The sequence below is a fragment of the Pseudomonas paracarnis genome (genome assembly GCF_904063055.1).
In the GTDB taxonomy this organism is placed as follows: domain Bacteria; phylum Pseudomonadota; class Gammaproteobacteria; order Pseudomonadales; family Pseudomonadaceae; genus Aquipseudomonas; species Aquipseudomonas paracarnis.
Map to the genome: position 1 here is coordinate 276417 of NZ_CAJFCN010000004.1, position 230686 is coordinate 507102.

At 61.5% G+C, this 230686-nt stretch carries 201 protein-coding genes, 4 tRNA genes and 2 pseudogenes (2 of these 207 only partly in view); 93 read left to right on the forward strand and 114 right to left on the reverse strand.

From position 1 onward, the window contains the following. Window positions 1–1710, reverse strand: partial view of a TonB-dependent receptor gene (locus JMV15_RS11235; protein WP_038450678.1) — the 5' portion only. 483 nt of this gene lie to the left of the window's left edge; 1710 of the gene's 2193 nt are visible here — the first part of the coding sequence; its start codon is at window positions 1708–1710; the stop codon falls past the left edge of the window. Window positions 1711–1907: 197 nt separating this feature from the next. Between JMV15_RS11235 and JMV15_RS11240 the strand changes: the two genes are divergently transcribed. The 12 genes from JMV15_RS11240 (at window position 1908) to gspD (ending at window position 12755) form a co-directional block, all read left to right on the forward strand. Continuing rightward, window positions 1908–2948: a LacI family DNA-binding transcriptional regulator gene (locus JMV15_RS11240; RefSeq protein ID WP_019821135.1), complete on the forward strand. Its 1041-nt coding sequence runs from the start codon at window positions 1908–1910 to the stop codon at window positions 2946–2948. Between the two features lie 255 nt (window positions 2949–3203). Beyond that, complete coding sequence (gene gspE, locus JMV15_RS11245) at window positions 3204–4871, forward strand: type II secretion system ATPase GspE (RefSeq protein ID WP_230957573.1); 1668 nt, start codon at window positions 3204–3206, stop codon at window positions 4869–4871. Then, window positions 4868–6064 (forward strand): type II secretion system inner membrane protein GspF, encoded by a 1197-nt coding sequence (gspF, locus tag JMV15_RS11250; protein ID WP_038450676.1) that lies wholly within the window; start codon window positions 4868–4870, stop codon window positions 6062–6064. The genes gspE and gspF overlap by 4 nt, the downstream gene beginning before the upstream one ends. Before the next feature lie 20 nt (window positions 6065–6084). Next, window positions 6085–6495, forward strand: coding sequence for a type II secretion system major pseudopilin GspG (gspG, locus tag JMV15_RS11255; RefSeq protein WP_038450674.1), 411 nt, complete (start codon window positions 6085–6087; stop codon window positions 6493–6495). 7 nt (window positions 6496–6502) lie between these two features. Beyond that, window positions 6503–6928, forward strand: coding sequence for a GspH/FimT family pseudopilin (locus JMV15_RS11260; protein ID WP_038450672.1), 426 nt, complete (start codon window positions 6503–6505; stop codon window positions 6926–6928). Further along, window positions 6925–7257, forward strand: a complete 333-nt coding sequence (locus tag JMV15_RS11265; protein WP_014719114.1) for a type II secretion system protein — start codon at window positions 6925–6927, stop codon at window positions 7255–7257. Before JMV15_RS11260 ends, JMV15_RS11265 begins: the two co-directional genes overlap by 4 nt. After that, the gene (locus JMV15_RS11270) at window positions 7254–7862 is read left to right on the forward strand and encodes a prepilin-type N-terminal cleavage/methylation domain-containing protein (protein ID WP_038450670.1); all 609 of its coding nucleotides are present in this window, start codon (window positions 7254–7256) and stop codon (window positions 7860–7862) included. The genes JMV15_RS11265 and JMV15_RS11270 overlap by 4 nt, the downstream gene beginning before the upstream one ends. Next, window positions 7859–8560, forward strand: coding sequence for a hypothetical protein (locus JMV15_RS11275; protein WP_014719112.1), 702 nt, complete (start codon window positions 7859–7861; stop codon window positions 8558–8560). The genes JMV15_RS11270 and JMV15_RS11275 overlap by 4 nt, the downstream gene beginning before the upstream one ends. Further along, window positions 8557–9549 carry a PilN domain-containing protein gene (locus JMV15_RS11280; protein ID WP_038450668.1) on the forward strand — a complete coding sequence of 331 codons (993 nt, stop codon included), beginning with the start codon at window positions 8557–8559 and terminating at the stop codon, window positions 9547–9549. Before JMV15_RS11275 ends, JMV15_RS11280 begins: the two co-directional genes overlap by 4 nt. Beyond that, window positions 9524–10126 (forward strand): type II secretion system protein GspM, encoded by a 603-nt coding sequence (gene gspM / locus JMV15_RS11285; RefSeq protein ID WP_032902001.1) that lies wholly within the window; start codon window positions 9524–9526, stop codon window positions 10124–10126. The genes JMV15_RS11280 and gspM overlap by 26 nt, the downstream gene beginning before the upstream one ends. Beyond that, window positions 10123–10623 (forward strand): general secretion pathway protein GspN, encoded by a 501-nt coding sequence (locus JMV15_RS11290; protein ID WP_038450666.1) that lies wholly within the window; start codon window positions 10123–10125, stop codon window positions 10621–10623. Before gspM ends, JMV15_RS11290 begins: the two co-directional genes overlap by 4 nt. Window positions 10624–10628: 5 nt before the next feature. After that, a complete protein-coding gene (gene gspD / locus JMV15_RS11295; RefSeq protein ID WP_201491487.1) occupies window positions 10629–12755 on the forward strand; it encodes a type II secretion system secretin GspD in 2127 nt (708 codons plus the stop codon). Window positions 12756–12902: 147 nt separating this feature from the next. Here the strand turns inward: gspD and JMV15_RS11300 are convergent, their stop codons facing one another. The 10 genes from JMV15_RS11300 to JMV15_RS11345 form a co-directional block, all read right to left on the reverse strand. Then, window positions 12903–13739 (reverse strand): 5'-nucleotidase, lipoprotein e(P4) family, encoded by an 837-nt coding sequence (locus JMV15_RS11300; RefSeq protein ID WP_201491489.1) that lies wholly within the window; start codon window positions 13737–13739, stop codon window positions 12903–12905. Between the two features lie 59 nt (window positions 13740–13798). Then, on the reverse strand, window positions 13799–16309 hold the full coding sequence (locus JMV15_RS11305) for a fimbria/pilus outer membrane usher protein (protein WP_014719106.1): 2511 nt from the start codon (window positions 16307–16309) through the stop codon (window positions 13799–13801). 85 nt (window positions 16310–16394) lie between these two features. Continuing rightward, on the reverse strand, window positions 16395–17135 hold the full coding sequence (locus JMV15_RS11310) for a fimbrial biogenesis chaperone (RefSeq protein ID WP_014719105.1): 741 nt from the start codon (window positions 17133–17135) through the stop codon (window positions 16395–16397). Window positions 17136–17210: 75 nt separating this feature from the next. Next, the gene (locus JMV15_RS11315; RefSeq protein ID WP_014719104.1) at window positions 17211–17813 is read right to left on the reverse strand and encodes a fimbrial protein; all 603 of its coding nucleotides are present in this window, start codon (window positions 17811–17813) and stop codon (window positions 17211–17213) included. Between the two features lie 198 nt (window positions 17814–18011). Then, window positions 18012–18659, reverse strand: coding sequence for a response regulator (locus JMV15_RS11320; protein WP_014719103.1), 648 nt, complete (start codon window positions 18657–18659; stop codon window positions 18012–18014). A gap of 23 nt (window positions 18660–18682) precedes the next feature. Continuing rightward, window positions 18683–21856: a hybrid sensor histidine kinase/response regulator gene (locus JMV15_RS11325; protein WP_038450662.1), complete on the reverse strand. Its 3174-nt coding sequence runs from the start codon at window positions 21854–21856 to the stop codon at window positions 18683–18685. A 70-nt stretch (window positions 21857–21926) separates the two neighbouring features. Next, a complete protein-coding gene (locus JMV15_RS11330; RefSeq protein ID WP_038450660.1) occupies window positions 21927–23120 on the reverse strand; it encodes an EAL domain-containing response regulator in 1194 nt (397 codons plus the stop codon). Then, on the reverse strand, window positions 23107–25905 hold the full coding sequence (locus JMV15_RS11335) for an ATP-binding protein (RefSeq protein WP_014719101.1): 2799 nt from the start codon (window positions 25903–25905) through the stop codon (window positions 23107–23109). Before JMV15_RS11335 ends, JMV15_RS11330 begins: the two co-directional genes overlap by 14 nt. A gap of 57 nt (window positions 25906–25962) precedes the next feature. Then, window positions 25963–26946 (reverse strand): fimbrial protein, encoded by a 984-nt coding sequence (locus tag JMV15_RS11340; RefSeq protein ID WP_014719100.1) that lies wholly within the window; start codon window positions 26944–26946, stop codon window positions 25963–25965. A 23-nt stretch (window positions 26947–26969) separates the two neighbouring features. Further along, window positions 26970–27653, reverse strand: a complete 684-nt coding sequence (locus JMV15_RS11345) for a fimbrial biogenesis chaperone (RefSeq protein WP_229999901.1) — start codon at window positions 27651–27653, stop codon at window positions 26970–26972. Between the two features lie 204 nt (window positions 27654–27857). Between JMV15_RS11345 and JMV15_RS11350 the strand changes: the two genes are divergently transcribed. Next, on the forward strand, window positions 27858–28379 hold the full coding sequence (locus JMV15_RS11350) for an ANTAR domain-containing protein (protein WP_014719098.1): 522 nt from the start codon (window positions 27858–27860) through the stop codon (window positions 28377–28379). Between the two features lie 15 nt (window positions 28380–28394). Here JMV15_RS11350 and JMV15_RS11355 read toward each other — a convergent pair whose 3' ends face one another. After that, the gene (locus JMV15_RS11355; protein WP_014719097.1) at window positions 28395–29600 is read right to left on the reverse strand and encodes a DUF1835 domain-containing protein; all 1206 of its coding nucleotides are present in this window, start codon (window positions 29598–29600) and stop codon (window positions 28395–28397) included. A 267-nt stretch (window positions 29601–29867) separates the two neighbouring features. Then, window positions 29868–30944, reverse strand: a complete 1077-nt coding sequence (locus tag JMV15_RS11360) for an aldo/keto reductase (RefSeq protein ID WP_014719096.1) — start codon at window positions 30942–30944, stop codon at window positions 29868–29870. A 214-nt stretch (window positions 30945–31158) separates the two neighbouring features. On the opposite strand from JMV15_RS11360, the gene JMV15_RS11365 reads away from it, so the two are divergent. The 4 genes from JMV15_RS11365 (at window position 31159) to JMV15_RS11380 (ending at window position 34625) form a co-directional block, all read left to right on the forward strand. Continuing rightward, complete coding sequence (locus JMV15_RS11365; protein WP_014719095.1) at window positions 31159–31791, forward strand: glutathione S-transferase family protein; 633 nt, start codon at window positions 31159–31161, stop codon at window positions 31789–31791. Between the two features lie 16 nt (window positions 31792–31807). Then, window positions 31808–32728 carry a LysR family transcriptional regulator gene (locus JMV15_RS11370; RefSeq protein WP_014719094.1) on the forward strand — a complete coding sequence of 307 codons (921 nt, stop codon included), beginning with the start codon at window positions 31808–31810 and terminating at the stop codon, window positions 32726–32728. Then, on the forward strand, window positions 32728–33612 hold the full coding sequence (locus JMV15_RS11375; protein WP_014719093.1) for a LysR family transcriptional regulator: 885 nt from the start codon (window positions 32728–32730) through the stop codon (window positions 33610–33612). The genes JMV15_RS11370 and JMV15_RS11375 overlap by 1 nt, the downstream gene beginning before the upstream one ends. Before the next feature lie 80 nt (window positions 33613–33692). Continuing rightward, window positions 33693–34625, forward strand: coding sequence for a pyridoxamine 5'-phosphate oxidase family protein (locus JMV15_RS11380; protein WP_038450656.1), 933 nt, complete (start codon window positions 33693–33695; stop codon window positions 34623–34625). Between the two features lie 180 nt (window positions 34626–34805). Here JMV15_RS11380 and JMV15_RS11385 read toward each other — a convergent pair whose 3' ends face one another. After that, window positions 34806–34943 (reverse strand): DUF6124 family protein, encoded by a 138-nt coding sequence (locus JMV15_RS11385; RefSeq protein WP_014719091.1) that lies wholly within the window; start codon window positions 34941–34943, stop codon window positions 34806–34808. Window positions 34944–35200: 257 nt separating this feature from the next. Beyond that, window positions 35201–36688 carry an aldehyde dehydrogenase family protein gene (locus JMV15_RS11390; RefSeq protein WP_038450654.1) on the reverse strand — a complete coding sequence of 496 codons (1488 nt, stop codon included), beginning with the start codon at window positions 36686–36688 and terminating at the stop codon, window positions 35201–35203. Between the two features lie 236 nt (window positions 36689–36924). Between JMV15_RS11390 and JMV15_RS11395 the strand changes: the two genes are divergently transcribed. Both JMV15_RS11395 and JMV15_RS11400 read left to right on the forward strand, forming a co-directional pair. Continuing rightward, window positions 36925–38094: a p-hydroxyphenylacetate 3-hydroxylase oxygenase component gene (locus tag JMV15_RS11395; RefSeq protein ID WP_032901980.1), complete on the forward strand. Its 1170-nt coding sequence runs from the start codon at window positions 36925–36927 to the stop codon at window positions 38092–38094. A 56-nt stretch (window positions 38095–38150) separates the two neighbouring features. Next, window positions 38151–38624 (forward strand): annotated as a pseudogene (locus JMV15_RS11400) (flavin reductase family protein); the annotation flags it as partial. 32 nt (window positions 38625–38656) lie between these two features. Here JMV15_RS11400 and JMV15_RS11405 read toward each other — a convergent pair. Continuing rightward, complete coding sequence (locus tag JMV15_RS11405; protein ID WP_038450650.1) at window positions 38657–39979, reverse strand: alginate export family protein; 1323 nt, start codon at window positions 39977–39979, stop codon at window positions 38657–38659. 217 nt (window positions 39980–40196) lie between these two features. On the opposite strand from JMV15_RS11405, the gene JMV15_RS11410 reads away from it, so the two are divergent. The 3 genes from JMV15_RS11410 (at window position 40197) to feaR (ending at window position 43280) form a co-directional block, all read left to right on the forward strand. Further along, complete coding sequence (locus JMV15_RS11410; protein WP_032901975.1) at window positions 40197–41696, forward strand: APC family permease; 1500 nt, start codon at window positions 40197–40199, stop codon at window positions 41694–41696. After that, complete coding sequence (locus JMV15_RS11415) at window positions 41659–42225, forward strand: DUF3156 family protein (protein ID WP_014719085.1); 567 nt, start codon at window positions 41659–41661, stop codon at window positions 42223–42225. The genes JMV15_RS11410 and JMV15_RS11415 overlap by 38 nt, the downstream gene beginning before the upstream one ends. Before the next feature lie 113 nt (window positions 42226–42338). After that, window positions 42339–43280: a transcriptional regulator FeaR gene (gene feaR / locus JMV15_RS11420; protein WP_014719084.1), complete on the forward strand. Its 942-nt coding sequence runs from the start codon at window positions 42339–42341 to the stop codon at window positions 43278–43280. A 131-nt stretch (window positions 43281–43411) separates the two neighbouring features. On the opposite strand, the gene JMV15_RS11425 is transcribed toward feaR, so the two are convergent. From JMV15_RS11425 to JMV15_RS11445, 5 genes are read right to left on the reverse strand one after another with little or no spacing between them, the layout of a single operon-like run. Further along, entirely contained in the window at window positions 43412–44167 is a 756-nt protein-coding gene (locus JMV15_RS11425; protein WP_014719083.1) for an SDR family oxidoreductase, read from the reverse strand. After that, window positions 44157–44960: an SDR family NAD(P)-dependent oxidoreductase gene (locus tag JMV15_RS11430; protein WP_014719082.1), complete on the reverse strand. Its 804-nt coding sequence runs from the start codon at window positions 44958–44960 to the stop codon at window positions 44157–44159. Before JMV15_RS11430 ends, JMV15_RS11425 begins: the two co-directional genes overlap by 11 nt. Then, window positions 44953–45774: a molybdenum cofactor biosynthesis F family protein gene (locus tag JMV15_RS11435; protein ID WP_014719081.1), complete on the reverse strand. Its 822-nt coding sequence runs from the start codon at window positions 45772–45774 to the stop codon at window positions 44953–44955. Before JMV15_RS11435 ends, JMV15_RS11430 begins: the two co-directional genes overlap by 8 nt. Before the next feature lie 13 nt (window positions 45775–45787). Next, the gene (locus JMV15_RS11440) at window positions 45788–46153 is read right to left on the reverse strand and encodes a cupin domain-containing protein (protein ID WP_014719080.1); all 366 of its coding nucleotides are present in this window, start codon (window positions 46151–46153) and stop codon (window positions 45788–45790) included. A 31-nt stretch (window positions 46154–46184) separates the two neighbouring features. Continuing rightward, a complete protein-coding gene (locus tag JMV15_RS11445; protein WP_038450648.1) occupies window positions 46185–47483 on the reverse strand; it encodes an NAD(P)/FAD-dependent oxidoreductase in 1299 nt (432 codons plus the stop codon). A 207-nt stretch (window positions 47484–47690) separates the two neighbouring features. Between JMV15_RS11445 and hpaR the strand changes: the two genes are divergently transcribed. Continuing rightward, window positions 47691–48113 (forward strand): homoprotocatechuate degradation operon regulator HpaR, encoded by a 423-nt coding sequence (hpaR, locus tag JMV15_RS11450; protein ID WP_014719078.1) that lies wholly within the window; start codon window positions 47691–47693, stop codon window positions 48111–48113. A 62-nt stretch (window positions 48114–48175) separates the two neighbouring features. Here the strand turns inward: hpaR and hpaI are convergent, their stop codons facing one another. The 8 genes from hpaI to JMV15_RS11490 form a co-directional block, all read right to left on the reverse strand. Further along, window positions 48176–48976: a 4-hydroxy-2-oxoheptanedioate aldolase gene (hpaI, locus tag JMV15_RS11455; RefSeq protein WP_014719077.1), complete on the reverse strand. Its 801-nt coding sequence runs from the start codon at window positions 48974–48976 to the stop codon at window positions 48176–48178. A gap of 16 nt (window positions 48977–48992) precedes the next feature. Beyond that, window positions 48993–49796 carry a 2-oxo-hept-4-ene-1,7-dioate hydratase gene (hpaH, locus tag JMV15_RS11460; protein WP_014719076.1) on the reverse strand — a complete coding sequence of 268 codons (804 nt, stop codon included), beginning with the start codon at window positions 49794–49796 and terminating at the stop codon, window positions 48993–48995. A gap of 11 nt (window positions 49797–49807) precedes the next feature. Next, window positions 49808–51112 carry an MFS transporter gene (locus tag JMV15_RS11465; RefSeq protein WP_014719075.1) on the reverse strand — a complete coding sequence of 435 codons (1305 nt, stop codon included), beginning with the start codon at window positions 51110–51112 and terminating at the stop codon, window positions 49808–49810. Window positions 51113–51151: 39 nt separating this feature from the next. Further along, complete coding sequence (locus tag JMV15_RS11470) at window positions 51152–51544, reverse strand: tautomerase family protein (RefSeq protein ID WP_014719074.1); 393 nt, start codon at window positions 51542–51544, stop codon at window positions 51152–51154. 15 nt (window positions 51545–51559) lie between these two features. Continuing rightward, window positions 51560–52417, reverse strand: coding sequence for a 3,4-dihydroxyphenylacetate 2,3-dioxygenase (gene hpaD / locus JMV15_RS11475; protein ID WP_014719073.1), 858 nt, complete (start codon window positions 52415–52417; stop codon window positions 51560–51562). A gap of 154 nt (window positions 52418–52571) precedes the next feature. Continuing rightward, the gene (gene hpaE, locus JMV15_RS11480; protein WP_014719072.1) at window positions 52572–54032 is read right to left on the reverse strand and encodes a 5-carboxymethyl-2-hydroxymuconate semialdehyde dehydrogenase; all 1461 of its coding nucleotides are present in this window, start codon (window positions 54030–54032) and stop codon (window positions 52572–52574) included. A gap of 5 nt (window positions 54033–54037) precedes the next feature. Next, the gene (locus tag JMV15_RS11485) at window positions 54038–54808 is read right to left on the reverse strand and encodes a fumarylacetoacetate hydrolase family protein (RefSeq protein ID WP_014719071.1); all 771 of its coding nucleotides are present in this window, start codon (window positions 54806–54808) and stop codon (window positions 54038–54040) included. Further along, window positions 54805–55470: a fumarylacetoacetate hydrolase family protein gene (locus tag JMV15_RS11490; RefSeq protein WP_014719070.1), complete on the reverse strand. Its 666-nt coding sequence runs from the start codon at window positions 55468–55470 to the stop codon at window positions 54805–54807. Before JMV15_RS11490 ends, JMV15_RS11485 begins: the two co-directional genes overlap by 4 nt. A gap of 128 nt (window positions 55471–55598) precedes the next feature. Here JMV15_RS11490 and hpaA point away from each other — a divergent pair, with 128 nt between their 5' ends. The 3 genes from hpaA to JMV15_RS11505 all read left to right on the forward strand — a co-directional run bounded on the left by hpaA (window position 55599) and on the right by JMV15_RS11505 (window position 58693). Beyond that, the gene (gene hpaA, locus JMV15_RS11495; RefSeq protein ID WP_014719069.1) at window positions 55599–56459 is read left to right on the forward strand and encodes a 4-hydroxyphenylacetate catabolism regulatory protein HpaA; all 861 of its coding nucleotides are present in this window, start codon (window positions 55599–55601) and stop codon (window positions 56457–56459) included. A gap of 514 nt (window positions 56460–56973) precedes the next feature. Beyond that, window positions 56974–57801 carry a type III secretion protein gene (locus JMV15_RS11500; RefSeq protein ID WP_224796950.1) on the forward strand — a complete coding sequence of 276 codons (828 nt, stop codon included), beginning with the start codon at window positions 56974–56976 and terminating at the stop codon, window positions 57799–57801. A gap of 37 nt (window positions 57802–57838) precedes the next feature. Beyond that, the gene (locus JMV15_RS11505; RefSeq protein ID WP_230957575.1) at window positions 57839–58693 is read left to right on the forward strand and encodes a hypothetical protein; all 855 of its coding nucleotides are present in this window, start codon (window positions 57839–57841) and stop codon (window positions 58691–58693) included. A gap of 13 nt (window positions 58694–58706) precedes the next feature. Here JMV15_RS11505 and JMV15_RS11510 read toward each other — a convergent pair whose 3' ends face one another. Further along, window positions 58707–59504, reverse strand: coding sequence for a helix-turn-helix transcriptional regulator (locus JMV15_RS11510; RefSeq protein WP_038450645.1), 798 nt, complete (start codon window positions 59502–59504; stop codon window positions 58707–58709). Window positions 59505–60076: 572 nt separating this feature from the next. Here JMV15_RS11510 and JMV15_RS11515 point away from each other — a divergent pair. Continuing rightward, a pseudogene (locus tag JMV15_RS11515) lies at window positions 60077–60241 on the forward strand (AMP-binding protein); the annotation flags it as partial. A gap of 60 nt (window positions 60242–60301) precedes the next feature. Here JMV15_RS11515 and JMV15_RS11520 read toward each other — a convergent pair. From JMV15_RS11520 to pmrG, 3 genes are all read right to left on the reverse strand, one after another. Continuing rightward, on the reverse strand, window positions 60302–61819 hold the full coding sequence (locus JMV15_RS11520) for an ArnT family glycosyltransferase (protein WP_038450643.1): 1518 nt from the start codon (window positions 61817–61819) through the stop codon (window positions 60302–60304). A 28-nt stretch (window positions 61820–61847) separates the two neighbouring features. Further along, a complete protein-coding gene (gene arnT, locus JMV15_RS11525) occupies window positions 61848–63503 on the reverse strand; it encodes a lipid IV(A) 4-amino-4-deoxy-L-arabinosyltransferase (protein ID WP_038450641.1) in 1656 nt (551 codons plus the stop codon). Between the two features lie 181 nt (window positions 63504–63684). Continuing rightward, window positions 63685–64365 carry a lipopolysaccharide core heptose(II)-phosphate phosphatase PmrG gene (gene pmrG / locus JMV15_RS11530; protein WP_019821204.1) on the reverse strand — a complete coding sequence of 227 codons (681 nt, stop codon included), beginning with the start codon at window positions 64363–64365 and terminating at the stop codon, window positions 63685–63687. A gap of 274 nt (window positions 64366–64639) precedes the next feature. On the opposite strand from pmrG, the gene JMV15_RS11535 reads away from it, so the two are divergent. The 4 genes from JMV15_RS11535 to JMV15_RS11550 all read left to right on the forward strand — a co-directional run bounded on the left by JMV15_RS11535 (window position 64640) and on the right by JMV15_RS11550 (window position 70442). Next, the gene (locus JMV15_RS11535) at window positions 64640–65308 is read left to right on the forward strand and encodes an ABC transporter ATP-binding protein (RefSeq protein ID WP_020301318.1); all 669 of its coding nucleotides are present in this window, start codon (window positions 64640–64642) and stop codon (window positions 65306–65308) included. Window position 65309: 1 nt separating this feature from the next. After that, window positions 65310–67772 (forward strand): ABC transporter permease, encoded by a 2463-nt coding sequence (locus JMV15_RS11540; protein ID WP_038450639.1) that lies wholly within the window; start codon window positions 65310–65312, stop codon window positions 67770–67772. After that, entirely contained in the window at window positions 67762–68826 is a 1065-nt protein-coding gene (locus JMV15_RS11545) for a lipocalin-like domain-containing protein (RefSeq protein WP_038450637.1), read from the forward strand. Before JMV15_RS11540 ends, JMV15_RS11545 begins: the two co-directional genes overlap by 11 nt. 167 nt (window positions 68827–68993) lie before the next feature. Beyond that, window positions 68994–70442 carry a hypothetical protein gene (locus JMV15_RS11550; RefSeq protein WP_020301315.1) on the forward strand — a complete coding sequence of 483 codons (1449 nt, stop codon included), beginning with the start codon at window positions 68994–68996 and terminating at the stop codon, window positions 70440–70442. 5 nt (window positions 70443–70447) lie between these two features. Here JMV15_RS11550 and JMV15_RS11555 read toward each other — a convergent pair whose 3' ends face one another. Further along, window positions 70448–71149 carry a sterol desaturase family protein gene (locus JMV15_RS11555; RefSeq protein WP_038450634.1) on the reverse strand — a complete coding sequence of 234 codons (702 nt, stop codon included), beginning with the start codon at window positions 71147–71149 and terminating at the stop codon, window positions 70448–70450. Window positions 71150–71443: 294 nt separating this feature from the next. Between JMV15_RS11555 and JMV15_RS11560 the strand changes: the two genes are divergently transcribed. The 6 genes from JMV15_RS11560 (at window position 71444) to JMV15_RS11585 (ending at window position 78401) form a co-directional block, all read left to right on the forward strand. Next, window positions 71444–72367, forward strand: a complete 924-nt coding sequence (locus JMV15_RS11560; protein WP_014719049.1) for a substrate-binding domain-containing protein — start codon at window positions 71444–71446, stop codon at window positions 72365–72367. Window positions 72368–72430: 63 nt separating this feature from the next. Then, window positions 72431–73939: a sugar ABC transporter ATP-binding protein gene (locus tag JMV15_RS11565; RefSeq protein WP_014719048.1), complete on the forward strand. Its 1509-nt coding sequence runs from the start codon at window positions 72431–72433 to the stop codon at window positions 73937–73939. After that, window positions 73905–74897 (forward strand): ABC transporter permease, encoded by a 993-nt coding sequence (locus JMV15_RS11570; protein WP_014719047.1) that lies wholly within the window; start codon window positions 73905–73907, stop codon window positions 74895–74897. The genes JMV15_RS11565 and JMV15_RS11570 overlap by 35 nt, the downstream gene beginning before the upstream one ends. Before the next feature lie 25 nt (window positions 74898–74922). Further along, window positions 74923–76002 carry an erythritol/L-threitol dehydrogenase gene (locus JMV15_RS11575; RefSeq protein WP_014719046.1) on the forward strand — a complete coding sequence of 360 codons (1080 nt, stop codon included), beginning with the start codon at window positions 74923–74925 and terminating at the stop codon, window positions 76000–76002. A gap of 1 nt (window position 76003) precedes the next feature. After that, window positions 76004–77536, forward strand: coding sequence for an FGGY-family carbohydrate kinase (locus JMV15_RS11580; RefSeq protein WP_014719045.1), 1533 nt, complete (start codon window positions 76004–76006; stop codon window positions 77534–77536). A 139-nt stretch (window positions 77537–77675) separates the two neighbouring features. After that, on the forward strand, window positions 77676–78401 hold the full coding sequence (locus tag JMV15_RS11585) for an SDR family oxidoreductase (protein ID WP_014719044.1): 726 nt from the start codon (window positions 77676–77678) through the stop codon (window positions 78399–78401). On the opposite strand, the gene JMV15_RS11590 is transcribed toward JMV15_RS11585, so the two are convergent. The 14 genes from JMV15_RS11590 to JMV15_RS11655 all read right to left on the reverse strand — a co-directional run bounded on the left by JMV15_RS11590 (window position 78398) and on the right by JMV15_RS11655 (window position 94856). Continuing rightward, the gene (locus JMV15_RS11590; protein ID WP_014719043.1) at window positions 78398–79402 is read right to left on the reverse strand and encodes a LacI family DNA-binding transcriptional regulator; all 1005 of its coding nucleotides are present in this window, start codon (window positions 79400–79402) and stop codon (window positions 78398–78400) included. The genes JMV15_RS11585 and JMV15_RS11590 overlap by 4 nt on opposite strands. 58 nt (window positions 79403–79460) lie before the next feature. Beyond that, complete coding sequence (locus JMV15_RS11595; protein ID WP_014719042.1) at window positions 79461–80324, reverse strand: LysR family transcriptional regulator; 864 nt, start codon at window positions 80322–80324, stop codon at window positions 79461–79463. 747 nt (window positions 80325–81071) lie between these two features. After that, window positions 81072–82475, reverse strand: coding sequence for an amidase (locus JMV15_RS11600; RefSeq protein ID WP_014719041.1), 1404 nt, complete (start codon window positions 82473–82475; stop codon window positions 81072–81074). Then, window positions 82472–83740 (reverse strand): Zn-dependent hydrolase, encoded by a 1269-nt coding sequence (locus JMV15_RS11605; protein ID WP_014719040.1) that lies wholly within the window; start codon window positions 83738–83740, stop codon window positions 82472–82474. The genes JMV15_RS11600 and JMV15_RS11605 overlap by 4 nt, the downstream gene beginning before the upstream one ends. Before the next feature lie 13 nt (window positions 83741–83753). Next, complete coding sequence (locus JMV15_RS11610; protein ID WP_003192343.1) at window positions 83754–84449, reverse strand: ABC transporter ATP-binding protein; 696 nt, start codon at window positions 84447–84449, stop codon at window positions 83754–83756. Then, window positions 84449–85198, reverse strand: a complete 750-nt coding sequence (locus JMV15_RS11615) for an ABC transporter ATP-binding protein (RefSeq protein ID WP_038450629.1) — start codon at window positions 85196–85198, stop codon at window positions 84449–84451. Before JMV15_RS11615 ends, JMV15_RS11610 begins: the two co-directional genes overlap by 1 nt. Continuing rightward, the gene (locus JMV15_RS11620; RefSeq protein WP_032902364.1) at window positions 85195–86205 is read right to left on the reverse strand and encodes a branched-chain amino acid ABC transporter permease; all 1011 of its coding nucleotides are present in this window, start codon (window positions 86203–86205) and stop codon (window positions 85195–85197) included. The genes JMV15_RS11615 and JMV15_RS11620 overlap by 4 nt, the downstream gene beginning before the upstream one ends. A gap of 1 nt (window position 86206) precedes the next feature. Next, window positions 86207–87067 carry a branched-chain amino acid ABC transporter permease gene (locus JMV15_RS11625; RefSeq protein WP_020301305.1) on the reverse strand — a complete coding sequence of 287 codons (861 nt, stop codon included), beginning with the start codon at window positions 87065–87067 and terminating at the stop codon, window positions 86207–86209. Between the two features lie 57 nt (window positions 87068–87124). Continuing rightward, window positions 87125–88327: an ABC transporter substrate-binding protein gene (locus JMV15_RS11630; protein ID WP_038450627.1), complete on the reverse strand. Its 1203-nt coding sequence runs from the start codon at window positions 88325–88327 to the stop codon at window positions 87125–87127. 237 nt (window positions 88328–88564) lie between these two features. Beyond that, window positions 88565–89332 (reverse strand): FadR/GntR family transcriptional regulator, encoded by a 768-nt coding sequence (locus tag JMV15_RS11635; RefSeq protein WP_014719035.1) that lies wholly within the window; start codon window positions 89330–89332, stop codon window positions 88565–88567. A gap of 108 nt (window positions 89333–89440) precedes the next feature. Further along, on the reverse strand, window positions 89441–90196 hold the full coding sequence (locus tag JMV15_RS11640) for a proteinase (RefSeq protein ID WP_038450625.1): 756 nt from the start codon (window positions 90194–90196) through the stop codon (window positions 89441–89443). 107 nt (window positions 90197–90303) lie between these two features. Continuing rightward, a complete protein-coding gene (locus JMV15_RS11645) occupies window positions 90304–91716 on the reverse strand; it encodes an efflux transporter outer membrane subunit (protein ID WP_038450623.1) in 1413 nt (470 codons plus the stop codon). Beyond that, on the reverse strand, window positions 91709–93682 hold the full coding sequence (locus JMV15_RS11650; protein ID WP_038450614.1) for a MacB family efflux pump subunit: 1974 nt from the start codon (window positions 93680–93682) through the stop codon (window positions 91709–91711). Before JMV15_RS11650 ends, JMV15_RS11645 begins: the two co-directional genes overlap by 8 nt. Before the next feature lies 1 nt (window position 93683). Further along, a complete protein-coding gene (locus JMV15_RS11655) occupies window positions 93684–94856 on the reverse strand; it encodes an efflux RND transporter periplasmic adaptor subunit (RefSeq protein ID WP_014719031.1) in 1173 nt (390 codons plus the stop codon). 336 nt (window positions 94857–95192) lie between these two features. Here JMV15_RS11655 and JMV15_RS11660 point away from each other — a divergent pair, with 336 nt between their 5' ends. The 4 genes from JMV15_RS11660 to JMV15_RS11675 all read left to right on the forward strand — a co-directional run bounded on the left by JMV15_RS11660 (window position 95193) and on the right by JMV15_RS11675 (window position 99283). Continuing rightward, entirely contained in the window at window positions 95193–95675 is a 483-nt protein-coding gene (locus JMV15_RS11660; RefSeq protein WP_014719030.1) for a sigma-70 family RNA polymerase sigma factor, read from the forward strand. 119 nt (window positions 95676–95794) lie between these two features. Further along, the gene (locus tag JMV15_RS11665) at window positions 95795–97132 is read left to right on the forward strand and encodes a lysine N(6)-hydroxylase/L-ornithine N(5)-oxygenase family protein (protein WP_014719029.1); all 1338 of its coding nucleotides are present in this window, start codon (window positions 95795–95797) and stop codon (window positions 97130–97132) included. A 100-nt stretch (window positions 97133–97232) separates the two neighbouring features. Next, complete coding sequence (locus tag JMV15_RS11670) at window positions 97233–98453, forward strand: putative DNA modification/repair radical SAM protein (RefSeq protein WP_014719028.1); 1221 nt, start codon at window positions 97233–97235, stop codon at window positions 98451–98453. Continuing rightward, complete coding sequence (locus JMV15_RS11675; RefSeq protein WP_014719027.1) at window positions 98450–99283, forward strand: TIGR03915 family putative DNA repair protein; 834 nt, start codon at window positions 98450–98452, stop codon at window positions 99281–99283. Before JMV15_RS11670 ends, JMV15_RS11675 begins: the two co-directional genes overlap by 4 nt. A 125-nt stretch (window positions 99284–99408) precedes the next feature. Here the strand turns inward: JMV15_RS11675 and JMV15_RS11680 are convergent, their stop codons facing one another. From JMV15_RS11680 to ctlX, 7 genes are all read right to left on the reverse strand, one after another. Then, window positions 99409–99906, reverse strand: a complete 498-nt coding sequence (locus tag JMV15_RS11680) for an Lrp/AsnC family transcriptional regulator (protein ID WP_014719026.1) — start codon at window positions 99904–99906, stop codon at window positions 99409–99411. A gap of 4 nt (window positions 99907–99910) precedes the next feature. Beyond that, complete coding sequence (locus JMV15_RS11685) at window positions 99911–100741, reverse strand: ABC transporter ATP-binding protein (RefSeq protein ID WP_014719025.1); 831 nt, start codon at window positions 100739–100741, stop codon at window positions 99911–99913. A gap of 3 nt (window positions 100742–100744) precedes the next feature. After that, window positions 100745–101458, reverse strand: a complete 714-nt coding sequence (locus JMV15_RS11690; RefSeq protein ID WP_014719024.1) for an ABC transporter permease — start codon at window positions 101456–101458, stop codon at window positions 100745–100747. After that, complete coding sequence (locus JMV15_RS11695) at window positions 101455–102156, reverse strand: ABC transporter permease (RefSeq protein WP_014719023.1); 702 nt, start codon at window positions 102154–102156, stop codon at window positions 101455–101457. Before JMV15_RS11695 ends, JMV15_RS11690 begins: the two co-directional genes overlap by 4 nt. Before the next feature lie 138 nt (window positions 102157–102294). Further along, window positions 102295–103074: an ABC transporter substrate-binding protein gene (locus JMV15_RS11700; RefSeq protein ID WP_014719022.1), complete on the reverse strand. Its 780-nt coding sequence runs from the start codon at window positions 103072–103074 to the stop codon at window positions 102295–102297. A gap of 227 nt (window positions 103075–103301) precedes the next feature. After that, window positions 103302–104348: an ornithine cyclodeaminase gene (locus tag JMV15_RS11705; protein ID WP_014719021.1), complete on the reverse strand. Its 1047-nt coding sequence runs from the start codon at window positions 104346–104348 to the stop codon at window positions 103302–103304. An 11-nt stretch (window positions 104349–104359) separates the two neighbouring features. Continuing rightward, on the reverse strand, window positions 104360–105286 hold the full coding sequence (gene ctlX / locus JMV15_RS11710) for a citrulline utilization hydrolase CtlX (RefSeq protein ID WP_014719020.1): 927 nt from the start codon (window positions 105284–105286) through the stop codon (window positions 104360–104362). Between the two features lie 283 nt (window positions 105287–105569). On the opposite strand from ctlX, the gene JMV15_RS11715 reads away from it, so the two are divergent. After that, the gene (locus tag JMV15_RS11715; protein WP_014719019.1) at window positions 105570–106463 is read left to right on the forward strand and encodes a GNAT family acetyltransferase; all 894 of its coding nucleotides are present in this window, start codon (window positions 105570–105572) and stop codon (window positions 106461–106463) included. Window positions 106464–106713: 250 nt separating this feature from the next. Here JMV15_RS11715 and JMV15_RS11720 read toward each other — a convergent pair whose 3' ends face one another. The 5 genes from JMV15_RS11720 to JMV15_RS11740 form a co-directional block, all read right to left on the reverse strand. Then, window positions 106714–107733 carry a branched-chain amino acid aminotransferase gene (locus JMV15_RS11720; RefSeq protein ID WP_014719018.1) on the reverse strand — a complete coding sequence of 340 codons (1020 nt, stop codon included), beginning with the start codon at window positions 107731–107733 and terminating at the stop codon, window positions 106714–106716. A 205-nt stretch (window positions 107734–107938) separates the two neighbouring features. Further along, window positions 107939–109318: a dihydrolipoyl dehydrogenase gene (gene lpdA, locus JMV15_RS11725; protein ID WP_038450611.1), complete on the reverse strand. Its 1380-nt coding sequence runs from the start codon at window positions 109316–109318 to the stop codon at window positions 107939–107941. 4 nt (window positions 109319–109322) lie between these two features. Beyond that, window positions 109323–110588, reverse strand: coding sequence for a dihydrolipoamide acetyltransferase family protein (locus tag JMV15_RS11730; protein WP_014719016.1), 1266 nt, complete (start codon window positions 110586–110588; stop codon window positions 109323–109325). Continuing rightward, window positions 110589–111647, reverse strand: a complete 1059-nt coding sequence (locus JMV15_RS11735; RefSeq protein ID WP_005789444.1) for an alpha-ketoacid dehydrogenase subunit beta — start codon at window positions 111645–111647, stop codon at window positions 110589–110591. A gap of 1 nt (window position 111648) precedes the next feature. Beyond that, window positions 111649–112884 carry a 3-methyl-2-oxobutanoate dehydrogenase (2-methylpropanoyl-transferring) subunit alpha gene (locus JMV15_RS11740; RefSeq protein ID WP_014719015.1) on the reverse strand — a complete coding sequence of 412 codons (1236 nt, stop codon included), beginning with the start codon at window positions 112882–112884 and terminating at the stop codon, window positions 111649–111651. Window positions 112885–113079: 195 nt separating this feature from the next. Here JMV15_RS11740 and bkdR point away from each other — a divergent pair, with 195 nt between their 5' ends. Then, window positions 113080–113568, forward strand: coding sequence for a Bkd operon transcriptional regulator BkdR (bkdR, locus tag JMV15_RS11745; RefSeq protein WP_003174877.1), 489 nt, complete (start codon window positions 113080–113082; stop codon window positions 113566–113568). Window positions 113569–114262: 694 nt separating this feature from the next. Here the strand turns inward: bkdR and JMV15_RS11750 are convergent. Next, window positions 114263–115126: an MBL fold metallo-hydrolase gene (locus JMV15_RS11750; protein WP_014719014.1), complete on the reverse strand. Its 864-nt coding sequence runs from the start codon at window positions 115124–115126 to the stop codon at window positions 114263–114265. Window positions 115127–115220: 94 nt separating this feature from the next. Here JMV15_RS11750 and JMV15_RS11755 point away from each other — a divergent pair, with 94 nt between their 5' ends. From JMV15_RS11755 to JMV15_RS11775, 5 genes are all read left to right on the forward strand, one after another. Then, the gene (locus tag JMV15_RS11755; protein WP_003174875.1) at window positions 115221–115556 is read left to right on the forward strand and encodes an ArsR/SmtB family transcription factor; all 336 of its coding nucleotides are present in this window, start codon (window positions 115221–115223) and stop codon (window positions 115554–115556) included. 51 nt (window positions 115557–115607) lie between these two features. Continuing rightward, the gene (locus JMV15_RS11760; protein WP_019818087.1) at window positions 115608–116852 is read left to right on the forward strand and encodes an NAD(P)/FAD-dependent oxidoreductase; all 1245 of its coding nucleotides are present in this window, start codon (window positions 115608–115610) and stop codon (window positions 116850–116852) included. Continuing rightward, complete coding sequence (locus JMV15_RS11765; protein ID WP_038450605.1) at window positions 116853–117659, forward strand: sulfite exporter TauE/SafE family protein; 807 nt, start codon at window positions 116853–116855, stop codon at window positions 117657–117659. Between the two features lie 141 nt (window positions 117660–117800). Further along, window positions 117801–119444: an MFS transporter gene (locus JMV15_RS11770; RefSeq protein WP_014719011.1), complete on the forward strand. Its 1644-nt coding sequence runs from the start codon at window positions 117801–117803 to the stop codon at window positions 119442–119444. Further along, entirely contained in the window at window positions 119441–120586 is a 1146-nt protein-coding gene (locus JMV15_RS11775; RefSeq protein WP_014719010.1) for an HlyD family secretion protein, read from the forward strand. The genes JMV15_RS11770 and JMV15_RS11775 overlap by 4 nt, the downstream gene beginning before the upstream one ends. On the opposite strand, the gene JMV15_RS11780 is transcribed toward JMV15_RS11775, so the two are convergent. The 9 genes from JMV15_RS11780 to copC form a co-directional block, all read right to left on the reverse strand. Beyond that, the gene (locus tag JMV15_RS11780; protein ID WP_038450603.1) at window positions 120575–121450 is read right to left on the reverse strand and encodes an aldose 1-epimerase; all 876 of its coding nucleotides are present in this window, start codon (window positions 121448–121450) and stop codon (window positions 120575–120577) included. The two genes, JMV15_RS11775 and JMV15_RS11780, sit on opposite strands and share 12 nt — an antisense overlap. Before the next feature lie 163 nt (window positions 121451–121613). After that, window positions 121614–122894: a TRAP transporter large permease gene (locus JMV15_RS11785; protein ID WP_014719008.1), complete on the reverse strand. Its 1281-nt coding sequence runs from the start codon at window positions 122892–122894 to the stop codon at window positions 121614–121616. Window position 122895: 1 nt separating this feature from the next. Then, a complete protein-coding gene (locus tag JMV15_RS11790) occupies window positions 122896–123423 on the reverse strand; it encodes a TRAP transporter small permease (RefSeq protein WP_032903437.1) in 528 nt (175 codons plus the stop codon). Between the two features lie 65 nt (window positions 123424–123488). Next, window positions 123489–124451 carry a TRAP transporter substrate-binding protein gene (locus JMV15_RS11795; RefSeq protein ID WP_014719006.1) on the reverse strand — a complete coding sequence of 321 codons (963 nt, stop codon included), beginning with the start codon at window positions 124449–124451 and terminating at the stop codon, window positions 123489–123491. A 45-nt stretch (window positions 124452–124496) separates the two neighbouring features. Continuing rightward, window positions 124497–125372, reverse strand: a complete 876-nt coding sequence (locus JMV15_RS11800) for an SMP-30/gluconolactonase/LRE family protein (RefSeq protein WP_038450601.1) — start codon at window positions 125370–125372, stop codon at window positions 124497–124499. Window positions 125373–125398: 26 nt separating this feature from the next. Beyond that, window positions 125399–126217 (reverse strand): NAD-dependent epimerase/dehydratase family protein, encoded by an 819-nt coding sequence (locus JMV15_RS11805; RefSeq protein WP_032903439.1) that lies wholly within the window; start codon window positions 126215–126217, stop codon window positions 125399–125401. A gap of 230 nt (window positions 126218–126447) precedes the next feature. Continuing rightward, on the reverse strand, window positions 126448–127710 hold the full coding sequence (locus tag JMV15_RS11810; RefSeq protein ID WP_019818080.1) for an OprD family porin: 1263 nt from the start codon (window positions 127708–127710) through the stop codon (window positions 126448–126450). A gap of 262 nt (window positions 127711–127972) precedes the next feature. Then, entirely contained in the window at window positions 127973–128833 is an 861-nt protein-coding gene (copD, locus tag JMV15_RS11815) for a copper homeostasis membrane protein CopD (protein WP_038450599.1), read from the reverse strand. Between the two features lie 3 nt (window positions 128834–128836). Beyond that, window positions 128837–129202, reverse strand: coding sequence for a copper homeostasis periplasmic binding protein CopC (gene copC / locus JMV15_RS11820; protein WP_014719001.1), 366 nt, complete (start codon window positions 129200–129202; stop codon window positions 128837–128839). Window positions 129203–129318: 116 nt separating this feature from the next. Here copC and JMV15_RS11825 point away from each other — a divergent pair, with 116 nt between their 5' ends. Continuing rightward, window positions 129319–129939 (forward strand): TetR/AcrR family transcriptional regulator, encoded by a 621-nt coding sequence (locus tag JMV15_RS11825; protein WP_014719000.1) that lies wholly within the window; start codon window positions 129319–129321, stop codon window positions 129937–129939. Window positions 129940–130063: 124 nt separating this feature from the next. Here the strand turns inward: JMV15_RS11825 and preA are convergent, their stop codons facing one another. From preA to hydA, 3 genes are all read right to left on the reverse strand, one after another. Further along, window positions 130064–131338, reverse strand: coding sequence for an NAD-dependent dihydropyrimidine dehydrogenase subunit PreA (preA, locus tag JMV15_RS11830; RefSeq protein WP_038450596.1), 1275 nt, complete (start codon window positions 131336–131338; stop codon window positions 130064–130066). Then, complete coding sequence (locus JMV15_RS11835) at window positions 131338–132705, reverse strand: NAD(P)-dependent oxidoreductase (protein ID WP_014718998.1); 1368 nt, start codon at window positions 132703–132705, stop codon at window positions 131338–131340. Before JMV15_RS11835 ends, preA begins: the two co-directional genes overlap by 1 nt. A gap of 105 nt (window positions 132706–132810) precedes the next feature. Beyond that, a complete protein-coding gene (gene hydA, locus JMV15_RS11840) occupies window positions 132811–134250 on the reverse strand; it encodes a dihydropyrimidinase (RefSeq protein ID WP_019818077.1) in 1440 nt (479 codons plus the stop codon). 592 nt (window positions 134251–134842) lie between these two features. On the opposite strand from hydA, the gene JMV15_RS11845 reads away from it, so the two are divergent. Together JMV15_RS11845 and JMV15_RS11850 are read left to right on the forward strand one after the other, a co-directional pair. Next, window positions 134843–136330 (forward strand): NCS1 family nucleobase:cation symporter-1, encoded by a 1488-nt coding sequence (locus JMV15_RS11845; protein ID WP_038450594.1) that lies wholly within the window; start codon window positions 134843–134845, stop codon window positions 136328–136330. Window positions 136331–136477: 147 nt separating this feature from the next. After that, a complete protein-coding gene (locus JMV15_RS11850; RefSeq protein WP_038450592.1) occupies window positions 136478–137761 on the forward strand; it encodes a Zn-dependent hydrolase in 1284 nt (427 codons plus the stop codon). 112 nt (window positions 137762–137873) lie between these two features. On the opposite strand, the gene JMV15_RS11855 is transcribed toward JMV15_RS11850, so the two are convergent. Genes JMV15_RS11855 through JMV15_RS11865 form a run of 3 tightly spaced genes read right to left on the reverse strand, consistent with a single transcriptional unit; the run spans window position 137874 to window position 143653 of the window. Continuing rightward, window positions 137874–139289 (reverse strand): efflux transporter outer membrane subunit, encoded by a 1416-nt coding sequence (locus tag JMV15_RS11855; protein ID WP_038450590.1) that lies wholly within the window; start codon window positions 139287–139289, stop codon window positions 137874–137876. Continuing rightward, a complete protein-coding gene (locus tag JMV15_RS11860; protein WP_038450589.1) occupies window positions 139273–140442 on the reverse strand; it encodes an efflux RND transporter periplasmic adaptor subunit in 1170 nt (389 codons plus the stop codon). The genes JMV15_RS11855 and JMV15_RS11860 overlap by 17 nt, the downstream gene beginning before the upstream one ends. Next, window positions 140432–143653 carry an efflux RND transporter permease subunit gene (locus JMV15_RS11865; protein ID WP_038450587.1) on the reverse strand — a complete coding sequence of 1074 codons (3222 nt, stop codon included), beginning with the start codon at window positions 143651–143653 and terminating at the stop codon, window positions 140432–140434. The genes JMV15_RS11860 and JMV15_RS11865 overlap by 11 nt, the downstream gene beginning before the upstream one ends. Before the next feature lie 206 nt (window positions 143654–143859). Between JMV15_RS11865 and JMV15_RS11870 the strand changes: the two genes are divergently transcribed. After that, the gene (locus tag JMV15_RS11870) at window positions 143860–144270 is read left to right on the forward strand and encodes a PA0061/PA0062 family lipoprotein (RefSeq protein WP_038450585.1); all 411 of its coding nucleotides are present in this window, start codon (window positions 143860–143862) and stop codon (window positions 144268–144270) included. On the opposite strand, the gene JMV15_RS11875 is transcribed toward JMV15_RS11870, so the two are convergent. After that, entirely contained in the window at window positions 144267–144428 is a 162-nt protein-coding gene (locus JMV15_RS11875) for a hypothetical protein (protein WP_003192266.1), read from the reverse strand. The genes JMV15_RS11870 and JMV15_RS11875 overlap by 4 nt on opposite strands. Before the next feature lie 211 nt (window positions 144429–144639). Here JMV15_RS11875 and JMV15_RS11880 point away from each other — a divergent pair, with 211 nt between their 5' ends. Continuing rightward, complete coding sequence (locus JMV15_RS11880) at window positions 144640–145302, forward strand: cysteine peptidase family C39 domain-containing protein (protein WP_014718991.1); 663 nt, start codon at window positions 144640–144642, stop codon at window positions 145300–145302. Between the two features lie 111 nt (window positions 145303–145413). Here the strand turns inward: JMV15_RS11880 and pbpG are convergent, their stop codons facing one another. Next, the gene (gene pbpG / locus JMV15_RS11885; protein WP_014718990.1) at window positions 145414–146337 is read right to left on the reverse strand and encodes a D-alanyl-D-alanine endopeptidase; all 924 of its coding nucleotides are present in this window, start codon (window positions 146335–146337) and stop codon (window positions 145414–145416) included. Between the two features lie 207 nt (window positions 146338–146544). After that, on the reverse strand, window positions 146545–147399 hold the full coding sequence (gene folD / locus JMV15_RS11890) for a bifunctional methylenetetrahydrofolate dehydrogenase/methenyltetrahydrofolate cyclohydrolase FolD (protein WP_014718989.1): 855 nt from the start codon (window positions 147397–147399) through the stop codon (window positions 146545–146547). 275 nt (window positions 147400–147674) lie between these two features. Here folD and JMV15_RS11895 point away from each other — a divergent pair. The 10 genes from JMV15_RS11895 to JMV15_RS11940 all read left to right on the forward strand — a co-directional run bounded on the left by JMV15_RS11895 (window position 147675) and on the right by JMV15_RS11940 (window position 157099). Further along, window positions 147675–147751 (forward strand) — tRNA-Arg (locus JMV15_RS11895). 32 nt (window positions 147752–147783) lie between these two features. Then, a tRNA-His gene (locus JMV15_RS11900) sits at window positions 147784–147859 on the forward strand. Between the two features lie 58 nt (window positions 147860–147917). After that, window positions 147918–148002 (forward strand) — tRNA-Leu (locus tag JMV15_RS11905). Window positions 148003–148079: 77 nt separating this feature from the next. Then, window positions 148080–148155, forward strand: a tRNA-His gene (locus JMV15_RS11910). Between the two features lie 401 nt (window positions 148156–148556). Beyond that, entirely contained in the window at window positions 148557–149867 is a 1311-nt protein-coding gene (tig, locus tag JMV15_RS11915; protein WP_014718988.1) for a trigger factor, read from the forward strand. 91 nt (window positions 149868–149958) lie between these two features. After that, window positions 149959–150594 carry an ATP-dependent Clp endopeptidase proteolytic subunit ClpP gene (gene clpP, locus JMV15_RS11920; RefSeq protein WP_003192255.1) on the forward strand — a complete coding sequence of 212 codons (636 nt, stop codon included), beginning with the start codon at window positions 149959–149961 and terminating at the stop codon, window positions 150592–150594. Window positions 150595–150706: 112 nt separating this feature from the next. Next, window positions 150707–151990, forward strand: a complete 1284-nt coding sequence (clpX, locus tag JMV15_RS11925; RefSeq protein WP_003192254.1) for an ATP-dependent Clp protease ATP-binding subunit ClpX — start codon at window positions 150707–150709, stop codon at window positions 151988–151990. Between the two features lie 187 nt (window positions 151991–152177). Further along, a complete protein-coding gene (lon, locus tag JMV15_RS11930) occupies window positions 152178–154574 on the forward strand; it encodes an endopeptidase La (protein ID WP_003192252.1) in 2397 nt (798 codons plus the stop codon). A gap of 149 nt (window positions 154575–154723) precedes the next feature. After that, window positions 154724–154996 carry an HU family DNA-binding protein gene (locus JMV15_RS11935; RefSeq protein WP_003174819.1) on the forward strand — a complete coding sequence of 91 codons (273 nt, stop codon included), beginning with the start codon at window positions 154724–154726 and terminating at the stop codon, window positions 154994–154996. Between the two features lie 228 nt (window positions 154997–155224). Further along, on the forward strand, window positions 155225–157099 hold the full coding sequence (locus JMV15_RS11940; RefSeq protein WP_014718987.1) for a SurA N-terminal domain-containing protein: 1875 nt from the start codon (window positions 155225–155227) through the stop codon (window positions 157097–157099). An 81-nt stretch (window positions 157100–157180) separates the two neighbouring features. Here JMV15_RS11940 and nhaA read toward each other — a convergent pair whose 3' ends face one another. Next, window positions 157181–158524 carry a Na+/H+ antiporter NhaA gene (gene nhaA, locus JMV15_RS11945; RefSeq protein ID WP_014718986.1) on the reverse strand — a complete coding sequence of 448 codons (1344 nt, stop codon included), beginning with the start codon at window positions 158522–158524 and terminating at the stop codon, window positions 157181–157183. Between the two features lie 118 nt (window positions 158525–158642). After that, the gene (locus JMV15_RS11950; protein WP_038450582.1) at window positions 158643–159824 is read right to left on the reverse strand and encodes an MFS transporter; all 1182 of its coding nucleotides are present in this window, start codon (window positions 159822–159824) and stop codon (window positions 158643–158645) included. A 116-nt stretch (window positions 159825–159940) separates the two neighbouring features. On the opposite strand from JMV15_RS11950, the gene JMV15_RS11955 reads away from it, so the two are divergent. Further along, a complete protein-coding gene (locus tag JMV15_RS11955; RefSeq protein WP_014718984.1) occupies window positions 159941–160840 on the forward strand; it encodes a LysR family transcriptional regulator in 900 nt (299 codons plus the stop codon). 88 nt (window positions 160841–160928) lie between these two features. Next, the gene (locus JMV15_RS11960) at window positions 160929–161720 is read left to right on the forward strand and encodes a DUF2242 domain-containing protein (RefSeq protein WP_014718983.1); all 792 of its coding nucleotides are present in this window, start codon (window positions 160929–160931) and stop codon (window positions 161718–161720) included. Window positions 161721–162086: 366 nt separating this feature from the next. Here the strand turns inward: JMV15_RS11960 and JMV15_RS11965 are convergent, their stop codons facing one another. Further along, window positions 162087–163121, reverse strand: a complete 1035-nt coding sequence (locus tag JMV15_RS11965; protein WP_038450580.1) for an AraC family transcriptional regulator — start codon at window positions 163119–163121, stop codon at window positions 162087–162089. A gap of 4 nt (window positions 163122–163125) precedes the next feature. After that, complete coding sequence (locus JMV15_RS11970; RefSeq protein WP_019819478.1) at window positions 163126–164256, reverse strand: carbon-nitrogen hydrolase family protein; 1131 nt, start codon at window positions 164254–164256, stop codon at window positions 163126–163128. A gap of 211 nt (window positions 164257–164467) precedes the next feature. On the opposite strand from JMV15_RS11970, the gene JMV15_RS11975 reads away from it, so the two are divergent. Both JMV15_RS11975 and JMV15_RS11980 read left to right on the forward strand, forming a co-directional pair. Continuing rightward, window positions 164468–166507: an NADPH-dependent 2,4-dienoyl-CoA reductase gene (locus JMV15_RS11975; protein ID WP_019819476.1), complete on the forward strand. Its 2040-nt coding sequence runs from the start codon at window positions 164468–164470 to the stop codon at window positions 166505–166507. 57 nt (window positions 166508–166564) lie between these two features. Next, window positions 166565–167455: a 1-aminocyclopropane-1-carboxylate deaminase/D-cysteine desulfhydrase gene (locus JMV15_RS11980; protein ID WP_038450578.1), complete on the forward strand. Its 891-nt coding sequence runs from the start codon at window positions 166565–166567 to the stop codon at window positions 167453–167455. Window positions 167456–167606: 151 nt separating this feature from the next. Here JMV15_RS11980 and JMV15_RS11985 read toward each other — a convergent pair whose 3' ends face one another. From JMV15_RS11985 to JMV15_RS11995, 3 genes are all read right to left on the reverse strand, one after another. Beyond that, a complete protein-coding gene (locus JMV15_RS11985; RefSeq protein WP_014718978.1) occupies window positions 167607–168161 on the reverse strand; it encodes a cytochrome b in 555 nt (184 codons plus the stop codon). A 114-nt stretch (window positions 168162–168275) separates the two neighbouring features. Then, window positions 168276–169103: a phosphonoacetaldehyde hydrolase gene (phnX, locus tag JMV15_RS11990; protein ID WP_014718977.1), complete on the reverse strand. Its 828-nt coding sequence runs from the start codon at window positions 169101–169103 to the stop codon at window positions 168276–168278. Between the two features lie 100 nt (window positions 169104–169203). Then, window positions 169204–170328, reverse strand: coding sequence for a 2-aminoethylphosphonate--pyruvate transaminase (locus JMV15_RS11995; protein ID WP_038450576.1), 1125 nt, complete (start codon window positions 170326–170328; stop codon window positions 169204–169206). A gap of 112 nt (window positions 170329–170440) precedes the next feature. Here JMV15_RS11995 and JMV15_RS12000 point away from each other — a divergent pair, with 112 nt between their 5' ends. Then, a complete protein-coding gene (locus JMV15_RS12000; RefSeq protein WP_014718975.1) occupies window positions 170441–171295 on the forward strand; it encodes a LysR substrate-binding domain-containing protein in 855 nt (284 codons plus the stop codon). On the opposite strand, the gene JMV15_RS12005 is transcribed toward JMV15_RS12000, so the two are convergent. Further along, window positions 171271–172161 (reverse strand): LysR substrate-binding domain-containing protein, encoded by an 891-nt coding sequence (locus JMV15_RS12005; RefSeq protein ID WP_014718974.1) that lies wholly within the window; start codon window positions 172159–172161, stop codon window positions 171271–171273. The two genes, JMV15_RS12000 and JMV15_RS12005, sit on opposite strands and share 25 nt — an antisense overlap. 258 nt (window positions 172162–172419) lie before the next feature. On the opposite strand from JMV15_RS12005, the gene JMV15_RS12010 reads away from it, so the two are divergent. Next, window positions 172420–173745 carry an MFS transporter gene (locus tag JMV15_RS12010; protein WP_020302353.1) on the forward strand — a complete coding sequence of 442 codons (1326 nt, stop codon included), beginning with the start codon at window positions 172420–172422 and terminating at the stop codon, window positions 173743–173745. 109 nt (window positions 173746–173854) lie between these two features. Further along, window positions 173855–174559, forward strand: coding sequence for a YebC/PmpR family DNA-binding transcriptional regulator (locus JMV15_RS12015; RefSeq protein WP_003192227.1), 705 nt, complete (start codon window positions 173855–173857; stop codon window positions 174557–174559). 122 nt (window positions 174560–174681) lie between these two features. Here the strand turns inward: JMV15_RS12015 and JMV15_RS12020 are convergent, their stop codons facing one another. Together JMV15_RS12020 and zapE are read right to left on the reverse strand one after the other, a co-directional pair. After that, window positions 174682–175980, reverse strand: a complete 1299-nt coding sequence (locus JMV15_RS12020; protein ID WP_038450574.1) for a protein kinase — start codon at window positions 175978–175980, stop codon at window positions 174682–174684. 37 nt (window positions 175981–176017) lie between these two features. Then, entirely contained in the window at window positions 176018–177112 is a 1095-nt protein-coding gene (zapE, locus tag JMV15_RS12025) for a cell division protein ZapE (protein WP_038450572.1), read from the reverse strand. A gap of 181 nt (window positions 177113–177293) precedes the next feature. Between zapE and JMV15_RS12030 the strand changes: the two genes are divergently transcribed. The 7 genes from JMV15_RS12030 to JMV15_RS12060 all read left to right on the forward strand — a co-directional run bounded on the left by JMV15_RS12030 (window position 177294) and on the right by JMV15_RS12060 (window position 183619). Further along, window positions 177294–177794, forward strand: coding sequence for a Csu type fimbrial protein (locus JMV15_RS12030; RefSeq protein ID WP_425608148.1), 501 nt, complete (start codon window positions 177294–177296; stop codon window positions 177792–177794). After that, window positions 177788–178333 (forward strand): spore coat protein U domain-containing protein, encoded by a 546-nt coding sequence (locus tag JMV15_RS12035; RefSeq protein WP_014718969.1) that lies wholly within the window; start codon window positions 177788–177790, stop codon window positions 178331–178333. The genes JMV15_RS12030 and JMV15_RS12035 overlap by 7 nt, the downstream gene beginning before the upstream one ends. Window positions 178334–178351: 18 nt before the next feature. Then, on the forward strand, window positions 178352–178894 hold the full coding sequence (locus JMV15_RS12040) for a Csu type fimbrial protein (RefSeq protein ID WP_003192220.1): 543 nt from the start codon (window positions 178352–178354) through the stop codon (window positions 178892–178894). 2 nt (window positions 178895–178896) lie between these two features. Continuing rightward, window positions 178897–179385 carry a Csu type fimbrial protein gene (locus JMV15_RS12045; protein ID WP_014718968.1) on the forward strand — a complete coding sequence of 163 codons (489 nt, stop codon included), beginning with the start codon at window positions 178897–178899 and terminating at the stop codon, window positions 179383–179385. 26 nt (window positions 179386–179411) lie between these two features. Further along, the gene (locus JMV15_RS12050) at window positions 179412–180200 is read left to right on the forward strand and encodes a fimbrial biogenesis chaperone (protein ID WP_038450570.1); all 789 of its coding nucleotides are present in this window, start codon (window positions 179412–179414) and stop codon (window positions 180198–180200) included. A gap of 72 nt (window positions 180201–180272) precedes the next feature. Next, window positions 180273–182621, forward strand: coding sequence for a fimbria/pilus outer membrane usher protein (locus tag JMV15_RS12055; RefSeq protein ID WP_014718966.1), 2349 nt, complete (start codon window positions 180273–180275; stop codon window positions 182619–182621). Between the two features lie 77 nt (window positions 182622–182698). Beyond that, the gene (locus tag JMV15_RS12060; RefSeq protein ID WP_014718965.1) at window positions 182699–183619 is read left to right on the forward strand and encodes a Csu type fimbrial protein; all 921 of its coding nucleotides are present in this window, start codon (window positions 182699–182701) and stop codon (window positions 183617–183619) included. Here JMV15_RS12060 and JMV15_RS12065 read toward each other — a convergent pair. Next, complete coding sequence (locus tag JMV15_RS12065) at window positions 183616–184353, reverse strand: anti-sigma factor family protein (RefSeq protein WP_014718964.1); 738 nt, start codon at window positions 184351–184353, stop codon at window positions 183616–183618. The two genes, JMV15_RS12060 and JMV15_RS12065, sit on opposite strands and share 4 nt — an antisense overlap. Then, entirely contained in the window at window positions 184350–184856 is a 507-nt protein-coding gene (locus tag JMV15_RS12070) for a sigma-70 family RNA polymerase sigma factor (RefSeq protein ID WP_014718963.1), read from the reverse strand. Before JMV15_RS12070 ends, JMV15_RS12065 begins: the two co-directional genes overlap by 4 nt. Window positions 184857–185022: 166 nt before the next feature. Here JMV15_RS12070 and JMV15_RS12075 point away from each other — a divergent pair, with 166 nt between their 5' ends. Further along, window positions 185023–186105, forward strand: a complete 1083-nt coding sequence (locus tag JMV15_RS12075; RefSeq protein WP_038450568.1) for a catalase family peroxidase — start codon at window positions 185023–185025, stop codon at window positions 186103–186105. Continuing rightward, entirely contained in the window at window positions 186102–186641 is a 540-nt protein-coding gene (locus JMV15_RS12080) for a cytochrome b (RefSeq protein WP_003192209.1), read from the forward strand. The genes JMV15_RS12075 and JMV15_RS12080 overlap by 4 nt, the downstream gene beginning before the upstream one ends. A 51-nt stretch (window positions 186642–186692) precedes the next feature. On the opposite strand, the gene JMV15_RS12085 is transcribed toward JMV15_RS12080, so the two are convergent. Both JMV15_RS12085 and JMV15_RS12090 read right to left on the reverse strand, forming a co-directional pair. Further along, a complete protein-coding gene (locus tag JMV15_RS12085; protein WP_014718961.1) occupies window positions 186693–187844 on the reverse strand; it encodes a M14 family metallopeptidase in 1152 nt (383 codons plus the stop codon). A gap of 465 nt (window positions 187845–188309) precedes the next feature. Beyond that, the gene (locus JMV15_RS12090; protein ID WP_014718960.1) at window positions 188310–188603 is read right to left on the reverse strand and encodes a DUF6124 family protein; all 294 of its coding nucleotides are present in this window, start codon (window positions 188601–188603) and stop codon (window positions 188310–188312) included. 187 nt (window positions 188604–188790) lie between these two features. Between JMV15_RS12090 and JMV15_RS12095 the strand changes: the two genes are divergently transcribed. Next, window positions 188791–189426 (forward strand): LexA family protein, encoded by a 636-nt coding sequence (locus tag JMV15_RS12095; RefSeq protein WP_014718959.1) that lies wholly within the window; start codon window positions 188791–188793, stop codon window positions 189424–189426. Here the strand turns inward: JMV15_RS12095 and JMV15_RS12100 are convergent. The 4 genes from JMV15_RS12100 to JMV15_RS12115 all read right to left on the reverse strand — a co-directional run bounded on the left by JMV15_RS12100 (window position 189423) and on the right by JMV15_RS12115 (window position 195068). Further along, on the reverse strand, window positions 189423–191348 hold the full coding sequence (locus JMV15_RS12100) for an acetyl/propionyl/methylcrotonyl-CoA carboxylase subunit alpha (protein WP_038450565.1): 1926 nt from the start codon (window positions 191346–191348) through the stop codon (window positions 189423–189425). The genes JMV15_RS12095 and JMV15_RS12100 overlap by 4 nt on opposite strands. Then, window positions 191345–192151 carry a gamma-carboxygeranoyl-CoA hydratase gene (locus JMV15_RS12105; protein ID WP_014718957.1) on the reverse strand — a complete coding sequence of 269 codons (807 nt, stop codon included), beginning with the start codon at window positions 192149–192151 and terminating at the stop codon, window positions 191345–191347. Before JMV15_RS12105 ends, JMV15_RS12100 begins: the two co-directional genes overlap by 4 nt. Window positions 192152–192284: 133 nt before the next feature. Beyond that, window positions 192285–193892 carry a carboxyl transferase domain-containing protein gene (locus JMV15_RS12110; RefSeq protein ID WP_019819450.1) on the reverse strand — a complete coding sequence of 536 codons (1608 nt, stop codon included), beginning with the start codon at window positions 193890–193892 and terminating at the stop codon, window positions 192285–192287. A 12-nt stretch (window positions 193893–193904) separates the two neighbouring features. Further along, window positions 193905–195068: an isovaleryl-CoA dehydrogenase gene (locus JMV15_RS12115; protein WP_019819448.1), complete on the reverse strand. Its 1164-nt coding sequence runs from the start codon at window positions 195066–195068 to the stop codon at window positions 193905–193907. A gap of 150 nt (window positions 195069–195218) precedes the next feature. On the opposite strand from JMV15_RS12115, the gene JMV15_RS12120 reads away from it, so the two are divergent. After that, window positions 195219–196850 carry an AMP-binding protein gene (locus JMV15_RS12120; protein ID WP_019819446.1) on the forward strand — a complete coding sequence of 544 codons (1632 nt, stop codon included), beginning with the start codon at window positions 195219–195221 and terminating at the stop codon, window positions 196848–196850. A gap of 641 nt (window positions 196851–197491) precedes the next feature. On the opposite strand, the gene JMV15_RS12125 is transcribed toward JMV15_RS12120, so the two are convergent. Genes JMV15_RS12125 through JMV15_RS12135 form a run of 3 tightly spaced genes read right to left on the reverse strand, consistent with a single transcriptional unit; the run spans window position 197492 to window position 199786 of the window. Continuing rightward, the gene (locus JMV15_RS12125) at window positions 197492–198394 is read right to left on the reverse strand and encodes a hydroxymethylglutaryl-CoA lyase (protein WP_038450563.1); all 903 of its coding nucleotides are present in this window, start codon (window positions 198392–198394) and stop codon (window positions 197492–197494) included. Between the two features lie 16 nt (window positions 198395–198410). Beyond that, window positions 198411–198803: a MerR family transcriptional regulator gene (locus tag JMV15_RS12130; protein ID WP_003192195.1), complete on the reverse strand. Its 393-nt coding sequence runs from the start codon at window positions 198801–198803 to the stop codon at window positions 198411–198413. 53 nt (window positions 198804–198856) lie between these two features. Then, window positions 198857–199786, reverse strand: a complete 930-nt coding sequence (locus tag JMV15_RS12135; RefSeq protein ID WP_014718952.1) for a LysR family transcriptional regulator — start codon at window positions 199784–199786, stop codon at window positions 198857–198859. 151 nt (window positions 199787–199937) lie between these two features. Between JMV15_RS12135 and JMV15_RS12140 the strand changes: the two genes are divergently transcribed. Beyond that, the gene (locus JMV15_RS12140; protein ID WP_014718951.1) at window positions 199938–201167 is read left to right on the forward strand and encodes an acyl-CoA dehydrogenase; all 1230 of its coding nucleotides are present in this window, start codon (window positions 199938–199940) and stop codon (window positions 201165–201167) included. 129 nt (window positions 201168–201296) lie between these two features. Here the strand turns inward: JMV15_RS12140 and JMV15_RS12145 are convergent, their stop codons facing one another. Beyond that, window positions 201297–202628 (reverse strand): substrate-binding domain-containing protein, encoded by a 1332-nt coding sequence (locus JMV15_RS12145; RefSeq protein ID WP_019819443.1) that lies wholly within the window; start codon window positions 202626–202628, stop codon window positions 201297–201299. A 197-nt stretch (window positions 202629–202825) separates the two neighbouring features. Then, the gene (xthA, locus tag JMV15_RS12150) at window positions 202826–203638 is read right to left on the reverse strand and encodes an exodeoxyribonuclease III (protein ID WP_014718949.1); all 813 of its coding nucleotides are present in this window, start codon (window positions 203636–203638) and stop codon (window positions 202826–202828) included. 166 nt (window positions 203639–203804) lie between these two features. Here xthA and JMV15_RS12155 point away from each other — a divergent pair, with 166 nt between their 5' ends. The 7 genes from JMV15_RS12155 to JMV15_RS12185 all read left to right on the forward strand — a co-directional run bounded on the left by JMV15_RS12155 (window position 203805) and on the right by JMV15_RS12185 (window position 214836). Next, a complete protein-coding gene (locus JMV15_RS12155) occupies window positions 203805–204455 on the forward strand; it encodes a GNAT family N-acetyltransferase (protein ID WP_014718948.1) in 651 nt (216 codons plus the stop codon). A gap of 64 nt (window positions 204456–204519) precedes the next feature. After that, entirely contained in the window at window positions 204520–206247 is a 1728-nt protein-coding gene (locus tag JMV15_RS12160) for an autotransporter assembly complex protein TamA (protein ID WP_014718947.1), read from the forward strand. Then, window positions 206247–209933, forward strand: a complete 3687-nt coding sequence (locus JMV15_RS12165) for a translocation/assembly module TamB domain-containing protein (RefSeq protein ID WP_201491499.1) — start codon at window positions 206247–206249, stop codon at window positions 209931–209933. Before JMV15_RS12160 ends, JMV15_RS12165 begins: the two co-directional genes overlap by 1 nt. 237 nt (window positions 209934–210170) lie before the next feature. Further along, window positions 210171–210644 carry a MarR family winged helix-turn-helix transcriptional regulator gene (locus JMV15_RS12170; protein WP_014718945.1) on the forward strand — a complete coding sequence of 158 codons (474 nt, stop codon included), beginning with the start codon at window positions 210171–210173 and terminating at the stop codon, window positions 210642–210644. Further along, window positions 210641–212092: an efflux transporter outer membrane subunit gene (locus JMV15_RS12175; RefSeq protein ID WP_038450553.1), complete on the forward strand. Its 1452-nt coding sequence runs from the start codon at window positions 210641–210643 to the stop codon at window positions 212090–212092. Before JMV15_RS12170 ends, JMV15_RS12175 begins: the two co-directional genes overlap by 4 nt. Before the next feature lie 15 nt (window positions 212093–212107). After that, window positions 212108–213307 (forward strand): HlyD family secretion protein, encoded by a 1200-nt coding sequence (locus JMV15_RS12180; RefSeq protein WP_014718943.1) that lies wholly within the window; start codon window positions 212108–212110, stop codon window positions 213305–213307. Next, window positions 213307–214836 (forward strand): DHA2 family efflux MFS transporter permease subunit, encoded by a 1530-nt coding sequence (locus tag JMV15_RS12185; protein WP_003192178.1) that lies wholly within the window; start codon window positions 213307–213309, stop codon window positions 214834–214836. Before JMV15_RS12180 ends, JMV15_RS12185 begins: the two co-directional genes overlap by 1 nt. 149 nt (window positions 214837–214985) lie before the next feature. On the opposite strand, the gene lpxH is transcribed toward JMV15_RS12185, so the two are convergent. Both lpxH and JMV15_RS12195 read right to left on the reverse strand, forming a co-directional pair. Continuing rightward, the gene (lpxH, locus tag JMV15_RS12190; protein WP_038450550.1) at window positions 214986–215735 is read right to left on the reverse strand and encodes a UDP-2,3-diacylglucosamine diphosphatase; all 750 of its coding nucleotides are present in this window, start codon (window positions 215733–215735) and stop codon (window positions 214986–214988) included. Then, window positions 215732–216238, reverse strand: a complete 507-nt coding sequence (locus tag JMV15_RS12195) for a peptidylprolyl isomerase (protein WP_014718940.1) — start codon at window positions 216236–216238, stop codon at window positions 215732–215734. Before JMV15_RS12195 ends, lpxH begins: the two co-directional genes overlap by 4 nt. 237 nt (window positions 216239–216475) lie before the next feature. Here JMV15_RS12195 and JMV15_RS12200 point away from each other — a divergent pair, with 237 nt between their 5' ends. Continuing rightward, entirely contained in the window at window positions 216476–218176 is a 1701-nt protein-coding gene (locus JMV15_RS12200; RefSeq protein ID WP_014718939.1) for a glutamine--tRNA ligase/YqeY domain fusion protein, read from the forward strand. 15 nt (window positions 218177–218191) lie between these two features. Further along, window positions 218192–219574 (forward strand): cysteine--tRNA ligase, encoded by a 1383-nt coding sequence (cysS, locus tag JMV15_RS12205; protein ID WP_014718938.1) that lies wholly within the window; start codon window positions 218192–218194, stop codon window positions 219572–219574. A gap of 112 nt (window positions 219575–219686) precedes the next feature. Here cysS and JMV15_RS12210 read toward each other — a convergent pair whose 3' ends face one another. From JMV15_RS12210 to JMV15_RS12250, 10 genes are all read right to left on the reverse strand, one after another. After that, complete coding sequence (locus JMV15_RS12210; protein ID WP_014718937.1) at window positions 219687–221048, reverse strand: toxin-antitoxin system YwqK family antitoxin; 1362 nt, start codon at window positions 221046–221048, stop codon at window positions 219687–219689. Window positions 221049–221498: 450 nt separating this feature from the next. After that, window positions 221499–221855: a hypothetical protein gene (locus tag JMV15_RS28360; RefSeq protein WP_235991946.1), complete on the reverse strand. Its 357-nt coding sequence runs from the start codon at window positions 221853–221855 to the stop codon at window positions 221499–221501. 171 nt (window positions 221856–222026) lie between these two features. Next, window positions 222027–222506: a C40 family peptidase gene (locus tag JMV15_RS28365; protein WP_235991947.1), complete on the reverse strand. Its 480-nt coding sequence runs from the start codon at window positions 222504–222506 to the stop codon at window positions 222027–222029. A gap of 252 nt (window positions 222507–222758) precedes the next feature. Next, complete coding sequence (locus JMV15_RS12220) at window positions 222759–223097, reverse strand: Na+/H+ antiporter subunit G (RefSeq protein WP_014718935.1); 339 nt, start codon at window positions 223095–223097, stop codon at window positions 222759–222761. After that, window positions 223094–223372 carry a K+/H+ antiporter subunit F gene (locus JMV15_RS12225; RefSeq protein WP_003192168.1) on the reverse strand — a complete coding sequence of 93 codons (279 nt, stop codon included), beginning with the start codon at window positions 223370–223372 and terminating at the stop codon, window positions 223094–223096. The genes JMV15_RS12220 and JMV15_RS12225 overlap by 4 nt, the downstream gene beginning before the upstream one ends. After that, window positions 223369–223857, reverse strand: a complete 489-nt coding sequence (locus JMV15_RS12230; protein WP_014718934.1) for a Na+/H+ antiporter subunit E — start codon at window positions 223855–223857, stop codon at window positions 223369–223371. Before JMV15_RS12230 ends, JMV15_RS12225 begins: the two co-directional genes overlap by 4 nt. Further along, on the reverse strand, window positions 223854–225536 hold the full coding sequence (locus tag JMV15_RS12235; protein ID WP_038450548.1) for a monovalent cation/H+ antiporter subunit D: 1683 nt from the start codon (window positions 225534–225536) through the stop codon (window positions 223854–223856). The genes JMV15_RS12230 and JMV15_RS12235 overlap by 4 nt, the downstream gene beginning before the upstream one ends. Then, entirely contained in the window at window positions 225533–225877 is a 345-nt protein-coding gene (locus tag JMV15_RS12240; protein ID WP_003192163.1) for a Na+/H+ antiporter subunit C, read from the reverse strand. The genes JMV15_RS12235 and JMV15_RS12240 overlap by 4 nt, the downstream gene beginning before the upstream one ends. Next, window positions 225877–228798 (reverse strand): monovalent cation/H+ antiporter subunit A, encoded by a 2922-nt coding sequence (locus JMV15_RS12245; RefSeq protein ID WP_038450545.1) that lies wholly within the window; start codon window positions 228796–228798, stop codon window positions 225877–225879. Before JMV15_RS12245 ends, JMV15_RS12240 begins: the two co-directional genes overlap by 1 nt. A 205-nt stretch (window positions 228799–229003) precedes the next feature. After that, window positions 229004–229933 (reverse strand): DMT family transporter, encoded by a 930-nt coding sequence (locus tag JMV15_RS12250; RefSeq protein ID WP_019819413.1) that lies wholly within the window; start codon window positions 229931–229933, stop codon window positions 229004–229006. A 92-nt stretch (window positions 229934–230025) separates the two neighbouring features. Between JMV15_RS12250 and JMV15_RS12255 the strand changes: the two genes are divergently transcribed. Together JMV15_RS12255 and JMV15_RS12260 are read left to right on the forward strand one after the other, a co-directional pair. Further along, a complete protein-coding gene (locus JMV15_RS12255) occupies window positions 230026–230589 on the forward strand; it encodes a helix-turn-helix domain-containing protein (RefSeq protein ID WP_038450543.1) in 564 nt (187 codons plus the stop codon). A gap of 22 nt (window positions 230590–230611) precedes the next feature. Further along, a protein-coding gene (locus JMV15_RS12260; RefSeq protein ID WP_038450540.1) for an FAD/NAD(P)-binding protein crosses the window boundary here: on the forward strand, window positions 230612–230686 show its 5' end (the start). 1320 nt of this gene lie beyond the right edge of the window; the window shows 75 of its 1395 coding nt (coding positions 1–75); its start codon is at window positions 230612–230614; its stop codon lies off the right edge, out of view.

A 230686-nucleotide genomic window follows, 5' to 3' on the forward strand; every position in this document is an offset into this window, starting at 1 on the left:
GGTGCTGACGCTGCCGGCGTTGATCAGGCGCGTCACGACTTGGCCGGCAACCGTGTCAAAAAAGTTGGCCTGGTAGTTGTCGTAGTCACTGTGGAACACCGCCAGGTTGGTGGTCAGGCGGTTGTTCCAGGCCGTGGCCTTGATTCCGGCTTCCCAGGTATTGGAGGTCTCCGGCTTGAGCGCGTCGGTATCGCGCGGCTGCATGTTGAAGAACACGTTGTAGGCCGGGCCTTTGTAGCCACGTGAGTAGGTGAGGTAGCTGGTGATGTTGTCGCTGAGGTCGTACTGCACGCCCAGCCGACCGGACCAACCATCCTCGTCTACCGAACCGGAACTCGACGTCGCCGGTTGAATGCCGCTGACGGTAGTGGCAGAGGTGGACACGCGGCGATGGTCGTACTGCAAGTCGTCATGGGTGTAACGCAACCCGGCGATGCCGCGAAAGCGCGAGGTGAAGTTGAGCGTGGTCTCGCCGAACACCGCGTAGCTGTCGCTGGTGGTGCTGTAGTCGGCAATGCCTCTATCGACCCGCGTCGTGGTGGTGAGGGTGCGCTGATAGGTCTCCTCATCCTTGCCATGCATGTAGAACAGGCCGCCGACGTACTCCAGGAACTCGCCTTTGGGCGAGGCCAGGCGCAGCTCCTGGGAGTATTGGTCGAACGCCAGGTCGCCCTTGTCAGCGGTGCCGGGGAACGCGGCGGTGACCGTGCCCAGACGGTCGCCATCCTGATATTGAGTGTTGTCCCAGCCGCGCCAGGCGGTGATTGAGGTGAGGGTGTAGTCACCCAGATTCCAATCCAACTGCGCCGACAAGCCCTTGTTGGTGTCTTCCACATGGCTGCGGGTATCGGTGTTGATATCGCGGTTGTCACTTGAGGCGCGCACCGGTCTCAAGGCATTGCTGAACGCCGGGCTGAGGGACTTGCTGACCACGCCATTGGGCGCGTCGTCGTGGGATTGCATGTAGTCGGCGATCAGGGTCAGTGTCACGTCGTCGTTGGGCGTGAATTCCAGCTTGCCGCGAATGCCCTTGTGGTTGTAACCGTTGACCTCCTGGCCGTTGTGGCGGTTGTCGACGTTACCGTCGTAGCTGCCGAACAAAGTACTGATCGAGCCCTTGAGCACCTCCGGCACCAGGCTGCCACCGATGCCAAAGCGCGTGCGGCTTTCATGGCCGCTGTAGAACGACTGGTCGATAAAACCGTGGGTCTGGGCAGTCGGCGCCTTACTGGTGATATTCAGCACACCGGCCGACGCGTTCTTGCCGAACAGCGTGCCTTGCGGGCCACGCAGCACTTCGATGCGCTCCAAATCCAACAGGTCGAGTGTGGCCTGGCCGGGGCGTGCATAGACCACGCCATCGATCACCGTAGCCACCGTTGGCTCAACGCCCGGCGAGGTTGAAATGGTGCCCACGCCGCGCACGAACAATGAGGTGTCCTTGTTCGAGGCGCCGGTGCGAAAGTTCAGCGACGGTACTTGCTGCGCGATGCTCGCCACCCCGTTGCGATTGTCACGCTCCAGTTGCTCGCCATCGAGCACCGAGACGGCCACCGGGACTTTTTGCAGCGATTCTTCGCGGCGGGTAGCGGTGACTGTCACGGATTGGAGCGTGGGTTCCTGTTCGTCAGCCGCTACAGCGCCGCAGACGGGCAAGGCGCAGAGGCCTGCCAGAAGCAACAAATGGGTGTGCCGTGGAAAGTTATGCATGCTGTGCCCGCTCGAAAAAATACCCTGGTCCGCTGCGGTTCTGCGACCTTCAGCGCCTGAAAATGTCTTGGGCATTCGCTCGAGCGAGTAGCAGACAGTGCGCTTTGTTAGCGCTAACATCGGCATTATTGAAGGCGTCGGTTTAGAGCGTCAAATACTAAAAAATTAGTTTTATATTCCTTTTTGAGGTTTTTGCCGTGAACGAACACAAACCGCGCAAGCGCCGGGGCGCCGGCCGCGTCACCCTCAATACCGTGGCGCGCCAGGCCGGGGTGTCGGCCATTACGGTGTCGCGTTACTTCAACCAACCTGAACAGGTGTCACCCGAGCGCCGTGAACGTATCGCCCAGGTAGTCGCGCAGTTGGGGTATGTGCCGAACCTGGTGGCCGGCGGGTTGGCCTCCGCGCGCGGCAAAATCGTTGCGATGGTGACTCCGAATATCTCGGGGCCGATTTTTGCCAATACGCTGCAGGGCTTCAGCGACACCCTCAATCGTCACGGCTACCAACTGTTGCTGGCCTCCAGCTATTTCAGCGTCGAGCAGGAGGAAAGCGCGGTGCGCGCTTTTCTCGGTTGGTCGCCGGCAGCGCTGGTGCTGACCAGCCGCTTTCACAGCCCTGGCACCGAGAAGATGATCGCCGAGGCAGATATACCGATCGTCGAAACCTGGGACTACGTGCCGGAACGCGCGCCGTTGCAAGTGGGGTTTTCTCATTATGAAGTGGGCGTCACCGCCGCGCGCTACTTGCATGGCAAAGGCTATCGACGCATCGCCTTCGTACAAAACAGTGCAGTGGGCGACTTCAGCGCATTGGAGCGGCGCGATGGATTTACCGCGACCCTCTCCGAGTTGGGTGTGCACCCGTGGGTCTTTGTGCCGGACGCCGACCGTGCGCCCTTCGAAGCCGGCAAGCAAGCCATGGAAGCGCTGATGGGGCAGGCGATCACGCCCGATGCGATTTTCTTCGCCAATGACAACCTCGCCGCGGGCGGTTTGCTGGCCGGTCAACGCGCCGGGCTGAGCATCCCCCAGGACTGCGCCGTATTGGGTTTTGGCGATTACCCGTTTGCCCACATGTTGTTGCCCAGCCTCAGCACCCTCCAGCCACCCGCGTTGGAGATCGGTGTGCTCGCCGCCACACGCGTCCTGCAAAGTCTGGGTGTATTAGCAACCGATGAGGAAGTTGAGCGCTTGAATCTTTTGCACTGTCAGTTAATTGAACGAGAGAGCACCTGAACAACTTAATTATGGCTAAGTGCAACTAGTGGCTATTGGCTGTCAACGCTCTAAATCAGTGCATTTGGCAATGTTTTGTATTTAATTACCCCCTCGTCCGGAACTAGGGCTATAACTTCCAGTCGATACACCCGGCTAACGCCTGCCTGGGCTATGGCGAACTAATGGCATTGTTCGGTAGTTCTAAATAGCCATACTTTTCGCAACGTTAGATATTCCTCAATGATGTCGTCAGCGCCCATCGATGCTTGCAAAATGCAGATCCCGCATACCGACCAGGTGTGCGCGTGGCTGATGCAGCACGCCGGGCTCAAAATCGCTGATCTGGAACGCGCCCAGCGTTTATCCACTGAGCCTGGCGACCTGCTCGGTTTACTCACGCGCCTGGGCCTGGTGTCCGAGGTCGAACTGGCTCGCGCCTGGGCCGATTTGCTGAATGCGCCACTGCTGCTGGCCGACGCGGCGCCGCCGTTGCTCGACCCGCTTCCCGTGCTCACCGAGCGCTTTATGCGTCATTACCAGGTCGTGCCGATGGGTTGGCATCAGGGCGGGTTGCGCGTAATGGCCGCCAACCCGGCGCAGTGGTATCCGTTCCAGGCCCTGGCGTATGCCTGTGAGGTGCCGGTCTGGCTGGCCATCGGTTCGCGTAATGAAGTCGACACACTGATCGAGCGCTATTACGGCCAGGGCCGTTCCGCCATGGGCAGCCTGATCGAAAACCTCGATGAGCAGGGCGGCGTGCTGGAAGACATCGAGCACCTCAAGGACATGGCCTCCGAAGCGCCAGTGATTCGCCTGGTCAATCTGATCCTGCAGCGCGCCGTGGAACAGCGCGCCTCGGATATCCATATCGAACCCTTCGAAAACCAACTCAAGGTGCGCTACCGCATCGACGGCGTGCTGCACGACGCCGAAGCACCGCCTGCCAGTTCGTCGGCGGCGGTGATCTCGCGGGTGAAGATAATGGCGCGCCTGGACATCGCCGAACGGCGCCTGCCCCAGGACGGGCGCATCATGCTGCGCATCCAGGGCAAGGCGCTGGATCTGCGGGTGTCCACGGTGCCCACCAGCTTCGGCGAGTCGGTGGTGATGCGCCTGTTGGACCGGCAAACCGTGCAATTCGATTTCCCCAGCCTGGGCTTTGATGGCCCGCGCCTGGCGGCCTTCCAGGATCTATTGGCGCGGCCCCACGGCATCCTGTTGGTCACCGGGCCTACGGGCTCGGGCAAAACCACCACGCTCTATACCGCGTTGTCGCAGCTCAATACCGCTGAACGCAAGATCATCACCGTGGAAGACCCGGTGGAATATCAGCTTGAAGGGATTAACCAGATCCAGGTCAAGCCGGCCATCGGCCTGGACTTTGCCGGAGCGCTGCGCGCCATCGTGCGCCAGGACCCGGACGTGATCATGATCGGCGAAATCCGCGACCTGGAAACCTGCCGCATTGCCGTCCAATCGTCACTCACTGGCCATCTGGTCCTCTCGACCCTGCACACCAACAGCGCTGCGGCGAGTATCACGCGCTTGCTGGACATGGGCGTGGAAAGCTACCTGATTGCCTCCACGGTCAGCGGTATTCTCGCCCAGCGCCTGGTGCGGCGCCTGGACCCGGCCACGCGAGTAGCCTTCCAGGCCCCAGCGGAATTGATCAAGGAGCATGGCCTGGATCGCCTGACCGAGCAGCGTCCGATCCTGCTTTACCGCGGTGACTATCACGGCCGCAGCGCCCTCACTGAATTGTTGGTGATGAACGATGAGTTGCGTGGCTTGCTGATGGGCCACGCCGACGCCGCCAGCCTCGAGCACGCCGCCCGCCGCGCCGGTTTGCGCACCTTGTATGAAGACGGTTTGCGCCAGGCCCTGGCCGGTGTCACCTCCCTGGAAGAAGTGCTGCGCGTCACCCGCGGAGATGACGCGTGAGCCTGTTCAAGTTCCGCGCCCTGGACAGCCAGGGCGTGGCCCAGAGCGGCACGTTGCAGGCCATTGACCAAGCGGCCGCTGTCGCCGTCTTGCATCAGCGCGGGTGGTTGTTGCTGCACATCGAAACGGCCAGCGGCCCCTTGTTGCGCCAGGCACGTGGGCAGTTGAAGGGCGTAGCGCTGGTGAGTTTCACCCAGCAATTGGCCACGCTACTGGGCGCCGGCCAGCCCCTCGAACGCGCTTTAAACCTGTTGCTCAAGCAAGCCCGCCATCCTCAGGTGCAGGCCTTGATCGAGCGCATTCGCGACCAGGTCAAGGCCGGCAAACCGCTGTCGGCGGCGCTGGAGGAGGAGGGCGGCACGTTTTCCCCGCTGTACCTGAGCATGGTGCGCGCCGGTGAGGCCGGCGGGGCGCTGGAGGGCACCTTGCGCCAGCTCAGCGACTACCTGGAGCGCAGCCAGTTACTGCGCGGCGAGGTGATCAATGCGCTGATCTACCCGGCGTTCCTGGTGGTGGGTGTACTGGGTTCCCTGGCGCTGTTGCTGGCCTATGTGGTGCCGCAATTCGTGCCGATTTTTCAGGACCTTGGCGTGCCGATTCCACTGATCACCCAGGTGATCCTGGCGCTCGGCGAGTTCCTCGGTGCCTATGGCCTGGTGGTGCTGGCCGGGTTGTCGATCAGTGGGTGGATCCTGGCGGCGCGCCTGCGCGACCCCCTGCGCCGTGAGCGTTACGACCGTCACCTGCTGGGCATCCGCGTGATCGGCCCGCTGTTGCAACGGGTGCAAGCCGCCCGCCTGACCCGCACCCTCGGCACGTTGCTCAGCAATGGCGTGGCGCTGCTGCCCGCGCTGGTGATCGCCCGGCAAGTCTGCAGCAACCGTGCGCTCCAGGCGCAAGTGGCGCTGGCAGCGCAACGGGTCAAGGGCGGCGGCACCCTGGCCGATGCGTTCGGCCGTCAGCCGCTGCTACCGGAGCTGGCGCTGCACATGATCGAAGTCGGTGAACAGGCCGGCGAACTGGACAGCATGCTGCTCAAGGTCGCCGACATCTTCGACGTCGAGGCCAAGCGCGCCATCGAACGCTTGCTCGCGGCAATGGTGCCGACCCTGACCGTGGTCATGGCGGTGCTGGTGGCGGTGATCATGCTGGCGATCATGCTGCCGCTGATGAGCCTCACCAGCCATATATGAACTTTCAAGGAGCAGAACCGATGAAAACCCGACACCGCCAAGGCGGCTTCACCCTTTTGGAAATGCTGGCGGTGATCGTGCTGCTGGGCATTGTCGCGACCATTGTGGTGCGCCAGGTCGGTGGCAATGTGGACAAGGGCAAGTACGGCGCGGGCAAGGCGCAACTGGCCAGTTTGAGCATGAAGATCGACAGCTACGCCCTGGACGTGGGCGCGCCGCCCAACAACCTGCAACAGCTGCTCGACAAGCCGGCCAGTGCTTCGAACTGGGCCGGCCCCTACACCAAGCCTTCGGAGCTGAAAGACCCGTTCGGCCACGGGTTTGGCTATCGCTTCCCCGGTGAGCACGGCGCCTTCGACCTGATCTTCTACGGCCAGGACGGCCAACCCGGCGGCGAGGGCTACAGTGCCGACCTGGGCAACTGGGAATAACCCGCCCGTGGCCCAGCGAGGCTTTACCCTGCTGGAGATGCTGGTGGTCATCCTATTGATCGGCATTGCGGCGGGTTTGTTGGGGCTGGGTGTACGGCAAGGGCTGCAGGTGGCCAAGGAGCGGCGGGTGGTCGCGCAGATGGTCGAGGCGCTGCGCGCCACGCGCGCGAGCGCCATCGTCAGCGGCCAGGCGACGCACACTCGGTTTGACCTCCAGGGCCGCACATTCCAGGCTTCAGGGCGTGCGTCACAGCAGTGGCCAGCGCAGGTGCAAGTGACCTTGCACAGTGCCGAGCAGGCAGGGTCCGCCGTGGTGTTCTATCCCGACGGCAGTTCTAACGGCGGCAACCTGCTGCTGGCCAACGGCAGCCGGCGTTGGCGCATCGATATTGGCTGGCTCACCGGCAGTGTGCAATCCAAGGCGCTGCCATGAAGCACCAGGCCGGCTTCACCTTACTGGAAATGCTCGCCGCCCTGACGTTGATGGCGGTGTGCAGCAGCGTGTTGCTGGTTGCCTTCGGCCAGAGCGCGCGCGCCTTGTCCCAGGTGGCCCGCAGTGACCGCCTTACCCATGCCGCGCTCACGCTGCTGGACCAGGAAGCTGCCGGCCCGCTGATTGAAGGAACCCGCCAAGGCCAACTCGACGGCATCCATTGGCAACTGACCAGCACCCGCCAACAGCCGCACCTGTTTCGTCTTGACCTGAACGTGCGTGAAGGCGCGCATCAGGCGCACTTCAGCACTTTGAAGGCGCGCCTGTGAAGCGCCGTGAGCAGGGTTTCACCCTGCTGGAAGTGCTCGTGGTGCTCAGCTTGCTGTCGGTGTTGTTGCTGCTGGTGAGCGCAGCGTTGCTGGGGGCCAATCGGGCGGTGGCCAAGGCCCAGGCCTACACCGTCAGCCTGGATGAAATGCGCGCCACCCAACAGTTTTTGCGCACCTCGATCAGCGAGGCGCTGCCGCTAAAGCTCACTGACGATGACAGCCAGGCCGAAGGTTTTTTTATCGGCACGCCTGAGCGTCTGCAATTTGTGGCGACCTTGCCCGGTGTATTGGGCGGGGGGATCCAGCGCTTTACCCTCCAACGGGTCGGGCAGGATTTGCAGGTGGCTTTTTCGCAGAGGGCATCGCAGGCCAACGCGCAGCGCGATGAGCCGCAGGTGCTTTTGCACAACGTCGAGGCGCTGCAGTTCAGCTATCGCGGTGTCTCGCCACTGGGCCAGCCCACCGACTGGTTGAGCCCGTGGCCCTGGCCCCGGCGCTTGCCCACAGCGGTGCGCATCGACGCCACCGTCGACGGGCCGGTGCCATGGGTCGCCCAGGTGGTTGCGCTGCGCCTGAACCTGTCCAGCGCGAGCAGCGAAGAATGAAGCGCCAACGCGGTGCGGCCCTGTTGCTGGTGTTGTGGGTGCTGGCCTTGCTCAGCGTATTGCTGGGTGGCCTGGCCGGGTGGGTGCAACTGCAAAGTCGCCAGGCGCTGTGGCTGCGCCAGCATACCCAGACACTATTGGCCGCCCAGGCCGGTATCGCACAGGTCATGGCGCAAGGGCAGTGGGTGGCGGACGGGCGTTCTATGGCGCTGACCTTCGACGACGCCCGCTTGCAGGTCAGTCTGCGCAGTGAGCGTGGCAAGTTGTACCTGGTCAACGCTGCCCCCCAAGACCTCACGCGCCTGGCCCTGGCCTGCGGCGCCACACCGGTTCAGGCCCAGCAGTTGGCCAAGGCCCTTGAGACGCGGCGCCATAAGGGCCTGGCGCCGTTTCGGGTACTGGAGCAAGTGCGTCAACTTCCCGGCATGACCCAGGCGCTCTACAGCGAACTACTGCCGGAAATTACCTTGTGGAGCGACCTCGACCGGCCCGCTTCGGCATTCGCCAGCCCCTTGATGCGCAAGGCGCTGAACCTGCCACGCCAGGACGCCGAGGGCGTCGACCCCGGCCAGGTCGTGGAAATCGACAGCCGCGCCGAGCGCCCCGGCGGCTATCAGGCACGCCTGCGACTGACCCTTTTATTAAGCCCTGCGGAGGACAGCGCACAGCCCTATCGGGTGGTGCGGTGGCAAGAATGATTCAACTCGAACCAATTGCCCGCTATTGGCGCGGCAGCCTGCTGCAACAAGGCTGGCGCCTGTGGCTCACAGAGTTACGCGGCTGTGTGCCGAAGTGGCTGGCGTTCCAGGACCCGCCCGAGCACGTTCATCACTGGCCGCTCACGGCACCGGTGGTGCCAGGCAATGCGCGCCAGGTGCTGATGCTTGCTCCTGATGCTGTGTTGCAGCAAAGCGTGCAACTGCCTCTGGCTGCCGCGCGCAACCTCGTGGAGGTGGTTGGCTATGAACTGGACCGCTATACCCCGTTCAACGCCGAGCAGCTCTACTTTGTCGCCCGCCTGGAGCAGCGCACGCCCAGCCACCTGGAGGTGAGGGTGGTGGCGATCCTGCGCGAGCGCCTGGACCAGGTCCTCACTGACTGTGCCGCCCTCGGCCTGTACCCACACCGTGTGGACGCGGCGGGCCTGGGTATCGACCTGCTGCCCGCGCCGTTGCGCCCGCGTTCACGTTCTGCCGGCAAGCAATTGCAGCGCAGCCTGCCGTGGTTGTGCGGCGCGTTGCTGATTGCGGCGATGCTGTTGTGGCTCAACGATCGCCAGCGGGTACTCGATAGCATGCACGCCACTGTTCAACAGCAAAAAGCCGAGGTCGCGCAGGTGCACGCCCTGCGCCAGCAACTGCTCAACACCCGTGGTGCGGCGCAGTACCTGTCCCAGCGCAAACGGGCGCAACCCCCCCTGGCCGGCCTAATGAATGACTTGACCAGCTGTCTGCCCGCCGACACCTGGCTCGACCAATTGGACGTCAAGGACGGCGAGGTGAGCTTTTCCGGCCAGAGCGCCAAGGCCAGTGGCCTGATCAGCCGCATCAAAGGCTGCCAGCGCTTGGACAACGCGCAGTTCGAAGGGGTGATCCAACCCGACGCACGCACCGGCAAGGACCAGTTTGCCTTGCGTGCCCACTTACGCCAGGAGGCCGCCGATGCGCCGACCCCTCACACGCCGTGAACGCCGCGGCGCCGCCTTGTTGACCCTGGCGTTGGTGCTCGGCGCGGCCTATTGGCTGTTGATCGACAGCTGGTTCGCCGGGCCGCTGCGGGCCATGGGTGAACAGGCCGAACAGTTGCGTGAACAGCAGCAGCGCTATGCCAGCGTCATACGCCAGGGCGATGCCTTGCGCGAACAGCTGGCGCAGGCACAGCAAGACCCGGCCAGCAGCGCCAGCCTGTTGCCGGGGGACGACCCGGACGTGGTCGCCGCCGACCTGATGCAGCGTCTTGCCGACCTGATCAACAGCCACGCCAACCTCGGCGGCGGCTGCAACCTCACCCAGCGCAAGCCGATCACGCCTGAACAAAACGACAGCGAGCCCTATCGTCAGGTCAAGGTCAGCCTCACGCTCAATTGCGCCATCGAACCGCTGACCGCGATCCTGCATGGGCTGGAATATCAGCCGCCTTTTCTGTTCGTCGATGAGCTGCATATTCGTCGCGACAAACAGGCGCCAGCCAGTGGTGGGGCAGGCAAGCTGGCGGTGCAACTGCTGGTGCGCGGCTACCTGCAACCGGCGCGGGTGGCACCATGATCGGCCCATTGCGTCCTCTTGAATGGGGCTGGCTCGGCGTGGCCGGGCTCTTGGGATTGTTGATGGCGATGATCCTCAGCAGCATCGGCGATGCCCCGCGGTGGTTACCCGATGCGCCGGTGCACGCGCCACCCTCGTTCCAGGTGCAGGCCGCTCCCACGCCGGCGTTGCGAGACCTTGCCGGTACCTGGCAAGCGCCGCTGTTCAGCCCGGATCGCCGCCCGGACCTGGAGGTGGGTAAAACCCAGGTGGCGAGCCTGGCCAACCTGACCCTCAGCGGCATCATGATCACCGGCAACCTGCAAATGGCCATGCTCAAGCAAGCCGGTGGCCCAACGCTCACGGTGCGCTTGGGCCAGGCGTTGCCCAACGGCTGGCGCCTGGAACACCTGACCCCGCAATACGCTCGTTTTGCCCTGGACGGGCGCACCCAGACCCTGAGCCTCTACGGTAAGCGGTTACCCCTGATCTCACATCCCCGCGAGTCTCTCCCTTGATTGATATGCGCACTTCGCTGTTTTGCCTGGCTACCGCCGTCTCCCTGAGCGGCTGTGGCTCTTTGCCCGACACCCTCGACCCGGACGACGACCTGCTGCACGAGGCCCTGCAGGGCACCGGCACACAACGCCCGGCGCTTCAGGCGCCTGTGGCCGAAAGCCCTCCACCTGCCACCCAGGCTCCGCCGCAGCGCCAGCTGATTCGTGGCAATCAAGCGTTTGTGCGCCAGCCCGCAGCGCCGGCAAACGTGCCGCAGCAGGGGGGCGACATCGTGTTCAACTTCGCCGACCAGCCCATCGAGGCCGTGATCAACAGCGTGATGGGCGACCTGTTGCACGAGAACTACAGCATCGCCGAGGGCGTGAAGGGCACTGTCAGCTTCTCCACCTCCAAACCCGTGGACAAACAGCAGGCGCTGTCGATTCTCGAAACCCTGCTATCCTGGACCGACAACGCCATGATCAAGCAGGGCAACCGCTATGTGATCCTGCCGGCCAACCAGGCAGTGGCGGGCAAGCTGGTGCCGCAGATGCGCGTGGCGCAACCGGCCAGCGGCCTCTCGGCACGTCTGTTTTCACTGCGCTATATCTCGGCCACCGAGATGCAGAAACTGCTCAAACCCTTCGCCCGTGAAAACGCTTTTTTGTTGGTGGACCCGGCGCGCAATGTCCTGAGCCTGGCCGGCACGCCCGACGAACTGGCCAACTACCAGGACACCATCGACACCTTCGACGTGGACTGGCTCAAGGGCATGTCGGTGGCGGTGTTCGGCCTGCAACGCGCCTCGGTGGCCGAGCTGATGCCCGAGCTGCAAGCCATGTTCGGCGCGGACAGTGGCACACCCCTGGCCGGCATGCTGCGGTTCTTGCCGGTCGAGCGCACCAACTCGGTGGTGGCGATTTCTTCCCAGCCCCAGTACCTCAGCGAAGTGGGCGACTGGATCCGCACCATCGACGAGGGCGGCGGTAACGAGCCGCAGATGTATGTGTACGACGTGCGCAATATGAAGGCCGCTGATCTGGCCAAGTACCTGCGGCAGATTTACGGCAATGGCGCGATCAAGGATGATGCCCCGGCGAAGGTCGCGCCGGGCTTGCGTACCACCACCCTGTCCTCGTCCACCAGTGCCGGTTTGCAGGCGAGCGCCCCGGTGCCCGCAGCCGAAGAACCTGAATCCGAGCCTGCCGAAAACACCCAGGCATCGCCCACCAGCGACCTCGAAGCGGGCACGCGCATCACCGCGCAAAAGAGCAGCAACCAACTGCTGGTACGCACCCGCCCGGCGCAATGGAAAGAGATCGAAGCGGCGATCAAACGCCTCGACAACCCACCGCTGCAAGTGCAGATCGAGACGCGCATCCTGGAGGTCAAACTCACCGGCGAACTGGACCTGGGGGTGCAGTGGTACCTGGGCCGCCTGGCCGGCAATTCCACCAGCACCACGGTGGCCAATGCTTCCGGCAGCCAAGGCGCCTTGGGCGGTGGCGGGGCAGGGCTGGGGGCGGCGGACTCGTTGTTCTACTCCTTCGTCAGTTCCAACCTGCAAGTGGCCCTGCACGCCCTGGAGACCAACGGCCGCACCCAGGTGCTATCGGCGCCATCGCTGGTGGTGATGAACAACCAGCCGGCGCAGATCCAGGTGGGGGACAACATTCCCATCAGCCAGACCACCGTCAATACCGGGGACGCCGACACCACCTTGAGCAGTGTGGAATATGTGCAGACGGGGGTGATTCTGGATGTGGTGCCGCGCATCAATCCGGGTGGGCTGGTGTACATGGATATCCAGCAACAGGTCAGTGATGCCCAGAACCCGACGGGGAACAGTGAGACGCCGGTGAACCCGCGTATCTCCACGCGCTCGGTGTCCACCCAGGTGGCGGTGCAGAGTGGCCAGACGGTATTGCTCGGCGGATTGATCAAGCAGGACAACGCTGAGGGCGTCAGTGCCGTGCCTTACCTGGCGAAGATTCCGGGGTTGCGCTGGTTGTTTGGCAATACCGGCAAGTCCAAGGACCGCACGGAGCTGATTGTGCTGATTACGCCGAGGGTGATTACCAGCAGCAGCCAGGCGCGGCAGGTGACGGATGATTATCGCCAGCAGATGCAGTTGTTGCGACCCGCCCAATAAGCCCTCTCCCACATTGATCGTTCCCACGCTCTGCGTGGGAATGCCGCCCTGGACGCTCCCCGTCCCATCTGCACAACGTGACGCGGAGCGTCACAGGATGTATTCCCACGCAGAGCGTGGGAACGATCATCACGGCAGGGCGTCACCCTATTGCTGCAACAGCAACGCCTGCTGCTTGAGCTTGCGTTTCTGCGCAAACGGCAAGCTCTCATCATCCCCATACGGCGCGCTGTACCAGTTGCCGTAGCTGGGGTTGGGCAGCAGGAACCAACGCTGGCCTAGCCAATTCACATAGGGTTCGACGGCCTTGCGTTGTGCATCCAGGGTGTTGTGCTCGGCCTGCACGAAATCGCCCAGGGAGTCTCCGGCCATCAACAGCACGCGGGCATGCCTGGCGACCCACTGACGGCGGCACTGCTTGCCGTAGCCCGCGCTTTCGCAGTGGCCGGTGGGGGTGCTGGCCGCCAGGATCTGTGCGTCGCTCTCAATCGGGAAACCGCGCAAACGCAGGTTTTTGGCCGTGGCCGCGACCTGGCTGTGTTCTCGGTTGGTGAGGTAGTAAACCTGGATGCCTTTTTGCCGGGCCGCCTGCAGGAACGCCACCGAGCCTGGCAGTGCCTGGGCCTTGGCCTGGTCGACCCAGGTGTTCCAGCGATCATAGGAATAGACCTGATTATTGATGATGTCGCGGGCGTTGAGGGGCACGTTGTCCAACAGCGTTTCGTCGATGTCCACCACCACCGCCGGGGGCAGGCCGGCCAGGTTGCGTGGGGCAAAAGGCAGGGCGTCCCAGCTCGGGTCGGCGAGGGCAACATCCAGTTGGCGGGTGGCATTGGCGAAGAGCTGGCGGTAGATCAGTTCGTGCTCGATGGACGTCTGGGTCCAGAGCACTGCATCGAGTTGGTCGTTGGCCGGGGGTGTTTGCTGGCAGCCTGCCAGAGCGGTGGTCAACAGGCAGACACTGGCGAATAACAAGTTACGCATGAGCAAGTCTCGCAGAGGGTAGGCGCGTGGTCAGCACAGTAGCGCAATTACCCGCACAATCAAGGCGTGCACACCAGTGACTGGCGCTCATAGTTCAGCGCCTTGTTCTGCGGTGGTAACGCATAGGTGGCACGACAATGCTGCTCACCCCACTTGATGATCAGCGTGCCCTGATCCTCTTCCACCAGTGCCAAGGCATTGCCATTCGGATCGGCAATCGCCAACTGCTTGCCATTGGCGTCTTCCAGTGAGGCACCAAACGACAGCGGTTGATGCTGGGCATCAAACAACTCAAACAATACGCGACGCCCGCTAGTGCCACTGTAATGCGCCACCACGATGGCGCCACGGCGCGGCACCAGCTGCTGGGTGGCGTTAGTGATTTCCACGTCGCCTCCCAGATCGCGAGTGTCCAGGCTGATCCAGTTGACCCGGTAAGGTTGCGCAGTGGGCACCACCGCATAGCCGTTGTAACCGGTTTCCACCCCGCTGTAGCTGCTGATCTTGGCCCCAGAGACGCCTGGTACTTCGGCCAGGGCGAAGGTCTCGCTGACCGTCTGCCCCAGGTTGACGCCACCCGCATGAGCCACCACGGAGCCTGCGAGGTTGAAGTTCTGTGAGTTGTAGCCCTGGCCCTGGCTGTAACCGAGGCTGACGTCTGCCACGGCGGTGCGACTGTTGATGTTCACCGAGCCTGAGTCGCCGCTGGTGTCACTGTGGCCGGCCTGCACCGAATAGAAAGTGTCGCTGGTATCGGCCACGTAGCCATTGATGCCCGCTTGGGTGGTGGTATCGCCACGTTGGTGGCTGGTGGTGACAAACGCCCGTGGCGCGCGGGCCTGGCTGCCCAGCGGGAAAGACACCGACAGGTTCACCTGCGTGTCGCTGCTCGGCTCGCCCCAGGTGACGATCTGCTTGGTGCGCGTCACGCCAAGGTTGTAGCTCAGGTCGCCCCAGTTGCCGGTGTAGCCCGCGGAAAAGCTCTGGGAGCCGCCCCGATTCCAGTAGCGTTGGTCGCTGGCGTTCACATACAGGCTGCCGAATTCGCTGTTGCGTCCGATGCTCTGGTTGATGGTCAGGTCGGTGCGGGTTTTCGAGTGGCCGGTGCGTACGCGCAGGTCTTCGCTGCTGTCTTCCACATGGTCGGTGAGGGTGCGATAGCCCTCGGTGGAGTAGCGATAGGCGGCCAGGGTGAAGTTGGTATCGGTGCCGGCAAAGGTCTTGGCGTACAAGGCGCGTACGCTGCTGCCCTGGGAGGTTCGCCCCTGGGCCTTGCTGGACGAATGGGTGGTATCCAGGGAGAACGCACCGAACGAGGTGTTCCGGCCGGCGCCGATCGACAGCGCGCTGTAGTCCTCACTGGCTTGCACACCGACAATCCCACTGAGGTTGCTGGTCAAGCCGTAGGCCAGCGTACCGCTGAGAAAGCGCGGGGAGGCCAGGCCATCGGCATTGCTTTTGAACGTGCCCGCCGAGACGCTGTATTTCACCTGGCCTTCGCGCACCATGATCGGCAGGCTGGAGAACGCCTGCATCGTCACCCGGCGCGTGCCGTCGGCTTCAATCACGGTGATTTGCAGGTCACCGTTGGAGCCGCTGGGGTAGATATCGTTGATCTCGAACGGGCCTGGCGCGACGTTGGCGGTGTAGAGGATGTAGTCGTTCTGGCGGATTTCCACCGTCGCGTTGGTCTGCGCCACCCCACGGATTACGGGTGCATAGCCGCGCTCGCTGTCGGCGCGCATGCCATCATCAGAGGCGAGCTTGACCCCGCGATAGCGCACGCTGTCGAACAGGTCAGTGTCGGAGAAAATCTCACCGGCGCTGAACTGGCCCTTGATCGCGGTGACGTCATGCTGCAAGTAAGTGCGGTTGCTGGTGAAGGTGTTCGAGCGATCGGTGCCGCCGCTCAGGTTCGACTCGTTGCGCAGGCGCCAGGCCCCCAGGTTGATGCCGTTGCGCAGGCCCAGGTTATTGGCAATGCGGGTTTTATAGTCGCCGGCGGTGCGGCTGCTGTTGAGCTGGTAGTTGATGAAGGCGGCGGGCACACCGTCGTCCCACAACTGTGGGTCGACATACCCGCGCAAGCCACGCTGCATCGCCACCTGCGGGATGCTTGCGAGCAGGCGCAGACGGCTGCTGTCGTAGCGCACGCTGGCGTCTTCGATCATGTCGGTAAGGGCGTAGCAGTCCTGCGGCTGCTGCGGGTCAAGTTTGCCCTCGGCCTGCAAACGGTGCAGGTCGATACCCAGTTGCTTGAGCAGGTCGAGGGTCAGGCAGGCTTCTACACGACCGTTTTTCGGGTTGCGCTTGAAATCGATATCGCGTCGGCCCACCAGCATTTTGTTGCTGTACAGGTCGACGCGGTAATTGCCCGGCAGCACGCTGTTGGCCGAGAGCAATTGCTGCAAGTCCACCGGCGACTGCGAGCCTTGCAGGAAGGTGGTGTTGAAGGTTTGCGCAGCGTCATCGGCCATGGTCAGACTGGGCAAGCTGGCAGCAATCGCCAGCGACAGCGTCTTCAACTTCAATACGCCACGTGCGGGCCTGTTGCTGGAAAGAAAAGACATGCGAAGACCTATGACATCCCTGATTGACGGACAGTCGGGCACGCAAACACGCACGCGAAGTGAGCTTGTGAGTTAGCGAAAGTGCTTAGGGGTTAAGTCGCGATTCAGTCGCATACGCCGGTAGCGCAGTGCCGCTAGACAGTGGCGCGCTGTAGTGATTCTGCGCGCCGTAATCATTGATGCTGGAAAACGACAACCGCACCGGCCCGCTGGCAACTGGAGCACTGAGCGCAAACTGTTTTTGTTCGCCGGGTGCAATCATGGTGGAGTCGCTGGCCACTACCGCCTGCACTTTGATGTCGGCCATGGACACGTGGTACAGCGTCGGGTTTTTCACCTGCAACAGGGTTTGGCTGCCGTGTTTGGCCAGCGTCCATTCAAGCTGTGCAGGGGCTTGCAGCGCACTGCCGGTAAGGCCGGCAGGGCGGTAAAAAATCTTGATGCGTTGGCGGATGGCCAACTGCAAGGTGTTCTCGGATTCGCTGGCTTGGGGGATTTCCTGCACATTGAGCCACACCACCGACTCGCGGTCCGTGGGCATGCCGGTGCCCTCATACAGAATGCGCAGCAGTTGTTGTTCCTTGGCGAATACCCGGGCCAGTGGCGGGGTGACGGCAAACGGTGCACGGCTGGCGCTGGCGTCGTTCATGTCGACCCAGGATTGAATCAATACATCCTGGTTACCGTTACGCACGGTGATGTTGGCTTCCTTGTGGTCACCGTCAAACACGATACGGGTGGCATTCAATGAAATGCTGGCGGCGGCCTGGGTAGCCATGAGCAAGCCCAGCAGCCCCAGACATGCGGCGATAGAACGAGGCGGCATGAGGGTTATCCGGTGTAATCAGAAGACAATGGCGAGGCCGCAAGGCCTCGCGCGTTCGGTGCCCGGGGCGCCGAATTATTCGTATTGCAGGATGAACGGCAGGGTGGCGTCACCGCGACCGGCGGTCGATGAACCCGCCGCTGCGGTAGTGACGTAGGCGGCCGCGAAGCTCAGGGTGGCGTCGCCGCCTTCAGTACCGGCACCGTGCATGGTGCTTTCAATGCGTGCGGTGCTTGGCGAGCTGAGGTCAATCAGACTGCCCTTGCTGTCCAGCAGGGCAATACCGACGTTTTGTGCGGTGGCCGAACCCGGGTTCAGGGCCAGTACTTTTTTGCCGGTGACCAGGCCGGAACCGCCGTTGTTGGCGTCAAAGATCATGGCGACCTTGGTGCCCTGGTTGCAGTTGACGTTCAGGTTGAAGTCTTTGGCGGTCACACGACCTGCGGTTGGGTTTTCCGCGGTGCCCATGTCCTTGATCGAAACGTTGCCCATGTCCACCGAAATGGTGCGGTCGGAGTTGGCGCCGTCCACCGAGCACGCGTCGTTGTTGATCACGCCGGTGAAGGTGATTTTGCCGCTGCCGCCCAGGGTTGGCGCTGCTGCTTCACCCTCGGCGAATGCACTGCCGGAGGCCGCGATAATAGCCGAGGCGATAACAGCCAGGGAAAACTTCTTCATGATGATGTCCGTAAGGTTTAGTTGGAAAAAAGTGCTGTTGTTGAACTGCGAGCAAAGAGTAGGCGACGAGGCGGCAGGAGCGAATAAGACGATTCTTATAAGCGCTGGGGCGGGCAGGTTGTTTGCACGGTTGCAGCAGTGAAGAGCCAGAAAACAAAGGTCGAAGCCATTGTCCAGAAATGGCTTGCAAGTTATGCGTTAGTTGAAGATGTTACGTTCCAGGCAATAAGCAAGAAGGTCCTGGTCGCTGCTCACTTCAAGTTTGCGCATGGCCGATACTTTTTGTGCGCTGATGGTCTTTGAACTTCGGTTCTGGCGGCGCGCAATTTCACTCACGCTCATGCCGGAAATAAACAGGCGCAGGATCTCGAACTCTTTGGGTGACAAACTTGTAAAGCGCTCGTCAATTGCCGTGAGGGTCTCTATCACCGAGGTCTTTGGCGGCTCCAGGCTGCGATAGTCGCTGTCTTGGGCGATCGCCTTGAGTGCCAGTTGAATCTCGGTATGCAACTGGCTTTTCTGGATGATGCCGACCACGCCCAGCTCTTGCAGGCGGGTGAGAATCAGGTGATTGGAGATCATGGTCAGGATGAGGATCTGTACCTGCGGGAAGTGCCGTTTGAGGTACTCCACCAGCTTCAGGCCATCGCCATAAGGCGAGTCGCCCGGCATGTTGTAGTCAGTAATCACGATGTCAGCGCCTTGATGCTGCAACAACTCGATCAGGCCGGCCGAACACACGGCCTCGCCGACGACTTGAAAGCGCATGTCACGCTCTACCAGTTCGCGAACGCCAAGCAACACGATCGGGTGATCGTCCGCGATTACCACGTTGAATTTTTTCATAAAGGGCCGTCCGTAGTGCCAGTTCAAGTGAGTGAAGAGTGCCCGAGCTGGAGAGTCTCCAGAACGGCCGACAGACGCTGCATCACAGTCTTCACCTTGAGCTCAAGCGTTGTGTCGAGGCTGCTGCGGTTAAGTGCGCTTTCCAGTTCGATGCAGGCCTGGGCCAGGCTGAGCGCCTGCACTGCGCCCAGAGCGCCGGCGATCGAGTGCAGCAATTGGCCGAGGCCATGAGCATCACGCTGGACCAGGGCCGCGCCGATGCGCTGCATATCCTGCTGCACGCTGCTGATGAACAGCGGACGCATCTTGTCCGACAGTTGCACGCGGTCGTCGAATACCTGGGCGTCAGGCTCAACCGGCGACTTGACCTTGCACAGTTTGATCAACTGATCGCGCAGGGTTTGCAGGCTCAAGGGCTTGACGATCCAGGCGTTCATGCCCACTGCCAGGCAACGTACGCCTTCCTCGCGCATTGCATTGGCGGTCACGCCGATAATCGGCAAGTGTGGATCATGCTCACGCAAGGTTCTGGCCAGTTCATAGCCATTCATCAACGGCATATTCACGTCGGTCAGCACCAGGTCGAAGGCCTTCGGTTGCCATAACTGCAACGCCTGTTCACCGTTGGCGGCCAGGCTCACCGAGCAACCGAGCGCCTCCAGCTGTTCCTTGATAATCGCCTGGTTGACCGGATTGTCCTCGGCCACCAGGATGCGCAGCTCTAGCCGCCCGGCGCTTTGTGGCCGGGTCGCCGTGGGTTGCTCGTGCCTGCCGTGCTGCGCCAGTGATACGGTGGCGGCGATGGTGCGTATGTCGTGCATATCCACCATCCAGCCTTGGGCTGTGTGCAGCGGCGGGCTGTGTGCACCGGGCAGGCAGAGCACACGTTGGCCGGGCCATGGCTTAGGGGGATCGCCGGGTAACAGTTCTACCAGTACCGCGTGGTGACTGTCTTTGTCCTGGGTGGTCGCGGCCAGGGCGGCGGTGATTCCCAAGCGGTTGAGCCAGTCACTCATTGCCTGCGCCAGTTCGCGTACCGGTGCCTGCACATACACCGGCGTCGAGCTGGGCTCGATCAGCGGCAGGTTGGTCAGTGCACCACAACACAGTGGCAAGCGCATTTTCAGGGTAAAGCTGCTGCCCAGCCCGGGCTCGCTGACCACGCGGATTTCGCCGTCCATCATCTGCGCCAGCCACCGGCAAATCGGCAGGCCAAGCCCGGTGCCGCCTTCGCTGGCGGTGTCCGGTGCCTGGTAGAACAGATCGAAGAGCTTGGCCTGCTGCGCCTCGGCAATGCCAACGCCGGAATCGGTGACTTGCCATTCCAGGTCGACATTATTGGCGTCGCTGCCCACCACCCTGGCACGAATCACCACGCACCCAAAGTCGGTGAACTTGATGGCGTTGCTCACCAGGTTATTGAGGACCTGGCGGATGCGCATCGGGTCGCCCATCAGGCAGTTCGGCAACTGCGGGTCGATGTAACTGTAAAGCTGCAACCCCTTGCGCCGGGCGAAGGCGGCGTAGGTGTGCAAGGTATCTTCGAGCATGTCCAGCGGGCAGAAATCCACGGCTTCTATCGCCATTTGCCCGGACTCGATCTTCGAGACATCCAACACATCACTGATCAGTTGGAACAGTGTGGCGGACGAGCGCTGGATGGTGTGCAGGTACGTTTTCTGGTGCGGGTCGAGGTCGGTCAGGCCGAGCAATTCGAGGGTGCCGAGCACGCCATAAAGCGGCGTGCGGATCTCATGGCTCATGGTTGCCAGGAACAGCGTCTTGGCCTCGCTGGCCGCATCGGCGGCATGACGTGCCTCTTCCAGGGCCTGGGCGTCTTCGATGTGCCGGGTGATATCGTTGAATGCATACAGGCGTACGTCTTGAGCCTGATAGCGGGTCGACACAAAGCCGATCTGCAGGTGCCGGCCTTCGATCTCCAAGTGCGTCTCACCGCTCTCGGCGCCATCTTGCTTACCGGCCATTGCCTCCACCAGGCGTGAGGTGCCCGGCCACTGCTGGGCGCGCTGGTTCTCGATCAATACCCTGCCATCGCTGCGTCGCACAACGCATAACCCAGTGGGTGCGGTGTCGATGATCACGCGGCTGAACGCCACGCTTTCGGCGATGCGTTCGTGGGCCAGTTGTGCTGGGGTGATCACCTGGCGTCGATACCATCGGCTGCCAGCCCAACCCAGTGTAATCAGGCTGAACAGCACCAACGCCATGGTGCTCAACGGCCACAATGCGGAGTGAAAGAAGTGCGAGTAGTTCAGGCCATAGACCGCGCTCCAGGGCTGGTCGCCGGCCTCGGTGACCTTGAATTCAAAGCCGTCGGCCGTGAAATGCACACCATCGCTGAGCTGCGCCTGGTTGGCTGGCCCAATCAACCGGTTACCGTCAGGGTCAATCAGGGTAAAGCGATCAAACGCCGAGTGATTCAGCGCGCGCTGTACATCGTCGACCTGCGACACGTCGAGCAGGGTGCCGATCACGGCCTGGCCCTGGGCGTCGAGTGGCAGGCCGATGTAGGCCAGCAAATGTTCGGGTTCGGGGCCGGCCTGCCAATACACCCGATTCTGCTCCAGTGGCTGCGGCGCCTGTGCAAGGATTTGCTGCACGGCGTTGACCCGGGCCACCGGGTTGTCGGTATCCTCGGGGCTTTCGCGGTGCTGATAGCCCACGGACGGAATGGTGATGGCGTAGTCGGCCTGGCGATTGAGCAGGAAGGTTTGCGGCGCCTCGTACGGCGAGGAGGACCAGAAGGCGCTGTAGTAGCTGGTCAAGTGCGCACCCAGGGCAAAAATCGGCGGCCTCGCGGCGGTGCTGATCTGCTGTTCATCGAACTTGACGCTGAAGGGCACCGAAAACGAATACTTCTGGCCTTCGTACAGCGTGCGACGGTTGTCGACCATGCGGCTTTTGAGGCTGACCTGCACGTGGGTGGCGTGCAGCAGTTCGGCCTGGATGCCGGGGTGTGTCAGGCTCTTGAGGTAGGTTTGCTGTTCTGCGAGGTTTTCCATCAGCCGCGCAAAGTGAAAGCGCATCGCGCTGTAGCGAATTTCGACGCCCCGGTGCAGAGACCAGTAATTGGTCAGCATCAGCAGCAACGCGATTCCCATCAACACCATCAAGCCTTTGTTCAGACGCAATGAGCTGCGGGTAAAGGCTTCGAGAATCGCGTTATTGTGCTTCATCAGGGGTTTCCGCAGGCGCAGGATAAATCGGCACTGGATGGAGCTTACTCCTTATGATCGTGGCCGCCAGCTAGTGAGATGTCGCGGGGCCATCATTGTTCAGTAGTTGCTGAAATTGGTCCGAAGACACTGCGTGAGAGATCAGGAAACCCTGCACCTGATTGCAGTCGATTTTGCGCAGCAGCGCCAATTGCTGCGGGGTCTCCACGCCCTCGGCAACCACCGTCAGACCCAACTTGCGGCCCAGCGCGATAATGCTCGCCAATGCCTGGGCGATGCCTTCGTTGTCGTGGCTGCCCTGCACCAGTGCCTGGTCGATCTTCAGTTCGGTAAAGGGCGTGGACACCAGATTGAGGTAGGAGCTGTAGCCCTTGCCGAAATCATCCTGGGACAAACCGAACCCCTTGATCCGCAATCGGCAGGCGCCGGCGTAGAAATTGCTGATGTCCTGCGGCACCGAACATTCCATCAACTCGAAGCAGATCATTCCCGGGATACCATCGTGGTGCAGCACGAACTCCAGCAAACGGTCGGCCAGGTCATGGCTGTTGAGCAAGTGGGTCGGCAGGTTGATCGACACCGGAATTTCATAGCCGCGCTGGCGCCAGTGTTCCTGGGCGTGGATCGCTTGCTTGAGCACCTGCCACAACAGCCGCTCCTCCAGTTCGAACGCCTTGATTGCCGGCAGGAACGCGGCAGGCAGCATCACGCCTTGTTCGGGGTGCATCCAGCGCACCAGGGCTTCGGCGGCGACGATACGGCCGTTGGCCAGGGATTTTTTCGGCTGGAACCAGGCCTGGAACTGGCCGCTGCTCATGGCCTGCACCAGCGTGTGACGGTCGATGTCCATGTGCTCGGGCAGTTCGGGGGTAGGCGTGCGCACCCTGTTCCTGAGTTGGTTGACCAGGGTGCGTAAGGCTTCGGCGTTCACGGGCTTGGAAATCAGGCCAAGCACTTCCACATCGAGGTTTTTCGCCACTAGGCTGGCCGCCATCAGCATGCGCCTCGACGCCGCACTCATGATTGCCAGCGCCGGCTTGCAGCGCAGGCTGGCCAGGCACTGGATAAACTGCACGCCGTCCATGCCGGGCATCAGCAGGTCGGTCAGTACCAGGTCGAAGTCCCGCTGGCGCAGGCGCTCCAGCGCTTCTTTGCCATCCTCGGCGGTTTCGAGCAGGAAGTCTCCCAACTCGCTGAGCAAGTTCTGCAGGTAGATATGCTGCAGGGGATGGTCCTCGACAATCAGAATACTAAGGGGCTTCATGGGTGATCCGTGCATAAGGCGCCAGGGAGTTGAATAGAGCCCGCAACGCAAAGGGTTTGACCAGGCAATGGTTCATGCCGGCGGCCAGGCACAGGTCGGCCTCGCCGCGCATGGCGTTGGCGGTGGCCCCGATAATCGGCAACGTGCAGCCCTGGCGCCGCAGTTCACGCGCCAGTTCATAGCCGTTGATATGGGGCATGTTCACATCCGTCAACACCACGTCGAAGTTGCCGGCGGTGTGGAGCTGCAACGCTTGCTGACCGTCGGCCGCCAGCTCCACGGTGCAGCCTAGTTCTTCCAGTTGATCACGCAAAATCAGCTGGTTGATGATGTTGTCCTCGGCCACCAGCAGGTGCAGGTTGAGTTTGTTCAGATCCCGCCGGTGCGTTTGCTCATCGGCACGGGCCACCCATAGCCCTTGCGCCTGGCTCACGGCCTGATGAATAGCCCCCAGGTGGTTGAGGTTGACGTGCCAGGCGCCGGCGTCGGCTTCTACGCCGGGGCAGGCGTTGCTGCTCACGTGAATCACCGGCCCGGGCCACTCGGGCACCAGCAACGGGTCGACACTGCCGGGGTGCACTTGCAACAGCAGATGTGTGTCCGCCAGCGTCGGCAAGCCGGCCTGGGCCCTCGCGCCCCAACGGCGCAACCAGCCGGCGATGGCGTTTGCCAGTTCCGGGATCGGCGAGGCTACGTAAATGGTCTCGGCCAGCAACGGGGTCATCGGTGGAACAGATGCTTCTTCCAACGGCAGGATCAGGCTGAAACTGCTGCCCAGGCCGAGTTCGCTGACCATGCGGATATTGCCGTTCATCAACTCCGTCAGACGCTGGCAGATAGGCAGGCCCAGGCCGGTGCCGGCGACCACATTGGTATTGCCCTCACTCTGGTAAAACGGCTCGAAGATCATCGCCTGGTCTTCCTGGGCGATACCTTTGCCGGTGTCCGAGACTTGCCACAACAGACTGGAGCGTTCTCCGTCGCGGCCCAGCACTTTGACCCGCAGCACCACGCGCCCATAGTCGGTAAATTTCACCGCGTTGTTGAGCAGGTTATTGAGAATCTGGCGGATGCGCGTTACGTCGCCGATCAGACGTTCCGGCAGCTTGGGATCAAAGCAGGCATACAACTGCAGGCCCTTGGCGTGGGCCGCTGCGGCGTAGCCCTGGATGATTTCATGCACAAGGTCCAGCGCAGAGAACTCGCCCATCTCCAGTGCCAACTGCCCGGCCTCGATCTTCGATACGTCCAGCACATCGCAGATCAGTTGCAGCAAGGTCGACGACGAGCCTTCGATCGCCTGCAAGTAGTCCTTTTGTTGTGCATCCAATTGCGTGCGCGCCAGTAGTTCCAGGGTGCCGAGCACGCCATACAGCGGTGTACGGATTTCATGGCTCATGGTCGCCAGGAACAGGGTTTTTGCCGCGTTGGCTGCGTCCGCCGATTGCCGCGCCTCTTCCAGCGCCGCCTCGACCTGCTTGCGCGCACTGATGTCACTGAAGGCGCAAAACAGCACGTCTTCTCCTTTGTAGCGGGTGGGTGCACTGCTCAGGTACAGGTGACGGCCATCGATGGTTTCAAAGTAGTCACTGCGCTCGGAAGGTCCGTTGGCAAAGGCTTGCTCGATCCAGCCGGCGCGCAGCGCCTCGCGCTCCGGCCCGTTACCCAGCCATTGCTGGGCCAGGGCGTTTTCCAGTACCACCTGGCCGTCGGTGCGGCGCAGCACGCAGAGGGCCACAGGAGCGGTCTGGATCACATCGCGGCCGAAGGCTTCGCTTTCGATCAGTGCCTGGATGCGATGGATCGACGGAATGATAAAACGCTGGTCGACGCGGCGCATCACCAGCCCGATCAGCGTCAGGCTGAACAGGCAGAGCAACAACGAACCGAGCAGCTGTTTCCACAGGCCAGTGACCACTGCACGCAGGTCGATGGAGTACATCAACTGCCACTCAGAGGACTTCAGGTGTTTGCGAATCACCAGGTGGTCGGGTAGCCAGCCGTTGCCGACAAAACCGAAAAAACTGTCTTCGCCGGGCCTCAGCTGTTGCTGGCTCAACTGTGTATCGGTGCTGTTGGTGAACACCAGCATGCCCTGGGAATTGAGCATCATGAACTCGCCGGCGCTCTGGTCGCTGAGTGTCGAGGAGACTTCACGGCTATCCATCTCCAGGCCGAGCCAGCCGGAGTCGGGGTCGCGTTCGTCCAGGCGGATGAAGATGTACAGGTGCGAGTGCTGTTCAGTCCTGTCGCTCAGCCAAAGTTCGTTAAGTGTGGCCGGGTCGGTGTGCTGCAGGGCCTTGAGGCGGTTGAGCATGCATTTGGAAATCGGCAATACCTGCGAGGTGGCGTCGTAAAGGCGCATCACTTGCGGGTTGGGGCCTGCGTTGACATAGAGTAGGTTCAGCTGTTTGGCCTTCAGGTAGTCGCGCATGCGTGCGGTCAGCCAGATGCTCCACTGGTTGCCCGATGTGTCGCCCAATTCCAGGTGCTGTTCTTCGGCCGAGGATGGATAGACCCTGGACTGCTTGCGCACTGTCGACAGGCTCAGGCTTTCGAGCAGGGCTTGGCGGTTGGTGAAAAAGGTATGGGCTTCGGCAATGGCGCTGCTCATGTAGCCGCGGCGCTGGGAGATGTCGTTGTTGAAGGTCGACAGCAAAAAGGTATAGACCCCGCTGAGGATGCCTACCAGCAGCACGCTCGCAAAAATACGAAGCAGCCTTCTGGCTGCTTCGGGTCGGGAGAGGACGGGGTTGATCTGGAGCAGATAACTTTTCAATCGCATCGGCAGACTTTACGTCTGGGCCTTTGCCGGTGGCATAAGACGATCCTTAAAAATCACCTACTTGTAGTACATATCCACCACCACGGCAGCATCGAACGCTCCTGGAATCGGTAGGGTGCGCCACTTGAGGTCGGCCCGGAATTCATCGTGGCTCTGGCCCAGGCCCATCAGTTCCTGCAGCGTGAACCAGTTATTGAAGGGCAGTTGCTGCTGGCTCTCGGCGCGAGATAGCGAGATGCCGACTGAGCTGTTGTTGTCCGGCACCAGCAGGCCATTGTTCACACTGCCGCCGCCCGGCGTGGTGGCGAAGCGTGCGCTGACGGTATAGGGCGTGTCGCAACCCTTGCGCAGGTTCAGGCTGAAGTTTGCGCTGCTGGCGACTTCACCGATCGAGGCTTTGCGCGAAGGTGTGGGGAAGTTGACCACGCTGGGGCTGATGGTCAGTTCGGGAGTGCAAGGCACGAAGCGGATATCGTTCATGCCAGTGACCACATAATTGAAGTTGCTGTTGGGGCGTGAGTTGAGCCCGCGCACGCCGTCCAGTTGGAACACGCGGTAAGAGGTCAGCGTGCTGGCCTGGCCGCTCGGTGGCGTGGGGTCGTACTTCTCGATGAACACGCTGAAATTGAGGGTGAAGCGCGCCTTGTCCCAGCCCACGCAGTTGGACAAATTGCAGCCTCGGTCGGAGAAAAAACCGGTACCGACCTTGCCGCTGCTTTGGGTAATCGGTTGGTTGTTGTAGCGAATGCCAACGCGAATCCCGGTGCCGATACTCACGCTGGCGGGGTTGACGTAGAAATACACTTCCTCACGGCCGTGGAGGTAGTCGTCCTTGCAGATGACATTGGTCGAGCGCGGGCCTGATTCCCAAATGATAGTGCCGTTAGGTGCGTCGGCGGCGACCGCCAGCGCCGTACCCAGCGCTTCCTGGGTGATGATCGAGTTGGTGCCGTCCTCGCGGCAGGCCAGTGCGTGGCTGGTGGCGGGCAAGACCGCGCAGGCCAACACCAGAAGCGGTAAACAGCGTTTGGTCAGTGACATCGGTTCAAATACCCCGTGATTTATCAGTTGAGCGCCGTGCTGTGACGGGCTTGCAAACCGATATCGGTGATTTCGGTGAAGTGGAGAGTGGTGCCCTTGGGCACAGCGTCGAGCGCGGTCAGGGTTTTGCGTTCATGAGGCTTGAGCAGCAGGTAATCGCTGAGTGTCTGGCTGTCGGTTCGCAGGTTGACCAGCGATAGGTGGAAGGCGCTGGGGTTGTTGGCCGTCACCGTGCGCCCGTCGCTGCTCCATACCAACTGCTGCACCGCCTCGGCCGAGCCGCCCAGGAGTGCGGGAGGGCGATAGAACAGCTTGAGCCGCTGGCGGATCGCGAATTGCACGCTGTTGGGGTCTTCGACCTTGAGCGGGATTTCCATGATATTGAGCCAGAACAGCGATTCACGATCGCTGGGCAAGCCCTCACCGGCATACAGTATGCGCAGCTTGTGATGCTCCCCGGCGCCCAGTTGTACCAATGGCTCGGTGGCGGCAAAGGGCACGGTACGGTCGGCTGATTCGTCCTCGCCGGTGATCCAGGTTTGCACCACCACTTCCCGCGAGGCTTGGTTGACCACACTGATGCCGGCGGCCTTGTCCTGGCCGAAATAGATCAGGCGGGTGCCTTCGATCTTCAGCGCCGCATTGGCAGGCGGGGGTGCAAGCACCAGCAGCCCGCAGGCCAGCAGCACCACTCTGAGTAGAAACATGAACACGGCAATTCCATGGTCGGGTGAGGGAACGCAGACCATGGTAGGTAGGGAGTGGCACGAAGGCTTTGAGGCGATTCTTAAAAGTACGGTGTGCCCCTGATTGCCGTTTCAGAATCGCCTTAAAGTCAGGGTTCACCCCTGACGGTTACTTTGCTCAGCGTTGAATGATCGACGCGGATGCCCAACTGTCAGGTTTACCCTATGTCCAATAAAGCGTTACGCCTTCTGATTGCCGATGCAGAGCTTTTGCAACGGATCAAGATCGAGAAAATGCTCAACCAGCTGGGCTATCACCGCATCGCCCCGTTGAGTTCGTTCGACGAGTTGCAGGCACTGACACGCTCGGGCGTTGTGGCGTTTGACCTGCTGATCATCAACACTGCGCTGGTGCACTCACGGCAGGTCAACCTGCTCAAGTACTGCCATGACAACCCGTTGATCCGCCACACGCTGATCTATGACGGGCAATGTGCGCAGCGCTCTGTGGTGTCGGTCTCGGTTAGCCAGACCCTGCACCTGTCATTGTCACAGTCGCCCGACTTCACCTCCCTGCGACGCTGCATGGAAATTGTCGATCCGGCACACAGTTCTCCGATCGCTGAGTGGCCCATGCTGCACGCCGTGGACGGCCGAGCGTCCCAGCCTTCGATTAGCCCGCGGGCGGTCTATCAAGGCGACCCGACGGTGGTGGCATGTGCCGTGGGGTTGTTTCCCAAGCGCTGATCGTATCGTGCAGCATCAGTCACGCCAGACGGGCAGATCATCATGGTCCAGTGCCCAATGAGGTTGCCGTGGCCGCAGGCACACACCGCCGACCCAGCGCTCATGGCTGGCGTGGTCCAGCCAGCAGGCATTGCCGTCCAGTACCTGCTGCGCCAGTGGCGTCAGCGCCAATACGCGGCGCGGCCACTCCATGTTCGTTTCGGTCTCGATCAGCAGCGGCGCCGTCCCATCAATCAATGGGCGCAGCAGCGCGTGAAACATCATATCGCCCAGGAAAGGCAGTGGCTCGCGCTTGGCCATCAACTCGGCAAACACCCGACCGAAAGGCACAGGCCCGACCTCAGTAATATATTTCAAGGACAAACGTTCAGTCAGTGACAACCCGTCCTCGAGACCCGGCAACTCCTGTAACTGACGCCGTAACGCCGGCGCCAGAAAGGGCAGGGCAGGGTGATTGCCATGGGCCAGTTCCGCGAGCTTGAGCGGTGAGCTGTCGCAGTAAGCCGACCAGGCCCGTTTGGCCAACTGCACTGCGTCGTCGTCGATCAAGCGCCGCTGCGGCCAGAGCCAGGCCAGCACATCGGGGGCCAATTGGCCTATGCCGATAAATCTCTCGACGCCGGGAATTCGGTCTGCCTCAATCAGCTCCAGCTTGCGCGGCGCCTGCTCAAGGCCAGCCAGGGCGCGGACCAGGAACAATTGATCGTAGGCGTCCGCCTCGCACCACAGCACACTGTGATCGGCGTTGTTCAAGGCTTGTAGTTGGTTGTATTCATCGTTGATGCGATGCACAACTTCAGTGGAGTCAAGGGCAAAGGCCTGACTGATAAAGGTACTGCGCATCGCTCGGAACGCTTCGCTGGGTAGTTCACGCACTGGCCCCATGCACAACGGGTCAGTGAGCATCCGGAACTGTCCCTTGAACCCGGCCAGTTGCAGGCTGTGGGCAATATCATTACCACACCGCCAATGAGTGGTGCGGGATTCATCGCTGGCATCGAAACCAGGGTGGCGGGCGGCAAAGTCGAGGGCGTCGACGTGGGCCTTGAGCTTGGGCCAACTGGCGAAGCCCAGCTGTTTGGCTACCTGCCATTGAGCCTGGGACAAGGTTGCGCTGGGGTCTAAGCTTTTCAGCTGCGACAACAGTTCCTTGGCGCGCTTGCGCTGCTGCTCAAGGTTGAGGCGGCCATTGGTAGAGGAGGCCAAAGGGCGTTGCGACATACGAGCTCCTTGCACAAACCTTTTCCGCTTCAAGGTTGGGAGTCGTTGAAATGTGGTGGAGCTGGGATGTCTTGGGCGCAGCCCTTTCCGCGGAAGGTGGCGTAGAGAGCGCCAGGCGGGAAATATAGGCAGCATTGCCGTTCGGTGCAACCCTGAAAATGTGGGCTTGCCCCAATGCCACTCAGTCAAGCGCAGCTCCCACATAGGATTTTCGTTGCTTTGGGGATTGCGTTCGCTTAATTCATCGACATTGGGGCAGGTGCTGTTTTATTTGTCCTGGCGCGCAGCCAGGGTTTTTTGATGCTCGGCCAGGAAGGGTTGCTCCGCTGGATCAAAACGATCAATCCCGGCGGTGAAGCGGTGCCAGTAGGGGTACAACGGCTGACGGCGAGTGACGGCTTCGATGCGCGCCGACTGCTCGTCGGTGAGTTTCAGTTCGGTGGCCGCCAGGTTATCGCGCAGGTGTGCTTCCGTACGGGCGCCGACAATCAGCGAGGTGATCCCCGGGCGATCCTTGAGCCAGGCCAGGCAGGTGCGGGCGACCGAGACGCCGTGTTCATCGCCGACGGCGGCGAGGGTCTCGATAATGTCCAGCGCACGTTCCTGGTCGTGGACGTAGGGTTCCGGCCAACCGCTGCCCTGGCGGGTATTGGCCGGTGGCTTGTGCCCGCGTCGGGTTGTGCCGGTCAGCAAGCCTTCGCCCATCGGGCCCCACACCAAAGTGCCGACCTGCTGGTCCAGGGCCAACGGCAGCAACTCGTACTCGGCCTCGCGGGATTCCGGAGTGTAGTAGATCTGCTGGGTAATCGGCTTGAGCATGCCGTGCAGTTCAGCCTTGCCCAGGGTTTTCATCATCTGCCAGGCGGTGAAGTTGCTGGTGCCGAAATAGCGGATCTTGCCCGAACCCACCAACAGGCGCAGGGCTTCCAGGGTCTCTTCGATTGGCGTCATGCCGTCCCAGTTGTGCAGTTGGTACAAGTCGATGTGGTCGGTACCCAGGCGCTTGAGGCTGGCTTCGCACGCGCGGATCAAGTGGTAGCGCGATGAGCCGGAGTTGTTGGGGTTGTCGTCCACCGGGCTGCGGCCCTTGGTGGCCAGCAGAATGTCGTGACGCTTGTCGCCCAGCGCCTTGCCCACCACTTCTTCGGCCAGGCCGTGGGAATAGAGGTCAGCGGTGTCGACCATATTCACCCCGGCGTCGAACGCCATATCGAACATGCGCTTGGCCAGGGGCACATCCACCGCACCGCATTTTTCAAATTCTGCGCGACCGCCAAAAGGGACGGTGCCAAGGATGATTTCCGATACCAGCAGGCCGGAATGACCCAGTTGTCGATACTGCATGTTGCCTCCTACTTAACGTTGCACGTGAAGGTGTGAACGATGGGGGCGGCGATAGTTTGAATTTTTTCGTGAAATCCTCGCGCCCGTCTTGGCATGACGTCAATGAAGATTGTTTCGCTGGATGAAATGCTGGATTGTGAATCCTGGTCATTCCGCCAGACAGGGCAGCGGTAGAACATCCCTGGCGTCGATACCCACTCATTTGGAGCCTGTCATGACCCAGCCTGCGATCAAACTCTATGGTTTTCCCCTGTCCGGCCACTCCCACCGGGTCGAGCTGATGTTGTCCCTGCTGGGGCTGGCCAGTGAATTTATCCTGGTGGACCTCAAGCAAGGCGCGCATAAAACGCCTGAGTTCCTCACCACCCTGAACAGCTTTGGCCAGGTGCCGGTGATTGATGACGGCGGCACGGTACTGGCCGACTCCAATGCGATCCTGATTTACCTAGCCAGCACCTATGGCAGCGGCCAATGGCTGCCGAGCGACCTTGTCGGGCAAGCCAAGGTGCAGCGTTGGCTCTCGGCCGCCGCCGGCCCACTCCATGCCGGGCCTGCCACGGCGCGCTTGGCCACGGTGTTTGGCGCCGAGGTGGACACTGTCGGCGCAATCAACCGTGCCCATGCCTTGCTTAGCGTGATGGAGCAGCAACTGAGCCAGAGCCGTTTCCTCGCCAGTGAGCAGCCCAGCATTGCCGATATCGCCTTCTACACCTATGTGGCCCACGCGCCGGAAGGCAATGTGTCCCTGGCCGACTACCCTAAGGTGCGCGCCTGGCTCGCCAGCATCGAAGCACTGCCGGGTTTCGTTGGCATGCCGCGCACGGCGGTGGGGCTGCAATCGCAATAACAACCAAGGGGCGCCGATGGACCGATTTCATGAAATGCAGGTGTTCCTGGCCGTGGCCGAGGAGGAGGGGTTTGCGGCTGCCGCACGGCGCCTGAACACCTCGCCGCCCAGCGTGACCCGCGCCATTGCCGCCATGGAACAACGCATCGGCACCCAGTTGTTGGCGCGCACCACCCGCAGCCTGCACTTGACCGAAGCCGGCCAGCGTTACCTGGAAGACTGCCGACGCATCCTTGCCGAGCTGGACGAAGCCGAGGAAGCGGCGGCGGGCAGTTACTCCATCCCGGGCGGCCAGTTGACGGTGACCGCACCGGTACTGTTTGGCGAGTTGTATGTGGCGCCGGTACTGGGGGATTATCTGGACCGTTTTCCCTTGGTGAGTATCAACGCCTTGCTGGTCGATAGGGTGGTCAATATGACCGACGAAGGTGTTGACGTGGCGGTGCGTATCGGCCACCTGCAGCCATCCTTGCAGCAAGCGATCAAGGTCGGCGAAGTACGCCGGGTGGTGTGCGCATCGCCGGCTTATCTTGACCAACACGGGCGGCCCCAGCGCCCCGAGCAGTTGCGTGAGGCCAGGCTCGTCACCTCATCGTCCAGCCAACTGGTCAGTGAGTGGACATTCATCGACGCCGGCCAGCCGCTGAAGGTACCGATCGAGCCACGCCTGGTGGTCACCGCCAACAATGCCGCGATCAACCTGGCCCGCCTGGGCTGGGGCATGACGCGGGTACTGTCTTATCAAGTCGCGGCAGCGGTGGCGGCGGGTGAGTTGGAGCTGGTGCTGGAGGATTTCGAACCGGCGCCGCTGCCGATCCACGTGGTGTTCCAGCAAAACGGCCGCATACCGGCCAAGGTCAATACGTTTGTGGATTTCCTCAGCCATCGCCTCGGGCAGGACCCGGCCCTGAACGCGGCGACGAAGCAGCGCGCCTGATGGAGCGTTTTCGCGATATGCAGCTGTTTGCCGCGCTGGCCGGGCAACCCAGCCTGGCGTCGGCGGCGCGCCATGCGCAGGTCTCCGGCCCGACGCTGGTACGAGCGGTTGCGCGCCTTGAGGCACGCCTGCGCGTGGTGTTGCTGCAACGCAGCACCCGTGGGGTCAGCCTGACCGATGCAGGCCAGGCTTACCTTGCCGACTGTGTGCGTCTGCTGGCAGCGGTGGACGCGGCCGAGGCTTCGGCCAACGGTTTGCATGTGCAGGCCCAGGGCGACCTGCGGATATTCCTGCCGTTGCTGTTCAGCCGCTATGTCATGGCGCCGTTGTTGGCCGGCTATGCGGATCGCTACCCGGCGGTGCGTGTCATCGCGCACTATCACGATTATTTCCCTAACCTGCACGTAGAAGGGCTGGATGTGGCGGTACTGGTCGGCGAATTGCCCAGTTCGTCGCTGATTGCGCGGCAGGTCGGGCAGGTGGGCACTGTCCTTTGCGCCAGCCCCGCTTACTTGGCGAACCGGGGCGAACCCCGACATCCGGCCGACCTCAAGCAGCATCATCTGATTGCCAGCGCCGACCCGGTGCACTGGGATTTCCCGCATTACACCCTCAAGGCTCGCGCCCGGCTGCGTTGCGCCACTGTCCAAGGTGCGATCAATGCGGCGGTGCAGGGGGCTGGCGTGATTCGAGCCTTGAGTTACCCCCTGCACGAACACCTGGCGAGCGGCCAGTTGCAGCGCCTGTTGCCTTCCTTCGAGTCGCCGCCGCAGCCGGTGTATGTGGTTTACCGCGAAGGTCGTCATGCGTCGATGCGCGTGCGCAGCTTTGTCGACTACTGCGTCACCGCGTTGCGCGAGCATCCGGCGTTTCAGTTGGCGTAATAGTGGATTGCCCAGGGTGGGCATTCTCTCCATCGCGGTGTGGGTGCAGCATCTTCAGTATCTAACCGGAGGTGAGCGCCATGCACTCGATTGAACCAACCCCTTGGCATGTCGGCGAACGACACATGCAGGAAAGTGCCGGCGTCTCTGAACGCATGGCCATGATCGGGCCTAAGGTCATTCGTGATCATCTGCCTGAGCAGCACCGCGATTTTTATCCGCTGCTGCCGTACTTGATCGCGGGTGTGGTGGACGAACAAGGCATCCCCTGGGCAACGATGCTGGAAGGCGCTCCAGGGTTTGCGCATTCACCGGACCCACACACGCTGCAGATCGACAGCCTGCCCGCCAAAAGCGATCCCGCCTGGGCTGGGATAACGGATGGCGCGGCGATCGGCCTGCTGGGCATCGACCTCAACACCCGCCGCCGCAATCGCATGAATGGCCGGATCGGATCGCTTGAGGATGAGGGCTTTACTGTGGACGTAGTGCACACCTTCGGCAATTGCCCCAAGTACATCCAACTGCGGCCCGTCGCTGGCATTGCACGCAAAGCCGGCAACCTGGCCGAGCGCAGCTGCCGCCTGGACGACGCCGCACAAGCACTGATCCGCCACGCCGACACTTTCTTCGTCGCCAGCTACGTCGAACTGCACGGCGAACGTTCGGTGGACGTCTCCCACCGAGGCGGCAATACGGGATTTGTGCGAGTGGAAGGTAACGTACTGACCATCCCGGATTTTGCCGGCAACCTGTTCTTCAACACCCTCGGCAACCTGCACGCCAACCCGGTGGCGGGGTTGTTGTTTGTTGATTTTGAGACGGGTGACGTGCTGCAAGTGGCCGGGCGTACTTCGTTGATCCTGAGCGGGCCGCAAGTAGCTGAGTTCGAAGGCGCGCAGCGCTTGTGGACGGTGACGGTGGAACATGTGGTCCGCCGCCCGGCAGCGTTGGCCTTGCGCTGGCAATTCGCGGAATTTTCGCCACACAGCCTGGCGATGGGCACCTGGTAGCCTGATGCACTCTCCCAGGCGCAGCCTATCCAGTGTGGGAGCTGTCGAGCCCCAGCGAGGCTGCGATGGCGGCGGCACGGTCAACATATTCATTGCCTGACCCACCGCCATCGCGGCCTCGCTAAAGCTCGACGGCTCCCACAGGGGAATGTCATTGCCTGTTGGGTTTGCGCGTTTTCATCAGGCCACCGGGCACTCACGGTTCAATGCTTCATCTACCAGCAACTGCGCAATCTCGATCATCTGCACCACCGCCAGCACTTGCTTGCGGGCGTGACCGTCAAGCTGTTCGGCACAGACAGTCGTGGACTCCAGCATTTCGCTACCACACGAAGTAAGGAGGCGACTGTACACGGGGTGGTAGACCGGTCATAGAAACCCTGCAGGCCGAAGCCTCCCATGCACAACCGCCACAAAGCAGCCAACACAACACCCTTGATGGTTAGCGGTGAGGCTCATCGGACGCAACCCGAAAGTTGTGTAAGAGCGGTCTGACAACCGCGCCGTTGCGGGTACGCCGAATACCCCATGTAGGAGCGAGTGTGGCGCAGGCTTTTCGCAGCCGGCGAATAGGCTCAATACCGAACCATCACCGACTTAAGCTCGGTGTAGTCCTCAATGAACGCACTGCCAAACTCCCGCCCTAATCCCGAAGACCGGCTGCCACCAAACGGCACTGCCGGGTCGAGCAAGGTGTGCATGTTCACCCACAGGGTGCCGGCCTTGACGGCCGGGATCATGCGCAGGGCCTTGCCCAGGTCATTGGTCCACAGGCTGGCGCTCAACCCGTAGGCCCCGTGGTTCATCATGGTCAGTAGTTCGTCTTCATCGTCGTAGGGCAGGAAGGTGGCGATGGGGCCGAAGGTCTCTTCGTTGAGCAGGGTGTCGTGCAGGTGGTTGGCGAGGATCACGGTGGGTTCGACGTAGCAGCCGGGGCGGTCGATGAGGTGGCCACCGTGGATGATCGTGTTGTTTTCGGTGCGGGCCTGGTTGAAGTAGCCGAGCAGTTTTTGTTGGTGTTGCTGGTGGGTCACCGGGCCGAATTCGGTGTGTTCATCCAGGGGCGAGCCGATGGTCAGGCGGCTGAGACGTGCCTTGAGTTTTTCCAGCACGGCATCGATCTGCGAGCGGTGCACGAAGAAGCGTTCGGCCGCTGCGCAGATTTGCCCCGAGTGCAGGAAGCCCGCTTCGATAATGCCATCCACCGCTTTGTCTACATCCATGTCGCGCAGGAAGCCGGCGGCGTTCTTGCCACCCAGTTCCAGGGTCGCGCGGGTCAGCCCGGCGCCCATGGCACTGCGGCCTACTGCAATACCGGTGGGCACTGAGCCGGTGAAGGACACCTTGTGCGTGCCGGGGTGTTCCACCAGCCCCTTGCCGACTTGGCCGCCGCCGGTCAGCACATTGAGCACCCCCGCCGGCAACCCGGCGTCGATGGCCAGTTCGGCGATGCGCAGCAGGGTCAGCGGTGTGAATTCGCTGGGCTTGATGATGATGCTGCAACCGGTCACCAGTGCCGAGGCGAGCTTCCAGATGGCGATCATGGTCGAGAAATTCCACGGCACAATGCCCACCACCACGCCCACCGGTTCGCGCAAGGTGAAGGCGGTGTAGCGCTCGCCATTGAACGAAGGCAGCGACGGCGTGAGGGTCTGGCCGCTGAGCTTGGTGGCCCAGCCTGCGTAGTAGCGCAGGAAGTGCGCGGCCTGGTCGACCTCAAAGGCGCGGGAAATCTGGATGATTTTTCCCGACTGGCAGGTTTCGATCTGCGCCAGTTCTTCGCGATGGTGTTCCAGCAGGTCGGCCAGTTTCAGCAGCACGTTGCCACGGATGGCGGGAGCGGTCTGGGACCAGAGCTGGAAACCACGGTTGGCGCAAGCGACCGCGGCGTCGATATCCGCCAGGTCTGCGTCGGCCACGTCGGCGATCACCTGGCCGGTGGCGGGGTTGGTCACGCTCAGGCGTGCATCGGCGTGGCTGCGCACACTGGCGCCGTCGATAAACAGCCCATGACGGCGACGCAAAAAGGCTTCGACGTGAGGCAGCAGCGGGATATCGCTCATGGCAGGTTCCTGGCAGTTCACAAAAGAAACCCCGAGGTTAACCAACGCGCAGGTACGCGGCTTGACTGTGCCTGCCAGGTTTTATGCCTGTGCCTGCCGTGCCTGTGAAAAGTACAACCTTGCCTGCCGAACGTGCATGTTGTGCCGGCGCAAGCCGTTCGATACTGGCCCTGCATCCCGCGCCGTTCCACGATTCGGAGCGCCTGCCGGACTTCCAATAATAAGCAGGGCCGTCCATGAAAAAGCCAAACCCGCTCCTCGAAGACCTCAAGCCTCTTCTGCCTGCCATTGCCGCGAACGCCAGCCGTGCCGAACAGCTGCGCCAGGTGCCGGATGAGAATATCGCGCTGCTCAAAAGCATCGGCCTGCACCGCGCCTTCCAGCCCAAGGCCTTTGGCGGCCTGGAGCTGTCGCTGCCCGAATTCGCCGACTGCATCGCCTTGCTCGCCGGCAGTTGCGCCAGCACCGCCTGGGCCATGAGTTTGTTGTGTACCCACAGCCATCAACTGGCGCTGTTCTCGGCGCAGTTGCAGGAGGAGATCTGGGGCGCCAACCCGGATGCCACGGCCAGCAGCAGTATTGCGCCGTTCGGCCGGGTGACCGAGGGCGAGGGTGGCGTGTACTTCAGTGGCGAGATGGGCTGGAGCAGCGGCTGTGACCATGGCGAGTGGGCGATTGTCGGCTGCCGTCGCCAGAATGCCGAAGGCACCCAGGATTACTGCTTTGCCGTCCTGCCGCGCAGTGACTATCAGATTCGCGATGACTGGTTCGCGGCCGGCATGAAAGGCAGCGGCACCAAGACCCTGATCATCGACAACGCCTGGGTGCCCGAGCACCGGATTCAGAAGGCCAAGGACATGATGGAAGGCAAGTCCGCAGGCTTTGGTCTGTACCCAGACAGTCAGATTTTCTACGCGCCGTATCGGCCGTATTTCGCCAGTGGCTTTTCCACCGTCAGCCTCGGCGTGGCCGAGCGCATGCTGGAGGTGTTCCGCGAAAAAACCAAAAACCGTGTGCGCGCCTACACCGGTGCTGCCGTTGGCGCAGCGACCCCGGCGCTGATGCGCCTGGCCGAGTCCACCCACCAGGTGGCCGCCGCTCGGGCGTTTTTGGAGAAAACCTGGCAAGACCACGCCGAACACAGCGCTGCCCACCGCTACCCCGCGCGAGAAACCCTGGCGTTCTGGCGCACCAACCAGGCCTACGCCACCAAGATGTGCATCGAAGCGGTAGACCGCCTGTTCGCCGCCGCCGGTGGCAATGCCTGGTTCGAACACAACGAAATGCAGCGCCTGTTCCGCGATGCCCACATGACCGGCGCGCATGCCTACACCGACTATGACGTGTGCGCGCAAATCCTTGGCCGTGAGCTGATGGGCCTGGAACCCGACCCGAGCATGGTGTAGCTGCGTTTTCCCTACAACAATCAGGGCGGCCCATAGAGGCCACCCGGGAGTCTTGCATGTCTGACGTATTCGACCCACGGGCCTTTCGTCGCGCCTTGGGCAATTTTGCCACCGGCGTGACCGTGGTCACCGCCGCCACCGCCTCCGGGCGCAAGGTGGGCGTGACGGCCAACAGTTTCAACTCGGTGTCCCTCGACCCGCCGCTGGTGCTGTGGAGCATCGACAAACGCTCCAATAGCCATGCCGTGTTCGAGGAGGCCAGCCACTTTGCCGTGAATGTGTTGGCGGCGGACCAGGTGCATCTATCCAACAATTTTGCCCGCCCCCGTGAAGACCGCTTCGCCCTGATCGAATACGAGCCGGGAGAGGGTGGCTCGCCGGTATTCGCCGATTGCTCGGCGCGTTTTCACTGTGAGAAATACCAGCAGGTGGACGGCGGCGACCATTGGATCATGATCGGCAAGGTGGTGGCCTTTGATGATTTTGGCCGTGCGCCGCTGCTCTATCATCAGGGCGCCTATGCCGAGGTCCGGGCGCTGCCTCCGTGCGCGCCCGAGGCGGTTTAGAACGGCACGGCGACCACCAGTTGGCTGTAGACATTGGTGCCGTTGCCGCCGATCTGATTGCCGCCGTTTTCGGCTGATTTATTCGGTTTGTACAGGCCGAGCAGCGGCGTGATGATCAGGTGCTCGTTGACGGCCCATTCGGCATACAGGTCCAGTTCGCGGCCATCCAGGTTCAATTGGCCGCGGGTGCTGACGGTGTTGTAGTCGAAGAACAGCGCCCCAAGCGTGACGTTCTCCAGTGGCTTGACCTTGAGCGCCACGTGCTGCACGGCGGTGTTGCTGTTGAAGGGGCCGGAATAGTTGCCCGCTACTTCGCCCTGCACCCAGGTGCCGTAGCCACGGTTGAAGCCTGAGAACATGCCGTCCCAGTTCTTCGAATAACGGGCGTAGCGGTAGGTCAGGTCCGGTGACCACGGCAGGTTGGTGAAGGTGTAACCGGCTTCGGCGTAGCCGGCATTTTCCTGGCCGTCGCGACGGCTTTGGCGCGCCAGTTCGAAGGCGAAGTGCGCGTTGTCGATACCGGCATTGCCGGCGCCGCGCAGGCTGTAGAGGTTCATGCCTTTGCGCTGGCGCTGCAGGTCGGTGGCGAAGCGCTCATCCACATCGATGCCGTGAATATAGGTCAGCCCCAGGGTACCCGGCGCGGCACTGTATTCCAGGGTACCGGCGGCCATTTCGGTGAGGGCCTGGGCGCGGTTGTCGGATTTGATCCACATCAGGCTGCCATGTACGCCGTCCTTGCCACCCAGGCGAATCACCGCCGTCTTATCGAAGGCATGGCGCGCGGCGATGTAGTAGGCGCCGCCGCGATTGAACTCGCCGTCGCCCACACCGTTGCCCAGGTTGGGGCCATCGTCGTTAAGGATAAAACCGTCGCCCAACATGATGATCTGGCGGCCAAACGACAGGTCCACACCGTCCTTGCCCAACACCGGGAACAGCTCCCCGGACCGCCAGCCGGCGAAGGCTTCGTCAAACTTGGTGGTGCGCTCGGTGCCGTTGGTCAACCCGGATGCGTCGCCATCGCCCCAGGTACCGGAACTCACCAGGTTGGCCGTGCCATACACACCGCCCAGGTTGCCCAGGCGCTGTTCGACGCTCAGGCCGTACTTGATGAACGCCTCACGCCAAGTGGAGCCGTCGCGGCGCCCATCGTAGTTCTTCGGGCTATTGAACATACCGTACACGGCGAGGAAGTTGCCGGTGACCTGAGTGTCGGCGTCTGCATACAACTCGATGGCCTGCGCCTGGCCCACCAGCAGTGCCACGCCTAGGCCGACCGTCTGGCGCAGGCGGCGGTTTTTCAGTGTGTGCTCCATTGTTATTGACCCCATCTTGGTTAAGAGTGAGGGCGCATTAGGGCGAGCGGTATGAGGCCAAGTCTTTTCCCTGCGTGCCAGGCAATTGACTCTGGCCGCCAGGCCACACGCCCTGGCAGGCAGCAACAAAACCGGCGGCAGACAGGGGCAAGACGATCAACGGGAGTGGGGCGCAGAGTGCCGACACATTAAAAAAAACCGCTTCGAGGACCCCTCCATGTCGATCAACGACCGACTCACCGCACACCTCAACCGGGGCACGGTAGGTTTTCCCACTGCGTTGGCCAGCACCATCGGCCTGATCATGGCCAGCCCAGTGATCCTCACCGCCACCATGGGTTTCGGCATCGGCGGCAGCGCCTTTGCCCTGGCGATGCTGCTCGCCGTGGTGATGATGCTGGCCCAGGCCACCACCTTCGCCGAGGCCGCGTCGATACTGCCTACCACCGGTTCGGTGTACGACTACATCAACTGTGGCATGGGTAGGTTCTTTGCGATCACCGGGACCTTGTCGGCCTACCTGATCGTGCATGTGTTCGCCGGCACCGCCGAAACTATCCTCGCCGGGGTCATGGCCCTGGTGAACTTCGAACACCTCAATACCCTGGCAGAGTCGGCCGGCGGCTCGTGGTTGCTGGGCGTCGGTTTCGTACTGGTGTTCGGCGTGCTGAATGCTTTTGGCGTCAGCGCATTTGGCCGCGCCGAGATCATCCTGACCTTCGGCATGTGGACCACCCTGATGGTGTTCGGCGTACTGGGCCTGATCGCCGCGCCGGCGGTGCAGTTGGAGGGCTGGTTCGGCGAGTCGTTGGTGGGCACCGACCTGGTTACCGTGCTGTCGCTGGTGGGCATGGCGATGTTCATGTTCGTGGGCTGCGAGTTCGTCACCCCGCTGGCGCCGGACCTGCGCCAATCGGCCAAGGTGATGCCACGGGCGATGATGCTCGGGCTGATGGGCGTGGCCACCTGCATGTTCATCTATGGCGCGGCGATGAAACGCCAGGTGGAGAACGTGGTGCTCGACGCAGCTTCGGGGGTGCACCTGTTGGACACACCCATGGCCATCCCCCGGTTTGCCGAACAGGTAATGGGGCAGATCGGCCCGTTGTGGCTGGGCATCGGTTTTCTGTTCGCTGGCGCTGCGACCATCAATACCCTGATGGCCGGCGTGCCGCGCATTCTCTACGGCATGGCAGTGGATGGCGCCCTGCCCAAGGTGTTCACCTACCTGCATCCGCGCTTCAAGACGCCGCTGTTGTGCATCCTGGTGGCCATGTTGATCCCGTGCCTGCACGCGCTGTACCTGGGCGGCAACACCGACAACATCATGCACCTGGTGCTGGCGGCGGTGTGTGCCTGGAGTTTCGCTTACCTGTTGGTGACGCTGTCGGTGGTGATCCTGCGCATTCGGCGTCCGGACTTGCCCCGCGCCTATCGCTCGCCGTGGTTCCCGCTGCCGCAGATCGTCTCCAGCATCGGCATTCTGTTGGGCATGTGGTTTATCACCCCGCCCGGCATGAACCCGGCGGACATCTACGTGCCGTTTGGCGTGATGCTCGGCGTGACGGCCACCTACGCGCTGTTCTGGACCCTGGTGGTGCAGAAGGTCAACCCCTTCAAGCCCGCCTGCGTAGAGGAGGTGTTGGCCAAGGAATTCAATCACGAACCGGGGCACGCCCATGCAAGTTATAGCGACCTTGCGGCAAAAACTGTTTGAGCTGTTTCGTGCTGACCGCGCACCCAGTGGGTATCGGCCGGGGGTGACCCTGGCCCACCTGCGGCGTGATCTGGGCCTGGCAACCCTTGAAGTGGACGGTGTGGCCTTCGAAATTGTCGAGCGCACCGAGTCGCAGTTGTTGATGCACCTGGTGCTGACCGAATATGTCCTGCGCGCTCCCGCGGCAGCGGGTGGCGCTGGCAGCTTCGAAGTGCACCATGGCGGCGCGATCCGTCGCAGCGGCATTCATGTGCGGCGCCGCTCTGGCAACCAGGCACTGGGCCGTGAGTTGCAGGCGCGTTTGCTGGCTGACAGCGCGTTGTTCCAAGCGTTAATGCCGCTGGATTTCAAGCGCCTGCGCATCGAGCTGCACGACCAGCAATGGTGCGTTCGCCTGGAGCATATGGGCGGCAGCGAGGTGGTCAACCGCATGCCGGCGTTTCGGCGCTACATTGCGCTAAGCCGTGCACAACGCGAGCATCTGCTCGCCACATTGGTCGGCCTGCACAGGGTACTGTCGAATCTCTGATTGGCACCATTAGTGCTTCTGCAAAGGGCAAACAGGTTGTTGTTGCGTGCATATAGATAACATGTTAACTATTGCGCAGAACAACAAGAATAACGCCACTGCGGAGACACCCCATGAGCATCCCACAGCATGCACCCGACGGGCTCGACAGCTGGAACCGCGAACTGCGCGCCGCGTGCGGCCACTTCGATACTCAGCTGGCTTTCAACCGGTCGCTGTTTATTGGCGAGATCCACAACCTGTCGCGTGGCCTGGCCATCCTGCGCACCAACGCCGGGCTGATCAAACGCCCGACGCACCAAGCCGACCATGACAACGACCAGGAATGTTTCCTGGTCAGCCAGCGCAGCGGCTATTCGCAAATCACCCAGAACGATCAGACCGTACAACTGGCCCCCGGCGAAATGCTGTTGATGGACTCGGTGGGCTCCATCGAAATCACCCCCTTCGGCCTGATCGAACACGCCTCGTTGTCCCTGTCGCGCAGTGCGGTGTGCAAGCACCTGGGCGGCCAGGCACGGGCCTTCGGCAAGATCTCCTCGACCAAAGCCTGCGGGCGCATGCTGCATGTGCTGATGGACCAACTGTGCAAGGACGATACCGACGAAGACGCCACGCAAGTGGAAGCGCTGCAAGCGGCCTTCGTCTCGCTGTTGGGGTCGGCGTTGGAGCAGGGCGATGAGTGTCGCGAGGGCGTTGCTGCGTTGCACGGCAATAACCTGCGCAGCTATGTACAAAAGGTCATCGATGAGTCCCTGAGCCAGCCAGGCCTGAGCCCGATCGGCCTGGCCAACCGCCTGAATATTTCGGTGCGGCATCTGTACCGTCTGTTTGAAGAACAGGACGACAGCGTCTGCCGCTATATCCAGCGCGCACGGCTCAAGCGCAGTGCGGATGACTTGACCAACCCGTTCCTGCGCAGTGAGTCGATCACCTCGATTGCGTACAAATGGGGCTTTACCGACTCGGCGCATTTCAGTCGGTCGTTCAAGAAGCAGTTCGAGGTGTCGCCCAAGGAGTTTCGTTCCAGCCGGTTGCAGGCGGTGGGGGCATAAACAGCTCCTCGTGATCGTTCCCACGCTCTGCGTGGGAACGCCGCCCCGGACGCTCCGCGTCCCGCTCCAGAAGTCGTGACGCGAAGCGTCACAGGATGCATTCCCACGCAGAGCGTGGGAACGATCGGGTTTCAGATTTCGGGCAGCGTCGCGCCACCGTCCACCACCAGCGTCTGCCCGGTGATATAGCCCGCCAGGTCAGAGGCCAGAAACACCATCGCCCCGGCAATATCCGCCGCCGCGCCCAGGCGCCCCAGCGGCACACGGCGGGCGATGCTGTCATTCACGGCCGCATCGCCCAGGTTATCCATCGCCGGAGTGGCGATCATGCCGGGCTCCACGCCGTTGACCCGCACATTCAACGGCGCCAGCTCCAGCGCGGCATTGCGGATAAACCCATTCACCCCGGCCTTGGACGCCGCATAGTGGCTCAGCCCCGGGTAACCCACCCGGTTGCCGGTGACTGAAGACGTCACCAGCACGCAGCCCCGGCCTTGCTCGCGAAACCTCGGCAACGCCGCCTGGGTCAGCCAGAACAGCGCCGACAGGTTCACCGCCAGGGTGCGCTCCAGGATCGTTGGGGTGATGTCGGCAAAGGCGGTCAGCGGAAAGTACCCGGCGTTGTGCACCAGTACATCCAGTTGCGCCAAGCCTTGGACGCAAGCAAACACCGCTTTGGCATCCGCCAGGTCAACGCCAACGGCTTCAACTTGATGCCCCTGTGCGCACAACCGGGCAGCCACGGCTTCAGCCTGTTCAAGCAGACGGTCAGCAATCACCACCCGCGCACCGCGTTGGGCAAAGGCCTGGACGATGCCCAGGCCAATGCCCTGGGCGCCGCCGGTGACCAGCACGACCTGGCCGCTGAAATCCAGGTCATTCGTCATGGGCAGGCTCCATGCGCGTAAACGCCAGCGTCGGCACGTCGACGATGCTGGCCCCACCGTCCGCCACCAACGTGGCGCCGGTAATGATCGAGGCGTCGTCGCTGGCCAGGAAGCGGCACACCTTGGCGATCTCGTCGGCACGTGCGGCGCGCCGCAGCGGGACATCGGCACACACCCGTGCATAGGCCTGCTGCAAGCTCTCGCCGTACGCCTCCATCAACGGCCGCATCTCCGCGTCGGCCATCGGCGTGTGCACCCAGCCTGGGCACACCGCGTTCACCCGCACGCCATGGGGGCCATAATCACGGGCCAGCGAGCGGTTGAGCCCGAGCAGCGCATGCTTGGCGGTGGTGTAGCCACACACCTCGGGGCCTGCCGCCAATGAGGCGATGGAACCAATCAGCACCATGTTCCCGGCGCTTTCCTGCAACAGCGGCAGGCAGGCGCGGGCGCTGTAGAACGCACTGTCGAGGTTGCTGCGCAGCGCGCCTTCCCAGGTGGCCGGGCTGGTCTGGGTCGCGCTGCCTAGCCCGTGGCCACCGGCACAGGCCAGCAGCACATCGAGGCGCCCGAAGTGGCTGCGGATTTGCTGGATAAAGCCGTCCCAGGTGTCCGGGCAGGCGGCATCGCCCACCAGGATCAGCCCGCCGGTGTCCTGCGCCACCTGTTCCAGGGGCTCACGACGCCGACCGATCAGCACCAGCCGTGCGCCTTCCTGTGCGTACAAGCGTGCGCAGGCAGCGCCGATGCCGGTGCCGGCCCCGGTGATCACCACCGTGCGCGGCTCAGTCACGGGGATACTCCGTGCGGTTGAGCACCTGGCAATAGGAACTGATCGGGAAGTTCGACAACGCGTCGAAGGACGCCCCGGCATAGCCGAAGATCTTGCCGTCGCTGCGGTGCTGTTGCAGGTCGATCAGCACCAGGCCGAGGGTCGGTACGATCTTCTCCTGCCACACGAACAGGTACAGCTGTTCGGCGATCTTGTAGTAATGGCAGCGGTCGGTGTCGCACAAGCCTTTCTCCACGCCCTCAAGGCATTGCCAGGCGTAGAACCGAGGGTTGAGGTAGATGTGTTCGTAGACCTCGCTGGGGCTGTAGCGATAGTGGTTGCGCAGGCCGACCAACTCGTCGGTGGGGGCGTGCAGGCAGTGGCCATCCTGCCACGGCCGGTCGAGGCTGCCGTGGAGGAAGTCGACCTGTACCGAGGTCAGCGGTTTGCCGGCCAGGGCACGGTGGTAGAGGCCTTCGTGGGTCTCTGCTGGTTCCGGCATACGGCCAATCACCGCGGTAAAGGAGGCATTTGGTGTGTCCAGCACCAGGCTGATCGACCAGCTTTGCCCGGCCTCGTGCTTGATAAAGTCCACCAGGTACAGGCCCGGGCGAATCGAGCTGGCGCGGTAGGCGGCGCTGCCGCTGGAGTGGCCATCGGCGGCGTGCCAGGCCAGGCGTTCCTGTTCGAAGCGGTGTTCGATCTGCCAGCCATTGGCAAAGTGCAGGGTGAAGGTCTGGCCGGCCAGGTCGGCCAGGTTCGGCAGGATGAAGGCCTCAGGTGCAAACCCCTCAGCCAGGGCGCCCACGGTGATCCAGTCAGATGAATTCGACATGGCAACCCCTCCCTTACACGACGGCGAAGTAGTGTTTGACGAAACTCTCGCTGACCACTTCCCACAGCACGGGCGTGCCCTTGGTCACGAACCAGCTGTCACCGGCTTTGTAGCGGGTGGATTGGCCGGTGGACTCGTCGGTCAGCACCACTTCACCGGTGACTATCGTGGCCTGTTCGGCGAACGGGTAAACCATGCGGAACTTGCCCTGGGTCGTGCCGAAGTACGCACTGCTGACCGCATCGGTGGGCGCGCCAAAGGTCATCTTGCCGAAGGCGCGGACGTCGCCTTCAAGGATTTGCGAGCCGAGGTCGGCCACGGTGCCCCAGGCGTCGAGTTCCGACAGCTGGACGTTGTGTTTCAGGGCGGTAAGAGGCATGGCAGTGGTTCCTGTGAGTGAGAAAAGAGGGTTAGCGGCGCCCATTCCAGTAGCCGGAAAGTTGGTGCCAGGATTTGCCCGCCGTCAGCAGCAGGGGGCGAATCGCGTCCTTGCCGATGATGGTGGGGCGGTGAATCGAGCTGACCAGGTCATAACGCGCCGAGCCTTCGCTCATGCCTTCGGCCAGTACCTTGCAGATGATGTGACTGGGCGTGACGCCAAAGCCGGAATAGCCCTGCACGAAAAACGCATTGCTGCGCCCCGGCAAGGTGCCCACTTGCGGGAACAGGTTCGGGCTGCACGCCATCGGGCCGCCCCAGGCCAAGTCGATTTTCACGTCCTTGAGGTAGGGGAAAATCTTCAGCATCAGGTGACGGTTCCAGGCTTTCAGGTCGTCGGGAATGTGCTCCACCAGGGGCGTCGCGGCGCCGAACAGCAGGCGGTTTTCGTTAGTCACGCGGTAGTAGTCGATCACCGGGCGGATATCGCTGTAGGCCCCACGGATCGGGCTGATGCGCTGGATCAACTCCTCGGACAACGGCTCGGTCATCATCTGGAACGCGTAGGTGTTGATGGTCGAGCGGTGCAGTTCTGGCTCCAGCTTGTTGAGAAAGCTGTCACAGGCCCACAGCAACTTGCTGGCGCGTACCGAACCGCGACCGGTGCGCACGGTGATGCGCTCGCCGTAGCTGACTTCCAGCGCCGGGCTGTTCTCGAAGATCTTCACGCCATGGCTGGCCAGTGCGGTAGCTTCGCCCAGCAGCAGGTTCAGCGAGTGCACATGCCCGCCACCCATGTGCAACAGGGCGCTGGTGTAGGCGGTGGAGCCGATGATCTGCTGCACATCGGAGCCGCCGAGAAAGCGGATTTCGTGCTGGCTGTTGATCGACTTGAACTCTTTCTCCCAGGCGCGCAGGGTTTTTTCCTGGCGGGCGTTGAAGCCCATATAGCCGTAGCCGTGGCAAAAGTCCGCGTCGATGTTGTACTTGGCGATGCGGTTCTTGATGATGTCGGCGCCCAGGTCGCTGATCTCGAACACTTGGCGCAGGCCGTCTTCGCCCACGTCCTTCTTGATCTTCTCCAGGTCATGGCCGATGCCTGCCATGATCTGCCCACCGTTGCGGCCCGTGCCGCCAAAGCCCAGGTAGCGCGCTTCGAGCACCACAATGTTGGTGATGCCTTTTTCCGCCAGCTCAAGGGCCGTGTTGATCCCGGAAAAGCCGCCACCGATGACCACGACGTCTGCGTCGATATCCTGTTCCAGGGTGGGGAAGCTGAGGTTGTATTTCTTGGTGGCGGTGTAGTACGTGGGGGTTTCGATGTTGATCATGGCGCAGCCTGAGAAAGTGAAGGAAGGCGCTAAAGCGGATGCCTCCATTAGGGCCCCTGGCGGGCTGGAAGTCTTGATCCTGCGTGCCCGGTTTTTTGATTCAGCGCGCCACGGGCGAGGGCACCTACAAGTTATAGCGCGCTCGCCGGCCGGGAATGTTAGAGTTTCGTTAAACTATTAACTAAATACTTCGTGACCCTGAGCCCTATGTCCACACCTCGACAATCCCTGACCCTGGCCTTGCTGCAAGCGCGCGAGGCCGCGATGAGTTTTTTCCGTCCATCCCTGAATGAACACGGCCTGACCGAACAGCAATGGCGCATCATCCGCATCCTTGAACAGCATGGTGAGTTGGAGATCTACCAACTGGCGGAACTGGCCTGCATCCTCAAGCCGAGCATGACCGGCGTGCTGGTGCGCATGGAAGCGGCCGGCATGGTGCACCGGCGCAAGGCCGAACAGGACCAGCGCCGGGTGCTGATTACCCTGGCGGACAAGGGCAAAGCGAGTTTTGAGTCCATGAGCCAGTGCATGGAGGCCAACTACCAGCGCTTGCAGGATCAGTTTGGCGAAGAGAAATTCCAGACCTTGTTGGGGTTGCTGGATGACTTGAAGAACATCAAGCGCTGACCTAGTGACTGAACCACCACCGGTCAACGGTGGGAGCAGGCAAGCCAGCTCCCACATGGATTTCAGTAGACACCACCGGTATTGGCAGCCACAGGCACGTCTTTGAACTTCCCGGCCAGGCTTTGCAGGCCCCGCATCAACACCGTGGTGTCGACCCCCACCGCCACGAACGTCGCCCCCAACTCGATATAGCGTCGTGCGAGATTTTCATCTGCACTGAGAATCCCTGCGGCCTTACCCGCCTTGACGATACGCACGATGGCGTCCTCAATCGCCGCCTGTACCTGCGGATGCCCCGGGTTACCCCGATGGCCCATGGACGCGCTCAAATCTGCCGGGCCGATAAACACACCGTCCACGCCTTCGACGGCGGCAATGGCGTCCAGATTGGCCAGGCCCTCGGCATTCTCAATCTGCACCAGCAGGCACATCTGCGCGTCGGCCTGGTCGAGGTAATCGGCGATGCTGTTCCAGCGCGAGGCGCGGGCCAGGGCGCTGCCGACCCCGCGAATACCCTGGGGCGGGTAGCGCAGGGCGCGCACCCGTTCTTGGGCCTGGGCAGCGTTTTCGACCATGGGCACCAGCAGCGTCTGGGCGCCGATATCCAGCAGTTGTTTGATCAGCGCCGTGTCGCCGATCACCGGGCGAATCAACGCCTGGCTGGGGTAGGGCGCGATGGCCTGTAATTGCGCGAGCATCCCCGGCAGGTGGTTGGGCGCATGTTCGCCGTCGATCAGCAGCCAGTCGAAACCGGCGTTGGCCGCCAGTTCCGCGCAGTAGGCGTTGGCAAGGCCGAGCCACAGGCCGATCTGTACCTCGCGGTTGTGCAGGCGTTGCTTGAAGCGGTTGACAGGCATGTCCATGAAAGCACTCCTGGGTTCAGACGAAGCGGCAGGCAATCGAGCCGAGCAGGTCGTAGTCGACGTGGAAGGTATCGCCAGGGCGGGCCGCCACGGGGCGGGTAAACGAGCCGCCGAGAATCACCTGGCCGGGCAGCAGGGTGACGTCATAGGGCGCCAGCTTGTTGGCCAGCCACGCCACGCCTTTGGCCGGGTGGTTGAGCACCGCCGCCGACACCCCGGACTCTTCGATCACGCCATTGCGATACAACACCGCCGGCACCTTGCGCAGGTCGATCTCGGTGGGGCGCACGGCGCGGCCGCCGAGGACCACACCGGCGTTGGCGGCGTTGTCGGAGATGGTGTCGAACACCTTGCGGGTGGCGTTGGTATGCGGGTCGACCTGCTGGATGCGGGCGTCGATGATTTCCAGCGCCGGGATCACCCATTCGGTGGCGTCGAGCACATCGAACACCGTGCAGTTGGGGCCTTTGAGCGGCTTGCCGAGGATGAAAGCCAGTTCCACCTCCACCCGCGGCACGATGAAACGCTCGAAGGGAATGTCGCTGCCTTCGTCGAAAAACATGTCGTCGAGCAGGGCACCGTAATCGGGTTCGGTGATATTCGACGACACCTGCATGGCCCGTGACGTGAGGCCGATCTTGTGGCCCTTGAGCGTGCGCCCGTCCTTGATCTTCTGCGCAACCCATTCACGCTGGATGGCGTAGGCGTCGTCGATCGTCATATCGGGGTAGTCGAGGGAAAACTGGCGCACCTGTTCGCGGCTGCGTTCGGCGCGGTCCAGGTGGGCGGCGGCCGCAAGGATTTGCTGGGAGTCGAGCATGGCAACGGTCTCTAGTGTGGGTTGACGATGGCGGCCTGGGTGCGCAGCACCAGCAAGCCACCGAGGGCGATAAACAGCGCGAGTACGTACAGGGCCAGGCTGGCGCTCTGGGTGGCGTCGCGCATCCAGCCGATCAGGTAGGGCGCGAGGAACGCCGCGATGCTGCCGAACGAGCTGATCATGGCGATGCCCGTCGCCTGGGTGGTGTGGGAGAGAAACGCCGGTGGCAGTTGCCAGAACATCGGCAGCGCGGCACTGGCGCCCATGCCGGCGACCAACAGCCCGCCCATCACCAGCAGCGCATTGGCGGGCGCCAGGCCCGCCACGGCGATGCCGAGCGCCGCCATCAGCAATGGCACGCACAGGTGCCAGCGGCGCTCGCGGTGGCGGTCGGACGAGCGCCCACAGCCGAGCATAAAGAAGCAACCGGCCAGGTACGGCACGGCGCTGAGCAAGCCGACCTGGCTGTCGCGGCCGATGCCGGCGCCGTGGATCAGGGTGGGCATCCAGAACGCCAGGGTGTTGACCGCCAGCATCACCGCAAAGTACACGGCCACCAGCAGCCACACCTGCGGGTCACGCAGGATGCCGCCGAACGAGGTGATGGTCTTGCGCTGTTCCTCGTTGCTCAGTTGGGTGCGCAGTTGCTGTTTTTGCTCGGCAGTCAGCCAGTGCACCGACTCGAAACTGTCCGGCAACCACTTGAGCACCACCAGTCCCAGCAGCACCACGGGCGCGCCTTCGATCAGGAACATCCACTGCCAGCCGCGCAGGCTGCCGACATCATGGAAGTTCTCCAGGATCGCCCCGGAAATCGGCCCGCCCAACACCCCGGCCATAGGCACGGCAATGGCAAACAAGGCGGTGACCTGGGCGCGACGGCGCGCCGGGTACCAGCGGTTCAGGAATACCAGGATCCCCGGAAAAAACCCGGCCTCGGCCACCCCCAGTAGAAAGCGCAGCACGTAGAACCCGCGCGCGCTCTCCACCCACAACATGCCGGTGGAGAGCAGGCCCCACACCACCATCAGGCAGGCGATCCAGCGCCGTGGCCCGACGCGGTCCAGGGCAATGTTGCTGGGCACGCCGAACAGTGCATAGGCGATGAAGAACAGACCGGCGCCAAAGCCATACACGGTGTCGCTGAAGTGCAGGTCGCTGCTCATCTGCATCTTGGCAAAGCCGATGTTGATGCGGTCCAGATGGGCGAACAGGTAACACACCAGCAACAAGGGCATCAGGCGCCAGGTCACCAAACGATGGGTGCGGTCGTGCTCGGCAAGCCGCAGGCTTGCAGTGGAATGGGCTGTGCTCATGATGGTGTTCTTCTTGTAGTTGTAGGAGCCGGGGTCGTTTCAGCTCGCCGCGTTGTTCAGGAACGCGTGCACATTGTTCTGCTTGAAGTTGAGCTGCGGGTGCAGCTCGATCATCTCGAACGACAACGCGAGCAAGCGCTGTGCCTGCAGCTCGGCGAAGTGCGCGATGATCACCGCGAACACCGCTTGGGCGACGGCCTCGCGCGTGGTCAGGTCGCGGCCATGGCCGACCTTGAGGGTCATGTGCACAAAGGCATAGTCATGCTTGCCGTCGGCCATGCGCCAGGTGTCCAGGCGTACGCCGCGACTGCGAATGCCGCCCAGCGGAAACACACCGCTGTCGCCCAGCACGCGGTGGACTTTTTCAAACAGGCCGGGCAAGTCGGCCTGCTGTTCGAGGTTGTCGGTGTACTCAGCGATAAAGTGCGGCATGGGGCTCTCCCAGGGTTAAAGCGGGAAAATCGCGTTGATCTGGCCGGTGCCCGAACTGCCGAACGGCGGCGTGATGATCTCGGCCGGCTTGGCATAGTCCGGCCCACCCAGCAGGCCCAGGAGCATGGCGGTGTCGTGCATCTTGCCTTCGCCAAAACAGTGTTCGGCGTAGTCGGGCAACATGGCGCAGAACTCCTTGAAGCGGCCTTGCTTCCACATTTGCACGACATGCAGGTCCACCTGCTTGTCGAATTCGCGGGTCCAGTTGTGGATATTCGCCTCAGCCTCGCGGTCGTCCGAGAACCGATGGGACAGCGAGCCGGACGCCAGCACCAGTACCTTGCGATCGCTCTTTTCAATCGCCCGGCGCACGGCGGCGCCGAAGGCAAAACTGTCTTCCAGGCGATGCCAGGCGCACCAGGCAGCGATGGAAATGACTTTGAATTTTTCTGCGTCGGGCACGCCCATATGCATGTAGCGCATGGGCACCAGGGTGCCGTATTCCAGCTCCAGGCTCGGGATGTTGTGTGCCATGCTGCGCACGCCAGCCAGGTTGGCTTCGGCGGCGATCAGCTCGCCCAGCTCGGGGCAACCGGGGTAGGCGTAGTCCATGTTCTTGATGAAGTGCGGCAGTTCGTTGCTGGTGTAGGTGCCCTGGAACTGTTCGCCGCAGTTGACGTGGTAGCCGCTGTTGACCAGCCAGTGCACGTCGAACACCACCGCGGTGTCGGCCCCCAGTTCGCGGGCGCGCCGGCCGATTTCCTTGTGCCCGGCAATCGCCGCTTCGCGACAGCCGTGATGTTTGCCGGGCAGTTCCGACAGGTACATCGACGGTACGTGGCAGATCTTCGCTGCCAGAACCACTTCGCCCATGATGACTCTCCTGAATAATTATTCTTGTATGGCCTGTGAGGTCCCTGTGGGGGCTGGCTTGCCTGCGATGGCATCGGCTCGGTACGGCTGAAGGACCGCGGTGCCTGCATCGCGGGCAAGCCCGGCTCCCGCAGGAGGCTTGTTTGAGCCTGGGCTACACGCCCCAGCGCGGAATGTGATGACTGCCCATGGAAATACACACGTTCTTGATCTCGGCAAACACTTCGAAGCTGTACTGGCCGCCTTCACGCCCGGTGCCCGAGCCTTTGACCCCGCCGAACGGCTGGCGCAAATCCCGTACGTTCTGGCTGTTGATAAATACCATGCCCGCTTCGATACCGCGCGCCAGGCGGTGGGCCTTGCCGATGTCCTGGGTCCAGATGTAGGAGGCCAGCCCGTATTCGGTGTCGTTGGCCAATTGCAGTGCCTCGGCTTCATCCTTGAACGGAATCAGGCACACCACCGGCCCGAAGATTTCCTCCTGGGCGATGCGCATCCGGTTATTCACGTCGGCAAACACCGTCGGCTGGATAAACTGGCCGCGGCTCAGGTGCGCCGGCAGGTTGGCAGGACGCTCCAGGCCACCGGCCAGCAGCGTGGCGCCTTCCTCCAGACCGATCTTGATATAGCCGGTGACCTTGTCGTAATGGGCCTGGGTGATCATCGAGCCGACCTGGGTCTTCGGGTCCTGGGGGTCGCCCACGATCAGGCGCTTGGCCCGCGCCGCGAATTCGGCGACAAATTGCGGGTAGACGCTTTCCTGGATAAAGATCCGGCTGCCAGCGGTGCAACGCTCGCCGTTGAGGGAGAAGATCGTGAAGAGTGCGGCGTCGAGGGCGCGTTCCAGGTCGGCGTCTTCGAAAATCAGCACCGGCGACTTGCCCCCCAGTTCCATGGAGTACTTTTTCAGGCCGGCGCTCTGCATGATTTTCTTACCGGTGGCGGTGCCGCCGGTAAAGGAAATCGCCCGCACGTCCGGGTGGCGCACCAGTGCATCACCGGCGGTGGCGCCGTAGCCCTGGATCACATTGAGCACGCCATTGGGAATCCCGGCTTCCACCGCCAGGCGCCCCAGTTCATTGGCGGTCAGCGGCGACAGTTCCGACATCTTCAACACCGCCGTATTGCCCAGCGCCAGGCACGGCGCGGTCTTCCAGGTTGCGGTCATGAACGGCACGTTCCAGGGCGACACCAGTCCGCACACGCCCACTGGCTGGTACAGGGTGTAATTGAGCATCTGGTCGTCCACCGGGTAGGTGTGGCCGTCCATGCGGGTGCAGACTTCAGCGAAGAAATCGAAGTTGTGCGAGGCACGCGGGATCAACACATTCTTGGTCTGGTGGATCGGCAGGCCGGTGTCCAGGGTCTCCAGCTCGGCCAGGTGTGGCACGTTCTGTTCGATCAGCTCGCCCAGCTTGCGCATCAAGCGCGCGCGCTCTTTGGCCGGCGTATTGGCCCACTTGGGGAACGCGGCCTTGGCCGCCGCCACGGCCTGCGCGACTTCTTCGGCACCGCCGCTGGCCACTTCACCGATGGCCTCGCCGGTGGCCGGGTTGTAGTTGATAAAGGTGTCTTTGCTTTCGACCTCACGGCCGTTGATCCAGTGTTTGATCATGGTGCTCAAGCCTCTTTGCGCGCGGAGAAAAACTCCGTTTCACTGACAATACGGTTGACCAGGCGGCCCACGCCTTCGACTTCCACCACCACTTCATCCCCCGGTACCACATCGGCCAGGCCCTCGGGCGTGCCGGTGGCGATCATGTCGCCCGGTTGCAGGGTCATGAAGCTGGACAGGTATTCGATGAGGTAGGGGATATCGAAAATCATGTCTTTTGTGCTGCCTTCCTGGCGCAGTTCGCCGTTGATCCAGGTGCGCAATTTCAGGTTGCCTGGGTCGGGCACATCGGCCACGTCGACGATCCATGGGCCGACCGGGGTGGTGGCGTCGCGGTTTTTCACGCGTAGGTTGGGGCGGTAGTAATTCTCGAGGTAGTCGCGGATCGCGTAGTCGTTGCACACCGTGTAACCGGCCAGGTAGTCCAGGGCGTCGGCGCGTTTGACGTTGCGCGCGGTCTTGCCAATCACCGCCACCAGCTCGCACTCGTAGTGCATGTAGGCGATGTTGTCCGGGCGCCAGGTGACTTGGCGGTGGCCGGTGTAGGTGCCCACCGATTTGATGAATGCCAGCGGTTCGGTCGGCGGCGTAAAGGCCAGTTCGGCGGCGTGGTCGGCGTAGTTCAAACCCAGGGCGAACATGTTGCCGGTGGCGGGTGGTAGCCATTGCACCTGGTCTTCGGCCAGCAACCGCCCATCCTCCAGGCGCACGCTGCAGTCGGCTTGCACCAATACGTTGTGGGTTGCACCTTCAAAGCGGATACGTGCGCGTTTCATGCCGATGCCTCTGCTGCAATGGTGTTGCTCAGTCGGCCTATGCCGGTGATGTCGACCTCAACCTGGTCGCCTGGCTGCACATCCACGCGGCCTTGCGGAGTGCCGGTGATCAGCACATCGCCGGGGTACAGGGTCATGAACTCGCTGATCTCGGCGATCAATTGCGGGATGTCGCGTACCCAATGGGCGGTAGAGCTTTCCTGGCGCAGCTCGCCATTGACGAACAGCTTGAGGCTCAGTTGATTGGGGTTGGCCACTTGATCCCGCGCAACCAGCCGTGGGCCCAGGGCGCAAAACCCATCGCGGCATTTAGCTTTGACGGCAGGGCGGTAGTAGCTGTCTTCCGGCAGGCTGAATTCATTCACCACCACATACCCGGCCACATGGGCCATGGCGTTCTCCGGGCTGACACGGCTGGCGCGCTGGCCGATCACCACGCCCAGCGCCGGGCCCGGTTGCAGGCGCTCGCCGTGCGGGTGTAACACCACGCCGTCGTGCCCATTGCGCGTGTTGGGGGTTTTGATAAACAGCACCGGCTTGGTCGGTGGCTGCTGGTAGGGCGCCTGCTGGAAGGCGGCGAGATGCTGGTCCAGCAGGCCTTGGTAGTTCAGCGCAACGCCGAACAGGGTGCCGCTGGCAACATCATGCAGGGTACGACTCATGCGTTTCTCCTGGCGGTGACGACGGCTGCACAGGCCGTTCGTTAAGTTGTTAACGTTATAATTAATATGTTAACTACCGTCAAGCGTGGCACACTGCGCTGGCCTCACAACAACAAGAAGAGAGCCCCGTGAAGCCGATTCCCAACATCAACATCGGGCAGGTCTACGACCAGCGCTACAGCGACGCCGAGGTGCATTACGACAAGCTCGGCAACCTGGCAGGTTTTTTCGGGCGCAATATGGCCGTGCATCGCCATGACCGGTTTTTCCAGGTGCATTACGTCAAGAGTGGCGCGGTGCGGGTATATCTGGATGACCACCAATACGTTGAATCGGGGCCGATGTTTTTTCTCACGCCGCCCACGGTGGCCCACGCTTTTGTCACCGAGGCCGATGCCGACGGGCATGTGTTGACGGTGCGCCAGCAACTGGTGTGGAGCTTGATCGACGCCGACCCCAGCCTTGCTTGCGGTGCCGCATGTGTGGCCTTGACTGGCGACGCCGAGGGTCTGGAGCCACTCTTCGAGGCGCTGTGCAGTGAGATCAACGCCGAACGGGCAGGGCGCGCCGCCGCCCTCGACAGCCTCACAAGGCTGATCATGATCCGCCTGCTGCGCCTGTGCGCCCACGCCCAGCCCGCACGTCCGACAGCCCATGAAGACCTGCGTATCTTCCATCGCTTCAACGAACTGATCGAAGCCCACTATCTGGAACATTGGCCGTTGGCGCGTTATGCCCAAGGTATTGGCGTGACCCAGGCGCGGCTCAATGAAGTGTGCCGGCGCATCGCCGACCTGCCCTCCAAGCGCCTGATCCTTGAACGGCTGATGCAGGAGGCCAAGCGCCTGCTGTTGTTTACCGGCAGTTCCGCGAATGAAATCTGCTACCAACTGGGGTTCAAGGACCCAGCGTATTTCAGTCGGTTTTTCTTGCGGTACGCGCAGATGACGCCGGGGGAATATCGGGTGCGTCAGTCGGCGATACGCTGAGGATTGTTCGGAGAAAAAGCGCAACGCTGAGGAATTTTCTGATAGCGGTTCGTTGAACGAGAAGGATGTTGTTACCTGTCTGGCAGGAACTTTTCCGACCGCCTGGCCACGCATGAGTACTTGTTCAGTGCAGGCTTTCGGCAGCGGCGGTGAGCAAGTAGCGCCTGATAGTTTTCGCTTGTCCTCCTTCAATTAAATGAGACTTCCTACAATGCTCACGCACACTCAGCCTGCTTACTCACCTGCGCACTCAACGTTTACACAGCCTGATAAAACCCTTGATCAACCCGTTACAGATCGACCCAATCCCTTGGGTCAATCACCGGCACATTATCCGATTGGCCCAAGCGTTAACTCAAACCGTGACGCAGAGCTGGGGGAGCTGTTGAGGTTGTTGGGTACATTAGTCGTGGCACTTAAAACATGGATGAGCAGGGAGAATGAGGCGCCGAAACCCCAGCCACCCGTTGTGGCTTACCCAACCCCTGTTGTGAGTTCGCCGCATAGACCACTGATGAATACGCAGACTGCACCTGACACCGTGCCAACCGTTAAAAGTGTATGGAAAGAACAATTGGCGCCCTTCATGAACCGGCCGAACCTCGCCAAGACCCGTAGCGCGTTTGATACCGAACTCGCTGAGATGTTTTCAGATAAAAACTATGAGCCAATCACTACGTTTATGTCTGAAAAACCCAAAGGGCAAAAGCCTGACGACCTGCGCAATGGGTTGCGTGCCACGTATGAGAACTTTCCTTACCTGGGCATCTTGGGCCGAGAGGAGCACGTGGCCGCGATCAAGGTTGTCATGGCTACATTCGGGCAAAGCCCTATCGGGATTTTCAAGCACGTCGTCAAACATGGCGACCACTATGACGTGACGATGCGAGACGGCTTCAAGCTGATAATCACCGTTGAAGAACTTGAACTGGCGGCCAGGGCGGCAAAGTTCAGTGGCGGCGATGAAGGCATGGTCAAGGATGCGCAATTTCTGTTTGGCGTGATGAGCAAGCGCCAGCACATTGAACTGGCGCGCGAGAGGGCCGCGGACCGTTTCTTCAGCCACTATGAAAAAGACAGCGCGTACCATGCCGAGGCTAGTTATCCGGGTGTACTGGTGGGGGCCGGAGGCGGCATCGACGGTGACACGGCGCTGTCCTATCTGGGGCTGAAAGAACATATGCAGGTCATCGAGGCCAGTGCTTTGGGGGCGCAGGTCGGGGTGCCGTTGGACAAGGGCGGGAGAAACAAGAACGGCGTGATTATTGAGGGCGTGATGGAGGGCCAGTTATACAACACGCCGGTTTCACCGTCATTGAAGGTAGTCACCCTTCGCGGGTAATTTGAAGTGTTCGGTAAGTGTCAGGAGGTTATCCAACATGTTAGTGTCTTGCGTTAATGCTGTTGCTCTTGGTCATGCCAGGGCGAGCGATGCTGTAACTTCTCCAGTTGTTGTGTCTTCTTCCAATCCGCCTGCGCCAGCCAGCGAAGCCAAACAACTGAGTAGCCTGGTAGGCGAGTTGGAACGTCTGTTGGCCACGTTATCCGCTCGGTTGAACCCCGACGTTGATTCAGTACCTTTGCCTGCGAGTGTCACCGATAACCGCACCGTCAATCGTGACGAATTCTTGAAAGGTACGCCTGCGAATACGGGCATCAAGCCCACTGATATTTTCAAAAGCTTTTACCAATTGACCGAAGGTAATTGCGTGACGATATCCGCCATTAAGGCCGTGATGATGAGATTCGGCCATAACCCTTACGGTATTTACAAATCCATCGTGGTCACCGACACCGGCTATCGTATTGTCACGCGCGATGGGTTCAAGCTGCACATCACCCATGACGAACTGAAGCAGGCCACGGCCGGCGCCAACTTCGGCTCCGACCGGCCCAACGATGTTCTGGTCAATGCACACTTTCTATATGCCGTCAGTGCCAAACGCGCCTACCTCGAAAATAATGACGGGGAGGCTAATAAGAGTTTTGCCGCAGCCATACGCAGCCTCAATGATGGCGAGTATCCGGGACAGGCCTTGCGTCGCCTGGGCTTGAAAGACTTCGTGGCGCCCGCGACCCTCCAGGACTTCCTGAACGGCGCTATCGGCACGGTCACCAGCGGCTTTCATTCGATGGCCGTGGTGGGCGGCTTCCTGGACAAATACGGGCACAAACAACCACTGGAAAGCGGCGATGCAAACCGGCGTGCCGCGGTTGGGCTCAAGTTACTCTAACGTCGTGTGTTTATCAGGCGCCCACCATCCATTTGGCCAGGCCATGCCGGCCGCTCACGCCCAGCTTGGCGGCTGCGCGCTTGAGGTAGGTCTCGATCGAGCTGTTTTTGACACTGAGTTTCTCCGCGATTTGCGGCACGGTACCGCCGGTCAGCAGACCGAGGCACACTTCCTGTTCCCGCGCCGAAAGGGTGATGTCGCTCAAAGACAAGCGTTTGTAGAATTCACGCTTCAACTGCGATTGTTCCAGCAGGGTATGGGCCGGCTCAGTTTCGGCGCGTGGAGCCTGGCGCAGGCTCTGGGCGTGCCGCTCCATCAACGGCAACAGTGTGTCCGACAGGCGCTTGAGAAACGACAACTCAGCCAGGGAAAACCCCTGCTGGGTCGGCGGACGGTAGAACGAAATCACACAACGTCGATTGCCCTGGCGCGATACCAGGTTGCATTGGTGGGAAGTGCCGCGCGGATGCGCGCTGTTGGCCTTGGCGTTCATCTGGATCAGCAGCGGGTCTTGCATGTGCAGCATCTGCCGCAACAGCGGGTGGTCGTTCAGCGCATGCAAGGTCTGGGGCACCGACAAATCCTTTTTCACCCCGGCGCTGCCTAGTAACTTGATGCCCAGCACGCGGTCGCGCAGTTCATCCAGGGTCCATTCGCTGAGGTCTACCAGGTGAATCGGTACCCACTTGCCCACCAACTGCAACATCGTGGCGGCGAAATGTTCGTCGCCGCTGTTTGAAATCAACTCGCCCATTTCGGCATAGAAAAAATGCGGGCCGCAGGTGCCGCCAATACTGGGGGTCAGACTCATAGCCATCTCATCCTTGATGTCGAAAACCGTCAACGGTTGCCCAGGGCCTGTGCAGGGCGTTCCGTACTGCTTGAACGTAACTCGGCGTTCGAAATTTCATTTAGCCATGGGGCTTTGTCCTACGTATGTAGCGGGAACGAGGGACACAAGCTGCCATAAAAACTGCGCCATTAAACCGACGTTTCTCATGAGTTGAGCCGGCTACGTACAGGCGTAAGTTATTTTTAGTTTTGCTTAACTTACTGAAAATAATTAGGAAAATAGAAAAAACAGGAGGTATCAAAAACGCCACTATCGATCAGATGTAGCCAATCTCCTACAGCGCTTTAATCATTTCAGCCATGCACCGTCGGCCAAGGCCTATCCCTCCGTTTGAATGTCCGGGTTTCGGGTGACAGCCCCCCCGGCGGCCATGCTCCCATCCGGCAACTTCGGCGTAATGAGCCACCTCTGCGCGGCGAGTGCCTGACCCCCCATGAGAAGGATCTTATGCAGCATTCCTCCAGCCTGCCGGCCCGCTTCTCCCTCACTGGCGCCCAACAAGACATTTGGCTCGACCAACTGCGCGTGGGCGAGTCACAATCCTGGCCCGGCGTGGTCTCGACACCCTGGCGGGGTTGTTGGCGATCCTCAAGTCCGAGGCCTGCTACGTGCCGCTGGACCCGGCCCATCCCGCCGAACGCCTGGAGTATCTGCTGCACGATAGCGCACCGGTTGCCATCCTGACCCAGCAGAACCAGGGACACGGCTGGCTGGCCCTTTACAAACCATGACAAAAGGCCAGCAAGCACAGTGCCTCAACGTATCCCCGGAACAAACGCCACACTCCCTCCCTCACGCGCCCTGAACAACCGCTCCCCATTATCCGGCTGGGTCGTCACCACCTGATGATCCACCCCCAGGAACGCCAACGGCGTCGGCTCGTCCTTGGAATACTGCGTGACGATAATCGTGCGTTGCGGATCAAACCCCTGGCCGCTGGTTTTTTCCAACCAGGCCATGAACGCGACGCTGTTGCCCTGGCGCGGGAAGTCCTGGCTTTCGCTGACGTAGTAGAAAGGTTTACCGTGGTTTTGCAGGTACATGGGCAGCTTGTTGTCGACCTCTACCAGCACCAGTTGCCATTGGTTCCAGGGCGCGCTTTTCTCCGCCTGGGCTTGCAGGTCGGCGGCGAAGCGGGTAACGCCGCCGTTGCCATTTGTCCAAGGGTAGATCACGCCCAGCACCAGCAAGAGCAGGCCTGCGCTGAGGCCAAAGCCTGTTTGCCAGCGCAGCCAGCTCATCGGTTTTTTGCGCAGGCGTTCACTCAGCCACCAGGCGGCGAGCAGTTGGGCAAAGGGTACCAGCGGCAACACGTAGTAGCTGCGGCGGCTGCCGCTGGCGGTGAAGAATACAAACAACAGGCCCAGGCCCCACACCAGCCAGCGTACGTTGGGCGGCGCTCTGCGCCAGTTGCGCACGGCCAGCCACAGGCCAAGTATCCAGCAGGGTGCCCAGGGCAGGGTGTAGACCGGCAGGTAAATCAGGTAGGTGTAGATCGGCCCCATATGGTCGAAGGGGTCGAAGAAACGCACCACGTTTTCGCGGAACACCAGCTCCAGGCCGCTCTCGCCGTAAGTGGGGGCGCCGTAGCGGTGGGACAGTACAAAGGGAATCGCATACACCACGCCGGCGATGAGCAGGGCCAGCACTAGGCGCAGGTTGAGGTGGCGTTTGTAGCGGTGTTCGCTGAGCAAGTGTGGCAACAGCATCAGCGCCGGCAGCACCACACCGATCAAACCCTTGAACAGCGAGGTGGCGGCCAGCAACAGGAAAAACACCGTGTAGCGCCCCAGCCGCGTGTCATCCGGCCCACGCCAATACCACCACACCGCTGCCAGTACGCCACACACGGTGAGTACATCGGCGGTGGCCACGCGAGCCCAGAACAGGAAATAGAAGGTGGTGGCGAGCATCCACCCGGCAATCAGCCCGGTGCCTTTGCGAAACAGGCGTTCACCGATCAGGTACACCAGCCAGATGCTCAACCATGCGGCAAGCACCGATGACAGGCGCAGCGACCACGGGCCGAGGCCGCCCAGCAGGTGGGCAAACCCGGTAATCAGCCAATAGGAGGGCAGGGGTTTGTCGTAATACGGCGTGCCTTTGAGGTATGGGTCGAAGTAGTCACCGCTTTGCAGCATCTGCAAGGCGATATTCGCCCAGCGCGTTTCCGGCCCCCACAGGTCGCGGCTGCCCAGGCCCAGCAAGAGCAGCAAGGCCGAGGTGCCCAGCAGTAACACCAGGGCGCCGCGTTCGGTTTTCCAGAAGCTCATGGGGTGGTCCCTGTGGCAGGCGCTGCATTCAAGGTTGTTGGGGGTAAATCGTCAGCACCAGGTTGCCCTTGCGATAGCGTTTGCCGCCGGGGGGCAATTTCCCTTCTTCGCGATGTTCGCTGGTGCTCTTGACCTGCATTAGCACGCCGACCGGCCCGTGTTGGCGTGCCTCGACCAGCCAGGCCTGGACGCTGTCCGGCGTGACCTTGCGCTGTGCCGCGTCTTCGTAGTTCAAGCCGTAGCGCAGCTCGCCCTGGGTGTTATAAAACGCCACATCGGGCCGGCGCAGGCGCCAGGTCAAGGCCGATGCCAGGCCCAGGTCATTGCTTAGCAAAGCACGGGTAGGTTGCAGTTCGTCCAGATGTTCCAGCACGAATTGGTCGGGCATCTCGTTATCTTCGATCAGGGCCGGCATGCCCGCCGGTAGCAGGGCCACCAGCAAGCCAATGCCCAGGGCGGGCATCGCCCACAACGTCAACGGGCGCACCGCTTGCAGCAGGTTGGCGAGGATCCAGCCCAGCAGCACGATAAACGCCAGGGACAGGTTGAACATCTGCGCATGGCTATTGCCGTACAGCGGGCGGGTGATTTGCAGGTAAATCAGCGCAGCCATGGCCGTCATGCCGAGCACGAAATTGAGCGCGCCGTTGATGACCAGTGGGCGCGCCTTGCCTTGCTTGATCAGGTCGATCAAACCGTGGCCCATCAACAAGGCCAGGGGCAACAGGCACGGCATGATGTAGGTCGGCAATTTACCTTTGCTCAGGCTGAAAAAGCCCAGGGGCAGCAGCAGCCACAGCGCGAGAAAGGCAATCGCCGGCTGGCGCTTTTCCTGCCAGGTTTTTAGCAGGGTGCCGGGTAGCAAGGCGGCCCACGGCAGGCACGCCACCACCATGATCGGCAGGAAGAACCACAGCGGCCGCGCATGCTGTGCGTTGTCGGCGGCAAAGCGGCGGATATGCTCATGCCAGAAAAAGAAATGCCAGTAATCTGGTTCGCGCAGGTGGATCGCCAGGGCCCATGGCAGGCACACCAGCACGGCAACCAGCACCGCCAGCGGCCCGTAGCGCATCAACTCACCGACGCGACGCTGCCAGACCAGGTAGGGCACGGCGATCAGCACCGGCAACAGCCAGGCCAGGAACCCCTTGGTCATGAATCCCATGGCGCAGGCCACGCCCAACACCGCCCAGGCACCCAGGCGTTCCCGTGGCGTGCGGCAGTCCAGGGCAAACCACAACGCCACCAGGCTTAGGTTCACCCACAGGGTGAATTGCGGGTCGAGATTGGCATACCCGGCTTGCCCGGCCACCAGGCCAAAACTCAGATAGAGCAGGGCGCAGGCAAAGCTCTTGCGCGGGTCATTCCACACGCGCCGGGCGAGCAGGTAGGCCAGCACCACGCTCAGGACTGTGCTCAGGACCGAGGCGATGCGCACACCGAACAGGTTTTCACCGAACACCGTCTGGCCGAGGGCGATGAGCCAATAGCCGGCGGCGGGCTTCTCGAAATAACGCACGCCCATGAAGTGCGGCGCCACCCAGTTACCGCTCATCAGCATTTCCTGGCTGACCTGGGCGTAGCGAGTTTCGTCCGGCGTCCATAAACCGTGAAAGCCCAGGGGCAACAGGAAGAACACGGCAACGCCCAGCAATAGCCAGGACAATGGGTTTATGCGGGGCATGCGCACATCGCTCCATAACGTTCAAGTACGGGCAATGGCGGTATTAACTTAATAGGGTGAAGCATCGTAAGGGTCACTAAGTAGTTGTAGGGAAACATAACTAACAGACGCGACTAAACATGCCAGAACAGGGCTGTCGTTTTGCTGAACACGTTGTGGCTTAATATGTAAACAAGTGTAATTAAAGTTGTTTGAGTGCGGCGGTCCACTCTTCGCTGTTCATGGTGCCCATGGCCTTGAAGGTGCCGTTGGGCAGCACCTTGACGAACAGTGCGCTGCCGTACTCTGCAGCGGCTGCGTGAGGGAAGCCCAGGCTGGTCTGGAAGTCGCTCATGCAGGCGCTGTGGGTGATCAGCATCAGGTTGCGTCCCGGCTGTTTGTGGCCGAGGATTTCATCGCCCATGGCGTCGCCGCAGATGGCCAGCGGGCCGGGGGACAGCTCGGTCTTGCCGAACATGAACAGTGACGTCTGGGCGGTTCGCGTGGTGGGGCTGCTGAGTACGTCGGTCAGGGCCATGCCCAATGAATCAAAGGCTTTGCCCAGTTCGACGGCGCGTTCAGTACCGTTGATGGTCAGGCCATCGGCAGGGCCGAAGCAGGGGTTGGCAGAGCGGTCGCAGCGCTCCTCATGGCGCACCAGCACCACCAGCTCACCCTCGCGCCAACTGGCGAGCACCCCGGAGGTCAGCAGGCGATTGCCCACGCCCAGGTCCAGGGGCGAGCTGGGCCAGAATAAAAAGCCCGTCAACAACAAGGCGGTGACGCTGATGCCAAGCAGGTGCAGGCGGTATTTTCTCAGGCGTTTTAACCTTGACCTTTTGGGTTGGGGGTTGGCCAGGATCATGTCTGCCACGCGGTTCATCCTCGGCACTGTTTATTGTGTTTATAAAAAGGCTGCACGATTGGGCAGTTGCCCTTGGTGAGGCAGGAGACTGTCACAGCGCCGCTGTCTTTTTGCTGAACACTTGCATGTTAGGAGTGTCACTTGGATTAACTAATAAGTTGTGAGTCACCACGAGTTGGCGGGCACTTTAAAGTTCGGTGGATGGGCAGACGGTGAAATCCATGTGAAAAATTTGCGTGGGCAGCAGCGTCAGCCGTTATTCTCGTTGCTGGTCCTTCAGATGAGCGTTCTTATGTTGCAGGTGCAAGGTGTTGTTAAAAACTACGCGACCCCGCAAGGCCCGCTGACCGTCCTGGCCGGCGTCGACCTGCACCTGGGTGAGCGCAGCAGCCTGGCGCTGATGGGCGAATCGGGCAGTGGCAAAAGCACCTTGCTGCACCTGGTAGCCGGGCTGGACCGAGTGGACGCCGGCAGCATCCGCATCGGCGAGCAGCGCCTCGACCAACTCAACGAAGGGCAACTGGCCCATTGGCGCCGCACGCAAATCGGTCTGGTCTTCCAGCAGTTCAACCTCATCGGCAGCTTGCGCGTGGAAGACAACCTGGCTTTCCAGGCGCGGCTGGCGGGGCGTTTCGACCCGCACTGGCAAGCGCAATTGGTGGAGCGCCTGGGACTGGGCGACTTGCTCCGGCGTTACCCCGAGCAACTCTCCGGTGGCCAGCAGCAACGGGTTGCCGTCGGGCGGGCGCTGGCCTCGCGACCGGGTTTGTTGCTGGCCGATGAGCCCACCGGCAACCTCGACGAAGCCACCAGCGATGAAGTGCTGCAACTGCTGTTGGACCTGCTGCGGGACAGCCCCACCAGCCTGCTGATGGTCACCCACAGCCCGCGCCTGGCCGCACGGCTTGACCGGCAAGTGGTGCTGCACCGTGGCCGTGTCGTGCCAATGGACGCACGCTGAAATGGCGCTGTTTTACTGGACGCTACGCGCATTGCTGAGCCACTGGCGGCGCCATCCGGTGCAATTTTTCAGCGTGCTCACCGGCTTGTGGCTGGCCACCGCGCTACTGACCGGCGTGCAGGCCCTCAACAGCCAGGCGCGGGACAGCTACGCACGCGCCAGCCAATTGATCGGTGGCGAACCCCAAGCCAGCCTGGTTGCGCCGGACGCCGCCAGTTTCCCCCAGGCACTGTTTGCCGAGCTGCGCCGCGCCGGCTGGCCGGTATCCCCGGTGGTGCAGGGGCGGGTGGTGCTCCAGGGGCGTGACCAACAGCGTCTGCAACTGATGGGCATCGACCCTGTGTCGTTGCCCGGCAGCGGCAGCGTGGCGGGGCAACGCTTGAGCCAGGCGCAAATGCTGGCGTTCTTCGAGCCGCCGGGGCGTACCTGGGTCGCTGCGCAAACGTTAGAGGCGCTGGGGTTGCAGGCGGGCGAGCAGCCGCTGACGTCCACCGGGCAACGCCTGCCACCGTTGCAGGTGCAAGCGGATATGGCGCCCGGCCTGTTGCTGACCGATATCGGCTTTGCCCAACCCCTGCTCAACATGCCTGGGCGCCTGTCGCGCCTACTGTTGGACAACACCTTCGCCGCCCGCCACCCCACGCCACCCGCCGTGTTGCAACTCAAGCAGGGCGAGGACAGCAACCTGTCACGCCTCACCGAAAGCTTTCACCTGAACCTGGATGCGGTGGGTTTTTTATCCTTTGTGGTGGGGTTGTTTATCGTGCATGCGGCCATCGGCCTGGCCCTGGAACAGCGCCGTGGCCTGCTGCGAACCTTGCGCGCTTGTGGAGTCAGCGCACGCATGCTGATCCTGAGCCTGGGCGTCGAATTGGGCGCTTTGGCGGTGTTGAGCGGTGTGCTCGGTATCGCCAGCGGCTACCTGCTGGCCAGCCTGTTGCTGCCGGATGTCGCCGCCAGTTTGCGCGGCCTGTACGGCGCCGAAGTCGCCGGCCAATTGAACTTGAGCCCCTGGTGGTGGCTGGCCGGCCTGGGCGTGAGCCTGCTCGGCGCGTTGCTCGCCGGAGCCAGCAGCCTGTGGCGCGCAGCGCGTTTGCCGTTACTCGCGCTGGCCAACGCCCAAGCCTGGCATCAAGCCCATGGGCGCTGGCTGCGGCGCCAGGGCTGGGTGGCATCCGCCGCCTTGCTGATCGCGTTGCTGGCACTGTGGCTGGGCGATAGCCTGGCCGCCGGGTTTGTGCTGATGGCGGCCTTGCTGTTGGGCGCGGCGTTGGCGTTGCCGGTGCTGCTCAACGGGTTATTGAAAGCGGTGCTGGGGCGCAGCCGCTCGGTGCTGGGCCAGTGGTTCCTGGCCGATTGCCGCCAACAACTGCCGGCCTTGAGCCTGGCGCTGATGGCGTTGCTGTTGGCCCTGGCGGCGAATATCGGCGCCGGCTCCATGACCTCGGGCTTTCGCCAGACCTTCACCCATTGGCTGGAGCAGCGTCTCACCGCCGAGCTGTACCTCAACCCGCAAAATCCGCAGCAGGCCGAGCAACTGAAAACGTGGTTGACCCGTCAGCCCCTGGTGCAGGCCGTATTGCCCGCCTGGCAGGTGGCGGTGCAACTGCAAGGCTGGCCCGCGGAGGTGTTCGGCGTGGTCGACAACCCCACTTATCGTCAACACTGGCCGCTGCTGGAGGCGGTGGACGCGCCCTGGGACCGCTTGCTGCAAGACGACAGCCTGATGCTCAGCGAACAACTGGCGCGACGCCTGAAGGTGCAACTGGGCGACACGGTGTCCATCCCCACTCCGCAGGGCACCTGGGCGCCGAAGATCGTCGGCATCTATGCCGACTACGGCAACCCCAAGGGCCATCTGCTGGTCAATGTCCAGCACCTGTTGGCGCATTGGCCGACGCTCTCACCGGCGCGCTTCAACCTGCGGGTGGCGCCCGCCGACGTGCCGCCGCTGATCCGTGAAGTGCAGCGTGAGTTTGCCCTGGAAGACAGCCGCATCGTCGATCAACAGCAACTCAAAGGGTGGTCCAGCCAAGTCTTCGAACGCACCTTCGCCGCCACTGCGGCGTTGAACAGCCTGACCCTTGGCGTCGCCGGCGTGGCATTGTTCATCAGCTTGCTGACCCAGAGCCAAAGCCGCCTCGGCCAACTCGCGCCGTTGTGGGCGCTGGGCGTGACGCGCCGACAATTGATGCTGCTCAACCTCGGCCAGACCTGGCTGCTGGCGGTACTCACATTGATCCTGGCGTTGCCGCTGGGGCTGTTGCTGGCGTGGTGCCTGGATGCGGTGATCAACGTGCAGGCCTTCGGCTGGCGCCTGCCGTTGCAAGTATTCCCCGGGCAGCTTGCGCAATTGCTGGGGCTGGCGATGCTTGCCACCTTGCTCGCGTCGGCCTGGCCCCTCTGGCAGCTGTACCGCAGCCGCCCGGCGGATTTGTTGAGGACGTTCGCCCATGAAGATTAAGGCATTGGCGTGCATCGCCTGGTTACTGCTGAGCGGCTGCGACCAGGCGCCCGCACCCGAGGACAGTTTCGCCGGGCTGGGCAGCGATGCGGCGGACTTTGCCCAGGTGGTGCCCGGCAAAGTCTTCAGCTTTCCCGAGGACCACGGGCCCCATGACGGCTTTCGTATCGAATGGTGGTACGTCACGGCCAACCTCAAGGATGACGAAGGCAATGTCTTCGGCGTGCAATGGACGCTGTTTCGCAACGCATTGAAGGCCGGTCCCGTCCAACCGGGCTGGCGCGATTCAACCGTGTGGCTCGGCCACGCCGCCGTCACCTCGGCCACCCGGCACTACGCCGCCGAACGCCTGGCTCGGGGTGGCGTCGGCCAGGCTGGGGCTCAGGCAGAGCCATTCAACGCCTGGATCGACGACTGGAACTTCGCCAGCCGCCCCGGCACCGCCAGCCCCTTGGCCGACATGCAACTCAAGGCCAGTGGCGCGCAATTTGCCTACGATCTGCACCTGACCTCCAGCCGCCCGCTGGTGCTGCAAGGCGACCATGGCTACAGCCGCAAATCCGACCAGGGCCAGGCGTCGTACTACTACAGCCAGCCGTTTTTCACTGCCAACGGCAGCGTCAGCCTCGACGGCCATACCTACCAGGTCAGCGGCCCAGCCTGGCTCGACCGCGAGTGGAGCAGCCAACCCCTGGCCGCCAGCCAGACCGGCTGGGACTGGTTCTCCCTGCACCTGGACCGCGGCGCGCAGCTGATGCTGTTTCGCGTGCGGCAGAAAGACAGCGACGGTTACCTCACCGGCACCTGGATCGACGCCCAGGGCCACACCCAGACCTTGCACAACAGCGACATCCAACTCACACCGCTGACCACCACGGCCATCGACGGGCGCAACATTCCCACACGCTGGTCGCTGAAAATTCCCGGCAAACAGCTGGACATCACCACCGAAGCCGTCAACCCGAAGGCGTGGATGGACCTGGGTATTCCGTACTGGGAAGGGCCGGTGCGGTTTGAGGGTGGGGTGGGGTATTTGGAGATGACGGGCTACTAGGAGGCTACAGCTGAGTTAATTTTTCCCTACGACTCGACGGGTAATACTCCCACAGATTTTTTAAAAAATACTGTACATGCATACAGTCTTGTCCTACAGTCCATCCCAGGTGACCGGATGTCACCGGTTACCTGAGCTTCAATTTTTTAACTATGGATGGATAAAAAATGAAATCGAAAAAAGCCTTCATTCTGGGCGCGGCCATGGCGGCCTCTTGCTTCGTTTCGGCCTTTGCCCTGGCCGAGCAAACCCCGGCAAAACTCAGCGCGCAGGCGGTCAAGCAGGCCGTGGACAAAGCGTTGAAACCTGGCGGTACGCTGGAAAAGGCCAGCGTCTCGGGCGAGCTCAAGCAAAAGCTCAATGCCGCCAAGACCGGGCAGTCCAACGTCGTCAAAAAAAGCAAGGCAGCCGTCGGTAATGTGGCGATCGACTCCCCGGTTGGCCAGTTGGAAAAACCTGACTCGGCGCACATGAAACAGGCCGCGGTTGCAGCCTTCACGCCGTTGTTTCCCACCTTGGATATCAACACGCTTTACACTCTCACCGGTGTGGAGACCGGCGCGCAAATCGCTTACCACTTCAACCTGCCGAAAAACGCGCGAATCCAGGTGCAGCTGCTGAACCAGAGTGCCGGCACGGATATGTCGTTGACGCTGTTCCATGACGACGGCCAAGGCAACCTGACGCCGTTGGGCACCTCGGATAACCCCGGCAGTGCCGATGAATACCTCAACGGCGTGTTGCCGGCCGGTGACTACTACTGGTTCATGGTGGCCAATGCCGCGAGCAACTCGCAGTTCAGTTTCGGTGTGGCAGTGGACAGCAATATTGATGCCTACGAGCCCAACGACACTGAGCAAACCGCGTTCGCGCTGCCGGATGCCTTGAACCAGGTGACCGGTAACCTCGACAGCGTCAATGACGTGGATTACTTCTCCTTCGTCTCGTTGCGTGGCCAAGGTGTGGGCATGTTCCTGGGCGATGACGGTGCGGGCACGCGTAACCAGTGGATCTTCGAACGGTTCGATGGCACCCAGTGGGTGGAAGTCCCGCAGGGCTCTACTTCTACCTATCCCAACCTGACGCCGGGCTACACGGTCAAGGTGCGCGTGCGGGCCAACCCGGCGGTGGCATTGAACCCTCAGGCTCAATACAAGCTGACCCTCGGCTCGGCGCCACGCCTGAACCAGCACAATGTGAACGGCGATAACGTGGTGCGGATTCCCAGCTCGATCTTCCAACTGGCCACCCAGGCGGCTCGCAATCTGAGCTGGAGCACCCAATGGTCAGACAGCACTGGCGAGCCCCTGCGCGGCGTCACTCCTGTACTGCGGGTCGACAAGCATTTTGGCGCCACTTACAACTGGGTCGACTATGAGGCCAAGACTGGCATCACCGGCGCGGCCTCGGGGAATGTCGCGCTGGGCACCTGCTCTGGGGACTACAAAGTGCGCTACCCGGACAGCGCCTCAGGCCAGACCTACAACTGGGAAACCTGGTTCAACGAGGGCGGCTGGCGCATCGAGCTCAGGGAGTTCCCTGGTGTGGGCGTGGGTGGCAATACCGTCCAATACGTCAGCCTCGGCCACATCTGCAGCCAGACTATCGTGCGCTGATTGATCTATGTGTGTGAAGCGGGGGGCAGTCCAGTTGGACTGCCCCTTTTTTTTACCGCGGGTTCCCAATGCAAAGTGCCAAATAGATAGTCCATCAACGGCAGCACGATGTTGAAGTTACGTCCCTGCATCAGCTCACGACGGTGATGCAAGGCGTGCAGGCGATGCATCTGGCGAATCCACGGTAGGCGTGCCACCGGGTGTTCGGCAGGCAGGTGTTCGCAGGCATGGAACACTTCGTAGAGCAGGTAGCCAAGGATCATGCAGCCTGCAAACAACCCGGCAACGTTGGGGCTCAGTTGGCTGAGCAGCCACCAGGCGGGGAGGGTGATGGCCAGGCTGTGCAGCACGATCAGCCAGGCTGGAAACAGGATGACGCGCCAGTCCCGGGGGCTGTCGTAAGTCATGTGATCAGGGGTGAAGAAGCTGTGGTGGTCGCCAGTGTGGCGTGCGTAGAACAGCCGGGCGAATGCATGTTTGTGATGGCCCAGGTGGCGGTGCACGAGATAGATACACAGGTTGAAAAACAGCAGGCTCAAGGGCACGGTCAGCCACTGGAGGGCGGTGATATCGGCGGTGGAGGACCAGGCCAGCGTGATGCAGGCGATGCCGTAGCCAAGCACGAATGCGGCGTGCAGCCAGGGGTTGTAACGCGGGTTGACGCTTGCGCGGTAACGGTCGCGGAAAGTCTCGGTCGGGTGGGGCATGGCCGGCTGCTCGCTGTGTTTTTATTTGAGGCTGAGCTTAGTTGGCGTAAGCGGATGTGCGAGTTTTTACTGACCACCTCATCGCCCTGTGGGAGCTGGCTTGCCTGCGATGGCGGTGGATCAGGGCCAGATCAGTAGACTGACACTGCGCTATCGCAGGCAAGCCAGCTCACATATTTTTGCCCGAGGCCGACCAGTGGAGACTTGCACAGGTCTGAATTAATTGTTAGCTTCTGGCAAAATGTTAACGATAACATTTGCTCTAAAAATAAAAACAAAACAGAGACCCACGCCATGAAAATGCTCCCAAAAACCCTGTGTTTACTGGCTGCCAGCATCACCCTGGGCAGCGCGACCCCCGCGTTTGCCGACGCCGCCAAGCCCATCCGCATCGGCGCCTCGTTCCAGGAAATCAACAACCCCTATTTCGTCACCATGAAAAACGCCCTGGAAGAAGCCGGCGCGACCATCGGTGCCAAGTTGATCATCACTGACGCCCGCCACGACGTGTCCAAGCAGGTCAGTGATGTCGAAGACATGCTGCAAAAGGGCATCGACATCCTGTTGATCAACCCCACTGATTCGGTCGGCGTGCAATCGGCCGTCAAGTCGGCCCATGCTGCCGGCGTCGTAGTGGTGGCGGTGGATGCCCAGGCAGATGGCCCGTTGGATTCGTTCGTGGGCTCGAAGAACTTCGACGCTGGTTTCCAGGCCTGTGAGTACCTGGCTAAAACCATCGGTGACAAAGGCAATATCGCTATCCTTGACGGCATCGCCGTGGTGCCGATCCTCGAACGTGTGCGCGGCTGCAAAGAGGCGGTGGCCAAGCACCCGGACATCAAGATTGTCAGCATCCAGAACGGCAAACAGGAACGCGATCAGGCCCTGACCGTCACCGAAAACATGTTGCAGGCCCAGCCTACCCTCAAGGGCATTTTCAGCGTGAATGACAATGGCTCCCTCGGCGCGCTGTCGGCCATCGAAGCCAGCGGTATGGACGTGAAGCTGGTCAGCGTCGACGGTGCGCCGGAAGCGATCAAGGCGATCCAGAAACCCGGCAGCCATTTCATCGCCACCTCGGCCCAATACCCCCGCGACCAGATCCGCCTCGCCCTGGGCATCGCCCTGGCCAAGAAGTGGGGCGCCCAAGTACCGGCCAGCGTGCCGGTGGACATCACCCTGATCGACCAGGCCAAGGCCAAGGACTTCAGCTGGTAAACCCCCCAGGCCCCGCGTAGTTCGTGGGGCCCAGGTCTTCCTTCTGAGTGCGAGGTCGGCGGTATGAGCAGTCTTCTGAAGCTGGAAAACATCTGTAAGCGTTACCCTGGGGTGCAGGCCCTCAAGGCCATCAACCTGCAAGTGGAGCGCGGCGAAATCCACGCCTTGCTCGGGGAAAATGGCGCGGGCAAATCCACCCTGATGAAGATTCTGGGCGGGGTCGAGCACCAGGACGAAGGGCAGATCCTTATCGATGGGCAGGCCCGACAATTTGCGACCTATCGGGATGCGATTGCCGCCGGGATTGGCATTGTGTTCCAGGAATTCAGCCTGATTCCCTACCTCACGGCGGTAGAAAATATCTTCCTTGGCCATGAGCTGAGCAACCGCTTCGGCCTGTTGCGCAAACGCGAAATGGCCGAGGCCGCGCAGGCGTTGTTCCAGCGCCTCGGGGTCAGCATTGACCTGCACTGCGCGGTCAAGCACCTGAGCGTGGCCGAGCAGCAGTTTGTCGAAATCGCCAAGGCCCTGGCCCTGGATGCACGCCTGCTGGTGCTCGATGAGCCGACCGCGACACTGACTCCCAGTGAGGCCGAGTTGCTGTTCGACATCATGCGCGAACTCAAGCGCCAAGGCGTGGCGGTGATTTTTATCTCGCACCATCTGGAAGAGATTTTCCAGGTCTGCGACCGCATCAGCGTCCTGCGCGACGGCAGCAATGCAGGCGTTACCGAAGTGGCCGACAGCGATATCGATCACTTGGTCGAGATGATGGTCGGCCGCCGACTGGAATGCAGTTTCCCGCCCAAACCCAGCAGCGAACGCGGCCCCTTGCTGCTGGAGGTCAAGGATATCCAGCTGGTGCGCAACGGCCCCCACAACCGTTTCAATTTGCACAAAGGCGAGATCCTGGGCTTCGCCGGCCTGGTGGGCTCGGGCCGCACCGAGCTGGCCCTGGGCATGATGGGCGCGCTGCCCACGATGAGCAAAGACGTGTGGCTGCGCGGGGAAAAAGTCAGCCTCGATGACCCGGCTCAAGCCCTGGCCCACGGCATCGGCCTGCTCCCCGAAAGCCGCAAGAGCGAAGGGCTGATCACCGCCTTCAGCATTCGCGAAAATATCTCCCTGAACAATTTGCCCAAGTATCAGCACGCCTCGGGCCTGATCGACAAGGCCCGCGAGTGCGCCAGCGTCGAAGCGCTGATGCGCCAGCTGTCGATCAAGGCGCCCAGTGGCGAAAGCCTTGTGGTGAACCTCAGCGGCGGCAACCAGCAAAAAGTCGTGATCGCCCGCTGGATCAACCACCACTGCGACGTGCTGGTGTTCGACGAACCGACACGCGGCATCGATGTGGGGGCCAAGGCGCAGATCTACGCGTTGATGCGCAGCCTCACCGAACAGGGCTACGCGATCATCATGATTTCCTCCGAGCTGCCCGAAGTCATCGGCATGTGCGACCGCGTCGCCGTGTTCCACAAGGGCGCCATCGTCAAAGTACTGGAAGCGTCCGCCGTCAATCCTCAAGAGGTCATGCGCCATGCAACAGGGGGCTCAAGTGAATACGTCCATTAACACCGCCGGCACCGGCCGGTTGCGCCTGAACCTGGCGCGGCTGCTGCGTTCGCCGGCGTTTTATCCCTTTGTCGGGCTGGTGGTGGTGACCCTGGTGATGATCCTCGCCAGTGACACTTTCCTCACCGCCAGCAACCTCTCCAACATCGCCCGCCAGGTGTCGATCAACGCCATCATCGCGGTGGGCATGACCTGCGTGATTCTCACCGGCGGTATCGACTTGTCGGTGGGGCCGGTGATGGCGTTGTCCGGCACCTTGACCGCCGGGCTGATGGTCGCCGGGTTGCCGCCGGGCCTGGCGATTGGCGTCGGGCTACTAGTGGGCGTGGCCTTCGGCATCGGCAACGGACTGTTCGTGGCGTACCTGCATATGCCGCCGATCATCGTCACCCTGGCGACCATGGGCATCGCCCGTGGGTTCGGGCTGATGTACACCGACGGCTATCCGATTTCCGGCTTGCCAGAGTGGTTCGCATTCTTCGGTCGCGCCAGTGTGTTTGGCCTGCAGGTGCCGATCCTGATCATGCTGATCACCTACCTGGCGGCCTATGTGCTGCTGCAACACACCCGCATCGGCCGCTACATCTACGCCATCGGCGGCAATGAAGAAGCGGTGCGCTTGTCCGGGGTGCGAGCGGCGCGTTTCAAGCTGCTGGTGTATGGCATCAGCGGCTTCACCGCCGCGATTGCCGGGCTGGTGCTCACCTCGCGCTTGATGAGCGGCCAGCCGAATGCCGGCGTGTCGTTCGAGCTGGATGCGATTGCCGCCGTGGTACTGGGTGGTGCGTCGATTGCCGGCGGCCGCGGAGTGATCATCGGCACCTTGCTCGGCGCCATGCTGCTGGGCGTGTTGAACAACGGTTTGAACATGCTTGGCGTGTCGCCCTACGTCCAGAGCGTGATCAAGGGCGGGATCATCTTGCTGGCGATTTTCATCAGCCGTCAGCGCCATCGTTAATACTTCACTACACAGGACCGAACACATGGACAAGCACACTCACATGCAAGCCGTCGTCTGCCACGGCCCGAAAGACTACCGCCTGGAGCGCATCGGCAAACCCCAGGCGCGTACCAATGAGCTGGTGATCCGTATCGCCGCCTGCGGCATCTGCGCCAGTGACTGCAAGTGCCACTCGGGCGCGGCGATGTTCTGGGGCGGCGACAACCCCTGGGTCAAGGCGCCGGTAGTACCGGGCCACGAATTTTTCGGCTACGTGGTCGAAGCCGGCGAGGGCGCCGAGGAGCACTTTGAGGTCAAGGTCGGTGACAAGGTCATCGCCGAACAGATCGTGCCGTGTGGCAAATGCCGCTTCTGCAAATCAGGCAAATACTGGATGTGCGAAGTGCACAACATCTTCGGCTTCCAGCGCGAAGTGGCCGAAGGCGGCATGGCCCAGTACATGCGCATTCCCAAGACCGCCATCGTGCACAAGATCCCCGAATCGGTGTCCCTGGAAGACTCGGCGCTGGTGGAGCCGATGGCCTGCTCGATCCATACCGTCAACCGTGGCGATATCCAGCTCGACGACGTGGTGGTGATTGCCGGCGCGGGTACCCTTGGCCTGTGCATGGTCCAGGTCGCCGCGCTGAAGACCCCGAAAAAACTGGTGGTGATCGACATGGTCGACGAGCGCCTGGAACTGGCGAAAAAGTTCGGCGCCGATGTGGTGATCAACCCCGCCCGTGACAACGCTCGCGAGATCATCAACGGGCTGACGGACAACTACGGCTGTGACGTCTATATCGAAACCACCGGCGTACCGGCCGGCGTCACCCAGGGCCTGGACCTGATCCGCAAGCTCGGGCGCTTTGTCGAGTTCAGCGTGTTTGGCGCCGAGACCAGTGTGGACTGGTCGATCATCGGCGACCGCAAGGAACTCGACGTGCGCGGCGCGCACCTGGGCCCGTATTGCTACCCCATCGCCATCGACCTGTTCGAGCGTGGCCTGGTCACCTCCCAAGGCATCGTCACCCATGATTTCCCGCTGGACGACTGGGCCGAGGCGTTTGAACTGGCCAATTCGACCAAGTCGATCAAGGTGCTGTTGAAGCCGGTGCTCTGAGATGGACTACGTCATCGGTGTAGACATTGGCACCCAGAGCACCAAGGCGCTGCTGGTGGATGCCCAAGGCACGATCATCGCCCAGCACAGCCACGGCTACCGGGTGGACACCCCGAAAGTGCGCTGGGCCGAGCAGTGGCCGCAGGTGTGGCTGGATGCTGTCGAAACTTGCGTGGCCCAGTGCATGGCCAAGGCCGGGGTGCCGGCGCCGCTGGTCAAGGCGCTGTGCATCAGCAGTTTGTACGGTGGTTCGGGCATTGCCGTGGATGCGCAGATGACGCCGCTGCACCCGTGCCTGATCTGGATGGACCGCCGCGCCGGCGAGCAGGTGGCCTGGGTGCGTGAGCATGTGGACCTGGAGCGCTTGTTCGCCATCACCGGCAACTCGGTGGACAGCTACTACGGCTTCACCAAGATGCTCTGGCTCAAGCAGCACCAGCCTCAGGTGTGGGCGGATACCCGTTACCTGTTGCCGCCCAACAGCTACATCAATTGGTGCCTGACCGGCGAGTTGGCGGTGGACCACAGCAGCGCCGGGAATATCGGTGGTGTCTACGACGTGGCGGCGCGCAACTGGTCAGGCGAGATGCTGGAGGCGTTGGGTATCGCGCAGTCGATGATGCCCGAGCGGTTGCTGTATTCCGGCGAGGTGGTGGGTAGTTTGCGCGCAGACTGGGCTGCCCGCCTGGGCTTGCAGGCGGGCACGCCGATCCTCGCTGGGGGCGTGGACGCGGCCATGGCGACCCTGGCGGCGGGTGTCACTCAGCCAGGCAATCATGTGGCGATGATCGGCACCAGCATGTGCTGGGGCTATCTGAACCAGCAGGTGGATGCACGTCACGGTTTGGTGAGCATGCCCCACGTCTACAACGGCCACCGCGACCTGTACATCTTCGGCGGTGCGATCACCGCCGGGGCCTCGGTCAGCTGGTTTCGCGAGCAGTTCTGCCAGGCCGAAGAACAGCAGGCCCAGGCCACGGGGCAAGACAGCCTGGCGCTGCTGGAGCAGAGCGCGATGAAGATTCCGGCAGGCAGCGAAGGCGTGGTGTTTTTGCCTTACTTGATGGGCGAGCGCAGCCCGGTGTGGGATGACCGCGCCAGCGGCAGTTTTGTCGGGCTCAACCTCTACCACAGTCGCTTTCACCTGTACCGCGCGGTGCTGGAGGGCGTGAGTTTTGCCCTGCGCCACAATATCGAAGCGGGCAGCCAGGGCGCGCATTCCCTGGACCCGCGCTTGATTGTGGTGGGCGGGGCGAGCCATTCGGATCTATGGATGCAGATCATCGCCGATGTCACACGCTACCCCGTCTACACCATCGTGCAGGAGGTAGAAGCAGCCCTGGGCGCGGCGTTGTTGGCGGCGCATACGGTGGGGCTGGTGAGTGATGGGCAGATGGACACCGGCTGGGTGCAGTTGCAATTGCGGGCGCAGCCCAAGCGGGAGAATGTCATGACCTATGACCGGGCGTTTGCCGAGTACCTGAAGCTGTATCCGGCCCTGAAACCGGTCATGCACAACCTGCAAGCCACCTGATTCAACACAGTCCAAAAATGTGGGAGCTGGCTTGCCTGCGATAGCGGAGTGTCAGTCTCCTTATCGGGAGCTGATACACCGCTATCGCAGGCAAGCCAGCTCCCACAGTGGGTCTTCATTGGTTTTGAGATCTTTATTTATGACTACCACCTTCGACTTCTCGCACCAGCGCATCCTCGTCACTGGTGCCAGCAGCGGCATCGGTCGCGAAATTGCCCAGCAACTGATCGCCAGCGGCGCTGAAGTCTTCGCTCTCGGTCGCGATGCCCAGGCGTTGGCTGCATTGGGGTGCCACACCCTGTGCGTAGATATCGCTGACAGCGTCGCCCTCGACAAAACCCTGCAAGATTTGCCGCCTCTGCACGGTCTGGTCAACTGCGCCGGTATCTCACGCCTGGAGCCTGCCGCGGCCATCAGCGCCAGCGCCTTCGACCAGGTGATGAGCGTCAACGCCCGCGCCGCTGCGCAAGTGGCCAGCCGGGTCGCGGCAAAGATGATCGAAGCGAACATGGCGGGCAGCATCGTCAACGTCTCCAGTCAGGCGTCGTTGGTGGCGCTGGACGATCACCTGAGCTACTGCGCCTCCAAGGCTGCACTGGATGCGATCACCCGCGTGCAATGCGCCGAGTGGGGCCGTTTTCGCATACGCGTCAACAGCGTCAACCCCACCGTGACCTTGACGCCGATGGCGGCCATGGCCTGGTCCGACCCGGCCAAGCGCGACCCGGCGCTGGCAGCGATTCCTTTGGGGCGTTTTGCGCAACCGGCGGAAGTGGCGCTACCGGTGCTGTTTTTGCTTAGCGACGCGGCGAGCATGATCAGTGGCGTCAGCCTGCCGGTGGACGGCGGCTACACCAGCCGCTAGCCGTTTTCCAACTGCCCGGCGATGACCACTTTGTCCCGTGGCTTGTGCGGGTCTTGCAGGCGGTCAAGTAGCAGGCGCACGGCACTGCTGCCGGCCAGGGATGCATCATGGGCTACGCAAGCGATGGGCACGCCGAAGATATCGGCGAAGGGCAGGCGGTCGATGCCACAGATGGTCAGGCTGTCATGGGCGATGTTGTGCATGCGCAAGGCGCGCAGGGCGCCCAGGGTGATCAACTGGTTGAAGCCCATGATCGCATCCGGCGCCGAGTGTGCGGCCAGGTAGTCGAGAGTATGTAAATAAGCCGGCATCAGCGTGTAGTCGCCCGCCTGCACCTCGACCTGAATGTCGGGGTGCTCGGCCAGCACTTCGCGCAGGCCCTTGAGGCGCTCCACGCTGATGCGCGAGTGCTCGGGGCCGGTCAGCACCAGCAGGCGCTTGAGGTTCGGGGTTTGGCGTAACAGGTAGTGCGCGGCTTGCAGGCCGCTGTGGTAGTTGTCGAGCACAACACGGCTGAACGGGCTGTCGTGGATCGTGCGATCGAGCAGTACCACCGGGGTCTTGCCGTTGCCCAGGCGCTCCAGGTAGTCGGGCTGGTAGCTTGGCTCGTCGGAAACCGGCGACAGGATGATCCCCGCCACGCGGTAGCCCAGGAGGGTATCGACTGCCTTGCTTTCGAGTTCTTCAAGTTCATCGGTGTCCACCAGCATGATGGTGTAGCCGTGCTTTTTCGCCTCGCGGGAAATGGCCTTGATCATCTCGCTGTAGAACGGGTTGTCTACCGATGCGGTGATGACCCCGAGGATCAGGCTTTCACTGCGCTTGAGCCCACGGGCGAAGGCGTTGGGCACGTAGTCGAGCTCGCGAGCCACTTCAAGAATGCGCGCCAGGGTGGCGGGTTTGACCAGGTCGGGTTTGCTCAGGGCCCGGGACACCGTAATGGTGGTCATGCCGACCCGTTTGGCAATGTCGCTGATGGTGACGGACTTTTTCTTGTTCATCGGTAAGGCTGCGAGAGGAAACACCAGCAGGCTAGCATGTGCGCAGATGTAGAGTGATTCAAATCAGCGGATCCCAGCGTTGCGACCAGTCGCCTTCGGCCTTCACCACCGCGCGTAGCAGTTCCAGGGCTTGCTGCAACACCGCCGAATCCCGCGCCCGCGAGTACACCAGGTAGGTCGGAAAGCTGAATTCCGGCGCCTTGGGCACGCGCTGCATCACGCCGCTGTCCAGGTAGCTTTGCACCACCCGTGTGCGGAAGTAGCCGGCACCGCCGTTTTCCAGAATGTACTGCAACGCCAGCGGCCCCAGGTTGAAACTCAGCGCGGCACGCGCACGGTCGGGCAGGGCGGCGTCGTGTTGCTGGCGAAAACCCTGGCCCCAGTCGATATACACGTAGGGCGAGGGTTTGCTCGCCAGTTGCACCAGAATCAGTTTTTCTTCCAGCACCTGCTCCACCTGCAAGCCCGGCCAGTATTGCGGCTGGAACACCAAGGCGGCGTCGAGCACACCCAACTCCAGTTGGCGCAGCAGGTACTCGCCTTCACGCACCTCGGTGCGCAGCGCGTGCCCCGGAATGTGCTCGCGCAGCGCCTTGGCCCAGCCGAGCATCAATGGGTTGCACAGGCTGACCTCTCCGCCGATATGCAGCACATTGCGATAGCCATCGGGCAACGGCAGGTCGCGTCGCGCCGCTTCCCAGGTCTGCAGCAACTGGTTGGCGTACACCACGAAGGCCTCGCCGTCGGCGGTCAGCCGCGCACCGGCACGGTTGCGCACAAACAGCGTGCAGCCGAGCTGGTTCTCAAGGTTTTTGACACGAGCGGTGATAGCGGTCTGGGTGACGTGCAGTTTCTCTGCCGCTGCGGCCAGGCTGCCGCAGCGGGTGATTTCGAGGAAGGTGCGTGCCAGTTCGATGTCCATGAAGCCCCCGGGGATGAATAGGGGCATTGTAGAGCGATGCAGGATTGGAATGCGATCCATGTGGGAGCTGGCTTGCCTGCGAAATCGCTGGTTCAGTTAGCCCATTGGCCTCTGACACACCGCTATCGCAGCATAGGTATCTACATAACTTTGGTACGACGCTGTATCTGTGGCGAGGGAGCTTGCTCCCGTGGCGGCCTGACAGCGACGCTTATCCACCTGACGCGCCGCAGTCCTATGTGGGAGCTGGCTTGCCTGCGAAGACGGCCTGACAGTCAACTGGGATGTTGGATCAGAGCGCGTACATATCCGTTATTTAGGTAACGGCCACTTAGGGTTCCGCCCTGACGGCGGCTCACTTTGCAAAAGCGGCAAAGTAAGCAAAACGCTCTTGCCCCACCACTCGGCACCTCGCTTAGGCTCGGTGTGCCCGTAATCCGCCAGTGATTTGGGGGGCCGCCGCCACGCGCCATCCATGGCGCGGGGCGGCTAAACCGGCATCCCTGCCGGTTTACCCCCCAAATCCCTGTCGAATTCCGGCCAGCGTGGTTTAACGGGGCGCCTGAGATCAAGATCAAAAGCAGATCAAGAGCAAGATCAAGAGCGGCTCGCTTCGCATCGTGGTTACCGTTGGCTGCTACAACCTACAAAATTGTGTAGAAGCTGCGACGGCGGTGTGTCAGAGGTCAATGTGCTGATTGAACCAGCGCTATCGCAGGCAAGCCAGCTCCCACAGTTGTAGGTATTTCAGGTCGGGATTTTCGGTGTGTGCAAGTGCGCTGTGGGGAATGCCTGTGCATACGCGTGACACACCCTAAGTACCTGTTCATCGGCAAACCGCGCGCCCACCACATGCAAGCCCGCTGGCAAGCCATTTGCCGCCAACCCGCAGGGCACTGACGCCGCCGGTTGCTGGGTGAGGTTGAACGGGTAGGTGAACGGCGTCCATTCCATCCACTCAGTCATTCCCGAACCCGGCGGTACGTTGTGCCCGGCTTCGAACGCGGTGATCGGCATCATCGGTGACACCAGCACATCGTAATGCTCATGGAAAGCCGCCATCCGTGCGACCAGCGCCGCCCGGGCTTCCAGGGCTGCGTTGAAATCATCCAGGCTCAAGCGCTCGCCCCGTTGTGCAATGCGTAGCAGCCCTGGGTCCAGCAGTTGCCTTTGCGCCTCGCTCATCGTGCCGGTCAGGCGTGCTGCGCCGGCAGCCCATAGGGTGCTGAACACCTCCAGCGGGTCGCAGAAACCGGGGTCGATCTGCTCGACATGGGCGCCCAGTTGCACCAGGCCCTCCACAGCCTGGGCAACTACGCTGGCGACCTGCCGGTCGACTTTCACATAGCCGAACGTGGGGCTATAGGCGATACGCAACCCCTTCAAGTCCGTTCCTGGAGCGAGCCAGGGCCTGGTCCTTGGCGCGCCGATCAAGCCATCTCGCGCATCCGGCTGCGCCACGGCTTGCAGCATCAGCACGCTGTCTTCCACGGTGCGCGTCATCGGGCCCAGGTGCGACAGAATCGTCATGGAACTGGCCGGCCATTGCGGTACATAGCCGAAAGTCGGCTTGATCCCGAAGGTGCCGGTAAACGCACAGGGAATGCGGATCGAGCCACCGGCGTCGCTGCCCTGGTGCAGCACGCCCAGGTTCAATGCCGCCGCCGCAGCGGCGCCCCCGGACGAACCACCGGCGGTGGTGCGCGTGTCCCACGGGTTGCGGGTGATGCCATACAGCGGGTTATCGGTGACGCCTTTCCAGCCGAATTCCGGGGTGGTGGTCTTGCCCAGCAGCACCGCGCCGGCCTTGCGCATGAAGGCCGAGAAGGGCGCGTCCACGTCCCACGGGCCCTCGGCACTGGAGGTGCGCGAGCCTTTGCGCGTGGGCATACCGACCGTCAGCGTTAGGTCTTTGATCGACGCCGGCACGCCATCCAGCGCCCCGCAGGGTTCGCCCTTGAGCCAGCGTTGTTCCGACGCCCGCGCAGCGTCCAAGGCGCCTTGCGGGTCGACATGGCAGTAGGCATTCACCACCGGGTTATAGCGCTCGATGCGCAGCAACGCGTCTTCGGTGACCTCCACGGGTGACAAGGTCTTGTCGCGAAAGTGCTGCAACAGTTGCACCGCTGTCAGTTGGCCAATCTCACTCATGCCACATCCCCCTGTGCCGCCTTGACCATGGCGCGCAGCAACACCGCGCAACCCGCCGCCAGGTCATCCGGCGCGGCGTTTTCGATTTCGTTATGGCTGATGCCGCCTTCGCACGGCACAAAGATCATCCCGGCCGGGCCCAGTTCAGCGACGAAGATCGCGTCATGCCCGGCGCCGCTGACAATGTCCATATGGCTCAAGCCCAATGCTTTGGCACCTTCACGCACGGCATTGACACAGGCTGGGTGGAAGTCCAGCGGCGGGAAGTCGGCGGTGGGCGTCAGTTCAAATGTCAAGCCGTTGCGGGCAGTGGAGTCCTCGATCACGCTACGCACTTCATCGACCATGGCTTGCAGCTTGTCGGCGTGCAGGTGACGCAGGTCGATGGTCATGTGCACCTGGCCGGGGATCACGTTGCGCGAGCCAGGGTGCAGGTTCAGGCAGCCGACGGTGCCGCAGGCGTGAGGCTGATGCTGATGGGCGATACGGTTGACCGCGCTGACCACCTCGGCAGCGCCCACCAGGGCATCCTTGCGCAGGTGCATGGGCGTAGGGCCCGCATGCGCCTCTACGCCGGTGAGAGTCAGGTCGAACCACTTCTGGCCCAGGCAGCCCATCACCACGCCCAGGGTAATGGCCTGGTCCTCCAGCACCGGGCCTTGCTCGATATGCGCTTCGAAATAAGCGCCCACCGGATGGCCCAGCACCGCACGCGAACCGGCATAGCCGATGCGCTGCAATTCGCTGCCTACCGACAGGCCCTGGTCGTCGCGCTTGTCGAGGGTGTCCTGCAGGTCGAACTTCCCGGCAAATACCCCGGAGCCCATCATGCACGGCGGGAAGCGCGAGCCTTCTTCGTTGGTCCACACCACCACTTCGATGGGCGCCTGGGTTTCGATCTGCAAGTCATTGAGCGTGCGGATCACTTCCAGCCCGGCCATTACCCCGTAGCAACCGTCGAACTTGCCGCCGGTGGGCTGGGTGTCGATATGGCTGCCGGTCATGACCGGGGGCAGGGCGGGGTTGCGGCCAGGACGGCGGGCGAAGATATTGCCGATGGCATCCACACTGATGCTGCACCCGGCGGCCTCGCACCACTGCACAAACAGGTCGCGGGCCTGGCGGTCCAGGTCGGTGAGGGCCAGGCGACACACGCCGCCCTTGGCCGTGGCGCCGAGTTGGGCCAGGTCCATCAGCGACTGCCACAAGCGGTCGCGGTTGATCAGCGGGGCATTGCTCTGGAGCGGTTGCGCAAGACTATTCATCAGGAATCTCCACTCAGGCACTCAAGGCCAGGTAACGGTTTTTGATCGTCGGGTCGGCGCGGAAGTCAGCGGCGCTGCCTTCGTACACCACGCGGCCCTGTTCGAGCACGTAATGGCGGTCGGCGAGCTTGTCGCAGACCATCAGGTTCTGTTCCACCAGCAACACCGGCAGGCCCTCGTCCTTGACCTTGCGCAGGATCTTCACCAGCTCGTCAACGATCACCGGGGCCAGGCCTTCAGTGGGTTCGTCGAGGATCAGCAGCTTGGGGTCGTTCAGCAGGGCGCGGGCGATGGCGAGCATCTGCTGTTCGCCGCCGGACAACGCATGGCCGGCGTTTTTGCGCCGCTCCTTGAGGCGCGGGAACATGGCGTACACGTCTTCCAGTTGCCAGCGGCTGTGTTTGCGGGCGGCGATGCGCAGGTTTTCTTCCACCGTCAGCAGGCGGAAAATCCCGCGGTTTTCCGGCACCAGCGCCAAGCCCTGGCGCGCAATTTCGAAAATCTTCTGCCCCACCAACGCCTGGCCGTTGAAGTGGATCTGGCCCTGGCGCGGGCAGATGATGCCGAGGATGCTACGCAGGGTGGTGGTCTTGCCGGCACCGTTACGGCCCAGCAGGGTCACCAGTTCGCCAGGATTGACGCTCAGCGACACGCCCTCCAGCACATGGCTCTTGTCGTAGTAGGAATGGATATTCTCGACGATCAGCATCAGGCAGCCTCCCCAAGATAGGCAGTACGCACACGTTCATCGGCGCGCACGAACGCCGGCGTGCCTTCCACCAGAATCTGCCCATGGCTCATCACCGTGATGCGTTGGCTGATGGACATGACGATGCTCATGTTGTGTTCGATCAACAGCACCGTATGGTCGCGCCCAAGGTCGCTGATCAGTTGGGTCATGATCGGGATATCGTCGATGCCCATGCCCGAGGTGGGCTCGTCGAGCATCAACAGTTTGGGTTTGGAGCAGATCGACATGCCCACCTCCAGCACCCGTTGCTGGCCGTGGGACAACTCACCGGCCAGGGTGTCGGCGCGTGCCGTGAGTTGCAGGCGTTCCAGCACCTGGTCGGCCATCTCCAGGTGTTCGCGCTGGCTGTCCACCCGACGCCAGAAGTTCAAGGCACGCGAGCCATCGCGGCCCTGGGCGGCCAGGCGCAGGTTTTCGCGCACGCTGAGGTTCTGGAACAGGCTGGTGAGCTGGAACGAACGCGCCATGCCCAGGCCGACGCGGCCGTGGGCGGGCTTGCGCATCAGGTTCTTGCCGTCGAAATGGATCGCTCCGGCGGTGGCCTGGCGTTCGCCCGTCAGGCAATGAAACAGGCTAGTCTTGCCGGCGCCATTGGGGCCGATGATGGTGTGGATGGTGCCGGCTTCGACCTTGAGGTTGACGCCATTGACCGCATGGAACGCGCCGTAGGCCAGCTCCAGGTTCTGGGTTTCCAGCAAGATACTCATAGCCCGTCCTCCTTGGCGACGACTGCGGGTTTGCGCGTGCCGCGCAGCTTTTCGAACAGCGACGCCAAGCCGCCCCACAAACCGCCGCGCATGAAGATCACCACCAGGATCAGGATCACCCCCAGCAGCATCAGCCAGCGCGGCCACAGATCGGAGAGAAAGTCACCCAGCAGCACGATGGAACCGGCGCCCAGCAGTGAGCCGAACAGCGAGCCGGTGCCGCCGACGATGGTCATGATCAGGATGTTCTCGGACATCGCCAGGTCGATATTCGACAGCGGCACAAAGTGCAACAGCATGGCGTACAGCGCCCCGGCAATCCCGGTGACCGCGCCGGACAGCACGAACACCAGGATCTTGAAGTGACGCGTGTCGTAGCCGATGGCCGAGGCGCGGGTTTCATTCTCGCGGATCGCCATCAGCGTGCTGCCGAACGGCGAGGCGATCACCCGGCGTGCGCCGATGAAAATCAGCAGGAACAGCACCGCGACAAAACCGTAGAAGGCGCGGGCATCGGCCAGGGACAGGAGCACGGTGTCACCCACACGAATTTCCGGGCGTGGCACGCTGAGCAGGCCGTTGTCGCCGCCGGTCCAGTCGCTCAGGGTGTAGGCGACGAAGTAGGCCATCTGGCTGAACGCCAACGTGAGCATCACGAAGTAAATGCCCGTGCGCCGAATCGCCAGGGCACCCACCAGCAAAGCCAGCACGCCACCGGCCAGCGCCGCGCCCAGCAACGCCATGAACAGGCCCAGTTGCAGGTGGATCATCAACAGCGCCGCACAATAAGCACCGGCACCAAAGAAGATGCCTTGGCCGAAGGACAGCAGCCCGGTATAGCCCAGCAGCAGGTTGCAGGCCAGGGCGGCCATGGCAAAGATCAGGATCTCGGTGGCCAGGGTCGCCGAGGGCAACACCAGCGGCAGGCCGATCAGCACGGCCAGCACCCACAGCAACATGGCTCTGGATTGGGTCTTGGCAAACGGCAGGGGGTTTTTCTCGCTCATGTCAGGCTCTCCCGAACAGGCCGTAAGGGCGTACCAGAATCACCACGGCCATGGCGCCGTAGATCATCAGGCTCGCACCCTGGGGCCAGAGTGTGGTCATCAGGCTTTGCACCACGCCCACCAGCAAACCGCCGACCAGCGCACCGCTGAACGAGCCCATGCCGCCGATCACTACCACCACGAAGGCGATGCCGAGAATCTCCGGGCCGACGAAGGGCTGGGCGCCGCGCAAGGGCGCGAACAACACCCCGGCGACACCGGCCAGGGCGACGCCGAGGGCGAAGGTCATGGAGAACAGGCGGAAAATATTGGTGCCCAGTAGCGACACGGTTTCGGTGCTTTCACTGCCGGCGCGCACCAGGGCACCGAAGCGCGTGCGCTCCAGCAGCAGCCACAGGCCCAGGCCCACCAGCCCGGAAAACACGATGAGGAACAGGCGGTAGTAGGGATAGACAAAATCACCCACCACCAGCACGCCGCGCAACAGTTCCGGCACGGCGACGCTTTTGCCCACCGGGCCCCAGATCATCACGCTGGCTTCCTGGATGATCAGAGCGATCCCCAAGGTCACCAGAATCTGGAACATGTGCGGCAAGTGGTAGATACGCTGGATCAACAAGCGCTCAATCACCCAGGCCAACGCAGCCACCACCAACGGCGCGATCAGCAACGCCAGCCAGAAGCTGCCGGTGAGGCTTACCGCGGTGTAGCAGATGTAGGCGCCGAGCAGGAAGAACGCGCCGTGGGCGAAGTTGACGAAGTTGAGCAGGCCGAAAATGATCGTCAGCCCCACCGCGATCAGGAAGTAGATCATCCCCAACCCAAGGCCGTTGAGGATCTGGAACAGGTACAGATTAAGCATGCAGGCACCCTCCGCAGGTGGCCGCTTGCGCGGCCCTGCGCGACAAAAGTTAAGCGGTCAGCCGAGTGTGCAGCCAGTCGCCTCGACTGCGGGGAACGACTGGCCAGCGCTGAGCACTTTGGCCAGGTCGTCCTTGTCGGCCATGTCGCCGCTGGCCTTGCCGATCAGCAGGTAGTAATCCTTGATCACCTGGTGGTCGCCGGCGCGGATCGACTCTTTGCCGGTCGGGCCTTCGTAGCTCAAGCCTTGCAGGGCCTTGGCTACGGTCGGGCCGTCGAAACTGCCGGTGGCGATGATGGTGTCGAGCATGACTTTGGTGCTGATGTAGTCGGCGGCCAGCGGGTAGGTGGGGTTGATGCCGTAGGTGGCCTGGGTCAGCTTGACCAGCTCACGGTTGAGCGGGGTGTCGACCTGGTGCCAGTACTGCGCGCCCAGGTACACACCTTCGAGCACATCGCTGCCCAGTTCCTGGAACTGATCCAGGCCGGCAGACCACACCAGCAATACCTTCATGCGCTCCTTGATGCCGAAGTTCACGGCCTGGCGCAGGGTGTTGGACGATTGGCTGCCAAAGTTGAGCAGCACCAGCACATCGGGCTTGGTGGAAATGGCGTTGGTCAGGTAACCGGAAAACTCCTGTTCCTGCAGTGAGTGGTAGCTGTTGCCCACATGTTCCAGGCTATGTTCCTTGAGCACGTTTTTGGCCCCTTCGAGCAAGGCTTCGCCGAACACGTATTGCGGGGTGATGGTGTACCAGCGCTTGGCGTCCGGCAGCAACTTGATCAGCGGCACCATGGTTTCGCGGATCGCACCGTAGGTGGGCACTGACCAGCGGAAGGTCGCCTTGTTGCAGTCCTTGCCTGTGACTTCATCGGCGCCCACCGGGGTCATGAACACGCCGCCGACCTTGTCCACTTCCTTGGCCACCGCCAGGGCGGAAGACGACAGCGTGCAGCCCTGGAAGAACCGTGCGCCGTCCTGCGCGATGGCCTCTTGCACCTTGCGCACCGCCTTGCCGGCGTTGCCTTCGGTATCGATGACCTTGTAGTTCAGCGGGCGGCCGAGCAAGTCGGGGTGTTGTTGCACCGCCAGGCGTGAACCCATGTCGGCAAATTTGCCATAGCTGGCAAAGGCGCCAGACATGGACTTGAGGCCGTAAAAGGTAAAGGGCTCGGCGGCGAATGCCGAACGCACGCTCAGCGGAAGGCTGAGGGCGGCGGCGGCGGTGAGGCTGGCTTTCAATAACGTACGACGCTGCATGGGGTGACTCCCTGGTTTAGTTATTGGCAGGAGCGGCAAGGGCGATACGGTGGAGCAAGGGCCTGTGGGCAGGCTTGTTATTGGATAACTCGATTTCGCGGGGGAACGGGGTCAAATGTGGGAGCTGGCTTGCCTGCGATGGCATCTACTCGGTCCCTCTGTAACACCGAGGCGCCCGCATCGCAGGCAAGCCAGCTCCCACATTGAACGGGTTCCCACATTGAATGGTTGGTGTGTTTAAGAGTGGTCGAACTCCAAGAGGAAGTGCGGGCTCACCTGGCCTTCCAGCGCGGTCATGTGGTGTTCGGCATCGCACATGTGTTCATGCATCAAGCTGCGCACCGCGCTTTCATCCCCGGCACGAAAGGCGATCAGCAGTTGCTTGTGATAGTCGAGGTTGGCCGCATCGAACTGCTTGCGCTTGGGCTTGTAGGCCTTTTTCAGCACCACCAGGTCGCGCAGCAAGTCATTGAGGAACTGCGCCATGAAACTCAGCAGCGGGTTGGGGCAGGCCCGGGCCAGCAGGTTGTGGAACTCCAGTTCCGCCAGGCGTTGTTCGCGCTGGCCGGCTTCGCTGTCTTCGGGGGCGCTGCAAAAATCCACGTTGGCTTGCAGGGCCAGGTAGTCGTCTTCGCTCAAACGCCCCAGCACCGACACCGCCAACTCCACTTCGATGACCTTGCGCAGTTGGTAGACCTGCTCGCCGTCCAGGTGCTGGAAATGCAGGTAATTGCGCAGGGCGCGGCTGGCCGGCTCGGTGCCGGCCTGGTTCAAGTACGCCCCGCCACTGGGGCCGGTGCGCGTGCTCACCAGGCCCTCCACTTCCAACGCCTTGAGCGCTTCGCGTGCCGAACCCTTGGAACACTGGAAGCTTTCCATCAGCTCGCGTTCGGTGGGCAGGCGATCGCCGGGCTTCAAGGCGTCGGTGACGATCGAGCGCTTGACCGACTCGACAATCACATCGGACAGCTTCTGGCGTTTGCGGCGTAACGGACGACTCAGCATGGCGGTGATTTATCGTATTAATGCGGATAAATAGCACTTAATAACGATTGGGCAGGTGCGTCAACGCAAGGGGTCGTTTTCGGTGAATAGGGGTCGTAAATGCGCAGGTTATTCCCAGGCGCCCAAATCCAGGCAGCGTGCGGTCGCCGGCGGCTGTTTGCCATAAGCGAGAAAATCCCCTAGCCAGCGGCTCACACAGCCGTCAGCGCCTGCGTGTGCCGACTCCTTGAGCAAGAGCTGCTCGACACCAGCGGCGAGCGCTTCGCCAGGCTCGGTATTGATCAGCACCATGCGCCCGACGCGCTCGGGAAACAGCGTGCCATAGCGGTTGCCCAGGCGCGTGGCAGCGGCGTTGCCCAGGTAGTTGAGGCGCGCCTCGCCCAATTGCCCGCGCACGTACTCCATGTCCCGGGCGGCCTGTTCCACGGCATTGCCCTGGCGCAGGTCGCGGGTGCTCAGCTCGATCACGTCGTAGCGGTCGACCAGGGTGCGATAGGCGGTGGTGGCAAGCGACTCCCAGCGGCTGGCCAAGTGAAGGACGAAAGGTGCGCCTTTGACCCGCTGGGGGTCGCCGGCCTGGATGAACACCACGCCTTCACGGTTGAGCGGCTGCCGTGCGCCTACCCGTATCACGCTCAGGCGAATGCGGCCGCGCTGGGGGGCGGCATGGTCGCGGGGCACGCTGACCAGGCCGCATTGGGTGCGGCCAACCACTTCGGGGTCCAGGCGCGCTGTTGCAGTGAGTGGGCAGTCCAGCAACCAGTCGATCGCGGTGGGGGCGATCAAGGGCTCGGCCAACGCCAGGTTTGGTATCAGCCAAAAGCCGATGCAGACCAGGCCGTTTACAAAAGCGCTGGGTTTCATCATGAGGTCCTGGGCATCCGTGTGATAACGGCTTTTTTACCAAGGACCTTGGGGTGGAAAATGTAAGGTGAAGAAACAACTCGTGTATGAAATATGAGTTTCGTTTATCAGATATCGGTGTTCCAGCCACCGCCCAATGCCTTGTACAGGGCGATGCTGGCTTGCAGGCGCGACAGGCGCAGTAGCACGTTCTGGTCTTGGGCGTCGTACAGGGTGCGCTGGGTTTGCAGTACCGTGAGCAGGTCTTCGGCGCCAGCTTCATAGCGGCTTTGGGCAATCTGGAAGGCGGCCTGCGCCTGTTGCAGCTCTTCGGTTTGCCACTGGCGTTGCTGGTCCAGGCGGGTGATGCTGCTGAGGGCTTTTTCCACATCGGCAAAGCCGTTGATGATCGCCCCACGGTAGGTTTGCAGCAGTTCATCCTGGCGTGCCCGAGCCTTGTCGCGCTCGGCGCTCAGCCGGCCATTATTGAAAATCGGCGCCATCAGGCCCGAAGTCAGGGTGTAGAAGGGGCTGCGCAGGATCTCTTCAGCCTTGGACGCGCCTGAGCCGAGCGTTGCGCCCAATGTCACCGTCGGCAGCATGGCCGCACGGGCCACCGTGACGTCGGCGCTGGCCGCCGCCAACTGGGCCTCGGCCTGGGCGAGGTCGGGGCGCCGGCTCAATAACTGGCTGGGCACGCCAGGCCCGATACTTGGCCAGGTCAATGCCTGAAAGGGTTCTGTGCCTAGCTCCAGGGCCTGCACGGGCTGGCCGAGCAAGGCGGCGAGGGTGATCTGCGATTCTTCGGCCGATTGCTCGATCAGCGGCAGTTGCCGTTGCTGACCGGCTACCAGGCTTTTCTGTTGTGCCAGTTCCAGGGCCGTGGCGGAACCTGCGTCGTGGCGGGTCTGCACCAGGTTCAGCACATTGCGCGCATTCGCCAGGTTGAGCTCGGCAATCTGCAGGCGCTGGCGTGCGGCCAGGGTTTGCGCGTAGCGGTCGGCGACGTTGCTGAGCAGGGTCAGCTCCACGTTGGCCTGATCGAACTCACTGGCGTGCAAGCTGTGCACGGCGCTGTCGCGGGCAGCGGCGCGGCCACCCCAGAAGTCGATTTCGTAGCTGGCCGTGAGGTTGGCGTCATAGTTGTTGACAGTCCTGTTGCTCTCGGTGGCGTCCAGCTCCGAGTTGCCGCTGCCGCGCAACAGCCGTTGACGGCTGGCGCTGAGGTTGAACTTCAGTTCCGGCAACAATGGTGCACCGGCAATTACCGCCGTGGCCTGGGCCTGGCGGACACGCGCCATGGCCGCCGCCACGTCGAAGCTGTCACGGCGGGCCTGGTCGATCAGGCGGTTCAGCGCCGGGCTGCCAAACTGCGTCCACCAACGTTGGTTGATGGCTTGGGTCGCTTCGCGTTCGGCAAAATGCCAGGCGGCGGGCGCAGCAAGGCCGTTGTCGATGGCGGGCGGGTTAGTGCCGCAGGCCGTGAGCAACAGGCACACACTGAGCGCTGACAGTTGTGGCGTGAGAGATCGTTTATTCACTGGTCAACGCCTTAACCGGATCAAGCCGGGCAGCTTTACGGGCCGGCATGAAGCCGAATACGACGCCGGTGACCAGCGCACAGCCAAACGCGCCGAGCACCGCCACCAGGGAAAACTGTACCGCCACTTCAGCCAGCACCAGCACGCCGCCTACCAGCAATGCCAGGGCAATACCAAACAGGCCGCCGACCACCGAGAGCATCACCGCCTCGGTGAGAAACTGGCGCAGGATGTCGCGCTGGCGTGCCCCGGTGGCCATGCGGATGCCGATTTCACGGGTGCGTTCGCGCACGGTCATCAACATGATGTTCATCACGCCGATGCCGCCCACCAGCAGGGAAATCGCTGCAATCGAGCCGAGCATCAGCGACAGGGTGTTCTGGGTCCGTGCTTCGGCCTGGATCATCGCTGCGTCGTTGGTCAGGTGGAAGTCGCGTTTGCCGCCGTGCAGCTTTTGCATAAGCTGACTGATGGCTTGCTCGGCCTCTTGCACCTTGCGTGCATCGGCGGCGGCAATGACAACGTATTCGGGATTATAGGTGCCGAACAGGCGCACGCTGGCGGCGGTATAGGGAATGGCGACACGGTCGTCGCTGTCTTGCATCCCGGAGCTGGAGCCTTTTTCCGCCAACACGCCAATCACTTGGAAGGGCACGTTTTCGATCAGGATGTATTGGCCGATGGGGTCTAGCTGGCCTTTGAACAGTTTTTCGCGCACGCGATGGCCGATCACCGCCACCGTGGCCCCGGCGCGTTCGTCGGCTTCGGTAAAGTAGCTACCTTGGGCCACTGGCCAGTTGAAGATGTCCGGGAAGTTGGTGTCGTTGCCGCCCACATAGGCCATGTAGTCGACGTTGCCGAAGCGCACGCCGGCGTAGGTGCCGTTCACCGGCATGATGCGCTTGACCTGGGGCAATGTAGCCAATGCCGCCACATCATTGAGGGTCACGATACCTGCCGGTGTGCGCGGGTTAGGCGAAAAGCCGCTCAGATAGATGATGTTGGAGCCGAAGGCCGCCATCTGCGCCATGACCTGACGCTTGCTGCCTTCGCCCACCGCCAGCATCACTACCACCGACGCCACGCCGATGATGATTCCCAGCAGCGTCAGCGCGGTGCGGAAGCGGTTGATCCACATGACCCGCCAGGCTGCCTGCACCGCGTCCAGCAGCTCGGCTTTCCAGGCACCATTGTGTTCGGCACCGTCGGCCAGGCGCTGGCGCAGATCCACGGCTTGCAATGCGTCGCTGCCGGCCGTGACGGGCACGTGGGGGGGACTCAACGCCGAATCGCTGATGATCCGGCCGTCGCTGATCTCAATGATGCGGTTGGCATGCGCCGCGACTTCGCGGTCGTGGGTAATGAGGATAACCACATGGCCCTGGCTCGCCAATTCATCCAGCAGCACCATCACCTCGGCACCGCTGTGGCTGTCGAGGGCCCCGGTGGGTTCGTCGGCAAGGATTATATGCCCGCCGTTCATCAACGCCCGGGCAATCGAGACGCGCTGTTGCTGACCACCGGAGAGCTGGTGCGGGCGGTTGTTGGTGCGATCGGCCAGGCCCAGGCGGGTCAGCAGAGCCTTGGCACGGGCATGGCGTTCGGCAGCGCTGATACCCGCATAGATCGCCGGCATCTCAACGTTTTCCTGGGCCGAGCCGGACGGGATCAGGTGGTAGCCCTGGAACACGAAACCAAAGGCTTCGCGGCGCAGCCAGGCCAGTGCGTCGCTGTCCAGGTGCGCGACGTTTTCCCCTGCGAACAGGTAGTCGCCCACGGTGGGGCGGTCGAGGCAGCCGAGGATGTTCATCAGTGTGGATTTGCCGGAGCCGGAGGCGCCGACGATGGCAACGAACTCTCCTGCATGGATCGACAGGTCGATCCCACGCAATACGTCGACCTGCGGGCTGTCGCCGCCGCCGTAGGATTTGCGGATGTTCTTGAGTTCGATCAGTGGCGTGGTCACATCAACCCCCGCTGCCGCTGGCTGGGCCGATCAACAGGTGATCGCCTTCGTCCAGGCCATCCAACACTTCAACCCGCAGGCGGTCACTGATACCCAGCTGTACTTCTCGCTCCTTGATGGCGCCGTTTTTGGTCACGACCCGCGCGATCTGCTTGTCGGTGCCTTGGCTGCCGAGCAGCGCTGCGACCGGGATGGTGAGAGCGTCCCTGGCCTGGCTGGCGACGAAAAACACCTGGGTGGTCATTTCGGCCATTAACGCATTGTCAGCGTTGTCCACATCCAGCAGTACGGTGTATAGCACTACCCGGCCACTGCCGGTTTTGCTGGTACTGCTGGGGCTGCCACTGCCTTGGCTGGTTTCGTTCAGGGGCTTGGGCGGGATCGGCAGGATCTGGCGCACGGTGCTGGTCCAGCGCCGGGTGCCGCCGGCGAGGGTGGTGAAATAGGCGCTCATGCCCGGTTTGACGTGGCCGATATCGGCTTCGGACACTTCGGCCCATACGGTCATCGGCGACAGTTTGGCGATGCGCAGGATCAACGGCGTCTGTTGCTGGGCGTTGAGCGTCTGGCCGACTCGCGCATCTACCGCCACTACGGTGCCGCTCATCGGCGCGTAAATCCGCGTATAGCCCAGTTCGGCCTCGTCACTGCGCAGGCTGGCCTGGGCCTGGCGGATCTGGGCCTTGAACATGTCCACCCGCGCCTGGGTCGCACTCAGTTCGGCCTTGGCGGTTTGCACATCTTCTTCGCGGGTGGCATTCCCGGCGCTCAGGCGCTGCTGGCGCTGATACTTCTGGCGCGCCAGCTCGTGCTGGGCTTTTTGCTCCTGCAACTGGGCCTCGAGGTTTTCGATGGCGTAGCGGCTGGCGTCGAGTTTGGCCTGCTGCGTGGCAGGGTCGATCTCTACCAGTAGCTGGCCTTGCGTGACCTGGTCACCGGCCTCGACATGGATCTTGCGGATCTGTCCGGAGGCCTGGGCGCCGACGTCTACGTAGCGTCGCGGTTGCAGGGTGCCCAGGGCGGTGACACTGTTCTCAATGTCGCCGCGCACGACAGTGACCGTGGGCAAGCTATCTCGACCTGGCGGCAACAGCTGCCAGGCTGCCACTGCAAGGAGGGGGATCAGGCACACCACAGCAAGCAGGGCGAGGCGGGCGGGGCGAGGGCGTTTCATGCTTTGGTTCCAGCCAGGGAAAGGGGGCCGAGTGGCGAAGAGCTGACTGTTATACGAGAAAATTGCGCGAATATTTAGGCGTTTACATACGCAGTAACAGCTGCGTCGGCGAAAAAAACCATACGTGGGAGCAAGACTTCTTTAAAAGTAGATGAGAATTACTATAAATTGCACGTACTCAAACTGCCATCATCGATGGCTGTCTGTTGGGAGCAAGTTCGCTCGCGAAAACGTCAACGATAACGCGTGCATCCAGATAAAACGATGTGCCCTCAGGTTCTTGGCGAGCAAGCACGCTCCTACAGGATCAACACCACCGGGAGGTGCTCAGGAGTCATGTTGGAAAACTACTATCGCGAGCTGGTGTGTTTCCTGAACGCCAAGCTGGGTAACCGCCAGGTGGCCGAAGATGTGGTGCATGACGCCTATGTGCGGGTGCTGGAGCGCGTAAGCGATACGCCAATCGAGCAGCCTCGCGCGTTTCTTTACCGCACGGCACTGAACCTGGTGATCGACGGCCATCGGCGTAATGCCTTGCGTCAGTCCGAGCCTCTTGAGGTGCTGGACAGCGAAGAGCGCTTCGCCGCCTGTTCCCCCCACACCAGCCACCACCAGGGCCAGCGCCTGGAGATGCTCGAGCGCGCCTTGGCCGAGTTGCCGGCGGCCTGTCGCGACAGTTTCCTGTTGCGCAAACTCGAAGGCCTGTCCCACGTGCAAATCGCCGAACGCCTGTGCATTTCCCGCAGCCTGGTGGAAAAACACATCGTCAATGCGATGAAGCACTGCCGGGTGCGCATGCGCGAGTGGGAAGCGCACTGATCGGCTGTTAGTTAAATTTTATTTCACTGTCCTCGTTTCCTATCAACACACGGCCTGTTGTTCAGGCCATGAAGGTATTCCCGCCCCACCGCCATGGGGCTTATCCAGAGGACACTGGAATGACACAGGCAATTGCTTCGCCCGCGGTTCATGACCTGATCGGGATCGGTTTCGGCCCTTCGAACCTGGCGCTGGCCATCGCCCTGCAGGAGCGTGAAAAGGCCCAGGGCAAGCTGGACGTGCTGTTTCTCGACAAACAAGCCGACTACCGCTGGCACGGCAATACCCTGGTGACCCAGAGCGAACTGCAGATTTCCTTCCTCAAGGACCTGGTGACCCTGCGCAACCCCACCAGCCCGTACTCCTTCGTCAACTACCTCAAGGCCCACGAACGCTTGGTGGACTTCATCAACCTGGGCACCTTCTATCCCTGCCGCATGGAGTACAACGACTACCTGCGCTGGGTGGCGGGGCAGTTCCAGGCCCAGGCCAACTACGGCGAGGAAGTGTTGGCCATCGAGCCGATCCTGCATCAGCAGCAGGTCGAGGCGTTGCGCGTGATCTCCCGTGATGCCCAGGGCGAGCAGCATGTGCGCACCACCCGTTCGGTGGTGGTCAGCGCCGGCGGCACACCGCGCATCCCCGAGGCATTCAAGGCGCTCAAGGGCGATAGCCGGGTGTTTCACCATTCCCAGTACCTGGAGCGCATGGCCAGCCAGCCGTGCGTAGACGGCAAGCCGATGCGCATCGCCGTGATCGGCGGTGGCCAGAGCGCGGCCGAAGCCTTTATCGACCTCAATGACAGCTTCCCGTCGGTGCAGGTCGACATGATCCTGCGCGGCTCGGCGCTCAAGCCGGCCGACGACAGCCCGTTCGTCAACGAAGTGTTCTCGCCGGCCTTTACTGACCTGGTGTTCCAGCAAGTCGGTGCCGAGCGTGAGCGTTTGGTCGCCGAGTACCAGAACACCAACTACTCGGTGGTGGACCTGGACCTGATCGAGCGCATCTACGGGATTTTCTACCGCCAGAAAGTCTCCGGCATCGCCCGCCAGGCGTTCCGCACCCTGACCGTAGTGGAGAAGGCCACCGCCGGCCCGCTGGGCATCGAACTGGCCCTGCGCAATACCGCCACCGGCGAAACCAGCCTCAACCATTACGACGCGGTAATCCTGGCCACCGGCTACGAGCGCCAGATGCACCGTGAACTGCTGGCGCCGCTGCAAGCCTACATGGGCGACTTTGAAGTGGCCCGCGACTACCGCATCGTCACCGACGAGCGCTGCAAGGCTGGCATCTACATCCAGGGCTTCAGCCAGGCCAGCCATGGCTTGAGCGATACCTTGCTGTCGGTGTTGCCGATTCGGGCGGATGAGATTGCGGCGTCGTTGTATGCGCTGGACCATCACCGTGGCAAGGCGCGTTCGGTGCAGGACCTGCTCCTGGCCACCGCCAGCTGACCGATCCGCTTATTGTGGCCAGAGCTTGCTCCTACAGACGGCACTTGTGACAAAGTGTGGCTATTGGTACTGTACAAAAAACCAGTATCGGTAGCCCTCCATGCAGTTGATCGAAAAACTCAGCATCCTCGCCGACGCCGCCAAGTACGACGCGTCCTGCGCCAGCAGTGGCGCGCCCAAGCGCAGTTCCGAGGGCAAGGCGGGGCTGGGTTCCACCAATGGCATGGGCATCTGCCACAGCTACACGCCCGATGGCCGTTGCGTGTCGTTGCTCAAGGTGTTGCTCACCAACTTCTGCCTCTACGACTGCCAATACTGCGTCAACCGCCGCTCCAGCGACGTGCCCCGTGCGCGCTTCAGCCCGGAGGAGGTGGTCACCCTGACCCTGGATTTCTACAAGCGCAATTGCGTCAGCGGGCTGTTCCTCAGCTCCGGCATCATCCGTTCGTCGGACTACACCATGGAGCAACTGGTGCGGGTCGCCAAACTGCTGCGCGAAGAGCATGACTTTCGCGGTTATATCCACCTCAAGACCATCCCCGATGCCGACCCGGCCCTGATCGCCGAGGCTGGCCGTTATGCCGATCGCCTCAGTGTGAATATCGAACTGCCCACCGACGCCAGCCTGCAAACCCTGGCGCCCGAGAAGCAGATCGGCTCGATCAAGCAGGCCATGCAGACCATCTACACCGGCGAACAGACGGTGCTCAACGAACCCCGCGCGCCACGTTTCGCCCCGGCCGGGCAGAGCACGCAGATGATCGTCGGCGCCGACGACACCGACGACAGCACCATCCTGCACGGTGCCGAGGCGTTGTACGGTAATTTCAAGCTGCGCCGCGTGTATTACTCGGCGTTCAGCCCCATCCCCAACAGCCCGAAAAGCGTACCCCTGGCCGCGCCGCCCTTGATGCGCGAGCACCGCTTGTACCAGGCTGATTTCCTGCTGCGCAGCTACGGTTTCAGCGCCAATGAGCTGTTCGCCGGCCCCGGTGACCTGGCACTGGATATCGACCCCAAGCTGGCGTGGGCCCTGGAGCATCGCGAGGTGTTCCCCCTGGACCTCAACCGCGCCGAGCCGACCCTGATCGCACGTATCCCCGGCATCGGCCTGCGCACCACCCAGCGCCTGGTCGACCTGCGCCGTGAACGCAAGATCCGCTTCGAAGACCTGGCGCGCATGCGCTGCGTGCTGGCCAAGGCCAAGCCGTTTTTCATCACCAGCGACTACCACCCGCAGCAGGCCGACAGCACCAGTGTGTTGTTGCGCGAACAATTGCGGGACCGTCCGCAGCCGCAACAGATGGGGTTGTGGGGATGATCAGCCTGGAGTGCGACAACCTGTTCAGCACCTGGCGCGAACAGGCCCGCTGGTTGCTCAGCCATCAGGTCGACCCCAGCCAGGTCAGCTGGGGCGAGGCGCAGGCGGCGGACCTGTTCGCTACCGATGAACCTATCCCACCAGGGATGGGGCCGTTTCAGGCGCGCATACCCAAGGCGCTGTTGCAATTGTTGGAGTCCGCTGCCTGTTATCAAGGTGATCAGCGCTGGAGCCTGTTGTATGAAGTGCTATGGCGGGTCAGCCACGGTGATCGCACGGCCATGCTGGCAGGTGACAAGCTTGGCAGCGAGTTGCAGCGGCGCATCAAGCAAGTCAGCCGGGAGGCCCACCACTTGCACGCGTTTGTGCGCTTCATCGCGCTGCCGGCCGAGGCAGGGCCGGAACTGCCGGAGTACGTGGCCTGGCATGAGCCGGCCCATGACATTCTCAAGAGCGCCAGCGAGCATTTTATCGGGCGCATGGGCCGCCATCGCTGGATGATCGCCACGCCCCTGGACGGGGTCTATTACGACGGCGAGCAATTGATTCATCAGCGCCAGTGCCCCGAGGCCTGGCAGCAACTGGCGCAGAATGTTGAAGATCCCCACAGCGCCATGTGGCTGACCTACTACAGCCACATCTTCAACCCGGCACGCTTGAACCCTAAGGTGATGGAAGGGCATTTGCCCAGCCGCTTCTGGAAGAATTTGCCGGAGGGCAAGTTGATTCCGGGGCTGATCAGTGAAGCCCGCACGGGCAAGCAGAAAGATGGGCAGGCGAAGCTGGTGGGTGCCAAGCCAGGCAAAAGAATATTAAGTGGGCAGGGGTGAATGATCGTTCCCACGCTCTGCGTGGGAATGCCACCCTGGACGCTCCGCGTCTGCTCTTGAAGTTTTGTGACGCGGAGCGTCATTGGATGCATTCCCACGCAGAGCGTGGGAACGAGCCAGCTGGATCAGGCCAGTTCGGTCGCGGTGTTCTTGACCACCGCCAACTCCGGATGCGCCACCAGCTTATCAATGTGCAACTCATCATTGTTCAACCAGGTCTCGGTCAGCACCCGGTAATGTTCCATATCCCGGCAGCGCATGCGCAGGCTGTAGTCGAACGGCCCGCTGATCAACTGGCATTCGAATACCTGCGGGCAGGCTTTCACGCAGGCTTCGAAGGCCTTTTGCGCCGAGCGCCCGCTTTGGTTGGACAAGGCCACCAGCACCAGCAGTGACAGCCCCGGTGAGACCATCTGCACATCGATGATCGCCCCATACCCACGGATCACCCCGCGTCGTTCCAGCTTGCGCACCCGTTCCAGGCAGGGCCTGGGGGTGAGGTGCACCAGCGACGAGAGCTTTTCGTAGGTAATACGCCCCTGATGCCTGAGTACGTCGATGATCGCTTCGTCGATGCGATCCAGCGTAGGGGAAGAATGGGGTCCGTGGGCCTTGGTATCCATGAGTTCACTTCAAACGGTTGGAAAGAAATTGCTGCAAGCGTTCGCTGGTGGGATGGTCGAGGATCTCGGCGCCGCCGTGTTCTTCGACTCGGCCCTGGTGCAGGAACAGCACTTGGCTGGACACCTGGCGGGCAAAGCCCATTTCGTGGGTGACCATCAGCATGGTACGACCTTCCTCGGCCAACGTCTGTATGACTTTGAGCACTTCTCCTACAAGTTCCGGGTCCAGGGCCGAGGTGGGTTCATCGAACAGGATAATCTCCGGTTCCATTGCCAGCGCGCGCGCAATGGCCACGCGCTGCTGCTGGCCACCGGACAGGAACGCCGGGTATTGGTCCGCCACGCGGCTCGGCAGGCCGACCTTGTCCAGGTACAGTCGCGCACGCTTCTCGGCTTCGGCGGCGCTCACGTTCAGCACCCGGCGCGGGGCCATGGTGATGTTTTCCAGCACGGTCATGTGGCTCCACAGGTTGAAGTGCTGGAACACCATGGCCAGGCGCGTGCGCAGGTTTTGCAGTTGCGCCTGGTGCGGCGCACGGGTGCCGGCGCGGCCTGGTTGCATTTCAATGCTGATGCCGTCCAGGGTGATCACCCCGGCGTCAGGCTGTTCCAGAAAGTTGATGCACCGCAGCATCGTGCTTTTGCCCGAGCCGCTGGCGCCGATCAGGCTGATCACATCGCCCTGGCGTGCATTGAGGGACACGCCCTTGAGCACTTCGTGTTCGCCGTAGCGTTTATGGATACCTTCGACTTGCAGCTTGATGGCCGCCGTGGCGGTTTTGCCGACGGGTACATCCATTGGATAAGCGGCCAGGGCCTGCGCGGACTGATTCATGGGTTAGCCTCGGGTAGGAACAAGAAAGCGCATCCAGCGACGTTCGGCCAGCCTGAACAGGCCCACCAGTGCAAAGGACAGCAGCATGTAGAGCAGCGCGGCGATGCCGAAGGCCTGGAAGGTCAGGAACGTCTCGGCATTCGCATCGCGGGCGACCTTGAGGATGTCGGCGACGGTGGCGGTAAACGCCAGTGACGTGGCGTGCAGCATCAGGATCATTTCATTGCTGTAGGCCGGCAGGGCGCGACGCAATGCGGCGGGTACGATCACAAACAGGTTCAGCCGCCAGCCGTGCAGGCCATAGGCGCGTGCCGCTTCGATCTCGCCATGGGGAATGTTGCGGATTGCCCCGGCGAAGATTTCCACGGTGTAGGCGCAGGTGTTGAGCACAAACGCCAACAGTGTGCAGTTCAGCGCGTTGCGGAAAAACTGGTTGAGCAGGGCGTTGTCCTGCACCACTTCCAGGCTGTACAGCCCGGTGTAGCAAATCAGCAGTTGGATATACAGGGGCGTGCCACGGAACAGGTAGGTGTAAACCTCCACCGGCCAGCGCAGCCAGAAATGCTCTGAGACGCGTGCCAGCGCCAGGGGGATCGACAGGCCAAAGCCGAGCACCACCGAGATAATGAACAGCCACAAGGTCATGGCGACACCGGACAGGCCGCTGCCATCGCTGAACAGATAGGCCAGGCCGTATTGCTGGAACAGTTCGATCATCGCGCCATCCCCTTGATGCCCAGGTTATAGCGCCGTTCCAGGCGCTTGAAGATGCGGTTGGAGAGGGTGGTAATCACCAGGTACACCAGGCCCGCGAGGATCAGGAAGTACAGCGGCTCGCTGGTGGACTTGCCGGCGTTCTGCGCGGCCTTGACCAGGTCTGACAGGCCGATGATGGACACCAGCGCCGTGGACTTGAGCAGCACCAGCCAGTTATTGCCCAGGCCAGGCAGGGCAAAGCGCATCAGTTGCGGGAACAGCACCAGGTGAAAGCGCTGCCAGCGGCTCAGGCCGTAGGCGGTGGCGGCTTCCAGTTGGCCCGCCGGCACACTGAGGATCGCACCCCGGAAGTTCTCGGTGAAATACGCACCGTAGATAAAGCCCAGGGTGATCACCCCGGCGGTAAACGGGTCGATTTCAACGTAGTCCCAGCCGAACGCTTCGGTCAGGTCGTTGAGCCACAGTTGCAGGCTGTAGAAGATCAGCAGGATCAGCACCAGGTCCGGCACGCTGCGGATCAACGTGGTGTAGAGCGTGGCCGGCACGCGCAGCCATTTGGCGCTGGAGAGTTTGGCGCCAGCGGCGACCAGGCCCAGCGTAAGGCTCAGAGCCAGGGCGAGGAACGCCAGCTTGAGCGTCATCCAGGCACCCTGGGCCAGCATGGGGCCGTAGCCTTGCAGGTTGAGGAGGTCGTTCATGGGGAAGATCTCGAAGGAGTGCACGGATTTACTGTGGGAGCTGGCTTGCCTGCGATAACGGTGGTGCAGTCACGGCGTGGGTGCCTGAAGCACCGTTATCGCGGGCAAGCCCGCTCCCACAGGGGCACGGGTTGCCGGTTACTCGTTGTAGATGTCTTGATCGCCAAAGTATTTCTTCTGGATCTGTGCGTAAGTGCCATCGGCCTGGACGGCGGCGATGCCCTTGTTGATCAGCTCACGCAATGCCTGGTCGTTCTTGCGCAGGCCCATGGCGATGTCCAGCGGCAGGGTCGGGTCCTTGAAGGCCGGGCCGGTCTTGAAGTCGGCGCCTTCGGGCTTGGACAGGAAGTTGAGCTGGGCTTCGAGCTTGTCCGTCAGGGTGGCGTCGAGGCGGCCGTTTTGCAGGTCGGCGTAGTTCTGTTCCTGGGACTGGTATGCCTTGATCTGTGCACCGAGCTTGGCCAGGTGCGCTCGGGCATAGGCTTCCTGCAACGAGCCTTGCAGCACGCCAACGTGCTTGCCGTTCAGCGACTCGGGGGTGTCACCGAAGGTGGCGTTTTTGCGGGTGATCACCGAGGTGGGGCTGAGGAACAGGCGGTCGGTGAAGTCGATGACTTTCTCACGAGCCGGGGTCACGGCCATGGAGGACATGATCGCGTCGAACTTGCGCGCACGCAGGGCCGGGATCATGCCGTCGAATTCGTTGTGCACCCAGGTGCATTTCACTTCGAGCTTGGCGCAGATAGCGTTGCCCAGTTCGATATCGAACCCTTGCAGGCTGCCGTCGGCGGCGACAGATTCGAAGGGCGGGTATTCGGGGAACACGCCAAACCGGATTTCTTTCCAGTCCTGGGCGTGGGCAGCGGTGGCGCACAGTGGCAACAGCAACGCAGCGAAGAGTGATCGCAGAGGAGTCATGTGTCGGTCCCTATATTTTGTAATTGATGTCAGGGGCAGTGAATAACTGGGAGCAGAGAATGCTTCATGGTGGTGCGTTTTTTGTGTCGTTTACCCCCTGCGCAAAGCGCAAATTGCGCTGTTAAAACAAGCAATGCAGCGGAATCGGCTGCGGCACCGGCAAAATCGGCTTTTAACCCACTAGAATCTGGCCTGCCCTGGGCGCAAAGCGGCAGGCCAGAGCGGTTTCAGGCGCGCTTTTTATGCTGTACCACAGGTTGCTGGGCCAGGCGTGCGAACAGGTTTTTCGGGTCGGCCAGGTCCGGCACCAGCTCCAGCTCGCTGCCCACATCCGAGGCTTTGGCCACGTCCAATACATAGCGCAGGGCCGAGTAGTCTTCGATGGCAAAACCCACCGAGTCGAACAGGGTAATTTGGCGGTCATTTTCGCGGCCCGGCTGTTGGCCGTTGATCACTTGCCACAGCTCGGTGACCGGCGAATCTTCCGGCATATGCTGGATTTCACCTTCGATGCGGCTTTGCGGTTCGTACTCGACGATCACCCGGGCGCGCTCGACGATGCGGCGGTCCAGCTCGGTCTTGCCCGGGCAGTCACCGCCCACGGCATTGAGGTGCATGCCTGGCTCGATCATCTCGTCAGTCAGGATGGTGGCGTAGGCTTTGTCCGCAGTCACGGTGGTGACAATGTCCGCGCCTTTGACTGCCTCGGCGACGCTGGCGGCCAGGATCACCTTGATCGCCGGGAACGCCTTGAGGTTGGCGGCGAGCTTGGCGGTGGCCTGGGGGTCGATGTCGAACAGGCGGATTTCAGTAATACCGAGCATGGCGTGGAAGGCCAGGGCCTGGAATTCGCTTTGGCAGCCGTTGCCGATCAGCGCCATGCTGCGGCTGTTGGCGCGGGCCAGGTAGCGGGCGACCAGGGCCGAGGTGGCGGCGGTGCGGATCGCAGTGGTCAGGGTCATTTCCGCCAGCAGCACCGGTTTACCGGTGTCGACGTCGCCCAAGGCACCGAACGCCATCACGGTGAGCATGCCGGCCAGGGTGTTTTTCGGGTGGCCGTTGACGTACTTGAAGGCGTACAGCGAGGCGTCGGACACTGGCATCAGCTCGATCACCCCATCCGGTGAGTGGTTGGCCAGGCGCGCGCATTTCTCGAAATCCTGCCAGCGCAGGTAGTCGGCGCGAATGTAGTCGGCCATTTCGGTGATGCAGGTTTGCAGGCCTTTTTGCGAAACCAGGTAGCTGAGGTCGTTGACGTCGATATAACGGGTCATGGCAAGACTCCTTATTGAAATGAGGGACGGGCCGGCAGATGCACTTCGGCCAGCATGCAGCGGGCACTGCCGCCGCCGATGCGTTCGATGTTGTCGATATTCACCACCACCGGCCGCGTATGGCGTTCCACATGCTGACGCTGCGCCGGATGCAGGGCGCCCCAGGCACTGGCGGACATCACCAGCAACGGCTGGCCGTCCCGGTCGTGGACCTCCAGCATGTTGCCGGCGAAGGCTTCCAGCTGGTCGAAGTCCAGGCTGAGGATGTCTTTGCCGGTATCACGCAGGGAGCGTTCCAGGGCCAGGCGTTCGCGGTCGTCGGGCAGGGCCTGCAGGCACACCACCGCGAGGTCGCGGCCAACGCTCATCATCACGTTGCTGTGGTAGATGGGTGCCTGGTGGCGGTCCAGGGCGTGGAACACGCAGAGTTGGTAGTCGAGGCGTTCGGCAAACTGGCGCAGGGCCGCGTGGTGGGTGCGCCCCGAATGGCAGGCGTAGCTGATGCGGTGCTGGCGGTCGAGTACCATGCTGCCGGTGCCTTCCAGGAAGATGTTCTGTTGTTCCAGGTGGCTGAGATCGATGGTGGTGTTGATCGCAAAGCGCTGCTCCAAAACTTGCAGCACGCCCTTGTTGCGCTCCAGTCGGCGGTTCTGGCCTTCCATGGGGTAGAGCACCAGGCTGCCGTCGGCATGGCTGCTCCACCAGTTGTTGGGGAAGATCGAGTCGGGCGTGTGGGGCGCCGGCGTGTCCTGCACCACCAGCACCTCCACGCCGTGCTGGCGCAAGGTGTCGACATAACCGTCGAACTCCTCCAGCGCTTTGTGCTGTGCACTGAGCGGGTCCAGCGGCGGGCGTTGGAAACGGTTGTTGATCGCGGTATCCGGGTTGAAGGCAAAGCGCGCCGGGCGGATCATCAGGACGGTGTTGGTGGTTTGCATGGGGGCACGGGTCCGTTGGGGATCTTGTGCCGCTATTGTGTGCGTTGCGGGGAAAGGATCCCGGCTGAAACGGCGGGGTGGCTCAGCCAAGAAAGCTGAAAACGGGAGTGGCGCAGCCGAATCGGCTGCCAGATTGAAATACGATCAAACTGTGGGAACTGGCTTGCCTGTGATAGCGGTGTGTCAGCCCCATTCATCTGGCTGGCCCACCGCTATCGCAGGCAAGCCAGCTCCCACATTGGTATTGTGGTGATTGTTATCGCTGTGTCAGCCAGGAGGAACCATGTCTACCGCTGTTCGCCTTGCCCAACCGTCCGATGCCGAAGGTATCAGCCACGTCATCCTGGCTGCGCTGCACAGCAGCAACGCACGTGATTACCCCGCGGATGTGATTGCGCGGGTTGCCAGCAACTTCACCCCCGACGCTGTGCTGGCATTGCTCCAGCGGCGGGTAGTGTTGGTGGCGACTCAGGCTCAACTGATCGTCGCTACGGCCTCACTGGATGGCAATGTGGTGCGCTCGGTGTTCGTCAACCCAGCGCTGCAAGGGCAGGGCATTGGCCGATTGTTGATGATCGAGATCGAACTGCGCGCCCGTGAAGCCGGCGTGACGGTCTTGAGCGTGCCGTCCTCGCTGACGGCGCAAGCCTTCTACGCTAAGTTGGGTTTTCACAACGTGCGTGACGTGTACCACGGCAATGAGCGCACGTTGGTGATGGAAAAAACGCTGTTGTCCCGCCACCCCATAGGGCCTTATCGCGACCGTCAACACCGTGCCCAGGTGATTGAGTTATGGCAGCAGGCGTTTGGCTATGACACCGCGCATAACCTGCCGAGCCTGGCGATTGATAAGAAACTGGCGGTCAACGACGGGTTGTTCTTCGTTGCCACCGACAACAAAGCCGTGATCGGTACCATTCTCGCCGGCTATGACGGGCATCGTGGCTGGTTGTATTCGGTGGCGGTGCATACCGACTATCGGCGCCATGGCCTGGGATCGTCGCTGGTGCGCTATGCCGAACAGGCGTTGACGGCGCTGGGTTGCATGAAGATCAACCTGCAGATCACCGGCGGCAATGACGTGGTGGTAGGGTTTTATGAGGCGTTGGGGTACGGGGTGGAGCCGAGGATCAGTATGGGCAAGAAGATTGCCGAGAATATTGCGCCACGCTCTTGAAAGCGCAGAAACCAGTGTGGGAGCTGGCTTGCCTGCGATAGCGGTGGGCCCTTGATCGTTCCCACGCTCTGCGTGGGAATGCCGCCTGGGATGCTCCGCGTCCCGCCGGACAACAGGTGACGCGGAGCGTCAGGGGATGCATTGCATTCCCACGCGGAGCGTGGGAACGATCATATGCTGACTGACAGTTCGCTATCGCAGGCAAGCCAGCTCCCACAGGGTTTTGTGGTGTCGCTGGCTTTTGTGGCTGTCAGACCTTGACGATCCAACCCGCTGGCGCTTCCACGTCACCGGTCTGCACACCGGTCAGCTCTTTGTAGAGCTTCTGGGTGATCGGGCCGACTTCGGTCTCGCTGTGGAACACGTGCAGCTTGCCGTTGTACTGGATGCCGCCGATAGGCGAGATCACCGCTGCGGTACCGCAGGCGCCGGCTTCCTTGAACTGATCCAGCTTGTCGATGAACACTTCGCCCTCGACCACTTCCAGGCCCAGGCGGGTCTGGGCCAGTTCGATCAGCGACAGGCGGGTGATGCCTGGCAATACCGAAGGCGACTTCGGCGTGATGAACTGGTTGTCGTGGGTGATCCCGAAGAAGTTGGCCGAGCCGACTTCTTCGATTTTCGAATGTGTCATCGGGTCCAGGTAGATCGCGTCGGCGAAGCCGAATTTCTTCGCTTCCGAACCGGGCATCAGGCTGGCGGCGTAGTTGCCACCGACCTTGGCGGCACCGGTGCCTTGCGGCGCGGCGCGGTCGTAGCCGGAGATCTGGAAGTTGTGCGGCACCAGGCCGCCCTTGAAGTAGGCACCGACCGGGATGCAGAACACCGAGAAGATGAACTCCGGCGCGCTACGCACGCCAATGTTGTCTCCGGTGCCGATCACGAACGGGCGCAGGTACAGCGCGCCGCCACTGCCGTACGGCGGGATGAAGCGCTCGTTGGCCTTGACCACTTGTTTGCAGGCGTCGATGAACGCGTCGGTCGGCACTTGTGGCATCAGCAGGCGGCCACAGCTGCGCTGCATGCGGGCGGCGTTCTGGTCCGGGCGGAACAGGTTGATCGAACCGTCCTTGCAACGATAGGCCTTCAGGCCCTCGAAGCATTGCTGGCCATAATGCAGGGCAGTGGAGCCCTCGCTGATGTGCAGCACATTGTCGTCGGTCAGGGTGCCAGCTTGCCATTCGCCGTTTTTCCAGACCTGGAGAAACCGCTTGTCGGTCTTGATGTAGTCAAAACCCAGCTTGTCCCAATTGATGCTCTCGTTACCCATGACACCCTCTATCTCTGGTCAAGTCGGATTTTTTTTCTGGATGGGCGCAACAATACTGCATTCTTGGCCGGTGTGGGAGGAGGGCGGCGGACCATTCAACCTCTGCATTGGCTGATCCACCGCTATCGCGGGCAAGCCCGACTTCCACATTGGAATGCATTCCAAGTGTGGGAGCTGGCTTGCCTGCGATAGCCACGCCACGGTTTTACAGGTGCAACGCGTGCCCCAACGCCCGCAGCGCGGCTTCCTGCACCGCTTCACCCAGGGTCGGGTGGGCATGGATGGTGCCGGCCACATCCTCCAGGCGCGCACCCATTTCCAAGCTCAGGCCGAACGCGGTCGACAGCTCGGACACTCCGGCCCCCACGGCTTGCCAGCCAACAATCAAGTGATTGTCACGTCGCGCCACCACCCGCACGAAGCCGGCTTTGGACTCCAGCGTCATGGCCCGGCCATTGGCGGCGAAGGGGAAGCTCGACACAATGCAATCCAGGCCGGCAGCCTTGGCCTCGTCCGGGGTCTTGCCGACCACCACCAGTTCCGGGTCGGTAAAGCACACCGCCGGAATTGCCGCCGGGTTGAATTCGCGGGCCTTGCCGCTGATCAGTTCGGCAACCATTTCTCCCTGGGCCATGGCCCGGTGCGCCAGCATCGGCTCGCCGCTGAGGTCGCCGATGGCGTACACGTTGCGCATGCTGGTCTGGCAGCGGCTGTCGATCTTGATCGCCGCGCCGTTCATGTCCAGGTTCAGCGCTTCGAGGTTCCAACCCTGGGTGTTGGGTTTGCGCCCCACGGCGACCAGCACCTGGTCGGTGTCCAGCGCCAAGATGTCGCCGTTGGGGGCGCGCACCTGCAGTTTGCCGTCGGCAAAGCCGGTGACGCTGTGTTCCAGGTACAGCTTCACGCCGAGTTTCTTCAAGGATTCAGCCACCGGCAGGGTCAGCTCGGCGTCGTAGGCCGGCAGGATGTGCGCCTGGGCCTCGACCACACTGACGTCGGCACCCAGCTTGCGGTAGGCAATCCCCAGTTCCAGGCCGATATAACCACCGCCCACCACGATCAGGCGCCGGGGCACATGGGTCGGTGCCAGGGCTTCGGTGGAGGAGATAATCGGCCCGCCAATCGGCAGCATCGGCAGGTTGACGCTTGTCGAGCCGGTGGCCAGTAGCAGGTGCTCGCACTGGATGCGCTGCTCGCCCACCTCGACAGTCTTGCCGTCGATGACCTTGGCCCAGCCATGGATCACCTGCACCTTGTGTTTTTTCAGCAGTGCGGCGACGCCGGTGGTCAGGCGGTCAACGATGCCGTCTTTCCATTCCACGCTCTTGCGGATGTCCAGGGTCGGTACATCCACTTCAATGCCCAGTTGCGAGCCCTGGCTATGGTGCACGGTTTGCTGGAACTGCTCGGCCACATGGATCAGCGCCTTGGAGGGAATACAGCCAATGTTCAGGCAGGTGCCGCCCAGTGCCTGGCCTTCCACCAGGATGGTGGGGATGCCCAGTTGGCCTGCGCGAATCGCCGCCACATAACCGCCGGGGCCGCCGCCGATAATCAGCAGCGTGGTGTGCAATGTCTGAGTCATGCCCTTACTCCAGGAACAGGCTGGCGGGTTGTTCGAGCAGGCCGCGAATGGCCTGGATGAATTGCGCCGCGTCCATGCCATCGACCACGCGGTGATCGAAGGAGCTGGAGAGGTTCATCATCTTGCGCACCACGATCTGGCCCTTGATCACCATCGGCCGCTCAACGATGCGGTTGACGCCGACGATGGCCACTTCCGGCAGGTTCAGCACCGGCGTGCTGACAATGCCGCCCAAGGCGCCAAGGCTGGTCAGGGTGATGGTGGAACCGGACAGCTCATCGCGGCTGGCCTTGCCTGTGCGTGCGGCATTGGCCAAACGCGCGATTTCTTCGGCAGTGCCCCACAGGCTGCGGGCTTCGGCGTGACGTACCACCGGCACCATCAGGCCAACGTCGCTTTGGGTGGCGACGCCCACATGCACGGCACCAAGGCGCGTGATGACCTGGGCTTCGTCGTCGTAACGCGCATTGATCTGCGGGAAGTCGCGCAAGGCTACCACCATGGCCCGCACGATAAACGGCAGCAGGGTCAGCTTGCCGCGTGTCGCACCGTGCTTCTCGTTGAGATGCACGCGCAACTCGTCGAGGGCGGTGACGTCGATTTCTTCCACGTAGCTGAAATGCGCGGCGCGCCGGGTGGCGTCCTGCATGCGCTGGGCGATCTTGCGGCGCATGCCGATCACCGGGATTTGGTGTTCGTCGTTGCGCTCGGCGTAAGGGTTGGCGGCACTGGCGCCCGTTGCCGTGCCCTGGCGCAAGTAAGCCTCCAGGTCTTCATGCAGAATTCGGCCGGCAGGCCCTGTGCCCTGGACCAGGCGCAGTTGAATCCCGGCATCCAGCGCGTGTTTGCGCACGGCAGGCGAGGCCAATGGGCGTTCGCTGGCTTCACGGGCCACGGGCGCTTGCGGCGCTTTCACTGCTGCAGCGGGCTTGCTTTCTACCGGCGCCTGTACCGGTTTGGCTTCGGCCACAGGCGGCGCGGCCTTCGCCGGCTCGGCAACCACCGGGACATCCTTGGTATTGCCTGCGCCTTCTACTTCAATGCTGATCAAAATACTGCCCACTGCCATGACCTCACCCGGCTCGCCGCCGAGGGAAATCACCTTGCCGTGGACCGGCGAGGGAATATCCACCATCGCCTTGTCGGTCATCACATCCGCCAGCACCTGGTCTTCAACCACCAGGTCGCCGACCTTTACATGCCATACCGACAATTCAACTTCCGCGATGCCTTCGCCAATGTCCGGCATCTTGATAACGTGCGTGCCCATTCAGACCTCCATGACCCGTTTCAACGCCGCGCCCACTCGGGACGGCCCTGGGAAATACGCCCATTCCTGCGCGTGCGGGTAGGGGGTGTCCCAACCGGTGACGCGTTCGATCGGCGCTTCCAGGTGGTGGAAGCAATGCTCTTGCACCAGCGAAACCAACTCGGCACCAAAGCCGCAGGTGCGCGTGGCCTCATGCACCACCACGCAACGGCCGGTCTTTTTCACCGACTTGACGATGGTCTCCAGGTCCAGCGGCCACAGGCTGCGCAGGTCGATGACCTCGGCGTCGATGCCGGTTTCTTCAGCGGCGACTTGCGACACATACACGGTGGTGCCGTAGGTCAGCACGGTCACGGCCGAACCCGGACGCACGATGGCGGCCACATCCAGCGGCACGGTGTAGTAACCGTCCGGCACCTGGGCTTGGGGGTGTTTCGACCACGGCGTTACCGGGCGGTCGTGGTGGCCATCGAAAGGGCCGTTATACAGGCGCTTGGGTTCGAGGAAGATCACCGGGTCATCGTTTTCGATGGAGGCGATCAGCAGGCCCTTGGCGTCATAGGGGTTGGACGGCATCACCGTGCGCAGGCCGCAGACCTGGGTGAACACCGCTTCGATACTCTGGCTGTGGGTCTGGCCGCCATAGATGCCGCCACCGCAGGGCATGCGCATGGTCAAGGGCGCAGTGAACTGGCCGGCCGAGCGATAACGCAGGCGCGCCGCCTCGGAGATGATCTGGTCGGTGGCGGGGTAGACGTAGTCGGCGAACTGGATTTCGGCCACCGGGCGCAAACCATAGGCGCCCATGCCCACGGCCACGCCGACGATGCCGCTTTCCGAAATGGGGGCGTCAAACACCCGCGAGCTGCCATACTTGGTCTGCAAGCCTTCGGTGCAACGGAACACGCCGCCGAAGTACCCGACGTCCTGGCCGAACACCACCACGTTGTCGTCACGCTCAAGCATCACATCCATGGCCGAGCGCAGGGCCTGGATCATGGTCATGGTGGTGGTGGTCATGGCGGTTTCCAGTTCGATGCTGTTGTTGTGGTCGTTCATGTCACACCCCCAACTCTTGACGCTGGCGCTTCAGGTGCTCCGGCATCTCTTTATAGACGTCCTCGAACATGGTCGCGGCGCTTGGAATCTGGCCACCGGCGAGGGTGCCGTACTGTTCGGCTTCCTTCTGCGCCTTGACCACTTCGGCTTCAAGTTCGGCACTGACCGCCGCGTGTTCCTCTTCGGACCACTGGCCAATTTTGATCAGGTGCTGCTTGAGGCGGGCAATCGGATCGCCCAGCGGGAAGTGGCTCCAGTCGTCGGCGGGACGGTACTTGGATGGGTCATCGGAGGTGGAGTGTGGGCCGGCGCGGTAGGTGACCCACTCGATCAGGGTGGGCCCCAGGTTGCGGCGCGCACGCTCGGCAGCCCAGGCCGAGGCGGCGTACACGGCGATAAAGTCGTTGCCGTCCACGCGCAGGGAAGCGATGCCGCAACCGACGCCGCGTCCGGCGAAGGTGGTGGCTTCACCGCCGGCGATGGCCTGGAAGGTGGAAATCGCCCACTGGTTGTTGACCACGTTGAGAATCACTGGCGCGCGGTACACGTGGGCGAAGGTGAGGGCGGTGTGGAAGTCCGATTCAGCAGTGGCGCCGTCGCCGATCCAGGCCGAGGCGATCTTGGTATCGCCCTTGATCGCTGAGGCCATGCCCCAGCCCACGCCCTGCACGAATTGGGTGGCAAGGTTGCCGGAAATAGTGAAGAAGCCCGCCTCCTTGACCGAATACATGATCGGTAACTGGCGGCCCTTGAGCGGGTCGCGCTCGTTGGACAGCAGTTGGCAGATCAGGTCCACCAGCGGCACCTCGCGGGCCATCAGGATGCTTTGCTGGCGATAGGTGGGGAAGCACATGTCGTCGATATTCAAGGCCAGGGCCTGGGCGCTGCCGATGGCTTCTTCGCCAAGGCTTTGCATGTAGAACGACATTTTTTTCTGACGCTGGGCGACCACCATGCGGTTGTCGAAAATGCGCGTCTTGAGCATGGCGCGCATGCCGCGGCGCATGATCTCGGTGGAGACACCCTCGGCCCACGGGCCAAGGGCCTGGCCCTGATCGTCGAGCACGCGGATCAGGCCCTTGGCCAGGTCGGCGGTGTCGGCCGGTTCTACGTCGATGGCGGGTTTGCGTACCAGGCCGGCGTCGGTCAAACGCAGGTAGGTAAAGTCGGTCTTGCAGCCTGGGCGGCCCGAGGGTTCGGGAACATGCAGGCGCAGCGGTGCATACGGCTGGGTCATGGCTTTCTACGCTCTATCTTGTGAATTTCTTGTAGTGGGCGCGCTAGCTGACAGTCAGTCTTCGGGTAGAAGAAATCTTGTCCTACAACAATCATAGGCGTGGCGTAGAAGAATATTTATCTGTGTTTCATTGCGCTCACGGTCATTTGCGGATAAAAAAACTGCATAAACATAATAAACAGGTGATTTTGTCTCATGCGCAAACTGGACCGTACCGATATCGGCATTCTCAACGCCCTGCAGGAGAATGCCCGGATCACCAATGCCGACCTGGCCCGCTCGGTCAACCTGTCGCCCACGCCGTGTTTCAACCGGGTCAAGGCGATGGAAGAACTGGGGCTGATTCGTGAGCAGGTCACGCTGCTGGATGCTGATTTGCTGGGGCTGCACGTCAATGTGTTCATCCATGTGAGCCTGGAAAAACAGAACGAGCTGGCGCTGCAGCAATTCGAAGGGGCGATCTCGGATCGGCCTGAGGTGATGGAATGCTACCTGATGGCCGGCGACCCGGACTATTTGATCCGGGTGTTGGTGCCCACGATCCAGTCCCTGGAGCGCTTTATGATGGACTTTTTGACCAAGGTGCCGGGGGTGGCGAACATTCGCTCCAGCTTTGCCTTGAAGCAAGTGCGCTACAAAACCGCATTGCCATTGCCGGCCAACGGCATCAGCCTCGGTTCCTGATTCAACACGGGACAAAATGTGGGGCTTGCCTGGGATGACGGCCTGCCAGCCGACGCCAATCTACCTGACACCCAACGATCCAACTGTGGGAGCTGGCTTGCCTGTGATGGCGGCCTGACAGCCGACGCCAATCTACCTGACACCCCCGCAGTCCAAATGTGGGAGCTGGCTTGCCTGCGATGACGGCCTCCCAGGCGACACATATCTACCTGACACCCCCGCAATCCAACTGTGGGAGCGGGCTTGCTCGCGAAGGCGGCCTGGCAGGCGACACAGTTGGATTGTGTACATATCGATTCCTGCGGTAACGGCCACCTAGGGTTCCGCTTTTACAGCGGGCCACTTTTGGAAAAGAGCCCCAAAAGTAACCAAAAGGGCTCTTGCCCCACCACTCGGCACCTCGCCCAGGCTCGGTGTGCCCGTAATCCGCCAGTGATTTGGGGGGCCGCCGCCACGCGCCATCCATGGCGCGGGGCGGCTAAACCGGCATCCCTGCCGGTTTACCCCCCAAATCCCTGTCGAATTCCGGCCATCGTGGTTTAACGGGGCGCCTAAGATCAACAGCAGATCAAGATCAAGATCAAGAGCGGCTCGCTTCGCATCGTGGTTACCGTTTGCTGCGACAGCCTAAAAAGTTGTGTAGATACCTATGGCTATCGCAGTTCAAGCCAGCTCCCACAGGGGATCGGTGTTTCTAGAGTTGGTTGAGGGGGATTTTCAGGTACGTCACGCCGTTCTCTTCCGCCGGCGGCATATTCCCCGCTCGCACATTCACCTGGATCGCCGGCAGCAACAACGTCGGCATGCCCAATCCAGCATCGCGTTGGGTGCGCATCTCAACAAACGCCGCTTCATCCACGCCGTCATGCACATGGATATTGCCCGCCCGCTGTTCCGCCACGGTGGTCTGGCATTTGGCTTCTCGACCCTCGGGTGGGTAGTCATGACACACGTACAGCTTGGTGTCTGAAGGGAACGCCAACAGCTTGCGCATCGACGCGTACAACTGTCGCGCATCGCCGCCGGGGAAGTCGCAACGGGCGGTGCCGACGTCGGGCATGAACAGGGTGTCGCCCACCAGGATCAAGCGGCCATCGATCAAATAGGCCATGTCGGCGGGGGTGTGTCCGGGCACATGCAACGCCTGGGCCTTCAAGTTGCCGATATGAAAGATGTCATCCGGCGCAAACAGGTGATCGAACTGCGAGCCGTCCACGCGAAATTCCGGCTCGAGGTTGAACAGGTTTTTGAACACGCCCTGCACCTTGCTGATCGATTCGCCTATCGCGATCTTGCCGCCCAAGGTGCGACGCAGGTAGGGCGCGGCGGACAGGTGGTCAGCGTGGGCGTGGGTTTCCAGCAGCCATTGCACGTGCAGGCCATGCTCGCGCACAAAGGCGATCACCTTGTCGGCTTGCGTCGTGTCGGTGCGCCCGGACGCCGGGTCGTAATTGAGCACCGAGTCGACGATGGCGCAAGGGCCGCCATCGGCTTCATAGACGATATAGGTGTAGGTCGACGATGCGTCATCCAGAAAGGCTTGAATCAACGCTGGCATGGCGGCTGTCTCTGCTGAAGAAAAAAGTGGTTACAATCAGTTTACGTTTACACATAATGTTTTGAGCTTAAGTGACTTAAAGGACCCGAGGCAAATGGAATCTACGTTGAGTGAGGGCGAGGTCGCCCAGCTGCGTGCATCGGCGTCCAAGGCCTGTGCCTTGCTCAAGGCCCTGGCCAATGAAGACCGCTTGTTGATCCTGTGCCAGTTGACCCAGGGCGAGCGCAACGTCGGCGAGCTGGAAGCCCTGACCGGGGTACGCCAGCCCACCCTGTCACAACAGTTGGGCATCTTGCGCGATGAAGGGTTGGTCGCCACCCGTCGGGAAGGCAAATACATTTTCTACGGGCTGGCCAGCCATGAAGTGATTCAAGTGATGAAGACCCTGTCCGGGCTGTATTGCGGCGCGGTCATAAAAAGCTGGGCGTGACGCCATCCGGCAGCGACCCTTGTGTGCATTGACTCAAAAAGGCAGTAGACAATGACCGAACAACACTGGGGACCCACCATCAGTGGCGATATCGTAGTCATCGGCGGCGGCTCGGCAGGCATCGGCCTGCTGGCCAGCCTGCTCAAGCGCGACCCGCAGCTGAACATCACCCTCATCGAACCTAACGACTACCACTGCTACCAGCCCGCCTGGACCCTGGTCGGCGGCGGCGCCTACGACCTGCAAAAGACCCGCCGGCCCCTGGCCGATGTGCTACCCAATGGCGTCAGCTGGGTGCAGGCCGCCGTCAGCGAAGTGCTGCCCGATGAAAACACCCTGGTGCTCGACAGCGGCCAGCGCGTCACCTGGAAGAACCTCATCGTCTGCCCCGGCCTGCGCCTGGCCTGGGAAAAAATCGAAGGCCTGCAAGACACCCTGGGCCAACACGGCGTCACCTCCAACTACAGCTACGAGCACGCCGCCTACACTTGGCAGCTGGTGCAGCAGCTCAAGGGCGGCAAAGCGTTGTTCACCCAGCCGGCGATGCCGATCAAATGTGCCGGCGCGCCGCAAAAAGCCCTGTACCTGTCCTGCGACCACTGGCTCAAGCAGGGCGACCTCAAACACATCGACGTCGAATTCAACCTGGCCGGTGCCGCGTTGTTCGGTGTGCCAACCTTTGTGCCGCCATTGATGAAGTACGTGGAGAAATACAACGCGCGCCTGGCGTTCAATTCCAACCTGGTGAAAGTCGATGGCCCGGCGCGCAAAGCCTGGTTTGAAGTCAAAGACGCCGAAGGCAACGCGACGGTCGAAGAGAAAACCTTCGATATGCTCCACGTCGTACCGCCGCAGTTGTCCCCGGACTTTATCCGCCAGAGCCCGCTGGCCGATGCCGCCGGCTGGTGCGAAGTGAACCCCCACAGCCTGCAACACCTGCGCTACCCACATATCTTCGGCCTTGGCGATGTGTGCGGCACCACCAACGCCAAGACTGCTGCGGCGGTGCGCAAGCAAATCGTGGTGGTGGCGGAAAACCTGCTGGCCCTGCGCAAACAGGCGCCATTGCCGCTCAAATACGACGGCTACGGTTCCTGCCCACTGACGGTGGAGAAGGGCAAGGTGGTGCTGGCCGAGTTTGGCTACGGCGGCAAATTGCTGCCGACCTTTCCCCTCGATCCCACGCAGGCGCGCCGTTCGATGTGGTTCCTCAAGGCCACGCTGCTGCCGTGGTTCTACTGGAACGGTATGCTCAAGGGCCGCGAGTGGCTGACCCGTCTGAGCAAGGTGGACTGAATGCTGCTGGCCAGTGTGTTGGGTGTATTGATGGGCCTGGTCATGGGCCTGACCGGCGCGGGCGGCGGCATCCTCGGGGTGCCGGCGCTGGTGCTGGGGCTGGGCTTGACCATGACCCAGGCCGCGCCCGTGTCGTTGCTGGCGGTGGGTGCGGCGGCAGCGGTGGGGGCCATTGATGGCTTGCGCCATGGCCTGGTGCGGTATCGCGCGGCGTTGCTGATCGCCTTGCTTGGCGCGTTGTTTTCGCCGTTGGGTGTGTTCGTCGCCCATCAACTGTCGGAGCCGGTGCTGATGGGACTGTTCAGCGCGCTGATGGTGCTGGTGGCCTGGCGCATGCTGCAACGGGAAAAGCGCGAGGCCGGGCCGAGTGACCATGGTTCGGCGTCGTGGGGCCAGAAGAACTGCATGCTCAACCAGCAGACCGGGCGCCTGGCCTGGACCGCCAAGTGCAGCGCCACCCTGGCCGCATTGGGTGCGGTGACCGGCGCCGTGTCGGGGTTGTTGGGCGTGGGCGGCGGCTTCCTGATCGTACCGGCGTTCAAGCAGCTCACCGATGTGCAGATGCGTGGCATCGTCGCCACGTCGTTGATGGTGGTCAGCCTGCTGTCGCTGATCGGCGTGGCCGGTGCGTTTCATGCGGGCGTGAGTATCGAGCCGGTGGGCTGGGTGTTTATCGGCGCGAGTATCGTCGGCATGTTGGCAGGACGGCGGTTGTGTTCGGTGATTCCCGCGCGGGCCTTGCAAGTGGGGTTTGCCAGTTTGTGCGTCGTAGTGGCTGTTGGCATGTTACTCAAGGCCGCCCTATAAGGTTAAAAGCTTCTACTTTTGACTGTGTCCACCTGAGGATCAAATGCGTCCACGAGATGGCAAGATGAACGCCTCTCAGGTTACTGTTCCTCTGTGTAACGGATTCACCGGCCTTGCACCCCGGCTTACCAAGGTCACCGAATGGATAAATACACACCCCACACCTGGCAACCCCACGAGCGGCCGAGCCTGCCTGGCTCGCCGTCGACGCCGCTGCACCCTACGCATAAGCGCTGGCTCTTCGCGCTGGTCGGCGTGCTGGTGGCAATCACCGGCGGCTTGGGTAACGCCCTGGTCATCGCCAACCTGCAATACCTGCAAGGCGCCCTGGGCGCGACCACCGCGGAAATGGCCTGGCTGCCCGCCGCCTATGTGATGACCAACGTGTGCATGAACCTACTGCTGGTGAAGTTTCGCCAGCAGTTCGGCCTGCGTGCGTTTACCGAGGTGTTCCTGGTGCTCTACGCGCTGGTGACCTTCGGCCACTTGTTCGTCAATGACCTCAGTTCGGCGATTGCGGTACGGGCCGCCCACGGTATGGTGGGCGCGGCGCTGAGTTCGTTGGGCTTGTACTACATGATCCAGGCATTCCCGGCCAAGTGGCGGCTGAAAGCGCTGGTACTGGGGCTGGGCACCGCGCAGTTGGCGTTACCGCTGGCGCGGCTGTTTTCCGAAGACTTGCTGCAAATCGCTGAATGGCGCGGGCTGTATTTGTTCGAACTGGGCCTGGCGCTGATCTGCCTGGGCTGCGTGTTTCTGCTCAAGCTGCCGCCGGGTGATCGCTTCAAGACCTTTGAAAAACTCGATTTTCTAACCTTTGCCATCCTCGCCAGCGGCGTGGCCTTGCTCTGCGCTGTGCTGTCCCTGGGGCGTATTGACTGGTGGCTGGAAGCGCCGTGGATCGGCGTGGCCTCCGCCTGTTCCCTGGTGCTGATCATGGCGGGGCTCGCCATCGAGCATAACCGCAGCAACCCGATGCTGATGACGCGCTGGCTGGGCAGCGGCGTGATGATCCGCCTGGCGTTGGCGGTGGTGCTGATTCGCATGGTGCTGTCCGAGCAATCCACCGGTGCGGTGGGGTTCATGCAGATGTTGAACATGAGCTACCAGCAGATGCACACCCTGTACGTGGTGATGCTGGCCGGGGCGATTGCCGGGCTGGTGGTCAGCGCGTTGACGATCAACCCGGCGCATTTGCTGATGCCGCTGATCATCTCCCTGGCGCTGATGGCGACCGGTTCGGTGATGGACAGTTTTTCCAGCAACCTGACCCGTCCGCAGAACCTCTATATCAGCCAGTTCCTGCTAGGCTTCGGCGGTACATTCTTCCTGGGGCCGACCATGGTGCTGGGCACCAAAAACGTACTGACCAACCCGCGCAACCTGGTGAGCTTCTCGGTGATGTTCGGGATCTGCCAGAACCTTGGCGGCCTGATCGGCGCGGCGTTGCTGGGCACCTTCCAGATCGTGCGCGAGAAGTATCATTCGAGCATGATCGTCGAGCACCTGACCCTGATCGATCCGCTTGTGGCGGCGCGGGTGCAGAGTGGTGGGGCGGCCTATGGCAAGATCGTCGCTGACCCGGAACTGCGCAACCTCATGGGCATCCGCAGCCTGGCCACGGCGGCCACCCGTGAGGCGAACGTCATGGCTTACAACGATGTCTTCATGCTGATCGCGATTATCGCGATCCTGACCATGCTGTGGATCTTCACCCGCAGCCTGTGGCTGATGAGCACTACCAAGGCAACTCCTCCTGTTCAACCCAGCGGCGCGACTTCATGACTGAACCTTCAACCACCACCACGACTGCCATTGCCGCCACGCCGGAAGGCAGCACGCCACCGGGCGCGGTGCCCACCCAACTGCGGTCCTTGCGCGTGCGGATCATCTCGTCCCTGGGCTTTGCCGCCATCGCCATCATCGGTGTGCTGATCGTGTTGTACGCCTGGCAACTGCCGCCGTTCAGCAGCGCGGTGGAAACCACCGAAAACGCCCTGGTGCGTGGGCAGGTGACGATTATCGGCCCGCAACTCAGTGGCTATGTGTTCGAAGTGCCGGTGCAGGACTTCCAGTACGTCAAGACCGGCGACCTGCTGGTGCGCCTGGATGACCGTATCTACAAGCAACGCCTCGACCAGGCCCTGGCACAACTGGCGGTGCAGAAGGCCTCGTTGGCCAACGTGGTGCAGCAACGCAACAGCGCCGAAGCGACCATCAAGCTGCGCCAGGCCGCGTTGGTCGACAGTCAGGCTCAGGCACGCAAGAGCACTGCGGATTTGCGCCGCAATGAAGAACTGATCAGCGATGGTTCGGTGTCCAAACGCGAACTGGACGTGACCCGTGCCGCCAACGCGCAGACCATCGCCGCCGTGGCCCAGGCCCAGGCCAGCCTGGAAATTGCGCGCCAGGATTTGCAGACGGTGATCGTCAACCGCGGCTCCCTGGAGGCAGCTGTCGCGAGTGCCGAGGCGGCAGTGGAACTGGCGCGCATCGACCTGTCCAATACCCGCATCACGGCGCCACGGGATGGTCAGCTGGGGCAGATTGGCGTGCGCCTGGGCGCTTATGTCAATTCCGGCGCGCAACTGATGGCCCTGGTACCCAAGCAGTTGTGGGTGATTGCCAATATGAAAGAAACCCAGATGGACAATGTGCAGGTCGGCCAGCCGGTGACGTTCACCGTGGATGCGCTGAACCACCGCAAATTCCATGGCACGGTGCAGCATATTTCCCCGGCCACCGGTTCCGAGTTCAGCCTGTTGCAGGCGGACAACGCCACCGGCAACTTCGTCAAGATCGCCCAGCGGGTGCCCGTGCGCATCACCGTGGATCCGGATCAAGCCGAGAGTGAGCGCTTGCGGCCGGGGTTGTCGGTGGTGGTGAGTATCGACACGGCAGGGCGTCTCAAAAATTCACCGCCCTGACACTGGCACGCTTGGCGTGTATTTCAGGTTGAAATTGAGGTGGGTTGACTGGCCTTGCTCCAACAGCTTCAGGCCAGGCTTGCCCGCCAGGTGATGGGCATTCACCGGATGGCTCACCGGCTCGATGCAGAAAAACTCCAACCCCGGCGGGCAGTACAACAGGAAATAATCGGCGCCGCTGGCCTGGCATTCGAGACGGTAGCCAAGCTCCGGTTGTTCGATCAGGCAGTGCCCATCCCAGCCGCAAAAGCCGTTGTCCACCAGCCCCTCTGGCAAACCTTTGAGTTGCCGGAAATCCCAGGCCTCGGGAACCGGTGCCAACTCGGTGGGCAGCTTGGCTGCATCACTCATCCACACTTGCCCAGCCTTGGCCTGCAGCCGCGTACCCGGCCGGCGAGGTAAGTACGGATGCAAGCCCAGCCCATGCCACGCGGGTTGCTCGGCCAAGTGAGTTACACACAATTGGATATTCAACTCACCGTTGTTCAAGCGCAACCGCTGGCGGGCGTGATAGGCGAAGGGTGTGGCGCATTCCAATTCCAGCACCACTTCATGCGTGGTATGGCTCACCACCTGCCATGCCTGCTGCCAGGCCGAGCCGTGAATCGGTAAAAGATCAGTGAGGCTATTAGCTGCCAGTGCCAGCCAACCACCGGGGTTGTCGAACCCGCCTTGGGCGATTCGGTTGGACCAGGGTGCCAAGGGATAGCAACCCAGCTTGCCCGGCAGCCCGGTATTGATCGCCTGTGCATCGCTGTGCCGTAACAGCGGCTGCCCGGTGGCGCGCACCGTCCAGTTGACGAGGCTGCCGCCGATGGCGGGGGCGAGCACCAGATGGGTGAATTGATCCGAAAGCTCAATCACGATTGACCTGCCTGATGAAGTCAAAACAAACACTGAGGATGCAAGTGTGGGAGCTGGCTTGCCTGCGATAGCGACCTGTCAGTCAATGCATCCGTGACTGATACACCGCTATCGCAGGCAAGCCCGCTCCCACAGTTGCTCACTTTTGTTTCTGAAAGAAGGTTTACAGCACCAAATGGGGTAACCACAGCGACAACGCCGGGATGTAGGTCACCGCAATCAGCACCAAGAACAACACCGCATAAAACGGCAGCAGTGCCTTCACGGTTTTCTCGATGCTGGTCTTGCCCACCGCCGCACCAACGAACAGCACCGCGCCCACCGGCGGGGTAATCAGGCCGATGCCCAGGTTCACCAGCATGATCATGCCAAAGTGCACCGGGTCGACGCCGATGCCCAGGATCACCGGCATCAGGATCGGCGTGAGGATCAGAATCAGCGGCGCCATGTCCATCACCGTGCCCAGCAACAACAGCATGACGTTGATGCACATCAGGATCACGTAGCGGTTGTCCGACAGGGTCAGGAACAGCGTGGTGATCTTCGCCGGGATCTGCATCAGGGTCATGATGTAGCCGAAGCTGGCGGCGAAAGCGATCAGGATCATCACGATGGAAATGGTGCGCACCGTGCGGTGCATCAGCTTGGGCAGCTCGCGCCATTTGTAGTCGCGGTAGATGAACATGGTCACGAAGAATGCCCACAACACCGCAATCGCCGCCGACTCGGTGGCGGTGAAGATGCCCGAGAGGATGCCGCCGAGGATGATCACCATGGCCATCAGGCCCCAGAGCGCATCGGCGGCGATCTTCAGCGCCTGCTTCAAGGGGATGACTTCGCCTTTGGGGTAGTCGCGCTTTTTCGCGAAGATCAGGCAGAGCACCATCAGGCACGCGCTCATCAACAAGCCCGGCACCACACCGGCCATGAACAGCGAGGCGATGGAGACCGTGCCGCCCGCCGCCAGTGAGTACAACACCGAGTTATGGCTGGGCGGCGTCAGCAGCGCCTGCACCGAACCGCTGACGGTCACGGCGGTGGCGAATTCGCGCGGATAACCCCGCCGTTCCATTTCCGGAATCAGCACCGAGCCGACCGAGGCGGTATCGGCCACGGATGAGCCGGAAATCGCGCCAAAAAACGTCGAAGCCATGATGTTGACCAGGGACAACCCGCCACGCACAAAGCCCACCAGCACCCCGGCAAAGGCCACCAGGCGCCGCGACATGCCGCCCTCGGCCATGATCGCCCCGGCCAGCACGAAGAACGGAATCGCCATCAGCGAAAACTTGTTCACCCCACCGGCAATCTGAATCATCAGGGCCTGGAACGGGATGTCGATCCACCACGCGCCAATCAGCGCCGACAGCCCCAACGCGTAGGCCACCGGCATGCCGATCAGAATCAATACAACAAAGCTGCCCAACAGAATCAATGCGTCCATATCAGGCGGCCCCTTCGTTTTCTTCAACCAAGTCGAAGCGCACCACCTTGCGGTTGCTCTGGTCACCGAGCAGCAGCTTTTCGACCACGAACACCAGGGTCAGCACGCCGCCAATCGGGATCGGCATGTAGGTGATGCCTACGCGCAGGGTGGGGATGGCGCTCATGAATTGGTTCCAGGTGGACAGGCACAGCTTGGTGCCCCAAATCGTCATGAACACGCAGATGGTGCCCATCAGCAGTTGCGAGAGGATGCCGACGAGGCGGCGTTGGACAGGCGGCAAGCGGTCAGTGATCATCGCCACCGACATGTGCGCGCCGGCACGGTAACTGGCAGCGGCGCCGATAAAGGTGAACACCAGCATCAGCAGGATGGCGGTGGGCTCCGGCCAGCTGGAACCGGTACCGAGGGCGTAGCGGGTGAAGATACCCCAGGGAATGATCAAGGCCACCCCCAGGACCGAAAGGCCGGCGACCCAGATACAGGTCATGTAAAGGCAGTCATTGAAGCGCAGCAGTAAAGTCTTCATGGCGTTCACCGTGACCGGGCGCGTCGATGCCGACCGCGCCGGGCCTTATGCAGGGGCAGGGGAGGTTATTGAACCGCGTCGATGCGCTTGATCATGTCCGCATACGGCGCACCGTACTTGGCACGCACCTGGGCGGTGGCCTCATAGAAGGGCTTTTTATCGACGGTGATGAACTCCACGCCGGCCTTCTTGAGTTTCTCTTCACTGCTGGCGGACTTGGCGTCCCAGAGCACGCGCTCATCGGCCTGGGCGGCCTTGGCAGCGGCCTTGACCATGTCCTGCTGGGCGGGGTCGAGCTTGTTCCAGGTGATTTTCGACATCACGATGGGTTCAGGCAGGATCAGGTGTTCGGTGAGGGTGTAGTACTTGGCGTTCTGAAAGTGGTTGTGTTCCAGCAAGGTCGGCGGATTGTTTTCCGCGCCGTCGATGACCCCGGTCTGCAGGGCGCTGAAGATCTCGCCGGTGTCCATGGCAATGCCGTTGGCGCCCATGGCGTTGAAGGCTTCGATGAAAATCGGGTTGCCTTGCACGCGGATCTTCATGCCCTTGAGGTCTTCGATCTTGCGCACCGGTTTCTTGGTATAGAGGTTGCGCGTGCCGCCATCCATCCAGGCCAGGGCCACCAGGCCGAACTCGGAGTTGGTGATCTTGGCGAGGATCTCGTCGCCAATCTCGCCATCGATGACCTTGCGCATATGCGCCTGGTCGCGGAACACGAACGGCAGGTTGAACACGTTCACGTCCGGCACCACCGGGCCGACGATGCCGAGGCTGACGCGGGTCATTTGCACGGCGCCGACCTGGGCCTGTTCGACCACTTCCTTCTCGGAGCCCAGCACACCGCCGGGGAAGTACTTGAAGGTCAGCTCGCCGTTGCTCGCCTTGGTCAGGGCCTTGCCCATGTTCTCTTCGGCGACCACGGTGGGGTAGCCAGCGGGGTGAATGTCGGCGAACTTGATTTCCAGCGCGTGGGCGGCGCTGCTGAGGGTGAAGATTGCAGCGGCGAGCAAGGTGCGTTTGAAGTCCATGGAAGTCACTCCTGTCTTGTTATTGTTGTATTCAAGGCACAGCGATTAAACGATGAAGCGGGGTTCGGGCAGTCCTTGGACGCCGGGGTTGAGGGCGAACACGCCACCAGACAGCGACTGTTCACTCGGGTCGTCGCGGATGGAAGTGACGTACAAGGTGTCCAGGCGGCTACCACCGAAGGCGCACATGGTGGGTTTTTTCACGGGCACGCTCAGGGAGCGGTCCAGGCGACCGTCCGGGGTGAAACGGTGAACCAACCCGGCGTCGTTGGCGCAGATCCAGTAGCCGCCCTCGGCGTCCACGGCTGCACCGTCGGGCCGCCCGGGGAAGTCGTTCATATCAACGAACAGGCGGCGATTGGACGGTGTGCCGGTCTCGATGTCGTAGTCGAACGCCCAGACCTTTTGCACCTTCGGGTGCGAATCGGAAGCGTACATCGTGCGGCCATCGGGGCTGAAGGCCAGGCCGTTGAGGGTGATGAACCCGTCCAGTTGCGCGTGGGGCGCAGCCCCGGACCCATAGCGATAAAGGACGCCTTCGGCGGCGTTCAAGCCCATGTCCAGCACCATGCTGCCGGCCCAGAAACGGCCCTGGCGATCGCAGCGGCCATCGTTCAAACGCATGTCCTTGCGCGAATGCTCGATGCTGGCCAGCGGCACGGTGTCGAGGCTGCCGTCGTTGTGGGGTGTGAGTTGGAAGAAGCCGGTTTGCATGCCAGCGACCCAATTGCCTGCCTGGGTGCGCGCAATACAGGCGAGCATCTCTGGGGCTTTCCACGCTGCCAGATGGCCGGTGGCGGCGTTCCAGCGTTGCAAGCCACCGTTGGGGATATCCACCCAATACAGCGCGTTTTCTTCAGGCACCCACACCGGGCATTCGCCCACGGCATTGCGGGCATCGACAATCAATTCAGCAGTCATGGTCATTCCCTTGGGTTGCTGGGCACTCAGTCACCGAACGGCCCCGCCGCGCAGAACGCACCGCCCTGGTAGACCTTGGCCGGGTCATCGGCGGCCACGGGCGGTTGGGCTTCGACCTGGGCGCGGAACACTTCGGAGCTGTCCTTGGGGGCAAAGCCCAGGTGCGCGGCGTAGCGGTTGTCCCACCAGGTGTCGAGGTTGGCCGACATGCCGTACACCACGGTATGGCCGACGTTGGGCGTGTACAGCGCCCGTTCGAGCAGTTGGGTCAGGTCGTCGAAGCTGAGCCAGGTGTGCATCATCCTTCGGTTCTGCGGTTGCGGGAACGAGGAGCCGATACGGATGCTCACGGTCTCGATGCCATAACGGTCGAAGTAGAAACTGGCCATGTCTTCGCCGTAGGACTTGGACAGGCCGTAGTAACTGTCCGGGCGGCGCGGGGAGTGGGCGTCAAGTTGCTCGCCCTGTTTGTAGAAACCGATCACGTGATTGGAACTGGCGAAGATCACCCGCTTGACCCCGTGGCGGCGGGCGGCTTCGTAGATATGGAACACGCCACTGATATTCGCGCCCAGTACTTCTTCGAACGAGCGCTCCACTGACACGCCGCCAAAGTGCAGGATGGCGTCGACGCCCTCTACCAACTGATGCACGGCGTGTTTGTCGGCCAGGTCGCAGGTGTGTACCTCTTCGCGAGCATCGGTGGCGGGGGCCATTTCAGCGATATCCGAAAGGCGCAGCACCTGGGCATAAGGACGCATGCGTTCGCGCAGGACTTTGCCCAGGCCGCCGGCGGCACCAGTTAGCAACAGACGGTTGAAGGGAGCGGGGGTGGTGGTGGTCATGGGCCTTCCAGATTTTTGTTGTAGGTTGTCGTATGACTATGGGGAAATAGTGTTAGGGATTCCTGGTGTTGTCAACGTCCTTCCAGGCACATGAGATCAAAGGTGGGAGCTGGCTTGCCTGCGATAGCGGTGAGTATGAAAAGGATGTGGTAACTGACCCATCGCTATCGCAGGCAAGCCAGCTCCCACATGGATATGTCGCACCTTAGAGATCGGATTTGCCTTTGGAGCTACAACAACGAAATCGGATAGCTGATAAAAATCCGGTTCTCGTCGAACTCGTTATTGCTGAAATCCCGGCGCATGGTCGAGTTGCGCCACTTCACATTGAGGTTCTTCAGCGCACCGCTCTGCACCGTGTAGGCCAACTCCGACTCACGTCCCCACTCCTTGCCGTCGGTGATCGCTCCGGTGTGTACATTGCTGCCGCTGATATAGCGGTTCATCAGGGTGAGCCCTGGAACGCCGAGCACCACAAAGTTGAAGTCGTGGCGCACCTGCCAGGACTTTTCCTTGGCGTTGTCGTAGCTGGCGTTGTAGCTGTCGTTGGCCAGGGTGCCGCCACTGGTGCCGTTGATGCGCATCCAGGCGCTGTCGCCGCTGAGTTTTTGCAGGCCAACGTAGAAGGTGTGGCCGTTGTATTTGGCCGAGAGCAGAGCGAACAGGGTCTTGTTATCGAGGTCGCCGGCCAGGGCGCTGCCGTCTTCCTTGCCGTTGAAGAACCCGAGGTTGGCGCCCAGAGTCCAGTCGCCCAGCGGCTGGCTGTGGGTGAGGTTGAGGTACTGCTGTTGGTAGATATCAGTCAGTTCGGCGTACCACAGGCCGACCTGGGTACGTTTGTCGTTGAAGGTGTATTCGCCGCCGCCGAAGTTGAAACGGTCCGAAGTGAACGCGGCTTTGCCGTTCATGAACATGTCTTCCATGCTCGCGTCGTTGCGCGGGCTGTTGCCGCGAAACTGGCCACCGTAGAGCGTCAGGCCGGCGATTTCATTGGAAGTGATTTGGCCGCCACGAAAGGTCTGGGGCAGGGAGCGGCCATCATCGGAACGCAGGATCGGCAGCACCGGCATCCATTCGCCAACCTTCAACTCGGTCTTCGACAGCCTGGTTTTCAGCGCGACACCCAGACGCCCGAAATTGTCGGCGGGGCGGCCATCGTCATGCACCGGCAACAGTTGGGTGCCGGCGGTGCCTTTGCCGCCATCAAGCTTTTGCGAATACAGGCCCAGCACGTCAATCCCGAAACCGACCGTGCCCTGGGTAAAGCCGGACTTGGCATCAAGGATAAAATTCTGCGTCCACTCTTCGGCCTTGCCCTGGGGGTTGGTCGGGTTGGTGAAGTTGCGATTGAAGTAGGCATTACGCAGGTTGAGCGTGGCCTTGGCGTCGTCGATAAAACCTTCGGCGTTGACGCCCAGCGGCAGGGTGACGGCCAGGCTGCCGAGACCGAGAAGGCCCAGGCGCGTGCAAGAATGACGGGCGGATTGACTCACAGTGAGGCTCCCTTTGTTTTGTTGTTTTTATTATTTGTTATACGTTGTCGTACAACATTGAGCGCGATATTTGCGAGGTTTTGAGGGCGTGTCAAGCAGAAGTTATACGATGACCTGGGTGAAACGATTCAACTGATGGGGGCACGGTCAGTGTGGGAGCTGGCTTGCCTGCGATGGCGGCGAATCAGACAGTATGCAGTCACTGATCCACCGCCATCGCAGGCAAGCCAGCTCCCACATTGATTGCATTGCACAAGACTTTTCAGCCAGCCATGACCATCGGCGGCAGGGTGCCAAGCAGGGAAACCGCAGCCACCGCTGCAATGCCCAACAGCCACTCCATCATCACGCTGGCTTTCAAACTGCCCAGGCGTTGCTCGCAGCGTTTGATACGCAACCGATTCAACAGCGCCAACCCGAGCATGCCCAGCACCAGCCCCACCTTGATCAGCAAAATCAAGGCAAACCCTTGGAACAGCGGCGTGGGCCACAGTTGCCCAGTGAGCACCCGCACGTTGATCAAGCCAGTCACCAACAGGCCGGCGACCAGGCCATAGCCCACACCACTGAAGCGGCGCAAAATCGGCTTTAGGCGATGGTCTTGCGCATGCCTGAGGATCAGCACCAACACCAGCAACCCCCCGAGCCAGGCCCCCACGCACAGCAGGTGCACCACCTGGTTAAGGATCAGCAACCGCCCACTCAGCCCGTCGAGCATGGCGCCGTGGCCTACCGGGGCCAGGGTCGCCAGCAGCAGGGCGAGCAGCGGCAAGCGCAAGGCCGGCCAGGGCTTGATCAGCACGATCACCAGCAGCAGGTTAAGCAGCAGATGCCAGGTCCATACCTGGCCAAAAAAGGTTTTGCCCAGCACCAACTGCACCGTGGCCGGTTGCAGCGCCGAGTCCCAACTGCCAGCCATGCTGGCGGTGATCAACAGCAGCCACGCAACCCCGGTGAGCAGCCCCAGGCCGGCCAGGCCACGGGTGATGCGCAGCAATTGCCGGTCCAGTGTCGGCTGCACGACGTGAGCGCCGAGCAGCCAGGGCCTGAACACCCAGGCCCCGAACATCAGCAACACGACGCAAAAGTGCAGGAAGCGGCACAGCACCAGCAGGGTTGCCATGGGTTATTGGCCGACCTTGAAGCTGTAAGTGCCTTCGCTTTTGTGAGTGTCGACGGACACCGCATGCCATTCGACCTTATACGTGCCACTTGCCAGCGGAGCGGCAGGCGTGACCACCAGGGTTTTCTTGTCGGCGTCCGGGGTTTCCAGGCCCTTGATGGCAATTTCGGTGCCGTCCTTGCTCAGGGAGACCTTGGTAAAGGTGGCTTCGACGCCTTCGCTGAAGGTCAGGCGCAGGTCTGTGGGGGCGGCGACGCGGCTGTCAGCCGCAGGTTGCGCGCTCTTGAGGTGGGCGTGGGCAAACGCGGCAGAAGCGCCCAGCAGGGCAGTGAACAGGACAGCAGCGGTCAGGGACTTCTTGAGCAACATTGTTCAACACCGATCAGAGGATAGGAGCCGGCAGTGTACGAAGTTTCGGCTTGGCCTGTCGCCCCGATCTAGAGCCGGTGGTAGTCTTTAGGCCGTGTTGTTGTCAGGGAGCCCTTATGGGCAATCACAAGATCGGAATTCGTCGGGTCAACGTCGAGAAAATCCTGCTGGCGGCGGAGAAGGTCTTCGCCAACAAAGGCTATGGCAGCACCGCCATGGCCGACATCGCCGAAGAAGCGCAACTGCCGCGCTCCAACCTGCATTACTACTTCACCACCAAGAGCGAGCTGTACAGCGCGGTGCTGTTCGACCTGCTGGAATTGTGGAAGCAGGACGCCCTGAGCTTTGAAACCTTTGACGACCCCCGTGTGGTGCTCAGCAGCTACATCCGCGCCAAGATGCAGCGCTCGCGCACGCGTCCGTATGGTTCCAAGGTCTGGGCCAATGAAATCATCCACGGCGCGCCCACACTCGGCGAGGCCCTGGATGAAAGCCTGTACGACTGGGCCAAGATGAAGGAAGCGAAGATTCGCCAATGGGTGCAAGACAAACGCATCCTGCCGGTGGAGCCCTCGAGCCTGCTGTACATGATCTGGGCCTCGACCCAGCACTATGCCGACTTCGACCACCAAGTGAAGATTTTGAATGATCACCAGCCGTTGTCGGACAGGCAGTTCGAGAAGGCGATACAGACGGTGACCGGTGTGATTTTGCGCGGGATTGGCTTGGAACCCTGAGCTGATCGTTCCCACGCTCCGCGTGGGAATGCCGCCCTGGACGCTCTGCGTCCGCTCTTGCCAGGGTGACGCGGAGCGTCACAGGATGCGTTCCCACGTGGAGCGTGGGAACGAGGGGCAAGGGTTACACCGCTTCGCGGTAAGGATTGCGCGGGTCCTGCGTCCAGTTCAAAAACGGCTTGCCGTTATCGATCGGCACCATCTCGATGCAGCCGGCCACCGGGCAGGTGATCTGGCACAGGTTGCAGCCCACGCACTCATCGTCGATCACCTCATACAGATGCGTGCCATCAGCCTGCTTCAAGCTGGCAATGGCCTGGTGCGAGGTGTCCTCGCAGGCAATATGGCAACGCCCACAGCCAATGCACGCCGCTTGATCAATCTTGGCGATGACCTGGTAGTTGATGTCCAGGTACTTCCAGTCCGTGGTATTGCCCACCGCCCGCCCGGAAAACGCCTGCAGGTTGGCATGGCCCTGGCTGTCCATCCAGCGCGACAAGCCGTCCTTCATCTCTTCAACGATGCGAAACCCATGCAGCATCGCCGCCGTGCACACCTGCACCGCGCCGCAGCCCAGGGCGACGAATTCCGCGGCGTCGCGCCAGGTACCGATGCCGCCGATGCCGCAGATCGGCAGGCCGTTGGTCTGTGGGTCACGGGCGATTTCGGCGACCATGTTCAACGCAATCGGCTTGACCGCCGAGCCGCAGTAACCGCCATGAGTACTCTGGGTGCCGACCACCGGCAGCGCGACCATGCGTTCCAGGTCCACGCTGGTGATGGAGTTGATGGTGTTGATCAGCGACACCGCATCGGCGCCACCGCGATAGGCCGCTCGCGCCGCCACGCGGATGTCGGTGATGTTCGGCGTGAGTTTGACGATCACCGGCAGCGAGCAATAGGTCTTGCACCAGCGCGTCACTTGCTCCACGTACTCCGGCACCTGGCCGACGGCGGCGCCCATGCCCCGTTCGGGCATGCCGTGAGGGCAGCCGAAGTTCAGCTCGATGCCGTCGCAGCCGGTCGCCTCCACCAAGGGCAGGATGCTTTTCCAGGACGCTTCGACACAAGGCACCATCAGCGAGACGATCAGCGCGCGGTCCGGCCAGTCCTTTTTCACCTGGGTGATTTCCCGCAAGTTGATCTCCAGGGAGCGGTCGGTGATCAGTTCGATATTGTTGATGCCCAGCACTTCGCGGTTGGCGCCATAGTGCGCGGAGTAACGCGACGACACGTTCACCGCCGCCGGATCTTCCCCCAGGGTTTTCCACACGACGCCACCCCAGCCGGCCTCGAAGGCGCGCACTACGTTGTAGGCTTTGTCGGTGGGCGGCGCGGAAGCCAGCCAGAACGGATTGGGCGCTTTGATTCCGGCGAATACAATCGAGAGATCGGCCATTACGCAGCCTCCACAGTCAGCATGAGTTGGGCATGCATGGCTTCGGCGGCCCGCTTGCCATGTTGTACTGCCTGGACGGTGAGGTCCTGGCCGAGGCTGACGCAGTCGCCGCCGGCATACACCCCAGGGATGCTGGTGCGCAGTTGCTCATCGACGAAGATGCGCTCGCCGACGCGGTGCAGCTGCTGGGCCAGCGGGTCGTGCAGGGCGTCGTTGTCGAAGCCTTGCCCGATCGCCTTGAAGATCGCATCGGCGGCCAGTTCGAAGGTTTCCCCGGTAGGCAGCAGGCGACCGTTTTCCAGGCGGGTGCGGGCAAAGCGCATGCCGCGTACGCGGCCTTGGTCGTCGAGTAACACCTCGTCGGGTTGGGCCCAGGTCAACAGCCGGACTTGATTGGCCTTGGCGATGTCCTGTTCGTGGTGGGTTGCGCCCATGTCGGCCAGGCCACGGCGGTACACCAGGTTGACATCGCGGGCACCGAGGCGGGCCATCTGCACGGCCATGTCGATGGCGGTGTTGCCGGCGCCGAGCACGATGCAGCGGTCGGCCAGGGGCAGTTGGGTGAGGTCGTCGGCCTGGCGCAGTTCGCGGATATAGTCGGTGGCGGCGAGCAGGCCGGGGGCGTCCTCAAAGGGCAGGCCCAGCTGTTTGCTGGCAGCGAGCCCCAGGCCGAGGAACACCGAATCGAACTGCTGGTGCAGTTCGCTCAAGGTCAGGTTATCACCCAGGCGCTGACCGTGGCGAACCTCGATGCCGCCAATCTGCAGGAGGAAATCCAGTTCCTTCTGGGCGAAGTCGTCCACCAGTTTGTATTTGGCGATTCCGTATTCATTCAGGCCGCCGGCTTTTTCCCGCGCCTCGAATATCACCACGTCATGACCGTGCAAGGCGGCGCGGTGAGCGCAGGCCAAACCGGCAGGCCCGGCGCCGACCACGGCGATACGCTTGCCGGTGGACGCGGCGCGTTGGAACGGGTGTTCGCTGAAGTGCGCGTTGTCGATGGCGTAGCGTTGCAGCAGGCCGATCAGCACGGGGGCGCATTCTTCGGCGTTATTGCGTACGCAGGCTTGCTGGCAAAGGATTTCCGTCGGGCACACCCGTGCGCAACTACCACCGAGGATGTTGGCCGAGAGGATTTTTTGCGCGGCCCCCTGCACGTTTTCGGTGTGGATATTGCGGATGAACGAGGGGATATCGATCTCGCTGGGGCACGCATTCACACAAGGCGCGTCGTAGCAGTACAGGCAGCGCGAGGCTTCCAGTTGGGCCTGGCGTGCGTTGAGGGGCGGTGCCAGGTCGGTGAAGTGGCTGGCGAGGGTGGCCCCGTCTTCGCGGGGGTGGGGGAGGTGGGTCAGGGTCTGGATCACGGTGTTGGCCTCACGGTTATTGAGGTGCTGCCTCTGATGGGCGATCGTTCCCACGCTCTGCGTGGGAATGCCTCACTGGACGCTCCGCGTCCGCTTTTTTTGGACTCAGCGGTTCACGGCCACTGGCTTGCAAAGCGCTGCCCGCTTGCTCAACTGCTCGAACACCGACGGATACGCCGGCCGCTCCACATACCGTCCGGCCCCTCGCTCGGCGCGCAGGTCACCATCGGCCCACACCAGCTTGCCCTGGCTGATGGTATGGCTGGGCACGCCGCGCACGGTCTTGCCTTCGAAGATGTTGAAGTCCACCTGCTGATGGTGGGTCTTGGCGGAAATGGTCCGCGTGCCCTCGGGGTCCCATAGCACCAGGTCGGCATCGGCGCCCACGCGTATCGCGCCTTTACGGGGGTAGAGGTTGAAAATCTTCGCGGTGTTAGTGGAGGTCAGCGCGACAAATTCTTGCATCGATAGACGCCCGGTATTGACCCCTTCGTGCCACAGCAGCGCCATGCGGTCTTCAATGCCGGCGGTGCCGTTGGGGATCTTGCTGAAGTCGTCACGCCCGGCGGCTTTTTGCTCGGCGCAGAAACAGCAGTGGTCGGTGGCGGTGGTGTGCAGGTTGCCCGCTTGCAGGCCGTGCCACAGCGCCTCTTGATGCCCGCGTGGGCGGAATGGCGGGCTCATTACATAGCCGGCGGCGGTCTGCCAGTCGGGGTGCTGGTACACACTGTCATCGAGCAACAGGTGGCCGGCGAGCACTTCACCGTACACCGCCTGGCCTTTGCCTCGGGCATAGGTGATTTCATCCAGGGCTTCTTTCGTCGACACATGCACCAGGTACAGCGGCGTGCCGATGGTCTCGGCAATCCGGATGGCACGGCTGGCCGCTTCGCCTTCCACCTGGGACGGGCGCGACAGCGGATGGGCTTCCGGCCCGGTGATGCCCTGGGCCATCAGTTTGCGTTGCAGGTGATACACCAGCTCGCCATTTTCGGCATGCACGGTGGGCACGGCGCCGAGTTCCAGGCAGCGTTCGAAACTGGCGACCAAGGTGTCATCGGCCGCCATGATCGCGTTCTTGTAAGCCATGAAATGCTTGAAGCTGTTGATGCCGTGATGGCTGACCAACTCGGCCATTTCCTCACGTACCTGCTCACTCCACCAAGTGATCGCTACGTGAAACCCGTAGTCGGCGGCGGACTTTTCGGCCCAGCCGCGCCACTGGTGGAAAGCTTCCATCAGCGATTGCTGCGGGTTGGGAATCACGAAGTCGATGATCGACGTGGTACCACCGGCCAAGCCTGCCGCCGTGCCACTGAAAAAGTCTTCACTGGCCACCGTGCCCATGAAGGGCAGTTGCATATGGGTATGGGGGTCGATGCCGCCCGGCATCAAGTATTGGCCGCTGCCATCGAGTATTTCAGTGCCTGCGGGAATATCCAGATTCGTGCCAATGGCGCGAATTAGACCCTCCGCACATAACACATCGGCGCGGTAACTTTCATCATGGGTAATAACGGTAGCGCCACGGATCAACAGCGACATGTCGAGTTCCTCACAGGCTTGACCGGCTTGTGCCAGTTCTAAGTGTTGTAATACTGCGCACCGAGGGTCGGTTAATTCCTGTCATCGGTGACAGGAATAGAAACTAGCCCGAGTTTTTCGAATGAGCAAGCAGATTTTTCGCAAACTTTTGTGTGTTTCATCTTGTTGATATTTATAAGAAAAATCCTATTTTCACCAAAATGAAGCATGCCCACCCTGTTTTGACGCACTTGACAGGTTCTTGATCTGATCAATATTTCTTATTGCAAATCAGGCGCTTGAGATATGCCGCTTGACGCCGTCGAGAAATAAAAATAATTGTGATGCACCAGATTGAGACCTGAAGGTTCTGGCAACTTGCGTATTGTTTAGCCTGACGCATGCGGCAAGTACCGCAGGTTCAATTGGAAAGCTGATAAACATCAGCACGTTATATAAGCGGTGCGGGTTCAGAGGCGGTTGTCGGCACGGTTATTGAGTGCACGGGCAGTTGGCCGGAACCCTGGATGTCATGTTGTCGATGCGGTACTCCGGCCACCTGAACCTGGCGTGCAGGTGAGCAACAATAATTTAAAAAAACCGTGGAGCGGCCATGCAACAGAACAGATCGCAAGTCATCGAGCGCAACGGCCTGTACGAACTCGACGCCGGCCCCGACGTCCTCGACAGCCCTCGCTACAACCACGACATGGCACCCACCAAAGTGCACGAGCGCACCTGGAACAAATGGCACATCACGGCGCTATGGGTCGGCATGTCGATCTGCGTGCCCACCTACACCCTGGGCGGGGTGCTCACGGCGTATTTCGGGCTGTCGGTGGGGGAGGCGCTGGTAGCGATCCTGCTGGCCAATATCGTGGTGTTGATCCCGCTGACCCTCAACGCGTTTCCCGGCACCAAGTACGGCATTCCGTTTCCGGTGCTGTTGCGTTCGTCCTTTGGCATCCTCGGCTCCAACGTACCGTGCCTGATCCGCGCGCTGGTGGCCTGCGGCTGGTTTGGTATCCAGACGATGTTCGGCGGGCTGGCGATCCACCTGTTCCTGGGCTCGATTTTCGACGGCTGGAAAGCCCTCGGCGGTACCGGAGAGGTGATCGGTTTCATGCTGTTCTGGTGCTTGAATCTGTGGGTGGTGCTGCGTGGCGCCGAGTCGATCAAGCGCCTGGAAACCTTGTCGGCGCCGTTGTTGGTGGCGGTGGGGGTTGGGCTGCTGGTATGGGCGATGCCCAACGTGTCCCTCAGCGAGTTGATGGCGATCCCACCCAAGCGCCCCGAAGGCGCCAGCCTCACCGGTTACTTCATGGCGGGGCTCACGGCGATGGTGGGTTTCTGGGCCACATTGTCATTGAACATTCCGGATTTCAGCCGCTACGCCAAGAGCCAGAAAGACCAGATTCTGGGGCAGATTTTCGGCTTGCCGCTGACCATGTTCCTGTTCGCTGCCCTCGGCGTGGTGATGACCGCCGCCTCGGTGAAACTGGTGGGGGTGAGCGTCTCCGACCCGGTGAGCCTGATCGGGCATATCCAGAGCCCGGTGTGGGTGGCCATCGCCATGGCGCTGATCATCGTCGCGACCTTGTCCACCAATACCGCGGCGAACATCGTCTCGCCCACCAACGACTTCCAGAACATTGCGCCCAAGCTGATCAACCGCACCACGGCGGTGATCCTCACCGGCCTGGTAGGGCTGGCGCTGATGGCCCATGAACTGCTGAAAAAACTCGGGCTGATCGTCTCGGACGTGAGTCTTGAAACCGTGTATTCCAATTGGCTGCTGGGCTATTCAAGCCTGCTGGGGCCGATTGCCGGGATCATGGTGGTGGACTATTTCATCACCCGCAGACAGCAGTTGGACCTGGCCGGCCTGTACCGCGACGACGTGTACCCGGCCTGGAACTGGGGCGGCTTTATCGCCTTTGGCGTACCGGTGGTGCTGACGCTGCTGTCGCTGGGCAGCGATGCGTTCAGCTGGTTCTACAGCTACGGCTGGTTCACCGGCTCGGCGTTGGGCGGGGTGTTGTATTACGGCTTGAACGCCAAGCGCGGGGCGAGCCCGATCACCGCCAAGGCGCCGTTGTAAACCACGGTCGAGGTGGGAGCTGGCTTGCCTGCGATAGCGGACTATCAGTTAAAGCCGTGTCGTCTGACACACCGCCATCGCAGGCAAGCCAGCTCCCACAGTTGACCGCGTCAATTCATAAGAACCTGTAGCCTGAGGAGACCCCCCATGAACGCTGCCCTCGACGTTCTGCAATCGCCCCATCAGCACATCAATCGCGACCGTCTGTGGCAGTCGCTGATGGACCTGGCCGAACTCGGCGCCACGCCCAAGGGCGGTGTGTGTCGCCTGGCCCTCACCGACCTCGACCGCAAGGCTCGCGACCTCTTCGTGCAGTGGTGTGAAGCGGCGGGTTGCACCGTGACCGTCGACGGCATCGGCAATATCTTTGCGCGCCGCCCCGGTCGCAATCCCGACCTGCCACCGGTAATGACCGGCAGCCATATCGACACCCAGCCCACCGGCGGCAAGTTCGACGGTTGCTTCGGCGTGCTGGCCGGTGTGGAAGTGCTGCGCACCCTCAACGACCTCCAGGTGGAAACCGAGGCACCGCTGGAAGTGGTGGTGTGGACCAACGAAGAAGGCTCGCGCTTCCCGCCGTGCATGATGGGCTCAGGGGTGTTTGCCGAGAAGTTCAGCCTGGCCGATACCCTGGCCAAGGTCGATGCGGACGGCGTGAGCGTGGAGGAGGCGTTGAACGCGATTGGCTATGCGGGAACGCGGCCGGTCAGCGGGCATAAGGTCGGCGCGTATTTCGAGGCCCATATCGAACAAGGGCCGATTCTGGAGGATGAACACAAAACCATCGGCGTGGTGCTCGGCGCCCTCGGGCAAAAGTGGTTCGACCTGAAGCTGCGCGGTGTTGAGGCCCATGCCGGCCCTACACCCATGCACTTGCGCAAGGACGCCCTGGTCGGCGCGGCAGCGGTGGTGGCCGCCGTGAACGCGGCGGCGTTGGCGCACCAGCCCCATGCATGCGGCACGGTGGGGTGCCTGCAAGCGTATCCGGGATCGCGCAACGTGATTCCCGGTGAAGTGCGCATGACTCTGGATTTTCGTCATCTTGAACCGGCGCGGCTGGATTCGATGATTGCCCAGGTGCGTCAGGTGATCGAAGACACCTGCGCCAAACATGGCTTGAGTTTCGACATGCAGCCTACGGCGGACTTCCCGCCGCTGTACTTCGACAAAAGCTGCGTGGAGGCGGTGCGCAATGCCGCCAATGGCTTGGGCTTGTCGAACCTGGACATCGTCAGCGGGGCAGGGCACGACGCGATCTTCGTCGCTGAGCTAGGCCCGGCGGGGATGATCTTTGTGCCGTGTGAAGGCGGCATCAGCCATAACGAAATCGAAAATGCCGCGCCGGATGATCTGGCGGCGGGGTGTGCGGTGTTGTTGCGGGCGATGGTGGCCGCTTCAGCGGCCATCGCCAGCGGCCAGCTCGCGGCCTGATCGTTCCCACGCTCCGCGTGGGAATGCACCCTGTGACGCTCCGCGTCACGATTTTAGAGGCAGACGCAGAGCGTCCTGAGCGGCGTTCCCACGCAGAGCGTGGGAACGATCATTAACCCGGCTGCCAGCCGCCGCCCAGTGCGGTCAACAACCCTACGCTCGCCTGCAACTGCCGGGTCTGCACCGCCTGCAACGTTCTCTGTGCCTGCAACGCGGCGGTTTGGGCGGTGACCACATCCAGATAGCTCACTGCCCCGGCCTGATAGCTGTTCATCGCCAAGGCCTGGGTATGTTGCGCCGCCTCTGCCGCCGCTTGCTCGTCCTCGGCTTGCTGCTGCAGATCCCGCAGTTGCGCGAGGTTATCTTCCACCTCGCGCACGGCTTTCAATACGTGGCTACGGTACTGTGCCGCGGCCTCCTCGAACTCGGCCTTGGCCTGGCGCGCGTTGGCGCTCAAGCGCCCGCCGTCGAAGATCGGCAGGTTCATCAGCGGCCCCAGTGCCCAATACCGGTTGCCGGCGGACAGCAGGTTGCCAACACCTTGGGTCTGCCCGCCCAGCACACCGGTCAAACTGAAATCCGGAAACCACGCTGCCTTGGCCACGCCGATCGTTGCGTTGGCCGCAAACACGCGACGTTCAGCTGCGGCAATGTCCGGACGACGCTGCAGCAGGTGGCTGGGCAACTGCGCCGGAATGCCTGGCAACGCCATTAACTGCGAGCTGGGCGGCAGTGAAAACTCACTGGCCGTCACGCCCACCAATTCGCCGATGGCATGTTCGGCGAGGTTGCGCTGGCCACGCACTTCGTCCAGCTGCGCCTTGGCTTCGGCCAGTTGGTTCTGCGCGCGGGTCAGGTCCAATTCCGAGGCAATCTGGCCTTCATAACGGCTGCGGGTCAGTTGCAGCGCCTGGCTGAAGTCTTGCAACGAAGTGCTCAGGATTCGGCGCTGCGCATCCAGCCCATTGAGCTGCACATACAGGCTCGCCAACTGCTGTTGGAGGCTCAAGCGCACCACCGCCAAATCATCAAAGGACGCTTGTGCCTGGGCATCGCCCGCGGCGACCTGGTTGCGGATTCTGCCCCACAGGTCGAGGTCGTATCCCAGGGAGAACCCAGCGGTATTGCTGTTGTACACCGACGGCTGTGTAGTACCGCGTAACGGTCGTGAATCCGATTGACGCTGGCGCAGCGGTTGCACGCTGGCGGTGATTTGCGGGAAAAGGCCCGCGTGCAGTTGACTGGCATAGGCCTGGGACGCATCGAAGTGCGCCAGCGCCGCGGCCAGGTCCGGGTTGGCCTTGAGCAGTTGTTGCTGCAGCGCGTTCAGGCGCGAATCGTTGTAGAGCTGCCACCACTGGGGCGCCAGTTGATCTAACGGTTGCGCGCTGTGCCAGGGGCCATCGCTGGTTTGTTCGCGGTAGTGGGCGGGCAGGTCAATCGACGGCACCGTATAGGTGGGCGCCATCGAGCAACCCTGCAACGCCAGCACCATCAGTGCCGCCAGCGACTTAAGCCTTGGGCGCATGCGCACCTCCCGAGGCGGCGGCCAGTTGCACTGGGTCGCCTTCGCGCAGGGCGTCGGGCGGGTTGTCGATGATGCGGTCAGCAGGCTTCAGGCCTTGGTCGATCACCAGGCGCTCGCCGAGGTCCAGGCCAATATGAATATCTTGCAGGTGCACATGATTGCGCCCGTCCAGCACCGCAACCTGGGTGCCCTGGGCGCGGAAGATCAAGGCGCTGGCCGGGATGCTTACGCCATGGGTGTCAGCCGGAATCGGTAGGGTGACTTCGGCGTAGTCGCCCGGCAGCAGTTCGCCGTTGGGGTTGTCGGCGACGAACTGGGCCAGCAGGGTGCCGGAGCGGCGGTCGATGGCGGTGGAGTCACCGATCAGGCGTGCCTTGAAATGCTCGCTGGGGTGCTCGGGGACGGTCAGTTCGGCCTCAAGGCCCGCATGAATGACCGCTGCATAGTTCTGCGGCACCGGCACGTACAAGCGCAATTGGTGGGTGTCGGCAATGTTGAACAGTTCTGGATCGCTGGCGTTATCGGCTTTGATCAATTGGCCGATGTCCGTGTTGCGGGCGGTGATGGTGCCGGCGAACGGCGCGCGCAGGGTCTTGTAGCTTTCCAGGGCGCACAGTCGCGCATAGTCTGCTGCAGCGGCTTCGGTGTTGGCCTTGGCGGCTGCGGCGTTGGAGGTTTTCTCATCGGCGTCCTGGCGCGATACCGAATGGCTGGCCAGCAGGTTTTGCCAGCGGGTCGCCGTGGTGGCTGCCAGGCGTGCATTGGCTTGTTGCTGGATCAGGCGCGCATGGGCCTGGGCCAGTTGTTGGTCAAGGTCGGGGCTGTCGATTTCGGCGAGGATTTGCCCGGTCTTGACCTGGGTCCCGATGTCGACTTTCCAGTCCTTCAAGTAGCCGCTCACCCGCGCATGGATAGCCGCCTTGCTCCACGCCTCCAGGTGGGCGGGCAGGCGCAGGGTGTCACCGCCGGCGTTTGGCTTGGGTTGGAACACCATCACCTGGGGGACGGCGGCGGCTTCGGTCCAGGCAGTGACCGATTGCTCGTGCAGCGTACGCGCGTGCAGGCCGCTGGCGACCAGCAAGGCAGCCAACGTCAGGCCACCGACACCCAGGAGCATCAGGCGCTTGCGCGAGGGTTTTTGATCAGGCGACATGGGGCGTTTCTCCAGCAGTTGCGCGAGTAGGATGACGGCCGTGGACCAGGCTGAAGACCACGGGAACAAACAACAAAGTGGCGACGGTGGCGAAGACCAGGCCACCGATGACCGCCCGGCCGAGCGGGGCGTTCTGCTCCTCGGAAATCGCCAGGGGCAACATGCCAATGATCATTGCCAGGGCGGTCATGCACACCGGGCGAAAGCGTGTGTAGCCGGCTTCCAGCGCGGCTTTCAACGCATCGCCGTGTTCGGCCAGGCGCTCACGGCAGAAGCTCACCACCAGGATCGAGTTGGCGGTGGCCACGCCCATGCACAAGATGGCACCGGTGAGTGCTGGCACCGACAACGAGGTGCCACTGAGGAACAGCATCCACACGATGCCCGCCAATGCTGCCGGCAACGCCGTGATGATCACAAAGGGGTCGGCCCACGACTGGAAGTTGACCACGATCAGCAAGTAGATCAGCACCACCGCGCCGAGCAGTCCGAAGCTCAAACCACTGAACGCCTCATGCAGCGCATCGATCTGCCCGTGCAGGCTGATGGTCGCGCCTTTGGGGCGCATGGACGCTGTGTCATCCAGCACCTTTTGCACATCGCGGGCCACACCGCCGAGGTCGCGGCCTTGCACGTTGGCGTACAGGTCCAGGGTCGGTTCGATGTTGTAGTGGGTCACCACGGCCGGGCTTTGTACCCGGGAAATAGTCGCCACGCCGCCGAGAATTTGCGCCTGCCCATCGGCACCGGTCACCGGCAGCGCTTCCAGGGACGGCAGGCTGTCGAGACGGTATTGCGGGGTAGCGGCGACGATGGAGTAAGACACGCCATTGGCCGGGTTGAGCCAGAAGGTCGGCGCGGTTTGCGAGCTGCCGGCGAGGGAGGCGACCATGCTGTTGGTAACATCACGCTCGGTAATGCCCAGGCCGTTAGCGCGCATGCGGTCCACGTTTACTTGCAGCGAGGGGTAGCCGGTGGACTGCTGGATGCGCAGGTCGGCAATCCCCGGTACATGCTGCAAGCGCCGTTCAAGCTCGACGGCATAAGCGCGGTTTTCTGCGTCATTGCGCCCGGAGATTTTGACGTCCAGCGGGGCGGGGGCGCCGAAGTTGAGGATCTGGCTGCTGATGTCGGCGGGCAGGAACGCAAAGTGGCTGCCGGGGAAACTTTGCGGCAGGGCTTCGCGCAGTTTTTTCACATAGTCGGCGGTGGGCGCGTGGTGCGTTTTCAAGCTGACTTGAATATCGCCATCCTGCGGGCCGATGGTGCCGCTGCTGCTGTAGGCCATGTCGATGCCGCTGAGCGGAATGCCAATATTATCGACGATGGTGTCCAGCTCTTCGGCGGGGATGACCTCGCGGATCCGCGCTTCGATGCGGTCGAACGCCGCGGCGCTTTCCTCGATGCGCGTGCCCAGTGGCAAGCGCACATGCAGGGCCAAGGCACCCGCATCGGTGGCCGGGAAAAAGTCCTGGCCCAGGCTCGGCAACAACAGGAACGACGCGAGTACGCAGGCCAGGAACCCGACAATGAAGCGCTTGCGTGCGCCCAGTGCCAGCGTCAGCAGGCCATGGTAGGTGTCGCGGACATTGGAAAAGTGCCGCTCGAATCCCTGTTGAAAATTCAGCACCGATTGCAGCAACGCATTGCGTGGTTTCGGGTGTTGTTCACCCTCGTGGTGATTGATGAATGCATCTTCCGGATGATGCCCCGCGCCTGGCTCCGGCCTATGCGGTTTGAGCAAAAACATCGCCAGTGTCGGCACCAGGGTGCGCGAGAGAATGAACGAACTGGCCATGGCAAAGATCACCGCCAGCGCCATTGGCCGGAACAGGTAACCGGCGATGCCTTGCAGCAAAAACATCGGCACGAACACGATGCAGATGCACAACAGCGAGACGAACGCCGGGCCGACGATTTGCGCGGCGCCGTCGAGAATCGCGGCCTTCACCGCCTTGCCTTGCTCCAGGTGCCAGTTGATGTTTTCGATGGTCACCGTGGCGTCGTCCACCAGGATGCCCACCGCCAACGCCAGCCCGCCCAACGTCATGACGTTGAGGGTTTGCCCACTGACAGCCAATAGCGCAATGGCCGAGAGCACCGCCAGGGGAATCGACGCGGCGATGATCAAGGTCGAGCGCCAACTGCCGAGAAACAGCAGGATCATCGCACTGGTGAGCAGTGCAGCAATGATGCCTTCCTGGGCCACGCTGCCCACCGACTGCTTGACGAACGCCGAGGCATCGCCCAGCAGCGAGGTTTTCAGCGACGGCGGCAGGGTTTCGTTGATGCGCGGCAGCATCTGCCGGATACCGTCGATGATCGACAGGGTGGAGATGCTGCCGTTTTTCAGCGCCGGCATCAGCACGGCGCGATGGCCGTCGACCCGCACGATATTGGTTTGCGGCGGTGAACCGTCGCGCACGTGGGCCACTTGGCCGATGGTGATCAGCGCCCCGTCAACCGTCTTGATCGGCAGGTCGTTGAGTTCATCGATGGCCTTGGGGCTGTTATTGAGCAGGATCGTGTATTCGTTGAGGCCCAGCTTGGCGGTGCCCACCGGGATGATCTGGTTCTGCAGCGCCAGGGCATTGCCCACATCCTGGGCCGACAAGCCTTTGGCGGCCAGCGCCTGAGGGTCGAGGTCGAGGGTGATCTGCCGTTGCTTGCCGCCCATCGGTGTAGGCATGGCCAGGCCGGGCAGGGCGCTCAAGGGCAGGCGGATATTGTTCTGCACCAGGTCGCGAATTTTGGCTTCCGACAGGCTGGGGCTGGAAAACGCCATTTGCAGGATCGGCACCGTGGAGGCGCTGTAGTTGAGGATCAGCGGCGGGGTGATGCCCGGTGGCATTTGCTTGAGCACAGTCTGTGACACCGCCGTGACCTGGGCGTTGGCGGTACGGATATCGACGCCAGGCTGGAAGAAGATCTTGACGATGCCCATGCCGGGCAGCGATTGCGACTCGATATGTTCGATGTCGTTGACGGTGGTGCTCAGGGAGCGTTCGTAGGTGTAGATCACCCGGCCGGCCATGGCGTCCGGGGACAGGCCGTTGTACTGCCAGACCACGGCGACCACGGGAATGCCGATATCGGGAAAAACATCCGTGGGCGTGCGCAGGGCCGCCATCGGCCCGATGATGCAGATGAATATAGCCAGCACGATGAAGGTGTACGGCTTGTGCAGTGCGGTCTTTACCAGCCCGAGCATGCGTGAGTCTCCGAGAAGAGCAGGATTGCAAACCCCGGCAGTCTTGACCGACCCACCTAACACGCACCTTTCAGCCAGGTGAAGGAAGTTTTAGTCAAGGGCTGAAGATACTTTCATAGGGATTCATTTGTTCCAGGAAGGGCGGCTGATCAAGCTTGTCAGCCATCGGATACGCCCTTTTTACATCTGCCCTTTGGAGCCCTGTCATGTCACTTAAACCACTGTTGTTAGTTCCCGTCCTTGGCTTTGTCTGTTTGTTGTCGGCGTGCGCCGGCCCGATCCCCAAGGCGGACCCCAGCCAAGCCTGGATCGGCTTGCAGGAAGAAGCGCCGAATGACCTGATGGCCGAGCGTGTCGATGGTAAGCGGGTGGACGATGGGCGCTATTTTGAGGTGGCCCCGGGGGACCATCGCCTGGACGTGACTTTATTTGAAGACGAGCCGGGTGATGACAACCAGCAGGACTGCCAGGGCCGCATTGAGTACAAGCATTTCAAGGCAGGTGAGCACTACACCCTGGTGGAGTCGAGCCTGGGCACCACGGTGCGTGCGTCCCTTGAGGACGGCCACGGCAAGGAAATTGCCGCCACCCAGGACTTCAATTGCATGCCTGGCTAGGCGTGATGCGCCGTCGTCTTGCGTGGCTCGGCGGGTTCAGCAGGTTTGACGTGGGGATGATGATGCCGGCGCGTCACGCGCATGACCCCCCATAGCATGGCGGCGGCGACGGCCAGCCAACCACAGATCAACAGGAAAATCGTTGTCGCAAGGCTCATTCGGGCCTCCTTTCGCCCACTTGGGGCACACACAGTCTTCTCAATGGACAGTCTAGCCAGCCGGCGGTTGCCTGCTATTGACCAATGGTCGAGTCTGTCCAACTTGTTTGCTCTATCAGCGCCGCTTTACTGGGCCAGTGGGCTATACCGGCGGGGCGGGGCGCCCTATGATCGGGGCCTTTACCGGCAGTTGATCAAGAGAGTGAAAAAATTGCGCTTACGGTCGAACCTTAAAACTTCCTTGCTGCTGGCCGTTGCCCTTGGGCTGGCGGCCTGTTCCAGTACCCCGTCGAAACTGCCAGGCTTGCCGGAGCGCGTTGAACTCAATGGCGTGCCAACCTTTCGCAGCGAGGCTTATCAGAGTGGTCCTGCGGCACTTGCCAGCATGCTGTCGCAACAAGGCATTGTCATGACACCGGGTTTGCTTGATAAACCACTGCGCCTGCCCGGCGCCGAGGCGGACCTTGAACGCAACATGCAGGTGCTGGCGCGTGAGTATGGGCTGATGGTGTACCCATTGGACGCCAAGCTGACCGCCGTGTTTGCCCAGGTAGCGGCGGGTTACCCGGTGATGGCGCGGATCAACGCCAGCTATTGGTCCGGGGCGCGTTATGTCGTGGTGGTGGGGTTCAACCAGCAGAAAAGTACGGTGCTGTTGCGCTCAGGCAAGGAGCGTCGATTGAGCATGAGCTTCAGCGACTTCGATTCGGCGTGGAAGGGCGCGGGCCATTGGGCCATCCTCACCCAGCGCCCGAGCCAGTTGCCGGCCAACGTGGATGCGCAGCGCTGGCGCGATGCGGCCAACGCCACGGCGCAGGCGGGGCAGGAGCAAGCGGCGGCCCAAGCGCTCAAGGTGTTGGCAGAGAAGAAGTGAAACTCAAATGTGGGAGCGGGCTTGCTCGCGAAGGCGCAGTGTCAGTCGCTGAATGCTTAGGCTGACCCACCGCATTCGCGAGCAAGCCCGCTCCCACACTAAAATCGCTGTTTATCGACGTACTTCCGTAGCAGTCGCTCGATTCTTGAGGTTCTTATCGGCCTTGTAACGCAGCGCCACATCCGGCACGGCGCCGCCTTTGCCGGTCTCGACCCAGCTACGAATACGGCTGGCATCGGCAAAGTGGGTGAACTTGCCAAAGGCATCCAGGATTACCAGCGACACCGGGCGATTGCCCATGCTCGTCACCAGCACCAGGCAATGGCCGGCCTGGTTGGTGAAGCCGGTCTTGGTCAGCTTGATATCCCAATTGGCGCGGTTGATCAGGTGGTCGGTGTTGGAGAAGCCCAAGGTGTAGTTGGGCTTGCGGAACGACACAGTCTTTTCCTTGGTGGTGCTCAACTGGCTGAGCATCGGAAACTTGCGCGCATAGGCCAGCAGCTTGCTCAGGTCGCGGGCGGTCGAGACGTTATGAATCGACAGGCCAGTGGGCTCCACGTAGTGGGTGCTGGTCATGCCCAGGGATTTGGCCTTGGCGTTCATCGCCGCGATGAAGGCCGAATAACCGCCTGGATAGTGGTGGGCCAGGCTGGCGGCGGCGCGGTTTTCCGAAGACATCAGCGCGATCAGCAGCATTTCCTTGCGCGGCATCTGGCTACCGATCTTCACCCGGGAGAACACGCCTTTCATCTCGGGCGTGTCGGTGATGTTGATGTCGATGTACTCGTCCATATTCTGCTTGGCTTCGAGGACGATCAGGCCGGTCATCAGCTTGCTCACCGAGGCGATAGGTACCACCACGTCGGGGTTGCTGGAATAAATGACTTTATTGGTCTGCAAATCGACCAGCATGGCGCTGCCGGAGGCGATCTGCAGCTTGGAGGCGTCACGCGGGGCCAGGGTGGTTTCGGCGGCGTGGGCGAAGGTACCTGCCAAAGCAAAAAACAGGCTGACAATAGAAAGACGAATTTTCACGCGGATGAACTCGCTAAAAAGTAAGGAAATGCCGTTGTGAAACGGAGCTTGTGACAAATGGCGTTACATTTTAGGAGTATGGATGAAGAACTGTCGAATGTTCTTCTAGAACCAGACGAAAGTGCTTAAAAACTAAGAAAAAACGGTTTTTTTACGTGCAATAAAAAGCCCTGCGCTAAGGCAGGGCTTTTTCATTACGCCTGGTTATTAACCGTGCAGGGTTTCCGCTGCGTACAAGGTGTTTTCCAGCAGGCAGGCCCGGGTCATGGGCCCGACGCCGCCTGGCACTGGCGTGATCCAGCCAGCGCGGGGCAGGGCGGTTTCATACACCACGTCGCCCACCAACTTGCCGTCTTCCTGGCGGTTGATGCCCACGTCGATGACGATGGCGCCTTCCTTGATCCACTCACCCTTGACCAGGCCCGGCTTGCCGGCGGCGACTACCACCAGGTCAGCGCGGCCGACGTGGCCGGCCAGGTCCTTGGTGAAGCGGTGGGTGACGGTCACGGTGCAGCCGGCCAGCAGCAGCTCCATGGCCATCGGGCGACCGACGATGTTCGATGCGCCCACCACCACAGCGTCAAGGCCATACAGGTCGACACCGGTGCTTTCCAGCAGCGTCATGATGCCTTTGGGGGTGCATGGGCGCAGCAGGGGAATGCGTTGGGCCAGGCGGCCGACGTTATAAGGGTGGAAACCGTCGACGTCTTTGTCCGGGCGGATGCGCTCCAGCAGCTTGGAGGCGTCCAGGTGCTCGGGCAGTGGAAGTTGCAGCAGGATGCCGTCCATGTTCGGGTCATCGTTGAGGCTGTCAATCAGGTCGGTCAGGGCCTGTTGAGTGGTGTCCGAAGGCAAGTCATAGGCCTTGGAAATAAAGCCGACCTCTTCACAGTCTTTACGCTTGTGCGAGACATAAACCTGAGAGGCAGGATCGCTGCCGACCAGGATCACCGCGAGGCCAGGCGTGCGCAGGCCTTGCTGGCTGCGCTCGGTGACTCGTTTGGCGATCTGCTGGCGCAGGCTGGCGGCGATTGATTTGCCGTCGATAAGTTGTGCAGTCATTACGCGTGATTAACCATCGAGAGGGGGAAGAAAAGTGCGCGCATTCTCGCATGCCAAGGCGCGAGGGCAAAGGCGCTTGGTCTGCAAATTGCCCTAACCCCTTAAATAAAATCAGTTTTTTTCAAAAAAGATTTGACGGGTTTCCAGGGCATCTATACTATTCGTCGCACTTGTCGGGCACAGCCTAGCACTGGTTAAGAAGGTCAAGCAGAATAGTTGTACTGCAAGGCTGGAAGCACTTAGTTTGTAATCCTCCAAGAGTACAGATTAATAAGGCGCCCGTAGCTCAGCTGGATAGAGCATCCGCCTTCTAAGCGGATGGTCGCAGGTTCGAGTCCTGCCGGGTGCGCCATTAGGCAGCTTTGGCACAAGTAGCGCTATATGGTGGGCGTAGCTCAGTTGGTAGAGCACGGGATTGTGACTCCCGTTGTCGAGGGTTCGATCCCCTTCGTCCACCCCATATTCTGAAAAGGCGCCAGATTTAACAGTCTGGCGCCTTTGCTTTAAGAGCTTCAAGCGCGGATGTGGTGGAATTGGTAGACACACTGGATTTAGGTTCCAGCGCCGCGAGGCGTAAGAGTTCGAGTCTCTTCATCCGCACCAATTAAAGCTTTTCCCGGTCGTCAGGCGGGGCAGGGCTCAACAAAGAAGTGGTTTGGTTTCTTTGTTAACGCAATATGGTGGGCGTAGCTCAGTTGGTAGAGCACGGGATTGTGACTCCCGTTGTCGAGGGTTCGATCCCCTTCGTCCACCCCATATTCGAAAGGCGCCAGATTTAACAGTCTGGCGCCTTTTTTGGTTTTGGCGGTTTGAGATTGGGTGGTCGCAGGTGCTGGGCTGCCCCGGCAGGGCGTGTCGTCGTATTTGTGTATCTCGATGATGCCGCGTTGCTTGCTCGCTCTGTTCGCAGGGCGGGCCGTCAGGGAGATGGATGCGTGTTCCTTCTATATATAGAGAGGGGCGGCGCAGAGCCCTGGCGCAATTTGGCTGTATTTGTCACCGGGGCGAGGTACTTCAGTGCTTTCGTACCGATAAATTGCCGGCTGTTTTCCGCTGTGTTTTCAGTAGGGTGACTTCTTGAGTTTGACCCACTAGAATGCATGCCCTTGATTGGGGTCGGAAATGGCCGGCTAATGTCTGTGCAACGAGGAATATCCATGCAAGTTTCTGTTGAAAATACTACTGCTCTCGAGCGCCGCCTGAGCATCACCGTGCCGGCAGAGCGTATCGAGACTGCGGTCAACAAGCGTCTGCAGCAGACTGCCCAAAAGGCCAAGATCGCTGGTTTCCGTCCAGGCAAAGTGCCGATGAGCGAAATCAAGCGTCGTTTTGGTGCCGATGCGCGCCAGGAAGCTGTAGGTGACGTGATCCAGGCTTCTTTCTACGAAGCCGTTGTCGAGCAAAAGCTGAACCCGGCAGGCTCGCCTTCGATCGAGCCCAAGTCCCTGGAAGCGGGCAAGGACCTGGAATACGTTGCCGTATTCGAAGTGTTCCCGGAATTTGAAGTGGCCGGTTTCGACGGTATCGAAATCGAGCGTCTGAGCGCCGAAGTGGCCGATTCGGACCTGGACAACATGCTGGAAATCCTGCGCAAGCAGAACACTCGTTTTGAAGTGGCCGACCGTGCCGCCCAGAACGAAGACCAACTGAACATCGATTTCGTTGGCAAGGTTGACGGCGAAGTCTTCGCTGGCGGCTCCGCAAAGGGCACTCAACTGGTGCTGGGTTCCAACCGCATGATCCCTGGTTTCGAGGACGGCCTGGTTGGCGCCAAAGCCGGCGAAGAGCGCGTTCTGAACCTGACTTTCCCTGCTGACTACCAGAACCTGGACCTGGCTGGCAAAGCCGCCGAGTTCACCGTTACCGTCAACAGCGTTTCCGAGCCTAAGCTGCCAGAGCTGAACGAAGAGTTCTTCGCCCAGTTTGGCATCAAGGAAACCGGCATCGAAGGCTTCCGCACCGAAGTTCGCAAGAACATGGAGCGTGAGCTGCGCCAGGCTATCAAGTCCAAGGTCAAGAACCAGGTCATGGACGGTCTGCTGGCCGCCAACCCGATCGAAGTGCCTAAGGCCCTGCTGTCCAACGAAGTGGATCGTCTGCGCGTTCAAGCGGTTCAGCAGTTTGGTGGCAACATCAAGCCTGACCAACTGCCGGCCGAGCTGTTCGAAGAGCAAGCCAAGCGCCGCGTTGTGCTGGGCCTGATCGTGGCTGAAGTGGTCAAGCAGTTCGACCTCAAGCCAGACGAAGACCGCGTTCGTGAAATGATCCAGGAAATGGCTTCGGCCTACCAGGAGCCTGAGCAGGTCGTGGCTTGGTACTACAAGAATGAGCAGCAGATGAACGAAGTACGTTCGGTTGTGCTGGAAGAACAAGTTGTGGATACTGTTCTGCAGAAGGCTAAGGTGACCGATAAAGCGGTCTCTTACGAAGAAGCAGTCAAACCGGCGGAAGCAGCACAAGCCGACTGATTGTCCAACTCGTTGGAAATTCAACCATAAGCCAGCCTCGCGCTGGCTTATGCGTTTTCAAGACATGACTATTTGGGAGTAACTGCAGAGCATGTTCCGTAATTCCTATATTCAGCAGAACTCTGATATCCAGGCCGCAGGCGGCTTGGTCCCGATGGTTGTCGAGCAGTCCGCTCGTGGCGAACGCGCCTACGACATCTACTCGCGCCTGCTCAAGGAGCGAGTGATCTTTCTGGTTGGCCCGGTAGAGGACTACATGGCCAACCTGATCTGTGCGCAATTGCTGTTCCTTGAAGCGGAAAACCCGGACAAGGACATCCATCTCTACATCAACTCACCGGGCGGTTCGGTGACTGCGGGCATGTCGATCTACGACACCATGCAGTTCATCAAGCCAAACGTGTCGACCACCTGTATTGGCCAGGCGTGCAGCATGGGCGCCTTCCTGCTGACTGCGGGTGCCGAAGGCAAGCGTTTCTGCCTGCCGAACTCGCGCGTGATGATTCACCAGCCGCTGGGCGGTTTCCAGGGCCAGGCGTCGGACATCGAAATCCACGCCAAGGAAATCCTCTTCATTCGTGAGCGTCTCAACACGCTGATGGCCAAGCACAGCGGGCGCACCCTGGAAGAAATCGAGCGCGATACCAACCGTGACAATTTCATGAGCGCTGAAGCCGCCAAGGAATACGGGTTGATCGACGCAGTGATCGACAAGCGCCCCGCTTAATATAAGCCGCTCAAAATAGGGCTGGTCGGCATGTCCGACCACTGGCGGGCTTGAAAAAGCCCGCATAAGCCTTCATCTTGTGTTGCAAGCCTATCGGATTTGGATCGAACGAATGACTGACACCCGCAACGGCGAGGACAACGGCAAGCTGCTCTATTGCTCCTTCTGTGGCAAAAGCCAGCATGAAGTACGCAAATTGATTGCCGGCCCCTCGGTGTTTATCTGCGACGAATGCGTCGACCTGTGCAATGACATCATCCGTGAGGAGGTGCAGGAAGCCCAGGCCGAGAGCAGTGCGCATAAATTACCTTCGCCTAAAGAAATCAGCGGCATCCTTGACCAGTACGTCATTGGTCAAGAACGTGCAAAGAAGGTTCTGGCCGTAGCGGTGTACAACCACTACAAGCGCTTGAACCAGCGTGACAAGAAAGGTGATGAGGTTGAACTCGGCAAGAGCAACATCTTGCTGATCGGTCCTACAGGCTCGGGTAAAACCCTGCTTGCAGAAACCCTCGCTCGCCTGCTGAACGTTCCGTTCACCATCGCCGACGCCACCACCCTCACCGAGGCTGGCTACGTGGGTGAAGATGTCGAGAACATCATTCAGAAACTGCTGCAGAAGTGCGACTACGACGTAGAGAAAGCCCAGATGGGTATTGTCTACATCGACGAGATCGACAAGATCTCGCGCAAGTCTGATAACCCGTCGATCACCCGGGACGTTTCCGGTGAAGGCGTGCAGCAGGCCCTGTTGAAACTGATCGAAGGCACGGTTGCGTCCGTACCGCCGCAAGGTGGTCGCAAGCATCCGCAGCAGGAATTCCTTCAGGTTGATACGCGTAACATCCTGTTCATTTGTGGCGGTGCGTTCTCCGGTCTGGAGAAGGTGATTCAGCAGCGTTCCACCCGTGGCGGCATTGGTTTCAGTGCGGAAGTGCGCAGCAAGGAAGAGGGCAAGAAGGTGGGCGAGTCCCTGCGTGAAGTCGAGCCTGACGATCTGGTCAAGTTCGGTCTGATCCCGGAATTCGTTGGCCGTCTGCCGGTCCTGGCCACGTTGGACGAGTTGGATGAGGCGGCTTTGATCCAGATCCTCACCGAGCCGAAAAACGCCCTGACCAAGCAATACGGCAAATTGTTCGAGATGGAAGGTGTAGACCTCGAGTTCCGGACCGACGCGCTGAAATCGGTGGCCAAGCGAGCACTGGAGCGTAAGACCGGTGCACGTGGCCTGCGTTCTATCCTCGAAGGCGTGTTGCTCGACACCATGTACGAAATCCCCTCGCAGTCTGAGGTGAGTAAAGTGGTGATCGATGAAAGCGTGATCGAAGGCAAGTCCAAGCCACTGTATATCTACGAAAACAGTGAGCCGGCTGCCAAGGCTGCACCCGACGCATAAGCGTTCAGCAGTTGCGGTACAAGCAAGGGGCCTCTAGGGGCCCCTTGTCTTTGGGGGCGTTTCTTAGGGCGGTGGTTAAATTCGCGTGTATTCATGCGTTTAACTACTGGCATTGAGCTTGTTTTTTTTGCATGTAACCCCCATCTTGGTTTCAAGCTTATTTTTGAACTGTCATAGAGGCGAAATCATGAAGACAACCATCGAATTGCCTCTCCTGCCGTTGCGCGATGTCGTCGTCTATCCGCACATGGTTATCCCGCTGTTCGTGGGGCGCGAGAAGTCTATCGAAGCCCTCGAGGCCGCGATGACGGGCGACAAGCAAATCCTGCTGTTGGCCCAGAAGAATCCTGCTGATGATGATCCGGGTGAAGATGCCCTGTATCGCGTCGGCACCATTGCCACTGTCCTGCAATTGCTCAAGCTGCCCGATGGCACCGTCAAGGTGTTGGTCGAAGGTGAGCAGCGCGGTGCCGTAGAGCGCTTTATGGAGGTGGACGGCCACCTGCGCGCGGAAGTGGCGCTGATCGAAGAAGTCGAAGCCCCGGAGCGTGAATCCGAGGTGTTCGTGCGCAGCCTGCTGTCGCAGTTCGAGCAATATGTGCAGTTGGGCAAGAAAGTCCCGGCTGAAGTCCTGTCTTCGCTCAACAGCATTGATGAACCGAGCCGCCTGGTCGACACCATGGCTGCACACATGGCGCTGAAGATCGAGCAGAAGCAAGACATCCTCGAAATCATCGACCTGTCGGCCCGTGTCGAACACGTATTGGCGATGCTGGATGGCGAAATCGACCTGTTGCAGGTTGAGAAGCGTATCCGTGGCCGCGTGAAGAAGCAGATGGAACGTAGCCAGCGCGAGTACTACCTGAATGAGCAGATGAAGGCCATTCAGAAGGAGCTCGGCGACGGCGAGGAAGGCCACAACGAAATCGAAGAGCTGAAAAAGCGTATCGATGCCGCTGGCCTGCCCAAAGACGCCCTGACCAAGGCCACCGCCGAGCTGAACAAGCTTAAGCAGATGTCGCCAATGTCGGCCGAAGCCACTGTGGTGCGCTCGTATATCGACTGGTTGGTGCAAGTGCCGTGGAAGGCCCAGACCAAGGTGCGCCTGGACCTGGCCCGTGCTGAAGAGATTCTCGACGCTGACCATTACGGTTTGGAAGAGGTCAAGGAGCGCATCCTTGAGTACCTCGCCGTGCAAAAACGTGTGAAAAAAATCCGCGGTCCGGTGCTGTGCCTGGTCGGGCCTCCAGGTGTGGGTAAAACTTCCCTGGCGGAATCGATTGCCAGCGCGACTAACCGCAAGTTCGTGCGCATGGCCTTGGGTGGCGTGCGTGACGAAGCTGAGATCCGTGGTCATCGCCGTACCTACATCGGTTCGATGCCAGGAAGATTGATTCAAAAGATGACAAAAGTGGGTGTACGCAACCCGCTGTTCCTGCTCGATGAAATCGACAAAATGGGCAGCGACATGCGTGGCGACCCGGCGTCGGCCTTGCTCGAAGTGCTTGATCCCGAGCAGAACCATAATTTCAACGACCATTACCTGGAAGTCGACTACGACTTGTCTGACGTAATGTTCTTGTGCACCTCCAACTCCATGAACATTCCGCCAGCCTTGCTGGATCGGATGGAGGTGATTCGTCTGCCGGGCTACACCGAAGACGAGAAGATCAACATCGCGGTCAAGTACCTGGCGCCCAAGCAGATTTCGGCCAACGGCCTGAAGAAGGGCGAGATCGAATTCGAGGTCGAGGCGATCCGTGACATCGTGCGCTACTACACCCGCGAGGCCGGTGTACGGGGCCTTGAGCGCCAGATCGCGAAGATCTGCCGCAAGGCGGTGAAGGAGCACGCGTTGGAAAAACGCTTCTCTGTGAAGGTGGTCGCCGATTCCCTGGAACACTTCCTGGGCGTGAAGAAATTCCGCTACGGCCTGGCCGAGCAGCAGGATCAGGTCGGCCAGGTGACTGGCTTGGCGTGGACCCAGGTGGGTGGCGAATTGCTCACCATCGAAGCGGCGGTGATTCCGGGCAAAGGCCAGTTGATCAAGACCGGCTCCCTGGGTGATGTGATGGTCGAATCCATTACGGCCGCGCAGACCGTGGTACGCAGCCGCGCCCGCAGCCTGGGCATCCCGCTGGACTTCCACGAGAAGCACGACACCCATATCCACATGCCGGAAGGGGCGACCCCCAAAGACGGCCCTAGCGCTGGCGTAGGCATGTGCACGGCGCTGGTATCAGCGTTGACCGGCATTCCTGTGCGCGCCGATGTGGCGATGACCGGAGAAATTACCCTGCGTGGCCAGGTATTGGCGATCGGTGGTCTGAAAGAGAAATTACTCGCTGCGCACCGAGGTGGAATCAAGACCGTGATCATTCCTGAAGAGAATGTTCGCGACTTGAAGGAAATTCCTGACAATATCAAGCAGGATCTTCAGATTAAACCGGTTAAATGGATTGACGAGGTCCTGCAAATTGCGCTGCAATACGCGCCGGAGCCCTTGCCGGATGTGGCCCCGGAGATCGTCGCGAAGGACGAAAAACGCGAGTCCGATTCCAAGGAAAGAATTAGCACGCATTAATGTGTTGGAGCCTGGGGGGCTTCCTTGACAGCTTTTTAGAGCCCTTGTTATAAAGCGGCTCTTAAGTGTCTGTAGGCCATTCAGCACTGGTTTTGCTTTTTACCAAAAAACTTAGAATCATACTCAATAGATATATAAGGGGACTTAGAGTGAACAAGTCGGAACTGATTGATGCTATCGCTGCATCCGCTGATATCCCGAAAGCTGCTGCTGGCCGTGCGCTGGACGCAGTAATCGAATCCGTCACTGGCGCTCTGAAGGCCGGCGACTCCGTGGTACTGGTAGGCTTCGGTACTTTCTCTGTGACTGACCGCCCAGCTCGCACTGGCCGTAACCCACAGACCGGCAAAGCACTGCAAATCGCTGCTGCCAAGAAACCAGGTTTCAAAGCCGGTAAAGCCCTGAAAGAAGCCGTTAACTAAGCTTCGTTCAAGCCTTTGCTTACCCGGGTCGGACGCAGGTCTGGCCTGGCAGCGGAGCGGTAGCTGACCCACGTATCGGGTCGCCACGCCGGGGGTGCAGATTCGAACCCCCGTCCGCTCCGCCAGTTACGAGAAGGCGCATCCTCGGATGCGCCTTTCTTCTATCCGGACTCTACCCACGCTCCACGGTTGCCTAATTTTTGAAGTTCAACCGTTTCTGGGGGACGCATGCTGCAAAATATCAGGGACAATTCACAAGGCTGGATTGCCAAGACCATTATCGGGATCATCGTCGCTTTGATGGCGTTCACCGGTATCGAAGCCATTTTCCAGGCTTCGGGTAATAACAAGCAGGACGTGGCCAAGGTCAACGGTGAACAAATCACCCAGACCGAGCTGAGCCAGGCTGTCGATATGCAACGGCGCCAGCTGATGCAACAGTTGGGTAAGGATTTCGATGCTTCCCTGCTCGACGAAAAACTGCTGCGCGATGCTGCCCTCAAGGGCCTGATCGATCGCAAGCTGCTGCTGCAAGGCGCTGCCGATTCCAAGTTCGGCTTCTCGGAAGCTGCGCTGGATCAGGTGATCCTGCAGACGCCGGAATTCCAGGTGGACGGCAAGTTCAACGCCGAACGCTTTGACCAGGTGATCCGTCAGCTGGGCTATAGCCGCATGCAATTCCGTCAGATGCTGACCCAGGAAATGCTGATCGGCCAGGTTCGCGCAGGCATCGCCGGCAGCGGGTTTGTGACCGACGCCGAGGTGCTGGCATTTGCCCGTCTGGAAAAACAGACCCGCGATTTCGCCACCGTCAACATCAAGGCTGATCCCGCGGCGGTGAAACTCACCGACGATGAGGTCAAAGCCTACTACGACCAGCACGCCAAAGAGTTCATGACCCCGGACCAAGTGGTCATCGACTATCTGGAATTGAAGAAGTCTTCCTTCTTCGACCAGGTGACTGTCAAGGACGATGAGCTGCAGGCTGCCTACGAGAAGGAAACCGCCAACCTCGCTGAACAGCGTCGTGCCGCGCATATCCTGATTGAAGTCAACGACAAGGTCACCGAGGCGCAAGCCAAGGCCAAGATCGAAGACATCCAGGCGCGCCTGGCCAAGGGTGAGAAGTTCGAAGCTCTGGCCAAGGAGTTCTCCCAGGATCCAGGTTCGGCCAACAATGGCGGCGACCTCGGTTTTGCTGGCCCTGGTGTTTACGACCCGGACTTCGAAACCGCCTTGTACGGCTTGAAGCAAGACCAGGTGTCGGCGCCGGTGCGCACCACCTTCGGTTGGCACCTGATCAAGTTGCTGGGCGTTGAAGCGCCTGAAGTGCCATCGTTCGCCAGCCTGAAAGACAAGCTGACCCGCGAGCTCAAGGCACAGCAGGTTGAACAGCGTTTTGTCGAAGCGACCAAGCAATTGGAAGATGCGGCATTCGAAGCCTCTGACCTGGCTCAGCCGGCGTCTGACCTGAAGCTGACCGTCCATACCTCCGCGCCGTTTGGCCGCGAAGGTGGCGAAGGTGTAGCGGCCAACCGTGCCGTGGTCACTGCCGCATTCAGCCCGGAAGTGCTGGATGAAGGTGCCAACAGCAGCGCCATCGAACTGGACCCGGAAACCATCATCGTGCTGCGTGCCAAGGAGCATCTCAAGCCGGCCCAACTGCCGCTCGAGAAGGTCGAGGCGGCCATTCGCACCCAGATGACCAAGGAGCGCGCAAGCGCTGCTGCCAAAGCCCGTGCCGACGAGTTGATCGCCAGCCTGCGTGATGGCAAGACCGCGCTGGACCAGCCGGTTGACGGTCAGGCTTGGAAGGTGACTGAGGCGGCTACCCGTGGTCAGGAGTCTATCGACCCGGCCGTGCTGCAAGCCTTGTTCCGCATGCCCAAGCCGGCGGCCAAGGACAAGCCTACCTTCACCACCGTGACCCTGCGCGATGGCAGCCTGATGATCGTGCGCTTGAACGGCGTGAACGAAGCGGCGGCCCCTACGGACGAAGAAAAGGCGCAATACCGCCGCTTCCTCGCTTCCCGTATTGGCCAGCAGGACTTCGCGGCCTACCGCAAGCAGCTGGAAACCCAGGCAGACATCAAGAAGTACTGATGCCGGCCTGAATAAAAAGACCCCGACCTGAAAAGGCCGGGGTCTTTTTTTGCCCTTGATAAAGTGAGTGCTGAATGCGCTTTAGGCGTTCTTGGCTGCAAACTTGAGCTTGCCCCACGTCAACCCGATCACCGCCGCCAGGGTTGAAGCCGCCAATACGCTCAGCTTCGCAGCCGACAGCAGGGCCGGGTCGGAAAATGCCAGGGACGAGATAAAGATCGACATGGTGAAACCGATCCCCGCCAACAGCCCTACCAGGCCAACGCCCGTCCAGGTCACACCGTCAGGCAGTTTGCAGATGTTGAGCTTGACCAGCGCCAGGCTCGCCAGCATCACACCCAGAGGCTTGCCGAGCACCAGGGCGAAGATGACGCCCATGAACACACCGTGGGCCAGCGGGTCATCCAGATTGAAACCGTCCAGGCTCACACCGGCGTTGGCCAATGCAAACAGCGGCATTACGCCGAACGCGACCCAGGGGTGCAGCGCCGATTGAACACGCTGCACTGGCGGCAGTATTTCCCGTTGAGCTTCGCGCAATTGTTTGAGGGGCGTGGCGACTTGCTGGGCCCCTTCGGCTGGCTGCGAGAACCGGTCCATCAGCTCGTTGAAGGTGCGTTCGATGGTTTCCAGCGGGCGTTCCCGGGTGGGCTTGGAATTGACGGGGGTCATCAAGCCAAGGATCACCCCGGCGAGTGTTGGGTGCACGCCGGTCTTGAGCAGGCCAAACCACACGATAGCGCCTGGCAGCAGGTAGATCGCCGCCTTGCTGATGCCCATGCGTTGGAACACCAACACCAGGGCCAGCCCGCCGACAGCAATCACCAAGCCCATGTAGTCGAGGCTGGCGGTGAAAAAGATCGCGATGATCAGAATCGCCACGATGTCATCGATGATCGCCAAGGCCAGCAGCAGGATGCGCACGCCACTGGGAATCGATTTGCCCAGCAGCGCGAGCACGCCCACGGCAAAGGCGATGTCGGTCGCGGTGGGGACCGCCCAGCCACTCGCGGCGGGGGTGCCGTGGTTGAGCAGGGTGTAGATGAGGGCGGGCATCAGCACACCGCCCAACGCCGCGCCCAACGGCAGCGTGGCCAGCTTCAGGTTAGCGAGGGCGCCGTCTTTGATTTCCTGGCGGATCTCGGCACCGACTACCAGAAAGAAAATGGTCATCAGCCCGTCATTCACCAGAAAATGCAGGGAGCGCGACACGCTGTAATCGCCCAGCCCGAGGGTGATGGGCGTGTTCCAGAAATGCTCGTAGGTCGCGGCGGCGGGGCTGTTGGCCCACACCAGCGCGACGATGGCGGCCAGCAGCAGCACGATACCGCTAACGGCTTCGATGTGTGAAAAGCGCTCAAGGGCGGACAGCGCGCCCTCAGTCAAACGCTGGGGGCGGGGGATGGCAGGGTGTTTATCAGGCACGACAAATCTCCATTGGCGGCCCGACCAATGCTTGGCTTTTAACCTGCGCCGTGCTTTATGCAACAACGCACCCAGGGGCGATGATAGGAAGGTGAGGAATAAGTTGTAAACAAACTTGTCATCGCGCGGGCAGCGCTTTACCCCGGATTGCACCCAGCGCCAACACGATCAATCCTAGAACTGCCCATGGAAATGCCACGACGCCCCAACGTTCGAGCAAGAGCCCGCCCACTAATCCACCTCCGGCGATGCCCAGGTTCCATACCGTAACCAACATCGATTGGGCGGCATCGGCCGAGTTGCCAGCCGACTTGGCCAGCGCGGTTTGCAATAGCGCTGGGAGGCCACCGAAGGCGAGCCCCCACAACGCCACGCTGACGTAAATGGCGACTACGCAGTTGAACCATAGTCCGAGCAGCAGGGCCGCAACGGCGAACATCGCGCAACTGATGAGGGTCAGCAGCCTCAGGTGCCGGTCAATCCAGATGCCTACCAGCCAAATGCTCAGCAGGGCCATCAGGCCGAACACCAGCAGCACGCGATCAATCTCGCGGCCGATACCGGCGGGCACTAGCAAAGGGGCGATGTAGGTATAGAGAATGTTATGCGCGAGCACGTAGGTAAAGGTCACCCAGAGCACCGGCCGGATGCCTGGCAACGCCAGTACCTGACGTAAGCCGAGGCGTTTGCTTGGCGGTTCACCGGCAAAATCCGGCAGTTGCCAACGCGCCCAAATCAGCAGTAACAGGGTCAGGCCAGTCATGATGGCAAAACTGGCGCGCCATCCGACAAGCGTGCCCAGCAGGGTGCCGGCGGGCACGCCGAGGGACAAGGCCAGCGGCGCACCCAGCATGGCCACGGCAATCGCCCGGCCCTGCAGATGAGGTGCGACCATACGACTGGCGTAACCCGCCAACAAGGCCCACAGCAAGCCAGCGAACACACCGGCGAAAAATCGTGCAGCCAAGGTCAAGCCATAGTGGCTGGAGAACGCGGTGACGCTGTTAACCAATGCAAAGCCGCCGATGGCGATCAACAGTAGCGGCCGCCGGCGCCAACCCCGGGTCAGCAATGTCAGGGGGATAGCAGCAAGCAACGAGCCGAGCGCATAGAGGGTCACCAGTTGCCCGACCAGGGCCTGGGAGACCCCAAGCCCAGCACCGATTTGCGGTAATAAGCCGGCGGGCATCGCCTCGGTCAGGATGGTGATAAAGCCGGCGCAGGCCAACGCCAGCAGACCGGCCAGGGGCAGGCGTTCAGCGTGGGGCGCTGTATCGACCAATAGGGGACTGTCGTTCATGGGCGCTCTCCTTGAAAGGGCAAGGAGCCAGGGTAGGGGGCTGCGAGGCGCGGAAAAACAGGCTAAGGTTCCGAACTTATCGGACGTTGATGTCCGCAATCGGTAAAGGCATCACCATGGACAATCTGGGCAGCCTCTCGGTTTTTGTGCAGGTCGCGCAAACCCTCAGCTTTACCGCTGCGGGCCGCGTACTGGGCGTGTCATCGTCGGCGGTGGGTAAAAGCATTGCGCGGATGGAGGAGCGCCTGGGCGTCAGGTTGTTTCATCGCAGCACCCGCAGTATCACCCTGACCAGCGAGGGCGCGCTGTTCCTGGAGCGTTCGCGGCGCATCCTGGCGGAACTGGAGGCGGCCGAACAGGAGTTGACTGAGGTCACTGCCAGCCCTCGCGGCAAGCTGCGGATCAGTGTGCCCCAAGTGCGCGGCTTGTTGATGCCGGTGATCAGCGATTTTATGCGCGCCTACCCGGACATTGAGTTGGATGTGGATTTTTCCGACCGCATGGTGGACGTGATAGAGGAGGGCTTCGACGCGGTGATTCGCACTGGCAAGCCAGAAGATTCGCGCTTGATGGTGCGCCATCTAGGGCATTACCAGTTGGTTCTCGTCGGTACGCCCGGCTATTTCGACCAGCATGGTACGCCCCATCGGCCACAGGACCTGAATCATCACGCCTGCCTGCGGCACAAATTCTGCGCCACCGGCAAGCTGGAGCCCTGGCCACTGCGTCCTGTCCCGGGGGCTGCGGAACTGAACCTGCGCGCACCGCTGGTCAGCACCACCATCGAGTCCCTCAATCATGTGGTGCAAGAAGGACTGGGCATTGCGTGCCTGCCGGACTACATGGTCAACCAGGCCGTACAACATGGGCGTTTGCGACGGGTGCTGGATGAGCACCTCGAACATCGCGGCAGTTTCTGGTTGCTGTGGCCGGCCAGTCGCCATGCTTCGGCCAAGCTGCGGGCCTTTATCGATCATATGTGCGCCGGGCTTTTTCCTACTGACGCCGCTGTCTGAGCTTGAGATGTTTTACCGACAGGAATCGCGCTTCAATGTCGCGTTCTGTTGCACAATACCGTCCGGACCGTTTTCTTCAGGATTTTCAATGTCGACATCATTTCACTTGCGCAATCTCGGGTTGGCGCTGGTGCTGGCGGGCGCCGCGGGCTGCTCGTCACCCAAGACCGCTATCTATGAACATGAGAATTTCGACGATTCCGGTACGTTTTCCCGCGATTACCCGGTCAGCGATGTGGCGGCCTGTGAAGCTGCGCGCCGTGCCCTGCTGAGCCAGGGCTACATTATCACCAGCAGCGATCCGAAACTGGTGGCCGGCAACAAGAGTTTCCAGCAGACCGGCGAGACCCACCTGCAGATCAGTTTCAATGTGGTGTGCGCTGCTGATGGCAAGGGCAGCAATCACTCGACGATGTTTGCCAATGCCTTGCAGGACCGCTATGCGCTGAAGAAGGTCAACAACTCCGCGAGCCTCGGTGTAGGCGTGCTGGGCTCGGTGTCGATGCCGATTGGCTCCACCGACGACTCGATGGTGAAGGTGGCAAGCGAGACCGTCTCGGCACCGAAGTTCTACGAGCGTTACTTTGCGTTGGTGGACGTGTTCCTGCCGCAGGAAGTAAAGCAGGCCGAGCATATCCCCGAGCAGCCCAAGGCTGACCTGGGCGTGCCTGAACCCAAGGCCGCTCCGGCACCCGAGAAGGTCGAAGCGCCGAAGGAGGTGCCTGTAGCGCCTGCCGCTGCAGAGCCGCTTGCGCCGCCACCTGAGGCTGCACCGATTGCACCGGTGACAGAGCCCGCTCCGGTTGCGCCGGCGCCGACTGATCCTGCCTTGCCGGCCCCGACAGAAGCGATTCCACCGCTTCCGATGCCTGCGCAATAACGCAATGCTCTTCTACTGTTGGAGCGGGCTTGCTCGCGAATACGGCGTAACAGTCGCCAGGTGTGTTGAATGACACACCGCTTTCGCGAGCAAGCCCGCTCCCACATTTTGACCGAGGTTGCGGTTAAGTTAAATCCAGTGATCGCCGCTACGTTTAATCCTGAAGAGCAGGAATGTCACGACGTCGACATTTTTTCGTCATGACGGCACTTTAGGCTGGGTTCGCAGGTCATTAATCTGCAAACGCTTTCAACACGAAAAGGAGTCCACCATGGACGATTACCAGGAAGAGCTGCTGGAGTACCAGGCATTCGAATTGGACCCGCTGGATCCGGTCGACGATGCCACCGAGCTGTAACGCTGACTTCAGGCGGAATGCCGCTGACTGCGGCGAAATTCCCCTGGGGTCTGGTTGTTCCAGCGTCTGAAGGCCCTTTGGAAGGCTTGGGCCGAAGCAAAACCGAGCAAGTAGGCGATCTCGCCGAACGCCAGTTCCGTATCGCGAATGTAGGTCATGGCCAGGTCGCGACGGGTGTCATTGAGGATCGCGCGAAACTGCGTGCCTTCCTCGGCCAGTTTGCGCCGCAATGTCCAGGTTGGCAGCTTCAAGCGTGCCGCCACTTCCTCCAGGTCGGGTTCCCGGCCGCCATTGAGCATCGGCCCGAGCAAACGGGTAATGCGCTCGCGCAGGCTGCGGGTGCGGGTCAATTGCTCTAATTCCCTTTCACACAGCTGTAGCAACAGGTGCCAGGTGCTTGGGCAATGCTGCGGGTTGCGCAGCGCCAGGGTGGGTTGGCTGAGGCGCAGTTGATTGACCTCGGCGCCGAAGTGGACCACGCCCTCTCCCAACACCCTGTAGTGGTCGTGGTAGTCCGGCGCGTTGAATTCGATTTCAATCCGCTGGGCCTGCACCGGCTGTTGCGCCAGGCCAGACAATTGCTGCAGCCAGCCGGCGATGATCGAATCCACCACAAAGCGGTTGTAGGCGTTATAGGGGCTGATGGAATAAAACCGCAGCCACGCGCCTTCAGCGTCTTCATGAAAGCTTGATTGCCCGCGATAGTTGGAGCCGTACAGCGCTTCAAAGCGTGTGAGCGTGCGCGCCGCTTCGCGCACTGTGGGCGCTTGGGCGGCGGTGACGCCGGCAAGACCGGCTTGGCTCAAGCGGCTGAGCTGGCCCATACGCAGGCCTAGGCCGGGGTTGCCGGTCAGTTGGATGGCCGCGTGGCCCAGGCGCATGTAGCGCGGGATCGACAAGCGTGCGCCGGCCTCAGCCAGGCGAGCTGGATCAAGGCCGTATTGCAGCAGCAGGGGCTGTGGGTCCAGGCCGTGGCTGTGGATGGCGTCGGCCAGGGTGTGCACGAAGCCCACCGACAGATCCCCCAGGCGCACCGGCTTCAAGGCGCTACAGCCAGATATTCAGCAAGCGCGCACCACGGGCGTCGCCATCGGCGAAGACTTGCCCATTGCGGCTGAGAAAACTCTGGCCGGCGCTGCCCAGGTCCCAGAATTGCCCGCGCAGAAAGACGCTCATGCCCGCGGTGGCTTCGCTGACAGGTGGCTGGCTGATCAGGGTAAGACGACGCCAGGCCGCGCCCTCACTGGTTTCTTCGGGCTTGAGGCTCACTTCTGAAGGCGTAGATACGCTCTTGAAACCGCGCCACGGACGCTCCCAGGTATCGCGGCCGGTGACAAAAGCGGGTACCGCGATCAATTGCGCGCCTTGCTCGTTGAGCTTGCGGTAGTTGTCCGGGTACCAGCTGTCGCTGCCGACCAGGATGCCCAGGCGCCCGGCGGGGGTGTCGACAACGTTGACGACATGCTCATCGCCCGGCTCGATAAAGCCACGCTCATCGTAGATCGGGTAAAGCTGGCGCTGCGGCTGGCCCAGCGGCAAGCCGTCGGCGGCAAACACCACGCTGACGTTGTACAGCGCGCCGTGGCCGATCTCCAGTTGTCCCTGGATCACGCTTGGGTTGGGCAGGGCGATGGAGCCGGCCACCAGGGTCACGCCAAATTCTTTGGCGAGGCCGCCAAACAACACTTGATAGTCGCGGGCCATGGCCGGGGCTTTCATGCGCAGGTATGCATCGTCCATGCGGTTGTCGCCGGTGGCGCTGATCCAGGCTTTGGCAAATTGCAGCGGGTTGCTGATCGACAGCCAGTTCATGGCGTCCTTGAGGTGAGCGGCCTGGTACAGCTCATTCTTCTCTGCGCCGAGCATCAGCCAGGTGCCGATATGTTCCGGCAGCACCACCACGGTCTTGGCATTGATCAGCCCAAGGTCCCGGGCATTTTGCAGGTAGGCCGACAGCTTCAGGTGCAGGCGTTCCAGGCTTTGGTAATCGGCAGGGAACAGTTCCGGCTGGATGCCCAGCAGGTTGCCCCGGTCGGCCGGTTCGCCCTCGTTGACGGCGAGGGTGATGCGCAGGTCGGACAGGTAATGCGCCACGGGGCGCTCCTGGGTCCAGACCAAGTACGCGGCGAGGGAGGCAACCAGGGCCATGATGACGGTGAACGCTAGAAGTTTACGCATGGGGCAACAGACAACAGACCAGGTGCAGGGTTCGCGACTAGGGTAGGGCCCATGGCGTGGCTTGCCAAGGGGCGCTGTGCATTTGGATCAATAACTTGTCAGTTTCAGTCATTGAGCCGTGGTCCACCGCCTCTTAGTCTGTGGGACATAAACCGATGGCACGCCGTTCGAGCGCGCCACGTCCCGTGATGATCCGTTGTGGAGCTGTACCATGACCGCTGCTGCCTACCCGCACCTGCTGGCCCCGTTGGACCTGGGTTTTACCACCTTGCGCAACCGTACCCTGATGGGCTCGATGCACACTGGCCTGGAAGAAAAGCCCGGCGGTTTCGAGCGTATGGCCGCTTACTTTGCCGAGCGTGCCCGTGGCGGCGTGGGCCTGATGGTCACCGGCGGTATCGGCCCCAATGACGAGGGCGGCGTGTACGCCGGTGCAGCCAAGCTGACCACCGAAGAAGAGGCGCGCAAGCACAAGATCGTCACCCAGGCCGTGCACGACGCGGGTGGCAAGATCTGCATGCAGATCCTCCACGCCGGGCGTTACGCCTACAGCCCCAAGCAGGTGGCACCGAGCGCTATCCAGGCGCCCATCAACCCGTTCAAGCCCAAGGAATTGGATGAAGAGGGCATCGAAAAGCAGATCCAGGATTTTGTCACCTGCTCGCTGCTGGCCCAGGTCGCCGGGTATGACGGCGTCGAAATCATGGGTTCCGAAGGCTATTTCATTAACCAGTTCCTTGCCGCCCACACCAACCATCGCACCGACCGTTGGGGCGGCAGCTTTGAAAATCGCATGCGCCTGGCGGTGGAAATCGTGCGCCGGGTACGCGAAGCCGTAGGCCCGAACTTCATTATCATCTTCCGCCTGTCGATGCTCGACCTGGTGGAAGGCGGCAGCGTCTGGGAAGAAATCGTGCAGTTGGCCAAAGCCATCGAACAGGCCGGCGCGACGCTCATCAACACCGGTATCGGCTGGCACGAAGCCCGCATCCCGACCATCGCCACCAAGGTACCCCGTGGTGCGTTCAGTAAAGTCACGGCCAAATTGCGCGGTTCGGTACAGATCCCGCTGATCACCACCAACCGCATCAACACTCCGGAAATTGCTGAGCAGATCCTGGCCGAAGGCGACGCCGATATGGTCTCGATGGCGCGGCCGTTTCTCGCCGACCCCGAGTTCGTCAACAAGGCCGCTGCCGGGCGCGCTGATGAGATCAATACCTGCATCGGCTGCAACCAGGCCTGCCTGGACCACACCTTTGGCGGCAAGCTCACCACCTGCCTGGTCAACCCGCGGGCGTGCTACGAAACCGAACTCAATTACCTGCCGGTCAAGCAGATCAAAAAGGTCGCGGTCGTCGGCGCAGGCCCCGCGGGTCTGGCCGCTGCCACCGTGGCCGCCGAGCGCGGGCATCAAGTGACCTTGTTCGACTCGGCCAGCGAGATCGGCGGCCAGTTCAATATCGCCAAGCGCGTGCCGGGCAAGGAAGAGTTCTTCGAGACCCTGCGTTATTTCAAACGCAAATTGCAGACCACCCACGTCGAGCTGTGCCTCAACACCCGTGTGGACGTTGCGCAACTGGTAGCGGGTGGTTATGACGAGGTGATCCTGGCCACCGGCATCGCACCGCGTACCCCGGCGATTCCCGGTGTCGACAACGCCAAGGTCCTGAGTTACCTGGACGTGATCCTTGAGCGCAAGCCGGTGGGCAAGCGCGTGGCGGTGATCGGCGCCGGTGGCATCGGTTTTGACGTGTCTGAATTCCTCGTGCACCAAGGCGTCTCCACCAGCCTGGATCGCGAGGCGTTCTGGAAAGAATGGGGCATCGACACCCAACTGCAAGCCCGTGGCGGCGTGGCCGGGATCAAACCCGAGCGCCACGCGCCGGCCCGTGAAGTGTTCCTGCTGCAACGCAAGGCTTCCAAGGTGGGCGACGGCCTGGGCAAGACCACGGGCTGGATCCACCGCACCGGCTTGAAGAACAAGCAGGTGCAGATGCTCAACAGCGTTGAGTACCTGAAGATCGACGATGAAGGCTTGCATATCCGCATCGGCGCTGAGGGCGAGCCGCAAGTCCTGGCGGTGGACAATATCGTCATCTGCGCCGGCCAGGACCCGCTGCGCGAATTGCACGACGGCCTGGTCGCGGCCAACCAGAACGTGCACCTGATCGGCGGCGCCGATGTGGCGGCCGAACTGGACGCCAAGCGCGCCATCAACCAGGGCTCGCGCCTGGCGGCCGAGTTGTAAGGCGACAATAGGGGCGGTGTTAGACTACCGCCCCTTTTTTCATGCAGATGCGCCCACATGGGTCCTTTCGACTGGCTGCCCCACGCGCCCCTTGAATCTTTGCAGCTGGATTGGCTGAACGGAGTCGAGCTGGCCGTGCTGCGCCTGGACCGTATCGATCCGCTGATCAGCGGCAACAAGTGGTTCAAGCTCACCGAGCACTTGGCCCAGGCTCGCGATGCCGGAGCGTCAGGTATTATCAGCCTCGGCGGAGCCTACTCCAATCATCTGCACGCATTGGCGGCCGCGGGCAAGCGCTTTGATTTCCCCACCGTCGGCCTGTTGCGCGGCCATCCTCAAGACACACCCACGGTGCTCGACCTCAAGGCCTTCGGCATGCAACTGCATTGGCTCGGTTATGGTGGCTATCGCGCACGCCACGAGCCGGGCTTTTGGCTGCCTTGGCGCGAACAATATCCCCACCTCCATCCGATACCCGAAGGCGGCGGTGGGCTGGCCGGGGCGCAGGGCTGTGGCGTGTTGGTCGAGCAGGCGCGGGCGCAGTTGGGCAGCCTCGGTTGGACCGATTACGACGCCTGGTGGCTGGCGGCAGGTACCGGCACGACAGTGGCGGGGCTGGCACTGGCGGAGGCGGGTGCGCATCGGGTGTATGGTGCTCTGGCGGTGCCGGATGATCACGGTGTAGCGCAGAACGTGAGTGCCATCGTGCAGGACGGCTATACATTGCTGGACGCCAGTCGCGGTGGCTTTGCCAAGGTCGATCCGCTGTTGCTGGACTTCATCCAGTGCACCGAGCAAGCATGCGGTCTACCGTTGGAACCGCTCTACACCGGCAAGGCGCTGCTGGCATTGAAACAGCAGATCGAGGCCGGACGCTTTGCCCCCGGCACGCGCCTGATCTTCATCCACACCGGCGGCCTGCAAGGCCGCCGAGGCTTCAGCGACTGACGCAAACCCCTTGTGGGAGCGGGCTTGCCTGCGAAAGCGGTAGTGCAGTAGGAGATACTGTGGCTGACACACCGCCTTCGCGGGCAAGCCCGCTCCCACAAGGGAGTTGCGCTTAACTGATGGCCTGAGTTCAGTCGATGAATGGGTTGGCTTAAAGCCTCCTCCCACCCGGCATCATGCGCAGCGCCGTGTTATCGCGCACCACATAATGATGAAAGATCCCCGCCAGTGCATGCAGCCCGATCAACCAATAACCGACCTGGGCGAACAGCACATGCCAGCCTTCAATCTCCTCGGCCAGCGCCTTGTTTTCCGCGATCAGCGGCGGCAATTCCATTCCATAGAACATCACCGAATGCCCTTTGGCACTGACGATCAACCAACCGGCAATCGGCAACCCGATCATCAACGCATACAGCGCCCAGTGCATCAGCTTCGCCAGCAGATTCTGCCATTGCGGCGGTGCCGGCACGATCTTCGGCGCCACCCCCAGGCTGCGTGCGAACAGGCGCAGCCATACCAGCACAAACACGGTAAGGCCGAGCATAAAGTGCATTTCCACAATCAGCGTGCGTGCGCCGCTGCCTTTGGGGAATTGCCCGCGCAGTTCAATGCAGGCGTAGACCACCGCCAGCAGCACCACCATCAACCAGTGCAACGCAATGGACATAGTGCTGTAGCGCGTATCGGAATTTTTCCACGGCATCGCTGTGTTCCTCACTCATCAGGGCATACCTCCATTCTTTAGCGATGGAGTGCATTAACTGTATGCCTGTTTTGAGCGCTGCGCTTGTTGCCAATGCCCTTGTCTTGACTTCGGTCAGTAGGCCTGCGGCATTTCCCCGCGGGCCAGTCGCTGGTTGATGTCACTGATGACCCGTGGCAGATCGGTGATGGTGTCGATCAGGTAGTGTGGACGTGAAGCTTCGAACATCGCCTCGATGCGCTGGCGCTCGCTGGCCAGTGTGTCGCTGTCCAGGGCGCGGAATTGCTCGTAGGTGAGGCCCAGCGCGTTGCCCGAGCAGGTCAGGGCCACGGTCCACATGCCGGCACGTCGGCCTTCGAGAATGCCCGGCACGGTGTCGTCGACCTTCACGCAGGCGGCCACATCATCAATGCCCAGGGCGATCACGTTGGCCAGTGCCTGGGCCGGCCAAGGGCGACCGTTGGGGACTTCGTCGGTAGCCACGACGTGGTCGGCGACATAGCCGTTGGTGGCGGCCAGGGCCACGACCTTGTCCATCACTTGCTTGGGATAGCCAGAGCAGGAGCCGATCTTGATCCCTTGCGCCCGCAGCGCTGCAATGGTGTCGAGGGCGCCGGGGATCAGGGCCGAGTGTTCAGCGATCTTCTCGATCTGCAGCGGCATGAAGCGCTGGTAAATGGCGGTCACATCGTCGTCGGTCGGCGTGCGGCCGAACGCCTTGCGGTAGCGTTCGGCAACCTGCGGCTGGTCGCAGAGGGTACGGATATGGTCCCACTTGCCCATGCCCATCGGGCCACGGGCTTCCTCGATAGACACCTGCACGTCGAACTCGGCGAAGGCCTCGACAAAAATCTGCGTGGGGGCGAAGGAGCCGAAATCGACCACGGTGCCGGCCCAGTCGAGGATAACGGCCTGGAGGGTGTTGGGGTTTTGATAGTTCATGGTTCAGATCCTGTGGGTAATGACATTCATCTATGTAGGAGCGAGCTTGCTCGCAAAAAACATCCAGGCACCGCGTTGACTCAGGATGCCCGCGTTATCGTTAACGCTCTTCGCGAGCAAGCTCGCTCCTACACATTTCTTGCAGCACATCGCCGATTGCCTTGACCGCTGCGCGCATGCCGGCTGCGTCGACATGGCCGATGCAGCCCACGCGGAAGGTTTCCACCTGGGTCAATTTGCCGGGGTACAGGATGAACCCCTTGGCCTTGACCCGTTCGTAGAAGTCTTTGAACCGGTAGCGCGGGTGGTCGGGAGCGTGGAAGGTGGCGATGATCGGTGCTTGGATCGCCGCTGGCAGAAAACTGCGCAGGCCCAGTTCGGCCATGCCGTCCAGCAATGCCTGGCAGTTATTCGCATAGCGCTGGTGACGCGCGGGCAGGCCGCCTTCTTCTGCGTATTGCAGCAGCGCCTCATGCAGGGCGGCAACCACGTGGGTGGGCGGGGTGAAGCGCCATTGTCCGGTCTTGGCCATATAGGTGTGCTGGTCGAACAGGTCCATCGCCAGGGAATGGCAGTTGCCCTGGGCCGCAGCCAGCGCCGCTTTTTCGGCAAAGACAAAGCCCATCCCCGGCACGCCTTCCAGGCATTTGCCCGAGGCGGCAATCAGCGCGTCGAAGGGGATTTCACGGGCATCAATCGGTAGCGCGCCGAAGGAACTCATGGCGTCGATGATCAGGCGCTTGCCGTGGCGTTTGACCACCTCGGCGATCTGCGGCAACGGATTGAGAATGCCGGTGCTGGTTTCGCAATGGATCAGCGCGACGTGGGTGATGGCGCTGTCGGAGCTCAACAGGCGATCCACATCGGCGGCAGTGGTGGGCTCGTCTTCGGCGGTTTCAAAGGTGCTGAATTCGCGGCCAAGCACCTCGCAGATTTTCGCCAGGCGCTTGCCGTAGGCGCCGTTGATCAACACCAGCACCTTGCCATTGCGGGGAACCAAGGTGCCGATCGCCGCTTCGACGGCGAAGGTGCCGCTGCCTTGCAGCGGCACGCAGTGGTGGCTGTCCGAACCGTTGAGGATCGCCAGCAGCTGCGTGCACACACTGGCTGTGAGCTGGTTGAAGCGGTCGTCCCACGACCCCCAATCCACCATCATCGCCTGGCGGGTGCGGGTCGAGGTGGTCAGGGGGCCGGGGGTCAACAGGATCGGCGCGGCAGTGGGCATGTCAAATCCTCGCAAGGTGTTGGGGTTCAAGCTACGGCGCCTAAATTGCAGTTTGGCTTGTCATCAATCAAATTGTTTGTTGTTATGCGAGCTATCAGTGAGGCCGATAACGATGAACCTATTCCAACTGCGTGCATTCGATGCCGTGGCCCGTGAGGGCAGTTTTACCCGCGCGGCGGCTCGGCTGTTTATCAGCCAGCCGGCAGTGACCGGGCATATCAAGGCGCTTGAGGAGCACTACCAGATCCCGCTGTTGCGCCGCACCGCCCGCCGGGTGGAGTTGACCGAGGAGGGCGCACGCCTGGCGGCCATCACGCGGGCGATCTTCGGTTTGGTCGACGAGGCGCAAACCATGCTGGAGGCCAACCGCCAGTTGCTCACCGGGCGCCTGGAAGTGGCGGCGGACGGCCCTCACTTGGTCATGCCGATGATCGCCAGCCTGCGCGCGCGCTACCCTGGCATTACCGTGAACCTGCGTTTGGGCAATGCTCAGGAAACCCTGGCGGCGCTGCTGTCCGAACATGCCGATGTGGCGGTGCTCACCGAGGTGGAGCCGCGCAATGGCCTGCACTTGCAACCCCTGGACGAGTCACGGATTTGCGCCTTGGTGCCGGCTGCGCATCCATGGGCCAGGCAGGCCAGCGGTATTGAACTGGCGCAGCTGCATGAGGTGATCATGGTGCTGCGCGAGCCCAGTTCTATCACCCGGCGCACCTTTGATGACGCGTGCCTTGCGGCGAATGTGCAACCCAAAGTGCTGCTGGAACTGGACAGTCGTGAAGCCGTGACCGAAGCGGTGGCGGCAGAGTTAGGGGTGGGCGTGGTGTCGTCGATGGAGGTCAGCCCGGACCCGCGTGTACAGGCGGTACCGATCCTGGGCGATGGCCTGCTGAACCGGCACATGCTCGGCTGCATGGAGCGGCGCCGCTCGCTGCGCTTGATTCAGGCGTTTTTCGAGTTGGCGTGAAGGCTCTCACGCACGATCTCCAGGAAGGTCGCGACCACGCGGCGTGAACTCTGCTCTTTCAGGCACACCAGGGTTTCTTTCATGCGTTGTGTGCAATCGCGGATCGGCATGGCGTATACCCGCGCGTCGGCGCCGAACTCTGCCGCCGACACCACGCCCACGCCAATTCCCACCACCACGGCTTCCCGGGCGGCTTCGCGGCCTTCCACCTGGATGGCCGGGCGAATGCGCAGGCCGGCCTGGCGCATTTCCTGCTCCAGGGTTTGACGGGTGACCGAGCCGGTTTCCCGCAGCACCAGCGGAGTGTTATCGAGGTCGGCCAGGCAGATCGATTCGCGCCCGGCCCAGGCATGGTCACGTGCGACAAAAGCCAGTAGTTGATCGTCGGGCAGCGGCAGTGACAACAGGCGCGGATCATCGACATCGCGCCCCAACAGCGCCAGGTCGGCCTGGTAGTTGTAAAGGCGCGACAGCGACTCATCGGTGTTGCCGGTTTCGATTTTCACGCTGATCCCAGGGTAGCGCTGGCAGAAGCGCGCAATCTGCGGCAGTACGTGCACGGGTGCATCCACCGCCAGGGTGAGGGTGCCGGTGAGCAGGGCGCGCGAATCCTGCAGCAATTCTTCGGCTTCGGCTTCGATCACAAACAGGCGCTGGGTGATGCCCAGCAGGCGCTCACCCAGATCGGTCAGGCGCACCGAGCGCTTGTTGCGGTGGAACAGCAACACGCCGAAGCGCTCTTCCAGTTTGCGCACCTGGTCGGAAATCGCAGGCTGGGTCAGGAACAGGCGTTCGGCCGCCCCGGTAAAACTGCCGTGAATGGCCACCGCATGGAAGGCTTTGAGCTGGGCATGGGAAACCGACATAGCGCGTCCTCTTACAAGCTGGGCTTATATTTGAAATACGATAAATCGATTTTACCTATGAGTCAGCCATTGCTTTCATGCGCCTCAGTCGCCGTAGGTTGAGTCCTACAACCACGGCTGCCATGGGGGCAGGCACACCGCACCCATCTGACCAATACCGCGCTCTCCAAGGCCCGGGATTGCAGTGCTCAACCATAAAAACAACAGGCGTTTTCTTTCGATTCTGCCGGCACACTCACACCTGAGGTCAGAACCACCATGAATATCCCTATGGGTAGCATCAAGCGTTGGCGCGTGCAGATTTTTGCCATCACCTGGCTGGCGTATGCCGCGTTCTATTTCACCCGCAAAGCGTTTTCAGTGGCGAAGCTGGGGATCGGCGACGACCCGAGTTTCCCCCTCGACAAAATGATGATGGCCAACCTGGATGGCCTCTACCTCGCCGCGTATGCCGTAGGCCAGTTCACTTGGGGCATGCTTGCCGACCGCTTTGGACCACGGGTGGTGGTGCTCGGTGGCTTGCTGATTTCCGCAGGCGCAGCGCTGGTGATGGGCACCTTTGCCACCTTGCCGATCTTTGTTACCTGCATGTTGGTACAGGGCTTGGCCCAGTCCACTGGCTGGTCGGGGCTGTGCAAGAACCTCGGCAGTTTCTTCCCGGCCCAGCAGCGGGGGCGGGTGCTGGGGTTATGGAGTTCGTGTTACGCGTTCGGCGGATTGGTCGCGTCACCGTTTGCCGGTTGGTGGGCCTATACGCTGATCGGTAGTTGGCATGCGGCGTTTATTTCCAGTGCCGCAGTGGTAGCGGTGGTGGCCGTGCTGTTCTTTATGTTCCAGCGCAATACCCCGCAGGATGTGGGCTTGCCGGCAGTCGAGCCTGAGCCGGTGCTGAGCGCCGAGCAGTTGGCCGCCCAGCAGCGCGTCAGCGTACTCGAACCCCTGCGCGCGATCCTGCGTAACCGCACAGTGTTGACCCTGGGGCTGGCGTACTTCCTGCTCAAGCCGGCGCGCTACGCGATTCTGTTGTGGGGGCCGGTGATCGTCTACGAGCAGATGCCGTCGGTGGGCAAGGTCGGCGCCGCCATCGTGCCCACCGCGTTTGAGTTGGCTGGTTTGCTGGGGCCAGTGTTGATCGGCCTGGCCTCCGACAAACTGTTCGGCGCCCGGCGCATGCCCGCCTGTGTGCTGAGCCTGTTGGCGCTGACGGTTGCCCTGGCGCTTTTCATGGGCGCGCTGCACACCGGCAGTGTGGTGCTGGTGATGACGTTGCTGTTTGTCATGGGGCTGACGCTGTATGGGCCCGACTCAATGATCAGCAGCACGGCGGCCATCGACTTCGGCACCGCCAAGGCCGGCGCTACCGCCGCGGGTTTTGTGAACGGCTGCGGTTCGGTGGGGGCGATTCTGGGTGGTTTGCTGCCAGGCTATTTCGATACCGTGACGGTATTTATCGTGTTTGCCGGTGCGGCGCTGTTTTCTTCGTTGGTGCTGATGCCCTACTGGAATGCCAGGCCCGCCGTACTGGCCCAGGCGGGGGATTTTGTGCCGGACCGCAATGCGGTGATCAAACCCTTGCGCACCTGAGTACCCTGGCCGGTTTTTTGGTGGAACGAAGCGTTCTCGCGCTATAAACTCTGCCCCCAAAGCGCCGGCCAGTAGACGTTTCGGCGCGATGGAAATAAGAGAGTGAGTCATGGGCGCACAGTGGAAAGTCAAACATAAAGAAGCGGCAGCCAATGCCAAGGGCAAGATTTTCGGCAAGCTGGTGAAAGAAATCACCATCGCCGCCCGCAACGGCGCCGATACCGCGACCAACGCGCACCTGCGCCTGGTGGTGGAACAGGCCAAAAAAGCCTCGATGCCCAAGGAAACCCTGGACCGCGCAATCAAAAAGGGCGCCGGTCTGCTCGGTGAGACCGTGCAATACCACCGCGTGACCTACGAAGGTTTCGCGCCGCACCAGGTGCCTTTGATCGTCGAGTGCGTGACCGACAACATCAACCGCACCGTGGCGGAAATCCGCGTGGCCTTCCGCAAAGGCCAACTGGGCGCTTCCGGTTCGGTGGCCTGGGATTTCAACCATGTGGGCCTGATCGAAGCATCGCCGGACACGCCGGACGCTGATCCGGAAATGGCCGCTATCGAAGCGGGCGCCCAGGACTTTGAAGAGGGTGAAGAAGGCGCCACCTTGTTCATCACCGAAACCACCGACCTGGATGCTGTGCAGAAGGCCTTGCCGGAGCAGGGCTTCACCGTGCTGTCGGCCAAGCTGGGTTATATCTCCAAGAACCCGGTCAGCGGTTTGACCGATGAGCAGATGGCAGAAGTCGAGGCGTTCCTGGAAGGCCTGGACAACCATGATGATGTGCAGGATATGTTTGTCGGCCTGGCGGGCTGATGTTTATCTGAGTACACGCGGTCAACCTGTGGGAGCGGGCTTGCTCGCGAATGCGGTGTGACAGTCAACAGATGTATTGGCTGTTCCACCGCATTCGCGAGCAAGCCCGCTCCCACATTGGTTTAGTGGTGTTGCATAGATTCGAGCAAGACCTCAATTTCTTCAAAGCCCGGCCGCGCCAGCACATCCGGCTGGCAGCAGCGTTGTTGCAGTGCCTGCAAGCCTTCGTCACTGGCCTCAACCCGCTCCAACAATTCCCCCAGCAACACTCCGAACGCGCGCACTTCAATACGCTGCAGCGCACGGGCTTCCAACGTGTCCACCGTGGCATGGAAGGAGGCCGCGCCAAAGTCTCCCAGCAAGCAATCACCTTCTGCGTTCCACAAAATATTGTGACCATACAGGTCACCATGGGTAATGCCGTGCCGATGCAGGTGCGCCGCCACCGAAGCAATACCCCGCGCCATGCGCAGTGCCACATCCAGGCTGAAACGGGTGTCGGGGGCGTAGATGTCGCGCGTGCACGACGCCAGGCTCGGCAGGGCTGCGAGGTTGCGGTAACTGGGGTCGATCAGCTCCATCACCAGGGCGGCCTGGTTATCGGGATGGCCGACGACGCGCCCTTCAACCTTGATCAGGTTGGGATGCAGGCCGGCAGCGATGCAGGCTTGCATTTCATGCAGCGGTGAACCGTCGCTGGTGATGGTGCCCTTGTACAGTTTGACCGCGACCGGCAACGCCCGGGGTTTCCACAGCGCCTTGCGAATAATCCCCGAAGCGCCTTCGCCAAGGACTTCGCCCATGTCCAGTTCCTGCCAGGCGATGTTCGGCGTCGCCTCATCACTGCTCACCTGCACGGCCATTTCCACCGGGTTGCCGGCGTAGGCCAGCCAGGTCAGGCTCGGCAGGGTCAGCAGCCACTGCGGTAGTTGGGTGAGGCGGTTGGAGGCGATACGGATCAACTCCAGGTTTTGGCACTGGGCCAGGCTTGGCGGCAGGTCGGTCAACTGGTTACCGGCCAACATCAACTTTTGCAGTAACGGGCGCTGACCCAGTTCATCGGGCAATTGGCGGATGCAGTTGTCGGTGAGGATTAGCCAGCGCAATTGTGGCGGCAGGGCAGCGGCGGCTACCTGGCTGATCTGGTTGGCCTTGAAGCCGATCATGCTCAGCTTGGCGCACTGGCCCAGGCATTGCGGCAGTTCGGTAAAGGCGTTGTCCGAACAGAACAGCACGCGCAGGTTCGTCAGGCGGTGCAGGTCGTCGGGCAAGCTGCTCAGGGCGTTGCCGGTGAGGTTGAGGATTTCCAGCGAGTCGGCCAGTTCGAAGATTTCCCGGGGAAACTCGGTCAGCCCGCAGGCCAGGTCCAGGCGCGTAACGCCAGCCAATTGGCCAGCCTTGAGTTGGGCGAGGGTATTCATGCAGGGCGCGGTGCTCGGAAGAGGGCGTAAAAGGCGCTCATGATAGCGGCTCGGACGCGGTTTGCGGGCACAGCGTCTGCAATTGGCGCAGGCGACTGGCGGTGCGGGCGAGGTCGATGGCTTGGCCTTCCAGGCATTTATCCAAGGGCTGATGGCCGATCAGCGTCACTTGCTTGTCCTGGTCGTAGAGCACGTCTACCAGGTTGATAAAGCGCTGTTGCACGGCGATGGGGCATTCGGCCAACTGCGGCAGGCCGTCGATGATCCAGTGGTCGAAGTCCTGGCACAACAACAGGTAATCCATGACCGCCGTGAGTTGTTCGCACAGGTCATTGAAGGTGAACGCGATGGTTCGTGCCTGATGGCCTCGGCACGTTAACTCCCGAGTGCCGACCTTCAGGGTTTGCGCCGGGCAATCTGTGGCAGGCAGGCCCAGGCTTTCACGCTGGCCAGCGGTACCTGGCCAGACGTACTGGCCGCCCGTGAAGCGCTGTTGCGCGTGGGCCTGGGCCAGGCTGCGAAAGTCCTGAGGCGCACTGACTTCCAGCACCTCCATGCGCGCGGCGATCAGCTCGATCACCGGTTTGAAACGCTCGTGATACAGCGGATTGGGCAGCAAGCCTTCGGGTGGGTAGTTGGAGGTCACCAACACCAGCACACCGCGCTGGAACAGGGCCTTGAACAAACGGCTGATGAGCATCGCATCGCCGATATCGTGCACATGGAATTCGTCGAAACACAGCACTCGGCAGCCGGCCAGCAGCTCGTCCAGCGTGACGCCCAGAGCATCATCATGTCCGCGGTGCAGGAACATGCCTTGGTGCAGCCGGGCGAAGAAAGTGTGGAAATGCACACGTTGCTTCTCGGCGATGGGCAGTGCCTGGAAAAATCCATCCAGCAGCCAGCTTTTGCCACGCCCCACCGGGCCATGCAGGTACAGGCTGCGCGTGGTCTGGCCGTTGAGCAGGTGTTGAGCTTCGCGATTCAGGGCGGTAATCGCCCGGATTTGCCCATCACTGAGGGTATAGCCCTGTTGTTCGGCCTTTTTTTGAAAATACGCCGGGATAGGCGAGGCGTCCGAGGCGTCGGTTTTTTTACCCAGCAGGCGCTGGAGCAGGGCAAGCACGGCCAAGAATAAACACTCTGTATTACGGTGGTCGCTCACTGTAGGACGCCCGATGCCATTTGACCAATGGTGAAGGGCCCCAAGCCTTGCAAACTGGCACTTTCGCGTTAACTGGCTAACCTCATACACAGTTGTCACCCCTGTATAAGGAATTGGGGCTGTGAAGGGACCGTCGGTATTGGCTGTCATGGGCACGATGCTCTGCAACACGGTGTTTGCTGCGCAACTCCAGGTGCAGGTGCGCATCGACGTGCAGCGGGGTTGCCAGTTGGTGGGCACCACCCGCAATGCGGGCATCGAGCAACTTGGCGTATTGGATTTCGGCAGCGGCCCGCGTCTGGATGACCCGGCCGGCCCCCTGAGTGCGGCCCTGATCAGCCAGCGCCAGCCGCGCCTGGAATGTAACCCCGACACGCCTTACCAAATGCGCGTTGACGGCGGCCTGCATGGCGGCGCCGGCGAAGTGCGTTATCTCGCCAATCCGGCGCCCTCCAGCCGGCCCATTCCCTATCGAATCTATGCTGACGCCGCGCGGCTGATCCCCTTGCCGGTGGACGTGCCGATCAGTGGCCGCGTGCCGGACACTGGCTCTGTCGACCTGCCGCTGTATGGGCGCATCGAACCGCTCAAGGACATCCCCGCCGTCGGCCGTTATTCCGACCTGCTCAAGGTCACGGTCACATGGTAAGCCGCTACCTGGCCGTGACGGCCCTGGGTGGCCTGCTGTTGCTGGCGGATGACGCGCAGGCGGCGGTGGTCAACGGCCAGGTCCATGCGCGGTTGGTAATCACCGCCAGTTGCGAAGTGAGCAAGGGCGTGGAAACCGCGCCGGTCACACCCGAAGGCGGCACCGCGCTGTTGGACTTTGGCAGCCAGGGGCCGACGTGGAACGAGACCTTGGACGCGGCGATCTCCGATGGCGACAAGGCGCCGCTGTCGGTGTCCTGCAATCCTTCGGTGGTCAGCAGTTTCACGGTGACCATCGATGGGGGGGCTAACGGCGACGGGACCACGCGGCGCCTGAGCAATGGCCGCCAGACCATTCCCTATCGACTGTCGGCTGACCCCCAGGGGCGCAGTGCCTACAGGATCGGCCAGCAACGCAATTTCGTCGTGACCCAGGGCACCCAGGTACCGATCCCGGTATTCGGTTCCGTGGTGGCGAATACCAGGGCCCTACCGGCCGGCCTCTACACAGACACCCTGACGGTGACTCTGGATTGGTAAACCATGAGGATGGATATCATGCATGTACTTGTATCGCGAATCGGCCTCTGTGCCCTGGGCCTGGGGCTGGCGTCCAGCCTGAACGCGGCGACCACGGTGACCGGGCAGATCAGTTCCAGCCTGACCTTGATCGCCAGTTGCCAAGTCAACGGCTCCGGGGCGGCCACCGGGTTGAATTTCGGTAGCTTGAACTTCGGCACCACCAACAGCCTGTTTACCAATGCCGACGCCCAGCTGCTCGGCGGCACCGGTACCGGCGGGGCGTTGTCGATCCTGTGTTCGGCTGGCACCGCGCCAACGATCAAGGTGCGTGCCGGCGCCCACGACGGTGCTTCCCCCGGTGGCACCCGTGCGCTGGCCGATGGCGTGGGTAACTTCGTGCCCTACGATTTCTACACTGACAGCGGGCGTTCAGCGCTGTTGGCGATTGACGGCGTGGTGACCCTCGCCACCAGTACCGGCGTGGCGCAGACCGTCAACCTTTACGGCCGGGCGGTGGGCAAGGCGGGACTGCCGGCGGGCACCTACACCGACACCGTGGCCGTGGAACTGACGTTCTAACGATGTGGCCCAGGGTGTTGCTCGCCATCGGCCTGGCGATACCGTTGCCGCTGTCGGCGGTGGTCAACCAGAGCTTCCAGGTGAGTGCGACCATCACGCCGGGCTGTCTGATCGTGGGCGGCGGCGCCAACTACGGCACCTTGGCCTACGGCAGCTATTCGGCCCTGGCCACCAGCACGGTCACAGCGGCTCTCACTGGCGGCGTAACCCTGCAATGCACACCGGGCGTGGCCCTGAGCATGAGCGTGGATGGCGGCCTGTACAGCAGCACCGGGCGCAATTTGCAGCTCAACAGTGGCAGCGCGCGGGTGGCTTACCAATTGTTTCGCGATGCGGCGTTCAGCCAGAGCCTGGGGATCAACCAGAGCGTCAGCGTGACCTACAGCGATGCGAGCAACATCAGCCTGCCGATTTACGGGCGGGTGGTTTTACCGGGCAATCAGCCTGGGGGGACGTACAGCGACACGCTGCAGGTGCAGCTGACGTGGTAGGGCTAACGGTTTTAAGGAGGGGTGTCATGGGTTGTGCTTTGCGACGGTTATGGACCGCGGGTTTCGCCTTGGGGGCGTTGTGCTCGGCAGGGTTTGTACAGGCGGCCAGTTCGGTGCTGATCTGGCCCATCGACCCGGTGCTGGAGGCTGACCAACAGGCCAGCGCGCTGTGGCTGGAGAACCGTGGCACCGAGACCGCCAACCTGCAGATCCGCGTGTTTGCCTGGAGCCAGAATGGCTTTGACGAGCAGTACCAGAACCAGCGCGATGTGATCGGCAGCCCGCCGGTGGCCAAGATCGAGCCGGGCCAGAAGCAACTGGTGCGCCTGACCCGCACCCGGGAAGTGCCGCCGGGGCAGGAGTTGGCCTATCGCATCATCATTGATGAAATCCCCTCGGCGTTGCAGGTGCCGGCGCCGCCGGAGGGCAAGAACACGGCGGCGGCGATTCGCTTTCAGATGCGTTATTCGGTGCCGCTGTTTGCCTACGGCGCCGGCTTGTGGAGCAAAGATGACGCTACCCGGCAGCGCGATCCCAAGGGCGCGGGCAAGCCGCAGTTAAGCTGGCAAGGGGTCAACGTGGCAGGGCGCAACTACATCGAGGTGCGCAACCAGGGCGCCGTGCATGCGCGGCTTACCGATGCGTCATTCAAACAGGGCGGGCAGACCCGGCCGTTGGTGGACGGTTTGCTCGGCTATGTGCTGCCGGGCGCGAGCATGCGTTGGCCGGTGCCGGACGCCGTATCGGCCGACCAGCCGTTGCAGGTCAGGGTCAACGGCGCGCCGCAACTGGAGAGCCTGGCGCCCAAGCGCTAACCGTTATGTAGCGCAACGGGCACACGCCCGGGTTTTAACAGGATGGAGATGTCCATTGAAGGACACAACGCCATGGTGAGTCGTGGTTGGGCTCGGGTTTTATGGCCGTCGGTGGCAGTGGCAAGCGGGCTGTGGGGCGCAGCGATGGCGGGCGACTTGCCGCCGCCGCCCGGCAGCATGGAGGCAGTTGCCGATGCACAGCTGTTTCTGGAACTGGTGGTCAACCAGATGGACACCGGCCGCGTCATCGCGGTCGAGCAGCGCGCCGGCCAGCTGTTTGTGCCGGCCAGCGCGTTGCAGGACGTGGGCATGAAACTGCCCGGTGAGCCCGTCGGCAGTGTGGCCCTGGACCAGGTGCCGGGCCTGCACAGCGACTACGACAGCAACGGCCAGCGCCTGCTGCTGGATGTGCCGCCTTCCTGGCTGCAGGAACAGTTCATCGGCAACCGCAATACCTATCCGCGTACCCAGGCCATGAGCAGCTTCGGCGCCTTGCTCAACTATGACGTGTATTTCAATGACACCGACGACGGCGGCAGTTACCTCGCGGCGTGGAACGAAGTGCGGCTGTTCGACACCTGGGGCACCTTGTCCAACACCGGGCAACTGCGCCAGACCCTGTCCGACGGAGTCAGCGGCGGTACCCTCAACAATGGTTACCGACGTTACGACACCACCTGGCGTTTCTCCGACGATGAGCGCCTGCTGACCTACGAGGCTGGCGACGTGATCAGCGGCGCGCTGCCCTGGAGCAGTTCGGTGCGCCTGGGCGGGGTGCAACTGTCGCGGGACTTTGCCGTGCGCCCCGACCTGGTCACGTACCCCTTGCCGCAGTTTGCCGGTGAGGCGGCGGTGCCGTCGTCGGTGGATCTGTTTATCAACGGCTATAAATCCGACAGCGCACAGTTGCAACCCGGCCCCTACACCCTGACCAACATCCCGTTTATCAACGGTGCCGGCGAGGCCGTGGTGGTCACCACCGATGCCCTGGGACGCCAAGTGTCGACCACGGTGCCGTTCTACGTCACCAGCACCTTGCTGCAACAAGGCTTGACGGATTTTTCGCTGGCCGCCGGTACCTTGCGCCGTGACTACACCCTGCGGGACTTCGGCTACGGGCCGGGCGTGGCCAGTGGCACGTTCCGCTACGGCTATTCAGATAACCTGACCCTGGAAAGCCACGCCGAAGCCTCCAGCGACCTGACCCTCGGTGGGCTCGGCGGCAACCTGCGCCTGGGCAACTTCGGCGTGCTCAATACCGCCCTCAGCCAGAGCCAGTTCGACAGCCGCACGGGCCAGCAACTGAGCCTCGGTTACCAGTACAACAGCACGCGCTACAGCTTTATGTACCAACGGGTGGAGCGCCGCGACGACTACGCCGACCTGACCCTGGTCGATACCCCTTACGCCAGCCTCAGCAAGCGCAGCGAGCAGGTGACCCTGAGCCTCAACCTCCAACGTTTCGGCAGCCTGGGCCTGGGTTATTTCGACGTGCAGGCGGCGGACGACTCGCGCACGCGCCTGCTCAACCTGAGCTGGAGCAAACCGTTGTGGCGCAACACCAGCTTTTATCTGTCAGCCAACCGCGAAATCGGTGACAGCAACTGGGCCATGCAGGCGCAACTGGTCATCCCGTTCGACCTCAACGGCAGCCTGGCCTTGAGTACCGAGCGCAGCAAGGACGGCGCCAGTCGCCAGCGCATCAACTACAGCCGCGCGGTGCCCAGCGAAGGCGGGGTGGGCTACAACCTCGGCTATGCCCAGGGCGATGCCCCCAGCTATCGACAGGCCGACCTGACCTGGCGCTTGCAGTCGGTGCAGTTGCAGGCCGGCGTGTACGGCAGCAGCGAGGCCATGACGCGCTGGGCCGATGCCAGCGGCTCACTGGTGTGGATGGGCGGCGAAACCTTTGCCGCCAACCGCATCAATGACGCCTTTGTGGTCGTGAGCACCCAGGGCTTTGCCGGGATTCCGGTGCGCTACGAAAACCAGCTGGTGGGCCAGACCGACCGCAATGGCCATTTGCTGGTGCCGTGGAGCAGTGCCTATTACCGCGGCAAATACGAGATCGACCCGTTGAACCTACCGGCGAATGTGCAAAGCCCCAATGTGGAACAGCGCGTGTCGGTGCGCCGAGGCAGTGGCTACCTGCTGGAATTCCCCCTGCGCCGGGTGCTCGCTGCAAGCATCACCCTGGTGGACCGCCAGCATCAGGAGTTGCCGCTGGGCAGCCTGGTGGTGCACGAGCAAAGCAACACCCAGGCGGTGGTCGGCTGGGATGGCCTGGTGTACCTGGAAAACCTCAGCGCCCACAACACCTTGCAGGTCACTTTGGGACAGGGCCGCACCTGCCAGGCAACCTTCGATATGGACGAGCAGCAACAGGACGTGCCCTTGATCGGGCCATTAGTGTGCCAATGAGGGATTGAACAGGGAGTGTTCAGGTGAGGGGCAGCGTAGGGTTGTATGGCGTGGGTTTGTTGTTTTGCGGGCAGGCCATGGCGGCGTGTTCGGTGGTGTCCACCGTGCCGGCCAGTTTTGGTTCGATCAGTTCGATGACGGTGCGCACCGCCGCGCAAACCAGCTCTACGGCCAACTCAGGGTTGAGTTGCACCTCGGCGCTGATATCGCTGCTGGTGTCCACCGACCATTTTTACGCCACGATCACCTCGCCCCAGACCGGTATGGTCGGGCCGACCGGTGATGTGATCAGCTACACGATTTATGGCAACAACAGCACCAGCTATCCCATCACCCGTGGCAGCCAATTCGATTTCGGCGGCGCTGGCGGCATCGCCCAGAGCATCGGCCTGATCGCCGGGCCCGGCGCGAAAACTGTGCCGTTGTACCTGAGCAGCATCACTGGCAGCAACGTCGCCGCCGGGGTGTACACCGAGACATTGAGCATCGCCTGGGTGTGGAATTATTGCTCGGGGATCGGCCTTGGCGGCATTTGCCTGGGACGTGACATTGGCAGCGGCACGGCGTCCCTGACCGTCAGCATGACCGTGACCAACGATTGCCAGATCACCGCCCCGAATATCAGCTTCGGCAGCGCGCCGGTGGTCAGTGGGTTTAGTGCGGTGAGCGGGCAGACCATCAACATCGCCTGCACCAAGGGCAGCGCCTATACCGTGGGCTTGAGCGATGGCCAGAACCCGGTGAGTGTCGGCGGCCGGCGGCGCATGGTTTCCGGCGGCAATTACCTGGCCTATGACATTTTCAAAAGTGCCGGCACCACGCGTTGGGGCAGTGTCGGCGCGGCGCGGCGGGCCAGCTCCACGGCCGAGGTCAATCCCGGCAACGGCTTGGGTAATGGCAGCCAGGTGTACAACTACAACGCCAAGGTCTACACCGACCAGCCCACGCCGCCGGCTGGCACCTATCTGGATAACGTGGTGCTGGACGTCGGTTTCTAGAATGGCGTCTGCAACGCGGCGGCCTGATCCACCGGGCTTACCATCGCGTAGTTGTAGCCGCCGCCCGACCAGTAGTCGGCCTGCAAGCCATCGGCACTGCGGCTGCCGCGAGGCAGGAAACCGTTGTTCGGGCCCGGCGGGCGGATATAGAAGCTGATGCGCCGGCCTTGCGCGTCCTGGTACAGCACCATGGCTGCCGCGCCTTGGTCGGTGGTGAGCAGGCGCCCGCTGACCGGCTTGAAACCGGCTTGGCTCAGGTCGGGCAGGCGATGGGCCTGGTTGAAATAACGGTCGAGCCAGGCCTGCATGGTGCCAGGGTCCTGGGCGTTGTAGTCGGCGGGCATGATGCCGTCCTGGGCAAACAGGCGGTAGGCCTGCATGGCGTCGGTCATCGGCAACAGCGGCGGCTGGGTGGCTTCACGGGCGTGCCAACCGCCAACCCCGCCGAGGCTCACGGCGATCAGCAACAACGCCGCCGTGGCCAAGTGCCGACGGGACTGTTTCTTGATGCGCTGGCGAATCAGCGCCGGGTCCAATGCCGGGTTGTGCGGCTGTTGCAGGGCGCCGCTCAACGACGCGCGCAGCAACTGCGCATCTTGTTGCCAGGCCTGTACCCGGGCCGCCACTTCGGGGTGGCTGGCCAGCCAGGTTTCAAGCACACAGCGATCAGTGTCCGGCAATTGGTGATCGACGTAGGCATGTAAATCGCGTTCGCTGGGGGGCAGGCTGATCATTTGAGTCTCCGCAGGGCAGGGCCGGCCATTTCGCCATCGCTGAGCTGACGCAACGCTTGGCGTGCGCGGGACAGGCGTGACATTACGGTGCCGATGGGCACCTTGAGGATCTCGGCCACTTCCTTGTAGCTCAAGCCCTCGACGGACACCCACAGCAACAGGGCGCGCTGTTCGGTGTTCAGTTGGTCGAAGGCTTGCAGGGTGGATTGGGCCAGCACCGTGCGTTCTACCGAAGGTTGCACGTCATCGCGGCCGGTGAAGAATTCGAGCATGCGCGCATAGCGGCGGTTGCGGCGGTGGGCGTCGAGGAACTGCCGGTAGAGGATCGAAAACAGCCAGGCGCGCAGGTCGCCCTCGATACGTTTATCGGCCCAGGCGACGATCGCGCGCTCCAGGGTCGATTGCACCAGGTCATCGGCGCTGCTGCTGTTGCGCGTCAGGGACACGGCAAAACGCCGCAACCTGGGGATGAGTTCGCGTAACTGTTCGTCGAGTTCATGCATGGGTGTCTGGCTGATCACTACGCTGGGACTAGAGAGACGTTTGGCGTTGAAGGTTATTCCCCGTCCCGCAAAAAAATCCAGGGCCTGGGAATAGAGCCCATCGGCGTTCGTCTTAATGCTCCGACCTTATGTTTCAGCCTGAGGCCTCTGGCCCTGGAGTTCCTGCATGGTAGATCACTCATCACCACCCCGTCCTCCCTTGAGCACTGCGAGCCTGATCGCACGACTCGCCGGCATCGGTGCCGTGGTTGCGGTTGTTGCCGGCGCATTTGCCTACGTCAATGGCACGCTCGACCCACAACGCCTGCGGCCAAAAACCTTGGTCAATGCCCTGGAAACCAATAACGGCGTGCATCCGGGTTTTCGCCGTAACCATGCCAAGGGCGTATGCGTGGCGGGTTATTTCCAGAGCAGTACCGAGGCCCGTGCCTATTCCAGTGCCCAGGTGTTCAGCGAGGCCGAGACCCCGATCATCGGCCGGTTTGCCTTGCCCAGCGGCAACCCCTACGCGCCGGACAGCAGTGTGCCGATTCGCAGTTTCGCCGTGCAGTTCAGCCAGGCCAACGGCCAGCAATGGCGTACAGGGATGAACAGCATGCCGGTGTTCCCGGTGGGCACGCCCGAGGCGTTCTACCAGTTGCTCAAGGCCGGCGCGCCAGACCCGGCCACGGGCAAGCCGAACCCGTCGAGCATGCCGGCGTTTTTTGCCGCACACCCGGAGACCGCGCCATTCCTGGCCTGGGTCAAGACCGCCAAGCCATCGGCCAGTTATGCGACTGAAACCTATAACGGCATCAACGCGTTTTACCTGGTGGCTGCCGATGGTACGCGCCAGGCCGTGCGTTGGGAGGTGGTGCCCCAGAGCCAGGATGCGGCGGGTGATACCGCACCTGCTGGCGATGACTTCCTGGAGCAGGATTTGGTGCGACGCCTGGCTGCCGGGCCCTTGCGTTGGCAGTTGAACATGACCCTGGCCAACCCCGGCGACTCGCTGGACGACGCAAGCAAGACCTGGACCGGCGCGCACAAGGTACTCAACGCCGGCACGTTGGTGTTGCAAAGCAGCCAGCCCCAGGCAGACGGTGATTGCCGCGATATCAACTTTGACCCGTTGATTCTGCCCAGTGGTATCCAAGCCTCCAACGACCCCTTGCTGGCCGCACGTTCGGCCGCGTATGCCAGTTCGTACCTGCGCCGCGCCGGTGAAGTCAGCCCGTTGCACAGCGCCCCTCAGGAGTCGAAGCCATGAATGCTCAACCACGGTTCTTTGCGCCCTTGGCGCGCGTGTTGCACTGGCTGATGGCGTTGATGATCATCGCCATGCTGTTTATCGGCGCGGGTCTGGCGGCGTCGGTGTCGGAGCGCCATGAGTGGCTGATCCACCTGCACAAGCCGCTGGGCATTGCGATTCTGGCACTGGTGATCGTGCGCCTGGCGGTACGTTTTTCCACCCGTCAGCCGCCGTTACCAGCGGATTTGCCGGTGTGGCAGAGGCTGGCAGCCAAGGCCTCTCATGTGCTGTTGTACGCGTTGATGCTGGTGTTGCCGCTGCTGGGTTGGGCGATGATTTCAGCGGCCGGTGACCCGGTGATGCTCAGTAGTAACCTGCAACTGCCCGCGCTGCTGGGGGCGAATGCGCCGTTGTTTGCGTTGTTGCGCAAGGCTCACGGTTATTTGGCCTATCTGCTGTTTCTCACCGTGCTGGTGCATCTGGCAGCCGCGTTATTCCACGGTTTGATCCGCCGCGATGGTGTCTTGCAAAGCATGACCGGCAGCAAGGATTGACCGCTTCTGGTGGCGAGCAAGCTCGCTCGTCACCAGAGCTCGCCTCAGGGGTTAGCGCAAACGCCCGACGATATCAGCGACGCTGCTCAAGACGTCCTTGCCCAACTGTTTCGAACGATCGCCTGACCAGCCAGTTCGCAGGTTGGGTGCGTCGTCGTTGTCCTTGAAAGGCATTTCCAGGGTCAGGGACAGGCAGTCGTACTTTTCCCCCACCGCGTTGCAGGCCAGGGTCATGTTGGCTTGGCCAGGCAGGTCGCGGGTGTAGCCGTGGGTGGTCTGGAAGTCTCGGGTCAGGTGGCTCAAATGGCTGCGGAAATGTTTTTCCAGGGCTTCGATGCGCGGCGTGTAGCCGGGGTTGCCTTCGCAGGCTGCGGTGAACACGTAGGGGATTTCTTCATCGCCGTGGATGTCGAGGAACATATCCACGCCGTATTTTTCCATCTGTTGCTGGACGAACAGGACTTCCGGGCTGAGTTCCTGGCTGGCGCTTTGCCATGCGCGGTTAAGGTCCTGGCCCATGGCGTTGGTGCGCAGGTGGCCATGGAAGGCGCCATCCGGGTTCATGTTCGGTACCAGGTACAGGTCTGCGACGGCCAGCAGTTTTTTCAGTTCGTCGTCGCCGTCCTTTTGCAGGCGCTCAATCACGCCCTCCATAAACCACTCGGCCATGTGCTCGCCGGGGTGCTGCTGGGCGATGATCCACACCTTGCGCCGGCCTTCGATCCCTTTGCCACGGCGCAGCAGTTGGATATCGCGGCCTTCAGCGCTCTTGCCGGTGGCTAGCAGGGTGACCCCGGCGTACTTCAGGGCTTGCTCGATCAACCAGTCATGACGTTCACGGCTGTAGGGCTCGAAGTAGGCAAACCAGGCGTACTTTTGCCGGGTCTGGAGGGTGATGTGCAGGATCTCGCCATCAAAGCGCGTCGGTACCCGGAACCAGTTGATATGGTCATAGGACGCCACGGCGTTGTAACCGCTCCAGGCATGCTTGTAGGACGAGCGCCCTGCGTTGCTCAAGCGAAAGGTGTGGGTGTGCCCCACGTGCATGCCTTCGGCCTTGAAGTGGAACCATTGGTAGTGATCGCTGCGGGTGTCGGGATTGATTGCCAGCAACAACTGATAAGCGTCGCTGGCATCCAGGACCTGGATGTTGCCGCTGTCGAAGTCGGTGCTGATCTTGATGGAGGTCAAGGCCACGGTCATAGTCTGGTTGCCTGAATATGAGTGATGTGGCGGCTATCTTACACAGGCGTTCGGTAAAACCTGGATGCAAAAATTGTTGCAGGGGGAGGGGGCGTCATCCCTGACGCCGCCGCAGCTTAGAGTCTATGAGATTGATTCTCAAGCGCTAATTCGCAGAGATACGCGCTAGAGCACTCGGACGACTTTCGTTGGGCGATAGTCTTTTGCTACCATGCGCGGCATCAAGCAACACACAGTCTTCATTAGCCTGAAGCCACGCCAGGAAAACTGGCAAAAAAAAGACCCGGCCAAAGAGCCGGGTCAAAAACCGTGATTAGCCTGATGAGGAGATATTCCAAGAGTCCGACCTAAGGTCTCTTGGTCTATCGACTGATCTTGCGATCAGCTGAGCCCAATAATAATCATTATCATTTGCAAGTCAAATGTTTTTATCCGTGGGATAGAAATATTTTTCTTTCATGCCTGCTACGCGTTTGCCGCCGCTCTGGGCGCTTGCAACGACCGCTCCACCATCGCCTTCGCCATATCGATCAAATACACCACTGAAAACGCCAGGTCGCGTTGGTTGCCCTGATGGCTGCACGCCGACTCGTAGGCGGTTGCCGCTGCACTGCGCAACAGGTCCGAGGCGTGTATCAGGGCTTCCTCCTGGCTGACATCGGATTTGATCGCGAACATGGCCCCGTCCGAATCCGGCGTCGACCGATTTTCTTTCAAGTAGTAGTCCAGTGCGCGCTGGGCTGCGCCACTGTTGCACATGTCGTTTACTTCAGTCAGTTCGGATGTGTCGGGCGTTGGGTGTGTGCGGGTCGTCATAAGCGGCAGTACTCCGGTGGGTGTCGAAATCCTTGGGCTTGATGATAGTACGTATCGTATTCCTGTCGTTTTATGGATTACTACAAACTGTTTATTGCCCGCAAAAATGGGCGCCGTATTGTGATGCGCCATGGATAACTGGATAGCGTTGGTCAAAGCCAACATGAAAGACCGCAAGGTCACGCAGGATGAACTGGCGCAGCGCCTGGGGATGTCCCAGGGCGGCATCGGCCATTGGCTCAATAAACGCCGCGTGCCGAGCCTGGCGGACATGAACCGCGTGCTGGCCGAACTGGGGTTGGGGTATTTGGAGGTGGCGCTGGAGATTCGTGAACGGGCCGCGCAAGTGCCTGAACGGGAAGCGCACTACAACCCGTATTTCCGCTACCCGGTCAGCGACTGGAAGCAGGCCTGCGAGCTGCGTGAAGAGCGTGCGCCTTATAGCACCGAGCGCTACGAATTGACCGATTACCACGCCCGAGGCGAGGCATTCTGGCTGCCGGTGACGGGAGACGCCATGACCGCCCCCACGGGCATGAGCATTGCGGCTGGCATGATGATACTGGTTGACCCGGCCATCGCGCCCGAGCCCGGCAGGCTGGTGGTGGCCCAATGGGCTGGCACCCCCCAGGCCACCTTTCGCCGATTGCAGGAAGAAAGCGGCCAGCACTACCTGGTGCCGCTCAACCCCACTTACCCCAAGGTGCTGCTCACCGACGGCTGCCGCCTCCTGGGTGTGGTGGTGCAAGCCACGGCGAAGTTCTAGCCGGCCGTTTCAAGCTCCACCAGCGCGCTGCCTTCTGCCACCATTTCACCTTCCTGGCAGAACAGCGCCTTGACCACCCCGGCGTGGGGCGCCCGGATACTGTGCTCCATCTTCATGGCTTCGAGCACCACCAGTTGAGCGCCGGCTTCAACAGTTTGGCCCACCTCCACAAGTACTCGCACGATGCTGCCGTTCATCGGTGCGGTGAGGCCGCCCTGATGAGATTGACTGGCCTCGACCGCCGCAATCGGGTCGAACAGGCTGACGGCATGCATCTCGCCGTCCCAACGCAGGTACAGGCTGCCTTCACTGCGCACCGCCAGATGAGCACGGCGCACGCCCTGATGTTCAGTCAGCAACTGTTCGCCGCATAACTGAGACGGTTGCCCGGTCAGTGTCACCAACCGATCCTGCCCATTGCAGCTCAGGTGCAGCGACACCTCGGCAGGCAGGCCCGCACGAAAGCCCTGGCGATTGGCCCAAGGCCCGTCACCCGCCGGCAAGCTCTGCATAAACGCCGAGCCCGCCGCCTGCCAGAACTCATCGCTCAAGGCCCCTGGCGTCGGCAACAGCTCATCCTGATAGCGCGGGATAAACCCGGTGTCCAATTCGGCGGCGGCAAACGCAGGGTGCCCGATGATGCGCCGCAAAAAGCCCAGGTTGGTCTTGAGCCCGCCGACCGCAAACTCATCCAGCATGCTCAATAAGCGCAGGCGCGCCTGTTCGCGGTCTTCACCCCAGGCAATCAACTTGCCGAGCATCGGGTCGTAGAAGGGCGACACGCTGTCGCCTTGCTCGACGCCACTGTCCACGCGGCGTCCAGGGCCCTGGCTGGACTCGCGGTACAGCGCCAGGTGCCCGGTGGCGGGCAGAAAGTCATTGGCCGGGTCTTCGGCATACAGCCGCACTTCAATTGCATGACCGTTCAACGCGACCTGTTCTTGCGTGATCGGTAGCGCCTCACCTTGGGCCACCCGGATCTGCCAGGCCACCAGGTCGAGGCCGGTAATCGCTTCGGTCACCGGATGCTCGACTTGCAGCCGCGTGTTCATCTCCATGAAGAAAAACTCGCCACGGGCATCCAGCAAAAACTCCACCGTACCTGCGCCGACATACCCGATGGCCTGGGCAGCGCGCACGGCCGCTTCGCCCATGGCCCGGCGCTGCTCGACACTCAAGCCGGGTGCCGGGGCTTCTTCCACGACTTTCTGATGGCGCCGCTGGATCGAGCAGTCGCGCTCATTGAGGTACAGGCAATGACCTTGCTGGTCGGCAAACACTTGGATCTCGACATGCCGCGGCTTGAGCAGGTATTTCTCCACCAGCATCTGCCCGTTGCCGAACGACGACAGCGCCTCACGCTGGGCGGAGGCCAGGGCTTCGGCCAGTTGGCTGACGTCCTCGACCACCTTCATACCCTTGCCACCGCCGCCCGCCGTGGCCTTGAGCAGCACCGGGTAGCCGATACGCTCACAGGCGGCGCGGAAGGTCTCCAGGTCCTGGGCCTCGCCGTGATAACCCGGCACAAGGGGTACGCCAGCCGTTTCCATCAAGGCCTTGGCCGCGGATTTGCTGCCCATGGCGTCGATGGCCGAGGCGGGCGGGCCGAGGAAGATCAAGCCTGCCGCCTCGATGGCACGGGCGAAGCCGGCGTTTTCTGAAAGGAAGCCGTAGCCGGGGTGAATCGCCTGGGCGCCGCTGACGTGGGCGGCGGCAATCAGCTTGTCGATTTGCAGGTAACTGTCGGTGGCTTTGCTGCCGCCCAGGTCGACGCGGATATCGGCTTCACGGCTATGGCGGGCATCGCGGTCGATGGCGCTGTGCACAGCCACGGTGGTCAACCCCATGGCCTTGGCGGTGCGCATGACCCGGCAGGCGATCTCGCCACGGTTGGCCACCAGAACGGTGGTGAGTGTGCTCATGAGCGTGGCTCCTGATTTTGCCAACTTGGCGCACGCTTTTGCAGAAACGCGCGCAAACCTTCCTGGCCCTCGGCGCTCACCCGAATACGCGCTATGGCATTTTCGCAATAGCGTCGCAATGCGGGGGTGAGGGCACCGTTGCCCACTTCGCGCAGCAAATCCTTACTGGCACGCATGGCCGCCGGGCTGTTTTGCAGCAGGTTGGTGACCCACAGGTCCACCTGTTGATCCAGGCTCTCGGCCGGATAACTGTCCGCCAGCAAGCCGATCTCCCGTGCGCGCTGGCCGCCGAACCGCTCGGCTGTCAGTGCATAACGACGGGCAGCGCGTTCGCCGATGGCCTGCACCACGAACGGGCTGATCACCGCCGGCGCCAGGCCGATACGCACTTCCGACAGGCAGAACTGGGCGTCGTCGGCACCGATGGCCATGTCACAGCAGCTGATCAGGCCCAGCGCGCCCCCGTAGGCCGCGCCTTGCACCACCGCCAACGTGGGGATTTTCAGCTTGGACAGGTTGTACATCAGCTCTGCCAGTTCCCGGGCGTCGTCCAGGTTGGTGTGGTAGTCCAACTCGGCCGATTGCTGCATCCAGGCCAGGTCGGCACCGGCGCTGAAGTGCTTGCCACGCCCGCGCAGTACCAGGAAGCGCAGGGACGGGTCGCCTTGTACGCGGTCAAGGGCCAGGATCAGCTCGCGGATCATCTGCGCGTTGAACGCGTTGTTCTTGGCTTCGCGGCTGAGCCACAGCGTGGCAAAGCCACGGCGGTCAGTGATCAGTTCGAGGGTGTTGAAGTCGCTCATGCAAGGAGCTCCGAAATAATGAGAGGCCTCCTGTAGGAGCGAGCTTGCTCGCGAAGATCGTCAACGATAACGCGGGGCTTCAGAATGACCGCGTTGCCCTGAGGTTCTTCGCGAGCAAGCTCGCTCCTACAGGCTACATGCGGAACACGCCGAAGCGGCTCGGCTCGATGGGGGCGTTCAGTGCGGCGGACAAGGCCAGGGCCAGCACGTCACGGGTCTGCAGCGGGTCGATCACGCCGTCATCCCACAAGCGCGCGCTGGAGTAGTAGGGGTGGCCCTGGGTTTCATACTGGTCGAGGATCGGCTGCTTGATCGCGTCTTCCTCCTCGGCACTGAAACCGTTGCCGGCGCGCTCAGCCTGTTCGCGCTTGACCTGCACCAACACCCCGGCGGCCTGTTCGGCCCCCATCACGCCAATGCGTGCGTTGGGCCACATCCACAAAAAGCGCGGGTCATAGGCGCGGCCACACATCCCATAGTTACCCGCACCAAAGCTGCCGCCGATGATCACGGTGAATTTCGGCACCTTGGCGCACGCCACGGCGGTGACCAGCTTGGCGCCGTGTTTGGCAATGCCGCCGGCTTCGTACTTCTGGCCGACCATAAAGCCGGTGATGTTTTGCAGGAACAGCAGCGGAATCCCGCGCTGGCAGGCCAGTTCGATAAAGTGCGCGCCTTTTTGCGCGGCTTCGGCGAAGAGGATGCCGTTGTTGGCCAGGATCGCTATCGGGTAGCCATGCAAGTGCGCAAAGCCGCACACCAGGGTCGTGCCGAACAGGGCCTTGAACTCATCGAACACCGAGCCGTCCACCAGCCGTGCGATGACTTCGCGCACATCAAAGGGTTGCTTGGCATCCGCCGGGATCACGCCGTACAACTCTTCGCTGCTGTACAGCGGCGCCACCGGCGGGCGTTGCAGCAGCTCACCCTGCTTGCGCCAATTGAGGTTGGCCACGCTGCGCCGCGCCAGCGCCAGGGCGTGTTCATCGCTGTCGGCATAGTGGTCGGCCACGCCCGAGACCTTGCAGTGCACATCGGCACCGCCCAGGTCTTCGGCGCTCACCACTTCACCGGTGGCGGCCTTCACCAGCGGCGGGCCGGCGAGGAAGATGGTGGCTTGCTGGCGCACCATGATCGCTTCGTCGGCCATGGCCGGCACGTAGGCGCCGCCGGCGGTGCACGAGCCCATCACCACGGCAATCTGGGGAATGCCCTGGGCGCTCATATTGGCCTGGTTGAAGAAGATCCGCCCGAAGTGCTCGCGGTCGGGGAACACCTCGTCCTGGCGCGGCAGGTTGGCGCCGCCGGAGTCCACCAGGTAGATGCACGGCAGGCGGTTCTGCTCGGCGATGGTCTGGGCGCGCAGGTGCTTTTTGACGGTCAGCGGGTAATAGGAGCCGCCTTTGACCGTGGCATCGTTGGCCACGATCATGCATTCGACACCTTCCACCCGGCCGATGCCGGCAATCACCCCGGCAGCCGGGACGTCTTCGCCATACACCTGGTGGGCGGCCAGTTGGCTCAGCTCGAGAAACGGTGAGCCCGGGTCGAGCAGACGGTTGATACGCTCGCGGGGTAACAGTTTGCCGCGTGAGGTGTGGCGTTCCTGGGCCTTGGCGCCGCCACCTTGATGGACATGGGCGAGCAGGCTGTGCAGGGCGTCGACCTGTTCAAGCATCGCCGCGCGGTTGGCGGAAAATTCCGCAGAACGCGGGTTGAGCTGGGTGTGCAGGGTGGCCATGGGCGTGCTCCTTCAGCGGGTTTCGTTGAACAGTTCGCGACCGATCAACATCCGCCGAATCTCACTGGTGCCCGCACCAATTTCGTAGAGCTTGGCGTCACGCAACAGGCGCCCGGCGGGGAATTCGTTGATATAGCCATTGCCGCCCAGAATCTGGATCGCATCCAGGGCCATTTGCGTGGCGCGCTCGGCGCTGTAGAGGATCACGCCCGCGGCGTCCTTGCGCGTGGTCTCGCCACGCTCGCACGCCTGGGCCACCGCGTAGAGGTAGGCGCGGCTGGCGTTGAGTTGGGTGTACATGTCGGCGACCTTGCCCTGGATCAACTGGAATTCGCCGATGCTCTGGCCGAACTGCTTGCGGTCGTGGATGTAGGGCACGATCAAGTCCATGCATGCCTGCATGATCCCGGTAGGCCCTCCGGAGAGCACCACGCGCTCGTAGTCCAGGCCGCTCATCAACACTTTCACGCCGCCATTGAGCACGCCGAGGATGTTTTCTTCGGGTACCTCGACGTCGTCGAAAAACAGCTCGCAGGTGTTGGAGCCGCGCATGCCCAGCTTGTCGAATTTATTGCTGCGGCTGAAGCCTTTCCAGTCGCGCTCGACGATGAAGGCGGTGATGCCGTGGGGGCCTTTTTCCAGGTCGGTCTTGGCGTAGATCACATAGGTATGGGCGTCCGGGCCGTTGGTGATCCAGGTCTTGCTGCCATTGAGTACGTAATGGTCGCCGCGCTTGTCGGCGCGCAGTTTCATCGACACCACGTCGGAACCGGCATTCGGCTCGCTCATGGCCAGGGCGCCGATGTGCTCGCCGCTGATCAGCTTGGGCAGGTACTTGAGTTTTTGTGCGTGGTTGCCGTTGCGGTTGATCTGGTTGACGCACAGGTTGGAGTGCGCCCCGTAGGACAACGCCACCGAGGCCGAGCCACGGCTGATTTCTTCCATGCTCACCACATGGGCCAGGTAACCCAGGCCGGCACCGCCGTATTCCTCGGGCACGGTGATGCCCAGCAGGCCCATGTCGCCGAACTTGCGCCACAGGTCGGCGGGGAACAGGTTGTCGATGTCGATCTGGGCCGCGCGCGGTGCGATCTCCTTGGCCACGAAGGACTGCACCTGGTCGCGCAGCATGTCGATGGTCTCGCCGAGGGCGAAGTTCAGGGACGGGTAACTCATGGACAGGCACCTTAATGTGAGCTTTGTTGTTGTGTGGGCGGGGCGCGGGAGGAGGGCGCTCACCTTTACGTTAACGTAAGCTTGCGTTACGGCGCTGTCAATCGTAGTTTACGTATACGTCAACCTACAAAAAAGATAACAGGGGTCGTTATGGATCAACTGCACCCGAGCTACAGCCGTGGCTCCCAGGACAAGACCTTGCTGGCCATGACCATTGGCCAGGCATTCGATCACACCGTTGCGCAGTATCCAGATGGCGAAGCCTTGGTGGTGCGCCACCAGCAGCGGCGCTACACCTGGCGGCAGCTGGCCGAGACGGTTGAGCTGCACGCCCGCGCGTTCCTCGCCCTGGGTATGCAAACCGGTGACCGCCTGGGTATCTGGGCGCCTAACTGTGCCGAGTGGCTGATCTGCCAAGTGGCAAGCGCCAAGCTCGGGGTGATCCTGGTCAATATCAACCCGGCCTATCGCAGCAGCGAATTGGACTACGTGCTCAAACAATCCGGCTGTCAATGGCTGGTGTGCGCCGGCTCGTTCAAAAGCTCCGATTACCACGCCATGCTCCAGGCGCTGAAGCCCGAGCTGCGCGGCCTTCTCAGCCTGGACCCCAGCCCGCCGCCTGAATTCATGCCCTGGTCGCAGTTGGCGGCCCTTGGCGCAGGCGTGCCGCCCGAGCAACTGCAAAGCCGTCAGGCCAGCCTGCATTTCGATCAACCCGTGAATATCCAGTACACCTCCGGCACCACCGGCTTCCCCAAGGGCGCCACCCTCAGTCACCACAACATCCTCAATAACGGTTACATGGTCGGTGAAAGCCTGGGCCTGACGGCAGGGGACCGCCTGGTGATCCCAGTGCCGCTGTACCACTGCTTCGGCATGGTCATGGGCAATCTCGGTTGTATCACCCACGGCACCACCATGATCTACCCCAATGACGGCTTCGACCCGTTGCTGACGCTGAGCGCCGTCGCCGAAGAACAAGCCACCGGCTTATATGGCGTGCCGACTATGTTTATCGCGCTGCTCGATCACCCACGCCGGGCCGAGTTCGAGGTGTCCAGCCTGCGCACCGGGATCATGGCCGGGGCGACATGCCCGATCGAGGTGATGCGTCGGGTCATCCATGAGCTGCACATGGCAGAGGTGCAGATTGCCTATGGCATGACTGAAACCAGCCCGGTGTCGCTGCAGACCGGCGCAGATGACGATATCGAACGGCGTGTCACCACGGTGGGCCGCACCCAACCGCAACTGGAAACCAAGATTGTCGACGAGGCCGGTAACACCGTGGCCCGTGGCGTGATCGGTGAACTGTGCACCCGGGGCTACAGCGTGATGCTGGGTTACTGGAACAACCCTGAAGGCACCCGTGAGGCCATCGACGATGCCGGCTGGATGCACACCGGTGACCTGGCGACCATGGATGAGGAGGGTTACGTGTGCATTGCCGGGCGTAACAAGGACATGATCATTCGTGGGGGGGAGAACGTTTACCCGCGGGAGCTGGAAGAGTTTTTCTTTACTCACCCGGCGGTGGCGGACGTGCAGATCGTTGGCATCCCGGATGAGCGTTATGGCGAAGAGATTGTTGCCTGGATCAAGTTCCATCCCGGTCAGGTGGCCAATGAGTTGGAGTTGTTGAGCTGGTGCAAGGACCGCATCGCCCATTTCAAGACGCCCAGGTATTTCAAGATCGTGGATGAGTTTCCGATGACGGTGACGGGCAAGATTCAGAAATTTCGGATGCGCGAGATTTCCATCCAGGAGCTGCAAGCGCGCTGACAACGTCAAACCCCTGTGGGAGCTGGCTTGCCTGCGATGGCGGCCTGACTGCCGGCCCACATCTACCTGATACCCCGCGAACCTGCTGTGCCACCCAAATAGTGAAACCCAGAAAGCACAAAGGGGACCCGAAGGTCCCCTTTAATTTGTCGTTGCGTGCTCTTTTCTTATTATTGAGGGGCGGCCTGTTGTTGTTTTTGGTAGCCGTGGCCCGTACCGCTTTTTTTGGCGACCCCCATCCGGGGTCAAGAGCAAACGTATTTTTTTGAACGCTGACCTGCTTCTTCGTAAACGATCCAACCAGTGGGTAGCTACCTGAGGTAGTTTTATTTTTCTCTATCCGGTTGCGGGTTGCGGCATACCGTACCCTGGGAAGCACATCTTCTCCAAAAAAATCTGTTAGCTGCGTCTCTGCCGTGTTGTTTTTGTTATGTCAGAGTCGTTTCGTCTTATTTTTATTAGGTTTGGCGCTTTTTATTCTTGTTATGCCATAGAGATAGCAGAAGGCGTGCCAACTTTTTAAAAGCCTTTAAAATCAACGAGTTGGTTTTTTGTCAGTATTTTCTTTCAGTTTGCACGGCGGATTTTGTTCCCGCGTTACCCGTTATGCCGGGAAGCGGTAACACATTCTCACAGCTGTGCTACTCACCTGCGTTACGCACCTTCGCCACGCGGGAACCCGTAGGCCGTCCCAGCACCTGGCTGATCTGCTGGCCGGCGCCAATCAAGCGTTCCAGGTCGATGCCCGTGTCGATGCCCAGGCCGTTGAGCAGGTACAGCACGTCCTCGGTGGCGACGTTACCGCTGGCGCCTTTGGCGTAAGGGCAGCCGCCCAGGCCTGCGATTGAGCTGTCGAACACCGTGATGCCTTCCAGCAGGCTGGCGTAGATGTTAGCGATGGCCTGCCCGTAGGTGTCATGGAAATGCCCGGCCAGCTTGTCCCGTGGCACTTGGGCGCCGACCGCTTCGAACAGGCGCCGGGTAGCGCCCGCCGTGCCGGTACCGATGGTGTCGCCCAGGGACACTTCATAGCAGCCCATGGCATACAGCTCGCGGGCGACGGCCGCCACTTGCTCCGGGGCGATCTCGCCTTCATAGGGGCAACCCAGCACACAGGACACATAACCGCGCACGCTGACGCCGTGCTGCTTGGCGGCGGCCATGATCGGTGCGAAGCGCTCCAGGCTTTCGCTGATGGAACAATTGATATTGCGCTGCGAGAACGCCTCGGACGCCGCCGCAAACACCGCGACTTCCTTGACCCCGGCCGCCAGCGCATCCTCGAACCCACGCAGGTTCGGTGCCAGTGCGCCATAGGTCACGCCGGGCTTGCGCTGGATCTGCGCAAACACTTCGGCTGAACCTGCCATTTGCGGCACCCATTTGGGCGAGACAAAACTACCGACTTCGATATAGCTCAAGCCAGCGGCGCTCAACGCGTCTACCAATCGGACTTTATCCGCCACGCTGATGGGCTGGGCTTCGTTCTGCAAACCGTCGCGCGGGCCGACTTCAACCAGGCGTACGTGGGAGGGGAGGGACATGGCAGTTACCTTCTGGTCAATGGCCGGCTTGGCTGATGGTCTGCGCCAGGGCCTGGGTGCAACGCTCTTCAGCGGTGTCCAGTTCCAGCTTCATCTGTTCGATATCCAGCAGTTGTTGTTCCAGCTGTTCACGGCGTTCGGCGATCTTGGCCAGCATGCTGTTGAGTTGGATCTGGTTGCCGCCGGTGGGGTCGTAGAGTTCGATCAGTTCGCGGCATTCGGCCAGGGAGAAGCCGATGCGCTTGCCACGCAGGATCAGCTTGAGGCTGACCTTGTCCCGCGCCGAGTAAATGCGCTCCTGGCCCCGACGTTCGGGGGCCAGCAGGCCTTGTTCTTCATAGAAACGAATGGCGCGGGTGGTGATGTCGAGCTCGCGGGCGAGGTCGGAGATGCTGTAGGTGGTGCTCATGGCGGTGCTCAAGGAAATCTTGGCGCTAAGCTAATTGCAGGTTGACGTAAACGTCAAGGCTGCTGGGCTTTCTTTTCCTGGGCCGTCACCTGCTGGCACAACTCGATCATCTGTTCACGCATCCAGCGGTTCGCCGGGTCCTGGTCGGTGCTTTCGTGCCAGTACAAATGGGTTTCCACCGGCGGCACGTTGTTGACCGGCAAATGGAACCAGTGCAGTTCATGACGGCGAGCGAAACGCTCGGGCACGGTCATCACCATGTCGGTCTGTTGCAGCACCTGGGAGGCCATCAGGTAATGCTGGGAACGCAGGGCGATCTTGCGCTGAATGCCCATCTTGCCCAAGGCCAGGTCCACATAGCCCAAACCGTTGCGGCGGCTGGAAATATGGATATGGGTCAGCGACAGGTAATCATCCAGCGTGAATTTATCCTTGCCCGCCATCGGGTGGCCCTTGCGCATGGCACACACGTAGCGGTCTTCCATCAGCTTGACGTGACGCACCTGCGGGTCGGTATTGAGCGGCGCATCCACGGCAAAATCCAGGCGCCCGGCGGCCAGTTCCTTGGTGGTTTCGCGGCGTTTGGACAGGAAACTCTCGATCACCACGGTCGGCGCCAGGCGACGCAGGCGCTGGAACAGCAGCGGCAGGATCACGGCCTCGGTCAGGTCGGTCATGCTGATGCGGTAGGTCTTGGCCGCCTGCTGCGGGTTGAAGATGCGGCTTTCCTGCACCGACACGCGCAACAACGACAACGCATTGCGCACCGGGCCGATAATATTCTGCGCCATGGGCGTGGGCACCATGCCTTGGGCGGTGCGCACGAACAGCGGGTCGTTGAAGGTCTCGCGCAACCGTGCCAGGGCGTTGGACACCGCCGGCTGGGTGATACCGACGATCTGCCCGGCGCGGGTCAGGTTGGCTTCGGTGTAGATCGCATCAAAGACGATGAAGAGGTTGAGATCGACCTTGCTCAGATTCATTTCGTTGCGCTCTTATTGTGAGGTGCTCATACGCCGATCATATATCGGTGATGAATGTTAATACACGGCGAGAATAGGCTAGGTAAATTATGAGCGCTGTTCTAGCATCGAATGCATGACCTAAACAACCTCTCAGAGAAGGGAGCTGCTCATGGATTTCGCCTATTCGCCCAAGGTTCAGGAACTGCGTGAACGCGTCACTGCGTTCATGGACGCTTATGTCTACCCAGCCGAACCGGTGTTCGAACGCCAAGTCAGCGAAGGTGATCGCTGGCAGCCCACGGCAATCATGGAAGAGCTCAAGGCCAAGGCGAAGGCCGAGGGCTTGTGGAACCTGTTCCTGCCGGAATCCGAACTGGGCGCCGGCCTGAGCAACCTGGAATACGCACCCTTGGCGGAAATCATGGGCCGCTCGTTGCTGGGCCCGGAGCCATTCAACTGCTCCGCTCCCGACACCGGCAATATGGAAGTGCTGGTGCGCTACGCCAACGAAGAACAGAAGCAGCGTTGGCTCGAACCCTTGCTGCGCGGCGAGATTCGCTCGGCTTTTGCCATGACCGAACCGGACGTGGCGTCCTCGGACGCCACCAACATGGCCGCCCGCGCCGAACGCCAGGGCGACGAGTGGGTGATCAACGGCAAGAAGTGGTGGACCTCCGGCGCCTGCGACCCGCGCTGCAAGATCCTGATCTTCATGGGCCTGAGCAACCCCGATGCACCGCGTCACCAGCAGCACTCGATGATCCTGGTGCCGGTCGATACCCCAGGTGTGAAAATCCTGCGGCCGCTGCCGGTATTCGGTTACGACGATGCGCCCCACGGCCATGCCGAAGTGCTGTTCGACAATGTGCGCGTGCCTTATGAAAACGTGTTGCTGGGCGAAGGCCGTGGCTTCGAGATCGCCCAGGGCCGCCTTGGCCCTGGCCGTATCCACCACTGCATGCGTTCGGTCGGCATGGCCGAACGGGCATTGGAATTGATGTGCAAACGCTCGGTCAGCCGCACCGCATTCGGCAAGCCCTTGGCGCGATTGGGCGGCAATATCGACAAGATCGCCGACTCACGCATGGAAATTGACATGGCGCGCCTGTTGACCTTGAAAGCGGCGTACATGATGGACACCGTGGGTAACAAAGTGGCGAAAAGCGAAATCGCCCAGATCAAGGTGGTGGCGCCGAATGTGGCCTTGAAGGTCATCGACCGCGCGATCCAGATGCACGGCGGCGCCGGGGTGTCCAATGATTTTCCGCTGGCCTATATGTACGCCATGCAACGCACCCTGCGCCTGGCCGACGGCCCGGACGAAGTGCACCGTGCGGCGATTGGCAAGTTCGAGATTGGCAAATATGTGCCGCGGGAATTGATGCGCGGCGGGCAGTAACACCGCGTCGCCGATGAGCGTTCCCACGCTCTGCGTGGGAACGCCTCCCGTGACGCTCTGCGTCACCCTCTCAAGAGCGGACGCGGAGCGTCCAGAGCGGCATTCCCACGCGGAGCGTGGGAACGGTCCTCAGTACACCCAAACCTCCACTCGCCGATTCTTGATCCGGCCTTCATCCGCAGTATTGGCCGCCACCGGCATCTGCGCGCCAAACCCGCGAATATCCTTGAGCACCACGCCGCTCTTGACCAGCTCTCGGCGCACTGCCATCGCCCGCAACTTCGATAGCAGCGCCGCACGTTGCGGATCATTCTTGGTATCGCCAAACCCCACCAGCGTCACCTGCTTATTCAGCTTGCCGTGGCTTCTGATATAGGCGACCACCCGCTGCACATCCTGGCGCGCCTTATTGTCGAGGCTGGCGCTGCCCTCGTCGAAGCGAAAATTCACCGTCAGGCGCTGAGCGTCTCGGGCGATGGCCTGGTAATCGTCGGGCATCGGCGGGCGCGGCGCGACACCGATCGCTTGCACCTGCTGGGCGATGAAGCCATTGGCAGCCACAATCGCCTGGCCCTTGCTGCCTTGGGAAAACTCCACCAACGCCTTGGCCCATGGGTTGCGGGAAGAGGGCGGCAAGTAGAAGAACAGCCGACGTGACAGCGGGTAATCCTCGGTGGCGATCAGGCTGGTCAGCGGCAACATCGGTTGCGAGTCGCCGTCGACAATCGCCACCGCCTTGGCCTGGCGCACAGAGGGCAGGCCGATAAAACCGATGCCCTGGGGGTCCTGGCTCACCGCATCAGAAAGCTGTTCGCTGGATTCAAAGCGCTTGGCCGAGGGTGCAAGCGGTTGGCCGCGGCGGCTCAGCACCAGTTCGCGGAAGGTGTCGAAGGTGCCGGATTGATCATCCCGGGCATATAAATGAATGGGCCCGCCTGTACCTCCCAGCGCCTCCCAGGTGCTGACCTCGCCGTTGAAGATTTGCGCCAGTTGCTCGGTGTTGAGGCTATTGAGCGGGTTGCGCGGGTTGACGATGATTGCCAGGCCATCAATGGCGATCACATGCTCGGCGCCTGGGCTTTTCAAGTCCCCCAGGGGATCGAGGTCCACCAGCTCGCTGTCTTTGATCGGGCGGGACGCTGCGGCGAGGTCGGCGCGGTTGTTTTTCAGCGCCGCAAAGCCGGTGCTGGAACCGTGGGCCGCGACCTCGATCGTGACCGTCTGGCCTTGGCGTGTCTTGCCGACCACGCGCTGCTCATTCACCCCGGCACCCGGTTCAGCACGCACATCCTGCAAGCCCTGATACTCCATCAAGCCTTTGACCAGCGCCGGGCCGAGTGCCGCGCCGATGGTGTTGGAGCCCTGGATGCGCAGGGCCGGGCCTTGGTCGGGAATGGACAGAGGGGCCGCCACGGCGGGGAGTGCGATTGCAAAACACAGGAACAGAACGCGCAGCATCATGCCGGCACCTTCTCAAGCCAAGGGAGTGCCGGGAGATTAAGTCAGTTGGATTGCAGTCATATGACTGACACAACACAAATCAACTGTGGGAGCTGGCTTGCCTGCGAAAGCGTGAGTGCAGCAGCAGGTGCGGTGACTGACACACCGCCTTCGCGGGCAAGCCCGCTCCCACATTCAGATCTTCACCAAGCCAACTGTCAGCTCAGTTCCAACCAGATCGGCGCATGGTCCGACGGTTTCTCCAGCCCACGCAAATCATAATCCACCCCGGCGTCCTTGACCCGTGGCACCAACCCGGTGGACGCCAAGATCACGTCGATGCGCAGCCCGCGCTTGGGCTCGTCCTCAAAGCCACGGCTGCGGTAATCGAACCAACTGAAACGGTCGGTCACGTCCGGGTTGAGGTGGCGGAAGCTGTCGACCAGGCCCCAGTTCTTCAAGCGTGCCATCCACTCGCGTTCTTCCGGCAGGAAGCTGCACTTGCCGGTTTTCAGCCAGCGCTTGGCGTTGTCGGCGCCAATGCCGATGTCGCAGTCCTCTGGGGAAATGTTCACGTCGCCCATCACCACCAGTGCCTGGTCATTGCTGAACTGGGTTTCCAGCAAGTGCTGCAAGTCTGCATAGAAGCGCTGTTTGGCCGGGAACTTGGTTGGGTGGTCGCGGCTTTCGCCCTGGGGGAAGTAGCCGTTCATGATGGTCACTGGGTGGCCGTTTTCGTCGGCGAAGGTGCCCCAGATAAACCGACGCTGGGCGTCTTCTTCATCGCTGGCAAAGCCTTTGTGCACGCTCAACGCTTCTTTGCGCGAGAGCAGGGCCACGCCGTAGTGGCCTTTCTGCCCGTGGTAGTACACGTGATAACCCAGGGCCTGCACTTCGGCCAACGGGAACTGATCATCGTGGACCTTGGTTTCCTGCAAACCGATCACGTCCGGTTGATGCTTTTCAATCAGCGCCGCCAACTGATGAGGGCGAGCACGCAGCCCGTTGATATTGAAGGAGACGATTTTCATGGTCGGCAGTCCAGTCTGGCAAAAGGGCGATGCTAGCCGACAAGTCGGACGGGGGCCAGCGTGGCGGTAGGGTGAATGCGCTGCTAAGGTGGGAACGACTGGAGCTGTGCAGGTTCGTACCCATAAGAACGCCATGTTTGAGTGGCGCCCAGGGAGATTGATTGTTATGCCAGACACTTCGACGGCCACTGCCGAAATCCGCCTGCTCAATAGCGGCTACTCCCGTGAAGCGCGATCCCTGCTGTACCAGGCGTATCGCCATGAGCCGACCTTCGCCTACATCTTCGAAGCCGAGCGGCCGGGCTATGAGCAGCGAGTACGTGCCACCGTGCGCGAACTGGTCAAGCAGCATTTCTTCCAGAAACTTCCGGCCATCGGCCTGTTCGTCAACGACCGGCTGATCGGCATCGCCCTGATTGCACCGCCGCAACGGCGCCTGGGCATCACCGAAAGCTGGGCCTGGCAAATCCGCATGTGGCTGAGCACGGGCGTGCGCGGTACGCGGCGTTACCTGGAATACCATCATGCCGTCATGGCGTGCCTGCCCAACGAGTCTGTGCATGTGCTGCCGTTGCTGGGCATTCACCCGCAGTTTCAGGGCAAGCACCATGGTGAGCAGTTGCTGGAAGCGGTACACAATTGGTGTGCCGACGACCCGCATTCATCCGGCGTGGTGCTCGACACCGGCAACTCCCGTTACCTGGATTTCTACAAGCGCCAGGGCTATGAGGAAATCGGCGAAGTCGCCGTAGGGCCGGTGCGCGAGCATGTGTTTTACCATCCCAATCCCCAGGCGTTACATCCTGCAACGGCTTAGAACAGAATTATTCAGACTAATCCTGGTTCAAAGTTCCTCCCTCGCTCGTGTAGCATCCGCGCCTATGAAGTTTCCAGGAAGATTTACCAGCGGCTTGATTCTGCTGTTCACAAGCTGCGGCGCATTGGCGCAAAGCGAACTGGACGTGCGGATCAAACCCTCAAACGACGCGCTGAAAGCCAACATCGAAGGCTATATCGGCGGTGTGGGCGATCGTGATGAAGAAGCCTTGCTGCGGTTCAGCCGTGGCGCCGAGGAGCAGGCGCGCAAAGCCGCGCAGGCCTTGGGCTACTATCAGCCACAGATTGCCAGCGAGGTGAAGGGCGGCAAGAACCCGCGCCTGACCCTCACCATCGACCCAGGCGAACCGGTGCATTTGCGCAACGTGACTCTGCGGGTCGATGGCCCGGCTGCGAGCCTCAAGGCCTTTCGCGTGCCCGCCAGCGACGACCTCAAATCCGGCGCCGTGCTCAACCACGGCCATTACGAAGACGCCAAGCGCCTGATCCAGAACCAGGCCTCGCGCTACGGTTTTTTCAGCGGGCGCTTCACCAGCCAGAAACTTGCCGTAGACCCTCAAGCGGGCGTGGCCGACATCGAACTCATTTACGACAGCGGCCCGCGCTACAGCATGGGCAAGGTCAGCTTTACGGGCGACACGCCCTTTGATGAAGAGCTGTTGCAGCGCATGGTGCCGTTCAAACCCGGCACGCCCTATGACTCCGAACTGGTCGCCGAACTCAATCAGAACCTGCAAGCCAGCGGCTTCTTTGAAGGCGTGCGCGTCGACGCCAGCCCCACCGCCGCCACCGATGACGTTATCCCGGTGGCGGTGCAACTGGACACCCGCAAGCCGCGCACCATGGGCCTGGGCCTGGGTTACTCCACCGACGTCGGCCCACGGGGCAAAGCCAACTGGACGCGCCATTGGGTCAACCCCCAGGGCCACAGTTATGGCTGGGAAGCCGAACTGTCGGCGCCGCGGCAGAACGTCGGGCTGTGGTACGACATCCCGCTCGACCCGCCGCTCACCGACAAACTGCGCTTTGCCGGCGGCTATCAGAACGAAGAGATCGCCAACACCGACACCTTGAGCAAGCTGCTCACCATCGGCCCCGAATGGCACAGCAAGTTGCCCAGTGGCTGGACGCGTGTGATCTCCCTCAAGTACCAACGCGAGGAATACCGCCTGGGCAATGACTCGGGCCTGAGTAACCTGCTGATGCCCGGCGTGAGTTATTCCTACCTGCGCAGTGACAACCGCATCGACCCGCACCATGGTTACCGCCTGATGTTCGACACCAAGGTCGCCAAAGAGGGCCTGGGGTCCGACACCAACCTGCTTTACGGTACGGCCACCGTCAAAGGCCTGACCACCTTGTGGGACAACCACCGCTTCCTGGGCCGTGCGCAATTTGGCGGCAGTGCCACCAATGGCTACAAATCCGTGCCGCCGTCGCTGCGCTTCTTCGCCGGTGGTGACCAGAGCGTGCGCGGTTACGAGTACCAGACGCTGTCGCCCGAGAACGATAGGGGCGACCGCATCGGTGGCCGCTACATGGTGGCCTTGAGCGCCGAGTATCAATATTCCATCACCGACAAATGGCGTATCGCGACTTTTATCGACCAGGGCAACTCGTTTAACAACCTCGACCTGCCGAGCCTGAAAACCGGCGTGGGCGTCGGCGTGCGCTGGGTCTCCCCGGTGGGGCCGATTCGCCTCGACCTGGCCCATGCCCTCGAAGATCCGGGCGGCGTTCGCTTGCACTTTTCCATGGGGCCTGAGCTGTGATGCGTGGTTTGAAAATAGCGGGGCTGGCGTTGGTTGCCATCCTCGTCTTGCTGTTGTTGGCGCTGTGGTCAGTGCTTGGCACCCAGGCGGGCAGCCGCTGGGTGCTGGGCCAGGTGCCGGGCTTGAGCGTGGAGAATTTTCATGGCCGCCTGGGCGGGCAGTGGAGCGCCGACCATCTGCTGTGGCAGCAGGATGGCAGCCGCGTCGAGTTGAATGCGCCAAAGTTTGACTGGTCGCCCGGCTGCCTGCTTCGCATGACCCTTTGCATCGACCAATTGGATGTGGAACAGGTCAGCCTGGAATTTGCGCCCAGTACCGACGAAAGCAGCAGCGGGCCGATCCAGTTGCCTGAGCTCAAGCTGCCGGTTGCAATCCAGTTGGGCGATGTGCGCATCGGTCGCCTGCTGTTCAACGGCAGCGAAGAACTCAAGGGCCTGCAACTGGCGGCGCATTGGACTGGCGCCGGTATGCAGATCGACTCGGTACATTTACAACGCGACGACCTGGTGCTGGACCTCGCCGGCATGCTGCAACCCACCGGCGACTGGCCGCTGAACGCCACCGGCAACCTCAGCCTGCCCTACGCCCCAGGCGGTGTTCCCTGGAGCGTTGCGCTCAAGATCGATGGCGACCTGCTCAAGACCCTCAAGCTCGACGCCGACAGCAGCGGCTACCTGCCCGCCAAGCTCACTGGCGAGCTGCAACCCCTGGTGGAAAACCTGCCAGCGCAGGTGCACATCACCTCCGAATCGTTCAAACCCAGCGCAGACCTGCCCGATACCCTGCAACTCAACCAACTGGACCTGAGCGCCAAAGGTGACCTGAGCAATGGTTACCAATTGCTGGGTAAAGCCGTGCTACCGGCCGAAAAAGGCCCGGTGGATTTACTGCTCAAGGGCAAGGTTGACGCCAAGGGCGCGCAGATCGCCGGTCTGGACCTGACGGCCGGCGACAAGCAAAGCCTCAAGCTCAGTGCCAACCTGGACTGGCAGCAAGGCTTCAGCGCGGACGCCAAGATCGACTGGCTGGATTTTCCCTGGCACCGCCTCTATCCGCTCATCGACGAACCGCAAGTGGCCTTGCGCACCTTCAACGGTGAAATCTCCTATAAAGACGGCAACTACCTGGGCAATCTCAAGGCTGACCTCGACGGCCCGGCGGGCAAGTTCAATGTGGTCACGCCCTTCAGTGGCGACCTCAAGCAGGTCTTCCTGCCTGAGCTGAAACTGAGTGCCGGCCAAGGCAAGGCCGAAGGCCACCTGAACCTGCAATTTGCCGACGGCATTGCCTGGGACACCGCCTTGGATCTGTCGGCGCTGAACCCCGCCTACTGGGTCGCAGAGCTGCCCGGCACCCTGGCCGGACCGCTGCGCAGCAAAGGCGAGTTCAAGAACGAACAGCTCAAGCTCAACGCAGACCTGGACCTCAAGGGGCGCCTGCGCGGGCAAACCGCTGTGTTGGCGGCCAAGGCCGAAGGTGCAGGCGAACAATGGACCCTCGCCAACCTGGACATCCGCCTGGGCGACAACCGCATCAACGGCAGCGGCAGCCTGCAACAGCGTCTGGCCGGGCAGATCGACATCAAGCTGGCGCGCCTGGCCCAGCTGTGGCCGCAACTGCGCGGGCAAGTCAACGGGCGTGTCGAGGTGGCCGGCACCTTGAAAGCCCCTCAAGGCAAGCTCGACCTCAAGGGCCAGCAACTGGCCTTTGCCGACAACCGCCTGCAAAGCCTCAACCTGGACGCCAACCTCGATAGCGCCCAACGCGCCAAGCTCGACCTCAAGGCCAGCGGCATTCAAAGCGGCGAGACGCAAGTTGGCAACCTCACCGCCAGCGCCCAGGCCGATATCAAGAACCAGAAGGTCCAACTGGCCCTGACCGGCCCGCTGGTCAAACTGGCCCTGGCCCTGGACGGCAACCTCGACAAAGACAACTGGCGCGGGCGCCTGGCCAGTGGCGACGTGCAAGCCGGTGGCCAGGACTGGCGGCTGCAAGCCCCGGCGAAGATCGAACGCCTGGCCGATGGCAAGCTGACCTTTGGCGCGCACTGCTGGGTCTCCGGCGGCGCCAGCCTGTGTGGCGAAGACCAGCGCCTGATGCCCGAGCCGAAGTTGCGTTACCACCTCAAGCAATTCCCCCTCGACAGCCTCGCGGGGTTCTTGCCCAAAGACTTCGCCTGGCAGGGCAGGCTCAACGCCGATGTGCAACTGGACCTGCCCCAGAGCGGCCCAAAAGGTGTGGTCGCGGTGGACGCCAGTGGCGGCACCCTGCGCGTGCGCGACAAGGGCCAGTGGCTGGATTTCCCCTACGACACCCTGAAACTGGAAACCACTCTCAACCCCAAGCGCATCGACACCCAGCTGAATTTCCGTGGCGGCAAGCTCGGCGAGCTGTTGTTGCAGGCGCAGATCAACCCGTTGCCGAACAACAAGCCGATCACTGGCACGTTCAGCCTCACCGGCCTGGACCTCGCCGTCGCGCGGCCCTTTGTGCCGATGGTGGAAACGCTCAACGGCAAACTCAACGGCAATGGCCGTATCTCCGGCGGCTTGCTCGCGCCCCTGGTCAACGGCAACCTGAACCTGGTGGGCGGCGAAGTCTCCGGGCCGGAACTGCCCATCAGCCTCGAGGGCCTGAACCTGCAGGCGCAAATCGCCGGCGAAAGCGTGCAGCTCAACGGCGGCTGGCGCAGCGGCAAGGCCGGGCAGGGCAGCCTCACGGGGCAGATCGACTGGGGCCGTGCCCTGGTGGTTGACCTCAGCCTCAAAGGCTCGCAACTGCCGGTCGCCGTGGAGCCCTACGCCAAGCTGGAAGTGGCCCCCGACCTGAAGATCAGCCTCAAGGACGACAAGCTGGCGATTGCCGGTAAAGTCCACATCCCCCGTGGCGACATCACCGTACGCGAACTGCCGCCTTCGACGGTCAAGGTGTCCGACGACACCGTGATCATCGGCAGCCAGACCGAAGAGGGCAAAGCGCCGATGGCCATGGCCATGGATATCGACGTGGAGGTAGGCGAAGACCAGCTCAACTTCGCCGGCTTCGGCCTCACCGCCAAGGTCCAGGGCCATGTGCATATCGGCGACAACATGGACACCCGCGGCGAGCTGTGGCTCAACGACGGCCGCTACCGCGCCTACGGCCAACGCCTCAACGTGCGCCGTGCACGGCTGTTGTTTGCCGGGCCGCTGGACCAACCGTTCCTGGATATCGAAGCTGTGCGCGTGGTGGTCGAATCGTCGCGCACCGTGACCGCTGGGATTCGCCTGAGCGGCAGCGCCGAACAACCCACCACGCAGATCTTTTCCGAGCCGGCCATGGCCCAAGAAGATGCGTTGTCATACCTGGTGCTGGGCCGTTCGCGAACCAACACCGGCGAAGACAACAACATGCTCGCCGAAGCCGCCTTGGGCCTGGGCTTGATGGGCAGCGCGGGGGTGACCTCGGACATTGCCAACAAGCTGGGGATTCAGGACTTTGATCTGGACACCCAAGGCACTGGCAACAGTACGGCGGTGGTGGCCAGCGGCAAGATCAACGAGAAGCTCAGCCTGCGTTATGGGGTAGGGGTGTTCGAGCCGGCCAATACCATTGCCTTGCGCTATTTGCTGAGCAAGAAGGTGTACCTGGAAGTGGCGACGGGTGTCGCCAGCTCTCTGGATATCTTCTACAAGCGCGATTTCTGACCGGTATCCGGTAAAAATGTGGGCGGGGGCTTGCCCCCGATAGCGGTGGGTCAGCTACAAACAAGTTGACTGACATACTGTTATCGGGGGCAAGCACCCTCCCACATTTTGGTTTTCATTTCACTCCAGCTTTCGACCAACTACCAAGCAACCTAATTATTCCATTTGACATTCGCTGCCTAAGCAGTAACATCTCGTCACACATTCACTGCCTAGGCAGTAATAAGGTGACTTTCGATGCCTCACTTCACCCCTGACAACTTCCACAACTGCCACCTCGGCCTGTTGCTGGGCCGCGCCGCGATCCTCAAGGACCGCATCATCGACACTCATATGGAACCCCACGGCATCACCGCCGCGCAGTTCAAGGTGTTGATCATCATGGCCCAGTTCGGCGTCGACACCCCGGCGGAGCTGTGCCGCAACCTGTCCCTGGACAGCGGTTCGATGACGCGCATGCTCGACCGGCTGGAGCAAAAAGACTTGCTCAGCCGCAAGCGTTCCGAGCTGGATCGCCGCCAAGTGCAGTTGGTGCTGACCGCCGAAGGCCAGCGCCTGGCGGACATGCTCCCGCATATTGGCGCCAAGGCGCTCAACCAGTTGGCCGGCGTGCTTGAGCCGGGCGAGCTGGAAACCCTGGAGCGGATCCTGAAGAAAATGCTGATCGCTGCGGGTGACCCCATCACGATCCAGCGGGTAGGTCGATCATGAACACACGCGCACTCAGCCTGGTGCTCGCGGCGATGACGTTGGCCGGTTGTGCCAACTACAGCGGCCTCGATACCCAGGGCCAGCGCCTCGACGCCAACACCCTGCACACCGGCAAGTCCCTGAGCGGGGTGACGCTGTCGAGCGCCGCCTGGCCGGCCGCTGACTGGTGGAAAAGCCTGGGCGACCCTCAGCTTGACGGCCTGATCCAGGAAGCCCTGCAAAACAGCCCCGACATGCAAGTGGCCGACGCCCGCGCCCACCAGGCCGAAGCGGCGGCCTATGCCGCCAACGCGGCGCGTATGCCGACCGTGGATGCCAGCGCCGGCGTGAGCCGTTCGCGCCTGGCCAAGGACCAGGACCCACGCGGGCAGGGCGATGCCTATTCGACGGTGCGTAACATCGGCGCCAGCTTCAATTACAACTTCGACCTCTGGGGCGGCCAGCGCGCCGCCTGGGAAGCGGCGTTGGGCGAGGCCCGTGCTGCCGAAGTCGACCAGCAGGCCGCACGCCTGACACTGGCCGCGAACGTGGCCAAGGCCTACAGCGACCTGGGCCAGGCGCATATCGTGCGTGACCTGGCCGTCGATGACCTCAAGCGTACCCGCCAGATGCTCGACCTGAGCAAGCGCCGCCTGAGTTCCGGTATCGACAGCGAGTACCAGTTCCAGCAGACCGAGAGCCTGGAAGCCAGTTCTCAGTCGCAACTGATTGACGCGGAAAAACAACTGCAAAGCGCCAAGATCGCGTTGGCTGTGTTGCTCGGCAAAGGCTCGGACCGCGGTGACGAGTTGGCGCGCCCAGCGGTGCTCAAACCCAGCGCCGTGGCCGTGCCGGCGGTGTTGCCTGCCGAGCTGCTCGGCCGTCGCCCGGACCTGGTCGCCGCACGCTGGCGGGTAGAGGCCGCGAGCAAGAACATCGATGCCAGCAAGACCCGCTTCTACCCCAACCTCAACCTGAGCGCGAGCGCCGGTGCCGAGTCGTTGCTGGGCGATGCGATGTTCGGTTCGGCCAGCCGCTTCTTCAATATCGCACCGACGATTTCGCTGCCGATTTTTGACGGCGGCCGCCTGCGCGCCGACCTCGATGCCCGCGACGCCGACTACGACCTGGCCGTGGCCCAGTACAACAAAACCCTGGTGCAAGCCTTGGGTGATATCGGCAACAGCCTGTCCCAACTGCGCGACACCGGGCGGCAGATCCAGGCCCAGCAACATGCCGCTGACATCGCCCAGCAGTCCTACGACACCGGGGTGCAACGCTACAGCTCAGGCATCGGTAACTACCTGGATGTGCTCAGCATCGAACAGCAATTGCTACAGGCCCAGCGTCAGCTGGCGACCCTGAATGCGGCGCAGATCGACCTGTCGATTCAATTGATGCAGGCCCTGGGTGGCGGGTATCACGCCAACAGCGTGGCCGCGACCACCCCAGCTACACGCACGGAATAATTTGAGGTATTTGTCATGGCCACTGCCGAAAGCACCAACGCAACCGAACAACCCAAAGACACCAACCCGCGCAAACGCAAAGTGATGCTCATTGGCCTGGCGCTGATCGTCATCCTCAGTGTGGTGGGCGTGTGGGCCTGGTATGAGTTCTACGGGCGCTTCAATGAGAGCACCGACGACGCCTATGTGAACGGCAACGTGGTGGAGATCACCCCGCTGGTCACCGGCACCGTGGTCAGCATCGGCGCCGACGATGGTGACCTGGTCCATGAAGGCCAGGTGCTGATCAATTTCGACCCCAACGACGCCGCAGTCGGCCTGCAAAGTGCCCAGGCCAATCTGGCCCGCACCGTGCGCCAGGTACGCGGCCTGTATAGCAACGTCGATGGCATGAAAGCGCAGGTCAATGCGCAGAAAGCCGATGTGCAAACCGCCCAGGACAACTACAACCGCCGTAAGACCCTGGCCCAGGGCGGCGCGATTTCCCAGGAAGAACTCTCCCACGCCCGCGACAGCCTGACCGCCGCCAAGAACGCCTTGACCAACCTTGAGCAACAACTCAAAACCACCAATGCCCTGGTGGATGACACGGTGATTTCGTCCCATCCCGATGTGCAAGCGGCCGCCGCGCAACTGCGCCAGGCGTACCTGACCAATGCCCGCAGCACCTTGATCGCGCCGGTCACCGGCTATGTGGCCAAGCGCACCGTGCAACTGGGCCAGCGCGTGCAGCCGGGCACGGCGCTGATGGCGGTGATCCCGCTGGACCAGCTGTGGATCGACGCCAACTTCAAGGAAACCCAACTGCGGGATATGCGCATCGGCCAGCCGGTGGATATCGAGTCGGACATCTACGGCAGCGACGTCAAGTACAGCGGCACCGTCGACAGCCTCGGCGCCGGCACCGGCAGCGCGTTCGCCTTGTTGCCTGCACAGAACGCCACCGGCAACTGGATCAAGATCGTGCAGCGGGTACCGGTGCGTATCCACATCAACGCCGAAGAGCTGGCCAAGCACCCGCTGCGCGTGGGCTTGAGCACCGTGGTGAATGTAGACCTGCACGACCAGAGCGGCCCGGTGCTGGCGCAACAGGCGCCGCAAAAAGCCTCGTTCACCACCAACGTGTATGACCGCCAATTGGCCGAAGCCGATGCCATGATCAACCAGTTGATCCATGACAACAGCGTCGCCGCTCCCAAGGCTGCGCAACGCTGATGAGCAATAACGCCTCGTTCACGCCACCCAGCCTGTTGATGGCCACTATTGGCCTGTCGCTGGCGACCTTTATGCAGGTGCTCGACACCACCATCGCCAACGTGGCGTTGCCGACCATCTCCGGCAACCTGGGGGTGAGTTCGGAGCAGGGCACCTGGGTGATCACCTCGTTTGCGGTGAGCAACGCCATCGCCTTGCCGCTCACCGGTTGGTTGAGCCGGCGCTTTGGCGAGGTGAAGCTGTTTTTGTGGGCGACCCTGCTGTTTGTGCTGGCGTCGTTCCTGTGCGGTATTTCCACCTCGATGCCTGAGTTGATCGGCTTTCGGGTGCTGCAAGGCTTGGTCGCCGGGCCGTTGTACCCGATGACCCAGACCTTGTTGATTGCGGTCTATCCACCGGCCAAGCGCGGCATGGCTCTGGCGTTATTGGCGATGGTCACGGTGGTCGCGCCGATTGCCGGGCCCATCCTCGGCGGCTGGATCACCGACAGCTACAGTTGGCCGTGGATCTTTTTCATCAACGTGCCCATCGGTATCTTCGCGGTGATGGTGGTGCGTGCGCAGCTGAAAAAGCGCCCGGTGGTCACCAGTTACCAGCCGATGGACTACGTTGGGCTGCTGAGCCTGATCGTCGGTGTGGGAGCCTTGCAGATCATCCTCGACAAGGGCAATGACCTGGACTGGTTCGAGTCCAACTTCATCATCATCGGTGCGGCCATTTCGGTGATCGCCCTGGCGGTGTTCGTGATCTGGGAGATGACCGACAAGCACCCGGTGGTCAACCTGCGGCTGTTCGCGCACCGTAACTTCCGGATCGGCACCATTGTGTTGATCCTTGGTTATGCGGGCTTTTTCGGCATCAACCTGATCCTGCCGCAGTGGCTGCAAACCCAGATGGGCTACACCGCCACCTGGGCCGGGTTGGCAGTGGCGCCCATCGGCATTCTACCGGTGCTGATGTCGCCGTTCGTGGGCAAGTACGCACACAAGTTCGACCTGCGCCTGCTGGCGGGCCTGGCGTTCCTGGCGATTGGCTTGAGCTGCTTCATGCGCGCCGGTTTCACCAACGAAGTGGACTTTACCCACATCGCCATGGTGCAGCTGTTCATGGGCATCGGCGTGGCGCTGTTCTTCATGCCGACCTTGAGCATCCTGATGTCCGACCTGCCGCCGCACCAGATTGCCGACGGCGCGGGGCTTGCGACCTTCCTGCGTACATTAGGCGGCAGTTTCGCAGCGTCGCTGACCACCTGGATCTGGATCCGCCGGGCCGACCAGCACCATGCCTACATGAGCGAGAACATGACCGTCTACGACTCGACCACCCGCGATGCGTTGCAGGCGCTGGGTGGGGCAGGGCAGAAGGCCTATACCCAACTGGACCAGATTCTCACCAGCCAGGCGTACATGATGTCCACCGTGGATTACTTCACGTTGCTAGGGTGGATGTTCATGGGCTTGATGTTGCTGGTGTGGCTGGCCAAGCCGCCGTTTACGGCGAAGGCCGGGCCTGCGGCTTCGGGGCACTGATCATAAGGTCAGCGCGGTTCCTGTGGGAGCTGGCTTGTGTGGGAGCTGGCTTGCCTGCGATGCAGACACCTCGGTGTATCAGATGCACCGAGGTGATGCTATCGCAGGCAAGCCAGCTCCCACAGGTTGATCGGTGTTGTGTCAGAGATTCAGGCGCCAGGCAGCGCGAGCTGCGGGTTGACGAAATCAAACGCCGCCAGCTGAAAGCTTTGCTCATCCACCTGCAACGCCCAGCCTTGCTTGTCCCAGTCCCCCAGCACAATGCGCTTGGCCGCCTGGTCGCCGATCTGCAACTTATGGATGGCGGGGCGGTGGGTATGGCCGTGGACCAGGGTGCGCACGCCGAACTGCTGCATCACCCGTGGCACTTCTTCAGGGGTGACATCGACAATGTCGTTGGCCTTCATGCGCACTTGGGCGCTGCTCTCACTGCGCAACTTGCGCGCCAGCTTGTGGCGGGTGCCCAAGGGCAGGTGGCGCAGGATAAACAGTACAATCGGGTTACGCAGGATGCGCCGCAGCTTCATATAGCCGAGGTCGCGGGTGCAAAGGCTGTCGCCGTGCATCAACAGCACAGGCTCGCCATACAACTGCACGACCGTCGGGTCTTTGAGCAAGGTAGCGCCTGCCGCTTTGCAGAACGCCTTGCCGATCAGGAAATCACGGTTGCCGTGCATGATGAAAATCGGGGTGCCGCTGTCGCTCAGCTCGCGTAGAGCCGCGCAGATGGAACGCTGGAAGGGGGTCATGCCATCGTCGCCAATCCAGGCTTCGAAGAAGTCCCCCAGAATGTACAACGCCTGGGCACCACGGGCGCGGCCGTGGAGCAGATCCAGAAACGCCCGGGTAATGTCCGGGCGTTCCTCTTCCAGATGCAAGTCTGAAATCAGCAATATCACGCTTCGATGATCTCGGCTTTCTCGACGATCACGTCTTCGGCTGGAACGTCCTGGTGACCGGCCTTGGAGGTGGTGGATACGCCTTTGATCTTGTCGACAACGTCAGTGCCTTGGGTGACTTTACCGAACACTGCGTAGCCCCAACCCTGCACGTTCTTGCCGCTGTGGTTCAGGAAGGCGTTGTCGGCGACGTTGATGAAGAACTGCGCGGAGGCCGAATGCGGCTCCATGGTACGGGCCATGGCGACGGTGTACTTGTCGTTGGAAAGGCCGTTGTCCGCTTCGTTCTGGATGCTTGGACGCTTGTCTTTCTTCTCTTTCATGCCCGGCTCGAAACCGCCGCCCTGGATCATGAAGTTACCGATGACACGGTGGAAAACGGTGTTTTCGTAGTGGCCGGCTTTCACGTATTCAATGAAGTTGGCGACGGTGATCGGCGCTTTCTCGGCGTTCAGCTCGATGACGATGTCACCGTGGTTGGTGGTCAGTTTGACTTGAGTCATGTTCACTACTCTTTTCAGGGAATTCGTGGGTGTGGGCGCCTTGGCACCTTACCTGTCTGGCTAAACGACGGCCAAGGCGCGCAGTTTAGCGTGCCCTGCGGGAATTTCGAGGTGGTTTTTTACCGCCCGGGCAATTAATTGGCCGCGCTCTGTATGTGTCTTGACTGCTTCGGCTATTATGAGCCCTTTGTTTTATCTGGCCCCACCTGGCCATGCACCTGTCTGTTCAAGGATCCTATGAGCAAGCCCACTGTCGACCCTACCTCGAATACCAAGGCCGGACCTGCCGTCCCGGTCAATTTCCTGCGCCCGATCATCCAGGCGGACCTGGATTCGGGCAAGCACACGCAGATTGTCACCCGTTTCCCGCCAGAGCCCAACGGCTACCTGCACATCGGCCACGCCAAGTCGATCTGTGTGAACTTCGGCCTGGCCCAGGAGTTCGGTGGCGTCACGCACCTGCGTTTCGACGACACCAACCCGGCCAAGGAAGACCAGGAATACATCGACGCCATCGAAAGCGACATCAAGTGGCTGGGCTTCGAATGGTCCGGTGAAGTGCGCTATGCCTCCAAGTATTTCGACCAGTTGTTCGACTGGGCCGTCGAGCTGATCAAGGCCGGCAAGGCTTATGTGGACGACCTGACCCCGGAGCAGGCCAAGGAATACCGTGGCACGCTGACCGAGCCGGGCAAGAACAGCCCGTTCCGCGACCGTTCGGTAGAAGAGAACCTGGACTGGTTCAACCGTATGCGCGCCGGCGAATTCCCGGACGGCGCCCGCGTGCTGCGCGCCAAGATCGACATGGCCTCGCCGAACATGAACCTGCGTGACCCGATCATGTACCGCATCCGCCATGCCCATCACCACCAGACCGGTGACAAGTGGTGCATCTACCCCAACTACGACTTCACCCACGGCCAGTCGGACGCCATCGAAGGCATCACCCACTCCATCTGCACCCTGGAGTTCGAAAGCCATCGCCCGCTGTACGAATGGTTCCTGGACAGTCTGCCGGTTCCGGCGCACCCGCGTCAGTACGAGTTCAGCCGCCTGAACCTGAACTACACCATCACCAGCAAGCGCAAGCTCAAGCAACTGGTGGATGAAAAACACGTGCATGGCTGGGACGACCCGCGCATGTCCACCCTGTCGGGCTTCCGTCGCCGTGGCTACACCCCGGCGTCGATCCGCAACTTCTGCGACATGGTCGGCACCAACCGCTCCGACGGCGTGGTCGATTTCGGCATGCTCGAATTCAGCATCCGTCAGGACCTGGATGCCAATGCACCGCGCGCCATGTGCGTGCTGCGTCCGTTGAAAGTCGTGATCACCAACTACCCGGAAGGCCAGGTCGAGAACCTCGAACTGCCGCGCCACCCGCAGAAAGAAGAGCTGGGCGTGCGCAAATTGCCATTCGCCCGCGAAATCTACATCGACCGTGACGACTTCATGGAAGAGCCGCCCAAGGGCTACAAGCGCCTGGAGCCGAATGGCGAAGTGCGCCTGCGCGGCAGCTACGTGATCCGTGCGGACGAAGCGATCAAGGACGCCGATGGCAACATCGTTGAACTGCGTTGCTCGTACGATCCGGACACCCTGGGCAAGAACCCTGAAGGCCGCAAGGTCAAGGGTGTGGTCCACTGGGTACCGGCCGCTGCCAGCATCGAGTGCGAAGTGCGCCTGTACGATCGTCTGTTCCGCTCGCCGAACCCTGAGAAGGCGGAAGACAGCGCGAGTTTCCTAGACAACATCAACCCTGACTCCCTGCAAGTACTCACTGGTTGTCGTGCCGAGCCATCGCTTGGCGACGCACAGCCGGAAGACCGTTTCCAGTTCGAGCGCGAAGGCTACTTCTGCGCAGATATCAAGGACTCGAAACCAGGCACTCCGGTATTCAACCGTACCGTGACCTTGCGAGATTCGTGGGGCCAGTGATTTAAGGGAAACATCGTGCTAACGATCTACAACACGCTCAGCAAGACCAAAGAAGTCTTCAAGCCGCTGGATGGCAACAAGGTGCGCATGTACGTGTGCGGCATGACCGTGTACGACTACTGCCACATCGGCCACGGCCGCAGCATGGTTGCCTTCGACCTGGTGACCCGCTGGTTGCGTTTCAGTGGCTATGACTTGACGTACGTGCGCAACATCACCGACATCGACGACAAGATCATCAACCGTGCCAACGAAAACGGCGAGTCGTTCGATGCGCTGACCGAGCGCATGATCGCCGCCATGCACGAGGACGAGGCGCGCCTCAACATCCTCAAGCCGGACATGGAACCGCGTGCCACGGACCACATCCCTGGCATGCACGCGATGATCCAGACCTTGATCGACAAGGGCTACGCCTACGCCCCAGGCAACGGCGACGTGTACTACCGCGTCGCCAAGTTCATGGGCTACGGCAAGCTGTCGCGCAAGAAGATCGAAGACCTGCGCATCGGCGCGCGGATCGAAGTCGACGAAGCCAAGCAGGACCCGCTCGACTTCGTACTGTGGAAAGGTACCAAGCCGGGCGAGCCGAGCTGGGAGTCGCCGTGGGGCGCCGGGCGTCCAGGCTGGCACATCGAATGCTCGGTGATGTCCACCTGCTGCCTGGGCGAGACCTTCGACATTCATGGCGGCGGCAGCGACCTTGAGTTCCCGCACCACGAAAACGAAATCGCCCAGAGCGAAGCCGCCACCGGCAAGACCTACGCCAACGCCTGGATGCACTGCGGCATGATCCGCATCAATGGCGAGAAGATGTCCAAGTCCTTGAACAACTTCTTCACCATCCGCGACGTGCTGGAAAAGTACCACCCGGAAGTGGTGCGTTACCTGCTGGTGTCGAGCCACTACCGCAGCGCCATCAACTACTCCGAAGACAACCTCAAGGACGCCAAGGGCGCTTTGGAGCGTTTCTATCACGCGTTGAAAGGCCTGCCCGCGGTGGCACCTGCAGGCGGCGAAGCCTTCGTGGCACGTTTCACCGAAGTGATGAACGACGACTTCGGCACCCCGGAAGCCTGCGCCGTGCTGTTCGAGATGGTGCGCGAGATCAACCGCTTGCGCGAGACCGATATCGACGCAGCGGCGGGCCTGGCGGCGCGCCTTAAAGAACTGGCCAGCGTGCTGGGCGTGTTGCAGATGGAAGCCGATGACTTCCTGCAAGCGGGTGCCGAAGGGCGTGTGGATGCCGCTGAGGTAGATGCACTGATCCAGGCGCGTCTGGCGGCTCGCAGCAATAAAGACTGGGCGGAATCCGACCGTATCCGCGACCAACTGACCGCGATGGGTGTGGTGTTGGAAGACGGCAAGGGTGGGACGACGTGGCGGTTGGCTGACTGATCGTTGAAAGCTGCACGCTGAATGAAAAACGCCCCGACTGGTTCGGGGCGTTTTTTTGCATATTGCTAAGTTTTTCGAATTAAACTTCTATTCCTGTCCAAGACCTTCATAGTCAGAGCGGAGTTCTCACCGAACACGGCTCTGAAATTTTTCCTGCTTGGTATTGGCAGTCTTCTATCAACGTCCCGTCTCGGCCCCACTGCCGTGATTGTCCGTTTCTCTCGCCGTGTGCGTATTCGGTAGAATAAAGTTGAGTTCCATCCTCAGACCAACCTTGCATCTTTCCATGTAGTTTTCCGTCTTTATAAATTGAGTGCTTTCTTTTTTGTCCGTTGTCATACCATTCTATGTCGTCGCCTTGGCGGTTATGATTTTCGTCTTGTTCCCATTGGCTGACTTTTATACCGTCAATGTTCCATTCGTGGCTTATTCTAATGTGCTGATTTGTATAGAGTGTTTGTGATTCGGTCTGGCCGTTTGCGAAGTATTTGACGTCCCAGCCATCCAACTGCCCGCGGTCATAATCTTGTATATTTTTTAGTGTGCCGTCTTCATAGTAATAATTTGATATTCCTGAGCGACTGCCATCTAAATATTTTTCCATGGATTCAGGATTTCCGTTAGCGTACAGTTTGACTCTTGGGCCATTTAGCACTCCATTTGCATAATGCTCACGGATCTTGATTTTTCCTGTCGGGTCGTAAGTTATGTACTCGCCGTCAGTGATAATTCCGTTATTGTAATTTATGGATTTTTCAATTTTTCCGTTTTTGTGGCGAACAATACTTTTTCCTTCACGTTGCCCCTGCGCACTCATTTCAATAGAACTCGAAACCATGCCGTTGCTATGAAAGGTGCGAAATTTATGGATGAATTTGCTCGCAGCATAGTCTTCATTGTCGACGAATCCATCAGCCGCAATCTTCTTGGTTTTTTTATCGTAGATATATACTTTCCAGGCTTTTAGCGTTTTGTCATAAGTTTGGGGTTGCTCTATGAAAAAAAGACTGCGCGCAGCTGGAACGGGTCGGTAATTCTCGTCTAAGTACATTTTTCCATCAATTAGCACATCTGTGAGTGATCTGCATGTTTCACCCGTGCAGGTAGCGAATTTGGTTGCCATTGGTATTTTTCGATCACAATCCTGATGGGTGATAAATAGTGCGGCTCCATCATCAGCGTATTTTTTGATTTTCTTAACTTCTGCTAGGAAACGTTCGACAGGAACGCCGATGGAGTCCGGTGTGATATGCAGTTTTGAAGTGCCACAACTGTGTTCTGTCGAAAGCGTCAGACGAACTGCCGCCATGAGCTTTACGCCGAAAGAGTCCGGGGTTTCTGTATCTATGTCGAGATAGGTTGCATTCATTTTTATATTTAGAATTGTCGATAGGTGAGTCTGTTCGGCTTGAGCGTATATTGCATTCGAGATGAGTGCTAGTGTCACTAAGAATTTCTTATATTCGAATTGCATCCCGATTTTCCATTAATTGACTTGTATAGAGAGGGTAAAGTTTTGGGTGGTGGCTGTTCGTGACTTCGATTTACGTTTGAGTGGAAGGTGTGCCCGCTAGAAACGCTCAATGGAGTATCGGGCACCAAAGAGAAGACTATGGGTCAATCGTTGTCTACAAAGAAGCGAGGGTTTCTGGCGCGGACGTAGGATGTTTCTTTGGGAAGTATGTCACGGTGCTTTACGTTGTTAGTGCTTGCGGGTGTTCAATAGCTGACGGTAAAAGGGGGTGGGTCTACCCAACTGACCGCAATGGTGTGGGTTGGAAGACGGCAAGGGTGGGACGACGTGACGGTTGGCTGACTGACCGTTGAAAGCTGCACGTTGAATAAAAAAACGCCCCGACTGGTTCGGGGCGTTTTTGAATATAAATATTGAAGACTTGGCTTGTTGTAGGTGTGATGCATGCGTTCAATAGTGAGAGAATAATTCTGTCTTCTTCACTGCGAGCATTACTAGGGTTTCGTATAGTGCTATTAGTTGTCCGAGCGTTTTGTTTGGGTAATTTTTATAGTTTTCGCGTGTTATATGAAGAGACTCTAAGTGGCGGCTTAGCTGATGCTGTGCCATGCCTAATTCGTTTTGGGCGATCTCTGTTCTATTCTGTTTATCGGTCGCCCACTTTTCAAATTCGATTTGACTGTATCGCCAAGGGTTTTCTTTGATGTCAATCTTCCATAGTTCTAAGTAGCCAGATTTGATTGTTAAGTCGGAAATTATATCGTCTGCACCCTCAGTGGTAATGGCTAAGGCTTCGAGGTCATGCAAAGTTTGGATGGAGTCTCCGTATAGTTTTCTAACGCTTTCGAGTAGTCTTTTGATTGTGTCTGTATGTATCTTAATTTTGTTCTTTGATTCGTCGTTTACAAGTGCTACCAGCTCTTCAGGGACTCGGATAACTGCGTTTTCAACCAGTTCGAGCCTTGGAGAGTTGAAGATTTAGACCGGAGTGCAACTGGATGGAGTGGCCGATAGCTTCAGGCCCGCATGGCTGTAGGCTTGCGCTACCAGCCTTGAGCAAAATTGAAGACTTGAAGGCTTTTCAAGTTCGACTTTTAAGTGCCCAAGCCATTCCTTCTTGAAAAAGGGCGCCGCCTTCACGGCCTCCCATATAGAATATACTGTGCCAATTTTTAATCGAGCATATTGCTCAATGATTTTCGAAGTCTCAGGTGAAAGATGCGGGTTGTATCGTTTTAGGGCGATTTGATTCGGGTGTTCAACAAGCAATCTCTGCGCATTAAAAGAATGAACGCCCCCTTTTTTATCCGCATGTATACAGCTGCCATAACCTACGCAAAGCATGACGTGCGAATAGTTGCCCCCGGTAAAGTTTCTTATTGTCTTGCTTGTGAGGCTTGTTTCGGTGGTGAAAACGATATCTCCGGGCTTCATCAGTGCCAAGTCGATCGAGTACATTTATTGTTCTCTCATGTTATACGGGAAAGGTTTAGTGCTGGATCGAGCGGGCGCTTCCCGATGTGGCGCGTAGCGGGATGATGCTAAGTTGGCGCAATTGGTGGAGCGTATCCGCTCTTTTGCCTGGCGCCAAACCAAATGTGGGAGCTGGCTTGCCTGCGATGGCGCAGTTTCAGTCAATGATGCTGTAACTGATAAACCGCTATCGCAGGCAAGCCAGCTCCCACATTTTTACTGAATTCGCCTGAAGAATCAGCGGCGGCTGCTGACTTCGGCGGGGACGTCATCACCGGCCATGCGTTTGCGGAACAGGGCGGTTCGCGCCAGCAGCAGTGTGGTGACCGGCACGGTGATCGCGAGCAAAATCGGAATCAACCAGCCGTGCAACACCGGCCCGGATTTGAGCGTTGAAAAATAAATGATCGACGCCAACGCCACGCTCCACGCCCCCAGCGTCGAGGCCAGTGCCGGCGGGTGCATGCGTTGGAAAAATTCTTTCATCCGCAGCAAGCCAATCGCGCCAATCAAGGCAAACAGGCTGCTGAGCAACAGCAACGCCGCCACGATAATCTCAACCCATAACGGCATCATTCAATCACCTCCCCACGCAGCAGGAATTTGGCCAGGGCGAACGAGCCGACGAAGCCGAACAGCGCGATCAATAGCGCTGCTTCAAAGTAAGTGTCGCTGGCATAGCGAATACCCAGGGTCAGCATCATCAGCATCGCCAGGATGTACAGGTAGTCCAGCGCCAGTACCCGGTCCTGGGCCGAGGGGCCTTTGAACAGGCGCACCAGGGTCAGCACCATGGCCAGGGAGAACAGGAACAGGCTGAACAGGATCGCATTGGCGAGCAGGGCGCTCATTCGAAGATCTCCATCAGGGGCCGTTCGTAGGCGTGCTTGAATTGCTGGATAAACGAGGCTTCGTCATCCAGGTCGAAAACGTGCAGCAGCAGGATGCTGCGGTCCAGGGCCAGTTCCGACCAGACGGTGCCGGGGGTCACGCTGGTGATCATCGCCAGCACCGCCAGGCCGTTGGCGTCGCGCAGGTCCAGGGGGATCTTGATAAAGCGCGAGCGCGGTGGGCGTGAGCCGCAAGTGAGTACGCCCCAGGCGACGTGCAGGTTGGAGATGATTACGTCAAGGCCGACCCGGAAAAACAGGCGGATGATCACCCCAGGGCGACGGATGCGGATCGGCAGCGGGCGCAGCGGCGCCATCATCAGCGGCGCAAGAAAGCCCAACAGTGCGCCCAGCAGCAGGTTGCCGGGGCTGATCGACAAGTTCAGCACCAGCCACAATACCCACAACGCCAACGACAGCCAGGGAGCCGGGAACAGACGTTTCATGGCTGCACCTCCAGGGCGGCGGCCTTGGCTTCAGGGCTGGGCACTGGGCGGGTCGCGAGCACTGCCATCACGTAGTGTTCCGGGTTGTTCAGGCTTTGGGCGGTGGCCTGGGTGTAGCGCATCAGCGCCTCGGCCTTGAAGGTCAGCGCGATGCTCAACCCCAGCAGCAGGAAGATCGGCACACACTCGTAGCGGCGCAGCAGCGGTGATGGGCGTTCTTCCGGGGTCCAGAAGCGCTGGATGCCGAGGCGGGCGAAAGCGATGAGCGAGGCCAGGCCAGAGAGAATCAGCAGCGCGACCAGGCCCCAGGCCGCCGGGCGGATGGACTCGTCCACGGCGTTGCCCAGGCCCAGTGGATTGATCAGCGCACTCAACAGGCTGAGCTTGCCGATAAACCCGGACAGCGGCGGCATGCCGATAATCAACAGCGCGCAGGCGATAAAGCTCAGGCCCAGGAAGGCCATGGTCCAAGGGATGACCTGGCCGATCACCGCTTTTTGCTCATCGTCCAGGTTCACACCCGGGCGCGGATGCAGCGATTCCATGGCTTTGGGCAGCGCATCAATCTCCTCATCCAGCGGCAGGTCGTTGGCCGAACGCGAACGCTCGATCAACTCCGCCAGCAAAAACAATGCACTCAGTGCCAGGGTGGAGCTGACCAGATAGAACAGCGCCCCCGCGGTCAGGCTTGGCTGGGCAAACCCTACCGCTGACAGCAGGATCCCGGCCGACACCAGGATACTCAGGCTGGCCATGCGCTCCAGGCGCTGCGCCGCCACCATCGCCAGTGCCGCGCAAATGATGGTCGCCATGCCGCCATACACCAGCCAATCCCCGCCAAACAGTGCCGAAGCACCGGCCTGGCCGGAAAACAGCAGGGTCCACAGGCGCAGCACGGTGTACACGCCGACCTTGGTCATGATCGCGAACATTGCCGCCACCGGCGCGCTGGCCGAGGAATAGGCGGGCGCCAGCCAGAAGTTCAGCGGCCACATGCCGGCCTTGGCCAGGAACGCCGTAGCCAGGATCGCCGCACCGGCATGCAACAGGCCGCGATCCGCCTCCGGCACCAGCGGGATCTTCAACGCCAGGTCGGCAAAGTTCAGCGTGCCGGTGACGCCGTAGATCATCGCCGCGCCAATCAGGAACAGCGACGACGCCAGCAGGTTGATCGCAATGTAATGCAGCCCCGACGATACCCGCGCGCGGCCGGAACCGTGCAGCATCAGGCCGTAGGAGGCGGCCAGCAGCACTTCGAAGAACACGAACAGGTTGAACAGGTCGGCGGTGAGGAAGGCGCCATACAGCCCCATCAGTTGGATCTGGAACAGGGCATGGAAGCTGGTGCCCGCACGGTCCCAGCGGGCCATGGCGAACAGCAGCGCGCTGACGCCGATAATCCCGGTCAGCACCAGCATCATCGCCGAGAGTTGGTCCACTACCAACACGATGCCGAACGGCACCTGCCAGTTGCCCGGCAGGTACACGCCAATGGAGCCGGGGCCGCCTTGTTGCGTCCAGTACAAGAGCAGGATGGCCACGCCCAGGCCGACGATGCTGGAGCACAGATTGATCTGGGCTTTGAGCGGGCGGCGTTTCTCGCCCAGCATCAGCATCAGCCCGGCGGTGAGCAGCGGCAGCAGGATCGGCGCGACGATCAGTTGATTCATCCACGTCATTCCTTGGGCTCCCGGCCGTCTACATGGTCAGTGCCGGTGAGGCCCCGGGAGGCCAGCAGCACCACCAGGAACAACGCGGTCATGGCGAAGCTGATCACGATGGCCGTGAGCACCAGGGCCTGGGGCAGTGGGTCGGTGTAGTTGAGCAGGTCTTGGGGCACGCCGTCCTTGATGATCGGCTCCTTGCCGATAAACAGGCTGCCCATGCTGAAGATGAACAAGTTGACGCCGTAGGACAGCAGGCACAAACCCATGACCACCTGGAACGTCCGTGGCCGCAGGATCAACCAGACGCCGGAGGCCGCCAGGACCCCAATGGCTATTGCGATGACTTCTTCCATCAGGCGGCTCCTTCGGTTGCAGCAACCACTTTGGGCTGGTTGCTCGGTTTATGCGCGCGCACCGACTGGTGGCCGAGGGCGGTGAGCATCAACAGGGTCGAGCCCACGACCATGGCGTACACGCCGACGTCAAAGAACAGCGCACTGGCGATATGAATATCGCCCAGTAGCGGCAGGCTGAAATGCCAGGTATGCGTAGTGAGGAACGGGTACCCGGCGAACAGCGCACCCAGCCCGGTCAAGGTGGCCGACAGCAGGCCGAAGCCCATCCAGCGCATCGGCCGCAGGCTCATCTGCGCCTCGACCCACTGGGTGCCGGCAACCATGTATTGCAGGATAAACGCCACCGACATCACCAGCCCGGCGACGAAACCACCACCCGGTTGGTTGTGGCCACGCATGAACAGGTAGAACGACACCACCAGCGCAATCGGCAGCAGCAGGCGCACCAGTACCGCCGGCACCATCATAAAGCCCAGGGCGGTGTCGCTGGCCTGGCGCGGGTTGACCAGGTCGGTCGCCACGTCCGGCGCCAGTTGGCGCTGTTGGGGCGGCAACTCCATGCTTTCCTTGGATGGGCGGAAGCGGCGCAGCAAGGCGTACACGGTCAAGGCCACGGCGCCCAATACGGTGATTTCGCCCAGGGTGTCGAAGCCACGGAAGTCCACCAGCATCACGTTCACCACATTGCTGCCGCCGCCTTCGGGCAGGGCACGGCTTAAGTAGAACGAGGAAATATCGTTGGGCGTCTGGCGGGTCAGCATCGCGTAGGACAACAGCGCCATGCCGCCGCCGACTACGGTGGACAGCAGCAAGTCACGCAGGCGGCGGATACGCGCCTTGCGCAGCGAGCTGGGCAGGGGTGAGACCTCTTCGATCCGCCGTGGCAGCCAGCGCAGGCCAAGCAGGATCAACACGGTAGTGACTACTTCCACCACCAATTGGGTGAGGGCCAGGTCCGGCGCCGAGAACCACACGAAGGTGACGCAGGTCATCAGGCCGCACACGCTGACCATGGTCAGGGCCGCCAGCCGGTGGTACTTGGCTTGCCAGGCGGCGCCGAGGGCGCAGGCAATCGCCAGCAACCACAGGGTGACGAAGACGATGGACCCCGGGATTTTCGGGCGGTCGCCCCAGCTGAGGCCACTGTTGAACATCGGGATCATCGCGCCGATCACTGCCAGTAGCACCAACAGGAACAACTGGGTTTGCAGGCGCTTGGTGCTGATGCGTTTCTCGATCCGGCGCACACCGCGCATCATCACCACCAGGCAGCGCTCGAAACCGCGCTTGCCGTTGAAGTAGCCGATCAGCGGCGGGTATTCGAAGCGGCCACGCTTGAGTTGTTTGCGCAGCATCAGGTACAGCACCACGCCGCCGGTCATCGCCACCAGGCTCATGATCATCGGCGCGTTCCAGCCGTGCCAGATCGCCAGGCTATATTCCGGCAACGTACCGCCCACCACCGGCAGGGCGGCAGCGGCGAGGATCGAGCCGACCATCTGGGCCGGGAAAATCCCCACCAGCAGGCAGGTGAACACCAACAGCTCGACCGGTGCACGCATCCAGCGCGGCGGCTCGTGGGGCGTGTGTGGCAAGTCGGTGGCGGGCGGGCCGAAGAACACATCCACGGTAAAACGCAGGGCATAGGCCACGCTGAATGTACCGGCAATGGTCGCGATCAGCGGCAGGGCGATTTCCACCCACTGAGTCGACGAGATAAACACGGTTTCGGCAAAGAACATCTCTTTGGACAGGAAGCCATTGAGCAACGGCACCCCGGCCATGGACGCGCTGGCGACCATCGCCAGGGTCGCGGTAAACGGGATCAGGCGCACCAGCCCGCTGAGCTTGCGGATATCCCGCGTGCCGCTTTCGTGGTCGATGATGCCCGCGGCCATGAACAGCGAAGCCTTGAAGGTGGCGTGGTTGAGAATATGGAATACCGCGGCAACAGCGGCCAGCGGGCTGTTAAGGCCCAGCAGCAGTGTGATCAGCCCGAGATGGCTGATGGTGGAATAGGCCAGCAGGCCCTTGAGATCGTTTTGAAACATGGCGCAGTAAGCGCCGAGGAGGAGCGTGAGGGCGCCGGCACCGCCGACGATCCAGAACCATTCTTCGCTGCCGGACAGCGATGGCCACAGGCGGGCCAGCAGGAACACGCCGGCCTTCACCATCGTCGCCGAGTGCAGGTAGGCCGAAACCGGCGTTGGCGCCGCCATGGCGTGGGGCAGCCAGAAATGGAAGGGGAACTGCGCGCTTTTGCTCAAGGCGCCGATCAGCACCAGGGCGAGCATGACCGGGTACAGCGAATGCGCGCGAATCTGATCGCCCGCCGCCAGCACCTGGTCCAGATCATAGCTGCCGACGATATGCCCCAGCAGCATGACCCCCGCCAACAGGCACAGCCCGCCGGCGCCGGTGACCATCAGCGCCATATACGCCCCGCGTCGCGCATCGGCACGGTGGTGCCAATAGCCGATCAGCAGGAACGAGAACAGGCTGGTCAGTTCCCAGAAGAATACGATCTGGATCAGGTTGCCGGAGATCACCAAACCCAGCATGGCGCCCATGAACGCCAGGAAAAACGCAAAGAAACGCGGCACTGGGTCGTCCGGCGACATGTAGTAGCGCGCATACAGCGACACCAGCGTGCCGATGCCCAGCACCAGCATCGAGAACAGCCAGGCAAACCCATCCATGCGCAACACGAAGTTCAGCCCCAGGCTGGGCAACCACATGAATTCTTCGCGGATCACGCCACCGTGGGCGATCTGGGGGTAGAGCAGGGCGACTTGAATAGTACCGACCAGCGCCACAAGGCCGGCCAACAGGGATTCGGTGTTACGTGCGTTATGCGGCAGCAAGGCCGCCAGACAGCTGCCGATAAAAGGCAGAAGCAGTAGAACTATCAGGGACATAGGCTTCTAATCTGCGGGAGTTTGGGATGCATCATACGTGCCGCTTTCATGATCACCAAACGGCAAGATGTGGCAGGATCCTACAAAGTAGGCTGAAACCTCCCATTTGGCACTGTTTCAACCTCCCTCTGAACTGAAATGCCGACCCTCTGGGAGCCGGGCTTGCCCGCGATGACCATAGACCTGGCACCCCAGCGTTCCCAGGTTAGCCCTGACGCTCCTGTTCCAAGGCATCTGCCAGCTCAACGGCCTTTTGCCCCTTGGTCTTCAACTCACTCACAATCACCGCCAGCACAATCAACACCGCACCCAGCATCGCGATTGGCGGGAACCGTTCCCCGGCGATCCGCCCCACAACGCCTGCCCACACCGGCTCACCGGCATAAATCAACGTCGCCCGCGTTGGCGAAACACTTTGCTGGGCCCAGTTCATTGCCACCTGGATCACCGCACTGGTCAAACCCAGGCCTACGGCGCTGAACAGCAGCAACCACGAAAAGCCGGGTAACGCCTCGCCCATCGGCACCACCATCATGAACGACAGCACTGAAGCCGTGGCCAATTGCACAACGGTCACCCGACGAATATCCACTTGGCCGGCAAATGCGCTGATCAAAATGATCTCGGCCGCTATGGCCACTGCACCGATCAAGGTGGCGATTTCACCCGCGCTGAAATTCAGCGAGGCCCCCGCCGGGCCGGTCAACAGCATCAACCCGGCAAACGCCAACATGATGCCGATGCTGGGCATCAAGCCGGGGCGACGGCCCAGCACCAGCCACTGCAACAGCGGTACGAACGGCACATACAAGGCGGTGATAAACGCCGATTGGCTGCTCAAGATGGTTTGCAGGCCAATGGTCTGCAAACCGTAGCCGAACATGATCGCCACCCCGATAAACACTCCGGCCTTCAATTCGAACAGGGTCAGGTCGCGCAGGGTGCGCAAGGAAAAGAACCCCACCACAATCGTCGCGGCTGCGAAGCGCAGGCCGACAAAGAACATCGGCCCGCTGACGGTCATGGCGTGCTGCACCAGTAAAAAGGTGCCGCCCCAGATCATGGTGATCACCACCAGGATGCATTCGGCTTTACTGAAACGGTTGAAACGCGAAGGGGAGTTCGGGGCGGTCATGGCGGCTCGGTCTTGCAAGGGGAAAGCACGGACCGCACAATGCGCCGCACGCTGGGCAGTATACTGCGCACACCCACCTATTGAGCAATATAGTGCACAAAGAAAATCCGCAACGGGCTTCGGTCCTGCAGCACGTCAGCCAGAACGTTCGTCGCCTGCGCCATGCCGCCGACTTGAGCCAGACCGCGCTCTCGGAAAAGTCCGGAGTCAGCCGGCGTATGCTGGTGGCGATTGAGGCGGGGGAGAAGAACGTCAGCCTGTCGACCCTGGACCGTGTCGCCGAAGCGTTGGACGTGGCGTTCAGTGACCTGATCCAGGCGCCGGATGTGCGGGACCACAGCCGTATCAACGAGCTGGCCTGGGCGGGCGAGATTGTCGGCAGTAAGGCAGTGTTGCTGGCCAAGGCCACGGCACGGCGTGAAGTCGAATTGTGGGAGTGGCGGCTTGAGCCTGGTGATCGTTATTGCCCGGACCCTGATTTGGAAGGGTGGAGCGAGCAACTGTTTGTGTTCGAGGGCAGCCTGACGCTGGTGATAGGTGATCAGGAAACTGTCATCGAGGCTGGAGAGTTCTTTATGTTCGCCAGCCACCAGCCCCATGCTTATCGCAATGATGGGAGCGCGGCGGTACGGTTTGTTCGAAATGTGGTGATTTGAGCAACAATAAGGGCGAACTGGCATGAGCGAATCCACCCGCGTTGCAGACGTACTGATCATCGGTGGTGGCCTGAGCGGCACGATGCTGGCCGTGCAA

Bases quoted from the DNA above. Each gene is read 5' to 3' on its own strand.
- gspE (WP_230957573.1), top strand. From the start codon at position 3,204: ATGCAGATCCCGCATACCGACCAGGTGTGCGCGTGGCTGATGCAGCAC.
- gspG (WP_038450674.1), top strand. From the start codon at position 6,085: ATGAAAACCCGACACCGCCAAGGCGGCTTCACCCTTTTGGAAATGCTG.
- JMV15_RS11265 (WP_014719114.1), top strand. From the start codon at position 6,925: ATGAAGCACCAGGCCGGCTTCACCTTACTGGAAATGCTCGCCGCCCTG.
- JMV15_RS11275 (WP_014719112.1), top strand. From the start codon at position 7,859: ATGAAGCGCCAACGCGGTGCGGCCCTGTTGCTGGTGTTGTGGGTGCTG.
- JMV15_RS11280 (WP_038450668.1), top strand. From the start codon at position 8,557: ATGATTCAACTCGAACCAATTGCCCGCTATTGGCGCGGCAGCCTGCTG.
- gspM (WP_032902001.1), top strand. From the start codon at position 9,524: ATGCGCCGACCCCTCACACGCCGTGAACGCCGCGGCGCCGCCTTGTTG.
- JMV15_RS11290 (WP_038450666.1), top strand. From the start codon at position 10,123: ATGATCGGCCCATTGCGTCCTCTTGAATGGGGCTGGCTCGGCGTGGCC.
- gspD (WP_201491487.1), top strand. From the start codon at position 10,629: ATGCGCACTTCGCTGTTTTGCCTGGCTACCGCCGTCTCCCTGAGCGGC.
- JMV15_RS11300 (WP_201491489.1), bottom strand. From the start codon at position 13,739: ATGCGTAACTTGTTATTCGCCAGTGTCTGCCTGTTGACCACCGCTCTG.
- JMV15_RS11305 (WP_014719106.1), bottom strand. From the start codon at position 16,309: ATGTCTTTTCTTTCCAGCAACAGGCCCGCACGTGGCGTATTGAAGTTG.
- JMV15_RS11310 (WP_014719105.1), bottom strand. From the start codon at position 17,135: ATGCCGCCTCGTTCTATCGCCGCATGTCTGGGGCTGCTGGGCTTGCTC.
- JMV15_RS11315 (WP_014719104.1), bottom strand. From the start codon at position 17,813: ATGAAGAAGTTTTCCCTGGCTGTTATCGCCTCGGCTATTATCGCGGCC.
- JMV15_RS11320 (WP_014719103.1), bottom strand. From the start codon at position 18,659: ATGAAAAAATTCAACGTGGTAATCGCGGACGATCACCCGATCGTGTTG.
- JMV15_RS11325 (WP_038450662.1), bottom strand. From the start codon at position 21,856: ATGAAGCACAATAACGCGATTCTCGAAGCCTTTACCCGCAGCTCATTG.
- JMV15_RS11330 (WP_038450660.1), bottom strand. From the start codon at position 23,120: ATGAAGCCCCTTAGTATTCTGATTGTCGAGGACCATCCCCTGCAGCAT.
- JMV15_RS11335 (WP_014719101.1), bottom strand. From the start codon at position 25,905: ATGCGATTGAAAAGTTATCTGCTCCAGATCAACCCCGTCCTCTCCCGA.
- JMV15_RS11340 (WP_014719100.1), bottom strand. From the start codon at position 26,946: ATGTCACTGACCAAACGCTGTTTACCGCTTCTGGTGTTGGCCTGCGCG.
- JMV15_RS11345 (WP_229999901.1), bottom strand. From the start codon at position 27,653: ATGTTTCTACTCAGAGTGGTGCTGCTGGCCTGCGGGCTGCTGGTGCTT.
- JMV15_RS11350 (WP_014719098.1), top strand. From the start codon at position 27,858: ATGTCCAATAAAGCGTTACGCCTTCTGATTGCCGATGCAGAGCTTTTG.
- JMV15_RS11355 (WP_014719097.1), bottom strand. From the start codon at position 29,600: ATGTCGCAACGCCCTTTGGCCTCCTCTACCAATGGCCGCCTCAACCTT.
- JMV15_RS11360 (WP_014719096.1), bottom strand. From the start codon at position 30,944: ATGCAGTATCGACAACTGGGTCATTCCGGCCTGCTGGTATCGGAAATC.
- JMV15_RS11365 (WP_014719095.1), top strand. From the start codon at position 31,159: ATGACCCAGCCTGCGATCAAACTCTATGGTTTTCCCCTGTCCGGCCAC.
- JMV15_RS11370 (WP_014719094.1), top strand. From the start codon at position 31,808: ATGGACCGATTTCATGAAATGCAGGTGTTCCTGGCCGTGGCCGAGGAG.
- JMV15_RS11375 (WP_014719093.1), top strand. From the start codon at position 32,728: ATGGAGCGTTTTCGCGATATGCAGCTGTTTGCCGCGCTGGCCGGGCAA.
- JMV15_RS11380 (WP_038450656.1), top strand. From the start codon at position 33,693: ATGCACTCGATTGAACCAACCCCTTGGCATGTCGGCGAACGACACATG.
- JMV15_RS11385 (WP_014719091.1), bottom strand. From the start codon at position 34,943: ATGCTGGAGTCCACGACTGTCTGTGCCGAACAGCTTGACGGTCACGCC.
- JMV15_RS11390 (WP_038450654.1), bottom strand. From the start codon at position 36,688: ATGAGCGATATCCCGCTGCTGCCTCACGTCGAAGCCTTTTTGCGTCGC.
- JMV15_RS11395 (WP_032901980.1), top strand. From the start codon at position 36,925: ATGAAAAAGCCAAACCCGCTCCTCGAAGACCTCAAGCCTCTTCTGCCT.
- JMV15_RS11405 (WP_038450650.1), bottom strand. From the start codon at position 39,979: ATGGAGCACACACTGAAAAACCGCCGCCTGCGCCAGACGGTCGGCCTA.
- JMV15_RS11410 (WP_032901975.1), top strand. From the start codon at position 40,197: ATGTCGATCAACGACCGACTCACCGCACACCTCAACCGGGGCACGGTA.
- JMV15_RS11415 (WP_014719085.1), top strand. From the start codon at position 41,659: ATGCAAGTTATAGCGACCTTGCGGCAAAAACTGTTTGAGCTGTTTCGT.
- feaR (WP_014719084.1), top strand. From the start codon at position 42,339: ATGAGCATCCCACAGCATGCACCCGACGGGCTCGACAGCTGGAACCGC.
- JMV15_RS11425 (WP_014719083.1), bottom strand. From the start codon at position 44,167: ATGACGAATGACCTGGATTTCAGCGGCCAGGTCGTGCTGGTCACCGGC.
- JMV15_RS11435 (WP_014719081.1), bottom strand. From the start codon at position 45,774: ATGTCGAATTCATCTGACTGGATCACCGTGGGCGCCCTGGCTGAGGGG.
- JMV15_RS11440 (WP_014719080.1), bottom strand. From the start codon at position 46,153: ATGCCTCTTACCGCCCTGAAACACAACGTCCAGCTGTCGGAACTCGAC.
- JMV15_RS11445 (WP_038450648.1), bottom strand. From the start codon at position 47,483: ATGATCAACATCGAAACCCCCACGTACTACACCGCCACCAAGAAATAC.
- hpaR (WP_014719078.1), top strand. From the start codon at position 47,691: ATGTCCACACCTCGACAATCCCTGACCCTGGCCTTGCTGCAAGCGCGC.
- hpaI (WP_014719077.1), bottom strand. From the start codon at position 48,976: ATGGACATGCCTGTCAACCGCTTCAAGCAACGCCTGCACAACCGCGAG.
- hpaH (WP_014719076.1), bottom strand. From the start codon at position 49,796: ATGCTCGACTCCCAGCAAATCCTTGCGGCCGCCGCCCACCTGGACCGC.
- JMV15_RS11465 (WP_014719075.1), bottom strand. From the start codon at position 51,112: ATGAGCACAGCCCATTCCACTGCAAGCCTGCGGCTTGCCGAGCACGAC.
- JMV15_RS11470 (WP_014719074.1), bottom strand. From the start codon at position 51,544: ATGCCGCACTTTATCGCTGAGTACACCGACAACCTCGAACAGCAGGCC.
- hpaD (WP_014719073.1), bottom strand. From the start codon at position 52,417: ATGGGCGAAGTGGTTCTGGCAGCGAAGATCTGCCACGTACCGTCGATG.
- hpaE (WP_014719072.1), bottom strand. From the start codon at position 54,032: ATGATCAAACACTGGATCAACGGCCGTGAGGTCGAAAGCAAAGACACC.
- JMV15_RS11485 (WP_014719071.1), bottom strand. From the start codon at position 54,808: ATGAAACGCGCACGTATCCGCTTTGAAGGTGCAACCCACAACGTATTG.
- JMV15_RS11490 (WP_014719070.1), bottom strand. From the start codon at position 55,470: ATGAGTCGTACCCTGCATGATGTTGCCAGCGGCACCCTGTTCGGCGTT.
- JMV15_RS11500 (WP_224796950.1), top strand. From the start codon at position 56,974: ATGAATACGCAGACTGCACCTGACACCGTGCCAACCGTTAAAAGTGTA.
- JMV15_RS11505 (WP_230957575.1), top strand. From the start codon at position 57,839: ATGTTAGTGTCTTGCGTTAATGCTGTTGCTCTTGGTCATGCCAGGGCG.
- JMV15_RS11510 (WP_038450645.1), bottom strand. From the start codon at position 59,504: ATGAGTCTGACCCCCAGTATTGGCGGCACCTGCGGCCCGCATTTTTTC.
- JMV15_RS11520 (WP_038450643.1), bottom strand. From the start codon at position 61,819: ATGAGCTTCTGGAAAACCGAACGCGGCGCCCTGGTGTTACTGCTGGGC.
- arnT (WP_038450641.1), bottom strand. From the start codon at position 63,503: ATGCCCCGCATAAACCCATTGTCCTGGCTATTGCTGGGCGTTGCCGTG.
- pmrG (WP_019821204.1), bottom strand. From the start codon at position 64,365: ATGAACCGCGTGGCAGACATGATCCTGGCCAACCCCCAACCCAAAAGG.
- JMV15_RS11535 (WP_020301318.1), top strand. From the start codon at position 64,640: ATGTTGCAGGTGCAAGGTGTTGTTAAAAACTACGCGACCCCGCAAGGC.
- JMV15_RS11540 (WP_038450639.1), top strand. From the start codon at position 65,310: ATGGCGCTGTTTTACTGGACGCTACGCGCATTGCTGAGCCACTGGCGG.
- JMV15_RS11545 (WP_038450637.1), top strand. From the start codon at position 67,762: ATGAAGATTAAGGCATTGGCGTGCATCGCCTGGTTACTGCTGAGCGGC.
- JMV15_RS11550 (WP_020301315.1), top strand. From the start codon at position 68,994: ATGAAATCGAAAAAAGCCTTCATTCTGGGCGCGGCCATGGCGGCCTCT.
- JMV15_RS11555 (WP_038450634.1), bottom strand. From the start codon at position 71,149: ATGCCCCACCCGACCGAGACTTTCCGCGACCGTTACCGCGCAAGCGTC.
- JMV15_RS11560 (WP_014719049.1), top strand. From the start codon at position 71,444: ATGAAAATGCTCCCAAAAACCCTGTGTTTACTGGCTGCCAGCATCACC.
- JMV15_RS11565 (WP_014719048.1), top strand. From the start codon at position 72,431: ATGAGCAGTCTTCTGAAGCTGGAAAACATCTGTAAGCGTTACCCTGGG.
- JMV15_RS11570 (WP_014719047.1), top strand. From the start codon at position 73,905: ATGCAACAGGGGGCTCAAGTGAATACGTCCATTAACACCGCCGGCACC.
- JMV15_RS11575 (WP_014719046.1), top strand. From the start codon at position 74,923: ATGGACAAGCACACTCACATGCAAGCCGTCGTCTGCCACGGCCCGAAA.
- JMV15_RS11580 (WP_014719045.1), top strand. From the start codon at position 76,004: ATGGACTACGTCATCGGTGTAGACATTGGCACCCAGAGCACCAAGGCG.
- JMV15_RS11585 (WP_014719044.1), top strand. From the start codon at position 77,676: ATGACTACCACCTTCGACTTCTCGCACCAGCGCATCCTCGTCACTGGT.
- JMV15_RS11590 (WP_014719043.1), bottom strand. From the start codon at position 79,402: ATGAACAAGAAAAAGTCCGTCACCATCAGCGACATTGCCAAACGGGTC.
- JMV15_RS11595 (WP_014719042.1), bottom strand. From the start codon at position 80,324: ATGGACATCGAACTGGCACGCACCTTCCTCGAAATCACCCGCTGCGGC.
- JMV15_RS11600 (WP_014719041.1), bottom strand. From the start codon at position 82,475: ATGAGTGAGATTGGCCAACTGACAGCGGTGCAACTGTTGCAGCACTTT.
- JMV15_RS11605 (WP_014719040.1), bottom strand. From the start codon at position 83,740: ATGAATAGTCTTGCGCAACCGCTCCAGAGCAATGCCCCGCTGATCAAC.
- JMV15_RS11610 (WP_003192343.1), bottom strand. From the start codon at position 84,449: ATGCTGATCGTCGAGAATATCCATTCCTACTACGACAAGAGCCATGTG.
- JMV15_RS11615 (WP_038450629.1), bottom strand. From the start codon at position 85,198: ATGAGTATCTTGCTGGAAACCCAGAACCTGGAGCTGGCCTACGGCGCG.
- JMV15_RS11620 (WP_032902364.1), bottom strand. From the start codon at position 86,205: ATGAGCGAGAAAAACCCCCTGCCGTTTGCCAAGACCCAATCCAGAGCC.
- JMV15_RS11625 (WP_020301305.1), bottom strand. From the start codon at position 87,067: ATGCTTAATCTGTACCTGTTCCAGATCCTCAACGGCCTTGGGTTGGGG.
- JMV15_RS11630 (WP_038450627.1), bottom strand. From the start codon at position 88,327: ATGCAGCGTCGTACGTTATTGAAAGCCAGCCTCACCGCCGCCGCCGCC.
- JMV15_RS11635 (WP_014719035.1), bottom strand. From the start codon at position 89,332: ATGCTGAGTCGTCCGTTACGCCGCAAACGCCAGAAGCTGTCCGATGTG.
- JMV15_RS11640 (WP_038450625.1), bottom strand. From the start codon at position 90,196: ATGAAACCCAGCGCTTTTGTAAACGGCCTGGTCTGCATCGGCTTTTGG.
- JMV15_RS11655 (WP_014719031.1), bottom strand. From the start codon at position 94,856: ATGAAACGCCCTCGCCCCGCCCGCCTCGCCCTGCTTGCTGTGGTGTGC.
- JMV15_RS11660 (WP_014719030.1), top strand. From the start codon at position 95,193: ATGTTGGAAAACTACTATCGCGAGCTGGTGTGTTTCCTGAACGCCAAG.
- JMV15_RS11665 (WP_014719029.1), top strand. From the start codon at position 95,795: ATGACACAGGCAATTGCTTCGCCCGCGGTTCATGACCTGATCGGGATC.
- JMV15_RS11670 (WP_014719028.1), top strand. From the start codon at position 97,233: ATGCAGTTGATCGAAAAACTCAGCATCCTCGCCGACGCCGCCAAGTAC.
- JMV15_RS11675 (WP_014719027.1), top strand. From the start codon at position 98,450: ATGATCAGCCTGGAGTGCGACAACCTGTTCAGCACCTGGCGCGAACAG.
- JMV15_RS11680 (WP_014719026.1), bottom strand. From the start codon at position 99,906: ATGGATACCAAGGCCCACGGACCCCATTCTTCCCCTACGCTGGATCGC.
- JMV15_RS11685 (WP_014719025.1), bottom strand. From the start codon at position 100,741: ATGAATCAGTCCGCGCAGGCCCTGGCCGCTTATCCAATGGATGTACCC.
- JMV15_RS11690 (WP_014719024.1), bottom strand. From the start codon at position 101,458: ATGATCGAACTGTTCCAGCAATACGGCCTGGCCTATCTGTTCAGCGAT.
- JMV15_RS11695 (WP_014719023.1), bottom strand. From the start codon at position 102,156: ATGAACGACCTCCTCAACCTGCAAGGCTACGGCCCCATGCTGGCCCAG.
- JMV15_RS11700 (WP_014719022.1), bottom strand. From the start codon at position 103,074: ATGACTCCTCTGCGATCACTCTTCGCTGCGTTGCTGTTGCCACTGTGC.
- JMV15_RS11705 (WP_014719021.1), bottom strand. From the start codon at position 104,348: ATGACCCGTTATATCGACGTCAACGACCTCAGCTACCTGGTTTCGCAA.
- ctlX (WP_014719020.1), bottom strand. From the start codon at position 105,286: ATGCAAACCACCAACACCGTCCTGATGATCCGCCCGGCGCGCTTTGCC.
- JMV15_RS11715 (WP_014719019.1), top strand. From the start codon at position 105,570: ATGTCTACCGCTGTTCGCCTTGCCCAACCGTCCGATGCCGAAGGTATC.
- JMV15_RS11720 (WP_014719018.1), bottom strand. From the start codon at position 107,733: ATGGGTAACGAGAGCATCAATTGGGACAAGCTGGGTTTTGACTACATC.
- lpdA (WP_038450611.1), bottom strand. From the start codon at position 109,318: ATGACTCAGACATTGCACACCACGCTGCTGATTATCGGCGGCGGCCCC.
- JMV15_RS11730 (WP_014719016.1), bottom strand. From the start codon at position 110,588: ATGGGCACGCACGTTATCAAGATGCCGGACATTGGCGAAGGCATCGCG.
- JMV15_RS11735 (WP_005789444.1), bottom strand. From the start codon at position 111,647: ATGAACGACCACAACAACAGCATCGAACTGGAAACCGCCATGACCACC.
- JMV15_RS11740 (WP_014719015.1), bottom strand. From the start codon at position 112,884: ATGACCCAGCCGTATGCACCGCTGCGCCTGCATGTTCCCGAACCCTCG.
- bkdR (WP_003174877.1), top strand. From the start codon at position 113,080: ATGCGCAAACTGGACCGTACCGATATCGGCATTCTCAACGCCCTGCAG.
- JMV15_RS11750 (WP_014719014.1), bottom strand. From the start codon at position 115,126: ATGCCAGCGTTGATTCAAGCCTTTCTGGATGACGCATCGTCGACCTAC.
- JMV15_RS11755 (WP_003174875.1), top strand. From the start codon at position 115,221: ATGGAATCTACGTTGAGTGAGGGCGAGGTCGCCCAGCTGCGTGCATCG.
- JMV15_RS11760 (WP_019818087.1), top strand. From the start codon at position 115,608: ATGACCGAACAACACTGGGGACCCACCATCAGTGGCGATATCGTAGTC.
- JMV15_RS11765 (WP_038450605.1), top strand. From the start codon at position 116,853: ATGCTGCTGGCCAGTGTGTTGGGTGTATTGATGGGCCTGGTCATGGGC.
- JMV15_RS11770 (WP_014719011.1), top strand. From the start codon at position 117,801: ATGGATAAATACACACCCCACACCTGGCAACCCCACGAGCGGCCGAGC.
- JMV15_RS11775 (WP_014719010.1), top strand. From the start codon at position 119,441: ATGACTGAACCTTCAACCACCACCACGACTGCCATTGCCGCCACGCCG.
- JMV15_RS11785 (WP_014719008.1), bottom strand. From the start codon at position 122,894: ATGGACGCATTGATTCTGTTGGGCAGCTTTGTTGTATTGATTCTGATC.
- JMV15_RS11790 (WP_032903437.1), bottom strand. From the start codon at position 123,423: ATGAAGACTTTACTGCTGCGCTTCAATGACTGCCTTTACATGACCTGT.
- JMV15_RS11795 (WP_014719006.1), bottom strand. From the start codon at position 124,451: ATGGACTTCAAACGCACCTTGCTCGCCGCTGCAATCTTCACCCTCAGC.
- JMV15_RS11800 (WP_038450601.1), bottom strand. From the start codon at position 125,372: ATGACTGCTGAATTGATTGTCGATGCCCGCAATGCCGTGGGCGAATGC.
- JMV15_RS11805 (WP_032903439.1), bottom strand. From the start codon at position 126,217: ATGACCACCACCACCCCCGCTCCCTTCAACCGTCTGTTGCTAACTGGT.
- copD (WP_038450599.1), bottom strand. From the start codon at position 128,833: ATGGCAACCCTGCTGGTGCTGTGCCGCTTCCTGCACTTTTGCGTCGTG.
- copC (WP_014719001.1), bottom strand. From the start codon at position 129,202: ATGTTGCTCAAGAAGTCCCTGACCGCTGCTGTCCTGTTCACTGCCCTG.
- JMV15_RS11825 (WP_014719000.1), top strand. From the start codon at position 129,319: ATGGGCAATCACAAGATCGGAATTCGTCGGGTCAACGTCGAGAAAATC.
- preA (WP_038450596.1), bottom strand. From the start codon at position 131,338: ATGGCCGATCTCTCGATTGTATTCGCCGGAATCAAAGCGCCCAATCCG.
- hydA (WP_019818077.1), bottom strand. From the start codon at position 134,250: ATGTCGCTGTTGATCCGTGGCGCTACCGTTATTACCCATGATGAAAGT.
- JMV15_RS11845 (WP_038450594.1), top strand. From the start codon at position 134,843: ATGCAACAGAACAGATCGCAAGTCATCGAGCGCAACGGCCTGTACGAA.
- JMV15_RS11850 (WP_038450592.1), top strand. From the start codon at position 136,478: ATGAACGCTGCCCTCGACGTTCTGCAATCGCCCCATCAGCACATCAAT.
- JMV15_RS11855 (WP_038450590.1), bottom strand. From the start codon at position 139,289: ATGCGCCCAAGGCTTAAGTCGCTGGCGGCACTGATGGTGCTGGCGTTG.
- JMV15_RS11860 (WP_038450589.1), bottom strand. From the start codon at position 140,442: ATGTCGCCTGATCAAAAACCCTCGCGCAAGCGCCTGATGCTCCTGGGT.
- JMV15_RS11865 (WP_038450587.1), bottom strand. From the start codon at position 143,653: ATGCTCGGGCTGGTAAAGACCGCACTGCACAAGCCGTACACCTTCATC.
- JMV15_RS11870 (WP_038450585.1), top strand. From the start codon at position 143,860: ATGTCACTTAAACCACTGTTGTTAGTTCCCGTCCTTGGCTTTGTCTGT.
- JMV15_RS11875 (WP_003192266.1), bottom strand. From the start codon at position 144,428: ATGAGCCTTGCGACAACGATTTTCCTGTTGATCTGTGGTTGGCTGGCC.
- folD (WP_014718989.1), bottom strand. From the start codon at position 147,399: ATGACTGCACAACTTATCGACGGCAAATCAATCGCCGCCAGCCTGCGC.
- tig (WP_014718988.1), top strand. From the start codon at position 148,557: ATGCAAGTTTCTGTTGAAAATACTACTGCTCTCGAGCGCCGCCTGAGC.
- clpP (WP_003192255.1), top strand. From the start codon at position 149,959: ATGTTCCGTAATTCCTATATTCAGCAGAACTCTGATATCCAGGCCGCA.
- clpX (WP_003192254.1), top strand. From the start codon at position 150,707: ATGACTGACACCCGCAACGGCGAGGACAACGGCAAGCTGCTCTATTGC.
- lon (WP_003192252.1), top strand. From the start codon at position 152,178: ATGAAGACAACCATCGAATTGCCTCTCCTGCCGTTGCGCGATGTCGTC.
- JMV15_RS11940 (WP_014718987.1), top strand. From the start codon at position 155,225: ATGCTGCAAAATATCAGGGACAATTCACAAGGCTGGATTGCCAAGACC.
- JMV15_RS11950 (WP_038450582.1), bottom strand. From the start codon at position 159,824: ATGAACGACAGTCCCCTATTGGTCGATACAGCGCCCCACGCTGAACGC.
- JMV15_RS11955 (WP_014718984.1), top strand. From the start codon at position 159,941: ATGGACAATCTGGGCAGCCTCTCGGTTTTTGTGCAGGTCGCGCAAACC.
- JMV15_RS11960 (WP_014718983.1), top strand. From the start codon at position 160,929: ATGTCGACATCATTTCACTTGCGCAATCTCGGGTTGGCGCTGGTGCTG.
- JMV15_RS11970 (WP_019819478.1), bottom strand. From the start codon at position 164,256: ATGCGTAAACTTCTAGCGTTCACCGTCATCATGGCCCTGGTTGCCTCC.
- JMV15_RS11975 (WP_019819476.1), top strand. From the start codon at position 164,468: ATGACCGCTGCTGCCTACCCGCACCTGCTGGCCCCGTTGGACCTGGGT.
- JMV15_RS11980 (WP_038450578.1), top strand. From the start codon at position 166,565: ATGGGTCCTTTCGACTGGCTGCCCCACGCGCCCCTTGAATCTTTGCAG.
- JMV15_RS11985 (WP_014718978.1), bottom strand. From the start codon at position 168,161: ATGCCGTGGAAAAATTCCGATACGCGCTACAGCACTATGTCCATTGCG.
- phnX (WP_014718977.1), bottom strand. From the start codon at position 169,103: ATGAACTATCAAAACCCCAACACCCTCCAGGCCGTTATCCTCGACTGG.
- JMV15_RS11995 (WP_038450576.1), bottom strand. From the start codon at position 170,328: ATGCCCACTGCCGCGCCGATCCTGTTGACCCCCGGCCCCCTGACCACC.
- JMV15_RS12000 (WP_014718975.1), top strand. From the start codon at position 170,441: ATGAACCTATTCCAACTGCGTGCATTCGATGCCGTGGCCCGTGAGGGC.
- JMV15_RS12005 (WP_014718974.1), bottom strand. From the start codon at position 172,161: ATGTCGGTTTCCCATGCCCAGCTCAAAGCCTTCCATGCGGTGGCCATT.
- JMV15_RS12010 (WP_020302353.1), top strand. From the start codon at position 172,420: ATGAATATCCCTATGGGTAGCATCAAGCGTTGGCGCGTGCAGATTTTT.
- JMV15_RS12015 (WP_003192227.1), top strand. From the start codon at position 173,855: ATGGGCGCACAGTGGAAAGTCAAACATAAAGAAGCGGCAGCCAATGCC.
- JMV15_RS12020 (WP_038450574.1), bottom strand. From the start codon at position 175,980: ATGAATACCCTCGCCCAACTCAAGGCTGGCCAATTGGCTGGCGTTACG.
- JMV15_RS12030 (WP_425608148.1), top strand. From the start codon at position 177,294: ATGGGCACGATGCTCTGCAACACGGTGTTTGCTGCGCAACTCCAGGTG.
- JMV15_RS12035 (WP_014718969.1), top strand. From the start codon at position 177,788: ATGGTAAGCCGCTACCTGGCCGTGACGGCCCTGGGTGGCCTGCTGTTG.
- JMV15_RS12040 (WP_003192220.1), top strand. From the start codon at position 178,352: ATGCATGTACTTGTATCGCGAATCGGCCTCTGTGCCCTGGGCCTGGGG.
- JMV15_RS12045 (WP_014718968.1), top strand. From the start codon at position 178,897: ATGTGGCCCAGGGTGTTGCTCGCCATCGGCCTGGCGATACCGTTGCCG.
- JMV15_RS12050 (WP_038450570.1), top strand. From the start codon at position 179,412: ATGGGTTGTGCTTTGCGACGGTTATGGACCGCGGGTTTCGCCTTGGGG.
- JMV15_RS12055 (WP_014718966.1), top strand. From the start codon at position 180,273: ATGGTGAGTCGTGGTTGGGCTCGGGTTTTATGGCCGTCGGTGGCAGTG.
- JMV15_RS12060 (WP_014718965.1), top strand. From the start codon at position 182,699: ATGGCGGCGTGTTCGGTGGTGTCCACCGTGCCGGCCAGTTTTGGTTCG.
- JMV15_RS12065 (WP_014718964.1), bottom strand. From the start codon at position 184,353: ATGATCAGCCTGCCCCCCAGCGAACGCGATTTACATGCCTACGTCGAT.
- JMV15_RS12070 (WP_014718963.1), bottom strand. From the start codon at position 184,856: ATGCATGAACTCGACGAACAGTTACGCGAACTCATCCCCAGGTTGCGG.
- JMV15_RS12075 (WP_038450568.1), top strand. From the start codon at position 185,023: ATGGTAGATCACTCATCACCACCCCGTCCTCCCTTGAGCACTGCGAGC.
- JMV15_RS12080 (WP_003192209.1), top strand. From the start codon at position 186,102: ATGAATGCTCAACCACGGTTCTTTGCGCCCTTGGCGCGCGTGTTGCAC.
- JMV15_RS12085 (WP_014718961.1), bottom strand. From the start codon at position 187,844: ATGACCGTGGCCTTGACCTCCATCAAGATCAGCACCGACTTCGACAGC.
- JMV15_RS12090 (WP_014718960.1), bottom strand. From the start codon at position 188,603: ATGTGCAACAGTGGCGCAGCCCAGCGCGCACTGGACTACTACTTGAAA.
- JMV15_RS12095 (WP_014718959.1), top strand. From the start codon at position 188,791: ATGGATAACTGGATAGCGTTGGTCAAAGCCAACATGAAAGACCGCAAG.
- JMV15_RS12100 (WP_038450565.1), bottom strand. From the start codon at position 191,348: ATGAGCACACTCACCACCGTTCTGGTGGCCAACCGTGGCGAGATCGCC.
- JMV15_RS12105 (WP_014718957.1), bottom strand. From the start codon at position 192,151: ATGAGCGACTTCAACACCCTCGAACTGATCACTGACCGCCGTGGCTTT.
- JMV15_RS12110 (WP_019819450.1), bottom strand. From the start codon at position 193,892: ATGGCCACCCTGCACACCCAGCTCAACCCGCGTTCTGCGGAATTTTCC.
- JMV15_RS12115 (WP_019819448.1), bottom strand. From the start codon at position 195,068: ATGAGTTACCCGTCCCTGAACTTCGCCCTCGGCGAGACCATCGACATG.
- JMV15_RS12120 (WP_019819446.1), top strand. From the start codon at position 195,219: ATGGATCAACTGCACCCGAGCTACAGCCGTGGCTCCCAGGACAAGACC.
- JMV15_RS12125 (WP_038450563.1), bottom strand. From the start codon at position 198,394: ATGTCCCTCCCCTCCCACGTACGCCTGGTTGAAGTCGGCCCGCGCGAC.
- JMV15_RS12130 (WP_003192195.1), bottom strand. From the start codon at position 198,803: ATGAGCACCACCTACAGCATCTCCGACCTCGCCCGCGAGCTCGACATC.
- JMV15_RS12135 (WP_014718952.1), bottom strand. From the start codon at position 199,786: ATGAATCTGAGCAAGGTCGATCTCAACCTCTTCATCGTCTTTGATGCG.
- JMV15_RS12140 (WP_014718951.1), top strand. From the start codon at position 199,938: ATGGATTTCGCCTATTCGCCCAAGGTTCAGGAACTGCGTGAACGCGTC.
- JMV15_RS12145 (WP_019819443.1), bottom strand. From the start codon at position 202,628: ATGATGCTGCGCGTTCTGTTCCTGTGTTTTGCAATCGCACTCCCCGCC.
- xthA (WP_014718949.1), bottom strand. From the start codon at position 203,638: ATGAAAATCGTCTCCTTCAATATCAACGGGCTGCGTGCTCGCCCTCAT.
- JMV15_RS12155 (WP_014718948.1), top strand. From the start codon at position 203,805: ATGCCAGACACTTCGACGGCCACTGCCGAAATCCGCCTGCTCAATAGC.
- JMV15_RS12160 (WP_014718947.1), top strand. From the start codon at position 204,520: ATGAAGTTTCCAGGAAGATTTACCAGCGGCTTGATTCTGCTGTTCACA.
- JMV15_RS12165 (WP_201491499.1), top strand. From the start codon at position 206,247: ATGCGTGGTTTGAAAATAGCGGGGCTGGCGTTGGTTGCCATCCTCGTC.
- JMV15_RS12170 (WP_014718945.1), top strand. From the start codon at position 210,171: ATGCCTCACTTCACCCCTGACAACTTCCACAACTGCCACCTCGGCCTG.
- JMV15_RS12175 (WP_038450553.1), top strand. From the start codon at position 210,641: ATGAACACACGCGCACTCAGCCTGGTGCTCGCGGCGATGACGTTGGCC.
- JMV15_RS12180 (WP_014718943.1), top strand. From the start codon at position 212,108: ATGGCCACTGCCGAAAGCACCAACGCAACCGAACAACCCAAAGACACC.
- JMV15_RS12185 (WP_003192178.1), top strand. From the start codon at position 213,307: ATGAGCAATAACGCCTCGTTCACGCCACCCAGCCTGTTGATGGCCACT.
- JMV15_RS12195 (WP_014718940.1), bottom strand. From the start codon at position 216,238: ATGACTCAAGTCAAACTGACCACCAACCACGGTGACATCGTCATCGAG.
- JMV15_RS12200 (WP_014718939.1), top strand. From the start codon at position 216,476: ATGAGCAAGCCCACTGTCGACCCTACCTCGAATACCAAGGCCGGACCT.
- JMV15_RS12210 (WP_014718937.1), bottom strand. From the start codon at position 221,048: ATGCAATTCGAATATAAGAAATTCTTAGTGACACTAGCACTCATCTCG.
- JMV15_RS28365 (WP_235991947.1), bottom strand. From the start codon at position 222,506: ATGTACTCGATCGACTTGGCACTGATGAAGCCCGGAGATATCGTTTTC.
- JMV15_RS12220 (WP_014718935.1), bottom strand. From the start codon at position 223,097: ATGATGCCGTTATGGGTTGAGATTATCGTGGCGGCGTTGCTGTTGCTC.
- JMV15_RS12225 (WP_003192168.1), bottom strand. From the start codon at position 223,372: ATGAGCGCCCTGCTCGCCAATGCGATCCTGTTCAGCCTGTTCCTGTTC.
- JMV15_RS12230 (WP_014718934.1), bottom strand. From the start codon at position 223,857: ATGAAACGTCTGTTCCCGGCTCCCTGGCTGTCGTTGGCGTTGTGGGTA.
- JMV15_RS12235 (WP_038450548.1), bottom strand. From the start codon at position 225,536: ATGACGTGGATGAATCAACTGATCGTCGCGCCGATCCTGCTGCCGCTG.
- JMV15_RS12240 (WP_003192163.1), bottom strand. From the start codon at position 225,877: ATGGAAGAAGTCATCGCAATAGCCATTGGGGTCCTGGCGGCCTCCGGC.
- JMV15_RS12245 (WP_038450545.1), bottom strand. From the start codon at position 228,798: ATGTCCCTGATAGTTCTACTGCTTCTGCCTTTTATCGGCAGCTGTCTG.
- JMV15_RS12250 (WP_019819413.1), bottom strand. From the start codon at position 229,933: ATGACCGCCCCGAACTCCCCTTCGCGTTTCAACCGTTTCAGTAAAGCC.